The sequence below is a fragment of the Clostridioides sp. ES-S-0010-02 genome, assembly GCA_020641055.1.
Taxonomy (GTDB): domain Bacteria; phylum Bacillota; class Clostridia; order Peptostreptococcales; family Peptostreptococcaceae; genus Clostridioides.
Window position 1 is genome coordinate 3657397 of sequence record CP067345.1, and the last position, 230686, is coordinate 3888082.

215 protein-coding genes, 3 pseudogenes and 1 other annotated feature (2 of these 219 running past the window's edge) are annotated in these 230686 nt (G+C 28.3%); of the genes and pseudogenes, 74 read left to right on the forward strand and 144 right to left on the reverse strand.

The genetic code is table 11. The features are described 5' to 3' along the window. The 8 genes from JJC01_16950 to JJC01_16985 all read right to left on the reverse strand — a co-directional run. Positions 1 to 100: the 5' portion of an RNA polymerase sigma factor gene (locus tag JJC01_16950; GenBank protein ID UDN57833.1), read on the reverse strand. 767 nt of this gene lie to the left of the window's left edge; 100 of the gene's 867 nt are visible here — the first part of the coding sequence; the start codon lies at positions 98 to 100; its stop codon lies off the left edge, out of view. Between the two features lie 280 nt (positions 101 to 380). Next, complete coding sequence (locus JJC01_16955; GenBank protein ID UDN57834.1) at positions 381 to 1088, reverse strand: methyltransferase domain-containing protein; 708 nt, start codon at positions 1086 to 1088, stop codon at positions 381 to 383. Positions 1089 to 1576: 488 nt separating this feature from the next. After that, positions 1577 to 2446 (reverse strand): Nif3-like dinuclear metal center hexameric protein, encoded by an 870-nt coding sequence (locus JJC01_16960; GenBank protein ID UDN57835.1) that lies wholly within the window; start codon positions 2444 to 2446, stop codon positions 1577 to 1579. 213 nt (positions 2447 to 2659) lie between these two features. Further along, positions 2660 to 3103, reverse strand: coding sequence for a DUF3788 family protein (locus JJC01_16965; protein ID UDN57836.1), 444 nt, complete (start codon positions 3101 to 3103; stop codon positions 2660 to 2662). A 52-nt stretch (positions 3104 to 3155) separates the two neighbouring features. Beyond that, complete coding sequence (locus tag JJC01_16970; GenBank protein ID UDN57837.1) at positions 3156 to 3623, reverse strand: VOC family protein; 468 nt, start codon at positions 3621 to 3623, stop codon at positions 3156 to 3158. A 531-nt stretch (positions 3624 to 4154) separates the two neighbouring features. Next, positions 4155 to 4526, reverse strand: a complete 372-nt coding sequence (locus JJC01_16975; GenBank protein ID UDN57838.1) for a BlaI/MecI/CopY family transcriptional regulator — start codon at positions 4524 to 4526, stop codon at positions 4155 to 4157. 959 nt (positions 4527 to 5485) lie between these two features. After that, complete coding sequence (locus JJC01_16980; protein UDN57839.1) at positions 5486 to 6892, reverse strand: HAMP domain-containing histidine kinase; 1407 nt, start codon at positions 6890 to 6892, stop codon at positions 5486 to 5488. Between the two features lie 39 nt (positions 6893 to 6931). Continuing rightward, entirely contained in the window at positions 6932 to 7639 is a 708-nt protein-coding gene (locus JJC01_16985) for a response regulator transcription factor (GenBank protein ID UDN57840.1), read from the reverse strand. Between the two features lie 193 nt (positions 7640 to 7832). On the opposite strand from JJC01_16985, the gene JJC01_16990 reads away from it, so the two are divergent. The 9 genes from JJC01_16990 to JJC01_17030 all read left to right on the forward strand — a co-directional run bounded on the left by JJC01_16990 (position 7833) and on the right by JJC01_17030 (position 13457). Next, positions 7833 to 8747 (forward strand): ATP-binding cassette domain-containing protein, encoded by a 915-nt coding sequence (locus JJC01_16990; protein ID UDN57841.1) that lies wholly within the window; start codon positions 7833 to 7835, stop codon positions 8745 to 8747. After that, the gene (locus JJC01_16995; GenBank protein UDN57842.1) at positions 8747 to 9508 is read left to right on the forward strand and encodes an ABC transporter permease; all 762 of its coding nucleotides are present in this window, start codon (positions 8747 to 8749) and stop codon (positions 9506 to 9508) included. The genes JJC01_16990 and JJC01_16995 overlap by 1 nt, the downstream gene beginning before the upstream one ends. Positions 9509 to 9519: 11 nt before the next feature. Then, positions 9520 to 10257, forward strand: a complete 738-nt coding sequence (locus JJC01_17000) for an ABC transporter permease (protein UDN57843.1) — start codon at positions 9520 to 9522, stop codon at positions 10255 to 10257. 182 nt (positions 10258 to 10439) lie between these two features. After that, positions 10440 to 10610, forward strand: a complete 171-nt coding sequence (locus JJC01_17005; protein ID UDN57844.1) for a hypothetical protein — start codon at positions 10440 to 10442, stop codon at positions 10608 to 10610. Positions 10611 to 10810: 200 nt separating this feature from the next. Next, a complete protein-coding gene (locus JJC01_17010; protein ID UDN57845.1) occupies positions 10811 to 11302 on the forward strand; it encodes a GNAT family N-acetyltransferase in 492 nt (163 codons plus the stop codon). 192 nt (positions 11303 to 11494) lie between these two features. Continuing rightward, a complete protein-coding gene (locus JJC01_17015; protein ID UDN57846.1) occupies positions 11495 to 12211 on the forward strand; it encodes a hypothetical protein in 717 nt (238 codons plus the stop codon). 111 nt (positions 12212 to 12322) lie between these two features. Beyond that, positions 12323 to 12841, forward strand: a complete 519-nt coding sequence (locus tag JJC01_17020; GenBank protein UDN60204.1) for an N-acetyltransferase — start codon at positions 12323 to 12325, stop codon at positions 12839 to 12841. A gap of 58 nt (positions 12842 to 12899) precedes the next feature. Beyond that, positions 12900 to 13157, forward strand: a complete 258-nt coding sequence (locus JJC01_17025) for a TfoX/Sxy family protein (protein UDN57847.1) — start codon at positions 12900 to 12902, stop codon at positions 13155 to 13157. 15 nt (positions 13158 to 13172) lie between these two features. Continuing rightward, the gene (locus tag JJC01_17030) at positions 13173 to 13457 is read left to right on the forward strand and encodes a DUF3795 domain-containing protein (GenBank protein UDN57848.1); all 285 of its coding nucleotides are present in this window, start codon (positions 13173 to 13175) and stop codon (positions 13455 to 13457) included. Positions 13458 to 13751: 294 nt separating this feature from the next. On the opposite strand, the gene JJC01_17035 is transcribed toward JJC01_17030, so the two are convergent. Further along, on the reverse strand, positions 13752 to 13997 hold the full coding sequence (locus JJC01_17035) for a Pathogenicity locus (GenBank protein UDN57849.1): 246 nt from the start codon (positions 13995 to 13997) through the stop codon (positions 13752 to 13754). A 477-nt stretch (positions 13998 to 14474) separates the two neighbouring features. On the opposite strand from JJC01_17035, the gene JJC01_17040 reads away from it, so the two are divergent. Next, positions 14475 to 15290: a MerR family transcriptional regulator gene (locus tag JJC01_17040; GenBank protein ID UDN60205.1), complete on the forward strand. Its 816-nt coding sequence runs from the start codon at positions 14475 to 14477 to the stop codon at positions 15288 to 15290. A 71-nt stretch (positions 15291 to 15361) separates the two neighbouring features. On the opposite strand, the gene JJC01_17045 is transcribed toward JJC01_17040, so the two are convergent. From JJC01_17045 to JJC01_17175, 27 genes and pseudogenes are all read right to left on the reverse strand, one after another. Then, positions 15362 to 15829 (reverse strand): DUF861 domain-containing protein, encoded by a 468-nt coding sequence (locus tag JJC01_17045; protein UDN60206.1) that lies wholly within the window; start codon positions 15827 to 15829, stop codon positions 15362 to 15364. Positions 15830 to 15891: 62 nt separating this feature from the next. After that, on the reverse strand, positions 15892 to 16164 hold the full coding sequence (locus tag JJC01_17050; GenBank protein UDN57850.1) for a EutN/CcmL family microcompartment protein: 273 nt from the start codon (positions 16162 to 16164) through the stop codon (positions 15892 to 15894). A gap of 12 nt (positions 16165 to 16176) precedes the next feature. Continuing rightward, positions 16177 to 16878 carry a TIGR02536 family ethanolamine utilization protein gene (locus tag JJC01_17055; protein UDN57851.1) on the reverse strand — a complete coding sequence of 234 codons (702 nt, stop codon included), beginning with the start codon at positions 16876 to 16878 and terminating at the stop codon, positions 16177 to 16179. A gap of 24 nt (positions 16879 to 16902) precedes the next feature. Beyond that, entirely contained in the window at positions 16903 to 17529 is a 627-nt protein-coding gene (locus tag JJC01_17060; protein UDN57852.1) for a phosphate propanoyltransferase, read from the reverse strand. 13 nt (positions 17530 to 17542) lie between these two features. Beyond that, positions 17543 to 18319: a cobalamin adenosyltransferase gene (locus tag JJC01_17065; GenBank protein UDN57853.1), complete on the reverse strand. Its 777-nt coding sequence runs from the start codon at positions 18317 to 18319 to the stop codon at positions 17543 to 17545. A gap of 99 nt (positions 18320 to 18418) precedes the next feature. Continuing rightward, positions 18419 to 18706 carry a BMC domain-containing protein gene (locus JJC01_17070; GenBank protein ID UDN57854.1) on the reverse strand — a complete coding sequence of 96 codons (288 nt, stop codon included), beginning with the start codon at positions 18704 to 18706 and terminating at the stop codon, positions 18419 to 18421. Positions 18707 to 18766: 60 nt separating this feature from the next. Next, on the reverse strand, positions 18767 to 20236 hold the full coding sequence (locus tag JJC01_17075) for an acetaldehyde dehydrogenase (acetylating) (GenBank protein ID UDN57855.1): 1470 nt from the start codon (positions 20234 to 20236) through the stop codon (positions 18767 to 18769). Positions 20237 to 20238: 2 nt separating this feature from the next. Continuing rightward, a complete protein-coding gene (locus tag JJC01_17080; protein ID UDN57856.1) occupies positions 20239 to 20883 on the reverse strand; it encodes a BMC domain-containing protein in 645 nt (214 codons plus the stop codon). A 6-nt stretch (positions 20884 to 20889) separates the two neighbouring features. Then, complete coding sequence (eutL, locus tag JJC01_17085) at positions 20890 to 21543, reverse strand: ethanolamine utilization microcompartment protein EutL (protein UDN57857.1); 654 nt, start codon at positions 21541 to 21543, stop codon at positions 20890 to 20892. A gap of 21 nt (positions 21544 to 21564) precedes the next feature. Further along, positions 21565 to 22458: an ethanolamine ammonia-lyase subunit EutC gene (gene eutC / locus JJC01_17090; GenBank protein ID UDN57858.1), complete on the reverse strand. Its 894-nt coding sequence runs from the start codon at positions 22456 to 22458 to the stop codon at positions 21565 to 21567. A 12-nt stretch (positions 22459 to 22470) separates the two neighbouring features. Then, positions 22471 to 23835 (reverse strand): ethanolamine ammonia-lyase subunit EutB, encoded by a 1365-nt coding sequence (locus JJC01_17095; GenBank protein UDN57859.1) that lies wholly within the window; start codon positions 23833 to 23835, stop codon positions 22471 to 22473. Positions 23836 to 23851: 16 nt separating this feature from the next. Then, positions 23852 to 25285, reverse strand: coding sequence for an ethanolamine ammonia-lyase reactivating factor EutA (gene eutA / locus JJC01_17100; protein ID UDN57860.1), 1434 nt, complete (start codon positions 25283 to 25285; stop codon positions 23852 to 23854). Between the two features lie 62 nt (positions 25286 to 25347). Continuing rightward, positions 25348 to 25800 (reverse strand): EutP/PduV family microcompartment system protein, encoded by a 453-nt coding sequence (gene eutP / locus JJC01_17105; protein ID UDN57861.1) that lies wholly within the window; start codon positions 25798 to 25800, stop codon positions 25348 to 25350. A 1-nt stretch (position 25801) separates the two neighbouring features. Continuing rightward, positions 25802 to 26152 (reverse strand): BMC domain-containing protein, encoded by a 351-nt coding sequence (locus JJC01_17110; GenBank protein UDN57862.1) that lies wholly within the window; start codon positions 26150 to 26152, stop codon positions 25802 to 25804. A 27-nt stretch (positions 26153 to 26179) separates the two neighbouring features. Further along, a complete protein-coding gene (locus JJC01_17115) occupies positions 26180 to 27310 on the reverse strand; it encodes an iron-containing alcohol dehydrogenase (protein ID UDN57863.1) in 1131 nt (376 codons plus the stop codon). A gap of 158 nt (positions 27311 to 27468) precedes the next feature. Beyond that, positions 27469 to 28428, reverse strand: a complete 960-nt coding sequence (speB, locus tag JJC01_17120) for an agmatinase (protein ID UDN57864.1) — start codon at positions 28426 to 28428, stop codon at positions 27469 to 27471. Between the two features lie 52 nt (positions 28429 to 28480). Then, the gene (eutH, locus tag JJC01_17125) at positions 28481 to 29689 is read right to left on the reverse strand and encodes an ethanolamine utilization protein EutH (protein UDN57865.1); all 1209 of its coding nucleotides are present in this window, start codon (positions 29687 to 29689) and stop codon (positions 28481 to 28483) included. 84 nt (positions 29690 to 29773) lie between these two features. Continuing rightward, positions 29774 to 30784: a phosphotransferase family protein gene (locus JJC01_17130; GenBank protein UDN57866.1), complete on the reverse strand. Its 1011-nt coding sequence runs from the start codon at positions 30782 to 30784 to the stop codon at positions 29774 to 29776. A gap of 334 nt (positions 30785 to 31118) precedes the next feature. Beyond that, positions 31119 to 31301, reverse strand: a complete 183-nt coding sequence (locus JJC01_17135) for a hypothetical protein (GenBank protein UDN57867.1) — start codon at positions 31299 to 31301, stop codon at positions 31119 to 31121. A gap of 187 nt (positions 31302 to 31488) precedes the next feature. Next, positions 31489 to 31794 carry a hypothetical protein gene (locus tag JJC01_17140; GenBank protein ID UDN57868.1) on the reverse strand — a complete coding sequence of 102 codons (306 nt, stop codon included), beginning with the start codon at positions 31792 to 31794 and terminating at the stop codon, positions 31489 to 31491. Positions 31795 to 32018: 224 nt separating this feature from the next. Further along, positions 32019 to 32398 (reverse strand): annotated as a pseudogene (locus JJC01_17145) (hypothetical protein). A 216-nt stretch (positions 32399 to 32614) separates the two neighbouring features. Further along, positions 32615 to 33223, reverse strand: coding sequence for a class I SAM-dependent methyltransferase (locus tag JJC01_17150; protein UDN57869.1), 609 nt, complete (start codon positions 33221 to 33223; stop codon positions 32615 to 32617). Positions 33224 to 33670: 447 nt separating this feature from the next. Next, on the reverse strand, positions 33671 to 34453 hold the full coding sequence (locus JJC01_17155) for a helix-turn-helix transcriptional regulator (GenBank protein UDN57870.1): 783 nt from the start codon (positions 34451 to 34453) through the stop codon (positions 33671 to 33673). A gap of 396 nt (positions 34454 to 34849) precedes the next feature. Next, positions 34850 to 35293 carry a GNAT family N-acetyltransferase gene (locus JJC01_17160; protein ID UDN57871.1) on the reverse strand — a complete coding sequence of 148 codons (444 nt, stop codon included), beginning with the start codon at positions 35291 to 35293 and terminating at the stop codon, positions 34850 to 34852. Between the two features lie 234 nt (positions 35294 to 35527). Continuing rightward, positions 35528 to 36412: a radical SAM protein gene (locus tag JJC01_17165; protein ID UDN60207.1), complete on the reverse strand. Its 885-nt coding sequence runs from the start codon at positions 36410 to 36412 to the stop codon at positions 35528 to 35530. A gap of 34 nt (positions 36413 to 36446) precedes the next feature. Further along, complete coding sequence (locus JJC01_17170) at positions 36447 to 36656, reverse strand: DNA alkylation repair protein (protein ID UDN57872.1); 210 nt, start codon at positions 36654 to 36656, stop codon at positions 36447 to 36449. Between the two features lie 103 nt (positions 36657 to 36759). Beyond that, positions 36760 to 37296: a PadR family transcriptional regulator gene (locus tag JJC01_17175; protein UDN57873.1), complete on the reverse strand. Its 537-nt coding sequence runs from the start codon at positions 37294 to 37296 to the stop codon at positions 36760 to 36762. 124 nt (positions 37297 to 37420) lie between these two features. Between JJC01_17175 and JJC01_17180 the strand changes: the two genes are divergently transcribed. The 6 genes from JJC01_17180 (at position 37421) to JJC01_17205 (ending at position 44793) form a co-directional block, all read left to right on the forward strand. Beyond that, positions 37421 to 38791 carry an MATE family efflux transporter gene (locus JJC01_17180; GenBank protein UDN57874.1) on the forward strand — a complete coding sequence of 457 codons (1371 nt, stop codon included), beginning with the start codon at positions 37421 to 37423 and terminating at the stop codon, positions 38789 to 38791. Between the two features lie 361 nt (positions 38792 to 39152). Next, positions 39153 to 39830, forward strand: coding sequence for a Crp/Fnr family transcriptional regulator (locus JJC01_17185; protein ID UDN57875.1), 678 nt, complete (start codon positions 39153 to 39155; stop codon positions 39828 to 39830). 644 nt (positions 39831 to 40474) lie between these two features. Beyond that, positions 40475 to 41887, forward strand: a complete 1413-nt coding sequence (locus JJC01_17190; protein ID UDN57876.1) for a DASS family sodium-coupled anion symporter — start codon at positions 40475 to 40477, stop codon at positions 41885 to 41887. 36 nt (positions 41888 to 41923) lie between these two features. Then, positions 41924 to 43063 carry an amidohydrolase family protein gene (locus JJC01_17195; GenBank protein ID UDN57877.1) on the forward strand — a complete coding sequence of 380 codons (1140 nt, stop codon included), beginning with the start codon at positions 41924 to 41926 and terminating at the stop codon, positions 43061 to 43063. A gap of 14 nt (positions 43064 to 43077) precedes the next feature. Next, on the forward strand, positions 43078 to 44061 hold the full coding sequence (locus tag JJC01_17200) for a hydroxyacid dehydrogenase (GenBank protein ID UDN57878.1): 984 nt from the start codon (positions 43078 to 43080) through the stop codon (positions 44059 to 44061). A gap of 33 nt (positions 44062 to 44094) precedes the next feature. After that, positions 44095 to 44793: an RraA family protein gene (locus JJC01_17205; GenBank protein UDN57879.1), complete on the forward strand. Its 699-nt coding sequence runs from the start codon at positions 44095 to 44097 to the stop codon at positions 44791 to 44793. Between the two features lie 126 nt (positions 44794 to 44919). Here the strand turns inward: JJC01_17205 and JJC01_17210 are convergent, their stop codons facing one another. The 4 genes from JJC01_17210 to JJC01_17225 all read right to left on the reverse strand — a co-directional run bounded on the left by JJC01_17210 (position 44920) and on the right by JJC01_17225 (position 49971). Beyond that, positions 44920 to 46809 (reverse strand): sigma 54-interacting transcriptional regulator, encoded by a 1890-nt coding sequence (locus tag JJC01_17210; protein ID UDN57880.1) that lies wholly within the window; start codon positions 46807 to 46809, stop codon positions 44920 to 44922. Positions 46810 to 47622: 813 nt separating this feature from the next. Next, on the reverse strand, positions 47623 to 48537 hold the full coding sequence (locus tag JJC01_17215; GenBank protein ID UDN57881.1) for a hypothetical protein: 915 nt from the start codon (positions 48535 to 48537) through the stop codon (positions 47623 to 47625). Next, positions 48524 to 49279 carry an ATP-binding cassette domain-containing protein gene (locus JJC01_17220; GenBank protein ID UDN57882.1) on the reverse strand — a complete coding sequence of 252 codons (756 nt, stop codon included), beginning with the start codon at positions 49277 to 49279 and terminating at the stop codon, positions 48524 to 48526. Before JJC01_17220 ends, JJC01_17215 begins: the two co-directional genes overlap by 14 nt. Beyond that, on the reverse strand, positions 49279 to 49971 hold the full coding sequence (locus tag JJC01_17225) for a cobalamin biosynthesis protein P47K (GenBank protein UDN57883.1): 693 nt from the start codon (positions 49969 to 49971) through the stop codon (positions 49279 to 49281). Before JJC01_17225 ends, JJC01_17220 begins: the two co-directional genes overlap by 1 nt. A gap of 190 nt (positions 49972 to 50161) precedes the next feature. Here JJC01_17225 and JJC01_17230 point away from each other — a divergent pair, with 190 nt between their 5' ends. From JJC01_17230 to JJC01_17245, 4 genes are read left to right on the forward strand one after another with little or no spacing between them, the layout of a single operon-like run. Further along, positions 50162 to 50812 (forward strand): Crp/Fnr family transcriptional regulator, encoded by a 651-nt coding sequence (locus JJC01_17230; GenBank protein UDN57884.1) that lies wholly within the window; start codon positions 50162 to 50164, stop codon positions 50810 to 50812. 49 nt (positions 50813 to 50861) lie between these two features. Continuing rightward, positions 50862 to 51869, forward strand: coding sequence for an ABC transporter substrate-binding protein (locus JJC01_17235; GenBank protein ID UDN57885.1), 1008 nt, complete (start codon positions 50862 to 50864; stop codon positions 51867 to 51869). A 55-nt stretch (positions 51870 to 51924) separates the two neighbouring features. Then, positions 51925 to 52605: an ABC transporter permease subunit gene (locus tag JJC01_17240; GenBank protein ID UDN60208.1), complete on the forward strand. Its 681-nt coding sequence runs from the start codon at positions 51925 to 51927 to the stop codon at positions 52603 to 52605. Further along, positions 52606 to 53202, forward strand: a complete 597-nt coding sequence (locus JJC01_17245; protein UDN57886.1) for an ABC transporter ATP-binding protein — start codon at positions 52606 to 52608, stop codon at positions 53200 to 53202. A 201-nt stretch (positions 53203 to 53403) separates the two neighbouring features. Here the strand turns inward: JJC01_17245 and JJC01_17250 are convergent, their stop codons facing one another. The 8 genes from JJC01_17250 to JJC01_17285 form a co-directional block, all read right to left on the reverse strand. Next, positions 53404 to 53553 carry a hypothetical protein gene (locus tag JJC01_17250; protein UDN57887.1) on the reverse strand — a complete coding sequence of 50 codons (150 nt, stop codon included), beginning with the start codon at positions 53551 to 53553 and terminating at the stop codon, positions 53404 to 53406. A 356-nt stretch (positions 53554 to 53909) separates the two neighbouring features. Beyond that, positions 53910 to 54491 carry a 4Fe-4S binding protein gene (locus JJC01_17255; GenBank protein UDN57888.1) on the reverse strand — a complete coding sequence of 194 codons (582 nt, stop codon included), beginning with the start codon at positions 54489 to 54491 and terminating at the stop codon, positions 53910 to 53912. Beyond that, positions 54484 to 54714, reverse strand: a complete 231-nt coding sequence (locus JJC01_17260; protein UDN57889.1) for a 4Fe-4S binding protein — start codon at positions 54712 to 54714, stop codon at positions 54484 to 54486. The genes JJC01_17255 and JJC01_17260 overlap by 8 nt, the downstream gene beginning before the upstream one ends. Positions 54715 to 54964: 250 nt before the next feature. Beyond that, complete coding sequence (locus JJC01_17265; GenBank protein ID UDN57890.1) at positions 54965 to 55240, reverse strand: transcriptional regulator; 276 nt, start codon at positions 55238 to 55240, stop codon at positions 54965 to 54967. 66 nt (positions 55241 to 55306) lie between these two features. Continuing rightward, positions 55307 to 56608, reverse strand: a complete 1302-nt coding sequence (locus tag JJC01_17270) for an AAA family ATPase (protein UDN57891.1) — start codon at positions 56606 to 56608, stop codon at positions 55307 to 55309. A 200-nt stretch (positions 56609 to 56808) separates the two neighbouring features. Next, the gene (locus JJC01_17275; protein UDN57892.1) at positions 56809 to 58203 is read right to left on the reverse strand and encodes a conserved phage C-terminal domain-containing protein; all 1395 of its coding nucleotides are present in this window, start codon (positions 58201 to 58203) and stop codon (positions 56809 to 56811) included. Between the two features lie 452 nt (positions 58204 to 58655). Continuing rightward, complete coding sequence (locus tag JJC01_17280; protein UDN57893.1) at positions 58656 to 58913, reverse strand: transcriptional regulator; 258 nt, start codon at positions 58911 to 58913, stop codon at positions 58656 to 58658. Between the two features lie 314 nt (positions 58914 to 59227). After that, the gene (locus JJC01_17285) at positions 59228 to 59998 is read right to left on the reverse strand and encodes a nucleoside phosphorylase (GenBank protein ID UDN57894.1); all 771 of its coding nucleotides are present in this window, start codon (positions 59996 to 59998) and stop codon (positions 59228 to 59230) included. 423 nt (positions 59999 to 60421) lie between these two features. Here JJC01_17285 and JJC01_17290 point away from each other — a divergent pair, with 423 nt between their 5' ends. The 6 genes from JJC01_17290 (at position 60422) to JJC01_17315 (ending at position 63990) form a co-directional block, all read left to right on the forward strand. Beyond that, positions 60422 to 60643, forward strand: a complete 222-nt coding sequence (locus JJC01_17290; GenBank protein ID UDN57895.1) for a DUF1659 domain-containing protein — start codon at positions 60422 to 60424, stop codon at positions 60641 to 60643. Between the two features lie 309 nt (positions 60644 to 60952). Then, a complete protein-coding gene (locus tag JJC01_17295; GenBank protein ID UDN57896.1) occupies positions 60953 to 61177 on the forward strand; it encodes a DUF2922 domain-containing protein in 225 nt (74 codons plus the stop codon). Positions 61178 to 61193: 16 nt separating this feature from the next. After that, positions 61194 to 61343, forward strand: coding sequence for a YvrJ family protein (locus JJC01_17300; protein ID UDN57897.1), 150 nt, complete (start codon positions 61194 to 61196; stop codon positions 61341 to 61343). 256 nt (positions 61344 to 61599) lie between these two features. Beyond that, the gene (locus JJC01_17305; protein ID UDN57898.1) at positions 61600 to 62037 is read left to right on the forward strand and encodes a LytTR family transcriptional regulator; all 438 of its coding nucleotides are present in this window, start codon (positions 61600 to 61602) and stop codon (positions 62035 to 62037) included. A 131-nt stretch (positions 62038 to 62168) separates the two neighbouring features. Beyond that, positions 62169 to 63062 carry a CPBP family intramembrane metalloprotease gene (locus tag JJC01_17310; GenBank protein ID UDN57899.1) on the forward strand — a complete coding sequence of 298 codons (894 nt, stop codon included), beginning with the start codon at positions 62169 to 62171 and terminating at the stop codon, positions 63060 to 63062. Between the two features lie 100 nt (positions 63063 to 63162). Continuing rightward, a complete protein-coding gene (locus JJC01_17315; protein UDN57900.1) occupies positions 63163 to 63990 on the forward strand; it encodes a MerR family transcriptional regulator in 828 nt (275 codons plus the stop codon). A 706-nt stretch (positions 63991 to 64696) separates the two neighbouring features. Here the strand turns inward: JJC01_17315 and JJC01_17320 are convergent. Then, on the reverse strand, positions 64697 to 66016 hold the full coding sequence (locus JJC01_17320; GenBank protein ID UDN57901.1) for a sensor histidine kinase: 1320 nt from the start codon (positions 66014 to 66016) through the stop codon (positions 64697 to 64699). After that, entirely contained in the window at positions 66010 to 66720 is a 711-nt protein-coding gene (locus JJC01_17325; GenBank protein UDN57902.1) for a response regulator transcription factor, read from the reverse strand. Before JJC01_17325 ends, JJC01_17320 begins: the two co-directional genes overlap by 7 nt. Positions 66721 to 67624: 904 nt before the next feature. On the opposite strand from JJC01_17325, the gene JJC01_17330 reads away from it, so the two are divergent. The 6 genes from JJC01_17330 to JJC01_17355 all read left to right on the forward strand — a co-directional run bounded on the left by JJC01_17330 (position 67625) and on the right by JJC01_17355 (position 73938). Continuing rightward, positions 67625 to 68206 carry a TetR/AcrR family transcriptional regulator gene (locus tag JJC01_17330; protein UDN57903.1) on the forward strand — a complete coding sequence of 194 codons (582 nt, stop codon included), beginning with the start codon at positions 67625 to 67627 and terminating at the stop codon, positions 68204 to 68206. A 201-nt stretch (positions 68207 to 68407) separates the two neighbouring features. Further along, on the forward strand, positions 68408 to 68584 hold the full coding sequence (locus JJC01_17335; GenBank protein ID UDN57904.1) for a hypothetical protein: 177 nt from the start codon (positions 68408 to 68410) through the stop codon (positions 68582 to 68584). 228 nt (positions 68585 to 68812) lie between these two features. Further along, positions 68813 to 69565 (forward strand): ABC transporter ATP-binding protein, encoded by a 753-nt coding sequence (locus tag JJC01_17340; protein UDN57905.1) that lies wholly within the window; start codon positions 68813 to 68815, stop codon positions 69563 to 69565. Continuing rightward, the gene (locus JJC01_17345; protein ID UDN57906.1) at positions 69555 to 71675 is read left to right on the forward strand and encodes an ABC transporter permease; all 2121 of its coding nucleotides are present in this window, start codon (positions 69555 to 69557) and stop codon (positions 71673 to 71675) included. Before JJC01_17340 ends, JJC01_17345 begins: the two co-directional genes overlap by 11 nt. A 195-nt stretch (positions 71676 to 71870) precedes the next feature. Then, positions 71871 to 72581 (forward strand): response regulator transcription factor, encoded by a 711-nt coding sequence (locus JJC01_17350; protein ID UDN57907.1) that lies wholly within the window; start codon positions 71871 to 71873, stop codon positions 72579 to 72581. 19 nt (positions 72582 to 72600) lie between these two features. Further along, positions 72601 to 73938 (forward strand): GHKL domain-containing protein, encoded by a 1338-nt coding sequence (locus JJC01_17355; GenBank protein UDN57908.1) that lies wholly within the window; start codon positions 72601 to 72603, stop codon positions 73936 to 73938. Positions 73939 to 74152: 214 nt separating this feature from the next. Here JJC01_17355 and JJC01_17360 read toward each other — a convergent pair whose 3' ends face one another. The 10 genes and pseudogenes from JJC01_17360 to JJC01_17405 form a co-directional block, all read right to left on the reverse strand. Further along, complete coding sequence (locus tag JJC01_17360) at positions 74153 to 74722, reverse strand: GrpB family protein (GenBank protein ID UDN57909.1); 570 nt, start codon at positions 74720 to 74722, stop codon at positions 74153 to 74155. A gap of 77 nt (positions 74723 to 74799) precedes the next feature. Next, positions 74800 to 75528 (reverse strand): HEAT repeat domain-containing protein, encoded by a 729-nt coding sequence (locus tag JJC01_17365; GenBank protein ID UDN57910.1) that lies wholly within the window; start codon positions 75526 to 75528, stop codon positions 74800 to 74802. A 42-nt stretch (positions 75529 to 75570) separates the two neighbouring features. Beyond that, positions 75571 to 75731: pseudogene (locus tag JJC01_17370) on the reverse strand (aminoglycoside 6-adenylyltransferase). 291 nt (positions 75732 to 76022) lie between these two features. Next, on the reverse strand, positions 76023 to 77465 hold the full coding sequence (locus JJC01_17375) for a HAMP domain-containing histidine kinase (GenBank protein ID UDN60209.1): 1443 nt from the start codon (positions 77463 to 77465) through the stop codon (positions 76023 to 76025). A 28-nt stretch (positions 77466 to 77493) separates the two neighbouring features. Continuing rightward, on the reverse strand, positions 77494 to 78186 hold the full coding sequence (locus JJC01_17380; GenBank protein ID UDN57911.1) for a response regulator transcription factor: 693 nt from the start codon (positions 78184 to 78186) through the stop codon (positions 77494 to 77496). Between the two features lie 113 nt (positions 78187 to 78299). After that, positions 78300 to 79067, reverse strand: coding sequence for a lantibiotic immunity ABC transporter MutG family permease subunit (locus JJC01_17385; protein UDN57912.1), 768 nt, complete (start codon positions 79065 to 79067; stop codon positions 78300 to 78302). Continuing rightward, a complete protein-coding gene (locus JJC01_17390; GenBank protein UDN57913.1) occupies positions 79064 to 79834 on the reverse strand; it encodes a lantibiotic immunity ABC transporter MutE/EpiE family permease subunit in 771 nt (256 codons plus the stop codon). Before JJC01_17390 ends, JJC01_17385 begins: the two co-directional genes overlap by 4 nt. Before the next feature lies 1 nt (position 79835). Further along, positions 79836 to 80534: a lantibiotic protection ABC transporter ATP-binding protein gene (locus JJC01_17395; GenBank protein UDN57914.1), complete on the reverse strand. Its 699-nt coding sequence runs from the start codon at positions 80532 to 80534 to the stop codon at positions 79836 to 79838. 403 nt (positions 80535 to 80937) lie between these two features. Further along, positions 80938 to 81474 (reverse strand): ParB-like nuclease domain-containing protein, encoded by a 537-nt coding sequence (locus JJC01_17400; protein UDN57915.1) that lies wholly within the window; start codon positions 81472 to 81474, stop codon positions 80938 to 80940. Next, positions 81471 to 82805 (reverse strand): DUF3440 domain-containing protein, encoded by a 1335-nt coding sequence (locus JJC01_17405; GenBank protein UDN57916.1) that lies wholly within the window; start codon positions 82803 to 82805, stop codon positions 81471 to 81473. The genes JJC01_17400 and JJC01_17405 overlap by 4 nt, the downstream gene beginning before the upstream one ends. A 961-nt stretch (positions 82806 to 83766) precedes the next feature. Here JJC01_17405 and JJC01_17410 point away from each other — a divergent pair. Further along, entirely contained in the window at positions 83767 to 84102 is a 336-nt protein-coding gene (locus JJC01_17410) for a hypothetical protein (protein ID UDN57917.1), read from the forward strand. Positions 84103 to 84248: 146 nt separating this feature from the next. Beyond that, positions 84249 to 84529 (forward strand): annotated as a pseudogene (locus JJC01_17415) (FMN-binding protein). A gap of 129 nt (positions 84530 to 84658) precedes the next feature. Here JJC01_17415 and JJC01_17420 read toward each other — a convergent pair. Continuing rightward, the gene (locus JJC01_17420; GenBank protein ID UDN57918.1) at positions 84659 to 84820 is read right to left on the reverse strand and encodes a hypothetical protein; all 162 of its coding nucleotides are present in this window, start codon (positions 84818 to 84820) and stop codon (positions 84659 to 84661) included. Between the two features lie 733 nt (positions 84821 to 85553). Here JJC01_17420 and JJC01_17425 point away from each other — a divergent pair. Both JJC01_17425 and JJC01_17430 read left to right on the forward strand, forming a co-directional pair. After that, positions 85554 to 85952, forward strand: coding sequence for a hypothetical protein (locus JJC01_17425; GenBank protein ID UDN57919.1), 399 nt, complete (start codon positions 85554 to 85556; stop codon positions 85950 to 85952). An 86-nt stretch (positions 85953 to 86038) separates the two neighbouring features. Beyond that, positions 86039 to 88138, forward strand: a complete 2100-nt coding sequence (locus JJC01_17430; protein UDN57920.1) for a heavy metal translocating P-type ATPase — start codon at positions 86039 to 86041, stop codon at positions 88136 to 88138. A gap of 167 nt (positions 88139 to 88305) precedes the next feature. Here the strand turns inward: JJC01_17430 and JJC01_17435 are convergent, their stop codons facing one another. The 4 genes from JJC01_17435 to JJC01_17450 all read right to left on the reverse strand — a co-directional run bounded on the left by JJC01_17435 (position 88306) and on the right by JJC01_17450 (position 98678). After that, positions 88306 to 93510 carry a 50S ribosome-binding GTPase gene (locus tag JJC01_17435; GenBank protein ID UDN57921.1) on the reverse strand — a complete coding sequence of 1735 codons (5205 nt, stop codon included), beginning with the start codon at positions 93508 to 93510 and terminating at the stop codon, positions 88306 to 88308. A gap of 14 nt (positions 93511 to 93524) precedes the next feature. Beyond that, positions 93525 to 96026, reverse strand: a complete 2502-nt coding sequence (locus tag JJC01_17440; GenBank protein ID UDN57922.1) for an ATP-binding protein — start codon at positions 96024 to 96026, stop codon at positions 93525 to 93527. A 630-nt stretch (positions 96027 to 96656) separates the two neighbouring features. Further along, positions 96657 to 97892 carry an MFS transporter gene (locus tag JJC01_17445; GenBank protein ID UDN57923.1) on the reverse strand — a complete coding sequence of 412 codons (1236 nt, stop codon included), beginning with the start codon at positions 97890 to 97892 and terminating at the stop codon, positions 96657 to 96659. 318 nt (positions 97893 to 98210) lie between these two features. Continuing rightward, positions 98211 to 98678 carry a MarR family transcriptional regulator gene (locus JJC01_17450; protein UDN57924.1) on the reverse strand — a complete coding sequence of 156 codons (468 nt, stop codon included), beginning with the start codon at positions 98676 to 98678 and terminating at the stop codon, positions 98211 to 98213. 736 nt (positions 98679 to 99414) lie between these two features. On the opposite strand from JJC01_17450, the gene JJC01_17455 reads away from it, so the two are divergent. Continuing rightward, a complete protein-coding gene (locus JJC01_17455; protein UDN57925.1) occupies positions 99415 to 99696 on the forward strand; it encodes a hypothetical protein in 282 nt (93 codons plus the stop codon). 204 nt (positions 99697 to 99900) lie between these two features. Here JJC01_17455 and JJC01_17460 read toward each other — a convergent pair whose 3' ends face one another. Next, on the reverse strand, positions 99901 to 101361 hold the full coding sequence (locus JJC01_17460) for an NADP-dependent glyceraldehyde-3-phosphate dehydrogenase (GenBank protein UDN57926.1): 1461 nt from the start codon (positions 101359 to 101361) through the stop codon (positions 99901 to 99903). Positions 101362 to 101836: 475 nt separating this feature from the next. On the opposite strand from JJC01_17460, the gene JJC01_17465 reads away from it, so the two are divergent. The 5 genes from JJC01_17465 (at position 101837) to JJC01_17485 (ending at position 105322) form a co-directional block, all read left to right on the forward strand. After that, positions 101837 to 101992 (forward strand): 4Fe-4S binding protein, encoded by a 156-nt coding sequence (locus JJC01_17465; protein UDN57927.1) that lies wholly within the window; start codon positions 101837 to 101839, stop codon positions 101990 to 101992. Between the two features lie 196 nt (positions 101993 to 102188). Beyond that, positions 102189 to 102767 carry a TetR/AcrR family transcriptional regulator gene (locus JJC01_17470; protein UDN57928.1) on the forward strand — a complete coding sequence of 193 codons (579 nt, stop codon included), beginning with the start codon at positions 102189 to 102191 and terminating at the stop codon, positions 102765 to 102767. 181 nt (positions 102768 to 102948) lie between these two features. Continuing rightward, positions 102949 to 103182 (forward strand): hypothetical protein, encoded by a 234-nt coding sequence (locus JJC01_17475; protein UDN57929.1) that lies wholly within the window; start codon positions 102949 to 102951, stop codon positions 103180 to 103182. A gap of 8 nt (positions 103183 to 103190) precedes the next feature. After that, positions 103191 to 104453 (forward strand): MFS transporter, encoded by a 1263-nt coding sequence (locus JJC01_17480; protein UDN57930.1) that lies wholly within the window; start codon positions 103191 to 103193, stop codon positions 104451 to 104453. 299 nt (positions 104454 to 104752) lie between these two features. Next, positions 104753 to 105322 carry a hydrolase gene (locus JJC01_17485; protein UDN57931.1) on the forward strand — a complete coding sequence of 190 codons (570 nt, stop codon included), beginning with the start codon at positions 104753 to 104755 and terminating at the stop codon, positions 105320 to 105322. A 467-nt stretch (positions 105323 to 105789) separates the two neighbouring features. Here the strand turns inward: JJC01_17485 and JJC01_17490 are convergent, their stop codons facing one another. Further along, positions 105790 to 107127 (reverse strand): GHKL domain-containing protein, encoded by a 1338-nt coding sequence (locus JJC01_17490; protein ID UDN57932.1) that lies wholly within the window; start codon positions 107125 to 107127, stop codon positions 105790 to 105792. A 370-nt stretch (positions 107128 to 107497) separates the two neighbouring features. Between JJC01_17490 and JJC01_17495 the strand changes: the two genes are divergently transcribed. Genes JJC01_17495 through JJC01_17505 form a run of 3 tightly spaced genes read left to right on the forward strand, consistent with a single transcriptional unit; the run spans position 107498 to position 109561 of the window. Then, positions 107498 to 107818 carry a helix-turn-helix transcriptional regulator gene (locus JJC01_17495; protein ID UDN57933.1) on the forward strand — a complete coding sequence of 107 codons (321 nt, stop codon included), beginning with the start codon at positions 107498 to 107500 and terminating at the stop codon, positions 107816 to 107818. 11 nt (positions 107819 to 107829) lie between these two features. Further along, a complete protein-coding gene (locus tag JJC01_17500) occupies positions 107830 to 108507 on the forward strand; it encodes a hypothetical protein (GenBank protein ID UDN57934.1) in 678 nt (225 codons plus the stop codon). Beyond that, positions 108500 to 109561, forward strand: coding sequence for a DUF4097 family beta strand repeat protein (locus JJC01_17505; GenBank protein UDN57935.1), 1062 nt, complete (start codon positions 108500 to 108502; stop codon positions 109559 to 109561). The genes JJC01_17500 and JJC01_17505 overlap by 8 nt, the downstream gene beginning before the upstream one ends. A 248-nt stretch (positions 109562 to 109809) precedes the next feature. Here the strand turns inward: JJC01_17505 and thrS are convergent, their stop codons facing one another. From thrS to queG, 12 genes are all read right to left on the reverse strand, one after another. After that, entirely contained in the window at positions 109810 to 111729 is a 1920-nt protein-coding gene (gene thrS / locus JJC01_17510; protein UDN57936.1) for a threonine--tRNA ligase, read from the reverse strand. Between the two features lie 63 nt (positions 111730 to 111792). Next, positions 111793 to 112030 (reverse strand) — a binding site (T-box leader). Between the two features lie 207 nt (positions 112031 to 112237). Beyond that, on the reverse strand, positions 112238 to 112840 hold the full coding sequence (locus tag JJC01_17515) for a DUF445 family protein (GenBank protein UDN57937.1): 603 nt from the start codon (positions 112838 to 112840) through the stop codon (positions 112238 to 112240). A 248-nt stretch (positions 112841 to 113088) separates the two neighbouring features. Continuing rightward, positions 113089 to 113907: a putative sporulation protein YtxC gene (locus JJC01_17520; protein ID UDN57938.1), complete on the reverse strand. Its 819-nt coding sequence runs from the start codon at positions 113905 to 113907 to the stop codon at positions 113089 to 113091. Between the two features lie 2 nt (positions 113908 to 113909). Continuing rightward, the gene (locus JJC01_17525) at positions 113910 to 114671 is read right to left on the reverse strand and encodes a hypothetical protein (GenBank protein UDN57939.1); all 762 of its coding nucleotides are present in this window, start codon (positions 114669 to 114671) and stop codon (positions 113910 to 113912) included. 161 nt (positions 114672 to 114832) lie between these two features. After that, positions 114833 to 115168: a hypothetical protein gene (locus JJC01_17530; protein ID UDN57940.1), complete on the reverse strand. Its 336-nt coding sequence runs from the start codon at positions 115166 to 115168 to the stop codon at positions 114833 to 114835. 67 nt (positions 115169 to 115235) lie between these two features. After that, positions 115236 to 116324 carry a BMP family ABC transporter substrate-binding protein gene (locus tag JJC01_17535; protein UDN60210.1) on the reverse strand — a complete coding sequence of 363 codons (1089 nt, stop codon included), beginning with the start codon at positions 116322 to 116324 and terminating at the stop codon, positions 115236 to 115238. 61 nt (positions 116325 to 116385) lie between these two features. Next, positions 116386 to 117390 carry a BMP family ABC transporter substrate-binding protein gene (locus JJC01_17540; GenBank protein ID UDN57941.1) on the reverse strand — a complete coding sequence of 335 codons (1005 nt, stop codon included), beginning with the start codon at positions 117388 to 117390 and terminating at the stop codon, positions 116386 to 116388. A 390-nt stretch (positions 117391 to 117780) separates the two neighbouring features. Next, positions 117781 to 118629, reverse strand: coding sequence for a DegV family protein (locus JJC01_17545; protein ID UDN57942.1), 849 nt, complete (start codon positions 118627 to 118629; stop codon positions 117781 to 117783). A gap of 35 nt (positions 118630 to 118664) precedes the next feature. Next, on the reverse strand, positions 118665 to 119135 hold the full coding sequence (gene trmL, locus JJC01_17550; GenBank protein UDN57943.1) for a tRNA (uridine(34)/cytosine(34)/5-carboxymethylaminomethyluridine(34)-2'-O)-methyltransferase TrmL: 471 nt from the start codon (positions 119133 to 119135) through the stop codon (positions 118665 to 118667). A 193-nt stretch (positions 119136 to 119328) separates the two neighbouring features. Then, on the reverse strand, positions 119329 to 119988 hold the full coding sequence (nth, locus tag JJC01_17555; protein ID UDN60211.1) for an endonuclease III: 660 nt from the start codon (positions 119986 to 119988) through the stop codon (positions 119329 to 119331). A gap of 434 nt (positions 119989 to 120422) precedes the next feature. Then, positions 120423 to 122660 carry an AAA family ATPase gene (locus JJC01_17560; protein UDN57944.1) on the reverse strand — a complete coding sequence of 746 codons (2238 nt, stop codon included), beginning with the start codon at positions 122658 to 122660 and terminating at the stop codon, positions 120423 to 120425. A gap of 105 nt (positions 122661 to 122765) precedes the next feature. Continuing rightward, entirely contained in the window at positions 122766 to 123680 is a 915-nt protein-coding gene (gene queG, locus JJC01_17565; GenBank protein ID UDN57945.1) for a tRNA epoxyqueuosine(34) reductase QueG, read from the reverse strand. Between the two features lie 579 nt (positions 123681 to 124259). Between queG and JJC01_17570 the strand changes: the two genes are divergently transcribed. Further along, positions 124260 to 124664, forward strand: coding sequence for a RusA family crossover junction endodeoxyribonuclease (locus JJC01_17570; protein UDN57946.1), 405 nt, complete (start codon positions 124260 to 124262; stop codon positions 124662 to 124664). 202 nt (positions 124665 to 124866) lie between these two features. On the opposite strand, the gene JJC01_17575 is transcribed toward JJC01_17570, so the two are convergent. The 10 genes from JJC01_17575 to JJC01_17620 form a co-directional block, all read right to left on the reverse strand. Beyond that, the gene (locus tag JJC01_17575; GenBank protein UDN57947.1) at positions 124867 to 125862 is read right to left on the reverse strand and encodes an aldo/keto reductase; all 996 of its coding nucleotides are present in this window, start codon (positions 125860 to 125862) and stop codon (positions 124867 to 124869) included. Between the two features lie 300 nt (positions 125863 to 126162). Further along, positions 126163 to 126999, reverse strand: a complete 837-nt coding sequence (locus JJC01_17580) for a deoxyribonuclease IV (GenBank protein UDN57948.1) — start codon at positions 126997 to 126999, stop codon at positions 126163 to 126165. A 297-nt stretch (positions 127000 to 127296) separates the two neighbouring features. Further along, positions 127297 to 127860 carry a helix-turn-helix transcriptional regulator gene (locus JJC01_17585; protein UDN57949.1) on the reverse strand — a complete coding sequence of 188 codons (564 nt, stop codon included), beginning with the start codon at positions 127858 to 127860 and terminating at the stop codon, positions 127297 to 127299. A 97-nt stretch (positions 127861 to 127957) separates the two neighbouring features. Further along, complete coding sequence (glsA, locus tag JJC01_17590) at positions 127958 to 128887, reverse strand: glutaminase A (protein UDN57950.1); 930 nt, start codon at positions 128885 to 128887, stop codon at positions 127958 to 127960. A 345-nt stretch (positions 128888 to 129232) separates the two neighbouring features. Continuing rightward, entirely contained in the window at positions 129233 to 130900 is a 1668-nt protein-coding gene (locus JJC01_17595) for a nucleoside kinase (GenBank protein ID UDN57951.1), read from the reverse strand. A gap of 73 nt (positions 130901 to 130973) precedes the next feature. After that, positions 130974 to 131729: a sugar phosphate isomerase/epimerase gene (locus JJC01_17600; protein UDN57952.1), complete on the reverse strand. Its 756-nt coding sequence runs from the start codon at positions 131727 to 131729 to the stop codon at positions 130974 to 130976. A 9-nt stretch (positions 131730 to 131738) separates the two neighbouring features. Continuing rightward, entirely contained in the window at positions 131739 to 132275 is a 537-nt protein-coding gene (gene lepB / locus JJC01_17605) for a signal peptidase I (GenBank protein ID UDN57953.1), read from the reverse strand. A 174-nt stretch (positions 132276 to 132449) separates the two neighbouring features. Then, complete coding sequence (gene lepB / locus JJC01_17610) at positions 132450 to 132986, reverse strand: signal peptidase I (protein ID UDN57954.1); 537 nt, start codon at positions 132984 to 132986, stop codon at positions 132450 to 132452. Between the two features lie 100 nt (positions 132987 to 133086). Beyond that, positions 133087 to 134397, reverse strand: coding sequence for an RsmB/NOP family class I SAM-dependent RNA methyltransferase (locus JJC01_17615; protein ID UDN57955.1), 1311 nt, complete (start codon positions 134395 to 134397; stop codon positions 133087 to 133089). Between the two features lie 41 nt (positions 134398 to 134438). After that, entirely contained in the window at positions 134439 to 135155 is a 717-nt protein-coding gene (locus JJC01_17620) for a PrsW family intramembrane metalloprotease (protein ID UDN60212.1), read from the reverse strand. 286 nt (positions 135156 to 135441) lie between these two features. On the opposite strand from JJC01_17620, the gene sleC reads away from it, so the two are divergent. After that, positions 135442 to 136713, forward strand: coding sequence for a spore cortex-lytic protein SleC (gene sleC, locus JJC01_17625; protein UDN57956.1), 1272 nt, complete (start codon positions 135442 to 135444; stop codon positions 136711 to 136713). A gap of 218 nt (positions 136714 to 136931) precedes the next feature. On the opposite strand, the gene JJC01_17630 is transcribed toward sleC, so the two are convergent. The 23 genes from JJC01_17630 to JJC01_17740 all read right to left on the reverse strand — a co-directional run bounded on the left by JJC01_17630 (position 136932) and on the right by JJC01_17740 (position 159075). Then, positions 136932 to 137588: a hypothetical protein gene (locus JJC01_17630; GenBank protein ID UDN57957.1), complete on the reverse strand. Its 657-nt coding sequence runs from the start codon at positions 137586 to 137588 to the stop codon at positions 136932 to 136934. A 363-nt stretch (positions 137589 to 137951) separates the two neighbouring features. Next, positions 137952 to 138527: an indolepyruvate oxidoreductase subunit beta gene (locus tag JJC01_17635; GenBank protein UDN57958.1), complete on the reverse strand. Its 576-nt coding sequence runs from the start codon at positions 138525 to 138527 to the stop codon at positions 137952 to 137954. Next, positions 138527 to 140308 (reverse strand): indolepyruvate ferredoxin oxidoreductase subunit alpha, encoded by a 1782-nt coding sequence (iorA, locus tag JJC01_17640; GenBank protein ID UDN57959.1) that lies wholly within the window; start codon positions 140306 to 140308, stop codon positions 138527 to 138529. The genes JJC01_17635 and iorA overlap by 1 nt, the downstream gene beginning before the upstream one ends. Before the next feature lie 426 nt (positions 140309 to 140734). Further along, complete coding sequence (locus JJC01_17645; protein UDN57960.1) at positions 140735 to 141130, reverse strand: hypothetical protein; 396 nt, start codon at positions 141128 to 141130, stop codon at positions 140735 to 140737. Positions 141131 to 141541: 411 nt separating this feature from the next. Then, positions 141542 to 141949: a hypothetical protein gene (locus JJC01_17650; GenBank protein ID UDN57961.1), complete on the reverse strand. Its 408-nt coding sequence runs from the start codon at positions 141947 to 141949 to the stop codon at positions 141542 to 141544. A gap of 213 nt (positions 141950 to 142162) precedes the next feature. Then, complete coding sequence (locus JJC01_17655) at positions 142163 to 143485, reverse strand: M56 family metallopeptidase (protein ID UDN57962.1); 1323 nt, start codon at positions 143483 to 143485, stop codon at positions 142163 to 142165. 10 nt (positions 143486 to 143495) lie between these two features. Then, positions 143496 to 143855: a BlaI/MecI/CopY family transcriptional regulator gene (locus JJC01_17660; GenBank protein ID UDN57963.1), complete on the reverse strand. Its 360-nt coding sequence runs from the start codon at positions 143853 to 143855 to the stop codon at positions 143496 to 143498. Between the two features lie 204 nt (positions 143856 to 144059). Further along, positions 144060 to 144839 (reverse strand): DUF975 family protein, encoded by a 780-nt coding sequence (locus tag JJC01_17665; protein UDN57964.1) that lies wholly within the window; start codon positions 144837 to 144839, stop codon positions 144060 to 144062. A 287-nt stretch (positions 144840 to 145126) separates the two neighbouring features. After that, a complete protein-coding gene (locus JJC01_17670) occupies positions 145127 to 145738 on the reverse strand; it encodes a hypothetical protein (GenBank protein UDN57965.1) in 612 nt (203 codons plus the stop codon). Between the two features lie 92 nt (positions 145739 to 145830). After that, complete coding sequence (locus JJC01_17675) at positions 145831 to 146820, reverse strand: ornithine cyclodeaminase family protein (GenBank protein ID UDN57966.1); 990 nt, start codon at positions 146818 to 146820, stop codon at positions 145831 to 145833. Between the two features lie 107 nt (positions 146821 to 146927). Next, entirely contained in the window at positions 146928 to 147791 is an 864-nt protein-coding gene (locus tag JJC01_17680) for a DUF3298 and DUF4163 domain-containing protein (GenBank protein ID UDN57967.1), read from the reverse strand. A gap of 119 nt (positions 147792 to 147910) precedes the next feature. Beyond that, positions 147911 to 148492, reverse strand: coding sequence for a chemotaxis protein CheB (locus JJC01_17685; GenBank protein UDN57968.1), 582 nt, complete (start codon positions 148490 to 148492; stop codon positions 147911 to 147913). Between the two features lie 39 nt (positions 148493 to 148531). Beyond that, positions 148532 to 149335, reverse strand: a complete 804-nt coding sequence (locus JJC01_17690) for a protein-glutamate O-methyltransferase CheR (GenBank protein UDN57969.1) — start codon at positions 149333 to 149335, stop codon at positions 148532 to 148534. 36 nt (positions 149336 to 149371) lie between these two features. Beyond that, positions 149372 to 149812, reverse strand: a complete 441-nt coding sequence (locus tag JJC01_17695) for a chemotaxis protein CheW (GenBank protein ID UDN57970.1) — start codon at positions 149810 to 149812, stop codon at positions 149372 to 149374. Between the two features lie 12 nt (positions 149813 to 149824). Continuing rightward, positions 149825 to 151951, reverse strand: a complete 2127-nt coding sequence (locus JJC01_17700) for a chemotaxis protein CheA (protein ID UDN57971.1) — start codon at positions 151949 to 151951, stop codon at positions 149825 to 149827. Positions 151952 to 152012: 61 nt separating this feature from the next. After that, positions 152013 to 153716, reverse strand: a complete 1704-nt coding sequence (locus JJC01_17705; protein UDN57972.1) for a HAMP domain-containing protein — start codon at positions 153714 to 153716, stop codon at positions 152013 to 152015. A gap of 41 nt (positions 153717 to 153757) precedes the next feature. After that, entirely contained in the window at positions 153758 to 154717 is a 960-nt protein-coding gene (locus JJC01_17710) for a diguanylate cyclase (GenBank protein ID UDN57973.1), read from the reverse strand. Between the two features lie 146 nt (positions 154718 to 154863). Beyond that, positions 154864 to 155370 (reverse strand): purine-binding chemotaxis protein CheW, encoded by a 507-nt coding sequence (locus JJC01_17715; GenBank protein UDN57974.1) that lies wholly within the window; start codon positions 155368 to 155370, stop codon positions 154864 to 154866. A 40-nt stretch (positions 155371 to 155410) separates the two neighbouring features. After that, on the reverse strand, positions 155411 to 155896 hold the full coding sequence (locus JJC01_17720) for a chemotaxis protein CheD (protein UDN57975.1): 486 nt from the start codon (positions 155894 to 155896) through the stop codon (positions 155411 to 155413). Then, complete coding sequence (locus JJC01_17725) at positions 155893 to 156510, reverse strand: chemotaxis protein CheC (protein ID UDN60213.1); 618 nt, start codon at positions 156508 to 156510, stop codon at positions 155893 to 155895. The genes JJC01_17720 and JJC01_17725 overlap by 4 nt, the downstream gene beginning before the upstream one ends. A gap of 64 nt (positions 156511 to 156574) precedes the next feature. Then, the gene (locus JJC01_17730; protein ID UDN57976.1) at positions 156575 to 156937 is read right to left on the reverse strand and encodes a response regulator; all 363 of its coding nucleotides are present in this window, start codon (positions 156935 to 156937) and stop codon (positions 156575 to 156577) included. A gap of 598 nt (positions 156938 to 157535) precedes the next feature. After that, complete coding sequence (locus JJC01_17735) at positions 157536 to 158036, reverse strand: effector binding domain-containing protein (protein ID UDN57977.1); 501 nt, start codon at positions 158034 to 158036, stop codon at positions 157536 to 157538. A 127-nt stretch (positions 158037 to 158163) separates the two neighbouring features. After that, complete coding sequence (locus tag JJC01_17740) at positions 158164 to 159075, reverse strand: YafY family transcriptional regulator (GenBank protein ID UDN57978.1); 912 nt, start codon at positions 159073 to 159075, stop codon at positions 158164 to 158166. 353 nt (positions 159076 to 159428) lie between these two features. Between JJC01_17740 and JJC01_17745 the strand changes: the two genes are divergently transcribed. From JJC01_17745 to JJC01_17760, 4 genes are all read left to right on the forward strand, one after another. Then, positions 159429 to 160280, forward strand: coding sequence for a DUF3100 domain-containing protein (locus tag JJC01_17745; protein ID UDN57979.1), 852 nt, complete (start codon positions 159429 to 159431; stop codon positions 160278 to 160280). Between the two features lie 3 nt (positions 160281 to 160283). Beyond that, positions 160284 to 160754, forward strand: coding sequence for a hypothetical protein (locus JJC01_17750; GenBank protein UDN57980.1), 471 nt, complete (start codon positions 160284 to 160286; stop codon positions 160752 to 160754). A gap of 12 nt (positions 160755 to 160766) precedes the next feature. Then, positions 160767 to 162077 carry an amidohydrolase gene (locus tag JJC01_17755; protein UDN57981.1) on the forward strand — a complete coding sequence of 437 codons (1311 nt, stop codon included), beginning with the start codon at positions 160767 to 160769 and terminating at the stop codon, positions 162075 to 162077. 244 nt (positions 162078 to 162321) lie between these two features. Beyond that, the gene (locus tag JJC01_17760) at positions 162322 to 163185 is read left to right on the forward strand and encodes a MerR family transcriptional regulator (protein UDN57982.1); all 864 of its coding nucleotides are present in this window, start codon (positions 162322 to 162324) and stop codon (positions 163183 to 163185) included. Positions 163186 to 163561: 376 nt separating this feature from the next. On the opposite strand, the gene JJC01_17765 is transcribed toward JJC01_17760, so the two are convergent. After that, positions 163562 to 164623, reverse strand: coding sequence for a diguanylate cyclase (locus JJC01_17765; protein UDN57983.1), 1062 nt, complete (start codon positions 164621 to 164623; stop codon positions 163562 to 163564). A gap of 864 nt (positions 164624 to 165487) precedes the next feature. Here JJC01_17765 and JJC01_17770 point away from each other — a divergent pair. Then, positions 165488 to 167029, forward strand: a complete 1542-nt coding sequence (locus tag JJC01_17770; GenBank protein UDN57984.1) for an AbgT family transporter — start codon at positions 165488 to 165490, stop codon at positions 167027 to 167029. A 34-nt stretch (positions 167030 to 167063) separates the two neighbouring features. Continuing rightward, the gene (locus tag JJC01_17775; GenBank protein ID UDN57985.1) at positions 167064 to 168182 is read left to right on the forward strand and encodes a M20/M25/M40 family metallo-hydrolase; all 1119 of its coding nucleotides are present in this window, start codon (positions 167064 to 167066) and stop codon (positions 168180 to 168182) included. A 178-nt stretch (positions 168183 to 168360) separates the two neighbouring features. Here the strand turns inward: JJC01_17775 and JJC01_17780 are convergent, their stop codons facing one another. The 7 genes from JJC01_17780 to JJC01_17810 all read right to left on the reverse strand — a co-directional run bounded on the left by JJC01_17780 (position 168361) and on the right by JJC01_17810 (position 179062). Then, positions 168361 to 169647: a transcriptional regulator gene (locus tag JJC01_17780; protein UDN57986.1), complete on the reverse strand. Its 1287-nt coding sequence runs from the start codon at positions 169645 to 169647 to the stop codon at positions 168361 to 168363. A gap of 283 nt (positions 169648 to 169930) precedes the next feature. Continuing rightward, entirely contained in the window at positions 169931 to 173053 is a 3123-nt protein-coding gene (locus JJC01_17785) for a bifunctional diguanylate cyclase/phosphodiesterase (protein ID UDN57987.1), read from the reverse strand. A 779-nt stretch (positions 173054 to 173832) separates the two neighbouring features. Then, the gene (locus JJC01_17790) at positions 173833 to 174537 is read right to left on the reverse strand and encodes a response regulator transcription factor (GenBank protein ID UDN57988.1); all 705 of its coding nucleotides are present in this window, start codon (positions 174535 to 174537) and stop codon (positions 173833 to 173835) included. After that, positions 174528 to 176135 (reverse strand): DUF4118 domain-containing protein, encoded by a 1608-nt coding sequence (locus tag JJC01_17795; protein ID UDN57989.1) that lies wholly within the window; start codon positions 176133 to 176135, stop codon positions 174528 to 174530. The genes JJC01_17790 and JJC01_17795 overlap by 10 nt, the downstream gene beginning before the upstream one ends. A 263-nt stretch (positions 176136 to 176398) precedes the next feature. Further along, positions 176399 to 177577 carry a hypothetical protein gene (locus JJC01_17800; protein UDN57990.1) on the reverse strand — a complete coding sequence of 393 codons (1179 nt, stop codon included), beginning with the start codon at positions 177575 to 177577 and terminating at the stop codon, positions 176399 to 176401. 228 nt (positions 177578 to 177805) lie between these two features. Further along, positions 177806 to 178300, reverse strand: coding sequence for a threonine/serine exporter family protein (locus tag JJC01_17805; GenBank protein ID UDN57991.1), 495 nt, complete (start codon positions 178298 to 178300; stop codon positions 177806 to 177808). Beyond that, on the reverse strand, positions 178301 to 179062 hold the full coding sequence (locus JJC01_17810; protein ID UDN57992.1) for a threonine/serine exporter family protein: 762 nt from the start codon (positions 179060 to 179062) through the stop codon (positions 178301 to 178303). Positions 179063 to 179748: 686 nt separating this feature from the next. Here JJC01_17810 and JJC01_17815 point away from each other — a divergent pair. Next, the gene (locus JJC01_17815) at positions 179749 to 182583 is read left to right on the forward strand and encodes a sigma 54-interacting transcriptional regulator (protein UDN57993.1); all 2835 of its coding nucleotides are present in this window, start codon (positions 179749 to 179751) and stop codon (positions 182581 to 182583) included. A 41-nt stretch (positions 182584 to 182624) separates the two neighbouring features. Further along, a complete protein-coding gene (locus JJC01_17820) occupies positions 182625 to 183869 on the forward strand; it encodes a D-alanyl-D-alanine carboxypeptidase (protein ID UDN57994.1) in 1245 nt (414 codons plus the stop codon). Between the two features lie 369 nt (positions 183870 to 184238). On the opposite strand, the gene JJC01_17825 is transcribed toward JJC01_17820, so the two are convergent. From JJC01_17825 to JJC01_17855, 7 genes are all read right to left on the reverse strand, one after another. After that, positions 184239 to 185624 (reverse strand): HAMP domain-containing histidine kinase, encoded by a 1386-nt coding sequence (locus JJC01_17825; protein UDN57995.1) that lies wholly within the window; start codon positions 185622 to 185624, stop codon positions 184239 to 184241. Beyond that, positions 185617 to 186264 carry a response regulator transcription factor gene (locus JJC01_17830; GenBank protein ID UDN57996.1) on the reverse strand — a complete coding sequence of 216 codons (648 nt, stop codon included), beginning with the start codon at positions 186262 to 186264 and terminating at the stop codon, positions 185617 to 185619. Before JJC01_17830 ends, JJC01_17825 begins: the two co-directional genes overlap by 8 nt. Before the next feature lie 487 nt (positions 186265 to 186751). Then, positions 186752 to 187591, reverse strand: coding sequence for a PTS system mannose/fructose/sorbose family transporter subunit IID (locus tag JJC01_17835; GenBank protein UDN57997.1), 840 nt, complete (start codon positions 187589 to 187591; stop codon positions 186752 to 186754). A gap of 24 nt (positions 187592 to 187615) precedes the next feature. After that, a complete protein-coding gene (locus JJC01_17840) occupies positions 187616 to 188374 on the reverse strand; it encodes a PTS sugar transporter subunit IIC (GenBank protein ID UDN57998.1) in 759 nt (252 codons plus the stop codon). A 43-nt stretch (positions 188375 to 188417) separates the two neighbouring features. After that, the gene (locus JJC01_17845) at positions 188418 to 188891 is read right to left on the reverse strand and encodes a PTS sugar transporter subunit IIB (protein ID UDN57999.1); all 474 of its coding nucleotides are present in this window, start codon (positions 188889 to 188891) and stop codon (positions 188418 to 188420) included. Between the two features lie 28 nt (positions 188892 to 188919). After that, on the reverse strand, positions 188920 to 189336 hold the full coding sequence (locus tag JJC01_17850) for a PTS sugar transporter subunit IIA (GenBank protein UDN58000.1): 417 nt from the start codon (positions 189334 to 189336) through the stop codon (positions 188920 to 188922). Between the two features lie 54 nt (positions 189337 to 189390). Next, positions 189391 to 190443, reverse strand: coding sequence for a galactitol-1-phosphate 5-dehydrogenase (locus JJC01_17855; protein UDN58001.1), 1053 nt, complete (start codon positions 190441 to 190443; stop codon positions 189391 to 189393). A 397-nt stretch (positions 190444 to 190840) separates the two neighbouring features. Between JJC01_17855 and JJC01_17860 the strand changes: the two genes are divergently transcribed. Further along, entirely contained in the window at positions 190841 to 191521 is a 681-nt protein-coding gene (locus JJC01_17860; protein ID UDN58002.1) for a phosphoribosylaminoimidazolesuccinocarboxamide synthase, read from the forward strand. 270 nt (positions 191522 to 191791) lie between these two features. Here the strand turns inward: JJC01_17860 and sugE are convergent, their stop codons facing one another. Further along, on the reverse strand, positions 191792 to 192112 hold the full coding sequence (sugE, locus tag JJC01_17865; GenBank protein UDN58003.1) for a quaternary ammonium compound efflux SMR transporter SugE: 321 nt from the start codon (positions 192110 to 192112) through the stop codon (positions 191792 to 191794). 395 nt (positions 192113 to 192507) lie between these two features. On the opposite strand from sugE, the gene JJC01_17870 reads away from it, so the two are divergent. Beyond that, positions 192508 to 193335 carry a carbon-nitrogen hydrolase family protein gene (locus JJC01_17870; protein ID UDN58004.1) on the forward strand — a complete coding sequence of 276 codons (828 nt, stop codon included), beginning with the start codon at positions 192508 to 192510 and terminating at the stop codon, positions 193333 to 193335. Positions 193336 to 193446: 111 nt separating this feature from the next. Here JJC01_17870 and JJC01_17875 read toward each other — a convergent pair whose 3' ends face one another. Further along, complete coding sequence (locus tag JJC01_17875; protein UDN58005.1) at positions 193447 to 194229, reverse strand: EFR1 family ferrodoxin; 783 nt, start codon at positions 194227 to 194229, stop codon at positions 193447 to 193449. Between the two features lie 263 nt (positions 194230 to 194492). Between JJC01_17875 and JJC01_17880 the strand changes: the two genes are divergently transcribed. Beyond that, positions 194493 to 195167 (forward strand): response regulator transcription factor, encoded by a 675-nt coding sequence (locus JJC01_17880; GenBank protein ID UDN58006.1) that lies wholly within the window; start codon positions 194493 to 194495, stop codon positions 195165 to 195167. Then, the gene (locus tag JJC01_17885) at positions 195155 to 196315 is read left to right on the forward strand and encodes a sensor histidine kinase (GenBank protein ID UDN58007.1); all 1161 of its coding nucleotides are present in this window, start codon (positions 195155 to 195157) and stop codon (positions 196313 to 196315) included. The genes JJC01_17880 and JJC01_17885 overlap by 13 nt, the downstream gene beginning before the upstream one ends. A gap of 342 nt (positions 196316 to 196657) precedes the next feature. Here JJC01_17885 and JJC01_17890 read toward each other — a convergent pair whose 3' ends face one another. Beyond that, positions 196658 to 198646: a diguanylate cyclase gene (locus tag JJC01_17890; GenBank protein ID UDN58008.1), complete on the reverse strand. Its 1989-nt coding sequence runs from the start codon at positions 198644 to 198646 to the stop codon at positions 196658 to 196660. A gap of 593 nt (positions 198647 to 199239) precedes the next feature. On the opposite strand from JJC01_17890, the gene JJC01_17895 reads away from it, so the two are divergent. Next, entirely contained in the window at positions 199240 to 199908 is a 669-nt protein-coding gene (locus tag JJC01_17895; protein UDN58009.1) for an ABC transporter ATP-binding protein, read from the forward strand. A gap of 2 nt (positions 199909 to 199910) precedes the next feature. Further along, entirely contained in the window at positions 199911 to 202385 is a 2475-nt protein-coding gene (locus JJC01_17900) for an ABC transporter permease (protein UDN58010.1), read from the forward strand. Positions 202386 to 202739: 354 nt separating this feature from the next. On the opposite strand, the gene JJC01_17905 is transcribed toward JJC01_17900, so the two are convergent. Next, on the reverse strand, positions 202740 to 203255 hold the full coding sequence (locus JJC01_17905; protein UDN58011.1) for a hypothetical protein: 516 nt from the start codon (positions 203253 to 203255) through the stop codon (positions 202740 to 202742). Positions 203256 to 203627: 372 nt separating this feature from the next. On the opposite strand from JJC01_17905, the gene JJC01_17910 reads away from it, so the two are divergent. Continuing rightward, positions 203628 to 204251 (forward strand): uracil-DNA glycosylase family protein, encoded by a 624-nt coding sequence (locus JJC01_17910; protein ID UDN58012.1) that lies wholly within the window; start codon positions 203628 to 203630, stop codon positions 204249 to 204251. Between the two features lie 155 nt (positions 204252 to 204406). On the opposite strand, the gene JJC01_17915 is transcribed toward JJC01_17910, so the two are convergent. The 3 genes from JJC01_17915 to JJC01_17925 all read right to left on the reverse strand — a co-directional run bounded on the left by JJC01_17915 (position 204407) and on the right by JJC01_17925 (position 206370). Beyond that, entirely contained in the window at positions 204407 to 205186 is a 780-nt protein-coding gene (locus JJC01_17915; GenBank protein ID UDN58013.1) for an EFR1 family ferrodoxin, read from the reverse strand. A gap of 69 nt (positions 205187 to 205255) precedes the next feature. Further along, positions 205256 to 205717, reverse strand: coding sequence for a MarR family transcriptional regulator (locus JJC01_17920; GenBank protein ID UDN58014.1), 462 nt, complete (start codon positions 205715 to 205717; stop codon positions 205256 to 205258). Beyond that, positions 205693 to 206370 carry a flavodoxin family protein gene (locus tag JJC01_17925; protein ID UDN58015.1) on the reverse strand — a complete coding sequence of 226 codons (678 nt, stop codon included), beginning with the start codon at positions 206368 to 206370 and terminating at the stop codon, positions 205693 to 205695. The genes JJC01_17920 and JJC01_17925 overlap by 25 nt, the downstream gene beginning before the upstream one ends. Before the next feature lie 261 nt (positions 206371 to 206631). On the opposite strand from JJC01_17925, the gene JJC01_17930 reads away from it, so the two are divergent. After that, on the forward strand, positions 206632 to 207018 hold the full coding sequence (locus tag JJC01_17930; protein ID UDN58016.1) for a BlaI/MecI/CopY family transcriptional regulator: 387 nt from the start codon (positions 206632 to 206634) through the stop codon (positions 207016 to 207018). A 2-nt stretch (positions 207019 to 207020) separates the two neighbouring features. After that, the gene (locus tag JJC01_17935; GenBank protein UDN58017.1) at positions 207021 to 208823 is read left to right on the forward strand and encodes a BlaR1 family beta-lactam sensor/signal transducer; all 1803 of its coding nucleotides are present in this window, start codon (positions 207021 to 207023) and stop codon (positions 208821 to 208823) included. 428 nt (positions 208824 to 209251) lie between these two features. Here JJC01_17935 and JJC01_17940 read toward each other — a convergent pair whose 3' ends face one another. Beyond that, the gene (locus tag JJC01_17940; protein ID UDN58018.1) at positions 209252 to 211330 is read right to left on the reverse strand and encodes a penicillin-binding transpeptidase domain-containing protein; all 2079 of its coding nucleotides are present in this window, start codon (positions 211328 to 211330) and stop codon (positions 209252 to 209254) included. Between the two features lie 344 nt (positions 211331 to 211674). On the opposite strand from JJC01_17940, the gene JJC01_17945 reads away from it, so the two are divergent. Continuing rightward, positions 211675 to 212253 (forward strand): TetR/AcrR family transcriptional regulator, encoded by a 579-nt coding sequence (locus JJC01_17945; GenBank protein ID UDN58019.1) that lies wholly within the window; start codon positions 211675 to 211677, stop codon positions 212251 to 212253. Next, entirely contained in the window at positions 212246 to 212905 is a 660-nt protein-coding gene (locus tag JJC01_17950; protein UDN58020.1) for a chloramphenicol acetyltransferase CAT, read from the forward strand. Before JJC01_17945 ends, JJC01_17950 begins: the two co-directional genes overlap by 8 nt. A 129-nt stretch (positions 212906 to 213034) precedes the next feature. On the opposite strand, the gene JJC01_17955 is transcribed toward JJC01_17950, so the two are convergent. The 5 genes from JJC01_17955 to JJC01_17975 all read right to left on the reverse strand — a co-directional run bounded on the left by JJC01_17955 (position 213035) and on the right by JJC01_17975 (position 217128). Beyond that, positions 213035 to 214087, reverse strand: a complete 1053-nt coding sequence (locus JJC01_17955; protein UDN58021.1) for an ABC transporter permease — start codon at positions 214085 to 214087, stop codon at positions 213035 to 213037. Next, a complete protein-coding gene (locus JJC01_17960; GenBank protein ID UDN58022.1) occupies positions 214087 to 214827 on the reverse strand; it encodes an ABC transporter permease in 741 nt (246 codons plus the stop codon). Before JJC01_17960 ends, JJC01_17955 begins: the two co-directional genes overlap by 1 nt. A 3-nt stretch (positions 214828 to 214830) precedes the next feature. Beyond that, positions 214831 to 215589: an ABC transporter ATP-binding protein gene (locus JJC01_17965; GenBank protein ID UDN58023.1), complete on the reverse strand. Its 759-nt coding sequence runs from the start codon at positions 215587 to 215589 to the stop codon at positions 214831 to 214833. A 101-nt stretch (positions 215590 to 215690) separates the two neighbouring features. After that, on the reverse strand, positions 215691 to 216416 hold the full coding sequence (locus JJC01_17970) for a helix-turn-helix transcriptional regulator (GenBank protein ID UDN60214.1): 726 nt from the start codon (positions 216414 to 216416) through the stop codon (positions 215691 to 215693). A gap of 103 nt (positions 216417 to 216519) precedes the next feature. After that, entirely contained in the window at positions 216520 to 217128 is a 609-nt protein-coding gene (locus JJC01_17975; GenBank protein UDN58024.1) for an MBL fold metallo-hydrolase, read from the reverse strand. A 166-nt stretch (positions 217129 to 217294) separates the two neighbouring features. Between JJC01_17975 and JJC01_17980 the strand changes: the two genes are divergently transcribed. The 4 genes from JJC01_17980 to JJC01_17995 all read left to right on the forward strand — a co-directional run bounded on the left by JJC01_17980 (position 217295) and on the right by JJC01_17995 (position 220250). Beyond that, positions 217295 to 217933, forward strand: coding sequence for a TetR/AcrR family transcriptional regulator (locus JJC01_17980; protein UDN58025.1), 639 nt, complete (start codon positions 217295 to 217297; stop codon positions 217931 to 217933). Positions 217934 to 218094: 161 nt separating this feature from the next. Then, positions 218095 to 218292 carry a hypothetical protein gene (locus JJC01_17985; protein UDN58026.1) on the forward strand — a complete coding sequence of 66 codons (198 nt, stop codon included), beginning with the start codon at positions 218095 to 218097 and terminating at the stop codon, positions 218290 to 218292. Positions 218293 to 218406: 114 nt separating this feature from the next. Then, positions 218407 to 219069, forward strand: a complete 663-nt coding sequence (locus JJC01_17990; GenBank protein ID UDN58027.1) for a response regulator transcription factor — start codon at positions 218407 to 218409, stop codon at positions 219067 to 219069. Next, a complete protein-coding gene (locus JJC01_17995) occupies positions 219069 to 220250 on the forward strand; it encodes a HAMP domain-containing histidine kinase (protein UDN58028.1) in 1182 nt (393 codons plus the stop codon). The genes JJC01_17990 and JJC01_17995 overlap by 1 nt, the downstream gene beginning before the upstream one ends. 129 nt (positions 220251 to 220379) lie before the next feature. Here the strand turns inward: JJC01_17995 and JJC01_18000 are convergent, their stop codons facing one another. The 4 genes from JJC01_18000 to JJC01_18015 form a co-directional block, all read right to left on the reverse strand. Next, the gene (locus JJC01_18000) at positions 220380 to 223040 is read right to left on the reverse strand and encodes an ABC transporter permease (GenBank protein UDN58029.1); all 2661 of its coding nucleotides are present in this window, start codon (positions 223038 to 223040) and stop codon (positions 220380 to 220382) included. Then, positions 223037 to 223720 (reverse strand): ABC transporter ATP-binding protein, encoded by a 684-nt coding sequence (locus tag JJC01_18005; GenBank protein UDN58030.1) that lies wholly within the window; start codon positions 223718 to 223720, stop codon positions 223037 to 223039. The genes JJC01_18000 and JJC01_18005 overlap by 4 nt, the downstream gene beginning before the upstream one ends. Before the next feature lie 294 nt (positions 223721 to 224014). Beyond that, a complete protein-coding gene (locus tag JJC01_18010) occupies positions 224015 to 224950 on the reverse strand; it encodes a class D beta-lactamase (protein ID UDN58031.1) in 936 nt (311 codons plus the stop codon). 28 nt (positions 224951 to 224978) lie between these two features. Next, a complete protein-coding gene (locus JJC01_18015) occupies positions 224979 to 225695 on the reverse strand; it encodes a hypothetical protein (GenBank protein UDN58032.1) in 717 nt (238 codons plus the stop codon). 335 nt (positions 225696 to 226030) lie between these two features. Between JJC01_18015 and JJC01_18020 the strand changes: the two genes are divergently transcribed. From JJC01_18020 to JJC01_18035, 4 genes are all read left to right on the forward strand, one after another. Further along, on the forward strand, positions 226031 to 228274 hold the full coding sequence (locus JJC01_18020; protein UDN58033.1) for an excinuclease ABC subunit UvrA: 2244 nt from the start codon (positions 226031 to 226033) through the stop codon (positions 228272 to 228274). Positions 228275 to 228845: 571 nt separating this feature from the next. After that, the gene (locus JJC01_18025; GenBank protein UDN58034.1) at positions 228846 to 229511 is read left to right on the forward strand and encodes a TetR/AcrR family transcriptional regulator; all 666 of its coding nucleotides are present in this window, start codon (positions 228846 to 228848) and stop codon (positions 229509 to 229511) included. A gap of 56 nt (positions 229512 to 229567) precedes the next feature. Then, on the forward strand, positions 229568 to 230353 hold the full coding sequence (locus JJC01_18030) for a CPBP family intramembrane metalloprotease (protein ID UDN58035.1): 786 nt from the start codon (positions 229568 to 229570) through the stop codon (positions 230351 to 230353). A 59-nt stretch (positions 230354 to 230412) separates the two neighbouring features. After that, positions 230413 to 230686: the 5' portion of a hypothetical protein gene (locus JJC01_18035; protein UDN58036.1), read on the forward strand. It continues 80 nt past the right edge of the window; the window shows 274 of its 354 coding nt (coding positions 1-274); the start codon lies at positions 230413 to 230415; its stop codon lies off the right edge, out of view.

Sequence of the window (230686 nt, forward strand, 5' to 3'; positions counted from 1 at the left end):
ATAACAAAATTTCAAGAGATTTTTTGTCTCCTAAAATAGCTCTATCTATCAAATTTTCTATTTCATCTTTTTTTACATTATTTTGTGTACTTTCACTCATAATTTCACCCCCATATTAAGTTAGACAATTTAAAAAGTACTTTGTGACATAAAATTTTTATTTTTAGTATATTATTACAAAATAAAAATACCCAATCAACCTTAATAGTCCAATTGGGTATAAATTCTCTAAAAAATCATTTTGTATTTAAATAATCATCTTTATATTTGAATAATTATTTTTGTATTTGAATTTTTATCTAACTCTAATCTTTATCTGATTCAAATCTTTATCTGATTCAAATCTTTATCAAGCTCTAGTCTTTATCTAACTCCAACTTTTATTTAACTCTAGCTATTAGAGAAATTGTATTAAAATACTTACCATCTTCTACTTCCATCATTTTTTTATCATTTTTTGCATAAGAATTATCGCAGTTTAGCCAATCTTGCCATGCTTCTTCATGACAACTTAAAGCTTCACATTTCTCTAAAATCACAGACTCCGATTCTGACCAAAGCTCATTCCACCATTTAAGAGAATGAAAATTCATGTTATCTTGCCAAAATGGAATAAGTTCATCAGGTATACAATCTACAAAATCTTGTTTTAATCCTGGCATTGCCATTGCAATTATTCCACCCTCTTTTACAAGAGGTGATATGTGATTTTCTAAAAAACCTTCTTTATTTCCAAAGTAGTGATAAGAATGAACACTTATTACTGCATCAAAAAAACCTTCTGCGTAAGGTAATTCATGTGCCTCTGCTTGTATTGGAAATATTTTATTATCTAAGTTAAAGTCCTTAAATCTTTCATAATTCTCAGTTGGTTCTATCCACAAATCTGTTGCAAATACAGTTGCATCAAATTCATTTGCTAAAAATATAGAAGATATACCTCTTCCACATCCTAAATCTAAAATACGCATTCCCTTTTCTAATTTTATCTTATTTGTCAGTTCCTCTAGTATTTTTATACAATTAGGTCCCATCATATTTTTCATGAGGAACTCTTTGTCATACTTATTACTTTTCGTAAATACCATTCTATCTTTCCTTTCCTTATAAATTATTATTTATTTAAATTGTTTATATTTTAATGTATATACTAATTAATCTATTTAGTTTAGCGGATATTTGACACTTTACCTTTTATTATACCATTTATTCTCATAAATATAATAATTCTATTATTTTAAAATTAATATTTATAATAATTTAAAATAAATACTTATAAAATATAGTTTATCATAATAATACTATAAAAAAACATCGAAAAATAAGTATTCTATAGTGAAATAGGAAAAATAACCTTGATATATGTTAGCTATAAAATATGAACAAATAAAGAAGCAGATATGCATGGATTTTGGAATATCTAAAAAATCTAACTCCAAGACAATTTTTTTAAATTCTCCAGAGAGTATTACGATACTACATTATAAAGCTAATTAAGATATTATTCTAAAAACAATAAAATAGGCAGTCAGTAAACACAAATTTTTACTGACTGCCTATTTTTGTTTAATATCTATTATAAATCTTCTAAGTAATACTTTCCTTCTAAGAATTCTGATTCTAGCCCTAGATTTTTGAAGTAATTAACTAAAGACATACATGCAAATTTTTCTGTAGAATAATGAGTAGCACCTATAACATTAATTAAATTCTCTTTTGCAATTCTATGAAATTCTAATACTGGCTCAAAATGTTTTAAAGGCTTGGTAAATCCAGTAATATATAAATTTATACAAAGCTCATCAACTTCACTTGCTACAAATGGATAACTTCCTCCCCCTGCTGCAATAGCTACTAAACCATCTTTTAAAAAAGAGCTTCCATAATCATATAGTTTCACATCATGTCCAACTGCTTTTTTAACAAGCTCCTTAATCTCTTCTACTGACTTTAAGGATGTTTTACATATAACTCCTACCTTGATTTTATCATCATATTTGCAGAATGGTTTGACAATTTCAAGACCTAAAGCATTTGCAAAACTAACAGAAGTTGAATAATCACTATAATTGTCTAATGGAGAATGTAATACATAAAAAGAAATTCTACGTTTTTTCATCTCTTCCATATAAGATAGTGAAATGTCATGAAATGGAAAACCTTCATCAGATGCTATATATCCCATTGCATGGTGTGAAAAAAGTAAGATATCTCTTTCATCTTTATCTATGATTTGCTGAATTATTTCTTTATCTGGAAAAGTAACTGTATATACTTTATTAATGTCTTGAGCATTATCTAATACTAAACCTATGTATTTTTTCTTAAACTCTGGAGTAATAAAATCATTTTCAAAATTCATAAAACTCCAATCATCATCAATATTTTTAATATCAAATTCTAAGTCTAACTTTTTATAAAGTTCTTTTGCTTTAATACTAATCACTCCTTTACAATAATATTTAACTAATATCTATTTATACAAGAGTTCTATAGTATACTTATACTTTAAAAATCAACTATATCTCAAAACACTATAAATACTCACTTATTTTAAAGAATAGTTTATTTTTCTAGTATACATTCTATCTCAATACTCTTGTCTAGAAATATCTTTTCATTTTAATTTACATCATTAATCTTGTCAAATACTATTATTTTATATGATTAGATTTTTTGGAGGCTTTTTCTTAACTTCAATAATCTTTAAAATATCATCAAGCTCTTTCTCATTCTCCACTCTATAATTTATCCATCCTCCACTTCCACAAGGGTATCGCTTATCCCAAAATTCATTTGTCTTTGGTAATAAGTTATCCAGTATATCTAATAGCTTGTCTACATCATTACTTCCAATTTGAATAGTTGTTGTAAAGCAATCTTTCTCAAAAAACACATAAAATAGATGCATTGTTTTATGTGAATACTTATATCCCCAGCCATAATTATTTCCAAAAGGAAATCTTAATTCTTTACGCAAATCATATTTTTTATCTAATAAATTCTCAAGATGCAAAATAAGATTAAAATGTTTTTTGCCAACATACTCAGAAATCTCTTTTTCTGATGGCATAACACTTTTATTCAACATTCTTTCATACAATTTTAATCACCACTTTTGATTTATTTTTAATCTAAAAATACTAGTAACAAAATTATTCACTCCTTTTACATTCCTCTACAAATTCAATTGGATGTTGAATAATCTTAGAAACTTCTTCTACAGAATACCCTTCATCTAAGTATCTTCTGGCTATAACTTCCATAGCTTCTCCTACCTCAATAATATGCTTATCAGGGTCATAAATACGCACTACTCTCTGTTTCCATTCATATTTTAGTGGTTGGTGAACATACTCTACATCTTTATATGATTTAAGTTTTTCAATAAATTTATCAAAATCATCAGCTTCAAAATAAAGTTCCATATTGTGTGATTTTTTCACAACTGTATCTGGATTTAGTCCTGTTAACCATGCGAAATCCTCTTGTATTGCAAATCCTCCACTAAAAGTTATATTTTTCCCTAAATCTAACACAACTTTTTGGTCAAACAATTCTCCATAAAACTTTTTTGACACTTCTACATCATTTACTGCCAATAATGAACATTGATATTTCATAAATATCCCCCCTAATTTTTATTATTATTTTATTGTACCAATTTAAACTTGAAAGCTATATGTCATATTTATAAAAATTATGAAATTATGTATTCTACACAACTACAATCCATATGCAAAAAGCTACCCTAAAATATAGTTATTTAATTGATAACTAAAGGTAGCTTTTTATATTGAATTAATAGAATTGTCCATCATTAATTTACACTCATATTTAATTTTATTTTGGTTCATATTACAATCCACTTATAATTTATAATTTTCAAATACAGATATACTACATATCATAAATATACTGTATATGATTTATGTTTATATTATACAAAATTTTGCTTTAATTTTGCTTTAAGATTGTATTTTTATAATATTTAATTTACATATAATCTATTAAATTACATAAATCACCAACCTAATGTTTTACTTATATTATACAAGCTCACAAAATTTCTAAAAATAAGTTTTCATATTTTTAGGTATCATGTTTTATTTTACAAATGGCTACTATTTTTCTTTAATCTTATTTTCTTATTTTTATTTAATACTTCTTAACCACTCTTCAATAAAAAGTATATCTTTTTCACTTATATTATCATCTGCATGAAGTGATAATAATAAGCTTTTTATAGAGGAATCATGAATATTACTAAAAAATTCTCTCGTTTCAACATTCAAGTAGTCCTTTTTATTAATTAAAATCTCATACTGTGTATGTTTATTTACCTTTTTAGAATTTAAAAATCCTTTAACTACTAATCTAGATAAAATAGTTAAAGTTGTCGTTTGCTTCCATTGATATTTTTGCTCCATAGCTAAAATAATATCTTTTGATGTTATTTTGGAATCTACTTTCCATATAAATTTCATTATCTTCAATTCTGATTGTGGCAACTTTTTTATTGGCATAATAAACCTTTGCTACTCAGAATACAGACAAGCAATATTCACAGTAAAACTTTCATCAATTTAATTGATGTTATATTCATTTAAATTACTGTAATTTTATAAGATTTTCTCAATCTTAAATTCTAAAGTTAGCTATTTGTACATAATAAACAGGTGTAAATAGTGTCAGAATTACTTTATATTGCTTAAGTTTTATGAAATATCTTGTACTCAGCTATATACTTCTGGATACTTGTCTCAGTAGCTCTCCCTTCTTTTAAATTTTTCTTTCTAGTTTTAAGCATTTATATTTTAGTAATCTTACTTCTTTTAATTTTGACTTATTGCTTCTCTAGCTTTTAAAAAAAGAATCTCTCATTTATGATTTTTCTAATCTAAACCTTTTCCTCAACAGCTCTTTATAGCTCTAATTTAATTCAACATATCTAGACATCTATACTTTATATCACTAAAAATCAGACACCAAAACTCTACTTTAGTAGAGTTTATATGGTCAAAAAATGTCTATTTAAGATGCTCTTTCGCTCTAAATACAAGGTTCTAATAAAATATTCCTCTAATAATTACATAAAAGTTCTTCTAATTAAATCTGCTCTTAAAATCTGATTATCTTCTTCTCAAAATTAAAAACTACTATATTATAATTCTATTTTAGTAGAATATTTTTGTCAATAATATTTTAAGTATTATTGAAAAATATTAAAAAAAAGGGAACTATTTAAAGAGTTTAACAGTCTTACAATAATTCCAAAATATATTATTCCTATGAAAATTTTGATACCATGAGTAACTTAGCTCTAAGCGCATAAAGCAAAAGTTACTATTTTATTTAATAAAACTTGACAAGAAAAGAATTTATATTTATTCTACTACGATAGAACATTTTTGTCAATAAATAATAAAATTATTTTCAAAATATTTTCATTGTTCACGCTTATTTATTATTTTATCATAAAATTTTACTTTACTAGTGGTAATTTTAAAGTTATTTTTATACCATGACAATCATCACTTGTGATATTTAATTTACCTTTATGTGCGTTTATAATACCTGCTACTATTAAAAGACCCAGACCATGATTCTGACCTTTAGCATATGCATCACTCAAATTATATTGATTATTCAATAAATAACTAATTTTATCTTTGCTCATACCTTTTCCATCATCTTCAATAGTTATATAACAAAAATCTAAATCAGACCTTGAAACTACATTTATATTACACCCATGTTGATTGTGAGTTATACTATTTTGTATCAAATTGCTAATAGCTCTTTTTAATAACTTTTTATCTGCATCTATAATAATATCTTCATCCAATATATTAATCTCAATATAAAAGTTATTATCCAAATTATTATTTATAAAATCAGAAACAACCTCTCTCAAGAAAACAGAAACTCTAATTTTACCACAATCCAATGGTTGCATATTGTATTCCAATTTAGAGACTAAGTTAAGGTCGCTTACTAATTCCCTAATCTTAATACCTTGATTACATATAATAGATACTTGCTCATGTTCTCTTTGAGAAAGATTTTTACTTTCCTCAAGCTCTCCAGCATATCCTATTATCATTGAAAGTGGTGTTCTTATATCATGAGATATTCCTGCAATCCAATTAGACCTAGCTTCTTCTCTTTTTCTAAGCTTTGCATTTTTTTCCTGTAATTCTCTAGATACAGAGTTAATAGATTTTGAAATATCACTAAGTATTCCCTTTTCTTGAAGAAATACTGGCTCGCCCTTTGAAATAAGCTTCATCCCTGTAATAATTGGCTTTATAGATTTTACCATTTTTAATCCTATGAACAAAGCTATTAAAAAAGTAATTATTGCATTAAGCAAAAGCATAACTAATATTAACCTTGGAAATTGCTCTATTTCTCTAATGGTATAAGTAAGGTTAAACCTAGTATACTTGTCTTTTGGATATCCTGTAACTAGAAGCCCCTCAGGATGCTCCCATACATACACAGGATAGTCTTTTAAAAAGAATTTTGAAAATTTAGCTACATCCGTTAAAGTATAATGCTTTGGTATTTCTTTGGGTAAATCATACTCCCATATTCTGTCCCCATTATCATCAATTAACATCGCCCAAGCTTGCTTTTTATGTAACACATCTTTGCTAGATTCATCCAAAACAAATTTACCATCTTTTGAGGTTAACTTTTCTTCAAGCATCATTAAATTTGCTTTAGTCTCTCTGCTAGTGCTTATATCCGATTCTCCCAAGTATGGATATATAAAGGTTACGTATGAAAATATCAAAAATCCTGTTATGTTTAAGATAATTAGAAATAATGAAATCAAGATACTTGAACCTATAAATCGCCTCAATATATATTTTACACTATCCAAAGTTAAATCACTCCTCTTGAAATCTTCATATGGCATAAATCAATTAACAATTAATTTATATCCAAGCCCTCTTACTGTAAGAAGATGCTTAGGAGAAGATGGTGCTTCCTCTATCTTTTCTCTAACTCTCCTAACATGTACCATAAGAGTATTTTCATACCCATACATGTCATCCCCCCATATAGCTTGACATAGTGCATCACTAGTAACAATTCGCCCTTTATTTTCATACAACTTTAAAAGCAGGGAATGTTCTTTAGCAGTTAAAGATATTTCTTGTCCATCTTTTTTTACACATGCAGTATTTAAATTTACAACAACAGAATCTCCTAGTTTAAATACTGGCAACTCCTCTTCTTCCATAGGAATATATACACGATTTAGTATACCTATTAACCTTAAAGTAAGTTCTTTAGGTAAAAATGGCTTTACTATATAATCATCAGCTCCTAAACCCAAACCAATCAATCTATCTTCATCCTCTCCTCTTGCAGAAAGAAAAATAACTGGTATCTTAGACGTCTCTCTAATTTTTCTCATAATAGAAAATCCATCTCCATCTGGCAATACTACATCTAAAATTGCACAGTCTGGTTTTATATTTTTAAATACTTTCACAGCTTCTTCATAACTAGAGGCTAGAAAAATTCTATTAAATCCATCTTTTCTTAAGATTTCATCTATCATTTTTAATAATTCTTTATGGTCATCAACCACAAGTATTTTTTTATCCTTTATTGTTTCCATAATCATCACCCTCCATAAGTATATCATATACCCATTTTTATAACTTTACCCCAATAGACTATTTAAGGTTATCGTAAGGTAAACTTCAGCTATCTGAAATGTAAGTACTTTATTGTATTAATATAAGCTACAAACACTACTATATGTAAGTCATAAAAATTCATACTAAATTATAGAAAAGAGGATAAAACATATGGAAATGATAGTTAAAACAAACAGACTTTCAAAAGAATACAATAAAATATTTAGAGTAAAAGACTTAGACCTTAGAGTACCAAAAGGAGCTGTATATGGCTTTTTAGGCCCTAATGGTGCTGGTAAATCTACTACTCTTAAAATGCTACTTGGACTTGCAAAACCTACACAAGGAAATATTAGTATTTTAGGTAAAGAGTTAAATGATAAAAACAGAATATCAATTTTAAATGATATTGGCTCATTGATAGAATCTCCATCATATTATGGACACTTGACAGGGCTTGAAAATATGACTATTATGCAAAGACTATTAGATTTACCTAAAAAAAATATACATGAAGCCTTAAAAATAGTAAGACTAGAAAATCAGAAAAATAAGAAGGTCAGTCAATATTCACTAGGTATGAAACAACGCCTTGGCATTGCCATGGCAATAATGAAGTTTCCAAAACTATTGATACTTGATGAACCTACAAATGGACTTGACCCAGCTGGAATTGAAGAAATTAGAGAACTAATAAAATCTCTTCCAGAAAAATATGGCATGACAGTTCTTATTTCTAGTCATCTTCTAAGTGAAATTGACCAAATCGCCACATCAATAGGAATAATAAATCATGGTGAACTTGTTTTTCAAGATAGTATAAAAGAACTTCATGATAAAGGTCAAAGTCATATTGCTATTAAAACACAAAATCCAATATCTGCTCAAAAACTTTTAAATACACAAGGATATATGTCACTTATACAAGATGGATATTTAACTATTGAAAATTTAAAAGATACAGATGTAGCTAAAATAAATAACATACTTGTACATTCAAATATGGATGTATTTAGAATAGAAGAACATAAAAAGAGCTTAGAGGATATATTCCTTGAACTTACTGGCAAGGCGGTGACTTTATAATGAAATATCTTAGTTTAGAATTTTATAAAATTAAAAGAAAGAAAATTATTTTGATGACATTTTTATTTGTAGCTGTTGAAATAATATGGTGTATCATGAATTCAAGTAGAGCTCTTACAAAGAATCCAGACATGCTAAGTGGATTTGAATATTCATACATGATTATGAGTTTTACAAGTTTAAATGGATTATTTTTTCCTATCTTAATATCAATAATTACTTCCCGAATAAGCGATATAGAGCATAAAGGAGATACATGGAAACTTTTAAAGTCTTCTGCTACACCCTTAAATAGTATTTATTTTTCTAAATTTTTATGCTCTACTATTTTGATATCATTATCTATACTTATACAAATATTGGCTATTTTAGGTTTTGCATCTTTTAAGGACTTTATCGAACCATTTTCTATGTCCTTAATTGTCAAATATACCTTAGGTACGATACTAGTTAGTATAGCTATAATAGCACTGCACCAATGGGTTGCAACTGTATTCCAAAATCAAATGCTTGCTGTTACACTTGGTATGTTAGGTAGCTTTATAGGTTTAACATCAGGACTATTTTTTCAAGGTATTCGTAGATTATTTATATGGTCTTATTACATAGAATTAACGCCTCTAAATTATGCTTATGACACTGCCCTTGGTTCATCAGTTTACAAAGTAAATATGAATTTTTCAATGACTGTTTTAATCTTCTTTGTTGGAATGTTAATTTATTATATTGGAAAAAATCATTTATTAAAAAAGGAAATATAGGAGGGATTTAAATGTTAAGAAAATCAGTTTTGGGAGAAATCCTAAAGTTAAAAAATTCTTTTATATGGTATATATTATTGGCTTTACCACTTCTAAGTGTGCTAATTGGTACTGGAAACTTTTATCTAAATCAAGATATCCTTAAGAAAGAATGGTATAGCTTGTGGACTCAAGTTAGTCTATTTTATGGTGAGTTTTTCTTTCCTATATTAATAGCAATCTTTTGTGCCTATGTTTGCAGACTTGAACATATGAATCATAATTGGAATAATGTAATGACACTTCCAATCAATTTAAAAAACATTTTTTTATCTAAACTTATAGTTATTTCAATACTTACGGCTATCACTCAAATTGTTTTCGTTATTTTTTACATAGTTGCTGGAAATATGATTGGATTTTCCCAAAGTGTACCTAATGAACTCACTGGCTGGATTGTTAAGGGTTGGATTATTTCAATTTCAATAGCTTCTATACAACTATACCTATCTATAAAGATTAGAAGTTTTGCTACTCCTATTGGTATCAGTCTTTGCCTTTCTCTATTTGGAATGGGCTTACTAATAGCACAACCTTCTATTGGTATATTTTTCCCATACTCTATGTTAGGAAGTGCTATGGGTATTATAAAACAATCTGCTTTAAACGTTAATGATACTATAGTTACAATATGTGTTGCATTTGCCACTACTATAATATTTTCTGAAATCGCTAAGAGAAACTTTAGAAAAAATGATGTTATATCTTAACCTTACAATAAAATTATATATGACAAGATGGTGTCATCCTCTTGTATTATAATAAATCAAGTATGTATGATAAATAATTCAAATCACCTCTTGACCATCTAATCAATAAAAAAGACTTTCATGATGTAGTATGGTAAAATATAAAAAAGCTTGCCTATATTTTATGAGGAGGAAATATAACTATGCTTACATTTAGTGGAATAATCTTTTTATTAATACTAATACTCATAGCAGGTATACTTGTAGGTATTATTAAAAAAAATAAACCAATATTAGTTACATCCTTAGTTACTTTATTAATTCTACTTACTACTATAATCATAATTTGGAATTCTATTCCAGATACATGGTAGTAAGATTATATGAAAATCACAACCGATAAAGTTGTAATCAACGAGTTATTATATTGGATGTTCTTTAATCTATAAACTTCTACTTTATATAGTATTACATAAATTTTTAAATATTAAAGTCAAGGAAAGCATTATACAGTTTCCGCATTATGTTAGCAAAGTATACAATTAGAAATTAGAATTGGTGAGGTGAATGAGTAATGTATTCATTACGAAAATTAGAAGAAAAAGATATTGAGATGGTTAAATCATGGTTATATCAAGAATATATTGTAAAATGGTTTGGGGATGCTTCTGATTGGTTAAATGAAATAAAAGGTAGAAATAATGAATATAACTTTATACATCATTTCATTGTTGAATCTGAACACAAAGCTATTGGTTTTTGCCAATATTATAATTATAATCAAAGTCCCCTTGAGGATTCAGAAATTCCACAACCCAATGGAACGTATGGTATTGACTATCTAATTGGTGAAAAGAATCTGTTGGGAAAAGGCATTGGAAAGCAGTTGGTAAAATTGATTTCTGACAAAGTGATTGAAGAAAATAAAAACGTCGTTCGTATTGTAGCTGACCCAATAATCGAGGAAACAAGAACGAATGTAGCATCTATAAAAGTTTTAGAAGCAAATCAATTTTGTTATGATGAAAAATCTAATCTATATAAAAAAGATATAAAAGATATATAAGTAAATTTAATTTTGTTCAATTGATATCTGTTTAAATAGCTTAATATTTACATATCAATATTGGTATTTAATTATCGATAATATTTATATAACTGAATATTTACACATTAATATTAATGTATAACTATCTATACATGTACTAAATCTTGATACTTCTATTTAAAGATTTTTGATATAATTTGGAGGCAATAAATGAACACTATAGATTATGAAGATAGCAAAATAACAGAACTTTGGAATGAATATGCAAATACAAGAAATACAGGATTAAAGAAATTAGCAAACAAAAAACTAGACTTTTTAATCGACTACATATTAAAATTACCTGAAAATAAACAAAAGCATTTTGTTACATATATTTGTAAGGAGCGTTTTGATAAAAACAACATAAAAGAATTTCAACAACTTTTAGTGGTCAAATTAATTTTTCCAATAGTTGAAAAAGCTGTTTTAAATAAAGAAATGCCTTTTCTTAGGTGGGGATATCAATTAAATCTATTTATTTCTTTAAATAAAGAGAATTATGATAAATATAGATACTACTCTTCTGAGGATATGCTAAAAGATGCTTTAAAATTAGATGACACAGATATTAAATCTGTCGAACTATTATTAAATAAATATATAGATGAGTTATGGTTTGCTTCTCATCATATACAAGAAAGTGTAATTCTAAACCCTAAAAAAAATATTAAAGAAGATTTAGAGGAATTAGATAGACTACTTACAAAATATAAAGGAAACCTAGATTATTATGATGAATATTTAAAAGAAAAAACATACTATCAAGAATTATATGACTTATGGTTTCAATATGATGAAAGTAGCAAAAAAATTTCCTTTCCTGAATGGTTAAAAATTAGAGGATATAACTATTCTTGGTGTAATGCATTTTATTATGAAAAGTGATAAAACTATTGATAAGGCTATAGTACACTGCTATTTTCATTTTCTAGAATTAACCTTAATAGAATTAGCTTTAATATAACAGATAAAAAAATTTAATCCACAGGAGGATAAATTAAAATGATAATTAGACAAGAAAAAGCCAGTGACAAAGATAAAGTATATGAAGTCATTAAAGCTGCATTTGCAAATGAAGAATCTTCTGACCATGATGAACAAAACCTTGTTAATCGATTAAGAAATAGTACTAGATTTGTTCCAGAACTTTCACTTGTTGCTGAAGATGATGGAGATATAGTTGGGCATATTCTATTTACAGAAATAAAGGTTAAAAATGATGTGCTACTTGCACTAGCACCAGTAGCAGTTTCTCCAAGTGTCCAAGGTAAAAAAATAGGTTCAAAGTTAATTAAAGAAGGACATAAAATTGCAAAGTCAAAAGGATATAAAGGTTGTGTAGTTTTAGGTCATGACAAATATTATCCTAAGTTTGGCTATCAAGTAGCAAGTAAGTTTAATATAAAAGCTCCATTTGAAGTGCCAGATGAAAATTTTATGGCTATAGAACTACTAGACAATGGATTGAAAGAAGTGTCTGGTACTGTAGAATATGCAAAGGAATTTTTTGAATAGTAGTTATAAATTATGATTAGTAATTCTATTTAATATTTAAGAGATAAGGAGTGATATAATGGGTGAACTTTCTAAATTACCAAATATAGGTCCTGTAGTTGAGGTTCAATTAAACCAAGTTGGAATCACAACCTATGAACAGTTAAAGGAAATAGGTAGCAAGCAGGCATGGTTAAAAATAAAATCTATTGATGCTTCTGCATGTATTAACCGTCTATATTCACTAGAAGGTGCAATTCAAGGCATCAGAAAAAGTCAATTATCCTCAGATGAAAAGGAAGAATTAAAAGAATTTTATAATATATTTAAGTGTTAGAAAAGGAGAGTTTATATGTTTGAATCAAGATGTGGTGTACTCTGTAACAGTTGTGCAAGAAAAGAGAAAGTAAATTGTAAAGGATGTACTCAAATGAAAGGTCCATTTTGGGGTGGTGAATGTAAGGTTAAGACTTGCTGTGAAAGCAAAGAACTTAATCATTGTGGAGAATGTGATACTTTTCCTTGTGATATGCTTTCAAATATGGGGAAAGAGCAAGGTTTTGACCCTACAATAAAGATTGAACAATGCAGAAAATGGCTAGCTGAAGAAAAATCTTTAAATGATTCTCTTAATTAATTTAATTCATTGATTGAAATACATATTATGTTAAGATACATATGATGAGTGAGGTATTATAAAGGAGCTAAATAATAGTTTTAATTATTATTCAAAACTGATATTTAACTCTTTTATAATCACTCTTTAGTCTTTTATAATTATTCTTTAATCTTTTATAATTATTCTTTAGTCTTTTATAATTATTCTTTAGTCTTTTATAATTATTCTTTAGTCTTTTATAATTATTCTTTAGTCTTTTATAATTATTCTTTAGTCTTTTATAATTATTCTTTAATCCTTCATAATTATTCTTTAGTCTTTCCAATACCACCACTTTAGTTTTTCTGGGTCTGGGTTTTCTGTTGATGCAAAATATATTGCACAGCGGTATACATATAGTTGACATCTATCTATATGTTGCCCACTCATTAAGCATTCTTTTTGGTACAACTCTTCTGGATTGGCATCTTTAAGGGATTCAATTGTTGTATATCCCAACATTATTAGGTCTTTTTCAGTTTCCTTTCCTACCCCAGGAATTTTTCTCAATTCTCCCATGTTATACCTTCTTTCTAGGATATGTGTTTTTATATTTTATTGTATATTAAATATTATTTTTATGCTACATCTAATATTAAAATTTCATAGTACTTAATTTATATTTTTTAATATAAATTAATAATGCTGACTAAATACTACTTTTTTGATATAAAATATTATTATTGTATGCTTTTTAATAAAATAAATTACTTAGTTACAACCTAAGTGATACCAAACACTTCACCATTCAATTAATATTTACTTTCCCATAAAAATGGTCATAGAAAATCAGTTCTTTATACTTCACTTTTTGCCTGTTTTTTGGTATTATTATGTTAAGAAAATTAATATAATTTAGTATTATCAAATTAAATTAGTTTACATTTTCCTAAAAAGTTTATTTAAACACCTTATATGACGTCTATTAAAAGCCTATCTTTCCTTTTAAAAATTTTTAGCTTAAAATAGGAGGTAAATATTGTGCATAATAAACTTTTGTCAATTACCCAATTAGCAAAACTTAGAAACCTTACAAGTGAAACACTAAGATATTATGACAGAATAAATCTTATAAAACCTAACTACGTAGACCCTAATACTAAATATAGATATTACTCTATTCTTCAATATGAAGAGTTAGGAACTGTAAAAGAACTAAGACAATTAGGAATGTGTATTAATGATATTACAAGTTATTTTAATGACAGAAATTTCAAAAAATCTATTGAAATTTTTGAAAAATACCAAGAAACACTTCACTCAGAAATCAGAGAAAAAATAGAGCTTGAAAAGGTATTAAATAAAAAGGTTGAATTTTTAAAACAACTAGATTCTCTATCTCCAGTAAATACAATTACAGAACTTACACTTCCAGATAGATATATGATTACCTTTGATAAACCAACTGGTGGACCTCATGAATTAGCTCTTGCTGTAACTGAATTGGAATCTCATTTAAATGAGATTGCTCCAATTGTTGCAAGCGATAGAGTGGGTGCTTATGGTAATGATTTAATTTTAGACGAATCTAAAGATTATATTCCTTTATCTCCATTTATATTCATAGAAGATGATGATATAAAGTCCTCTTTAAAAAAACTTGTTCCAGGGGGGTTATATCTTTCTATGTATTATGATGGTGATGAACTTGAAAGATACCATCCATCTTTTGATTTTATAAAAGAGTATATGAGTGAGCACAACCTATGCCTTAATGGCGATATTTATCAAATATTTAAAATAGATGTGACTCTTACTAGTTACTTAAATGAAACGCTTATGGAAATTCAAGTTCCAGTAAAAAAAATATAGTCTATTACATAAAGGCTATGATTGTTAGCTTATCATAGCCTTTTTACTTACTTTTCTCCATAGTCTTTTTATTACTTTTGTGATTCCCAATCTGCTGGGTATGTTACATATATAAACCTAGCATAATTAGGTACTGAAAACTTTATACTACTTCCTTTTGGTATGAGTATTAGCTCCCCTTCAGATGCTGTTATCTTTCTTCCATCTATTAATATGTCTAAAGTTCCTTCTATTATATAGTCTACTTCATCATAATTTAAGGTCCAATCGAAAGTTGTTTCTTTCATTTCCATAATTCCACAACCTAGTCTTGGACTTTCTTCTAAAGTAATTAAATCTTTTGTATAAACTATATCATTTGGATTACCAGTATCTAATCTATTACTTTCATCTACCTTTACTCTTGGTAATTTTATAGAAGTTATTCCACTTATATCTTTGTGTCTATTAAAATCTATATTATTTTTAGAACCATTTAAATTTTCTTCTATTATTTGTCTAACTAAGACTTCCAACATATCTTTGTTTAATGTACTTATATCCATCTCTTATTACCTCCTTAACCTTATATCTCTATATCACCAATACTTTTACTCATTTGTTATTCATCCGCAAATTCAAGAGAATCGACTATACCAACTATAGTTGCATCTATTGGAACACTCTGTCTTTCTATTGAAGTTCTAGCAGCAGAACCTCTAGTTATAAGAACTAAATCTCCATTCCCTGCCCCTGCATTATCTGCTGCTACTAAAAAACCTTCTTTATATGTATCTTTAGCATTTAATAGTTTCACAACTAAGAATTTTTGTCCATTTAACTTTTCATCTTTTCTTGTTGCCCATACATTACCAACTATTTTTCCTATTTCCATAAGTCTCCTCCACTATATTCTTTTTACTGTTATATTATGTATTCTTATAAAATCAATAGCTAATGGAGTTATTATACTATTTTTGCTTACGATAATATCCTTAGTTCCACTTATCATAGGCTTTCTCAAATCAGACTCAGATATAAGCCTTTTTTGTGTCAAATCTATGCTAAAATTATCATCTATTTTTACTTTTTCTTCGTTCAATATTTCTTCATTCAATATTTCTTTATTCAATATTTCTTTATTAAACGTTTCCTCACTTAATGTTATCTCATTTAAATTCTTTATAATCTTTACTCCATACCTACAAATATCCTCTTCATAAGCTCTGTATTTATTGTATAGTGCTTTAGGTGCAGTGTCTTTATAGAGTTTGTATTCTATTCCTTCATCTAACACATATACTTTCTTACCTTTCATAAGCATTTTTAATAGAAATCTTTCTTCATTTGAAAAACTATTTCCTAATGCTAAGTTGCAAATACCCCTCATACAAAGTTTTGATACTATTACTGCATCACAATCTTTTGTAGCACTATCAAACATTTCTATATTAAACTTATCATTTAATAAGTCAAATTTACTTTTATCATTTTCATATAATATAATTACTTTTTTTCTATTTTCATTTTCTATATATCCAGCATTCATAGTATTTATTTTTTTGTAAAGTTCTTCTACTATAATCTCTATAATATTGTTGTAATCCATAAGCTTTCCTTTCTAGATATATAGCTATCTCTTTATTATCCTTGCAATACTTCCTTTTGAATATGCGCATGCATTTGCCTCATCGTAATCTATGTGCATATAAGTTTTAAACTTATCGCTAACCCTAACAACTACATCATCAAATATTAGAGGTCTTTTACCAAATACTTTAACTTCAACTATCTCATTGTCTCCCACATTAAATTTTTTGGCATCTTCTATCGACATGTGTATATGTCTTTTTGCTACCATAAGACCTTTTTGAAGTTCAATCTCTCCTTTTTCTGTAGCTATTTTAATACCTAAGGTATCTTCTAAATCTCCACTTTGCTTTATTGGTGGCTTCAATCCTAATATGGAACCATCTGTTAGTGATATTTCTACTTGTGTTTTCTTTCTACAAGGTCCAAGAACTACAACATTTTTTAATGTACCCTTTGGTCCAATTATTGTAACTCTTTCTTTACAAGCATATTGACCTGGTTGAGATAAATCTTTTAATTTTGTTAATATATATCCTTTACCAAATAATTTTTCTACATCTTCTTCACTTAAATGTACATGTCTTCCTGACGCTTCAACTTCTATAAATACTTCTTTTTTAACTCTACTTACTACTTCTTTTACTATTTCATTTAATAGGTTTTCCATAAACTTCCCCCAACTACTGGTATTGTCCAGTTCTTATTTTATAAATTATAATCCAGAACACTGATGACAATCTATTAAGAGCTTTTATTAAATCTTCTCTCTCAACTTCTCCATATTCACCTTTAAACGCTTCATATGCACAGAGTTCAGCTTCCCTAGTACTAGTTCTTATACTATTTATGAGTACTACTTCTTCACCCATTTTATAAGTTGGAAATTCATGACCTATACCAAAATATTTTTTAGGATTATGAGAATGCTCTCTCAACTCTTTTTCAGATAGACCTAAAAGCTTAAAGCTATCTAATTTTTCTTCTAACACTTCACATCTCATTATTTTCCTTACAAACTCTAATATTTCTTGTAATTCATTTACTAATTTTCCAAGACTCTTTTTGTTGCATAAAACTTGAACTTCTAGTATTTTTGATTCTAACGAGTCTATCTTTCCCCTTAAAATTATCCTTTTATGGTCTTTAAATACTAATATATCTCCATTTAAATGAGTCATATGTTCTGGCTTTTCATTTAACTTAGCTCCAAATACAGTTTTGTACTTATAAGATTCTTCTCTTACTGTTTCTTTTATAGCTTCCTTATTCTTATTCTTATTATTTTTATTATTTTCATTTGAAATATTATCAATATATTTTATTTCAATCTTTTTTTCGGCTAAAAAAGACTTTGCTAAAGGAGTTATAATTTGACCTTTTTCAATGTAATATTCAGTTATATTCCCTTTATTTTCACGCATTTCTTTTCTTATTTGATTTTCTGTTAAAACACTCATCTTATCACATCTCCTATTAGATGTATAAAAGGGGACCCCTCAAAATATATTGACATCCCCTTTTTATCAAATTTAAATTTTATTTACTATATAAACTTATTAATCAACATTTACTTTTGGTAATATAGCATCTACTTCAAAGTGTGGTCTTGGTATAACATGAACAGATACTAAATCTCCAACTCTCTCCGCAGCAGAAGCACCTGCATCTGTAGCAGCTTTAACAGCTCCAACATCACCTCTTACCATTACTGTAACTAAACCTCCACCTACTTGCTCTTTTCCAACTAATTGAACATTGGCAGCCTTAACCATTGCGTCTGCTGCTTCTATTGCTCCTACTAATCCTTTAGTTTCTATCATCCCTAATGCGTTTGCATTTGCCATAATGCTTACCTCCAAAATTTTATATTAATATTTTTTAAAATTATTTTAGTTTTTCAAAATCTAACATAGCTCTAAAGCTATCTTTTTTACTAATACATTTATTAGTTCTTCTCTATCCATAGAGTCAAATATTGATTTTTCTACTTTAGAATTTGTACCTCTAAGTTCTTCTATTTCTTTAACTCCATAGGCTATTTTCTTTATATTTAATAAGTCTAATGGTCCTACATTATTTGAAGTTGAACTTCCACCTATAGCTCCACACCCTAATGTTAAAGCTGGTGATAAGTTTGTTGCTCCACCTATTCCTCCAAGTGCAGATGGTGCATTTACTATTATTCTTGATACTGGCATATTAAGTGCAAATTTCTTTACAAGTTCCTCATCATTAGCATGCATTGAGAATGTGTGACCAGCACCTTCATTTAAAAGTATCTCTCTAGATTTTTGCATAATAGATTCAATATTTTCCTCTACATAAAATGCAAGTATTGGAGTCAGTTTTTCTCTAGAATAAGCTACATCATTTCCTACTCTAGATTCTCTTGCTATAAGTACTTTAGCATAACTTGGCACATTACTTAAATTAGCTAATTTAGCAAGTGTTTCTACACTCTTTCCAACTATTTGAGGATTCATTGTTCCATTTGCTCTTAATATAAATTTAGACAGCTTTTCACTTTCTTCTTCATTTAAGAAATAAGCCCCTTGATTTTTCAGTTCATTAACAATTATATCTTCCATAGATTTTTCTACTATTATAGATTGTTCAGATGCACATATTACACCGTTATCAAAAGTTTTAGAATCTAATATTCTTTTAACTGCTAACTTAATATCTGCACTCTTATCTATAAATGCTGGTCCATTTCCTGGTCCTACTCCTATGGCAGGTGTTCCTGATGAATAAGCAGCTCTAACCATAGCCTCTCCGCCAGTTGCTAAAATAAGTTTAGTATCCTTATGCTTCATTAATTCATTAGTACCTTTAAGGCTGGGATTAGTTATACCTAATATAATATCCTCTGGACTTCCTGCTTTTATAGCTGCCTCACTTATTATTTTTATAGTCTCAAGTATACATTTTTTTGCATTTGGATGTGGTGAGAAAATTATTGAATTTCCTGATTTTATAGAAATCATAGCTTTGTAGATTACTGTTGATGTTGGATTTGTTGATGGTATAAGCCCTGCTACTACTCCTACTGGTGTAGCTATATCAACCGTTCTTTCTGCCTTATTTTCACCTATTATCCCAATAGTCTTCATATCTTTTATTGCTTCATATAACATTTTAGATGCAAATGTATTTTTAACTATTTTATCTTCATATTTTCCAAACCCAGTTTCTTCATTGGCCATTTTAGCCAATTTAGCGGCATTTTCATATGCTGCCTCTGCCATTGACTTAACTATTTTATCTATTTGTTCTTGGCTCATTCTGGAAAGTTTAACTTGAGCTTCTTTAGCTTTTTTTACAAGATTTCTAACTTCTTGTATAGATAATAAATCTTTATCTAAAATTTCCATCTTTATTTATCCTCTCTAATCAATTTATAAACTAAATCTACTAGGTCTTCTTTTCTCAAAGAATTTAATTCTTTATTAGTCAAAGAAGAATCGTATTCTCTAGCTAAAGTTTTTAATTCTTTTATATTCATATTTAATAAATTTCTATTATTAGTGACCTCATCTTTTACTGGTTTTACTTCATTTAAAGTTTCTATATTTGTATTTTCATTTTCTTCAATTTTTATGTCTTCTTCTAAGGTTTCTGTATTTTCATTTTCTTCAACTTTTACATCTTCTTCTAAAGCTTCTACATTTGTATCTTCATTTTCTTCTATCTTCATATTTTCTTTGATTGGTATTTCGCTAACTTCATTATATTTCTGAGTAATTCTTTCTTCTTTTTTAAATAAATTATCAGCTACTTCTTTATGTATCCTTGGTATTACATGAGTTGCTCTTAATACTCCAACCTTGTTTACAGCTACTTCTCCAGCTTCTATAGCTGATTTAACTGCGCCTACATCTCCAACTATTGTTAATGTAACTATTCCCGCTCCTACTTTTTCAATGCTAAGTATATTTACACTAGCAGACTTTACACATGCATCACATGCCTCTATTGCAGCAACATATCCTATTACTTCTATTAAACCTACAGCATTCATTTATCTTTAAAACCTTGTTGGGTCATCAGCTACAGATTTAACAGCTTCAGCAAAAGCATCACAAGCTGCTTTACAAGCTGATTGAGAACCTGTAAGTAATGCTCCACCAAAGTTTGTTTCAGTTGGAGGTGCAAATAATTCACATAGACTTACATCTGCTGCTTTTAATGCTGCATCTAGTGCATACATAGCTTCTAAAGGTGGTGCTACTAAATAAGCTATGGCTTCTCCTTCTTTGATTCCTGCCACTTTAGAAAGATATGTTCCTGTTCTAGATACACAGTGAGCATAATATACTATTGAATCATCATCATTTGCACTTATAAAAGTTGCTCCGTATTCCATAAAATCAACTACTGCATTTAATCCACTTCTTACTTCAGCTGGGCTTGGTCCTGCTATTATACCTAATACCTCACCAGCAAGTTTTGTTGAAGCATTTGTAGCACCTGCATACATTGACTTTGCATATACAACATCAACTTCTGAAGCTTTAGTTGCTTCATCAAGGGCAGTATATGTCACATCATCACAATCAGCAGTTATAAACCCTAAACTTTTATGGTCAGAATTTAATTCTAACTTTTTTGCCATTTCTGGACTTATGTTTGAAATCATTTTAATTCCCAGTATTTTAGGACGAATTACATCATTTTTCATAACTTGTACTCCTTTAAGTTATTATTTTAAATCAATTCCAGAAGCTTTCTTATCTAAAATTGTTTTTATAAGTTCAGCTATATGTGCACCTGCTTCAACAGCAGTAGTTCCACCTTTATGGATGTTTGACACCACTGTTCTCTTGGCTTCTGCTATACCAACTTTAGGCTTATATGTAAGATATGCTGACATAGATTCTGCTGTAACAAGACCTGGTCTTTCTCCAATTAACACACATACAACTTCACAGTCTAACTCTTCACCTAAATGGTCCATAGCCCCAACTCTACAATGTTTAACAAATACAATATCTCCTACTTCAATTCCATACATCTTTAAACCTTGCTTTATAGCCATAATACAGTCATTTGAATTGGCTTCTATAGCAGCTGAACTTAGTCCATCTCCTGCCATTATTAATACCTTCTGATTTGTTCCTATTTGTGTTTTTATAAAATTTATAGTTTCACTTGAAAACTTTCTTCCAAGGTCTGGTCTAGTTAAAAATTCATCTTTATCCTTACATAAAGTTTCTATTTTTATTAAGTTGCTATTTTCCACAAAATCTTCATCTACATAAGAGAAAACAGCATCTTGTGCAGCAGCATGGTCTGCTCTAAATCTTAAAACTGTTTCTGTTTTATATCTAGCTCCACATCTACCTATACCTATTCTTGCAGGAGTTTTAGATTTCATATCTAAATAGGCTTCTGCATCCTTAGGATTTTTTACTAATAATTGCTTTTTTAAATCTACTTCCGTTATATCTTCTATGCAAGCATCATCGTCTATTGTACTTTTATTTACTTTGTCTACTGTATTTTCAACAACTTCATTTACAACACTAGAATCAATTTGACCAGCCATTTGATTTACTAACTGCTCTACTAATGCTTTTAAATCTTTTTCATTCATACTTAAGACCTCCTACCCTAATAATATTGATGCATCTCCAGCTTTTTCTGTTAATTTACCATCTTTAGAGAAGCCCATTTGTTCCATCCAAGCATCAAACTCTTTTATTCCTGTAAGTCCAAACATTTCTCTAAGTGATGCTGTCTCATGGTATCCTGTAGTTTGGTAGTTAAGCATTACATCATCTCCATGAGGTATGCCCATAAAATATGTACATCCAGCTGTAGTTAATAATATCGCTAAATTTTCCATATCATTTTGGTCTGCTTTCATATGGTTTGTATAGCAAACATCAACACCCATTGGTAATCCATGTAATTTACCCATAAAGTGGTCTTCTAGTCCTGCCCTCATTACTTCCTTTGCATCATATAAATACTCTGGCCCTATAAATCCAACTACTGTGTTTACTAAAAACGGCTCAAACTTTTTAGCAAATCCATAACATCTAGCTTCCATAGTAACTTGGTCTATCCCATGATGTGCTTCTGAAGAAAGCTCTGAGCCTTGCCCTGTTTCAAAGTACATTACATTTGGACCAGTAGCTGTTCCATGCTTTAAAGCTAAATTTCTTGCTTCTTCAATAGTTTCTGAATTAAATCCAAAAGCTTCATTTCCTTTTTCAGAACCAGCTATTGATTGGAATATTAAATCTGTTGGAGCACCATTTCTTATAGCTTCCATTTGTGTTGTAACGTGTGCCAACACACAAGTCTGAGTAGGTATTTTATATTTTTGTTTTACTTCCTCAAATCTCTTTAATACTTTAGTTACACTTTCAACTGAATCATCAACTGGGTTTAATCCTAGTACTGCATCACCTATTCCAAAAGTTAATCCTTCTAGAAGTGATGCAAGTATTCCATCTGGGTCATCTGTTGGATGATTTGGTTGAAGTCTAACTGATAAAGTACCTTCTTCTCCTATTGTTGTATTACAATGAGCTGTAACTTTAATTTTTTTTGCTGCATAAACTAAGTCCATATTTGACATTAGCTTTGCAACTGCTGCTATCATTTCTGAAGTTAATCCTCTTGAAACTCTTTTTATATCTAAACTACTTGTTTCACTATCTAATAGCCACTCTCTAAGTTCTGAAACAGTCCAGTCCTTTATCTCACTATAAACTTTTTCATTTACTCCATCTTGAATTATTCTTGTGACCTCATCTTCATCATAAGGAACTGCGGGACTGTTTCTTATATCCTCTAATTTTATATGAGATAAAACTACTTTTGCTGCCACTCTTTCTTCGGCACTTTGAGCTGCAAGACCAGCTAACTTATCACCAGACTTTTCTTCATTTGCTTTTGCCATTACATCATATAATCCTTTGAACTGATAAGTACGCCCAAATAATTTTGTCTTTAAAATCATCTCCTTACCCCCTTTTTTAATTAAAAACTAATGTCTTTATTACTACAGGTAACACCTTACCTTCAGCTATTGGCTTTCCAATATCTATGTAGTCTCCATTTTCAACATTAATACTATCTATACAAATAATATCTTTTTTGTAATCTAAAACTGCACAAATAGATTGTCCTAATACTTTTGCCATGTCATTTTCTATAATTACTACAAATGGCAAGTCATTTTCTATAATTTCTTCCATACCACTCACTAATCCACGTGCATACTCTTGAATTTCTAAAAAGCTTGGATTTTTACTTCCTTCTATAGCGATAACAATTTTTTGTAAGTCATTTTCTAACTTAAACCAATTTAACTTATTTTTTATACTTTCACTTAATGCCTTTTCATTGCTAGTTTCTTCTTCTCGTGATAGTTTTAAAACAGGTAAGTTTTTAAGTGGAAAATCTTCACTTGTATAAGTTATAGTACTTCCACTTACTTCAGTAGTATGAGAACCAGCACCTACTACTGTAGCTCTAATAGTTTCTAATGGAATTATTACATTTATTTTTTTTAGTTCATCACAATTTTTTATCGCTTGCCCTAATAAAATACCTAAGTCTCCATATTTAAAATATTCATCTATTTTTTTATCATAGTAGATATAATCAGCGACCCCACCAGAAAAAGATATGTTATCTATCTTTTCACTTAAATTTATAGATTTATTAGTTACCATAAACTCAAATAGACTCGTTTTCTTTTTTATTCCTATACTTTGTAATATTAAATCAACCATTATATCTATTATTGGCTTTGTGTTTTCTATGGTTGCTATAGTTCCTATTTGAAGACCTAAATTATAATCTTTTATGATTTTTTCTATCTTAGGTGATATATAAGTTATTTTTTTACTATGCTTGTCTATTTTTATAAGTCTCCCACCTATATCTAGACAGCCAGTATCTAATACTTCACCTCTTTTAAATAAAGCTAAATTGCTAGTTCCTCCACCTACATCTAAATTTACAACATTAGTTGAATGATTTTTAGAATAAATATGGGCCCCTGCTCCTTTGCCAGATATGATACTTTCTAAATCTGGTCCTGCTGTTGCCACCACAAAGTCTCCTGCAAACCCACTTAAATTATGAAGTACATAATTTGCATTTTCTTTTCTTGCAGTTTCTCCAGTTATAATAACTGCACCTGTATGTATGTCTTCTTTAGATATATTTGCTTTTTTATATTCACTATCAACTATGTTTTTTATTTCATTTCCATTTATCTCATTGTTGGAGATAAGAGGTGTAAAGTATATTTCACTTTTATATACAATTTCTTTGTCTATTATACTTATCCTAGGTACTGAAAAACTAGATGCAGTGTTTTCAACTATCAATTTAGAAAATATTAGTTGAGTAGTACTTGTCCCAATATCTATCCCAACACTTAATAACTCTTCTCTCATTTTCTCACCTCATAATTTAAAAGTATTTCTTAAACAAAGAAGTTAGATTGTTCTATAGACTATCAATATTTTTCTTCCAATGAGCTTATCTCATTTAAATATTCAAATAATTCATCTATACCTACATCATCTATTGTGTCTACTTTAAATATTTTATTGACTCCTGCTAACGTTAATCTTTCTATTCCTAAATCTATTTGATTTTTATCTAATTTATTTATCTTAGTCATAATGCCTATAGTTTCTTTACAAAATATACTTGCAAAACCTGGTGCCATATAATTTTCTTCTTGAGTTGCATCATAAACTATAGCCACTACTTTAGCATCTACAGCTGTAGTTATTAAAGCATTATACAATGCTCTATTTTCCATATATTCACCTGGTGTATCTATTGCATTTTTATAAATTTCTATTGACTGTGTTTTCTTATATTTAATCTCTAGCTCATCTAGTTTTTGGCAAAGAGTCGTCTTTCCACTACTTGTTTTTCCCATAAAAATTATATTTTTCATTTTATGTCCTCGTTATCTTAGTTGATGAAAAATTCAACATCTCACCTAACACTTCTAATACTTCATTTAATGCAGATTCTACAGAACTCACATCTCCAGATATTACTAAAGACCCACTAAATCTATCTATAAATCCAAGCGTTATATCTGATGATTTTGTTGCTACATCTGCTGCTATTATTGAAGCTTCACTCGGTGTTATTGTAAGAATACCGATTGCATCTTTTCTATCTAGTATTAATCCTAACTTTTTGTATATATCCTCATTTGGATTAGCTATTATATGAGCAAGTGTTACTTGCTTTCCTGGAACATATTCTTGTATAATTCTTTGTTTAGTTTCTTCGTTCAATTTTGCCCCCTAATTTTTATCACATTTTTACTTAATTTTATTTAGTATTTCTATTATGTCTTCTTCTATGGGAACTTTAGGATTTGCACTAGTACATCCATCTTGAATAGCCAAAACTGCTATTTCACTCTGTAAATTACTTAGTTCTTCCAAATTTACATTGCATTCTCTCAATTTAGTTGGCATGTTTAATTCTTTTTGTAGTTTTTTTATTTCATTAATTAAACTCTTTACACCACTTCTTGTGTTTGAGCTACTAAGACCTATTAACTTTGATATTTGTGCATATTTTTTTGCTGATAATGAGTAGTATGTATTTGAATATCCTGTGATATTAGCATTGTATTCTATTATATATGGCAATAATATTGCATTTGCTCTTCCATGTGGTATATGAAACTTTCCACCTAGAACATGTGCTATGGAGTGATTTATTCCTAATGATGTTTGATTAAATGCCATTCCAGCTAGACAAGATGCATTATGCATTTTTTCTCTAGCCTCTAAATCGTTTCCATCCTTATATGCTTTCAATAAATATTCAAATACTAGTTTTATTGCCTTTTCAGCAAGTGCATCAGAAAAATCATTAGCATTTACTGATACATATGCTTCTAATGCATGTGTCAAAACATCCATTCCAGTATCTGCTGTTATAAAATCTGGCACTGTTTTAACCAACTCTGGGTCTAGTATTGCTATGTCTGGAATTAATTCATCTGACACTAGAGGATACTTTGCACCTTTTTGCTTATCTGTGATTACAGAAAATGATGTTACTTCTGAGCCAGTTCCACTTGTTGTTGGGATAGCAATAAATTCGATTTCATTAGTGCTTAAAATTTGCTTTGAAAAGTCCTTTATAGCTTTGGCTGCATCTATTGCAGAACCTCCACCTAAAGCTATTACTGTATCTGGCTTTATATTTTTTAATACTTCTATGCCTTGTACTACTGTATCTATAGGTGGGTCTGGTACTATATTACTAAATACTTCATATGTACTGTGTTTTAAATTTACTAAGATTTTATCTATAGTTTTTGATTTAACCATAAAAGGGTCTGTTATAACCAACACTTTTTTATCTTTTATCTCTTGTAAATATTCTAAAGAACCTACTCCAAATTTTACTTTGGTTTTTATTTCAAAATTATTCAATCTAATCTCCTCTTTTATAAAAACTTATTTAAAATTAAACAATTGTTAAGCAAAAGCCCCACAGAACAATCTATGGAGCTTTTATTAAGCTTTCAATATTTCGTTATGACATTATTTTAGTAAATATTGGATTTTAGTAAAGTCAAGAATCTTGTATATTAATACTTTATGTTATGCTTTTTCTTATAAGCTATATGAGATATAAATTCATACATTATACCCGCAGCTGTAAGTGAAGTAACATTTCCAGCATCATATTGTGGCGCAACTTCAACAAGGTCATAGCCTACTATATTTAACTCCTTTAATCCTCTTATTATTTCTAATGTTTGGGCAGATGAGAATCCGCCTATAACAGGAGTTCCTGTCCCTGGTGCATATGCTGGGTCAACAAAATCTATATCAAATGTAAGGAATGCTTTTGAATCACCAACACGTTGTTTAATTCTTTCTATTATTTCTTCTGTAGTCATCTTATGACATTCAACAGCTTTTAAAACTTCATACCCTAAATCAGTTGAGTGGTACTTATCTTCTTCACCATAATAACCTTCTCTTATTCCAACTTGAATTGATTTAGATGTATCAACAAGATTTTCTTTAGCAGCATGGTAGAAAGGTGTTCCATGACTATAAGGCTTTCCAAAATATTCTGCTATTGTATCATAATGAGAGTCAAAGTGTATTAAAGCAACTGGTCCATGAACCTTATGACAAGCTCTTAATTCTGGTAATGTTACACTATGGTCTCCTCCCATAGCTATTGGAACTACACCATTTTCAAAGATAGGTAACATCCCCTCTGTAATTACATCAAATGTATCTTCTACATATCCTGGTACAGAGCCTAAATCACCATAGTCTACCCCAGAACAATAGTCAAATATACCAACATCAAGAACTGGATTATATGGTTTACAACCTAGAACTGACATTTCTCTTATTGATGATGGACCAAATCTAGCACCAACTCTAAATGTAGCACATGAATCAAATGGTATACCAATAACAGCAAAATCTACATCGTCTGTTGTAACTACATTTTGTAATCTCATGAATGTTTTAATTCCTGCAAATCTAGGTGATTTTAAAGAATTTATTGTTTTATATTTAATCATAACTACTCCCCTTAATTTTCTTTGTTTTTGTTATTTTTTTATCAATTTTACTCTAAACTTCAGCTACCTCATCTTCTTTTTCCATCTTAAGAATGTATGGAACTGCAATTAATTTTGCAAATATTATACCTATTACTCCACCTACTATTTGACCAACAAGTATTGCAATAACCAAGTTTGGTTGGAAATTGACATTGAAAGCTATAAAATCTCCTAAAGAATATCCTGCACAAACTAAAAACGACATAGATATTACTTTACTTGTTGGTTTCATATCTTTGACTAGTCCAAAAATTGCGATACCATTTGCCATACATGCAACTAATCCAGCACTACCAGCACTATCTAGCCCAGCTATTGAACCAAGCTTTTCCAGTGGCTTTTTAAAATACTTACGTATAAGGTAAACCATTGGAAATGCTCCACAAAGCATCATTGCAATACTCCCTAGAAGCTCAATAGACCTAAACATTTCTTTCTCATCTGCAAACATTGGGTCAAATCCCCAACTTCCAAATACTTTAGTGAAAATACCTGTATAGTGTTCAACAATAGATGATACTACGACTATTATTAATATGCTTGTAAGACCTTTTCCAAAATACATGAATCCTTTTATCATTCCATTAGGGAACAATTTTAACCCTAATGCAAGCAACACACACACCACAACAATAGGAATTAGATTTTGGAAAATCATTAGCATACTTAAATTTAAAGTATAATTAGAATTTCCTACTGTAGAAAGTGTTGTACGTATTGTAGGATTTGTAAGTAATGCAACCATATATGACGTGAATACTCCAAAAGGTACTGATAAAAATCCAGACATAGCTCCTAAAGCTAGGTACTTGTAATCTTTTTTATCTAAAATTGAAAGTCCTATTGGAATATTAAATGCCACTGTCGATGCACACATAAATCCAACTGCTAATACTATCACTAATATTTCACTTGTTTTCCCAATTTCTATAGCTAAAGCATATGAACCGCAATCTGGTGGCATAATCATAGCTGCTGCTACCACTGGGTCTGCGCCAAACATACTAAACAACTTTCCAAATATTTTCTCTACCCCGACCTTTAGATACGGAACAGATACCATAAGACCTACTATTGGTATAAACATCGTTGCCATAGTATGTAAGCCTTCATCAAAAGATTTAGCTAGCTCCGATTCTTCTTTGAAAATCTTTGCTAAACCTCCAGCTACACAACAAGCCATGATGATATACAGTACTGAGTCTCCTAATAATTCCATACAGTATACCCCCTATGTACTAAAAACATTAATCAGCTCTTTATTACTTAATTTTTATTTAATATTTCTCATAATAAATACTTCTTATGCTAGTGGTTCTACAGATTCTGTAAAGTTAGGGTCATTTATTATATCTAAGTAATGTTCAAAGTTTTCATCCTTCATAAACTCTATACAATCAGCTGCACGAGTTCTTCCATATTCCCAATAGAAGTCATGGTCTTTACCATATGTTATTTGAACTAATGACCATAAAGACCAGTGTGCATTAACTAAAAACTTACTTGTAAGCAATCTTGCTCTTTGTTCTTCTGTTGGTTCTCCGCCAAAGTATGTTCTTACATAAAGCTCCTCTTTATCTTTTGGAAGAGGATTTTCTACACACACACATGCCATATCGTAAAATCTATCATTTGTTCCACCGTATTCCCAGTCTATTACACGCATAACTTTTCCATCATACATAAAGTTTTCTGCTAGTGTATCATTGTGACAAGGAACTAATTTTTGTGGATTATTTTGATAAGCAACTTCTATTATATTTACTTTTTCTGTTATGCTATCCCATCCATCATATCTCTTATCAAAACCATTTTCTTTAAGTATTTGTATGTACTCTTTCATCTTAGCTATTGGGTTAAATACACTTTTAAACTCCATTCCACTATCATGGTATTTTCTCATAATTTCTGCTGATTTCATGACTACATCTGAATTTTTTATAAAATCCTCTGCATGCATTGTATCTGATTTTATAAATTCACAAAGTTGTGAACCTGTTTTTGGGTCATAGTAATATATTTCTGGAGCTATTCCAAGACATGACATTAAAGAAGCATTGTGCTTTTCTGCTGGACGATTTATATATCCTGCTGTTCCTACTCCTGCTACACGCATTGCTATTTGAGTGCCATCTTCAATCTCAAGCTTAAAGTTTTTATTTGTAAGCCCGCCTGGCATTATTTCTATTTTGCTAAGTTCTTGGCTAAATGCTGTTTTTGTTAAATTGATTAACCTAAGGAAATCTTGAATTTCATAAGGTTGTATTACCTCTCCAAATACTGACATATTTTCTCTTATACTTTCATTTTTCATAATAGTTTCTCCTTTGTATGATTTGTTTTTGGTCAAAACTTTTTCTATTAAAAACCATTTTCCTTTGATTAGAATTCTATATCTTTGTGCAACACAAAGGTCAATACTATTTTTGTTTAATTTTTTGTTATAATGGATTTTTTTATATATTTTTGGGATTCTATCTCTATTTGTGGAAATAAAAAAACTTTTAAATAAAGTTATTTAAAAGTTTTTCATCATATTATTAAAATTATGTATACAAAAAATATTTATTATAGTATTGTTTTATTTATTCAATTTATAATTCTCTACTTTATGAACTTTATAAAATTGATAATTCTTTTGTCTATTTTTATTTATCAACCTTTATATTTCCATTTCGACTTTCCAGCTTAACTGTAACATTTTGTGCAACTCTAACACTTCCTTTTAGAATATTATCATTTATAGATAATTTGTCTTTGAATGATGTGGAAATAGCCCCATTAAAAGTATGAATAATACCAAACACCAAGAACTTAGTATCTAAAGCCACATTTTTACAACGAAAGACCCCTTCTTTTATACCCTGTTCTACAATTAGAATTTTATTAAAGCTATTGCACTAAAAAAAGAAACCACATTCTGTTTTTATATAGAATATAGTTTCTTGAACTTTAAATACTTAAAAGCAATATTTTATTTATTTTTTGAATTTTCTAATTTTATAGTAGACAAATTTATTAGTTAACTCTTAAATTTTTATCTTCTCTACAAAACTTTCTTCTTATTAAAAAATATGCAGAGATTACAACAAGCTCTATCGCTAAAAATATACCATAAGTAGCTATAGAATCTATGCTGTCTATACCATTTCTAAAGAAAACTAATGCTATTCCTGCTGCTATAATTCCTATAGCATTTTTACCTATAGCATTCTGACCAAAACCATAAAAAGAAGGGAAGTTTCCTTTTATCTCAACAAATGTCAAAATTAATCCAATTACTATAAACAATACTCCTACAACTTCCATAATCATACTAGCCATTTTACACCCTCCTTATTAGAGAATTAACCACTACTATAAAAATAGCTTGCTTTTATAATTACATTATATATTCAATTGGACATTTTTGGAAGTATTAGTTAAAAATAATTTTATATTCTATTTAAATATATCTTTTATATTAAAATCATCTCAATTTTTATATAAATATTAATCTAACCTTTATAGTTTTATAAATTAAAAAGGTTTAGCATAACCATCTCCTATTATAACTTGACCAATATTTTTAAGATGGATGGTAACAATAGCTCAATAACTCCAGTAATAATCAATGAAAATATTATTGATACCAAAAACGAAGTAGAAATCAAACTTTCTGCTTTTTTATGCTCTTTTGCCCCCAATTGCTTGCGAAAGTAAAATAGATATACCATTTGTAGCCCCAATAGCTATAGATGTCAGAGTTAAAATAATTGGCGTGGAAGTTGTAAGTACTGCCATAGCAGTCTCTCCTAATAAATTACCAATCCATATACTGTCTACTAGATTGTATGCCATGTTTAAAAACATAGCTACTATTAATGCAAAGACATCTTATTAGACATTTCTTTGTGTCCTCTGTGATAAAATCCATTTTTGTACTCATGTGTCCTCCTCTTTATGAATGAATTTCATTCACTAATTAATTTTAAAAAATACCTGAGATTTAAACAGGTTTGAGTTAAAAATTTACAAAATTATAAAGTATCATATTTTTTATTTTTTATACTTTTTTATTTTTTATACTTTTTTATTTTTTATGTTTTATTTTATGTAATTTTCTTTATATGTTTTTCTCTATGTGTTTTTCTTTTATACTTTCTTATTTTATGCTAGTCACAATATATGAAGTATGATTCACGCTCTTCCACACAATGTTTCTAAAATCTACAGCTAACAATTTACTTATTTCTTTTTCTGAGTACATTTTTACATCTCCATCTTTATTGTACTTCATAAAAATATTCATTATATGTCTAAATAAAAATGGTTGCCAGCAGTCACAAATTATTAGGGTTCCTTCTGGCTTTAATACCCTACAAACCTCTGACAATACCTTATCTGGTTTAGGATAATGATGAAAAGAATCATTACAATATACAACATCAAAAAATTCATTTTCAAATGGCAAATACTCTGAATCTCCTAAAACTAAGGTAGCATTCCCTTTTAGTTTATTTTTTGCTATATTTAGCATATTCTCAGAAATATCAATTCCATAAGCCTTCTTCCTACAATCTTCATTTAAAATAGCTTGCAATACTGCTCCTGTTCCACACCCTAAATCTAAAATAGTATCATATGAAATATCTGAAAGTGTTTTAAGTAAAACTGGATAAAGATTTCTTGCATGTTGTCCCTTTATATCTTGGTCATAGGTATCTGCTTGATTATTAAATGTTTTTCTTGATTTTTCTTTTATATTTGTCATATCTAAACCCCTCCTTTCTTGTATTGTTCACAGTATATCATGGGTAGTTCTTTATGTCAATGAATGATATTCATTCACTACTAATGTTAATATAACTATATTAAGTTCTCTATAGTTATATTAACATTCAATTTATACTATGTGTATTATGATTAAGTTATATTATGCATACGATTCTTAAATTATACTATGTGTATTATGTTTAAGTTCCATCATTCACATTTTTCTTAAATTATGCTATATATATTATTTTTATTTGGTCAATTTGACCTTTTAATATTTTTTCTTTCTTCTAACTTTTATAAAATAATACTAAAATAAAGTATCATAATAATTACTCATACTTATCATACATTTTGCTGTTTTATCGTGACCTTTTATCCTGTCTCTGTAAATTTCACAATTAATACCTTGCCCTAACTAGCTCCTACCTTTAAAAATTTACTTTTAGAACCTATCAATTTTATTCTTTAATTTTCTCTTTACTTTAAAGATAAATCGGTCACAATACTGTTCGTTTTTTACCAACAGCTCATATGCATCCATAATCCCAATGGATTGTACGAAACCAAAAATACCAACTGCCAATCCCAAAAATACAAGTAAATGATATTCTGCCCATTCAATGTACCCTCTAACTGTTACTGCGATAATAAGAATACCAACCACAAACAAAAATGTACTTGGGATAGCAACTAACTTATATTTTTTCTTGATTGAAATATATTCCTTTGATAATTCTTTCAAAAACTCATAATCAAATAACAGTGGCTCTTTTCTCAAGATTTTATAATCTTCTTGTTCTGCAAACATTCCAAGTATAACAGCACCAATACCTAAAACAACACAAACTGCAATTCCTAAAATACGCCAACTTGTATGAGTTGGAGACATTACATAAGGAATACCTGCTAATGCCCAAAACAAAAAACCTAACCCCAAATATTTGCATTCTCTTTTCTCATTGATAAGATAACCCCTTGCCACTTCCTTGCTTACATAATATCCCTTTTCATTTGCTCCTTTTATTGATTTCTCCTCTTTTAATAAAAAATCAGTTGATACTTCAAAAATATTAGATAGTAGTAAAAGTTTTTCTGTTTCTGGAAATCCCTGATTGTTTTCCCACTTACTAACCGCCTGTCTTGTTGTTCCAACTTGTTCTGCAAGTGCTTCCTGTGATAATCCTTTTTCTTTTCTTAACTTAAATAATTTTTCACCAAAATTCATATATTATTACCTCCTGTGATTTGATATCCAAATATTATCAAACTATACTGTTAAATTCTATATTTTAAGAAATGCACATTGTCAACTTTAAGTTGCACTCATGTAATTTGTTGCTAAAACATGATTTTGTAATAATTTTGCCTCTCTTTTTGTATTATAGCATCAATGGAAATCTAAATCCTTTCCTTTATATTTTGAAAGTAATATTTATCAAAATATGATTTTATTAAGTGTATAACCATTTGATTAACAATAGGTTTTTTGCAAACTATTCTCTAATATACTGTTTTATAGTAATAGAAAAGCACATCTTTTCAGACATGCTTTCTGCAACACTTTATCTACTTTATCACGATTCTTTATTTTATATATAACACTTTATCTTCTCATTAGCATCTAGAATTTATATTCTAAATACAGCATATCCACACACTGAGATTCCCCTTCAAAAATTGGCTCTGGATAATTATCTATAAAAAAGTTTTTAATCTTATGTGAATAAACAAATCCAAATTTCTCATAAAACGGGATTCCACTTTCAGCTGTACCCACAATCATTGATGAATACTGTTCACTATAAACATCTAAAATATGATTTATCATCTTTGATGCATAACCCCTATTTTGAAAATACTCATATGTAGCAATATTTTTTAATTCACAGGTTTCTTTAGAAATTTCAATTACAACTGCTATACAAGTAAGTTCATCATTATCATATAGAGCATACATAATGCCTTTATCAAGATACTTATCAATCATTACCTCATATGGGTCAGCCAGCAATAAAAGGTCAATATGACCTTTTTTATTTTCATCTATAGTTTTTATTTCTATCATATATATCCCCCCTTCCTTTTAACATATATTTCCTTTATGTATTTAATACACTTCACTATCCTTTACATATTTGATACACTTAACTAAATGATAATACAATTGAAACATTGAATAATTATTACTATCTAATTTCATTGTATTTATTGTTTTTTAGTTTTTACTTTTTACTTTTTGCTATTTAATTTATAATAGAATAAATTTTTAGAAGAATGAATAGTAATTGCAACTTATAGCTTAAAAAAACTTTAATTGCATATCTGATTTCTTATACGCTTCTATAATATCTTTCATCTCTGTCAAAATACCATAACGAGCACATTCTTTTTTTAGCACTTGTTCACATCTCTTTCCATTCAAGCTAGGACATACATAATTTAAGCCATACGTTTTTTGATACTGAAATACTAGTTTTGGTGATATATTCTTTAAATGCTTATAAAAAAATTCTCTCTGACCATTACGCATTGTCATTCCATACATACAATAGATAAACTTTGCATTAGCCTTATGTGCTTTTTCAACAATTGCTCTTATTTCATTCTCATTGTCAGTCAAAAATGGTATCAAAGGTGTCAATAATATACCACAAAATATTCCAGCATCATTGAGCTGTTTTACTGCTTCAAATCGTTCAGAACTTAGACTCACATTAGGCTCGATTTTCTTTGCTAACTCATCATTTGCAGTGGTTATAGTAACTTTGACAATAGTAGAATTGTTTCTTGTTATTTCCTTCAAAATTGGTATATCTCTAACTACCAAACTACTTTTTGTATCAATAGATACTCCAAAATGATTTTCTGAAATTAAATTCAAGGCTTGTTGAGTAATGCAAAGGTCTTTTTCAAAAGGATTGTATGTGTCAGACATAGCTCCAATACCAACAACTCCTTTTTTTCTCTTTGAACGTAGCTCCTTTTTTAGAGTTTCTATCACATTTTCCTTATATCTCACTTGGTCAAAATTTTCTATGTTGTATACTGTGCTACGACTGTCACAATAAATACAACCATGAGGACAACCACGATAGAGATTCATATTATAATCAATCCCAAACCATCTTGAGTTGTCAAATTTAACTTTCTGTAAAATTTGTTTTGCTGGTATGCTTTTAATCATTATCTTATCCCTAATTCCATCATATAATTTTTTGTTATCCATTGGGATATCTTGTAATCAATACAAATCCTACTCTTTTCAAGAAAATACTATTACACTTTGTCCATCTTGTTATAAGTGGCTGTACATAAGGAGTATTTTCAAATAAGTTTTGGCAGGATAAATCGTAAATATCCAATGAATAAAATTCAGATGACCATTTTCTAATTTGTTTCTTAATTGCTTGTAGTAGGTCATCAATCATTTTAGTCAAAATCCTAGCTTCATAATATCCATTTTACCACAATGAGATTGCTAATTCATGATGACCTTTATATTACTTTGCAATCTCTCTTAGATGAGTGAGGTTAACCTCTTTCACTGTCAACATCTAGAATAGCCTTTAGAGAATTCACCCATGTTTCTAATGTTTGAGCTAATACCAATTGCTGGTCTAAAATAGCCTTACCTGTTTCTGGTACATTCGATTTTGTGTTTATATTTTCCTCTATATACGACTTCAATACTTGTATATTTTCTTCAATACTATTAAGACACAACTTTTGCTTTTCTGGTGTAAGACTGTATAAATTTACTATTACAGCATTGAAATCCAGAAAAATATTTACTGGCTTTGAAGCTGTATCAAACATTAAGTCTAAAAAATGTTTTTCACCCAATTCTGTTAAAGAGTAAATTGCTTTTTCTGGCATTCTCCCCTCTCTTACAATTGTGCTTTGGATATAACCTTTTTCTTCTAATTGAATTACCTTCTTATAAATTGATGGTGTACTGATTTTAACCCAGCGTGATATATTTCTATATTCCACCACTTTTTGAATATCATAAGCACTCTGAGGCTGTTGCTTTACTATACCCAGTACAATTAAATCTATCGTTGCCATAAAAATTCTCCTCTCGTTTTCTCTCTATTGACAAATACTATAATTTATAGTAGCATTTTCTTTATTACTATAATTTATAGTAATATATTTTAGAGCTAATGTCAATAGAAAGGGAGTGTTTAGCATGAAAGAAATCAACAAAAAAATTGAATTATTAGGGTCTGCCCCAATACCAAAAGCCTTGTTATCTATGGGATTACCTACTATGATAGGTATGATGATAACTGCATTGTACAATTTGGTAGATGCATACTTTGTAGGTGGTCTTGGAACAAGTCAAATGGGTGCTATATCCGTTGCATTTCCACTAGGTCAGATTATTGTGGGATTAGGATTATTATTTGGAAATGGAGCTGCTTCCTACATTGCCAGACTCCTAGGTCATGGAGATAAGGAAAAAGCAGGCAAAGTTGCTAGTACAGCTATTTACAGCAGTATAATAGTTGGTATATTATTTATTATTGTCATTATGATTCTTCTCAATCCTGTTTTAAAATTATTAGGAGCTACAAAAAGTATTATGCCTTATGCAATGTCTTATGCTAGTATCTATGTCGTATCATCTATTTTTAATGTATTTAATGTCACTATGACTAATATTGTCACAAGTGAAGGAGCTGCTAAAACAACCATGTGCGCTATGCTATTAGGTGCATTGCTTAATATAGTTTTAGACCCAATATTCATTTATACCTTTGGCATGGGTGTAAAAGGGGCTTCCATTGCAACTGCTCTTTCTCAGATGATTTCAACACTTGTTTATATCAGGTACATTTTTAGCAAGAAAAGTATGTTTAGTTTTAGAATTAAAGAATGTTGTTTTTCAAATGAAATCATGTCAGAAATTTTAAAGATTGGTGTACCTACTTTAATATTCCAGTTATTGACTAGTCTCGCTATCACATTAACTAATATGGAAGCTACAAAATATGGTGACTCTGTGATAGCTGGAATGGGTGCAGTAACACGAATAATGTCTTTGGGAAGTCTTATCGTATTTGGGTTTATAAAAGGCTTCCAACCAATTGCTGGTTATAATTTTGGCTCAAAGAACTATGATAGATTACACCAAGCAATAAAAACATCTATAGCATGGACTACTCTATTTTGTGTAGTACTTGGTCTTGTAATGGTGTTTTTTCCAACAGCTATAATTTCACAATTTACAAGTGGTGATGTGTTATTAATTGAAAATGGTAGTAAGGCTCTTAGAGCAAATGGATTTTCATTTATGTTATTTGGTTTTTATACAGTATATTCTACATTGTTCCTTGCACTAGGAAAAGCAAAGGAAGGTGGGTTACTGGGTATGTGTAGACAAGGTATATGTTTTATTCCTATAATCTTGATTATTCCTATATTTTGGGGATTAAATGGTATTTTATATGCACAACCAATAGCTGATTTTGCTGCTGCAATAATCGCAGGTTTTATGGCAATAAAACTACATAAAGAGCTTCATACTTTAAAAATAAATTCTATTTCTTCTAAGTAAATATACTTCAAGATATGTTCTAGTTATACAAATCTAATATATATATTAGTTATACAAATCTACCATCAGAAAAGATATAAAATTATTTCATGCATTTTGTAGGCTCAAAGAATTGTATGATAAATTCATTATCAAACAGCTCTTTCAGCTTACAAGATATGTATATTATAATTCATTAATTTACATGCTTAATATGACTTAATCTACTTACAAATAGGCAATAATATATATTAACATATATTTTCTACACAAATCATACTATTAATATACAATTGAATAATCCTTTTTCACAAACTACTTGTTATTTTATCTATTCACTTGTATTATTGGATTATAATTATTTTAGGAAAGGAATCACTATATGCTTTCACAAAACGATATTGATATACTTACACAAAGTTTATCTTTTTGGGATAAACTCACTGACTCACAAAAAAGCTTATTAATCTCTTCAGCCAATATATCCCACTTTAAAAAAGGAAACTCAATTCATTGTGGTGATAGTGATTGTATTGGTATTTTGATTATAAAGTCTGGAACAATACGTACATACATACTTTCAGATGAAGGGCGTGAGGTGACACTTTTCCGTCTTGATAATGGTGATGTATGTATCTTATCAGCATCATGCATTCTAAACACAATAACTTTTGATGTATATGTGGATGCTGAGACAGATTGCGATATTATACAAATTAGTTCTTCTGTTTTCTCAAAATTGTCTACAGAAAATATTCACGCAGAATTGTTCTCATATAAGCTAGCCACTGAACGTTTTTCTGATGTTATGTGGGCAATGCAACAAATCCTTTTTATGAGTTTTGATAAGCGTTTGGCATCTTTTTTAGTTGATGAAATAACTAAAAACAATAATACTACTATAAATATGACTCATGAGCAAATTGCTAAGTATATGGGAAGTGCTAGAGAAGTTGTGTCTAGAATGTTGAAATATTTTGCTAGAGAAGGTCTTGTATCTCTATCTCGTGGTGGTGTAAAAGTATTGGATAAAGATAGACTTCGTTCTTTAACATTATAAGGAGATGTTTCAAAATAAGAATTTGAATCATCTCCTTTTTATCTCCTTTTCATCTCTTTCTTCAACTTCTTCTTTAAAATTTCCACTTTTATTCATAATGTAAGTACCCTTTTTTATTCTATCGATTCTTCATTAATTTAATCTTATTCTCCATATAATTGCCTTCCACTTTTATAAATACTCATAAATTTAATTTGAACTTTTATTTGCTAATAAAATAGCTTAGTTTTACTTCTATTAGTAATATGAAATAAGTTTAAATTTTTTTTAAAGTTTACTCTTATGATTAGTATAACTTACCTGCGACTTTACCTGAAACTTCTCTATCCATTTCATCAAGAATATAAGAATATATATCTTTTATTGTTATGTTAACAATTCAAACACTATATTTCAATCGGAAATATTGCATTTCAAATTGAAATATTATATTTCTATTTGAAATATAATATAAAGAAATATAATGTTATTTTATCAAACTAGAAAAAAATATTTTAATAAAATTGTATCAAAGTAATTTGATTAACAGTTAAATTACAATAAATCACATAAAAAAACAAATAAAATATTATTAATCTAAAAAGTTGGCATATTTCGTGCTTTTATAATTTAGTATAAATCTAAAATTAAATAAGGAGAAGAAAATGAATAAAAAACAGTTGATGAAATTCTTACTTGTTGCAGCTATACCAATAATTATATGGAATTTACCTGCACCACAAGGATTAAAAAAAGAAACTTGGGATATTGTTGCTTTATATCTAGGTTTACTAGCAGGTCTTATTATTAAACCATTTAAAGAACCAATCATTACTTTAATCATTGTAGGTGTAGCACTTATGTTTATGGATGAGTCAATACTACTTCATGGATATTCAGATAAGATGACTTGGTTTTTAGTTGTTGTAACTATTGTCTGTACAGCTTTTGTAAAGACAGGATTAGGAAAACGTATGGCATACAACCTTTTGCTAAGAGCAGGAGATTCTACCTTAGGACTTGGATACCTAATGATGATAAGTGATTTAATACTTAGCCCTGCTACAGGTTCAAATTCATCTAGAACAACTATTATCTACCCTATATTTAGAAATATAGCAGAAGGTGCAGGTTCTAAACCTGATGATGAACCTAAAAAATTAGGTGCATATTTAACAGTATTAACATATGTAGTATCTCAAGGAACAGCAGCATTATTTTTGACAGGTATGGCAACCAATGCGATAACAGTTTCTTTGGCAGCAAGTATGTTAGGTGTTAACTTAACTTGGGGAACTTGGTTTATGGCATCAATCGTACCAGCAGGTTTATTCTTACTAGTAGCACCACTTATAGTATATAAGATATACAAACCAGGTTTAACTCATTTAACAGATATTAAACCACAGATAAGAAAAGATTTGGAATCATTAGGTGCTATTACAAAACATGAAAAGGTACTAGTTGTATTCTTTATTCTTGCAATTCTTGGATGGATGTTTGGTGAAAAAATACCTTTTGTAAACTTAAATATGCAAGTAGTAGGATTTGTATTCTTAGCATTAGTTCTTATAGCAGGCATTTTAGATTGGGATGATGTTATTGGTGCTAAAGGAGCATGGAATATATTTATATGGTATGGTGCATTTTATGGTATTGCTGGCTCATTAGCTGATGCAGGTTTTTACACTTGGTTAGCTGATAAATTAGGTACAGTATTAAATCTATCAGATGTAAATGGATTATTAGTTACAATAGTACTATTGTTAGTGAGTTTGGCAGTTAGATACTTCTTTGTATCAAACAGTGCATTTGTAGCATCTTTTTATCCTGTACTATTTGCAATAGTTTTATCTACTAAGGCAAATCCGATGGTAGTTACATTATTACTAGCATTCTTTGCAAGTTATGGAGCTTTATTGACTCATTATGGAAATGGAGCTGGTCTTATAGCCTTTGCATCAGGATATGTATCTCAAAAAGATTTCTGGAAAGTAGGCACTATCATGGTAATGGTTGCATTAGCAATATTCTTAGTAATAGGCTTACCTTACTGGAAAATAATTGGATTATGGTAAGTACACATTAAATTTATATATTGGAGATGAATAATTATGCTAGATTTACTTATTGTAAATGGACACGTAATAGACCCTAAAAATAATGTAAATGGCAATAAAACAATTGCTATATACAATGGAAAAGTAACTGAATATAAACATGGTGATAAGGCAAAACACACAATAGATGCAAGAGGTAAATTTGTTTTTCCAGGGCTGATTGATGCACATGCTCATATGTTTGCAGATGGAACTGAAATTGGTATATATCCAGATAGCACATATCTTCCAACAGGCGTTACTAGTGCAATTGATTGTTCAGCAGGAGTAGCAAACTACCAACTCTTTAAATCTTCAATTGTGGCTAGAAGTAAAGTAAATATAAAAAGTTTCTTACAAGTTTGTTCAGCGGGATTAGTAACTACTAGCTATCATGAATGTATTGACCCAAAGTATTTCAATCATGAAAAAATAGAACGAATATACAATGAAAATAAAGATAATATATTAGGTCTAAAAATAAGATTAAGTGAAAATTTAGTAGAAGGTCTAGGAATAGAGCCATTAAAGGAGACTATTAAAATAGCTGAAAAAATAGGATGCCCTGTTGAGGTGCATTGTACAAATTTACCAGTTCCTACAGAGGATGTGTTAAATATCTTAAGACCAGGAGATATATTTGAACATGTATATCAAGGTGTTCAAAACACTATCCTCGACTCAAATGGCAATTTATACGAATGTGTAAAGAAAGCAAGAGAAAGAGGAATCATATTTGATACAGGAGAAGGTAGAAAACATGGTGATTTTGAAGTCATGCAAAAAGCAAAAGAACAAGGATTTATAGCTGATATTTGTAGTACAGATTTGGTATTGGAAAGCATGTTTAGAAGACCTATATTCTCTCTACCAAATCTTATGTCTAGATACATATGTATGGGAATAAGTCTATATGATGTTGTAAAAATGACAACACAAAATCCAGCTAAACTTATGAAAATGGAAAATCAGATAGGATGTCTATCAGAAGGTGCAAATGCAGATGTAGCAATATTTGACATTATGGATGTTAAACAAACTTATACAGATTGGAAAGGTAGTAAATTCGAGGCAGATAAATTATTAAAAACAGAAATGACAATTAAAAATGGATTTATAGTATATTGTGCCCCAGATTACATATATGAAAATTAATTAGGAGGAAAAAAATGGGTTGGAAAATATTATTACCACAAGAAATAATGCAAGAGGGAAGAGATTACTTAGAAAGTAGAGGACATGAACTGATAACTGGTTCAGGCATGGAGACTAAAGATATAATAAATGATATAAAAGGTATTGATGCAATTATAGTTAGGTTATCTAAAATAACAAGAGAGGTATTTGAAGCTGCTGATAACTTAAAAGTAATAGTACGTCATGGAGCAGGATTTGATACTGTAGATTTAGATGCAGCAAAAGAATTTGGTGTTCAAGTATTGTATTGTCCAGTAGCAAATAGTACTTCTGTTGCAGAAGTAACACTAATGTATATGTTATACTGCTCTAGAAATTATACAAAAGTAAGAAAAAGTTTTATAGATGACTATTATAAAGCTAAGCTGAGAACTCCTAAATGTGAGCTTGATGGAAAAACTGTAGGAATTATTGGATGTGGAAACATAGGTTCAAGAGTTGCTAAGATGTGTATGGATGGATTCAATATGAAAGTGGTTGCATATGACCCATATAAACCATCTAAAGACTTCCCACAAGGTGTAGAAGTAACTAGAGATATAAGCAAAATATATAAAGAAAGTGATTTTGTTTCTGTTCACTGTCCAACAACTTCTGTCACTAAACATTTTATAGGAAAAGAACAGTTTAGTATGATGAAAGAAACAGCATTTTTTATAAATGCAGCAAGAGGAAGTGTTGTAGATGAACAAGCTTTATATGAAGCATGTAGAGATAATATTATAGCAGGTGCTGGCTTAGATGTATTACAACAAGAGCCAGTAGATTCTAAAAACCCTATATTGTATTTAGATAATGTTGTGGTATCTCCTCATATAGGAGCAGCAACTAAAGAAGCTACTAATAGAGCCTCTTTACACTCTGCAATTGGAGTTAATGAGGTATTTGAAGGTAAAAACCCTACTTGGCCAGTAAAATCAATAGATTGGGACAATGCAACGATATACAATGATTAGTAAACAATAAACACTTATTAGGAGGAACTTAAAATGACAATAGGAAATAGAGTATATTTAAAAAGAGATTTACCAGATAAAGAACTTGTAAAAAGATTTAGTGTATTACCAGCAGCTAATGTAGGAGATTGTATGTATAGGTCAAGTGCATTAAGTTCAGAAATAAAGTTAATGTCTTCACCAAAAAACAAAATGTGTGGAGTTGCGTTAACAGTAAAATCAAGACCAGGAGATAATTTAATGCTTCATCAAGCTCTTAATATAGCTCAAGAAGGCGATGTAATAATACTATCTAATAATGGAGATAGAACACAAGCCATCATGGGAGAAATCATGTACAAATATCTTGCAGATTTCAAAAAAGTATCAGGAATTGTAATAGATGGTCCAATAAGAGATATTGATGTTATATCAAAGTCTAGTTGTCCAATATATGCTACAGGAACTACTCCAGGTGGCCCATATAAAGAAGGTCCTGGTGAAGTGAATGTACCTATATCTATAGGAGGAATTGCTGTTAATCCAGGAGATATAATATTAGGAGACAAAGATGGTGTAATCGTAATCCCTAAAAATGATGCAGTAGACCTTATTGATAAAGCAGAAGCAAATGCTAAACAAGACCATGATAAAGTGGTAAAGGCTTCTGAAGGAACTGCAAATAGAGAATGGGTAAATGAAACATTAGAAAAAAAAGGTGTACAAATTATAGATGATGTTTACAGAGTTTAGTAATAAATGACTTCTACTCTATGTATATAAAATATTTATATATAAAAATTTTAAAATAACAGGTGCTGTTACATAACGATTCTAAATTGTTATGTAACAGCCTCTTTTATTTTATTCAATAAATATTTAATCTGAAAGTTGATACTTTTTAAGTTTACGCCAAAGAGTAGTAGTACTGATACCCAACTGACTTGCAGTAACAGATTTTACTCCATTATTTTTCTCTAACGTCTCAAGAATTAATTTTTTTTCATAATCTACGATTTTATTCTCTTCCAAAATAGGAGAATAATCTATTGTAGTAGTTAAACTTATATCCTTTCGAAAATGTGGCTCAGAAGTTAAAATTTCAGAAACTAAGTACTCATCTATAAAATTATCATCACACATAACTACTAGTCTTTCTACTATATTTTTTAATTGTCTTATATTACCAGGAAAGTCATATCTACTTAAAATTTTAAGTGCAGAATCAGATATTGACACTGGTTTGTTATAATGAGATATAATAGCATATGTAAGTTGTTCGATATCTTCTTTTCGCTCTCTAAGAGGAGGTAAATCTAACTTCAACACACAAAGTCTGTAAAATAAATCTTCTCTAAAATTATTATTATCAATCTGCTCCACTAAATCTTTATTAGTAGCTGTTATAACTCTTACATTAATAGGTACAACTTTAGTATCCCCTATTCTAGTTACTTCCCTCTCCTGTAATACTCTAAGTAGTTTGACTTGAACATCTTTAGAAATTTCTCCAATTTCATCTAAAAATATAGTCCCATTATGTGCCAATTCAAAGACACCTGCTTTCCCTTCATTTCTAGCACCTGTAAAAGCTCCCTTTACATATCCGAATAATTCACTTTCAAGTATATTTTCAGGTATAGCTGCACAGTTTATAGCCACAAAAGGTCCATTAAATCTATTGCTATAGTTATGAATACTTTGAGCAAATATTTCTTTTCCAGTACCAGATTCACCAGTAATTATGATTGTAGAATTAGATTTAGCAAATTTCTTAGCCATGTTTACCGAGTGCATTAATGCATCACTTGAACCCAATATATCGTTAAAATTGTTCTTTGCACAATGAGATTTTGAAATTAAACTCTCTCTTATTTCTTTTTCTGTTGATTGAATATTTTCGATATCTTGTATGGTTGCAACACATCCAAAATGCAAACTATCAATTATAATCGGGAAACAATCAAATGTAAGGGAAGAACCTTTAAAATTAATTATATTGTTACATAGAGAGTGCCCATTTTTTAGTGAATCTGAAATATCACCAGAAGTTAAATAATCTTTTATAAATTTATCAACTTGGTTAAATAGTAACCTTTTTGCTTGATTATTTATAAAAAGTGGTGAGTGATTTTTATCAATGGCAATTATACCACTATGTGTACATTCTAGAATTTCTTCTGTAATAGAGTTATTTATTCTCTTTTCAATTCCTATGTTATATAGATGAATTGCTTCATTGATAGACGCATGAATAGAAGACTTTTCAACTTCAGTCTCTATACAGAGTTTATTGTATTTAGAGGTGATTTCTTTTGTTGTTTTACCACCTATGAAAATCTCAGTGCCATTATCAATTAATTCTTTTATTGTATCTTCAAATTCAGAAAGAGAATTTAACTTAGGTATTTCTAAATCAAAATTGGAGATTTCTTTAAATCGTTTAGCAGTTTTATATGATGATTCTAAACCTATAAATCCTATTTTTGAAGAATACTTAAGTGCTTTTTTATATGAATAAAATATGTCTTCGTATTTGTATCCAACATCCACTATAGGAATTGAGACATGTTTACGCAATAAATCAACATTTTGTCCACGAGTAATTATTACTTTAGTGCCTAAGTTAATTATGTTATCTGCTAGTTCTATAGTTTCTTTACCTGTAGCAATGTATGATGGAATTTTTATATGTAATTCTTCAAGTACTTCATATACAGTATCTGAAAATAACTTAGAGGGAGCAATGACTACTATCTCATTTTTCATATCATAAAACCTCCTTTTGTTAGTCTATTTTTTATATTATTTTTTCACACAAAATAATGTCTTCAGAGTGACACTCAATTTTCTACTCACAGGATTTTAAAAATATTCACCTCAGAATTACTTTACTATTTACTTTTGCAGTAATTTTCTCAATTGAAATTGTTTTTCTTTCAAAATCTACATTCTCCCATGACGGACGTAATATTTTGGATGTTCTCATACCCAGACTAATATTTAAGTTTATGTGAAGTTCTAATTCAGTATCTTTGCATACTTCTAATAGTTTTATTATTTACTCTTCATCATAATTTTTATTTTAAATTTGTTTTGATTTAACTAAATCTACTCCTTTAGTTGAATTCTTATCATTTTTAAATCAAAAGCACTTTTAAATACAAGTTTCATTATATGGATGTAAATTTTTAATGACTTGGAACTTAGTATATCTGATAAATTATTCACATAACGATATATATGTATTGTATCAATATCTTATACTCTCATTTTACCATGATAAAAGGTGATGTCTCAAAATAAAAATTTGAATCTTCTTCTTTTTTTATATAAAAACAGAAAAGGAGTTCCTAAGAACCCCTAATCTATATGATAATTGCTCTGTTAAAAAACAAAACTCACATTATAATTATATCGACTATGAATATTATAATTAATCGACAGTACCATTAGACATTGAAACAATTCTCCTCTAAGATGATTCAATAAGATTACTTAGCCTAATTATATATATCCATAAATATAAAATACTATTAGTCACAAACAATAACATACAAACAATAAGTAAAAATAAATATATTATATATACATATTATAAACCTCAAAAAATTCTTCAGTCGTAACTGTATCTAACCATTTTTTAGAAGGATATAAAAACTTATACTGATTATCTTTAATAAGACTATCATCTATAGTATCATAGATGCAAGATAGTAATGATGCAGACTTCACAAAAGAATTACAAAACTCCTTAGATACAAGAGATTTTAATACCTCTAACATAGTCTTTTCGTCTAATGATTTACTTGCAGTAATATAAGATGGCAATGCTATAGCCCCATCATCAGGATATGACATAAATAAATCTTCATTATTAGCACGCTTTGCATATATACTAGGAGTTATAGCTAATCTATCCGAACCATTTTTTACATCATTAAATGATTGTATTGGCATATCTAGTATAGTTGAATTGGACAAAAATCTCTCTACATACTCTTTTCCATACCTACTCCAAATGGCTTTAACAACAGATTTCGCACCAGAGTTATTTATACCACCAATGACAGTTTTTGTATCAGTGTCAATTACGTTTTTTATAGAATCTATCAAACCCTTGTAATTCTGGTTATAAGAAAATACTAATGGTATAACTAAAAATGGAAGTAATCTTTCATCAAAATATATAGATGATGATTTAATCTCACTCTTAATATTGAAATAATTCGATAATGGATATAAGTTACTTGAAAACTTTGAATAGATATTCTTGTCTTCATACACTTCTAAATCTGTAGAAACTATAATATCTGGAATTAAAGCGTCTGTTTTTTTTAAATATTCATTAAGTTTGTAAGGATAACCTATACCAAAATAAGTTACCTCTAAATTAATATCCTTCTCTTTTAAAGACATAATTAAATTATCTAAATAGTTTTTCTCATATTTATGAAGTATACAAATATTGCTCCAATACAACCTAACATTTTTCATGAAGAGTCTCTCCTTTTCTTAATTTATATTGACATTCTAGTTGAAATTCATATATATCTTTAAGTTTGCCTAAGATTTCTTTTTCTTCGTTAGTCTTATTGATTACTTTGAAGATTGAACCATTTTTCATTATTATACGCTTCTCTGCTATAAGTGCTGTATGAGGGTCATGAGTAACTATAAAAATCAGTTTATCACTTTTCAATAAGATATCTAAAGCAACATTTTTATTTATTCCAGCATTCTCTATTTCATCTATCAAAACAATAGGATTATTTGAAATGAAAGCAACATCTGCAATCATTAAGGCACGTGTCTGTCCCCCACTCAATGATGTAAGGTCTTGAGATAGGGAAATAGGTTCTGCTGTTATGGAATTTGCTACATCTAATACTTCTTTTATTGAGACAGAAGTATTGTTTTTACATTCTTTATGTATAACTAAAAATTCCTCGACTGTAGAATCAAGAACAAACCTCATATTTTGGCTAAGATGAGAAATGAGATTTGTAGAAAATTTATTTCTTTCCTCAATAGCAACTTCCATATTATCAATGACTACTTTTCGATTAGTCAAAGAATCTTTATTGACAAACTGCTCTATATCTTTGATTAACCTGCTTTTACCAGAACCAGTATTACCTACAATGGAATAAATATGACCTCTATAAAAAGTTAGAGATTCAAAGTTCTCTGTATTACCAAGTTTGTTTTTTCCAGGATATATGGTTATACTTTTCATTAAAATTCACCTCTAAAATTCATTTTAGAAACTATGCCTTGTTGGAATTCATCACCAATTCTACATTCTCCAATACAATAAGAACACACCCCACTTGGCATTGTATGTCTCAATAAATGTTCGTCATTGTTTAGAATATTAGCATTGTTTATATAGTTTGAAATTAGCTCTACACCAAAACCAACTAATCCATCTATAAAGAATATATTAGAATTAGGATTTATTTTTTTTATATTGAATGATATTATCTCTCTTTCTGCTTGTGATACCATGTCTATTTTACTTAGAACTATGGCATCACTTTCACTTAACATAGGACCTAGTTTTTGAGGAGTCTTAAAGCTAGATGTACAATCACATACACATATGTGTAGTGTTTTATTTGTTGCAGGTGAACACCTATTGCAAAGCCCAGCAGTTTCTATTAGTAAAATATCGCTACTTTTATTTTTAGCCCAAAGTATAAGTTCGTTTATGTTTGATATAAGAAAATGGTCTGGACATATGTCTTTACTAAGTCCAATAATATAAGGTATATTCAATTTCTTATATATTAAATCATCATCAGTAGCTAGACAATCTATCTTACATATTGAAGGGTTAAGCCCATTAGACTTAAGATATGGAATTAAATGTTTTATTAAAGCGGTCTTCCCTACAGAGGATGACCCAGAAATTAATATAGTTTTCATGGCTTATGTAAAGTCTCCTTTCATATTTTGTTAAGAGATATGATAGCATTAAAAACTACTAAAAATTGTATCAGATGAGACAATTAATAAATAAACTTGATTGAAAATAATTATCAATATTATTGAATTTTGGTAAATACTGTGATATTATTGCAATCAAAGTGAATATTTATCAGAAAAGGTGATGACTTTGAATGAGAAGGAAGTACTAATAAATAGTAAGTTATTTTCTGAAAGATACATTGTAGAAGATAAGATAAAAGCAAAGAGTTATAAAAAAGGTCAATTTATAAGTGATTTTTTTGATAAAGAATATTATGTAGGTGTAGTTAAAGCAGGACAAGTATCCATCTATTGTATATCGAGTGATGGAACTGAAGTTAACATGTCTATTCTAAAGGAAGGAGATGTTTTTGGAATTTCTAATATATTTGATGAAGAATCCTTAGATACTGTACTAAAATGCAAAAGTGATGTTTATGTAGTTTTTTATCCAAAAAAATGCTTTATAGATATGATGAAGTTGGACATTTCTATAGCTTTAGAGTATTCAAGATATTGTAATAGAAAAATACAATTTTTACTGAGAAAGATAGAGTTTTTAAATATACAGTCTAGTAAAAAGAAAGTTATTGAATATTTACTAGAAAAAACTAGTAAAAATGACACTATCCTATTAGAATGTTCTAAGGAGGAGTTAAGTAAAAGGATTAGTGTAAGTCGAGCATCTTTATATAGGGAATTACAATCATTACAAAATGAAAATTGTTTAGAGTTTGGTAAAAAGTGTATAAAAATATTGAATAAAGAAAAGTTAACACAAATTCTATATGAAATATAAACTTAAATAACAGATTCTATATAAAATTAAATACTAGGAGGAAGGTTTTATGAAAAAGAAATTATCAATATTATTACTGGCATCATTAATAATAATTTCATTGGTAGGTTGTGCATCAAACCCACCAGAAAAACAAACAAAAGAAGAAACTAAAGTAGTTGCAAAGGTGACAGCACTAAAAGGTCCTACAGGAATGGGAATGGTTAAGATGATTGGCGATGAAAAGGATAAAAAAGAAAAAGATTATGAATTTTCAATAGCAAATTCTGTTGACGAAATTACACCTAAGCTTGTGAATAAAGAACTAGATATTGCTGCTATTCCCGCAAATCTATCATCTGTTTTATATAATAATAGCAATGGTGAAATAGAAACACTAGCCATTAATACTTTAGGAGTTTTATACATAATTGAGAATGGAAATTCTATAAACAATGTAAATGATTTAAAAGGCAAAACTATTTATTCTAGTGGTAAAGGCTCTACTCCTGAATATGCTTTGAATTACATATTGAAAGAAAATGGAATTGACCCAACTAAAGATGTCAACATAGAATACAAATCAGAACATACAGAATGTTTGGCGGCATTATTAAACGATAAAAATGGAATAGCACTACTTCCCCAACCTTTTGTAACAACAGCATTGACTAAGAGTGATAACTTAAGAGTAGCTTTGGATTTGACAAAAGAATGGGATACTTTAAATAAAGAGAAAAATACTGAAAGTGCTTTAGTAACAGGAGTTGTTGTTGCACGAAAAGAGTTTGTTGATAAATATCCAGAAAAGGTTAAAAGTTTCTTAGAAGAATATAAGAAATCAGTTGATTTTACAAACAATAATATAGAAGAAGCTTCAAAACTTATTGAGGAAAATGAAATAGTTCCAGCACAGATAGCAAAAAAAGCAATTCCAAAGTGTAATATAACATTTATAGAAGGTAATACAATGAAAGATAAATTAAGTGGATACTTACAAGTACTTTATGATGCTAATCCAAAGTCAATAGGAGGAAAGATGCCAGGTGAAGATTTCTACTATACACAAGAAAATTAGTAAAACTCATATACTAGCAATAATCTTTTGGCTTATCGTTTGGCAAATAAGTAGTATGATAATTGGTCAGGAGATACTTTTAGTATCTCCTTTTTCATCTTTGAAAAGGTTATTCGAATTATCTATGAAGTTTGAGTTTTGGCAATCTATACTCTTTTCTTTTCTGAAAATAACAACAGGATTTATATTAGCCTTTATCATTGGAATAATATCTGCCATAATAGCATCTAATAAAAAAAATTTTAGGATACTTATTGAACCCTTAATACTTACAATACAATCTATACCAGTAGCTTCGTTCATAATATTATCTCTAATATGGATATCTTCAAAGAACCTGTCTATTTTTATATCCTTCTTGATGGTATTGCCAGTGGTATATAGAAATATCCTAGATGGAATAAATAGTATATCTAGAGAGTTAAATGATATGGCAAAAGTATTTAAAGTCAGTAAGATAAAAAAAATAAGGTACATATATTTGTCTGAGGTAGCACCATATCTAAGAGCAGCATGTAGTGTTTCTTTAGGTCTATGTTGGAAATCTGGAATAGCAGCAGAGATAATAGGAATGCCTGCTAATTCTATAGGTGAAAACTTATACAAAGCTAAAGTATACTTAAATACACCAGATTTATTTGCATGGACTATAGTTATCATTATAATAAGTATTTGCTTTCAAAAGGGATTTTTATCATTAATAGACTATTTATTAAAAAGATTGGAGATAAACTAAATGGATATAGTAATTGAGAATCTAAGTAAAAAATATAATGATAAGGTTGTTTTAGATAATTTTAATAATGTATTTAAAGATAATGCTATCTCATTTATAACAGGAACCTCTGGTATTGGTAAGACAACATTGATAAGAATATTAATGGGTTTGGAGAAAGCAGATAGCGGAAAAATTGTAGGTATTAGTAATAAAAAGATTAGTGCAGTATTCCAAGATGATAGTTTGTGTGAAAATCTAAGTGTGTCATTGAATATAAAGTTGGTATGTGAAAATCTGGGTAATTCAGAAATTGAAAGTGCCTTAGATGTATTAGACTTAAATGGTTGTATGAATAAAAGAGTAAGGGAATTAAGTGGTGGTATGAAAAGAAGGGTTGCAATATTAAGAGCTTTATTATATGATTTTGACTTGCTTATAATGGATGAGCCATTTAAAGGGCTAGATACAGAAACTAAGTATAAGGTTATGGATTTTGTAATAAGAAAGATGGAAAACAAGAGTGCTATAATAATTACTCATGATATGGATGATATAAAATACTTTAGAAATCATGAAAAGTTAATAATTGATTTTAAAATGCCTTCAATATATTGATTTTAAAATCAACTAAAGTTTTTATATGAATGTTATTTCAAACTTACTAATTCTGTATACCAAAAAGGCTGTAGGCAAATTTATTTTTACATAAAAAAGTACCTGCGATTAAAACAAGTACTTTACATATTTTTTCTAATTTGTGATATAATAAAAGCAAGAAGAACTACAATCTATTTGCAGTAGAGTGGAGTTCGTAAATTAGTGTTTCTTGTTGAACTTAATCTTTAGTTCAAAACTAAAGTCACTCCTGCCAGAGTGGCTTTTTACTTTTTTAAACAATTTATCAGTTAAGTAAACTATTAAACTGGCAACTAAACTTGCTAGTACACCTTGTAAAAAATTATCCACACATACTCACCTCCCTTCTATACGTTGGGAGGATAACCTTTTGTATGAACTCCACTCTATAAATTGTAGATTACATCTTCTTGCTAAAACTATTATAACATATAATTCCTACATATTTTACCTATTATATAGTTATTTTCCTATCTCCTTCACCCTCTTTTTCTTTCCCTTTCTGCCTCTTTCATTGCTTTATATTCTATCTTATTATTTAATTATTATTGCTATCTAAATTCCTTGTATCCACTCTTTTTAATTTATCTACTTAATTAATGCTCTTACACATAAAAAAGAAGCATAGACAAGTTTATTTTATACAAACTCTATCTATACTCCTTACATATTCACATAAACTCTATCTATATAGACTTACTCTTTGCCTTACATATCATCTGAGTCATAGTACCCATAGGACAATAAACACACCATGAACGAGGCTTAAATAGTATCATCGTAATCAATCCAAGAACAGTCGATGTAAGCATAACACTATAAAAACCAAACGCAAACTGTACCACCCAAGGTGAAACTAAAGTCCCATGATATGCCCATTGCCAAGGCATCTTTATAGTCCAAAGCAAAGTCACTACCTCTTTAAAATTTCTACTACCCTCAAACACTAGATAAGTTGAAAAAAGCATATTAGCGAACATCACCATAAAAAACGTCAAAAAACCATATCTAAACCACTTACTTCTAATAAATTTAGGAATATCTTTATTTCTTGACAACTTTAATTTATTTCCAAGCAAATTAAACAGCTGTCCTCTTCCACAATACTTATTGCAGTACGCTTTATTTCCTTTAATAATAGAAATAAGTAATGGAACAAAGAAACAAATTAACCCAATCCAAGCGAAAATAATATTTACAAATCCCAATATCAAATATATAGAAGAAAAAATCCATAAATAGTCATACCAGTGTTTTTTATTATTCATGACACTTACCTTCTTCCTCTTTTAATATTGTTATAATCTCAATCACAGATGCTGGACATACCTTCTTACAAATACCACATCCAACACATAAGTCTTTATCAATTTTTGCACTAATACCATATGGTACTGAGATAGCTCTCCTTGGACAGACTTTTATACAGCTACCACAGGCTACACACTCATTTTCTAAAATATTTGCATACTTCTTTTTTTTATTAGACATAATAACCTCCCTGTATTATTAATCTATAAGAATTATAACAATATATTTGCTTTTTATCTGTGACTTAATCACATAAGATATCCAGATTAGAAATTATACTCTAATTGTAGAAGGATTTTAAGTAAATAAGCGACATTGAGTTGTTCAAATAATCATAACTTTATACACAGTCTTACTCTATTATTCACAGTTTAAACTTATTTATAGTCGTAACTTTATACACATCACACTTACCTTATCCACAATATATCTATTTTTTTCTAACAATGTACCTGACATTAATAACACTCATATCAAACATTCTAGCTAATTCCATATAATTTTTTCCATTAAACAATTTAATCATAAGCTCATTTCTAGCCTCTTTTAAAGCACCCTCCACTGTCTTAATATAAAAATATGTTCCCCCACTTTGTTGACACAATTTCAGATACTCCAATAAATTATACTTATGTAACTCCTTTGGAATACTCACTTCTATATTGTGTTCTTCAAGCAATTCTATGATTTCCTCTAATTCTAACATCTTTTCACCTCATATTTTATATTATTTTTCGACTTTCAATAAGCTTGTTATGGCTATCTCATTACTCTAATAATTTAGTTCTTGAAAATGCAACCTATCCCCATAATAACAAAAATGCTTATGCCTAGTCTGTCCATCCCTACACTTCGCAACTATTAAATCAACAATCTTAATTCCCCTGTACTCTGATTCTCTAACTAATTCCTCACTTTCTCCTATATCTTTTACTGCTTCTTCATAATCACTCCCTTTTAATTGATGTATATAAACCACATTGTTGCTATCGTGGTAGATGGCTTTACTATCCCTCATAGGTCTATCTCCATAAGGTCTAAAATCTTTCATTTCATCATTTAATTGACTTAACTGAATTATTGGTATATCAAAATCCAAAGTCATACTTTTTAATTCTCTAGAAAAAGTGGCTACTTCTCTTTCTCTTTTTTCCATACTTTTTTGAGATGTAAGAAGTTGCACATAATCAACAATTAATAAGTCTGGCTTTATTTGCCTTATCCTCTTTCTAATTGCACTGATTGTGTCTATCTTGTCATTTATATAAATTAAGTTATTCTCACGTAAATCCCCTATTGCATTTACAATTAGTTTCCAATCACTTTTACTTATCTCTTTAGATTTCATATTTCTTGTACTTACTCCTGTTATCTTGCATATATTTCTCATAAACACTTGCTCACTTGTCATTTCTCTACTTATAAATAGAGTCTTTTTCCCTTGCTTGGCCGAATTTAACATTATTTGAAGAGCTAAAGCAGTCTTTCCAACCCCTGATTTAGCTGCTATTGTCGTTAGCTCTCCTTTAAAAAGACCTCCTATAGTCGAATCAAGTAAACTTATCCCAAACTTAAATCCAACATCCTTTTTACTTTCTAAAAAATCAAGGACTTTTTCTGCTATGCTATGTACATCATCATTTTCATAAGTATCTTTGTCCAAGATTTTTCTTATATTATTTTCAAATTTATAGATGCAAGTATCAATATTTTCTCCAAAGTTTATGCCTTCCAAGAGTCTTTGACAATTTTGATTTATGCTTCTTCTTGCTAAGTTTTCTTTTAAAATTTTTATATAACCATCAATACCAAAAGTTTGACCCCATGTAATTACACTAGTTAAACTACTCATTTTAATTGCTAAAGATTTCTCATCTATCTTTGATTTTACAGTTGCTACATCAATTATTATATTTTCTTTTCTAAGTTCTTTCATGATTTTAAATATTTCAATGCATGTAGAATTCATAAACATATTTTCATTTAAGTCATCTAGTTTGTAGTTTAATTTATTGTCTAAAATAATTGTGCCTAAAATAGCCTGCTCTATTTCAACAGCTTTTGATTTAACCATATAAATTAATCTCGCTTTCCTCTTAAGTTTTATATTTTAATATTATTAAGTCTTTTATTTTTATATTAGATTGCAACGATATTGTCAGTTAGAAATATACTTTTAATTATAAAAGATATAAATATATTACTAGTTAGAAATGCATTATCAGCTATAAAATATATAAATTCATTCCACCTATAAACGCATTATCAGACTAATTAAAATTCACAGATTGGATTCCAATACCTTGCATTTTCATGTTTTTTTCTTTCACGATTGCTGTCGTCATACGTGGTATAGTCAGAATACATATAATTATTACTTCTATTATTGTCGCTCTTTTTACACTGGTAAACATTACTTTGATTTTTTACAGATATGTTTTCATTAACATAGGATTCAAATTTATGGCTAAATAAGGTCTCTGGTCTTATATACATTTCCATTATGGTATCTTTCCACTTAGCTACTTTTACCTCAATAACTTTGTAGAAATCTTCTAAGACATAACCTTCCTTTAGTCTTTCGTTGATAAGTTTTATGCTCGTTGGAGAATTGATTTTAAAATTTTTTCCTGTTTTTTTATTTAGCATATTTATAATGCTTTGCTGTATATTTTTTTTATTAAATTTATTTAAGGATTCTTTTTTATTTGTTACAAACTTATCTTCTTTTTGTGTATCATGAATATTATCAAAACCACTCTTTTTACCATCTCTATTCATGCTACTAAATACTTTACTATTACTTAATTTTATAACATTTTTACTTTGATTATCTTCTATGTCATTTTTAGTTATTTTATCTATGTCATTACATGTTTCATTAAATCTAACATTTGAAGACCTCGATTTTAAATTAGAGTTTTCGATTTTAAGTTCTTCTCCAATAAGTGTTTTTTTGGTATAATCTTTAATTTTATTAGTTACATTAGTAAAATTAATAACAGATTTTTCAGAGTTGATATTTTCATTGTTGATATTTTCATTATTAGAGCTAGTATTTTTACCATGAGTTTTTATTCCACTAGAAGCTAAGTCATTGCTTTTTTTATTAGCAGAATTATTCTTACTACTTAATATACTACAGTCATCACAACTACTACATTCTGTATTATCATAAGCACTATTGTACTTTGACATTCCACCACCATAAATACAATCTTCATCAATACAACCTTTATTTTCAACATTTCCATAACTATACTCTAAATTACTGAATTCATAGTTCTCTACACTGTTATAGTTAAAATCTATAGTTTCATCACTATCAAGTAAATTCTCACTAGTACTATCAAATAAATCTTCACTAATTTCTGAACTGATATAGCTATATATAGAATGCATCTTCCCCCTTGTTCCCTTAGACACAAGCCTTATTACTCCTAAATCTGAAAACTCTCTTACAAGCCTACTTATAGTAGAAATAGAAAGTTGTAAATCTGTAGCAGTTCTTCTTACTGTCATATAAAATTGACCTCTTGGTAAAGTACCTTGCAATCTCTGTATATTTTCTTTTCTCATTATATAATGATTAAATCTTATTTTATTAATATCATTTGTTATATCAAAGCCTAATACTACTGAATTCAATTTATAAAATCCATTATTCATATCTACTAACCCCTTTTCTACTAATAAGTAATCATTTCTCAATAATTATTACTTTATATAGATAACATAAAGTTTAAATTTAAATATATATTTATTTTAATATATTTTAAATATACTTATTAATCCCTTAAAATCCCTATTTATATTCTTAAATATGCAAATATATTATGTCATATTTATTTATATTTTTTTATTTATATAGCTTATTTATTGTTTTTTCCCCTTTATACAAGCAATTGTATCATTTTGTTTATTTTTTATCCAACAAATATTTTCGACTATTTTTTTTGAATTCTCAATATATCTCCATTATTTAACAGAATATTTTATAGAATATACAATCTATTTAAATTAATAGGCAATAAATTTAGTAATTTTGTCTAAAAAAAACTTTATAAAATGTCTTTTACCTACTTCACACTTAATCTTTACAAAATACTTTGTATAACAACTTATATACTGTTTTCATTTATTATTCGCTTAATATTGCTTACACACATGTTATGTTTAATGGCGAGCTCCCCATAATTAACCCCATTAAATTGTCTCACTATCTCCCTATTTCTTGCATATCTAAAAATCCCCTTACATGTAGGTATATAAGTGTTTGTACCTCCATACAATTTAGCAATCTCTACAAACTTATCAATACCCACTATTTCCACCATTGCATGAAACTGAACTGGTATATCTTCTAATTTTACTTTCATAAACTACACTCTCCTTTAAAATATTTTTAATAACTTTAGTAGCTTTAATAAAGATTTTAATGGTTTAAGAGTAAAATGTTAATATTGGACTTTTAACTTTTTTATTTACAGATTAAATTTAATAATTTTTTTAACATAAACCTTAGACTAAAACGAACACTTTTAAAGCATTTTTAATATAATAATATTTTTCCAGAAGGAGCATATAGCTATATATCACTTTTAAATTCAACAATAAAAAAAGCAGTAAACCTTAATCGATTTACTGCTTTGGTAATTTAAAATTAAAAAATACAAGTTAAAGCACTTTAAATTTACAACTTGATAGCACACTCCATTGCAAGCTCAAAGGTATGTACTTTTTGTGAAATAGGACGTATAGTTAATCCTCGTTGTTCCCATACATCTGAGTTTAGATTATCACAAGCATAAACAAACTGTGAAAATATAACATTTCTAAATTGTGCTGCGACAGCTACAGCAGCACATCCCATATCAACTGCAATACACCCCTGTGTCTTCCGTGTAAGTATTTTATTAGGTGTTTCACTGTATGGAGCATCAGTAGTCCATATTTTACCTTTTATGTATGATAATCCTTTACTTTTAAATACAGATTCAATCACTTTAACTCCATGTGGGTTAAGTATAATTTCACCAGAGACTGGTTGATAATGATAACTTGTGCCCTCATCATGGATAGCTGATGTTGGAATGATTAGATATGCATCATCAATAGAATTGTCTAACACACCACATTCTCCACAGATAAATATCTTCTTTGCTCCTAATTCAACTAATTCTTCAAAGTTGGTTACACATGCTGTTGCACCTACCATAACCTGACAAATTCCAATTCTTACATTCTTGAAAAATACTTCATAAATTGGTATATCTCTAGCAACATTAATTAAACGACCTATTTTTTTACCATTATACTTTTCAACAATTGTTTGTATCATAGATTTTGAAAATTCACATACAATAGTCTCAGGAAAATGACAATCAGGTTTTTCTATTACATATTCTGACATCAAAATCCCTCCCAAATCAGAGTCAAACTGTTCCAACAGAATTTCACTCACAATATAACCTCCTCTCAAAATTTAGTATAGCATATTGTTGTTCAATATCGTGTTCCTGTTCAACATATGGAGTATATTATATCACGATGAACTAGCTAAAATAATTAAAGGTATATACTTACAATCTAGCTACTGGACACAGATACTGGATACATCTAGATAGTTCATTCTAAACAAACATATTAAACATTTTATCCCCTCTAGAAAATATTCTAAGCAAAATCAATAAAAAACTATTGCACATAGAGCATACAAACATTCAATCAATCATTAAAATATATATACTTATAAAGTGTTCTATAAAATTTTAACAAAAAATCTTAAGAAATTACGGTTTAACTCCTATATTATCTTATATGATACTATAGATTTAACAAAGAAAGTCGACAAATCTTTGAAATTAAATTTTTAGGAGGTAGTTTTATGGCAGTTGTTTCAACAAAAAATTTATCTAGTATAAAACTGAAATTGGATGCTGGTTTTGATGATAAGGGTAAGGCAGTTATTAAAAGTAAATCTTTCGCAAATGTAAAGGCAGAGGCATCAAACGATGATGTTTATGCAGTTGCAGAAGCAATCGCAAATCTTCAAGAAAATCCTATTGTAGATATTTTAAAACTAGATAGCACATCACTATCTAAATAGTAACTTTCAAATATAGTCTATACTAATGATTATAGTCTACATTAAAATTCATCAACTATTTATATATCATGTTCAATATATAATACACTTGATATTATATAAATTTAACAAATTATACACTTAATATATTGATACTTTAAGCAGTTTAATATCTTAAGTAATTTAAATATGTTCGTAAATTAAACATGTTAGTTATTTTAAATACTGCTTTGCTTTAAGTATAACAATACCAGAGTATTTTCTACCCTAACAATAATTAAAATACTTAAAGCAATTAAAAAAATAAATTATTATCGTGGAGGTAACTGTATGGAGATTAAGAAAAAATTAGTCATGAGTTTCAAGAATACAAAGGATAAACAAGTTTCTTTTTCTATAGAAAATCCAAAGGAGGACTTAACTGAAGAAAATATAAAATCTGCTATGGATTTGATAGTATCTAAAAATGTTTTTTCAGTTGGAGGATTTGACCTTGCTTCTGCTGTTGAAGCTAAGATTGTAGAAACTAATACTACTCCTTATGACCTAGTTTAGGATGGGAGGTAATTTTATGGATGATAGTTTACAATTGTTAATAACTAATGTTGGTTTTCCTATAGCTCTATCCATGTATTTATTGGTTAGAATTGAGGGCAAATTGAACACACTATCTAACAGCATTGATGTACTATCTAAAAATATTTTGACATTTGAGAAGTAATTTGACAACATATGTAAGTCATAAGATAGGTCTATTTGTATAATAATTAGAGATATTCTATGAAAAGTACTACGATATTTGGATAACATTTCCAAATAGTCGTAGTATTTTTTCGAATTTTACCACTTTAAATTTGAATTTTACTATTTTAAATTTGAATTTAACTGTACTTAATTTGAAATTTAGCACTCATCTAGTTGGACTCAATAAAATATAATGCTATTCTAATGACAGTAATAAAATGAGGTGATAATTAATGAAAATACATGTCGAACAATCCACTAATTTTGATGATATTGAAATAATTATAAAATGCTCTGCCATTGACAATAATATTGAAAAAATAATTTCACTACTAAATACACCATTACTAGATATAAATGGTAAAAAAGCAGGAGAAATTTATAAGCTTAATATTTGCGATATTTTATACTTTGAGACAGTTGGCAATAAGACATTTGCTTACTATAAAGATGATGTATTTGAAGTTGACCTAAAAATATATGAATTATCAAACCGATTACACAATACATCTTTTTTACGAATATCTAAATCTATGATTTTAAATATGGATTACCTAGAAAGTATAAAAGTAATATCACATAATCGCATGCAAGCTACTTTATCAAATAATGAAAAAGTTATTATAAATCGCCGTTACATAAAAAATATTAGAGATAAGCTAAATATTTAATAAAAATTATAAAAATCGAAAATATTTTATTAATATCACTAATTATCTACTTATTAATCAACTTTATAGTCAAAATAAAATAAATATAAATTAAACCACTATTAACAAAATGAAAGGATAGTGAACATAAGATGCAATTATATAATCCCCATTTTAATTCAGATAAAAATTTAATTTTTTTCTTTACAAGCACTCTATTATGGACTTGGCTATTTAGCTTTACACCTGTATTATTAGGAGTTACAAATACCATGCTTGGAAAACTTCTTTTTTACTTCGCATATACAGCCCCTTCTGTCATAGGGCTACTTTTTATTTTCACAATATATCCAAATAGCGCAAGAAAAGATTTTCTTTACAGGAGCTTTAGCTTCAAAGAAATAGGAGTAAAATGGCCATTATTAACAGTACTCTTTTTTGCTTTAATTGTAATTTGTTCTTTACTAATAGGAAAATATTTTCATCTAGAAATTAATGATGTGGATTGGATGCACATAGCTATTTATACACCTTATAAAATACCAATTATGCTATTTATAAGCTTTATACTAAGTATACTTAGCCAAGGATTTGGATGGATAGGATATTCTCTTGATAAATTATTAGTCAGATTTGGATTTACAGGTGCTTCAATTATTTTAGGTACTATTTGTGGAGTTTGGTATTTGGGATGGTATCTTACACCTGGTCAAATCCCATATAATCTACTGCAATATTCTTTATTTGATGCACTTTTATTTATACCATCTACTATACTTCTAAACTTTGTTATTACATTTGTATATATTAATACACATAGAAGTATTTTAGCAGGTGGATTTGTACATATGATGTGTGACTTCTTTACCATTCAACTATATTCTTACTACCCTATTGAAGCCTATGTAATGGCTCAATATGTAAAAATAATATTTTGCCTCATATTAATTATTTACATAATTTCTTCTGCTAAATTTAAACAGAAAATTAATTCTGAAATTGAGAAGATAAAATCAGACGAATTTGAATTTGAGTTAGACTGCTGATTATAGATTAAACTGATAATTAAATGCATTTTCCTAAACACTTGAAGTATACAAAAACAAAATATATACTGATTATAAGTGAGAAGGGGGTCATATTTTCATGTTTAAAATTGGAGAATTTTCAAAACTAACACAAGTCTCTATTCGAATGTTACGTTATTATGATGAACTTGGTATTCTAAAACCAGCAAAGATAGATAAATACACAGGTTATCGCCTATACTCTGCTGACCAAATTTCAACTTTACAAAGAATTATTTTACTAAGAGATTCAAAATTTACTGTTTCAGAGATATCAAATATTATTCATAATTGGAACGACGAACTTGTGATTAAAGAATTGAATCGAAAAAAAATTGAAATACAAGATGAAGTTAAAAAAGAACAACAAAGAATAAATAATATTAATAAATTGATTAAGGCTATAGATGACAATAAAGATGAGATTCATTACAATGTTATCTTTAAGGAAATTCCCAGTTATAAGATTATCTCGCTTAGAGAAATAATTCCAGACTATCACCATGAAGGTATACTGTGGGAAAAATTATATGAATTTATTAAAGAAGAACATATAGAAATATCCCACCAAGCAAGCAACAATATAGCACTTTATCATGATGAAGAACTGAAAGATTGTGGTGTAGATATAGAGGTTGGAACGGTTGTAAAGAAATTAGGAAAAAACAAATCTGGATTTATATATCGTGAGACAGAGGCAGTTGATATGATGGCATGTAGTATGGTATATGGCCCATATGAAAATATAGCTGGTGGGTATGAGTCATTTGCTTACTGGCTGGATAAAAATAGTGATTATAAAATGTCTGGTATCAATAGGCAAATTGGTCATAAAGGGGTTCATAATGAGGAAAATCCTGAAAACTATCTTACAGAAATTCAGATACCAGTAATAAAAGTTAAATAGATTTGTAATAAAAATACACAAATAAAAATAGCTAACAGATTGATTCTGTTAGCTATTTTTATCCAATAATTCTTATCTATATCATGTAAAACTTCTTATCACTATTATGTTATTTAAGAAGTTCTCTCTAAACTCACAAGCTACCTTACTAAATGTAAAGAAGCTATACATACCAATACCGATTAGATATATCGCTTTTTTCTCTTAGTCACTCTGTTTTTTATTTATAACAACTATTTATGTAGCTTTTAGACACTTATCAGAATACATTAATTATTGATTTACATTTGTCTAAAGAATCTATCATAATTAAGACCTCCTTAAGTTAATAAAATGTTTTCTTTCAATATTTTTTAATAAATATTTATTGCTAATATCAAGCCACTATCTATCAATTACTCCTTTACTATTTTTATGTTACTCAATATAAGTTTTATTAATCTTATATTTTGAATTTTTTTCATTTCTTACTCCCTCTTTGTTGCTGAATCATTCCAAATATTAATATTGTAATAATATATATAAATATAAATCATATTATTTTTGTTATATTATTTTATTTAAAATTAAAAAGGATGTTATCTTATTAACGCAAGATTCGATTATTTTTATTAACTCCAAATTTTCTATGCTTAGCAGATAACATCCTCTATATTATTTTTCAATACTATTACTCCAACTAGGCACTTTAAATTTTCAACTGGAATTATTTTCTAGATAATGGTATATAAATAGTAGTTGTAAACTTATTTTTATCTGAATATATTTCTACATTTCCATTATATTTTTCTACTGAACTTTTTATACTACTTATTCCTATTCCATGTAAAAATGAGTCTTTTTTATCTGTAATAATTTTATTATTCTTTAATATAATCTCATTTATTTTTGTATTTTCACATTTAATTACAAATAATCTATTTATAATAGTTCCTCTTAATTTAATCTTTTTTTGTATATTTGTATCGTAAATCTTATTACAAGCTTCTATTGCATTATCTATCATATTTGAAAATATGCTACACACATCCGCCATTTCTATAAAATTGCATTCTAAAAAATTAATATCTACTAAAAAATCTATGCCATTTATATCACAAATAGATTTTTTCTCACTTAAAATAACATCTAAAATCATACTTTGTGTATTAAATATAGTATTACATTCATTTATTTGCTTATTTATATCTTTAATATACTTCTCTGCAATCTCATTTTTACCATAAATATTCTTAATACAAATAATATGATTGTTCATGTCATGGTATAGTTTTCTTATTTTCGACTGATATTCCTGTAAATTTAAATAGTATTTATATTGCATATTTATCTTTTCTTTTGTAATTTCATGTTCCATCTTTAGGTTATTGTCTTTTATTATTCTACCTATAATACTTACTAACGAAATATTTGAAAGTAAAAATACAATTGATATAACAAGTATTGTCAAACTTTCGGTAGGATTAATACTCTTATCTTTAAAAATAAATCCAAATACAACTATTATGCTAACAATATTTGCTATTAAGGGGAAAAATAAATAGATACAATCCTTCTTGTTTATTTTTATTTTTAATCTAATAGCTTTAAGTAATGGTATTAATCCTATTAGTAGTGATTTAGATATAATTATTAATTCTAGTTTTAATAAATTATTATTTAATAAATCACTCATCTCTTGTATAGAGTTAAGTGTGCCTACTATACTTAATCCAGTACTATCAAATCCGATTAATAACATCCAATATAATAAACTTATAAACACACTTTTCCATTGGTCCACCACATAATTACTTCTATACAATAGATATGTAATAAATATACATATAAATAACTTAACCTTTATATCAAATTCAATTATAGTCAAGGTAGTAATTATTATAATTGCAATTAGTAGACTACTATTTAAAACTGACTTGCTCTTTCTTAGCTCACTAAGTTCATCTAATATAAATTTTAATACAATCCATTCTATCATTGTAGAAAATAAAGTTAGAATAATCCCCCATACATCTATCCCTAACATAATACATCTCCCAATACATGTGTTAATTTTGTCTTTAAATCAGATATTCTATATTTACTGACTGGAATATTTTCATTATTAATAACTACAGTATTTTTACATATAAGTTGAATATATTCCATGTTTATTAAATAGCTTTTATGACATCTAAAAAAATTATATTTTTCTAATTCTAACTCTATTTTATCCATACTATTATTAGTATTATAAATACCATCTGTAGTATGTATAGTCAAAACCTTTTTCCTGACCTCTATATACATAATACTATTAATTAAAATTTTGTTGATTATACCTTTATTTTCTATCAGCATAAAGTTTTCTCTTTTTTTAATAATATCTGATATACAATTTAAAATATTTTCATTTAAATCCTCAAAATCTATAGGCTTTAATAAATATCTATAAGCCCTTACCTTATAACCTTCTTGTATATAGTCGACTATTGAAGTTATAAATATTATTTCAGAAGTATCATTTGTTTCTCTAATTATTTTAGCTACATCCATCCCTGTTAGTTGAAGCATTTGAATATCTAAAAAATATATATCAACTCCTTCTAAAGCAGACTCCAATAACTCTTCTCCTGAATTAAACTCTAATAGTTCAATTTGACTAGAAACTCCCTCTAAGGATTTTAGTATACACTCTCTTAAGAAAACCATTTGTGTAATATCATCCTCACAAATAACTATTCTATACATAAAAATCCCCCCTTATCCCTTAGATAGAAAAACAGTTAAGGCTACACATTTATAAACTACAGTACCTCCTTACTATTCCTAAACTTAAAGAGTTGGCTATCCTATTTTTGCTTAATCCTTATTCCTTTAACTTTTTATATTCTCTATCTCCTTTTTTATTCTATTACCCTCTTCATTAATCCATTTTCATTTTTTCTTTTCACGCTTCTTTTTTCATTACTTATAGAATGTTTTTAATAAGTATCTATGATAGTTTTCATACATTTTTATTATCTTGATGTTACACTGAGTCTAACATCATATAAATGGTAACAAAACTTTGTCATTTACAACAAAAAATTCTCCTCTATTTTTAGCATGTTTGCACTAAAGATAAGGAGATTTTACAGATTTATTAATAACAATCAATACTTAATATGGTTTAAGCTTATTGCCTCATTAATAATTTTGTATACTTTTTAAATATCGAAATTATTAATGTTTTATGATTGTTATGATAATATTAAAAGATGATAACAATATAAAAAGCTCCCTAACTAGAGTACTCTCTTACCAAGAATGACTGTATAAAAAGCTAAGAGTAAGTCGCCAAACTTAAGAACTCATGACTTTTTTTATTTATTTTTTATTTCATTATAATATAAATTTTAACATAATTCTATTTATTAGTATACAATCTTTAATAATTATATATATTAATACATGATTGATAGAACACATCTTAAACTTAGTATCATATAACCTTATTTATCATGTATTTAACAAGACAATTATAAAAAAACTTCCCCCTACTATCCTCCTTAAAAACTATCCCTCCATTGACATATAAAAGCTTTCGTGATAGTATCTAAACGTGTATTAAACACGTTTAATTTTTTTATGAGGAATTCTTAAGGGGAAAAATATGAAAATAGATTCAAAAAAAGAGCAACTAATTAACACAACAGTTCAGCTATTAACTTCAAATAGAGATATTTCAAGTATCACAGCTAGAGAAATCATAGCTAAAGCAAATGTCAATTTGGCTATGATTAATTATTATTTTAAATCTAAAGAAGCACTAATTAATACTGCTATTAAGAGAATTTTAAAATGCCATATGGATGAATATAAAACTACACATGATAAGCAAAATCTAACACCTAAGCAAGAGTTAAAAGAAATGTTAATGACATTTTGTGATGTTATAATTTTATATAGTCAATTTATAGAGATTTCTGTACCTTACATATTAGTTCAAGAAGACATTATTTATCCATTTGAAATATTGCCTTTGATTAGAGCTCATTATAAAAATCACGACAACAATAAAACTGAAGAAGATTACAAGGTTATTGCATATCAAATAACTTCATTTATACAGTTAGTTCTTCTTCGTTCTAACGCCTTTTTAAGATACAGTGGTATTGATATTATGGATGCAGAGAAAAGAAGTGCTTTAATTGACTCTCAATTAGAGTTATTTTTAATAGACACCATAAAATAGTACTATTTCAGTTTAGTATTTATATCTATTTAGTATTATGTCTATTTAATACTATTTCAGTTTAATTATATATCTATTTAGTACTATTTCAGTTTAATTATATGTCTTTTAGTTTTGATACATAACTCAGCCATACTCTGACAGAACTTAAAGATATTCTCATGGACTCAAATACTTACATTAAATAAAGGGGGAATTTTAATGTTTTTTACATTTATAGGGATAATATCAGCAGTTTTATTGATATGTACAATTATATGTGGACTTTGGATAAAACTTAATAATCGCAATAATGACTCAAATTCTCACTTTACTTTTTCAATACTTTCAATTGTATTTTCGTTATTGATTGTGGTAGCTTTTTTAGTAAAAAAATAGTGTTTTTATATTATAAAATAAAAATATATAATTATTTTACAAAAAAGACTACCATTTATACATCAACATATCTTTTATCTAAATAATCGTAACAATACCTTTTCAAAAATTTTTCTAACTCAAACATTACAAAAAAACACCCAATTCTTACAACGAGACTTATATTCCCATACACCTTTCAAATGCTATCATTGACTTACAAGATAAATGAAAGCGAGGATGATATATATGCTTAAAGTAAACAATTTATGTAAATCATACAAGGCAGGTAATAAAACGTACCCTGTATTAAAAAATATTTCTTTTGAAATCAATAAAGGAGAATTCGTTGCAATCATGGGTGCATCTGGAAGTGGAAAGACAACTCTCTTAAACTGCATTTCATGCTTTATACCAATTGATGAAGGTGAAATAACTCTTGGAAACAATAATATAAGAAACCTACAAGAAAAAGAACTTTCCGAAGTTAGAAATCAGCAGTTGGGCTTTGTATTCCAAGATTTTATGCTGTTTGATGGTCTTAGTGTCTTTGAAAATATCTGTGTTCCACAAATTATCAAAGGTAGTAAAGTTATACAAATGGAAAACCGTGCTACTAGCCTATGCAAATTATTTGGTATTGAGCATATACGCAAAAAATACCCTGCTGAAATATCTGGTGGTGAAAAACAGCGTACAGCAGTAGCAAGAGCTCTTATGAATAATCCAGATTTGATATTAGCAGATGAGCCAACTGGTAATCTTGATAGCAAATCTTGTCGTACAGTAATTGACTCATTCCTAAAAGCCAAACAAGAGCTAGATGCCACTATATTCATGGTTACACATGATAGCTTTGCTGCAAGTTTTTGTGACCGTGTCATTGTCCTTAAAGATGGAATGGTCTACAAAGAAGTCGTAAAATCAAATTCAAGACGTGAATTCCTAGATGAATTATTGGAACTTTTAAAAGAAATGGGAGGCAGTCAAGATGACAATTAATAAATTATATGGAAAACTTCGAGCCTACAATTGGAAAAACTATACAACATTATTCTTTTGTATAATACTTTCTGTAGTCTTAGTAACTTCATATGCTTTAATTTATTTTAGTCCTACAGTGCAAACAATCCTTCCAACTGGAGGAGATAGTAGAAAACAAGCCATAATGATATTTGCAGTTGCTATATTAGGATGTGCTGTTTTTACTACTTATGCCTCTTCCCTATTTTTAAAATTTAAAAGTAGAGAAATTGGTATTTTTATGGCTCTAGGGACAGATAAGAAAAAATTGAAAAAAATTCTATTTTCAGAAATACTTCTTATTTCAATAGTCTGTTGTTTTTTAGGTCTTCTATTGAGTATGCCTGTATCTTTTGGTATATGGAAGATATTCCAATTGGTAATTATTGATACAAGAGAAATGACATACCACTTTGGAACTCAAGGATTTATATATGGTTTCATATTTTGTATATTTGTAACTCTATGTATTTTCTTACTTTCAGTAAAATTCATCAATCGTACAAATATAATTGATATACTAAATGACCAAAGAATCTCTGAACCAGTGCATGAGGTAAAAAGTTGGTATGGTATATTGGGAACATTTTTTATGGTATTAGGACTTCTTCTAGGTTATGTAGTACCTTCAATAGTCATAAGTGAACTTAATTACATGATGCCATCTATATGGAACATTACGTATGTATTCTCTGCTATTGGAATTTACATGATTATGACATATGTAGTAGTACATGCAAAAAGAGGAAAACATCCAGAAAAATACTACAAAAATATTATATCTACTAGTATGATGAGATTTATGGGCAAGCAAACTGTAAAAAATATGTGTGTTATTGCATTTTTAATTGCAGGAGCCTTATTTGCTGTATTCTATATACCTAATGTGATTGCAGGAATTAATGAAAATACTAAAAAGAATCCTATAGATTACACATTCACTTATAACCAAAGAGTGAATCAAATATCTAAAAAAGAAATTGAACAGTTGGCAGATAAGCATAAAGTAAAAATCCAAAACTATATGGAACTTCCTTCTATTGAATTAATTGTAGATGGTACAGAATCAATATTTAATAAAGATAGAACTATTGATGATGTATATATGAAAAAACATTCTTTAGCCATGTTCTTTAATTCTAAGGATTTCTCTAAATTAATTGATAAACCTATCACTATAAAAAATGGTGAATATCTTGCTGTTGTAAGTAAAGAAAATAATAATAGAGATTATGATTTTCCAAAATTTATATCAAGCCCAGCCACAGAAAAAGAAACTCCTTTTAAATATTCTGGAAACCTAATATTTAATGGTTCTTTCTTTCAAAATGCTCGTATGACTGCTTATGTCCTTAGTGAAGACGATTATAATGCATTTACTAAAGGTTTATCTATAAATAACTACAATAATTCTGTCCTATTTAATGTAGATAAAGCTACAGATACCTATGCTTTTGCTAATGATTTAAAGTCAGAGATTATAAAAAGAACACCTAAGGAAATGGGAACATACACTATGTATGATGAATATGTGAAAAAACGCAATGAATCAACTGGTCAAAAGTATTTTTTGGATGAAGAATATCCAAGTGGAGAAGGTTCTTTAAAATTAACTCCAGATAATAATCAATTATATCTCCAATGGAAGTACTATCCTAATTTTAAAACTTTGCAGAGTCAAGATATGATAAAAAATACAGCAGTATTCTTGATGTTATTTATCTATGTAGGTATAATCTGCTTTACGGCTGTGGGAATCATTGCATATACAAGAGGTGTTACAATAGCAGTAAATCACAAACAGATTTTTATAGATTTGAGTCGATTAGGTGCTAACAACGACTATATAAAATTCTGTATTCGCAACCAATTAAAGAAAATCTTTTCATACCCTCTTATTACTGGAAGTTTTGTAATATATCTTTTTAACTTTATGATTATGGTAAACAATGATGGTAGAATTGTTCATAGTGAAGTCAATGCTCTTTTGATAAATCTAGGTTTACTAGTGGTTTGTGGGGTTTATATGTACCTTATATATCTGTTGACTTACAAAAAATTTAAAGAAATTGTTGGAATTTCAAAATAAGTTTGCTTAAATTATTTTAGATAAAACTTCTCTGAGTAAGTCTATATAATTCTTATCTGTACGATTTTAGTCAAAACTTATTTAAGTAAGACTCTACTTTGCTACCTAGACATATTTTCTCTTTTATGTATCTAGGTAGCTCAATTTATTATATACTTAATTATATAAATATAAAACTTGAAAGGAGAATAATCATTGATTTCAATTTGTATTTGTGATGACGAAAAACAACAAAGAAGTATGCTAAATAAAATCATCACAAGAGAAATGGATTTATGGGGCTATCCCTGCCAGATAAAAGAATACTCAAATGGAGAAAGTCTAATATATAATCTAGAACATGAAAATTATTATATGGACATCATTTTTTTAGATATTGAACTTGGAGAAATTAATGGAGTTGATATAGCAAAAGTCATTCGAAAATACTCAAAAGATACTATAATTATCTTTGTCACAGGTTTTTCTGACTATGTATTTCATGGATATGATGTAGGAGCTTTAAACTATATCTTAAAACCTTATAAAAGTGAAAAAATATGTGAAGTCTTAAAAGAAGCACTAAAAAAATTAGAACAATGGAAAGAACACTTTATTACGATTCAGATTGGAACTAACCTTTGTAAAATCAATACAAAAGACATTTTCTACTTTAAAAGTGAATTAAGAAAGCTGACTGTAGTAACCTCTGACAAATCTTTAGAGTATTATGGAAAACTAAATGATATGGAAGATATTCTTCCATCTAATTTTATACGTACACATCAAAGATATATTGTCAATCTAAACTATGTAAACAGTATAAATCAAACATATGCTAAAGTACAAAATGAAAAAATTCCTATAAGTCGTCAAAAATATCAAGAAGTTGTAGGAAAATTTACAAGACATATGCTAGAATCTTAATTTTTAGAAAGGTTTTCAAATGGATACTTATTCAATAATATCAAAAGCTACAATTTATATTACAGTTTTACTTAGCATTTTTATGGCCTTTTTTCTTTATAAGCTAACATCTTATTTTATAGATTTTAGGAAACATTGGATTTTTAAAATAATATTGATTTTGGGTTATTCTATTATTGGTCAAATGATAATATGGCTTTCTGACCCTGTAAATATACTTTTTACACTACTTGGATATTTTATACTCCTTATAGTCTGTAGTAAAAGTAGGTTGATTCCTATAATATCAGTTATAATGATACTCTATCCTATTATAGTTGGTGTTAATTTTCTTTTTATAAACAATCCTCTATATAGAGAACTTGTAAGCTCAAGTGAGTATACTGTAGTACTTTCAATCTTTAAGATAGTTTCTGCCATAATTAAAGTATTTTTATGGTTTTTGATACATTTTTTCTTAAAAAATAGATTAGTTAATATAAAACAGTACCTTACAAATCGCATATGGATTTTTATTGATATAGTATGTATATCCTCATTTTTATCAATATTAATTGCCATTATTTTGCCACCCACTAATTTAATTCCTATGGGTAGCGATTATAATATTATCTTAGGTAACTTACCTTATGGTACTTATCTAATTATTTTATCTGCAATCATAGCTAATATTGGTGTGATACTTCTTTTAAATCCATTAATTGAAAATGTAAAGATGAAGTTAGAAAATCAATCGAATCATATAAAAGAAGAATATTACGACTTACTAGAGAATCAACAGGTTCAGATACGCAAAATACGACATGATATAAATAACCACTTCCAAATGATTGAGTCTTATTTAGAAGTTGAAGATATTGATGGAGCTAAAGATTATTTTACACAATTAAAACTTAGTTTTGGGACTTTAAGTGGTAAGCAATTTTGTAAAAACCCTGCCCTTAATTCAATTTTAAATCTTCGTCATACAGAATTGGAAGAAAATAGTGTTGATGTTCATTTTAATATAGATATAGACAATCACTTTGGTATAGAACCAATGGATTTATGTACTATTTTTTCAAACTCTTTGGATAATGCTATAGAAGCATCCTTAAAGATTTCTGACTTATCAAATAGAAAAGTGGTGCTAAAAGCACGTTGTGAAAATGAGTATTTTAGCTATTTATTAACAAATAACAAGGTAAATCCTATCATTAAAAAACATGGTTTATTTATTTCAGATAAAGATAATAGTAAATCTCATGGATATGGTGTTGAAAATATCAAGGAAATTGTTGATAAGTATAGTGGAGAGTTGAATATTTCTTATACTGATACAGATTTTTCTTTATTTCTTTATATTAGGTTGTGTTAGTATTAAGCTGAGAATCTTAATATATTTAAAAAACTCAAAAAAGGAAAGCCAGAAATGACTTTCCTTAATTTATATTTTAATAATAATATAAACACATATAAATTGTGAGCTTTTTCAACTGTCTCAAAGTGATTTTAATATTTCATTTTTAGTAAGCATTGATATATTAAACTTAAATTTAAATGTATTAAACTTAAATATAGTAAATAACATCCTAACTGTATCTATTAGAATACAATTTCCTAGATTTTTCAGTTACCTTTTTAATAAAATCTGATTTATTATCTGTATAAGCATCACGATTATGCTCATATTCCTTCCATAATTTCAACTTAAGATTCTCATATTCCTTCGCAACGCTTGGATTATCAATCAAATAATCTCTAAAAAATAATTCATCATTGTCTCCTGCATATCTTATATGTAAATGAAAAACTCGTTCTGCAAACCCATCTACTGTATATCCTTTATTAAATGAAATCCTATCACCACTTTCAGACATGCAAATATAGTCATCTGACTCAATTATCTCTTTAATCTCTTGCATATTACACTCAGGCTTTATCTCCATCAGTATATCAACAATCGGTTTTGCATAAATTGTATTCACAGCAGTACTTCCAATATGACTTATTCTCACAATTTTTTGCATAGGAAGTAGTTCAGTTAGTCTAGATTCTTCTTCTTTAAACCAATCTTTCCAACATTCCCTATGATTAGTTAAAAATATAGGAAATAGCTTCCATAACTCTTCTAATGTCATATCTGACAGCTGTTTTCTCATAAACCAGTTTCCCCCTTTTAGATTAGCAAATTTGATTGTTCTTTATACAATTTTATTGCTTTTGATTTTATTTCCTTCTACAACTTTATCTCTTTTTTAATCTTACTTAGAGAACACTCAGCTTCATTTTTTATTAAATCATTTTTATCACTATATAAAACTTGCTCAAGAATATCTATACTTTCTTGAGTCTTAAAAGAAGAAAGGCACATTACGCATTTCCAAATAATTAAATCATCTTCCGAATACTTTTCCATTACACTTACAATCTTTTTAAAGTAATATTCACTAGCTACACCTTGATTATAAAATATCATAAATCCTATAGCATCAATTACCTCAGAAATCTTAATCCTATCATCACTCTCTAAAACGTCAAACAATACAGGTAAAATCTCTACATTCATCCTTGCTAAACTTCTTGCAATTATATCCCTTGCTAATGGATAACTCTTCTTTTTAGAAACCCTGTCTGGCAAATATTTATGTTGATTATTTCCTATTGTTCCAAGATATTTAATCATCTGTTTTGCAGTATAAGTATTCCCATTTTCAAGGGCATTACAAAGCTCAATCTTCGTATATAGAGATTTTTCAACGCAAAGCTTTCCTAACAAAAACTCTACAAATTCTTTATTTTCGACTCCATATCTTTTTGACATCAAATTTATATAAACTGACCTTTCAACTGCTTTTGATGAACTTGCTAGTTCCAATAACTCTTCATCTGAATAAGATTGAAATTTATTGATATATTCTTCTGTAATAAAACCTCGCTTTATCAACTCTTCATTAGTACTTTTCATAAATTAACCTCATACTATTATTTTTTATCAGACATAAAATAGTTAAACAAGACTAGTGATATAATAATTTATCATATCCATAGCATAAGGAACTTCTTCTCTCCAAATCCCTTTTGCCACATTATTAAGACCCATCAAAAATTATTACAATCGCATATAAACTCATTTACAATGTGATTTCTACTGGACAAACAGGTAAATATTTTTTCATATTATTCTCCTTAACTAACTTAAAGTTATATATTTACTTTTAATTGGTACAGTTATATAATACTATATTTATTACATCAAGGTAACAGATTTTATTTGTAGAAAGTTTCTTTATTTATTGTAGAAACTTTCTATATTCATTTAAGAACTTATAAGATATTTTTTCAATACTCAAATACAATAAGAGGTATCAACATATTGCTGATACCTCTTTTATATACTTAACATAATCACTTATTAATATATTTACAATATCTACACAATAAAAAATTAAATATGAATGATTAGAGATTAAATATTTTATGCTGAAATATAACACATGCACCACCACATTCAGCATTTTTTATTCTGATTGAACCACCAAGCATCTCAACTAATTGCTTGACAATGTACAACCCCAAACCAGAATGCCCATCCTTAGTTTGTCTAGCCTCATCACCTCTATAAAATTTTTCAAAAACTTTATGCATATCTTTAGCACTAAATCCAGTACCAGAATCACAAACCTCATATGAGATATATTCTTTTTCTGCCTTTGCTGATATTTTGATTTTTCCGCCTTCTGGAGTATATTGAAGACTATTGGATACGATATTATCAAAGATTCTTTCCAATTTCTCTATATCAATCAAAATAGATTCTTCTATATCACTTTGAATGTTTAAAGTGATAGATATTTCTTTTTTCCTAGCCTCTAATTCATAGTAGTATACTTTTTGCTCCAAAAACTCAGTCAGATTTATAGGAACTAACTGTAACTGAATACAAGATTTTTCAAGTTCAGAAGTATATTGCATTTGCTGAACTAGTGAGACACTTTTATCTACATTTGCTTCTATAACTGCAAGATATTGACGTTGTTCTTCACTAATCTCAGTATCATCAATCAGAGCTTCTGAATATACCTTTACAATAGATAATGGTGATTTCAGGTCATGTGCCAATGCCTCTACCATTTCTACTCGTTCCTGTTCTATTTTCCACTGTGCAGATAAGGATTTTTTTAATTCTTCTTTCATTTCTGAAAAAGCACTACATAGATTTCCTAGTTCATTATCCGCGTAATAATCTATTTCAAAATCAAGGTTCTTTTCTTTAATCTTCTGTGAACTATCCATCAGTAGTTTTAGTGGTCGATTGATATTTTTAGCAAGAATTCGAGAAAATAGTATTGTAAATCCTATAATATATATAAAAGGAGATAACAAAACAAGAATAATAACCCTATCGTCTCTCCACAGCTCATTTTCATTTCCATTTGCATAAGTAAGTTTCAACTGATAAGCAAGAAGGACAGCCCCTTTGATTTTTCCACTATCATCAATAACAGGAACAATCTTTACAAAATTTCCCGAATCTATAATTTTAGTATTTAGTTTATTAAATAATTGTTCCTTTGTTTCAAAAATTTGTTTCTTATATGTACCATATAAAAAGTTACTGTCATTATCTACAACCTGATAGAATAATCCGTCACCATGAATCATATTGTTCAAATCTTCTGCATTTGAAGGAGATAGAATAGTTGTATTTTTTTTATGAATGTATTTTTCTATTTCTGGTATCTGCTGTTCATAATAATTTTCGCCATATATGTCATTATTATTTAAAGCTCGAATAAACAACATAATTACTCCAGCATAAGTAATCAGTGACGCCAATATGCTGGTGATTATAATTAAAAAAAGTGTTCTGCGAAACTGTGCTGAAAGTGACCGATTCTTTATGCTTTTCATTATATGAAAATCTCCTTCTCTAAAATTTATTCCATTTATACCCAATCCCCCAAACAGTAGAAATATATTCAATTTTAGGTGTTACCACAGAAAATTTAGCACGAATCTTCTTAACACGCTCAACAACTGTTGAATCTTCACCTTCTGAATCATATCCCCAGACTTTTTCATAGATTTGTTCTCTAGAAAAAACCTGTCCTGCATGCAATGCAAGTAATTCTACAATATCATATTCTCTCTTTGTCAAGTGAACATCCTTGCCATCAATTTTAACTGCACGCTCTTGTATATCTAAACATAGTTTTCCAAAATACATTTTTGGACGTTTATTCTCCATATTGATATATTGTGACCTCTTTTCACGGCGTAGATTAGCTTCAATACGTGCCATCAATTCTCGTAACCCAAAAGGTTTCACTATATAGTCATCTCCACCAAGAGTTAATCCCTTTATTTTATCTGTTTCTGATTGCTTTGCACTTAGAAAAATGATAGGGCAAACTACATCATCTCGTATGGTACTACAAACTTCAAAGCCATCAGCCCCAGGCATCATAATATCAAGTATAATAAGGTCTGGCTGTTTCTTTGCTAATTCAATTCCATCATTTCCATTATATGCGATAAGTACTTCATGCCCTTTTGACTTCAGTTTTTTTTCTAATAATGTCACCAATTCTCTTTCATCATCAACAATCAATATTTTGCTCAATTTTAATTATCCTCCAATACTTATGCATTATTAACAAGCCTGTATTGTGACCTGCTCATATATTATCTGATAATTTTTCTCATTGGTCAAGTTTATAAAAATGTCCATAGTCATTACTCATTGCATGCTCTACCTTCCCATCTGTTAAACCATATAATTCCACCAACTAGAAAAATGATAAGTCCAATTACTGTTAAATTAAGTGCATTTATTAGCTGTGACTCTGCTCCTGAAGAAATTGCAGTTGATAAGGTAGTCTGAAAATAAATAGATGGAAACATTGACATCTTTACTGGCCAAGCCCAAGGAACAAACACCCAGATTTTACCCCCAAGACTTGTTCCTCCAATCAAAGCAGCCATTAAAATACCACCCATGCTTATTCCGATGGATGCTCCCATCCCCCATAAAAAACTGACCCACAAGTGAATAGATAGAATTGGAAGTGTCCCTATTACTGCAAGTAAGGATGCCATCATAAATAGAGAAATGCTACCTCCATCAGGTATTATAATATTCATTCCGACACATATTATAAGTGATGAAATAAAAGTGCTGACTGCCATACAAAACATCAATATAAAAAATTTTCCTAAGTATAACTTAATTCGGGAAACTCCTGTATTTAAAAAACCATTGAACTCTCCAGCAAGTTCCTCCTCATGTATAATAAAGCTTGATAGAAGACTTATTCCTACTGGAATGATAATTGCTGTCCATACTATAAAATAACCTTCAAAAACAAATTTATATGTAACTTCAGACCTAATTGCCAGATAAGCAACAACACAAAGTGCAATGACTACAGGCATAAAGAATGTAAGCCAACGAATTGCTGTACGTTTTGTTTTTAGCCACTCTGATGATAATACTCCTATCATTTTACTTCCCTCCTATTAAACCAAATACCTGTAATTACTGTGATTACAACAAATATAACCAAGGATACGATAATCCCAACAGGAATCACAGATGAATCTAAAAGTGGATTTCCAGTCTCCAAAATAGCTCCATTTGGATGCACACCAGCAATAGGACACATCAGTCTCATAGCCCAACTCCACGGTACTGCAAACCATAAAGATTTTATTGCTGTAAGAACACCTATCATCATACCTACAAGTGCAATTCCCATACTTAAGAATGTTCCTTTCCATGTAGCTGCCCACAGCTGAATAGGGATAAGTGAAAGAGAAACAAGCCAACAAACAAAACCTCCAGCAATAATCTTACCAAATGGGATTGCTCCTTCTGATAAAAACAAACCAGTCATAATTGTTGAAACTATCAAAACTAGTGTTGATAGCAGAGTGTAAACTGCCATAGCCATAACCTTATCAGTCCAAAGAATCATAGGTGAAACATTATATGCACGCAAAGTGCGATAATTCCCAGCTTTTCTTTCCTGACTAGCTACCAAAGTAGCAAACAATCCCATACCAAGAGGTAAAAATACAAATGGCCACGAATTAAAAACCAAGGCTAGAAGGCTGTCCCATGACCAAGAGCTACTTTGAGATAATGGGTTTTTCATGATTGTTGATTGTGTTATCCCTGCATATAATGCAAAGAATATTGGAATAAAAACAATCAATTTCCCCATAAATGTTCTTTTGTATTTTAAAAGTTCAGATTTAAGTCCATTCATTTTACTTTCCTCCTTTTAAGATTACATCAGAGAAGAATTCCTCTAGATTTTCATTTGGATCTGGTATACCTTGAAATAATAGCCTTCCTCCACTAATAATTCCTATTTTATCAACTACCTGAGCAACCTCTGATAATATATGACTTGAGAGAATTACTGTAATTCCCTTTTCAGGAAAAGATGCAATCAACTCACGTAGTTCTTGAATTCCAAATGGGTCAAGCCCGTTGGTTGGTTCATCTAAAATCAATAGTTCTGGATTATTCAAAAGTGCAATAGCGATTCCAAGTCGTTGTTTCATTCCCATAGAAAATTGTGAGGCTTTCTTTTTTCCAGTATTTTTTAAATCAACTGTGTCTAATACTTCATGAATTTTTTCATGTGGAATGCCTAGAAGTCTTGTGTGAACTAGTAGATTTTCCTCTGCTGTAAGGTTTCCATATAAAGCAGGTGATTCGATTAAAGAACCGATTTTTGTAAGAGACTCTCGTTGCCAAGGCTTTCCATTAAAAAAAATATGTCCTCCTGTTGGATGAAGAAGTCCAACAATCATTTTAAGTGTTGTTGACTTACCTGCACCATTTGGTCCAAGAAGTCCATATATAATATTACGTTCAATTTGAAGTGAAATATGGTTGGCTGCCATCTGCTCTCCATATCTTTTTGATAAATTTTTTGTTTCAAGAATTAAGTCTTTCATGTCTATTCATCCTTTCTTGTAATAATCTAAATTCATTTTCTATAAGAAGATTAACATGAAAAAATAACAATTCTATAACACTTATAATTTTTTTATTAAAATATACTATTTATTCATAAATGAAAAAAGTTAATCAGTACTAACAAAGAAAAAGAGCAGGATATCCTCCTACTCTTTTTTCTTTGTTAATATTATGTAATTTATATCTTACACTACTCTATTCTCAATACTTGTATTTATTCAAAAGCTTTAAACTCAAGTATATTTTCTTTAATATACTGCTTCATATTTCTTTAATATACTGCCTCATATTTCTTTAAAACACTTCTTCATAGTTCTTTAAAACACTGCTCCAAAAAGGTTAATAGTATTTCTATAGTGTTTATACTAAAAACATATCTTTTTAATTATCTTGTTTAGTATCAGAATCAAAAGGAATCCATGCACGTCCAAACTCTTTATCTTTAAATAAATAGGATAATCCAGTTATTTGCTTTAATCTAAGAATCTCCTCAATATCCATCCCTAAGTGCTTTGATATCCATTTATCAGATTTTCCAATATCACAAAGTTCCTTTATAATATTGCTCATTAAATCCACATTATGTGAACCTCTTGCACGATTGTGACGAATAGTACTTGCCATTCTCTCATCAAGTGATTTATCAATTACTGAAACAGGAAGTACTCCACCTTCTCTATCATATATATCCTTATTTTCAAGCATTATTCGATATCTATGAAAACCATCTACAATAACATATTTGTCATTTTCTGGATTATAATAACAGACAATCGGCATTGTATATCCATCTTCTTTTATACTTTTATACAGCAACTGCATTTCTGGTGGAGCTACTGCATTTGGATTATAGTCGTTAGATTCTATCTTTTCAATTGGGACAGCGATGATTTCATATACAGGACTTTTATACTTCATAGCATCTTAACTCCTATCTTAGAAAATTTTTCATACTTTTTCTTAATGTATTCTGTTTTCATTCTTTGCTCTTTTGTAGGACCAAATCCCATAAACTTACACATATGGTCATTTTTTAAAATACAATAACACATTCTTTTCCAACTTGGTATATCTTTAGTAAATTTAATATCATCTGTGTCATCAGGTATATCTCCTAAGAATACGACTCTACTTTTTTTATCTTTTGTATGATTAGAAATTCCATTTATTTCTATATTATACCCTTTTCTTATCAACTCACATATAGCGATTTCTGGCAAACCACCACCCTTTTTATGCCAAAAGTCGATAGATGTTGAAAATTTTTTAATATAATTATTTCTTATATCTTCAGGTAGTGTATCAAGCAGAAAATAAGTGAAACTTTTCCATGTATGTCCTTCTGGCAACTTTACACTACGATACCCCATAGCTTTTGTTTTTCCATAAATAGAAGTAAAATTAGCCCCTTGTACTCTAGCAACCAATTTCACCCATACTTCTGGGTCCAATATCTTATATAAGTTTAAACTCTCTTTTGCTGAATCATTGAAAGGAGATGCTACTCTCATTTTTCTTGGAGGCAATCCAGCTTTATAGAACAAATCATAGATTTTATTGTACTCATAGTCGAATTTATAATTGGCTACCCAAACATCTTCTAGTCCCCAGTCATATAAAGGAGATGCTGTCCATACATTTTTAAACTCCTTTGTTATCCAACACTTGCCTTTATATCCATGCTGTTTATTCACAATAGCACAATAACGTTGTAAGGATTCTGAAGCTCTTGTTCCAAGTAAACAAGCAACTTTTGCACCCTTATGCTTGTTTCTCATCCACCTACCAAATTGCTTTGCCAAACTTTCCTGCTTCATCTTATACTTATAGTAGGTAAAAAGATTATTTTCTTGATTTATTACGTATTCTTTGTCTGGCATTTTTCTTACCCATAATTCTTCTTTCTCATCATCCCATGGATACCAAAACATTTCATGATTACCTACAGCTGTTCTCGTAGCCATTGGCAGACATACCCAATATGGTTCAATATCTTCAAGATTGTCTTCAAACATTTTTTCAACATATTCTGTTGTCATACTATATTGAGCCTCAAAATCTTGATGAAATACTCCTATTTTGGATTTTATATTATATTTTCTTTTATAATCCAAAACTAAATTCAATAATAGACCACTATCTTTTCCTCCACTGAAAGATACATAGATATAATCAAATTCACTGAAAACATAAGAAAGTCTGTCTTGAAAAGCTTCAAATACACTGGATTCCAAATATCTTTTATCCATTTGTAATCTCCCCTTTCAAATAGAAGTTCATGAAAGCTTATAACATAATATTATATATGCACTTTTAGTAGTAATCAGCATAAATTATGAATCCTCTAAGTGCATAAATCCAAAAAAATAAATATAATTATAATATAAATCAATTTTTCTATTATAAACTATATTTTACCATTATTTTACATAATTTTCCAACAGCATAATTATCATTATTTCTTCAGTATTTAGCTCAATATTTTGTATTTTACATATGTTTTAAAATCAAACTCTTATTTTTCAAGTTCATGACTTTTTAAGTTATAAATTTCTTTTATATATTTCTTAGGTAAATTTTAAAAATGTCTTTTCTTTTTTTATTGTTTTATAAGAAAAATAATATAAACATATATAATATTTAAAATAATATAGACATGTATAATGTTTAAATATACTATTAACTTATAAGATAGTAATTTTATACATCAATAATTTTTATAAAAATCAACTATTTTTAGTTAAATTGGGTAATAAAAAATAAAAGGATGGTGATTTGATTGAAACTTAATAAAGGTATCAAATTTACAATAGGATTGCTTATTGATATAGGAATCAGCTTAGTTTTAGGTCTTAACCCCCTATTAACAACTTTATTTGCTCTACTATATATAACACTTTATATTCCAGATATTTGTAATATTATAAAAAAATAAATATTCATCTGAAATAGACGATATGGAAAAAACTCCCTACTTAAAGGACTACTCTAGTTTAAATTCAATTGATTTTTATGTAGTACCACATTCCCAAAATTGGGAATTTGGAAAAGCTGTAGAAAAAATAGTAAATGCGTATTCTAAAACTTTATAATTAAAAGCTATTAATGATAATCAAGCAATATTAATTGAAAACGACAGTGTTAGAATTTTAAAATAATTTAATATAAATAGCACCAGAAAATGATAAACACTACATTGTCATATCTCTGGTGTTTTTCTATGCAATAAGTTTTAAAATAGCCCTCGATGAAATCAACATTGACTTTGAAAATACAGACTACCCACCTGGGGAAAAAGAAACCTTCCGTGTTGGTGAAGAAATCAATGAAAAAATAAAACAGTTACTAAATACTGGTATCTTATCAGGTGAGCTTAGAGAAGATATTGAAATTATGCCTACTATATTTTCACTGTTGGGAATGTTATCTGGCATTATACAGACAGCACCAAATAAAGAAGCTTATATCAAACAAGAAGTAAAACTTTCTAAACAGGAATTTCTTAAACACGGATTTGATATGCTTTATCGCTCTATTTCCAAATAGATAAGATAAATCTACAAATATACAACTATACAATTTTTTATAATAGACATTATTACTTTATATATTTGAATATATCTGAAATTAAATTAAAACAAAAGATATTCAAAACAATTACCAAATACAATTACAAACAAACAGTGGAAAATATGACCTTTAAAAAAGTAAATATCTCTGACATTGCTGATGGAACCTATGTTGGAGAATGTAATATAAATATCATATCTGCTAAAGTAGAAGTCACTGTAAAAAGTGGTAAAATTTTAAACATTAATCTTTTGGAACATAAAAATGAACGAGGAAAAAAACAGAAAAAGTTATTGATAAAGTACTTAACAAGCAAAAAGTAGATGTAGATGCTGTATCAGGTGCAACAAATTCAAGTAAAGTTATAAAAAAAGCAATCGAAAATGCACTCATAAAAGGATAACTATACTTAACAAATTTCTATAAGAGTAAAAATATTGTTTTTGAATATCTGTACCAATTTGTGGTATAATAAAAGCAAGAAGAACTACAATCTATTTCGTCGTAGAGTGAAGTTCATAATTAAATGAAGCTATTTGAACTTATGGAACTTGATTTTAAAATCAAATTCCCAGCCACTTTTACTCTTGCCACGAGTTGAGTGGCTTTTTACTTTCGTAAATACTTTACAAATTAAGTAAAATATTAAACTAGCAACAACGCCAGCTATTACATTAAGTAAAAAGTTATTCATACTTCCCACCTCCTTTCATTAGGAAGTAGGTTTTATCCTAGTATGAACTCCACTCTTAAATTATAGGTTACATCTTCTTGCTATAAATATTATAACATATACTTTCCCATATTTTACCTGTGTTTTTATTCTAATAACTCCCTTTTCTTTTCAGCATCATATCTACCTACTATCATCAAATATTGTTTAAAAATTAGATTTAATATAATAAAATCAACTATAAACAAGAATAAGTTTGTTTCTCTAAGCAATGTAATGCTTATAGGAATGTGTTATCAATAATTGAGCCTTGAGTAGTGATAAAATAATATTTTTCATAAAATAAGCCAATTAATTGATATAAATTATCATTTTCTGTTGAAAGTTACATTCATGCGTGCTATACTTAATTGCATAAATGGTAATAAATGTCATATGATTTTACAATTCTATTAATAACAATTATTATTAACTTTTTAATTTTCGAAATAAATATCAAGAATTTTCTAGAATACATGATAATTCTTTAAAATATAAGAGAATTATTAAAATGTAAAAGAATTATATAGACTATATAAAAAACACATAAAACTATACAAAAATATATAGGATTATACAAAAGCGTATAGGACTCTCGAAACATAATAGAACTATATAATACTACTTTTGTAAAATCGCGCTCTATTTTTAACATTTATTACTTTATACATAAGATATATAAATAAAATTTAACTTAATGAAGGGATATGATAAAATGAATATTTTAAAAATGAAAAAAACAGGGATATTTTTAGGAGGAGTACTTTTAGGTACTGTAGGTGTCAAAATACTTTCAAGTGATTGTGTAAAAAAGTCTTGTACTAAAGCAACTGCTGGAGCGTTGAAAGTTAAGGATTCTGTTCTTGAAACAACTACTAAAATCCAAGAAAATATGGAAGATATTTTAGCTGAGGCAAAAGAAATCAATGAACTAGAAGAATTATCTTCATCTAAAACAAAAAATGTACAGGAAGATACTAAAGTTGTACAAGAAACTATTAAAGATGAAAATGTACAAACTGTAGAAAAAAATACTGATTCTGATAGCATTAAATGTGAAGACATCAAGGAAAATACTACTGTAGAAAAAAATAGTACTTGCACAGCAGAATAAATTTAACGATTATTATGGTTAATAATATCAGGTGTTATGATTAATAATATCAAGTATTATGATTAATAGTATCAGGAGGAAGTAAATTGAATCTTTATATAAAGCATGAAATCAGAGGTCGTATACGTTTTGATTTACAACTTGGTAAATTGAATAACAAACAGGCAGATACTCTACTATATTATTTGACTTCTATAAATGGTGTTACCAAAGCAAAGGTTTATGATAGAACTGGTGACGCTGTTATTTATTACACAGGTGAAAGAGACTATATAATAAAAGAAATCACTAAGTTCAGTTTCAACAATAGCGAAATAGAAAAACTAGTCCCTGAACACACTGGTAGAGAGTTAAATAATTACTACAGAGATAAATTAGTAAATAAGCTATTTATAAAGAGTGTATCTAAGATATTTTTCCCAAAATATTTAAGATTTTTTTTTATAGGACTTCACTCTATAAAATATTTCAAAAAAGGTATATCTTCTTTACTAAATAAAAAGATAGAAATTTCTGTTTTGGATGCAACTGCAATAGGTATCTCCATTTTTAGGAAAGACATAAATACAGCTGGGTCAGTGATGTTTCTTCTTGGTATAGGCGAATTACTAGAAGAATGGACTAGAAAAAAATCTATAGATGATTTAGCTCAAAGCATGTCATTAAATATTGAAAAAGTATGGTTAAAAAAGGATGATAATGAAATTTTAGTCCCAATTTCAGAAATAAAAGAAAACGATTTAGTTAGTGTAAATATGGGAAATATGATTCCATTAGATGGAATTATTGAATCTGGTGAAGCAATGATTAATCAGGCCTCTCTTACAGGTGAATCTCTTGCAGTTAATAAAAAAGAAGGCTCTTACATCTATGCTGGAACTGTAATAGAACAAGGTAATATTGTAATGTGTGTCAAAGAAAAAGCTGGTACTACAAGATTTCAAAAAATTGTAACTATGATTGAAGAATCTGAGAAACTTAAGTCTTCTGTAGAAGGAAAATTTGAACATCTAGCAGATACCTTGGTTCCATATAGTTTTTTAGGAACGCTATTTACTTATGCAGTTACTAGAAATCCTATAAAAGCACTTTCTATTTTGATGGTAGATTTTTCTTGTGCATTAAAGCTATCTATTCCTATTTCTGTATTATCAGCTATGAGAGAATGTAACAATTATAATATTGCTGTAAAAGGTGGGAAATTCCTTGAAAATGTTGCCTATGCAGATACTATTGTATTTGATAAAACAGGCACATTGACAAAAGCTCAACCAACAGTTGCAGATATAATTACCTTCCAAGATTATAATAAAAAAGATATGTTAAGACTAGCTGCTTGTCTAGAGGAACATTTCCCACATTCTATAGCTAATGCAGTAGTTCATGAAGCTGAAAAACAAGGTCTCAGTCATAAGGAAATGCATACAGAAGTAGAATATATTATTGCACATGGTATTTCAACAAAAGTCGATAATAAAAAGGTTATAATAGGTAGTAAACACTTCGTATTTGAAGATGAAAAATGTATTATACCAGATGGCGAGGAGTATAAATATAATAATCTTTCAGACGAATATTCTCACCTATTTATGGCAATATCAGGAAAATTATCAGCTGTTATTTGTATTAATGACCCTTTACGAAAAGAAGCTAAAGATGTAATTTCAAACTTAAGAGAATATGGACTCAAAAAAATTGTAATGATGACTGGTGATAGTGAAAAAACAGCTAGGTCTATAGCTAGTAAAATTGGAGTGGATGAGTATTATTCAGAAGTTCTACCAGAAGACAAAGCCAATTTTATTAAAGATGAAAAACTAAAAGGTCGTAAAGTTATTATGATTGGAGACGGAATCAATGATTCCCCTGCTATATCTGAGTCAGATGTTGGAATTGCAATGAGTGAAGGTGCTGAAATAGCAAGAGAAATTTCAGATATTACTATATCAGCAGATAATTTAAATAATTTAATTACTTTAAAACAGATTAGCAATAAACTTATGAAAAGAATTGGTTTAAGTTCTAAGTTTATTATTGCTTTCAACTTAGGTTTGATTTTTCTTGGTGTAGGTGGATTTATTAGACCAAGTACATCCGCGTTTTTGCATAATGCTTCTACTGTTGGAATAAGTTTAAACAGTATGACAAATTTATTAGATAAACCTAATACTTATAACTACAATTAACCCCCCTTGTATAACACATTTATACATAAAAAATTTATAATTCATATTAAAAAAAGCACTTTTAAACAATTAAACAGTAATATTTAAAAGTGCTTTTTTGACTAAATTTCCATAATATTTCTACTTAACTACTAAAAACACCCTTCCTTAAACCTCACTTAAAACCGCTATATTTCAATTAATCTCTGTTCATAGCATTTTAGTTCATTTTGTTTTAGATAGTTAAATTCAGACTCTACATAGATACCACAACCAATAAACTCAATTGTCAGATTTGGTATATTCTCTTTCAGTATACTCATCTGCTCATATATAATTTTTTCCCACAAATCAGCCTGTAATATAGAGAAATACTTCATAATTTCTCCATTGTTATCCATATCCTTTTTAATTTCAGACCAGTTTTTTAACAAAACGCCTCTTTTATCAATGTATCCAAGTTTTTTAAAGCTCTCTATACTCTGATTCCATGCATCTTTGCTACTCTTCTCAAAATATGACTCTAGCTTTTTATTCTGCTCACTTGTCAATAGGTCATAAGAAAGCTTCTTATTAAAATGTGCTTTCAAAGAAAGCTTAGCCATAGAATATGGGCTTCTACCAGAATTTAATCCCGCATTTTTAAACTTTTCTATTCCTTTATCTTCTATTGAAGACCAGATAGAGTTTACTGAATCTGAATCATCATCTTTTTTATATTTAACATCCAAGCCATGTGTAATATCGATATAATTTTGTGGAAATACATATTGATAGTGCATATCTTTGTTATCATCATATAGAGAAAAATATCCTTTATCATATAAATGCATATGTACATTTATTTTTAAACTATCATCTAAAATATTTCGTCTAAGATTAGGTATATTTGCATAAATAGTCACATATTTCATTGCATCATAGTTTTGATTTAGTGGAATTTCAAAGCTAATTTCTTCTCCTGTCAAAAGCTTTTTCACTTCTTCTTCATTACAATCATATAAAGAAAATGTATTTTCAAATCCCACACGTGATTTTCCTGCTAAACTTCCTGCTAATGGTATTTTCAAAATATGATTATCTGTCTTTTGCCATTGATAAGTATCTTGAACTAAAAACTCTTTAATTTGTCTATTCTGTTCCTTTGCCTGCTTTAGCACCTCATCTTCATTTTCTGTTATCCCTACATGACATCTATTTAAGATATTTACTATATTGCTTCCAAATGGAAATGTCCATAATTGAAAAGCTGCTGCCTCCAATTGGCACAAATATCTAATCTGATTCAATTCAATTTGATGAATAAGCTTTTTCTGATACTCATTCATCTGGTTACCACTGTCTGACATTTGATAAATCAGTTCTCCCATTGCAAGATTATCTTTTTTCTTGTCAATCTTATCAGTAATAATAATCTGAGCATCCATCATATCCTGTACTTTTTTGAAAATCCCAGAAATATCCTCTGAATTTTCCATTTTCAAGATTTCAAACTTCTTAATTAATTCAGTTAGGACATCTTTCATTTTTAGTCTGCTTATTTCATTTTCAAAAATATCCTGATTTTTAACTGTAGTATCAAATCCGTCTACAAATGGTATAATAGATTCTTTCAATGTTTTATTTTTGAACTCTTCCATCTGAATATTTAAATTATCTAGTTTTTTAATATTATCCTCTTTTGACTTAATCGCATCTTTAACTACTTTTATTTTATCTTCAAAGCTAGCTTTTACATTTAGACAATTATTAACACTACTAATTGCTGTATTAATAAAAGAACAACTTGCACTACCAATGCTTAATACATTTTTAATAGTTGCTGTTTTTTGCTGTCTTTCAATAGATGCTTTACACTTCTCTAGTGCAACCAATTTATCTTTTTGTTGTTTATTACTATAATTTGCTTCCAACATACCCATTTCTTTTTTCTGAATGCTTTTGTATATCTTTTCATATTCGCCTTCATCCAAGCCATTTTTTGCTACTGCAATGTCATTTTCTTTCCCTTGGTAGTCATTATTATCTAAGGACTTAGTCATAATCTCTTTAATTTTATTAAAATTTTCTCTCTTTCCATCATCAACACCGACTAGTTTATTTGTCATTGCTCCTAAAGCATTCTTTCTATCTTCATTTAACTGAGTTCCAAGGACAAAACTCATACCTTCAGAATCTATTTTGAAATCTGAAAAATTAACCATTCTGTTAGTCCATTGATACTCTTCTTCCTTAGCTGAAAGATTTTCTTTTAAAGATTTTGCACTATCAAAAGCTCCTAAGCACGCTTGACCAATACCACTTAATGATGATAGTAAACTCAATGCACTCTGTATTCCAGAAAGAATTAGTTGTATTTTCATCTGTTCTTGAAGTTTTTCCTTCTTTTCTTCTAGTTTCTTTATATCTTCTTTTTCATCTTCTTTTATCTTTAGAATTTCTTGAATCAAAAGATTCATTTTTGCTCCAACAGAAAGCATTTTATTTTCAAGCTCTTTTTTCAAAACTTCTATCTGTTGATTTCCTGAGTTAATTTGAGTTAGAACACTTTCCTTATAGGTATTGAAATATGATTCTTTTAATTCATCTTTCTTTCCTTGTTCCAATTCTTTTAAAGTCTTCTCTAGATAATCTGTCAGAGTTCGAATATCTGTAACACGATTTCCTCCAATTTCATCTTCCTCTATCATCTGCATGTAAAATGCTGCCTTCTGTTCTAATGCAAATAAAATCATACTCCATTCACTAAAACTCTGATTTTCTTTTACAAAAGCTTCTATTCTATTAGACTGCATCAATTTATTTATAAGGTAGTCATAAATCTCTTTTGCTTCTTGGTAAAACGCTTTCTTAATATGCATATCATCTAAAGAAATTACTTCTTTATTTTTCTTATCAAATTTATAATACTTCTGAAGAATTTCTCTATTTAACTGCATTTCCACTTTCTCAACTGCATTAAAAATCTCATAAATATGCGAAATTTCTAAAATATCAGCTTCTAAAATTCCTACTGCACATAAAAGTTTAAGATTTCTATATCCTTTACTTCCAGAAAAACCAAATCTTTCAAAGAATTGATAGAAAAATGTATCCATTGATAGAGAATACTCTTGCTTTAACAATTCGTTTTCTACTAATGACTTTCCAGGATTTCCTTCTTTTCCCTGTGCTCCATCTAGACCTGAGTCTGCAAGCTTTTTAATTGTCCAGTCCTTGTGTTTTGTATAAAGATCATCTAATGCCTTTCCATCATCTGCTGTTTCCTCACTATCTGAACCACTCCCTATCACATATCTATCAAAATAGTAATAGTTTATGTCACTATAACCCGTTTTACCAGAAATTCCTGTATACATTCTTGCTTCTTCAAAAATTCCGCGGATTCCTCCAAGACCCCCAGCTCCACCTTTTCCTCCAGAACCGCCTTTTCCAGCTAAGCCATGTCTTCCGTCTATTTGGCTTATAGAACTTTTTAGAACTGTTGCTTCTCCAAGGAGATAAATCTGTCCAGCCTTACTTCCAAGACCAGCATTTCCACCATCTCCACCTGTTCCTCCAGTATTTCCTTGTTTTCCTTTTTCTGCTTCTATTATATAGTATTTTGCACCTTTTTCCTCAGCAAACTCTTTTTTCTCTGGTTTAGAGCCTAGTTTTGCATTTGCTCCAGCTACTCCAGATGCTCCTGTTTCTCCTACTTTTCCATCTTGACCATTTCCACCTTGTCCACCGTCAGCATAAAGCTTAAGTTCGCCTTCTTTTTGTATATGTTTAAAAGATATTAAAATATCGCCTGAGGTTCCTGCATTATTTCCGACTCTTCCATTCATTCCGTTATAAATAGAACTTTCTCCATCCAATTTTTTTGCGTCATTTCCAGAAACATTAATTGAATAAGAACCTTTTGGTATACATAATCTTTCAACTAATAGAACTATATTTTTACCTGAGAAAACATCCTTCTTCATATCACAATCTATTTTTAGCTCACACTCTCCATACATATATATAGATGATAATTCATTAAGTTTATAGCCAGATATTATTTTAGTTAAATCTGATAAATTCACTTTAGGTACAGGAATATATATAGAAAGCACTTTATCTTTTTCATATGATTTTATATATGTACAATTTTGGATTTTTTCTCTTCTGTATTCTGCATCTAGAAGCTTCTCAGCTTCTTCTTGTTCCAATTCCTTCTCTGCTATCCAGTATTTAATACATTTTAATGTATCTTCCAGTGTTGTATTTAATAATGACTTTAATAATTCACTTAGACCGACAATATTAGTTTCTTTGCAGTAACTATTTAGCTCTAGAACAAGGTGTATTTTTTCTAATATATTTACTTTTTGCACTCCATCACCATAGAAAAGCCCTTGTACAAACTCCATAAGTTCTTCAATACTATTTGTTTTACATAAACTCTGATACATTTGTTCCAACTGAGATTTTTTTTCTTTTAGATTTTCTATAGAAGATAAAATGGAAATAGAATCTTCTAATGCCTTTTTTACACTTTCTATATAAGGAGCTAGAAGTTTTTCTAGTTCTTTATATGTTGTGTCAACAGCTTTTTGTATCTCCATTTTACAAGAAGCAGTAAGCATTAATCCCATATCAGTTTTCTTGAAAGTAGTTGGAAGTTTTTCTAATTCTCTCAATAGATTTTCTGGCTTTGTGTCTAGTGGATTACACAATTCTATAGAAACATTATCTGCTAGTACCACATTTAACAGATATACCAGTTCCTTATAACCTTCATAATATTTTTCTTGGCTATCTAGGTCTTCTTTTACTTTTTTCAGTATATTTCTAACTTTCTCTTTTGTCACGCTACCACTAAGTGGCTTAGGTATTTTATTGATAAGAAAGAAAAAATTTTCCTTATACTGTGTATATTCATTAAACATATCTTTTAAGTTTTTAGCTGTATCAATTAACAGTGTATGTCTAGAGTCCAGTAAAGACTGGTAGTCTAAAATGACTACTATACCTTTTACTTTTAAAGATGCAGATATAGTTTCTCTTACAAGCATTGCTCCTGCAATCATATACTCTGCTCCACGATTATCAAAAAATCCAGGACAATCGCATAAAGAAAATGCTTTATTTTCAATATCTACAACTTCTGGGCATAAAGTCTTAGAATATACACCATTACCAATATCAACTGCTGAATCTTTAGCTGTGATGTACACTTGTCCAGTTTCCGCATCTGTTTTTTCTTCCATATCACAACCTTTTAAATAGTTGATACAAGTGCTTTTTCCAACCCCTGAAGCACCCAGGAATAACAAAATCGATTTTTCTTTTAAATTGTATCTTTCCAGTTCATTCCTTCCATTTTCCAAAAGATTTATGATTCCATTATACAATTCATTTGACATATATCCATCCCTTTCTATACTTCAGCACAATAGTTTTGATATTTCTCTTTAACAAAGCTTTCTTCAACTTTTAAAACTGCTGTTGATTTTTTATAATTTGGATTATTATATCCTCCAGATTCTCCTCTATCTCCATAATCAGCATACTCTCTTGATGGACCTTCTTTTCCTTTTTCCCAACTTCCACCTTCAAGAGTTATACGATAACTAGTAATACTAGTTAGTTTATAATCCCAACTTTTAAAATATCCTGTATAGTATACAGTAGAATCTATAGCACTTGGAGAGAATGAAAGTGTATTATAACCATGATGACCACCTTTTCCTCCACTTCCACCAAATCCTGGTCTTCCATCTGGACCTCTTTCTCCATCTCTTACTGTTATATCACAACAACTGATTAACTTCTCTCTCTTTTTATCTGAATCTGCCAAGAAGTAAATATTTCCTTTACTTCCTCCATTTCCACCTCTTCCAGCATTTCCTCCTTTTTCTCCTTTTCCTCCTTTTGCACCACTTGTTCCTTCTGCAAAATAACCTTTAAACATTTGTCCATAGAAATAACTTGTATATCCTGCATCACTTCCATTTCTACCTGTGCTTCCAGCCACACCATCTTTACCATCTGTTCCTCTTGAACCATTTCCTCCATTTGCTATTAGTGTAAGGCGATAGTTTCTAATTTCTTCTTTAATGTACAAATAAATATTTCCTGCATCTCTACCATCTTCACCATTGATTCCATATATAGAATTATCTATAAGATTTCCACTCTTTCCACTTACATTAATCTTAGAATTACTACTTACATCAAGATTCTCACAAGAAATAATGATATTTTTTTCTGATGCAAAATCCATTCCAAGATTAATATCCATATAGATAGTGTCTTTAGCTAAAAACATAATTGTAGAGACATCATCTCCCACATTTCTATTTCTAAAAGCTTCTAAAACACTGCTAATTACCAAGTTTTTAATTAATGCTTTAACTTCTATTACCGTCTTTTCTTTAAGTATAAATGATTTTATTATAAATGGATTTAAAATATATTTACTTACAAGATTTCTAATTATTTCATTTCCTTTTTCTCCATATGCATTTAATCTTGTTATATTTGCTTCTAATTCTTCACTATTTCTATCTGTAAGATTCTTTAAAATAGGCTCAAAATCACGTTTACTATATATGTAGTCTGTTTTATTTGCAACTTCCATCAATTTATCTCTATTTGATAATGTCCATACCTGTTTTTGTACCTCATAAGAAACTAAAATCTCTTCTATTTTCTTTCTTATAATAATAAATTTTTGTTCCATTATACTTTTACTTGTTTTTTCTATAATAGATTCCATATATACAGAAGATAGTGAAATTTCAGCATTTCCATGGTCTGTATATTTATTTAAATCTTTAATTATATCTAAGTTTCTTCTTATCTCATTTTGTAATTTTATACATGTGTCTTCCAAGAATAATCCACTTTCTCCTGACAATAAATTGATAAATTTATCTAAAGTAATACTCTCTGCATTAACTGAACTTTCTAACCAGTTTTTAAATATGTCTACTACTCTTTCATATTTTGACATTTCTTGAATCATTGTTACTCTTTCAACCTTCTTAATAAAGTCTTCTGTATATTCCTTGACATAAACTTCTAGTCTAGATACTACACTACTTTGAATATCTTTTATTAATGTATCTAAAACTAATCTTGCATCTGCACTGATTGGATATTGGAATGCTGATGTTTTATCTTTTACTTCTTCTAATTTTATTACTTCTTTTAATAATCCTTCTCTTTGCTCTGCTTCAAGTGGTTTACAAAGATGAATATTTTTTCCTTCTCCTTTTAGCAATTCTTCAAATAACCAAGCTTTATCTTTTATATTATTTTCTGGACTTTCACACAATTGTTCGTATTTTTTTCTAATCACATTATATATTTGTTTTTCTGTTCTTCCTAAAAAGCTTTTAGAAATAAAGAAAGTAATACTTCCTCTAAAATTCTCTTTATGAAGACACATATTTAATTGTTGAAATAAATCAAGTACTTTTGTAAGTCTAGCCTCTAATATATCTGCTTCTGGTATTAGTACAACTACTCCACATATAGATGCAGAATTTCTAAACACCTCTCCTAACGAAACTGCTGCACTAATGTCATGTGCTACTCCTCTGTTATCACTAAATCCTGCAGTATCACATAATTTTGCATCCATTCCTTCTACTTCTCTTCTCATATCTACAATATTTGGATACAAAGTTTGTGAAACAGCTCCTGAGCCAATTTCTGCAACAGGGTCTACACATTCAATATAGGAGATACCAGTATCTTCATCTTCTACTTCCTTCATTTCACATCCTGCAAGATAATTAATTGCTGTACTTTTCCCACAACCTGTGCCTCCAAGAATCAAAATTAGATTCTTATTTATAGCTTTATCTATTGCTACTTTTCCTTCATCTAGTAGGATTTTGATTTCTTCTAAAAGCTTATTTTTTTCTCCCATGTATTTTCTCCCTTTTTTATAAAATTTTTTAATATTAAAATAACTGTGCTTGTAAAATAAAGCCTTTACTAACACAGTTATTTTATTTTATATATCTAATTATATTTTTTATTTTATATATCTAATTACATGTTCTACTTTTTTCTTCACAAAGAAGAGCTTTGAAAATCATAATTTCTGCTAAATAATCCTTAGGTGCCTTTGTAATTGCAGTAGCATTACAAATAAATTTTAAATTTGTACCTGCTACAACTTAAGTAGCAACGATAAGTGTTTCATAATCAACATCTTTTAACATTTCTACAGCTTAATTGAATATTTCTACTTCTTATTTTTCTACTTCTTATTTTTTTACTGGTCTAAATTTTGACCATCCTCCACAATAAATATTCATATAACAAACCTCCTTATATGCTTAAATTTATTTATATAATAGTACGAATTTTCTAAACATTCAACGCAAACTGTGTAACTAGTCGATAAAAGTGCATAACTGGACACATAGTCATCATAAAAAACTTTTAAAGTCAAATTTATCTAATTAAAAATAATATAATACAAAAAAACAGTCAATCTATTAAAATCAACTGCTCCATAAAGTGAATTTTTACTTATTATATTTTACAAAGTTTACACATTTACATGTGTCCCTTTATACAAAACTAATGTTGCCACTCCTATAAGTATCATGCCCATAAAAGCAGGTGTCGCATGACCAAGAAATACATAGATTTGACCTCCAATGATAGGTCCAATTATTCTTGCTAAAGATTGAATGGATTGACTACCACCTTGAATCCTCCCTTGCTCACTAGAATCGACAGACTTGGATAGCATCCCATTGAATGAAGGTCCAAAGATAGAATCGCCAAAACCAAATATAAACATTCCAACAATAAAAATAGGATAGAACGAAAACAAGGCTGATGCTGCAATAAAACTGTAACCTATAATCTCTGAAACCATTCCAAGAATTGCTATCTGTACATCACTAAGTTTTTTCAAAAGCTTTGGCATTATAAAACCTTGTGAAATGATGTCTTGTATACCCATAATTGAAAATACAAGTCCAATTAGTGCGGGTTTCCAATTGAAAGTGTCTATTGTAAATTGTGAAAAAACTGACTGTAAAGACCCATTTGGTATCCAAAGTAAGAATGCTGATAAAAGTAGCCTTTTTAAGTTTTTTACAGAAAGTACATTTGCAAGCTGTATAAATGGATTTAGCCTTGCAAGTGTAATCGACTTTAATCTATTCTTCTTATCAAGGCTCTCAGGCATATACAGAAATCCATAAATAACATTAAGTAAAGTTATTATTGCTCCAAAATACATGGGTACAGAATAACCAAACTTAGCAAGTAATCCACCTACAGTTGGACCAATAACACAGCCTACACCTGAAAATGCACTCACCCATCCAAAGTATTTACTTCTATGTTCTCTAGGAGTAATATCTGCAAAATATGCGAAGATAGTGCTTATGCTCCCACCTGTTACACCTTCTATTATACGTCCAACAAATAATACCCATAGAGCTCCTCCTATTCCAAAAACTAAGTACCCTATTGCAGAACCCAAAAGGCATAATAAGAGTAATGGACGACGTCCATATCGGTCACTCAAAGCTCCAAGCCCAGGAGCTGCAAAAAACACACAGATTGCATAAACAGAAGTTAGCATTGTAACAACTATAGCTTGTTCTTCTGGACTATTTGTATAAGGTTGCACTAAGAATGGAACGACAGGTGCTATGATAGTGAATCCGATTCCGCAAAGAAACGCAGATATAAGACCAAATATCAAAGCCTTTTTATCTACAATTTGTTCTGTATTCTGTTCATTGTTTGATTTAAATATAAACACTTAAATTCTCCTCTCAAAAATTATAATTTTGTTTCCTTTAGAAACATATTTATTTATTTCTTTTTTACTTTTTTACCTTTTTACGTCTTTACCTCTTTACTTTTTTCATTATTTTATTTCCCTAGTAGCATGTTCATCTTTTATCATTTCGCCTCATTTGGGGGTATATTCCTATATTCGTTTTTTGATTCCTTGGAAACATATTTATAGTATCATTTTTTTGTTTCCTTGTCAACAAAATAGGTAACAATAAAAATACAGCCTATTCTCAATAGAGTTAGGCTGTATATGATTTCATTTTCATTATTCTGATTTATTCTACTTTAATATTATCCCCTGTTTTTTTATTTCTTCATCCAAATGTCGGTTATAATTTTCGACAAAGCTAATCATACTGTCAAATTGTTCATCAGTTACCTGCTCAAATACAACTTTATCACGTTCTTGAAACTCTTTATGAAGTTCCTCATGGATATTATAAACTGTTTTACCTTGCTCAGTAAGTCTAAAATAGATTTCTTTTTTATTATCAGGCTTCTGGTAACTTTCAATAACACCTTTTTTTATTAACTTTTTAGTTACTTTACTTATGGCGCCTCTAGTCATATAAAAGTATTCTGCCAGTTTTGTCACATTGCAGTCTACATTTCTTCCAATGTATTCAATGCAATGTACTTCAGAAGACTTATAACCCTTGAGACTCTCTTCCATCTTAAATTTATTAAGCCAAACAGTCTTATTTAGTAAATCTCTAAAACCCATCATGACCTGTTCTTCTTTATTCATGGTATATATCCTCCCACCCGTTAGTGCATTAACAATATTATATTAAACTTTTGTTTCTATTTCAACAATGTTAAAATAATTCTTTTAGGAATCGAACTATATAAAATAAAGAGATAGAATCATCTAATTTAGACCTACATTTAATTTTATACTCTGCACCATACTTAGATATTAAATTTTTCTTAAATTCATAACTTTAAGTTACTTTATTGAATAATAAAACTTATATGAAATACTTGCTGTTACAAGGATGCAACTCAACATTGACAAAAACATAGTGAGATTAATAGTATGTAACCTGTATATTTGTTAAAATTTTAGAATAAAGATTGAGGAGGAAAATAAAATGGATATATCTACAATAAGAAATCATTATATTAAATTATTTATATGTATTTTTTTATTTTTCAGTGATATAGTTTTATTTTTTCCGATATACTACTTATATAGAATAAAATTCATTAAATTACCACTCTTAAATTAATCATCTAATCTTTTTATATAACTCTTATTCGAATCATAATAGCACAGATAAAAACATTGAATTCTAGTTATAATTTCAAGAATTTTATAACTTTAATTAAATATATTTTTAGGTGGAAAACAAATGAAAAAAACTAAATCAAAGGTATTAAGTTTAACACTAGCAACTACTTTTTTTGTAGCAACAACAGCAAATTCATATGATATGTGTGCAAAATCTTCAGATATGGACATGGGTAAGAAGTCATAGCTTATGTATTGCAAAAACTGTGATTTAGAGTTTGACGATACTACAACTATATGCCCCAAGTGTAACCACACTCTAACATCTCATAGACAAAATTTATCACAGATATCTATGAAAAATAAAGTTGATGAATTCAAGCTAAATAAAAAAGTTAGAAATGGAAATATACTAACAAATATAATTATTTTGACATTAATAATTCATATAATACTTATTCTTTTCATGCAAATCCATATTGAAGATTATTATGATATTTATATTAAATATTGCCCTACTGCAATATCTTGATTAGTTTTAGTTCTTTCTCTAAAAAGAGGAGAAAAAAGGTTCACCCTAATTAGAGTGAACCTTTTTTATATCTATATAATTTATACAAAATCTATATCCTGATTAAAACTTCATTATTTTCTAGAGCTATATAAAGCTTTAAAAATCAAAATATAAAGTGGAAAAAATTAATTTCTCCACTCTATCCAATATTACTAGTATAATCTACAGACCCTTAACATTTACTACTACTGCCTTAGGTCTAGTCATAGCCTCAATTGAATACTTAACGCCTTGAGTTCCCATTCCAGATGCCTTTACCCCTAAAAATGGGAAGTGGTCTGGTCCCCTCTCAGTCTTATTATTTATTTGAACAGTACCAACCTCAAGCTTATCAGCTATATAAAAAGCCTTATCAATATCACTTGTAAATACTGATGATTGAAGCCCATACTCTGATTGATTAGCAATCTCAATTGCTTCATTTATATCTTTAATTCTTATAATTGGAAGTACTGGTCCAAAAGGTTCCTCCCAAGCAATTTTCATATCAACACTTACATTATCCAATAATGTTGGATAAAATAAATTATTTTTTCTAACATTACCTGTTATTAATTTAGCCCCTTTATGCAATGCATCATCCACTAATCCTTGAACAAAATCAGTTGATTTGTTATCTATAAGAGGTGTAATAACTACTTCATCCATTGGATTCCCAACTGTTAACTTCTCTACTAACGGTTTTATTTTTTCAACTAGCTTATCAGCCACACTATCTTGAACCAAAATTCTCTTTACTGCCGTACATCTTTGACCTGAATATGAGTAAGCTCCAGCTACTATGTTTTTAGCTGCAAAATCCAAGTCGGCATCTTCTAATACAATAGCAGCATCTTTTCCACCAAGTTCCAATAATAACGGAACCATTTTAGATATTTTAGATATATGTTGACCAACTTCAGTACTACCAGTGAAATTTATAAAGTTGATTCCCTTATGAGTTACAACATAATCTCCTATTTCACTACCTCTACCTGTAATTGTGTTGAGTACACCATCTGGTATACCAGCCTTTCTCATAATTTCTACTAAATGAAGTGCACTAATAGCTCCTTGTGTAGCAGGTTTTAGGACAACTGCATTTCCACCAATAAGTGCTGGTGCAATTTTTGACATTGATAAATTTACAGGATAATTAAATGGAGATATAGCTAAAACAGTACCCAACGGAACTCTTGAAACATAAGACATCTTATTACGTGTTCCACCAGGGAAATTGTCACCACTAATAGCCTCACCTTCCATATTCTTTCCTACATCTGCTGTGTATCTCAAAAAATCTGCTGTTCTTTCAACTTCTGCTCTTGCAGATTTTATATCTTTAGCTATTTCAAGTACCAATATATTAGCTATTTCATCCATATTTTCTAGCAATAAGTCAGCTGCTTTATGAAATATATTAGCCCTCTTGTATACAGGCATATCAGCCCATACCTTTATACTTTCTTTTGTATTTTTAATAGCTTCATCTACTTCATGCTTTGTCATAGATTGTACTTTTCCAACAAGTGAGTTATCTATTGGTGAGTAAATTTCTATTGGTTTTTTTGAATTGGATTCTACCCATTTCCCATTTATTAAATTTTTATATACATTTTCTTCGGTTTTAAGTTCATTAAACATATTTTTATTCCTCTCTCTGATATAACATTATGTATTTAAATTATAGCCATTTATTTGTTATGTAAACATTTCTTTTTCTCATAAACGTTTACCTTTAAAAAAAAATTTGTAATCCTTATTTTTTGTATTTTAAATACCGTTTTAATTAGAAGTAGCTTTTTAATTTAAATATCTATTTTTTAATATGTCTCTGTAGTTTAAGTACTTATTTTAATGTATTTTTATTTTAAATAATTCCTCATCATTTCATGCTTGAGTTTCTTGCAAGATATAATTACACATATCATAATGTCAACCATAATAGAACATATTACACAATTAAAAGAACATTATTTGGTTAATTATTGACCCTAATCTACCTATGTGATATAATTTAAACAGAACACTATTCTGTTTTAAAAAAGAAACATCACGAAAAAAAATAAAAAGCTATCCAAAATCCAATTTTTTAGTAAACACACTTTTTCATAAAATAATGGAGCGTTATATAAAGAACTGTCCAGGCAATGATAAATATTTTACAGTTTGGGATGATTGTATTTCTTGCGGATTATGTGCTAAAGTATGCCCCTGTAAAACAATTAAATATGCCAGTTATCAAATGCACATACATAGAACCAATAACCTATAAGGGCATTCCTTATGGCTATTGGCTCTTTTCATATAATTGCCTCTACTATAATACTACTTGCAGATTGTAGCAAAAAACCGTTGTTTGTTAACAAAGTCATACTTGACAAATTCATAAATGGACAATACTATATATGTATGACTAAAAAAATATTTTAAGTCATACATATACATACTTATGGAAAGGATTGATAAATATGGCTAAAAGCTTTACAGAAGTTGAAAAAAACAATATAAGAGAAAGATTAATTTTAGAATGTGAAAACCACTGGTCTAAATATGGATATAAAAAAACTAATATTGATGAGCTTTGTTCAAAGGCAGGAATTGCAAAAGGCTCTTTCTACACATTTTTTGATTCAAAAGAAAAGTTATTTTTTGAAGTATTAAATGGAATTCAAAATAGACTTATATCATCACTATACGAAATCTTGAATAGTATGCCTACAAAAGAAGGATTTGTAGCATCTTTAAAGATGTTATATCGCTTATATGATAAAAATCCATTTTTATATGCTCCCAGAGATCATGATTCTATTGCTTTTTTAAACAAATTACCTAAAGACATGGTTTCAAAGCTTGAACATAACAATATACAAAGCTTCTATGATTTAATTGAAAAGTATGATTTTAAACTAAAAATAGATAAAGAAAAAGCCTTTGGTGTTTGTAATGCTCTATTATCAAGTCTATTGTTAAAAGAAGATATTGGATATAACTATTTTGAAGTATTCGATTTCATGATAGAGAATCTTGTAGATGATATATTTGAATAATATGATGTGCTAATTTTACTAGATTATATAAGTAAAATAAATGATTATGTAGAATATGTAACTAGTAGAATAGTTAACTATAAAATAAATTAAATAGACAAATTAAGTGAATTACACAGCAAAAATAATAAATTTTGTTTTTCTGCTAAAATTCCTTTAAAATTCTTTTGGGAGAGTCCATATGATTGAACTAATACAAAAACTAAACGATATTATATATAAAATAAATGAAAAATTAAACATACATACAAAACTTGTAGACCCTAGTAGTGAACTTATGCCTTTCTACTCTACTCTATCTATAATGTTTGCTATATTTTTAATAGTGTTAGGAATTAAAATAAAAAGAAAACTTCTAGTAGTAATTGCTGTTATAACAATTATTATAAATGTTTTAATAATCTTAGATAGGTAGGTGTATATATGACAAAATCACTAAATACTTTCAACAAAAACTTCAACTTAATGGTATTAGGTCAAATAATTTCGCTGTTTGGTGCCTCAATACTTAAATTCGCTTTATCCTTGTACATACTTGATATGACAGGAAAAGCAGGAATATTTGCTACGATACTTGCAGTATCTTCAATTCCAATTATAATATGTTCCCCTATTGGTGGAGCTATTGCAGATAAATTTAATAAAAGAAATTTAATGGTTATTTTTGATTTTTCAAGTAGTTTAACTGTTCTAGTCTTAGCATTATTTTTATTTAACAATAAAGGTTCAATACTGATTGTAGGAATTATCATGACTATACTTTCAATAATAAGTACGATGTATCAACCCACTGTTCAGTCGAGTACACCTATCCTAGTTGATAGTAAAAATTTAATGAATGCAAATGGTGTCGTAGCTGGAGTTGCATCTCTTACAAATATCGCTGGACCTGTACTAGGTGGTGTTTTATATGGAATTCTTGGAGTTAATGCTATTGTAATTATCAGTTGTATAAGCTTCTTTTTATCAGCTATTATGGAAATGTTTATTCAGATGCCTTTTGTTAAACAAGAACAGTCTGATAATATCATAAAGTCTATCTTTAATGATATAAAAGATGGTGTTGTCCATATATGTAAAGAAAATCCTACTCTATTAAAAATATTGTTTATAGCAATGGCATTAAACCTCTTTTTAACTTCAATGATAATTGTAGGTATACCATATATAATAAAAATAACAATGGGTGCTAATGATACCTTATATGGTACTGCACAGGGAGCAATATCATTTAGTTCACTAGTAGCTGCTATAAGTATTGGCATGTTCTCTAAACATATAAAAATTAGTAATTTATATATATACCTTTGTGTATGTGCACTAATGTTTATTCCAATGGCATTTTCGGTATATCCATCTATACTACAAACAGGGTTGGTAGCACCATTTTTAATTCTTGTAATATCCTCTATGTTAATATTTTTCATGACAACAATTATTTCAATATTTGCCATAACAATAACTCAATTAGAAACTCCAAATGAACTGTTAGGAAAAGTAATGGCGATACTTTTTGCAGGAACAGCTGCTGCAATGCCTCTTGGTCAGGTCATATATGGTAAACTTTTTGATTTATTATCAGATAGAGTTTACATTATTATCATAGGAGTTGGTATAGTTATATTCTTTATAGCAATTATTTCAAAAATAATATTAAAAGACAAAAGTGCTAAGTACAGCAAATAGAGATTTTATTATATTCTAATTGTATTTTTTACAAATAATATAAGCAGAATATTTATATTCATAGATACATTATGATGTTTGATTTTAGTCTTAATTTTACAAAATATACAAAACTATACGACTGTAGCATAATATATGAATGTGTCATATATACTGATAAAATTTTAATTTTCACTAATTTCTGAATTTAAATGCAAAATTATGCATTAGTGTGTTGACGTATTGGAAATTGATTGATATAATCAATGAAAAATAAGCTTTATAAAAATTCAAAATATTCAGCTAGAGGAGTGATAGTAATGAGTTACATGCCAAATTTAGAGCAAGCATGGGAAATCTTAAAAAAATACAATAAGGAAGAATTTCATATAAGACACGCTCAAATTGTATCTGGTGTTATGAGATATTATGCAAAAGAATACGACCCTGAAAGAGTAGAATTTTGGGAAATCGTTGGACTTTTACATGACTTAGACTTTGAGATGTATCCTGAAGAACATTGTGTTAAGCAAAGAGAATTAATGACTGAACTTGATTTAGATAAATCAATAATTGATTCTACTGTAAGTCATGGATATGGATTGACTGGCTCAGACGTTAAACCAGAGCAATTTATGGAAAAAGTTTTATTTGCTGTAGATGAACTTACTGGATTAATTGGTGCTGCTGCAATAATGCGTCCTTCAAAAAGTGTATCTGATTTAGAATTAAAGTCTGTTAAAAAGAAATTTAAAGATAAATCTTTTGCTGCTGGCTGTTCTAGAGATGTTATAAGAAGTGGTGCAGAAATGCTTGATTGGGAACTTGACAAACTTATACAAACAACTATAGAGGCTATGAGAAGCCTAATTCCAGAAATGGAAATATAGGCTATCATACATATAAAGTAAGTATAATAAAACCAAATTAAATACTAGAACAACTTTATTTATATAGAGTATCTGATTATGTATTTATCAATTTAATAGTTTCACTAATAAGCAGTTACGTTGATACAAATGTTTTGTTGATTTTATCAATATAACATAACTTTAGTTGCAATAGAAGTTACATCTCTAAAGAGTTTTTCTCCTTTCGATGCAACTTCTTTTTTATGTTATTTTGTCTACTGATTCCACCCCTGTTATCTACTTCCAGCCACATTACCTCTAAATCTCAGACTTTATATTTTAAAACTCATTCTATGTACGACTCACTATATGTACAACACACTATATGCATAGCTCACTATATGTATGATTTACTATATAACACACTAATTTAAATAGATTCTTATAGGTAATAATTAAGTCTATTATCTTTATAAAATTATATTATTTACTCATGACACATCAAATTATATATTAATTGCTTTTTTTACATTCCTAAGTGGTATAGCAATCTTAACTACAAATTTTTTATCATCATATTCAATTACAACGTTTCCTCCATATTTATTTACAGAATTTTTTATACTTTTTATTCCTAGACCATGAAGTGCATCTTTTTTATCTGTTACAATTTGTCCGTTCTTTGTGATAATTTCATTTACTTTAGTGTTTTCCACTCTTATAAGATAAAAATTTTGTAAAACATCACCTTTAACACAAATTACTTTACTCCCCTCCTCAATTTTTTTACATGCTTCAATTGCATTATCTAAGATATTTGAAAATATATGACATACATCTATTAATTCAATAGCTTCACAGTGACCAAAATTTATTCCTATTTTAAGTTCTATATTATTTTTATCACAAACTTCTTTCTTCTCACTCAATATAGCATCTAAGATAAAATTACCAGTATTAAATAAAATATCATTACTTTGAATCTCCATCTGTAAGTCATCTAAATATGAAGTAACATCAATACCTTTTTTAACCATAGTTTTTATACATAAGATATGATTTTTCATATCATGACTTAATAATCTAGTTTTTAAATGTTTCTTTTCTATATCCTCATAATATTCATTTTTATTATGTAAAACGTTTTTAATCATATTATTTTCTGCTATTAATGCATTATACTCTTGTAATTTTTTAGCAACTAAAATCAAGATAATACTTGATAGAAGTAACATGATAGAGATTATAAGTAATTGATAATTATGTATTAAACTACCACTAGTTTTAGGATTAAATATGTATTCAAAAATAGCAAAGAAAGACGCTATATTGGCAATTATAGGTATAATTACATATGTTAATGTCTTTTTATTTATTTCTATATTCAATTTTATTTTTAATGTCTTATATAAAAATAAAATTAAAAGCAAAATTGTCTTTCCAGATACAATTGACTCAATTCTATATATATTTTCTGTTAACATTTGGCTCATATCATCTATTGAATTAATCCAAATTGTTAAAGACATGCTCAAAGCATCTATACCCATTAACAACATCCAATACATTAAAGATATTAGTATAGCTTTTGTAAGCCTTACTCTATATGAAATTTTGTAAAATGCAATCATAATCATCACAGATATAATTACTCTTATATTTGGAATTACGTCAAAGAAATAAAATATATTAGCAAAAATAATAATACCTATCATGTAAAGATTTATTCTTTTATTGGAAATTTTTTGTATACTTGTGTAATCTAGTATTTTTTTACAAACAAACCATTCTATGATAAAAGACATAGCAATGAAAATATTCCAAAACAAATTTGACTTTATCATAATATTTTCTCCTAGTGTATTAATAATTTAATTTTTAAAATTTTCCATATAACTTAATTATATACGACTCTACACCTGTAGTAAATACCTTGATAGAATTATCCTAAATAAATTGAATTTTATTTTATTTTTTAATAATATCATTACATATGCTAATATATTTAAGCATTCTTCCTTCTTCCAATTTAATAACAACATCATTTCTCTATAAATAACTATAAAAGTACGTTTTTCATATGATTTAGTATGTAATTCTCTCCTAAAACGATATAAAACTGTAAGAATTATAATAAAATAAATTTTATCACACGAAATACATTGACAGGCGAGGTATATAAAAGTATTATATACTTAAACGGAGGTGATGTTTATGAAAATCGCATCTGATATGATAAGAGGTCATACAGAAACAATTATCTTAAAGCATTTACTTGAAAAAGATAGCTATGGTTATGAGATTAATAAATCTATATTAGAAAAAACACAAGGCTTGTATGAGTTAAAAGAAGCAACTTTATACACAGCCTTTCGTAGACTTGAACAATCTGGTGCAATAACATCTTATTGGGGTGATGAGGCTACTGGTGCTAGAAGAAAATATTATTCTATAACAAGCGAAGGTAGAGAAAAATATAAAAAAAGCCGTGAAGAATGGGATAATACAAAATTGTTAATAGACACATTAATTTAGGAGGTGAAAATATGTTAGATAAAATACATGATTATATTGAACAAAGCTTTACAGAAGTTAAAGAAACAAGAAAGGTCAAAGAACTTAAAGATGAACTATTCGAAAATCTAAAAGAAAAATACAGCGACCAAATACAAAATGGTAAGTCAAAGCAAGAAGCATATAATTCAGTAATATCTGGGATTGGAGATTTATCTGAATTAATTGAAAGTGTTAAAGAACCATATTTTATGTCTTCTGAATTAATTGAAGAAAGAAAAAAAAGAGCTTTGAGAGTATCAATAGCAATTGCTCTTTTTATAATAAGTCCATTTTTAACTGCTGTTTTAATTGTAAACTTGGGTATCCAACCAACTCTGGCTAGTCTTCCAATGTTTATATTAATATCAGTTGGAACAGGTCTATTAGTATACAATGGAATGACAAAGCAAAACTATAGTCCATCTGATGATACTATTGTAGAAGAATTCAAAGAATGGAGAGTAAAAACTAAAAGTACAAATCTTGCTTATAAATCATTTATGAGTGCATATTGGATGATAATAGTTGGCATTTTTTTAATTGTTAATATATGTTTTGATGCTTGGAGCTTTTCATGGATAATATTCATAATAGGTGCTGCGGGAATTCATATAGTCGAAGGTGTACTACAATTAAAAGACGCGGAGGATGATGATAAATATGAATAAAAAATTTTTAAAAATAAAAATTATTGTTTGGAGTATTGTGGCTATAGTATTTTCTATAATATTTATTATTTTCCTTACAAATACTATTACTTCATCTAAATATGATGTCAAAGATTTGATTAAAGGTTCAGTTAAAAATGAAAGTTTTTTATCCTCTAATAAAAATTATGATAAGTATATAACTGTTAAAAGTGAGAGTTTTTCAAATAAAATAAATAATATTGATGTTGACTGGATTTCAGGTGAAGTTAGAGTTTTAAAGAGTGATTCTAATAAAATCAAATTAATTCAAAAAGCTCCTTCTAATTTTTCAAGGAAAAAGATTGCAAAAATAAAGGTTGATGGTAATACCCTTTCTATCATTGATAATTCTGCAAAAAAATTCTTCATTGGAATTGGACTTCCAAAATCAACAGTACTTGAACTATATTTACCTGAAAAATTATATAACAATATAAATGTATCTACTACTTCAGCAGATATATATAGTACTTATCTTAAAAGTAACATGGCGTATATTGAATCAGTTTCAGGTAATATAGAAATGTATGGTAAGATTGACAAAATGACTTTAGAGACAACTAGTAGCAATATCAACATAAAAAAACTTGATAGTAAAAGTGTTACCTGTAATTCAGTATCTGGTAAAATTCAACTTTCTGGTAAAACTGACGATTTGAAGATAAATACAACAAGTGGAGATATAGATTTAGAAAATATGGACAATAAGAATCTTATATGCGAATCAACTTCTGGTAAAGTTAATATAGAGGGTAAATTTTCCAATATCAAATCTGAGACAACTAGTGGAGATATAAAAATTAATTCAAGTGCAATGTTGTCTTCTTTCAAATGTGATACTACTTCTGGTGATATTGATTTGTATATTCCTGAGAATTCAGGATTTACCTTAGATTTTAGTAAGGTCTCTGGTAATTTAAATAGTAGTTTTAAATTACTTCAGGATGGCGATTCATATGTTTATAAAAATGGGACTGCAAAGATGTATGTGGATACTACAAGTGCCGATTTAAATATTATAAAAAATAACTAACAAAAAATAGCGATATTAAAGCTTTGTATAAACTACATAAAGATAATATACATTAAAAAGTTATATAAATTACACAAAGATAAATCTTTATATCTTATAAGCAAAAATTAGAGGCACATTATCATAAAAAATATGACTAAATGTGCCTCTAATTATAATTATTTATTCACAAGATACTTATCTATACAGAAAATATCTATCTATACACAAGTTAACATTTTATATATCAATTAACTTTATTTTATATATTAGTTTTGAATAACACTTTCTCTTGACTCAATTTCTTTTGAAATACTAGCTATAAACTCATCTAATTTAATACTGCCTATTTCACCTTTATCTCTTGATCTTACAGAAACATTATTTTCAGCTACTTCTTTTTCACCTACTACTAACATATAAGGAACTTTTTCAAGTTGAGCTTCTCTTATTTTAAATCCAATTTTTTCAGCTCTATCATCTAATTCAACTCTTATACCTTTATCAAATAATACTTTTTTAACTTCATTAGCATAATCCATAAACTTATCAGATATAGGAAGTATCTTAACTTGAGTTGGAGATAACCAAACTGGGAATTTGCCAGCATAATGTTCAATTAATATACCTATAAATCTCTCTATACTACCAAAAGCAACTCTATGAATCATAACTGGTCTATGTTTCTCACCATCTTGTCCAATATAAGTATTATCAAATTGTCTTGGAAGTTGCATATCTAATTGGATAGTACCACATTGCCAAGTTCTTCCTAAACAGTCTCTTAAATGGAAGTCTATCTTAGGACCATAGAATGCCCCATCACCTTCATTTATAGTATATGGTAGACCTAACTCTTCTAAAGCTTCTCTTAATCCATTTTCAGCTGCTTCCCACTCTTCTTCGCTTCCCATAGAATTTTCTGGTCTTGTAGATAATTCTAGATTGTATTCAAATCCAAAAGTCTTGTAAATACCATCTATTAGATTAGCTACACCTTTTATTTCATCTTTGATTTGTTCTGGTAACATGAATATATGTGAATCATCTTGAGTAAATGCTCTAACTCTCATTAATCCTTGTAATGCTCCAGATAACTCATGTCTATGAACTCTACCAAGTTCTGCAACTCTCATTGGGAAATCTCTATATGAGTGTAATTGAGAATTGTAGTAAATTAATCCACCAGGACAGTTCATAGGTTTTATAGCATAATCCTCGTCATCTATTTTAACTGTATACATATTCTCTTTGTAATGATACCAGTGACCTGAAGTCTCCCATAATTTTCTGTTTAATATAATTGGAGATTCTATTTCAATATATCCAGCTTTTCTGTGTATTTCTCTCCAGAATTTTAATAATTCATTTTTAAGTTCCATTCCTTTTGGTAAGAACATAGGGAATCCAGGACCTTCATCAGGTATCATAAATAAACCTAATTCTTTACCTAATTTTCTATGGTCTCTTTTTTTAGCTTCTTCTAATAAGTGTAGGTACTCTTCTAAATCTTTATTTTTTTCAAAAGAAGTTCCATAGATTCTTTGAAGCATTTTATTTTTTTCGTCACCACGCCAGTATGCACCTGCTACACTTTGTAATTTAACAGCTTTAACCTTTTTAGTAGATGGTAAATGTGGTCCTCTACATAAATCAGTAAAATCACCTTGTTTGTAGAAAGATATTATTTCACTTTCAGGTAAATCAGATATAAGCTCTACCTTATAATCTTCTCCTTGTTCTTTCATAAGTTCTAAAGCTTCATTTCTAGGAAGTTCAAATCTTTCTATTTTTAAATCTTCTTTAGCTATTTTTTTCATTTCAGCTTCTATTTTTTCCAAGTCTTCTGGAACTAATCTATGTTCTAAATCTATATCATAATAGAATCCATTCTCTATACTTGGCCCTATAGCAAGTTTTGCTTCTGGGTAAAGTCTCTTTATAGCTTGAGCTAACATATGTGCTGATGTATGTCTAAAAACGTCTTTTCCTTCTTTATCTTCAAATTTAAATAAGTTTAAATCACAATCACTATCTATCATGTGGTCCAGACCTACAACCTCTCCGTTCACAGATGCTGCTACCACATTTCTAGCTAATCCTTCACTAATGGATTTAGCCACATCCATAACAGAAAGAGCATTTTCAAATTCTTTTATTGAACCATCTTTTAAAGCAACTTTAATCATTGTTTTTTCCTCCTTATTGAGATAATTTTTAAATTTTTTGTAATAAAAAATCGCCCCAAATATATTTGGGACGATATTAATTCGCGGTTCCACCCAAGTTGGTGTATACAAATATATACAACCCTCTTGATGACTATAAGGTAGTCACCCGAGCACTTTCACAAATCGTGTAAAACAAATATTGCTAATAAGCTCAGCTCCAAGGTAGTTTTCAAATAGACCTATTACATGGGTTTTCAGCCATAGACCCAGATTCTCTGTGAATGGTTTCCACTCTACTCTTCCTCTTCAACACTATAATTTTTGATATATTTTCATTATAACAGATAGTCATACATCAATCAACATTAATGTAATATATTAATTACCCATTATTTTTCATCTCAATCAATTTTAAACTAATATTCTTATATTTTATATTAATTTAATCTTTTGATTTATAGTAATATTATAATATTTTCACTAATTTTAAATTTTTAAAGCATATCTACATGCATGATAGATATAACTAGATAAATATAGTCACTAATCCTTGAACTATACCTATTAAGAAACCTAATACAAGACCTAAGATTTCTATATGTTTTAATTCATTTTTAGCTATTCTTATGATTATTTCTTCTAGTTCATATAAATCTAGTTCATTAATCTTATCTTCGACCATTTTTTGTATATCTATACGCTCATTTGCTTTATTTATTATATTTTTGCTCAATTCATCTATGCTCTGTTTCACTTCAGATTCAATTATATCTCCTAAATAGTCCTGAATCATGTTCTTTATACTGCTTGGTATAAATGAAACTTTCTCATGTATGATAATTTTCACCCTTGCTTTTATGTATCTTACAACTTCTTCCTTATCTTCGTCAGTAATGATATTTGCAAGTATTTCGTCCATTGAAAGAAATTCGTTTTGAATTATTTCACCTACATTTGCTGCTATTTCTGCTCTTCTCTTTGGTATAAGACCTACTATCTCTATATTTAAAATAGGTATCTTAATAGGTACTATTGGTCTAAATATCAGTCTTATAGCAACTACATTTGTGACATAACCTATAAATCCACCAATAACAGCTAATATTAGTATCCTAATTAAATTATCCATTATAAAACTTCTCCTTATCAATTGTATATTTGTTAGCTATATTTTATCTTTAATAACTCTAGTTATATTATAGCTTTATATACAATTATAAGTCTTTCGTGTCGATTTCAAAAGAATTTTTTGATTTCTAATTTTTATTTTTATTATTTTAGTTGTATTTTACTATCTTTTAACTCTGATTCATCTGTAATTTGAGTATATTTTTATTTTTAACTATCTTTTCAAATCTTAAATTATATCTTTCAATTCTAATTTTCCATAATTATACTAACTTTATTTTCAAAAATTGCTTCTACTGTATCTATGATTTCCTTTGAGCAATTGTTATTTAATAAATCTAATATTTCTATCTTCTTAGGGCATAAAGTTAATAAGGTACTTATTAAAAAGTCCTCATAATTTAAATTTTCTCTTATGACCATATTTATAATTTCTTCATCATCTATACTGTCTATTTTATTTCCATTTTTATCGTATAAAATAAATGTATTATCTTCCATTATATGAACTTTAAGTAAATCTATCTTTTCTTCTTGAGTATCTATAAAATATTTTAAAACTCTTATAAACTCATCTTGGTCTCTTTTTATTAAATACTCTTCAACTGCAATATCACCTATAGCAGAAATATATTTCATAAATTCTCTCATTCTAAATCTAATAAAACCTTCGACATTTATAAAATCATTTTCCTCTATATAGTTCCTAACCCTTGTAAATACTGTTTCTCTCATAAAAATCTCTTTTTTAGCAAATATGTTTAGTGAATATATGTATATATTATTTTTATCTTCAGGATATGTACGCCCATAGCATTTTAGAATGTATTCTTTTAAAAGTTTCTCTTTCATTATACTTATTATCATACTAGTTATTTCTGTAGATATTTCATCAATATTTAGAGCTCTTTGTTCAGTTTTAGTACCATTAAGTATCTTCTTATTTAATACTTCTTGCTTTGCAGAATCAATTACGACTTCTACAATGTCATTTGTATATATTAATCTATCGTTTACATTATTATTCCTCAAAAATTTCATAGAAGAAATATTATCCTTCTCAACCAAAGTTATCGCTCCTTTCTCGTCATGAGAGGAACTATAGAACCTATATCGAGTAAATTTTCACTACTAAGTGTAACTATCTCCTTGTTTTTACTTTCTATAAAACTTTTTATACGTTCATAGTCAGGATGTTTTTTAACATCTCCACAAAAAGCTAGTTTATCCTTAGAAATTAACCCTGTACATCCACCTATAAATCCATAATTCATCTCAAATAAATTTATATGACCTTTTTCTATTAATAAACACTCTATTTCTGTATTCTTCATGCTTTTCCAAATACCTTTATCTGATGTTATTATAGATGTTCTATCTACTATACAGATTGAGCATTTAGAATAGCCCTGCTCTATATTTATCTTTTTAAGTTTATTATTTTCAATATAATCTAATATCGCTCTGTCAGTGTACTTAAAATTGTGTATGGCATAATCACCAACTATAGCAATATTGTAAGGTATATCATAAGGATATTTATTTGATAAATTAGCTTCTCCCTTAATTATATTAAATTTATGTTTACTTAATAACTCTTTGTATTGATTATATACATTCGGCGCAACAATTATATCTCCTTTTCCTAAATTACAAATACATATATCTGGGTGATATTTTATACTTTCATATAATTCTTTACATTCTATTGTTTTTATTATTTCTATATTTCTTAATTTTAATTCATTTTCCATTAGATAACTAATTCTTTTGTCCACCAAAGCTAGACACAAATCGTCATCTAGTATAAATGGCTCTCTTGTAAATTCCATTTTTTACTCCTTTTTATTTTTTTTGATAAATTTTTTATTTGAATATAAATAAAGTGTGCAGTAGATTTTTTCTACTTACACACTTATTATTGGACTTTTATGTAATTAATCTAAATTAATTAATGTTTTTTTTGATAAATTTTTATAAAAACTCTACTCTATCATCTAATTGATTTTAATTTAGCTATATCGTTCCAATTGCTTGCTGTTACTATTTCAATTTTATTTAAGTCTCTTTTTATCTCTTGTGTGTCTCCTTTAACAGCTACAACATGTTTTTCTGTATATTCTAATTCTACCTTTGTGTCTTTTAAATCTTTTTTAATTTCTACTAGATTATTTTCTATCTTATCTAATCTAGAGTCTATTCCATTAAATCTAGCATCTACTTTATCTAGTCTTGTATCCACCTTATCTAATCTGTTTTCTAATTTATCAAATCTGTCGTTAATACTGTTTTGCATTTTGTCTAGAAATTGCAAAATTTTGTCTTCCATATGTATCAACTCCTCTATAGATAATTATAACATTCTACACAAATACTATATATATCTTCAGCAATAATTAGTATGTACTTTTCACCTTATTGTACTCTTTTTTTACATATTCCAAAACATCTGGTGGTATGTTTCTATTGCTATTTGGAGTAAGTCCAATTTCTCCATCTTTTATCTTAAACTCTATGACTTTACTTCCCTTAAAACCATCCTTTACAACATTCTGTATCAATTCATAAACAGGTTGTTCTACATCCTTTACAATCGAACTTATTACATTATCTGGAGCCATATCATATTGGTCTTTATTAATAGCTATAACTTTACCACCATTTTCTCTAGCTACCTGAATAGCTCTTTTCCCATCATCCTCTGTGGCTGAAAATACAACATCTCTATCAGAATCTCTCATTTCTTTTGCAATAGTTCTAGCTGACTCAGGATTTTCAAATACATTTGCATACTTTACCAATAAATCAGCATTTTTATTTGAAGTTTTAAGACCTTTTCTAAATCCAGATTCATATTTGTCTCTACTAGAGCCTTCAACCCCTCCTATAAATCCTACTTTACCAGTGTCAGTCATTTTTCCTGCAATAAGACCTGCCAAATATCCAGTGGAATTATCTTGAAATGATACAGAAATTACATTAGCTGGTTGAACCTTATAATTATAATCAACTATTGCAAATTGCTGTTTTGGATATTTTGTAGCAGCTTGTTTAATCGTTTCTGCAAATCTAGCTCCAACTGCTATTATCAAGTCTGGTTCATATTTATATAATTTTTCTATGCTATTTGCAAAGTCATTAAAAGTCTTTGGTCTTTCAATCTTCTCTCTAATATCAAAATCCTCATCAGCTCTTTTTAAAGCTGACAGTACATTATTATTATACGATTCATTACCTAAATTTTCAGTATCTAACAATACTCCAACAGTTTTTCTTACATAAGAATCATCTTCCAATTCATCCTCATCATTGCTACTTTCACTATTTGACTTATCTTTATCAGACAAAGTTGACACATTCTTAGATTCACTTTGTTTAGACTTATTATTATTTATATTAGAATTATTATTTACTCTATTAAATCCAAAATCAAAATTACAGATAAATAGTATAAAAACTGTAAAGAGCATGACAAAACAAAACATCAATATCCTTTTTATTTTCACAAAACTCACTCCCTGACATAGAACATGAAGTCTCTATAAATTATTTATTGTTCTTATTTACATATTCTAACACATCAGGAGGAATATTTTGAGAACTATTTTGAGCAAGTCCAGTACTTCCAGACTTCATTGTATTTTCTATAACTTTACCACCCTTATAATCTCCTTTTACAAAGCTTTGTATTAAGTCATAAGTAGGTTTTTCAAAGTCCTTTACAATAGAACTTATAACATTTTCTGGAGCCAACTCATGCTGATCTTTATTAATTGCTATCACTTTTTTATTCTTTGCTCTAACCATATTTATTACACTCTTTGAATCATCTTCAGTATTAGAAAAAATAATATCTACTCCACTATCCATCATTTTTTTAGCAACAGATTCAGCAGATTTACTATCTTTAAAAATATCTACATACTCAACTGAAATATCTTTTATATTGCTATTAGAAAATTTAACACCTTCTTTAAAGCCAGATTCAAATTTATTTCTACTAGAACCCTCTACTCCACCTATAAAACCAACCTTATCTGTTTCTGTCATCTTTCCAGCAACTAATCCAGCCAAATATCCAGTCTTATTATCCTCAAAAGAAATTGAAGTTATATTAGATGGTTGTTTGTCATACTCATAATCTACAATGGCAAACTGTTGCTTTGGGTATTTCTTGGCTATCTTTTCTAGAGGCTTTGCAAATCTAGAACCAACAGCTATAATCAAGTCAGTATTATCATTACATAAAATATCTATGCTATTAGAAAAAGTTGATGAATCCTCTGATTCCACTTTATTTGTATCTATGTTAAGATTTTTTTGTGCAGTATCTAACGCTAACAAAGCTGAATTATTCATGACTCCATTATTTGACCCTTCAATATCTAATATCATAGATACAGATTTTTTTGAATTTTCTTTGTTACTTAGCTTATTTTTATTATCTTGATTAGAATTAGAATTATTACTTGAATTACTGCTACATCCAACTAACATTCCAGCAGTCATTGCTACAGTTAACATTAATACCAACAATTTTTTTAAACGCATCAAAATCCACTCCTTATATTTTTGTGACATTTTTACATACTATTTACTTTTACATACTATTTACTTTTACATACTATTTACTTTTACATACTATTTACTTTTACATACTATTTACTTTTACATACTATTTACTTTTACATACTATTTACTTTTACATACTATTTACTGATTTGTTATACCTCATTTGCAAGTATTTATTTAATTTTTTCAATAAACTTACCATAAAAAAGTGTGTAATAGATTTCTATCTATTTACACACTTCCCTAAAAACTAAACTTAATATATCAACACTTAATTCTATCTAAAACAAATCATATCTAGTGTATCAATGTTTAACATATCTTATCATAAATTAATAAAAAAATAAATAATCCCAATATAAAAAATTGTTATTTATTTTTTAGACATATAATTCCAGTTACACCAGGACCAGCATGTGCACCTATACACACACCAATTTGGAAAAATTTAATTTCCTTAGGTCTCAATTCATCCTCTATAACTTTAGACAATTGTTCTTTTTCCTTAATGTCATCACTATATCCTATATATATAACTTGGTCTGATAAATCATCCCCACAATTCGATTTTATCAAGTCCATCATCTTAGAAATTACATTCTTCTTACCTCTTACTTGAGATAATTGTGAGACTAACCCTCCTTTTATTTCAAGAATAGGTTTTATATTTAATATACTTCCTATTGCCGCCTTAGTAGATGATATTCTTCCTCCCTTTTGTAAGTACTCCAATGTATCCACTGAAAATATAACAAAAGCTTTTTCTTTTAATTCATCTAAAACAGGTAATATTTCATTAATAGATTTTCCTTCACTTGCAAGCTCTCCTGCTTTTATTACAAGCAGACCAGTTCCCATACAAAGTAAGTTAGAATCATATGTATATATTTCACCTTCTACATCATTCTTCGCCATTACAGCACTTTGATATGTTCCTGTAGCTGTAGCCGAACCAGCTATATAAAGTATTGCTCTACCTTCACTCGTGTATTTTTCAAAAACTTCCTTAAATTGGGCATAAGTAGCTTGAGAAGTTTTTGGATATGCATTTTCTTCTCTAAGTTTTTTATAAAATTCATCTCCAGATATATCAATCCTATCCTTGTATTCTTTTTCTTCTAATATAACTGTTAATGAAACAATATCTATATCATATTTATCTAACAAATCTTTTGGCACGTCCGATAAACTGTCACAGATTATCTTTAGATTTTTCATTAAGTATGCTCCTTTCTAATTTAGGATTATTTAAACTACCTCATATTAGGGTATCCTATTTGTCTTAAAGCCTCATATACTACTATAGCTACTGAATTTGATAAATTTAATGACCTAGCTTTTTCAACATCTAACATAGGTACTCTAATACAAGTATCCATATTTGCTTTCAACAAAGACTCTGGTAATCCCTTTGTTTCTTTCCCAAATACTATAAAACAATTTTCTTCATATTTTACATCTGAATGCGATTGTTTAGCCTTTGTTGTAGAAAAAAAGTATCTACTGTTTGGATATTTTTCTTGTAATTCTTCAAAGCTATCGTAATATTGTATATCAGCTATATCCCAATAGTCAAGACCACATCTTTTTAAGTGCTTATCATCCAATGAAAAACCTAATGGTTTTACTAAATGCAAAGTTGAACCTGTTGCTGCACAAGTTCTTATTATATTTCCTGTATTTTGAGGTATTTCTGGTTCTACTAATACTATATTTAATGACATTTTTATCCTCCTAAATATCGTTCTTGTTTACTAAACTTTATTTTATAAACAGAATAACAATAATATTATACTATCATATATAATAATGTTAATAATAATTTTTATTTTATTATATATAATAGTTTTCTATCTAACATTTTCATAAGTATTATTATATCAGAAAATCACTCTTGTACAACTTACTTTAGAAAAGTTATTTCATTCCTTTAAGTTCTTGATAATAATTACAATCATCTTTTATTGGACAGTTTTCACACTCTGGATTTCTAGCTTTACACATTCTTCTTCCATGAAAAATTAATACATGATGTGAGTGTGACCATCTTTCTTTTGGTATGGCTTCCATAAGTGCAAATTCTGTTTTTTGAGGGTTTGGCTCATCTACTATTCCAATTCTATTACTGACTCTAAATACATGTGTATCTACTGCTATTGCTGGATGATTAAAGGCATTACTAAGAACAACGCCTGCTGTCTTTCTCCCAACACCAGGAAGTTTTACAAGCTTTTCTAAAGTATCTGGTACCTCACCATTATATAATTCACACAACTGTTCAGATGTAGCTTTTATTTTTTGAGCCTTACTTTTATAAAGACCACAACTTTTTATCTCTTTACTAATTTCTTCAATACTTAAATCTGCAAAATCTCTTGCTGTATTGTACTTCTTAAACAATTCCGCTGTAACTTTATTTACTCTTACATCAGTACATTGAGCGGATAATATAGTTGCTATTAAAAGTTCAAAGGCTGTCCCATAATTTAGTTCACATGTAGCATCTGGATACAATTTTTCTAATTCATCTAAAATTTTATTTACATCTTTTTCGTTTTTAGATTCTTTCTTATCCACAGATTTACTTTTAGCTTTCTTATTACTCACTTTTTGTATATTTTTACTAGATTTATTATCTTTTAATTTACTATCTTTTTCACTTTTTTGAGCATCTTTTTTGCTAACTTTGACACTTTTTTTATTATCCTTAATATCTACAAAATTTTCTATATCTTTTTCATCAATTATTTCATCTACTTCTTTTTGAGTTTCAATTTTATTTACATCATTCTTACTTATATCTTTCTTATTTACACTTTTCATAGTTATCCCCCTTAAAATACCAATTTATAAAACATTATTTATATATAGTTTAATCATATCAACAAAAAATAAACATCAACATACAAAACAAAACTTACTCTACAGATATTTCACAAAAAAAGCAAAAACTTATTAAAGTTCCTGCTTTTTATTATACATATAAATACCCATTAAATTCTATTATAAACTTATTCTTTTGCCTCAATTTGTATCTTACTAAAAGATAGTAGTTTTTCTTTGACCAATTTTTTTATTTCTTCAAATTTGACATCTGTCAATATCTCTATAGCTTCTTCTACTCTTTCAACTGTATATATTTTAAATTTTCCATCTTTTATAGCATCATTAACTTCATCTGATAAAACAAGATTTCTCTGATTTTTTTTAGGAATTATTACACCCTGTTCATTGTTTAAGCCTTTAGTTTTACATATAGAATAAAATCCCTCTACTTTTTCACTTATTCCACCAACTACTTGTATATCTCCCTTTTGATTTATAGAGCCTGTAACTGCAATATTTTGCTTAATTGCTACACCACTAAGAGATGATAACAATACATATAACTCCGCAGAAGATGCACTATCCCCATCTATACCTCCATAATTTTGCTCAAAACAAATATATGCATTTAATGACATCAATAAATCCTGTGCAAAGTTTTCAGAAAGATATCCCCCTAATATAAGCACTCCTTTATTATGTATTGAGCCACTCATATTTACTTCTCTTTCTATATTTACTATACCATTGCTTCCTGGACTAGTAGTTGCTGTAATCCTTGAAGCCCTACCAAAAGAATATTCTCCTGTACTTAAAACTGATAGCCCATTTATTACTCCAACTTTTTTCCCTTCTGTTTCTATTAGAGTAAAACCATTTTCAATTGATTCATCCATGTGTGTCTCTACTCTATTAATACGCTTTTTCTTTTCACTTATTGCTTTTTTAATATCATCTCGCTCTGTATAATTGGAACTTCTAAATTCTGCATATGCACTTCCTTCTATTATAACTTCCATTATTTTATTAAACTTAGTTGATAGCTTCTCTAAATCACCAGACAATTTAGTGCTAAACTTAACAACTTCGTCAACTGCATCTTTTGTAAAATGTTTTAAGCCATTTTTATTGCATTGATATGCTATAAATCTAGCTATTCCATCTTCATTATTTTTATTCTTATCCATTTCGCTATCAAAATCTACAAATATTTTAAAATATTTTCCAAAATCTTCTTCATATCTATATAAAATATCATATATATAATGACTTCCTATCAATATCACTTTGACATCTAAGGGCATATTTTCTGGTTTAATTGCTGTCTGTGTTTCCAAAATCACTTTTTTTGTTTGCAACGTCTTTTTAAGAATTTCCCAAGACATAGTATACTTTAATAACTGGTCTGCATAAAGCACCAAATATCCGCCATTAGCTCTATGAAATGCTCCTGATAATAATTTTGTAAAATCAGTCTTTATATTTCCGTTTGCATAATCATATTCTGCCTTTCCAAATAGGTTTGATGGGCTTGGATTTATCTCTACTATGACAGGTGCTGATTCCTTCTTTTTCGAACCTCCATTATCTACAAATAAATTAATTTTATACTTTATAAAGTGTTCTTTATCATACTTATCTTTCAATTCTTCTTCATCTAAGTAAAATAAATACATGTATTCTATGATATCTTTTTTTATATTTTCTAAGTAAAGTTGAATTTTTTCATAACATTCATATTTTTCGCACAACGTTTTAATATGAGGTTCTACTACAAGCTTAGCTATCTCTTCTTCAAGCTCTAACACAGCCTTTTCAGCTTTTTCTTCCAAGTTTCTAATTTTATATACAACTTGTATTGCCATGTTTTCGAGTTCTCTTTTAGCCTTATAAAACTCTTCATCTGATATATCACTTTCTTCTTCATCTTCCTTCAAAGGTATGAAAACTATTCCCATTTTACTTTGTTTTAGTTTAAATCCTTTTTCTTCTCCATATTTTTTAATCTGCTTTAGTAACATATCTTTTTCTATTTCATATTCATCCAAAAGTTTATTTTTCTCTATTTCAAAATCTTCACTTTCAAATGCATTTTTAAAATCTTCTAAAAGACTTTCTACTAACTTTTCCATATCTTTCTTAAGTTCTCTTCCAAACCCTTTTTCTAATTCAACTATCATAGGTTCTCTAGGGTTTTCAAAATTATATATATAGCACCAATCTTTATGTGTACTTTTTTTAGATGCATATTCATTTAAAACCTTTAAGGCATAAGTACTTTTACCTGTTCCAGATTCCCCAGCTAGGTATATGTTGTAGGCTGGATTATTTATCTTTAAACCTAACTCCATAGCTTCTACTGCTCTTTCTTGACCCAATATACTATCTAGTGGACTTATTTCAGATGTATTATTATATTTCAATATTCCCCCACCTCCTCATATTTAACTTTAATGATATAATATGACTTTTACACCATAAGTGTTAAAGTAAATACACATTAAAGTATATGAAATAGACTCTTATTATTAGTCATCATACTTATCTAAAATTATTTCCATATTTCTCTTTATTATATTTTTACCCCTCCAGCTAAAAGCTCTATCTCCATATCTCCTCTTAAATTCTTTATTTGATATATTTTGTATCTCATCATAATCCAAATAGTCTATTATATCTTCCTTAAATTCCAAGATGTGAGTTGTTGGTATTTCAATATTATGAGGACATACTTCTTGACAAATATCGCACCCAAATATCTTTTTACTTTTCTTTAAAACATACTTTTCTTCCTCTGACAAATCTCCCTTTTTTTGAGTTATATATGATAAGCATTTTTTAGGATTCATATCATAATTTCCCAATATAGCATTTCCCGGACAATATTTTACACACTTTCCACATTTAAAACAGCTTTTTTCTAGTGGTTTATCTTCTTCAAACTTATAATTATTTACTATATATCCAATAAATATATAAGAACCATATTCATCAGTTATAATATTATTATTTATTCCAAAATATCCAATACCTGATAAATAAGCTAAATATCTGTCAACTAATGGTCCATTATCAGCAAATATCTTATATTTAAAACCTTCTACATTTTTGGAAATATAATCACAAATTTGTTGTAAAAAATCTTTTACTACAATATGATAGTCCTTTCCATGACAATATTTTGATAAATTTGAATTTTTATTCTTTTCTTGTCTATTTATATGGTATGGAAAAGCACACACTATTATAGAATTAGCATCTTCCATTATATTTCTAGGATTAATTCTATTTTCAATTATGGTTTCTTCCATACCTGTTAAATAGTCTTTTTTCTGTCTATTTTCAAGTATCTCTCTCAGATTTTCATACTTATCTACTCCAGCTATTCCTACACACTTTAATCCTATGAGGTTACAAAATTCTTTTAATCTGTTATTATCCATAAAATTATTCCTTTTCAACTTAAATTCTAAAATCACAATTATGCTACATATGTTTCTTTGTTTAGACATAACAACATTTATATAGTCTAAATAGTCTAATTTTTAAAATTCACATGTCTATATAATTTATTTACTATATAATTTGACTTTTATATGCTGTTATCTTAGTATAATTTAACATCTATCTATTTTTAATTTTTAACTATTTTACTCTTATAACACTACTTATTCTTCACTATCTATATTTTGTTATTCTTCACTATTTGTATAGTTTAGCTTTCATCCATATTATATCTTTAGCTATTTTACTCTTATAACACTACTTATTTTTCACTATCTATATTTTTTTTGTTCTACAACATTATCATAATTTAACTTTCATATCTCTTCCCTCTATTGCTACCTTGTATTTCTTCTATAATATATCTTTCATATCTACAACAATCTAATATATATTACACTATTAAAATCATATCTTATCCAATTAGACTTTGTTATTCAGAAAGTTACAACAAATAAGAATTTGCTTTTAAATCATCCACAGATTATAATAAATACTGTATAAGGATGGTGAATAAATTGATTAAAATAACAATACCAGGTAGACCCATTAGTAAATCTAATTTTAAACTTCATAATATAAATGGTCAAGCATGGATGCCTTCAAAGGGAAAATATTCTAAGTATTTAGCATATGAGAACATGATTGCAGGTTTTATAAATCAACAGTATCAAGGAGAAACTGTTGAAGAAAATTTAATAACAGTGTTAAAATTATTCTTCCCTAACAAGAGAATGGGCGATTTACATAACTATCCAAAGAGCATTTGTGATGGTATTGAAAAAAGTGGAATAATAAAAAATGATAAGCAGCTTAAGCCAGTACTTTTATTTGATTTTATAGATAAGGACAATCCTAGAGTTGAAATTGAACTTTATCCAATATCTAAATACGATATATCTTATAATATTTTTGAAAAATAAAAATCTGTATATGCTATATAAATCTATATTGATGCAAAAACAATATTTATATAATAATTAATACTTGCATAAACATAACACTTAATAATTGCACAGACATAACACTTAATACTTTCATAAACACAATCTTATCATAATAATTATACTTACATAAAAAAAGAAATCGGCGTAAATTTATTACACCGATTTCAATAAGTAAAATCTATCCTAGCTTTTCAACAACAGTCTTCAACATTTCTCTTATAGGAAGTTCATATGGACATCGACTTTCACAAAGACCACAGTCAATACATTCAGTAGGTTTAACATCCATAACCTCATATTTTTCCTTAGCCCACTCCTCTAATCCATATCTAGTGTAATATCCTTCGCATAAGAAGCTTAAAGGTATATTTATTCCAACAGCACAAGGCATACAATATTCACATCTTCTACAGAATTTTTTACCTAGAGAATTTCTTATTTCTTCAATTTTTTTCTCATCATCCTCATCTAATACAAGATTTTCAAGCACAGCGACATTTTGTCTAACTTGTTCAACACTATCCATTCCTGGTATAACCACATCTATATAATCCTTAGACAATATATACTTAATAGCCAATGTAGCATTATCTAAAGCTCCACCAGCTAAAGGTTTCATTACTATTATACCAATTCCTTTTTCATGAGCTTTTTTAAATACCTCATCTGCTTGTCCTTCAACTATATTGTAAGGAAATTGTATAGTATCAAATTTGCCACTTTCTAAAGCTCTTTCTATAGTGTTTAAGTTATGGCTAGTTATACCAATATGTTTTATCTTCCCTTGTTCTTTTGCTTCTAAAAGGGCACTATAAGCCATTTTATCTTTAAAAATATTGTCATACTCTTCTTCTTTAACATTGTGAAATTGATATAAATCTATAAAATCAGTTTTAAAGTTATTTAAACTTATTTCCACATCTCTCTTCATTGAATCATAATCCCTAGACATACTTTTAGTAGCTAGGAAAAATTTATCTCTTTTTCCTTCTATAGCAATTCCAATAGCTTCTTCACTTATTGTGTATCCCCTTGCGCTATCAATAAAGTTTATTCCTTGTTTTTCTAGCTCATTTATAACTAAATTAGTATCCTCTTGTGTAATTCTTTGTATTGGAATTCCCCCAAAACCGACTCTTTTTATCTTCATACTAGTCTTGCCTAAATTTCTCATAGCTTTCCCCACCTAACTTTTAATTAATTTTAAACATTATTAACATGTTACTTTTAATTATACAACAAATTATGAGAATTTTTGCAATCTATTTATATACTATTTAAAATATATACACATTTTATCAAGTTTATTTATATAGTTTATAATATGCTCTTTTATATTACATCAAAATTTTATTTAATATGCTTCATAATATACCAATCTATATTTCACTAGCATATAATCTAAATTTAATCCAAATATAATCAAAATGCTACTTAAATAGCATCAAAATATTATTTACATCATATCAAAATACTATTTACTAGATAAAATTTCTTTAATCATCTTAATCTCTCTCTTATGACCTTCTTCATCAAAAGGTGTTTCTAAGAAGAATGGCAAATCTTTAATGCTTGGATGTTCCATAAAATCAGTTAAAGCTTTTAGCCCTATCTTACCTTCACCTATAGGAGCATGTCTATCTTTTTTATCCCCAAATGGCATCATACTATCATTTAAATGTATAGTTTTTAATCTATCTATACCTATAATCTTGTCAAATTCTCCTAAAACTCCATCCAAGTCATTAACTATATCATAACCAGCTGAAAAAATATGACATGTATCAAGACACACACCTATTCTTTCTTTATGTTCGACATTGTCTATTATGCTCTTTAACTGCTCAAAACTAAATCCTATTTCAGTCCCTTTTCCTGACATTGTTTCAAGGAGTATAGTTATATTTTCATCTCCTTTAATAGCATTGTTTAGCCCTTTTACTATCCTATCTATACCAAAGTCTACTCCACCACCTACATGACTTCCAGGGTGAAAACACATGTATTCTATACCTAGTGAATCCATTCTTCTTATATCTTCATCTATTACTCTTGTTGCGAATTCATAAACATCATCCTTCACTCCACCTAGATTCATAGTATATGGAGCATGTGCAAGTAATGGTGCAAAATTGTTTGCTTTTCTAATTTCTTGAAATTTAGCTATATCTTTCTCATCAAATTCTTTAGCATTTCCTCCTCTTGGGTTTCTACTAAAAAATTGAAATGTATTTGCATCAATATATACAGCTGTTTCGGCTGCCTTTGCAAATCCTTTTGCTATTGAAATATGTGTTCCTAATTTAATCATATTAATCTCCTTTTGGTTGTACATAATTTTAATTTATAAATTTTTGATACTTAAGTCTTAATTTTAGTATAACTATAATTAATTTCGTATATATTAATTCTAAATTTTAATATTTATAGTTTAATTATACCCATTTTGATAAATTTCAAAGAGTATATTTAGTCATTCAAATAACAAAAAAATAGAGATTAAAAATCATTATTTTACTCATGCTCAAAAGTATTTTTTGATTATTAAGTAAATTCTGATGTTCAATCTCTAATCTTATGTTTTATAACTAATACATAATTAATGATTCTAATTAGGACATTCTTCTTCAACTGTAGGAACTACAACCATAGCTATATCATACTTAGAACCTTCAACGCTGTCTTGTCTTTTATTTAAAATTTCATCTATCTTTGATTTCATAGTATCATTAAGTTCAACTAATTCATCATGAGTAAGAGAAATATCATGATAATCAACTATATTTTCATTTTCTAAAACATCTTCCTCTGCTGCTTTATAAAAAACTTCACTCATATTTTCAAATCTTGATATGTACAATTCTTCTTTTTCTTCCCCATTGTCTAAAGAAAAATTAAGTATCCTATTCCCTATAACCACATTTTTTGCACTTGGATAATAATATTTTTCCACAATCCCCGACTTTATTTTTTCCTCAACTAATTCTAAAATACCAACTTTGTATAACATTTTTATGTGGTAGTTTATTTTTGCATGAGGTTCTTCCAATAATTGAGATAATTGTTTTGCTGACAATGGCGATTTGTCAAATGCTTTTAGAATATCTATTCTACGTGGATGTGCAATAGCCTTTATGCACTCCAAATCTCGTAATACCAATACCTCTTTCATTGACCCCTCCTAAAAAATTTATTTAATTCATATTTCTTTACAATTTAATTATATATTAAATTATATGTTGTTGTCAAAAAAATCCTTTCTTAAAATTTTAAAAAATATTTAATCTGAGTTTATTTGACAACTCCTCTAAAACTTTAACTCCTGCGACGCTGTTACCTTTTTTGTCAAGTGCAGGTCCATAAACACCAATACCCATACGTCCTGGCACAGAAGCCATTATACCACCCCCAACTCCAGATTTTGCAGGAATTCCAACTTTAATAGCAAATTCCCCAGAAGCATCATACATTCCACAAGTCATCATAAATGTCTTGACAATTCTAGATACCATTTCACTCATTAAATGCTCTCCATTTTCTATGTCTACTCCATAATTAGCAAGATTTATACCAATTCTCGCTAAATCTATAGAATCCACCTCAATTGAGCATTGTTTAAAATAAAGGTCTAAAACATCTTCTACATTACCTCTGATAAATCCATCACTTTTTAACAGATAAGCCATAGCTCTATTTCTATCTCCAGTCATTTTTTCAGACTTATAGACATCATAATTTATTCCTATGTTATCATTTCTTGCCAATTTTCTAAAAAAGCTAAGCATTCTTTCTTCTTTTTCTTCCAAACAGCTCCCATTTATAAGAGAAGTGGTAACTATTGCTCCTGCATTTATCATTGGATTACAGGGCTTTTTAGTATCATTAATCTCAAGTTTCATTATAGAATTAAATGGGTCTCCACTTGGCTCCATTCCAACATTTGAAAAAACGTCTTCCCAGTCATTGTCCATAAGTGCCATGGCAAGCACAATTGGTTTTGAAATGCTTTGTATTGTAAATTTTGTGCTACAATTTCCAGCACTATAAATGTTATTTTCACTATCTATAATACAAATTCCTAAATCATTTCTACGAGCATTTTTTAATTCTGGTATGTAACTAGCAACTTGTCCATAATTTGTATATTTTTTATTAGAACTTATAATTTCTTTTAATAATGTCTCATCTAACGTATTCATATGCACCTCATCATCTTATGTTATATACTCTATTTTAGCACAAGTTTATACTATAATAAAACAGTGTTAAAAGAAATTATACTTTAAAACTATTTTTTGCAGACTTAACTTTATTTTTCAAACATATTATAAAAAATATCATAATATTATAAAAGGAGTATTAAAGTTAAATAGTATTTATTATCTATACTAATTCTCACAAAACAAAGAATTTTTGATAACTAAATAGAATTTTCACTTTAATACTCCAGCAATATTACTTAAAATATAAACCATAGATTATTCAGTATCTCTAAAAAAATATTTAGTTCAATATGAGTACAATAAAATAATCAATAATACATGCTAATCAACTATTTTACTTCCTCCAATAAATTCCCTAAGGATTGAAGTTCCTGGTATATCAGAAATATCATCTAGTTCAACAAAATACTGTAAAAACTTTAATAATCTAGTAGCTTCAATATAAGCAGGATTATCTTCATCTATTTCCTCCAATAGAGGCTTAGCAAATCGCTTTAAAACCGCTAATTCATACACACAAGCGGAATTAAATATAGCATCTGCTTCATCTTGATAAGGGAATATATTTTTCTTTTCTCCTCTTCTAACTGATGCCCATTGCAAAATAGTATTATCAGCGCTATATCCTCTAAAATTATAATCTCTAACAATTCTTCTTATCATTCTCAAATCGGCAGTAGGAATTCTATTATGGTCATCTAAATTTATTTGAGTAAGGGCACTTATGTATATCTTAAATTTATCTTCATCTGGTATAGATGCTGTTAAAATAGGGTTTAGCCCATGTATACCTTCTAATATAATTGGTTGATTTGAGTCTATCTTTATCTTTTTACCAGTATATTCTCTTTCCCCAGCTTTAAAGTTAAACCTTATATCCTCAATTTCTTCACCTGCTAAAAGTTTATTTAAATCTAAGTTGAATCTCTCTAAATCTATAGCATAAATTGACTCAAAATCATAGTTTCCATATTCATCTAAAGGAGTATGTTTTCTATCTATAAAATAATCATCTAAAGATATTGAAATCGGATTTAAGTTATTTACTCTAAGATGTATTGATAGTCTATGAGCAAAGCTTGTTTTTCCAGATGATGATGGTGCTGCTATTAAAACTACTCTCTTATTGTTATCTTTTATCATATCTGCTATTTGAGATAGTTTCTTTTCATGTAATGCTTCAAATGTTCTTATTATATCTCCATATTCATTATTTTCTATTATTCTGTTAAGTGATACTACCTTATCAATTCCCATTAGTCTTGACCATTCTTCTGCTTCATAATATACGTTTGATAGCTTAGGTTGAGGTATAAATTTCATAGGTAGAGTCTTATCTTCTTCACTAGGCCCTAAAATTATAATACCTCCATTGTAAAGTATGATATCAAACGATTTTATATAACCAGTTGATGGCAACATATATCCATAAAAATGGTCTATATAGTTTCTACATTTATATACTTTAGCACTATCATATTCCTTGTATTTCAAAAGTTCTGCTTTTTCATACATCTCATTATTTTCAAATATAGAAATAGCTTCATCCCTCGTAACTTCTATTTTTTCTATAGTGTAGTCATTATTTATTATCTCTTTCATTTTATTTTTTATATTTTCAACATCAACTTCTTTAAGTTTTCTCTCTATATGAACTTCACAATATAGTCCACCAGATAGTGAATGTTCTATTGTAACTCTGCTGTCCCAAAATATCTCTCTACAAGCCATCACAAACACAAATGACATGACTCTAAAGTAAACTCTTTCTCCATCTTCATTTGTCGTATCCAAAAACTCTATCTCACAATCCTTTTTCACTCTATAATTTAACTCTTTCAATTTATTATCTACAACCGCAAGTGTTATATATCCTTTATGTTCATCACAAAACTCTTTTGCTATATCTCCTAGTCTAATTCCCAAAGAATTTTCGTCTAATGAATACTCCTTACTTCTTCCGTCTATTTTTAAATTTATTTTCTTCACTTCAACATCTCCTTCCTTTTGATGAATATACATTTTAATCAACGAGGCATATCAACAAGATAAAGAGAGGTATTTAACCCTCTCCTACAATATGATTCAATTTACTTATAGTATCTTCAATGTCTTCGTAATTTATTTCTAATACTAAATATTCTGCATCTAATTTTAAAACCTCTTTAACACTCTCTTCAGATAAAATACCTCTTCCTATACCAACATGTATATCATTGATACCATCATTATCACTTAAATGTATCAATTTTATCTTATCTTTCAAGTTATTTAAATAATCATCCTCATCAATTAAACAGTGTCCAGTATCGTAACAAAAACAAATCTTAGAATTTTTAATCCTCTTAAATATATATTCAAAATCATAGGATATATTTCCAATATTTGAAAAATCCCCACCTTTTGAATAAGTATTCTCTATACAAATATGTGAATCTGTATTTATTTTATTAAAAAAATCTACACTATTATCTAAATACTTGTCCCTATTATTTTTAAGTCTATTTGTCATAATATAACCCAAATGAAGATTAAAGTACCTTATATCAAATCCTTTTAGCTCTAATTCTATCTTCTCAATAAAACTTATCCATGAAGCTCGTATATATTCTATATTTTCACAAGTGTTTAATTCCATAGGTAAATGTATCCCTATAGACAACCCTAGTTTAGAAATTCTCTGCTTATATTTACATAACTCACTACATTCATATATATTATCAATACCAATTTCCAAATGAGTTATTTCCTTTGTACTTTCACAAAGTTTTAAAGCACCCTCAATATTAAATAACAAAGATGCCACACCAACTGCCATACAAATCACCTACTCAAAAATACCTATTTGTGTAAAAGGAAACACTCTTAAAATAACTTTTCCTTTAATATTTTGTTCATCCACTAATCCTACTTCTTTATACCTACTATCTAAACTTACTTCTCTATTATCTCCCATAGCAAATACTTTACCTTGAGGAATCACCATATCAATCTCGCCTTCAGTATAATTATCATGTATATATGAAACTTCATTTAATAACTTACCATTTATATAAACCTTAGAATCTTTAATTTTTAAATGGTCTCCTGGTACACCTATAACCCTTTTTACTAACTCTTTTTTTCTCCCATTATCTTGCAACAAGTCAGTCTTAAATATCATTATATCTCCACATTTTGGTTCTGATAATTTATATGTTATTCTATTTGCCACTAAGTAATCGTGTGGTTTAAGTGTTGGGTACATTGATTCTCCATTTACTAATGTTGGTTTTATAAAGCGAGTTATAATAAATGCCAAAAAAAGTGCAGTAATAATTATTTTTATCCACTCTACAATCTCTTCTTTAATAGTTTCATTCATTCACAAATTCTCCTTTATAGTTATATTATCTTTATTGATAATGCCACTTTTAAGCACTATCTTTTAGATAAGTCTACTAAATAAGGTGTTGTCTTTTTTATATAGACAACTATTGTGCATGGTCTGGTGATTTCAGTTAATCAGCGATTGCTCCAAATTTTATATTTATAATGTTTAGTCAATAGTTCCTATCTTAGAAAATGGATACAATCTGACTAGAACTTTTCCTAGAACGGTGTGCTCGTCGACCAATCCAACCTCATCGTATCTACTATCTAAACTTCTTTCTCTATTGTCTCCCATTGCAAATAATTTTCCTTCTGGAACTACTATATCAATATCTCCATCAGTACGATTATTATGTATATAGGAAACTTCATCTAACAATTTATCATTTACATATACCTTGGAGTCTTTTATCTTTACATGGTCACCAGGAACCCCGATAACTCTTTTTACTAAATCTTTTTTCTTTCCATTTTCTTCTGTTAAGTCGGTTTTGAATACTATTATATCTTTGTATTTTGGCTCTCCTACTTTGTACGCAATTCTATTGACTATCAAATAATCACGTTCTACAAGCGTAGGATACATTGATTCTCCTTTAACTATTGTTGGCACTATAAAACGCGTTATTGCAAATGCCAAAACAAGAGCTATGACAATCACTTTTATCCACTCTACAACTTCTTTTTTAACTGCTTCACCCACTAAAATCGTCTCCTCTGTGTTCAATATTAAGTCAATCTACAGCAAAACTAATCTACCATAAACTTACAATATAAATATTATACTTCTTTTTTCTAATAGTTTAAAATACTTTTCTAAGACCTTTAGGGTAATGATTCTTAATTGCACCAGCAGATTCTTTTCCCCAACCTAAAGGTATATCTTCAACTGATACCAAAACCCATCCTCTACTTTCATTAGAATTTATAACATCCCCTTTTAAATATTTAAGAATCGATTCGCTTTGTACACTAAAGTTTTCAACGTTTTTTACATCTTCAACTTTTAAGTAATGAGATAATGCATGAGAAGGCTCAAATCTATTCTTCTTTAAAACCCCTAAATGCAAACCATATCTCAATACTTTTAGTTTTTTTGTATCTGGATATATTTCAGGAAGTAGGTACAAATTTTCTCCTCTTAAATAAAATTTATTTTTTTTATTACTATAAAAATCAGTCTTTAAAAATTTCTTTTCAAACTCCCTATAATCCTTTATTTCTTTATCTAAATTTTTTATTTTTAATTCTTTTACATTACTTTCTTCTTCTTCTAATTTTTTTATCTTAGCTACAAAATGACCTTCTCCCTTTATTTTATGAGGCCATAGCCTTTCCATCTCAACAAGTTCTGCATGTGGATATTCACTGATAAACTCATTTATAACATGTTCATTCTCCTCTTTTGAAAAAGTACATGTTGAGTAAATTAGAATACCATCTTTCTTTAACATTTTATATCCATCTCTTATAATCTCTTTTTGAATAGATTGGCATTCAATTACTTTTGCCTGACTCCAATCTAAGATGGCCACTTCATCTTTTCTAAACATCCCTTGCCCAGAACAAGGAGCATCTATAATCACCTTATCAAAATACCCATTAAATGTCTTTCTTAAGCTATTAGAATCAGTATTTGTTATTATACAATTTCTCGCCCCAAATCGTTCTAAGTTTTCTCCTAGAGCTTTAATTCTACTTGTATTAATCTCATTAGAAACCAATAAACCTGTGTTGTTTAATCTAGATAATATATATGTAGATTTGCCACCAGGTGCAGCACACATATCAAGTACTTTATCTCCTTCTTTAATATCTGCTTTTGGTATTACACTCATTGCAGAAGGCTCTTGTAAATAATATGCTCCAGCCTCATGTAATGGATTTCTACCAGGCCTATTAATTTTATCATCATAATAAAAACCTTCATCTGCCCACGGTATCTGATATAAATCAAATAAATTTAAATTCAATAGTTTTTCTTTATCAATTTTTAGTGTATTTATTCTAAGACCAGTAGTCTTTTCTTCATTATAACTTTTTATAAAATCATCATATTCATCTTCTAGTATTTCTCTAATATCTTCTAAAAATTCTTTTGGTAAATTTGCCAAATTTATAATCCCCCTTTTTATCTGCGTTACTTGTTCGTCATTTATTTTATTTTCTTTTTCTTTAAGTTTCCAAAAAACACTTTTTTAGAGTTATTCATATATTTTTCAAGTTTATCAAGATTTATCTTCCACAAAATTATGACATAAACTATAAATAATATAATAGCCCATCTATATTCTATCATCAATATAAAATCAAAAACTCCATGTAATAAAATCGGAATTAATACAGCCATAAATAAGTATTCACGTTTTTTAATTTCATTCCCCTCAAACTTATACTTAGAAATATAATATCCCATAGTAATAGCAAACATTACATGAGCTGGAATGGAGATAACTGCTCTATTAATACCAACCTGTAGTGCTAAATTTCTACTTTCAGAGAAAATATAAACTATATTTTCAATTGTTGCAAATCCTAAAGATAAAAATACAGAATAAATAATACCATCTAATTTTTCAGTAAAATGCTTTTCTTTAATCAATGAAGGAATTAGTATTAAAGCTTTTACACCTTCTTCCACAAGACCTGCAACTATAAATGATACATATAATAATTCTGAATATCCTTCAAATACATTAAACTTCATTAATAGATTTTCTAAAAGAATAATTATAACACTTAAAAAAGCACCTATCATAAAAAATTTAATTAAATGGATTAGTGGCTCTCTACAATATTTATCTTTAGATCTTATCCAAAACATACCTATTAATATAGGTACTACTGCTAATAAAAATAAATCCAGCTTCATAGGTAATTTTCCTTTCAAAGTTTTTAATTCATTCATGTTTTATAATTACTACTTATTTTTAGTTTATTTGTGTTTTAAATATACACTTACTTTTAATTTATTTTCTTTCAGCTTTTATTTTAAATTTTTCTACACTCAAATTTATATACTAAACTCTTTATCATTTGATAGGTTAAAAATACTTAAAAAAATTTAAATTTATATCTATATTATTTAACAAATCTCAAGCCATATTCATATCTTGAAATATAAGGGAACTAAATTCATTTAAAGAAAGGGTGATTTGATGCAAGATGGTTTCTTAACAGTAAGTATAATTGATGCTACTAACAATAGACCCATTCAAAATGCAACAGTAAACATATATTCAATGTCTAATGGTAGCCAAAGCTCATCAACTTTATACCAGAACCTAATAAGTAATGAATCTGGCCAAGTGACTGGATTAGTATTACCAGCACCAGATGTAGATTACTCTCTACAACCATCTGATGTTAGACCTTACAGCCAGTATATAGTAGAAGCTATAGCTGATGGATATGAGACAGTTGTCATAGAAGGGACACAGTTACTAGCTACAATTGAGGCGAGACAAGGAGTTCCTATGTTTCCTAGAACAAGAAGTAAGCGTTCCTTCTCAAGACAAAGTGAATTGATTTTTGATATAGGAGAACATACTTTATACGGTACTTATCCTCCTAAAATTCCAGAAAGTAACCTAAAACCATTACCACCACCTACTGGTTTTGTTGTATTAGATAACCCTGTAGTGCCTGAATTTATAGTAGTTCATGATGGTTTACCAGAAAATACATCAGCGGCAAATTATTGGATTCCATTTAAAGAGTACATTAAAAACATAGCCTCATCTGAAATATATTCAACTTGGCCTGAGCAGACAATCTACGCAAATGTAATAGCTATAATATCATTTACTTTAAATAGAGTCTTTACTGAATGGTACAGAAACAAAGGATATAACTTTACAATCACCTCATCAACAGCATATGACCATAAATTTATAAACAATAGAAACTTATTTGAACCAATTAACGTAGTTGTAGATGCTATATTTAATACATTTATAAAAAGACCTCCTACATCAAGACAGCCACTACTAGCTCAATATTGTGATGGTCAAAAATCTCAATGTCCTAATCAAATGACTCAATGGGGTAGTAAGGACCTAGGTGACCAAGGATACGATTATGAAAGAATACTAAGATATTTCTATGGAGACGAAATAGTGTTTGAAAAAGCTCCAGTAGTTAGTGGTGTACCAGTATCATTTCCTGGAACTACACTACAAGTTGGTTCTTCTGGACAATACGTTAGAACTATACAAAACCAGTTAAATGCTATATCTAATTCTTATCCAGCTATACCAAAAGTGAGGGAAGATGGAATCTATGGTACAGATACAGAAAATTCTGTAAAAATATTCCAAGGAATTTTTGGTTTACCTCAAACTGGAGTAGTTGACTTTAAGACATGGTATGAAATATCCAGGGTTTACGTAGCTACAACTAGAATAGCTTCTTTAAATCCTCTAATTTAGATTTTAACTAACTTATTCGCTTAACATAAAAAATGGCTGTTATAAACTACTATCTGTTATAAGTTTTTTAACCTATAATCATAATAGTCTTAGCAGCCATTTTTTGTAGTTATAACTTATTATTTTAGAACCTTAAAACTCTTAAATGGGGGATTTTAAGCTTCTTAAAAACAGCAATCAATAATTCTAACTTAATAACTCTAACTTTATTAATAATATTAATTTGTAGCTTTAGATTTATTGGCTAATGCTAAAATTAATCCTAGAGCTATAGATGCAAAAGCAGAGGCAATTACTCTATATTCAGCAGGGAACAAGAATACAATTGTATGACATGGTATCCAGAAAAATGGTATAGTTTTCAAAACACTAAAACCAAGATATGCATTCCAGTCTACAACATTTACTACATCTTTAAGAACTACCTTAACACCCTTTCCAACTTCGTATTTTTTATCTATAAAACAATCCATAACCTTATGGAATAAAAATACAGTTGGTGACATTAATATATTCATAGTTGCACTCTTAAATAGAGCATTTGCAAAAGCTATTCCTTCAAATGGAAGCATACCATCTACTTGTGCCTGCCCTACACCTGCTGAGTAAATTGACATAGCATATGTTGTAACTACACCTATAATTCCCCAAACTACGGCTCTGTAAAAGATTCCTACTGGTATTTTCCAGTCTTTATGCAAAATTCTAGCACCAAGTAAGTCTCCCATTGTTGCTAACACAGCAAACTTGAAAAAACCTCCAATATATGGATGTGCACCTGTTGCTTCCATAAATACCGCTCTACTACTTGGTATCACTAAAATAGCAATAAGACAAATAAGAACTCCACTCCATATAAAATCGCCTTTTTTCATATTATAAATACTATTTAATAATCTAAATAGTTCTCCTTCCTTTCAAGTATTTATTTTATTGTTATCTCTATATAAATATATTTATTAAATATTACTTACTTAGGTATTCATTTTCCATGTTTAAATTGATAAAATTTCATTTTTAAATAACTATCTCAGTAAATAGCTATTGCATTAAATAACTATTACATATAGTTTTTTTTTGCAATTATTTTTTAACCCTTTATATATTATATTTTTAATTAATCTTTCCTAACCCTTTTTGTATTATATCTATAATTAATCTTTCCTAACCCTTTGTATATTATATATAATTATTTTTTCTGATTCTTTATATAGTTTTTTATCTGTAATTTTTATTTTCTAAATATTCATTCCTTCTCTTAAAGCTTTTATATTAATTTCTATAAACTTAGGTTTAACCTGTTGTGATACTATCTTTTCCCAATCTATATCATTTTCTAACTGTAAAGCCTTAATCAATGCTCCCAAAAGTACTACATTCATAACCTTCTCATTTCCAAAACCTCTGGCAATATCAACTGCCTTTATCACTGTTACATCCACTTTTTCTTTAATATCGTCTATTATATTTTCAGGATAATCCACTCTACCTGTTAAAATTGGTGCAGAAGGCATTTCATAATCATTTACTACTAATTTACCCTCAGGCTTAAGAAAATCAAGATATCTTAAAGCCTCCATAGTCTCAAATGAAACTAATACGTCAACATCTCCTTTTCCAAGTATAGGAGAGTGTACTTTTTCTCCATATCTAACTTGTGTTGTTACACTTCCACCCCTTTGAGCCATACCATGAACCTCTGACATCTTAACATCATATCCAGCATCTATAAGACCAGCAGAAAGTATTTTACTTGCTAAAACAGTACCCTGACCTCCTACTCCTGATAACAATACATTTTTAACCTTTTTCATTACTTTTCACCAACCTTTTTTATAGCATTTACTGGACATACTTGTGCACATACTGTACATCCTACACATTGAGCCTGATTTATACTTGATTTCTTTTTAGATTTATCAAATCTCAAAGCAGGGCATCCTGTTGTAAGGCATTTCTTACATCCAATACATTTCTCATCATCTACGCTACAAATTGATGGTGTAAGGTCGAATCTTTTTTTATCATCTTCTGTAAATTTTTTTAATGCACATGGCCATCTAGTGATTATTACTGAAGGTTCATCAATTGATAAAGCCCAATTTAATGCTTCTTTAACTTCATTCAACATATTAGGATTAACTACCTTTACATTTTTACAACCCAAAGCTTTTACTATAGTCTCAATGTCCATCATTTCAGTAACATCACCTTGCAATGAAAATCCAGTTCCAGGATTTTCTTGATGACCAGTCATTCCAGTAATTCTATTATCAAGAATACATGTTACAGTATTACTTTTGTTGTAGATTATATCTATGAGACCATTTATTCCTGTATGAAAGAATGTTGAATCTCCTATTGTAGATATAGTCCTCATGTTAATATTATTTTTAGTAAATATCTTTTGTGCTCCATGAGCTACACCTGGCCCTCCTCCCATACATATACAAGTATCTTTAGCATTTAAAGGCTCTGCTCCTCCTAGACCATAACATCCTATATCTCCACTTATAAGTACATTTTTAACCTTTCCTAGCTCATAGAAAAATCCTCTGTGTGGACATCCTGCACATAAAGTTGGAGGTCTGCCAACTATTTTTTCTTGGCTATACTCTATTAGTTTTCTTTTTTCTCCCAAAATTGATTGAGCTATAATATCTGGATTTAACTCACCTATATTAGGTATCTTTTCTTTTCCAATACATGGTATGTTATTTTCTTTAAGATGTTCTTCTATATAAGGTTCTAATTCTTCGATTACATAAACAGTTTCTACTTGTTCTGCAAAACCTCTTATCTTCTTTGTTGGAAGAGGATATGTAAATCCTAATTTTAAATATGATACAGTATCTCCAAACACATCTTTAGCATACTCATAAGAAGCTCCTGACGTTATCACGCCTATTTTCTTATCATTCCATTCTATAAAGTTTAAGTCAGTTTCATTAGAAAACTCTTCAAGCTTTTTTAATCTATCTTCAAGTTTAATTCTTAATCCTCTTGAAGTTGCTGGAATAGCATCAAACTTAGAAAGATTTCTTTCATATTTTTTTACAATTGTTTCTTCTTTTTCTCCTAACTCAACAAGTCCTTTACTATGACATATTCTAGTCACCATTCTAAATAAAACTGTTGTATCGTATTTTTCACTTATCTCAACCGCAGCCTTTAGCATATCCTTACATTCTTGGCTGTTGCTTGGTTCTATCATAGCTATCTTTGCAAATTTAGCATAATGTCTATTATCTTGTTCATTTTGTGATGAGTGCATGCCAGGGTCATCTCCAGATACAATAATCATCGCACCATTTACTCCCATATATGCATATGTAAATATTGGGTCTGCAGCAACATTTACTCCAACATGCTTCATAGCTGCAAGGGCTCTACCTCCTGCAATAGAGGCTCCTATTGCTGACTCTACTGCTACTTTCTCATTTGGTGCCCACTCTGCAATTATGTCATCTTTATATAGTGCTATATTTTCCAATATTTCAGTACTTGGTGTTCCTGGATAAGCAGCTGCATAAGATATGCCTGCTTCGTAAGCACCACGTGCTACTGCCTCATTTCCTGTAAGCAATTGTTTCATGCTTTCCCCCTCCTTAGAAATAATACCTCTTTGATAACTTAGTGTATTTGTTAGCGATACATTTTAGAAGCTATCAACTATATATTTATTATCAATACAATTTAAATATTGATAGCAAATAATAATATGAATCCATAAATTTATAATATTGTTCTTATTTTATTTACTAAGCAATTGCCATGCCAATAGCCTTAATTTTTTTAAAACTCACTTTTAAAATACCAAATTGCCATTTTTCTTTAAATTTTAATGACTCTAATAATTAAGAATTAATTTTCGTTAGAATTTTCATAATATTTTCAATATTATTTTAAATAAAAAAAAAGTAATGTTAACATTTCTTAACATACATTAAAAAATGTTAACATTACAAGCTGAATTAGTACTCTTACTTTGTCTAGATTTACTTTTGTATCATTTAATTATTTAACGACCATAGAAACCTATCAATCCATTTCCATTGTCTATTCTAATAGGTTTCATAATCTTTAAACCTTCATTTTTTATCTTTTCTAAATCTTTTTCCATACTCTTAATTGTATTTTCAAGGTCTTGTGAACTTAAGTCTTTAACTTGTGTAGTGTCTTTAGCATACTCTTTTAATTCTTCAATACGCTTAGCATATTCTTCATAAGTGTAATACTCAACTCCATATTTTTCTAAGTCAGCAGGCTCAGTTATTCCTGATTTTATTAGAGAATCAAATTTATCTAACGTAATATTAGATACATCACTACTTCCATCTGCAAATACTGCTCCTGTTCCTCCTAATACTATAGCAGATGCCATCATTGTACTTATAAGGGATTTTTTTATTTTCATAACTCATATTCCTTTCTTAGAGATTTATTTGGGTAGTGTAGTTCACAATGACTATTGCAATAGTTATTAACTACACCTTTAGACTATCATAATAGTCATATTTATGTCAAGTATTTCTACAACGTTTTTTAGTAAAAATCCATATTTTGAATAAAAAAAGTAATGTTAACATTTCTTAATACATATAAAAAATGTTAACATTACAAACTGGGTTTAATACTTTTACTTTGACTAGATTTATTTTTATACTATTTAATTTGTTTATTTTTTACTTCTCTATCTTCATATAGACTTTAAGCCTTTTGTTATCGTTTATTTGTTACTTGTTTTGTTCTTGTTTACTATGTTTAATTACGCTTATTTAGTTTTTTAAATACTTTTTCCACCTATATCTAAAAAATTTAATATTAATTATTCAGCTCTAGATAAAGAAACTGCCAATTGAGTTCCATCTTCATTATCTATTACGATAGGTTTCATTATCTTTAAGCCTTCAGTTTTTATCTTTTCTAAATCTTTTTCCATAATCTTAATTGTATCTTCAAGGTCTTTTGAACTTACATCTTTAACTGCTGAAGAGTCTTTAGCATATGCTTTTAACTCTTCAATCTGCTTAGCGTACTCTTCATAAGTATAATACTCAACTCCATGTTTTTCTAAGTCAGCAGCATCAGTTACACCTGATTCTACTAGAGATTTAAACTTAGATAACTCAATATTAGATACATCGTCATTTCCACTTGCAAATACTGCTCCTGTTCCTCCTAGTACCATAGCAGATACCATCATTGCACTTATAAGGGATTTTTTTATTTTCATAATTTATATTCCTTTCTTAGAGATTTATTTGGGTAGTGTAGTTCATTATGACTATTGCAATAGTTATTTACTACATCTTTAGACTATCATAATAGTCATAATTGTGTCAAGTATTTCTATAAAATTTTTTAATAAAAAATACTATCTCAAAATAAATTTAATTATTTTAAGATAGTATTCCTAATTCTCAACCCATCCTTATTTGTCATATATCTAGTTGCTTTCAGAATCTTTATACTGCAATTTATTATTTGTTAAAATCTTCATACTTTTTGTTACAGATATCTTCTTAGAAATATTATCAGTTGGTACAACTGAATACTTTGACATATTAGAATACACTTCTTCTACATCAACCTTTGAAGTAATTTTCTGCATTTTATATGTTTCTGATGTACTTAAATCAATGCTTTCATCACTTTTAGCTGATAATCCCACAGAAATATTTGTATTATTTATCTTAGATTCTATTTTTAATGGCTGACCTCCTATTGAAAAGTCGTTTTTATTACTTTGCTCAATTTCCATTAGATTAAAAGATTCAACTTCATCAATTTCTTTATTTCCAGTTGCAAAAACAACACTAGTCCCACAAATTAACACAGCTGAAACTAAAAAAGTAATATAGGTTGATTTTTTAAACTTCATAACATTAACTATTCTTTCTTCTATCTTTGTCTTTCCAAATCCGTTATAAAGTGTCATTGGAAATGTATTATGTTCCTCTGCTAAACTTATAAGCGTAGTTGCATAATCAGCTCTATATTCTTCACCAACTATACTCATTACCTTTTCATCACAACTAAATTCTATATCTTTATTCAATAAAAAAAGCATTACCCAAACTAAAGGATTGAACCAATGGACAGCAAGAGCTACAATCATAAACAACTTCAATATATTGTCAAACCTATTGATATGAACCAATTCATGAGTTAAGACAAAGTTTAGAGTTTGGTTATTGCTATAGTCCATTTGTTTTGGCAAAATAATATTCGGTTTTAAAATACCAGTTGTAAGAGGTGTTTTAGTAAATTCAGAAATACAAACAAAGAATTTTCTAAGACCTCTATTATCATATGCCCACTTTTTAATAAATTCATGATTTTTTATATGTATCGAAGTTTTAAAAAGATTAATCGTCCTGGTATACTTAAAGCATAAAAACATAATAAAAGTAATAGAAATTCCAAACGTTAAAATACTTGATATTTCCAATGCTGTAAAATTCTCAAGATTGAATAAAGCCTTAGAATCTCCAAAATTATTCTTACTGATAGAATTATTATTTTTCTTAATTGAATAATCCACAGCGGATGCATTTCCCAATTGAGCATCAAAATTTGACTCAATAATGCTATAAATACTAAAAGTAGAATTTAAACTTACTGGTACTAAAAGTTTAAACAAAACAACTAGCCATAATAATACAAATACTTTTTTAGGCAATTTTTTAAACAAACATGCTCTTATAAAAATAACAATTAAAATTAAAACCCCAGAAGTAACACTCATTTCTAACAATTTAGTGAACATTAATCTTACCTCACTTTAATTTCTCAACAATCTGTTTAAGTTTTGTAATCTCATCACTTGAGAGATTTTCTTTATTAATAAAAGCTGAAAGAAATTTCTCTGAAGACCCTCCAAACATTTTATTAATTAAGCTTTCTGTTTCATGCTTCTGAACTTCTTCTTTGCTTATTAAAGGTCTACAAACAAAGTTTGGTTCAATTCTTTCTATTGCACCTTTTGATACTAATTTTTTTATAACTGTATACGTAGTGTTTCTATTCCATCCTGTTTCTTCCTTTAAAACTTTTACTAATTCCCCTGCTTTACTTTCTCCTATCTCCCATAGAACTTCCATCACCTTAAGTTCTGAATCAAATAATTTTATTTCCATATAAAATCGCTCCTCAAATATGGTTATCACAATAGTCAATATTATAATTTAAAACTATCACAGTAGTCTATGTGATGTCAACCATTTATTTTTTTAATAACAAAAACTGTCCTTTAAAGAAATAGTTCTTGTAAAAGACAGTCTTGTCATTTTTATACTTTAATATCTAAATAAAGCTTTATTTTATTTAACTATAAAACCATCTTAATACATAGAATAAGATTTTTCCTTATCTAATAATATATCTTCTACATCTGGATTATCTTTTAATAATTCTCTATAGAAATTACAATTAGTAACTCCTATATATGGAATTAACCATAACAAACCTATTCCTAAAGTGAATATAGTCAATATATACCATCCTATAAAGCTAAGATTTAATATAAATAGTTTAAGTACATTACCCTTCATCATATCTAAACTAGCACCCATTGCTTTAAATACACCAAGATTATCTTTATCTTCACATATTAAAAAAGCAGCTTGAGAAATGTATAATAACAATATATAAACTGGCAACATCAACACAATTACTATAATAACTAGAGTTATGGCAGTAGAAATTACAGTTCCTACTCCAACATTATTACTTGATAGGTATTCAATTGCTCCACTAGTGAGTAAAACTCCAAATGACAAAAATGCTCCGATAATTGTGATTATAAAAGAATAAATATAAACAGCAATTGATTCTAATATATAAAGTCCAAAACTTCTTAAATAAATTCTTCCATTTACGAAGATATCTCCCATCTTGACTTTTTTATCTTTAGTAATCTTTAAAAACATACATGTAAATCCTGCTGCAACTAAAAAACCTATTATCGCTACTATGATAGTAGTTAAGGGTTCAAAAGGCAATCCTATAAATGATATAGCTACTATCAACGCAATATATATTGCCATATTAATTGCACATGTTCCCCAGTTTCCAGATAACTGAGCTTTTGATACTCTTTTTAATTCTTGCCTTGATAACATAAAAAACACCCCTTTCATTTTATATAAAAAATCTCCCTAAAAGCATATAAATAAACTTTTATCATATAACATAATATTAATATATCATATTTTCGACTATATAACACACAATTATTCACCATGTTTTATCAAGATATAGCATAATTGTATTGAAAGTTTTATATAGTCAAAATTGCCAAGTATATCAAATAAATTTGAAAGGTAGTGTTCAATAAATAATAAAATAAACTATCTTTCAAACAGTTTATTATATGTTTAAAAGATAGTTTTAGTGTCTTTAAAATAAATTAAATTGTATATATTCCTTCACATAATTTTTGTATATTGCTAGGTGGTTGCCATTTACCATCTTTTTTTGTATATGTAATTGAAGTTGTAACATCTTTCGTTGGCTTTTTGTTATAAAGGTCTATAATCATTTTTGCCATATCATCTTGAACTTCTTTTTCTGCTTTATTGTAATTATTTTTATCAGTTACATATGATTTTACTAAATCGTTTGCCTCAGACATTACTTTACTAGTATCCAATGCTTTACTTACAACTTTTAAAGTTATCTTATCCTTACTAGAAGAATCTACTGTTACTGTCTTTTCAACACCTTGTATTAATTTAACAATTGTTTCATATATCTTTTCAGCATTCTCTTTTCCATAAAGAGGTGTTAATTGAGCAAGCATTGAAACTTTATCTGTGTTATTATAAGTTTGAATTTGTTTATATTCAGCTTCTGTTAAAGCATCAGAAATGCCTTTTTCATCGTATTTATACATTTCTAGTGCTGCTAAATTAGCTTCAAAATTCGACTTTACTTTTTCTTCTGCATTAGAACAGCCTATAGTTAGAACTAAAACTAAAGCCATAATAGAAGACAAGATTAATTTTTTTACCATTTTCATACAAATATCCTCCCTCAGTTAATTGAATAAAAAAATTTATTTATTAATATTATAGCATAATTTTGTCTAATTATAAGTTTATTTTGAAAATTTTACCATTCCCAATCTATTCCAATCCCTCTATCTTTTGCTTTATCATATATTCTTTTCGCTGTTACGACATCTTGTACACCTATTCCGACACTTTTAAACACAATTATTTCGTCATCATTTTCTCTTCCGGAAATAGTTCCATTTATAACATTTCCCAAATCACCACTAAAATCAGCTTTGCTTATTTTACCTTCTTCTAGAGGAATTAATATATCTCCTGATTCTGATAAAACTGCATCTGTTGATTCAAAAAATATCTTAGATGCTCTAGTTAAACAAGTTGGACACATCTCTTGCATATCTGGTAAGTATGAACCTACAGCACTCACTAATGCTCCCTTTTTAACCAAATTTCCATCAAATACTGGTTTTTTTGATGTTGTTGCTAAAACTATTACATCAGCATTATCTATGGCTTCATCAGATGACTCAGCTGCAACTATTTTAGTATTATATTTACTTAGCTTTAAGTTCATCTCTTTTGCAAATTTTTCTCTACTTTCTTTATTTCTACTGAAAACTCTTACTTCATCTAAATTTCTAGCTTCTAACATAGCTTCAAGTTGTGACTCACCTTGTCCTCCCAAGCCTATTAAAGCCCCTATCTTAGAATCCTTTTTAGCTAAAACATCTATAGCTGCACCAGATGCTGCACCAGTACGAACTTGAGTTATATAAGTACCATCTAAAGCAGCACATACTTCTCCAGTCTCCCCATCTAATAATAATACTGTTGCTGGAATTACTGGTTTGCCTTTTTGAGCATTTTTAGGGAATACAGATACAATTTTTATTCCTGCACACCCTAAGTCCTCTACATATCCTGGCATAAATAACATACTAGCATCCTGACTTGGAACTGGTATATTAGTTCTCAAAGGAGTTACACTTTTTCCTTCACAATAAATTCTAAAAGCCTCTTTATCAGCCTCAATTGCGTCTCTCATAGTAAATACTTTTTTTATGTCGTCTTTTTTTAAAAGTAGCATTTTATATACCCCCAATTTTAATAAGTTTCTATGCTAGATATTATAACATAACATTTTAATACAAATTCTATTTCATATTAAATAAATATATTTCAAATTAAATAATCCTATTTCATATTAAACAAATCTACATACTCCGATTTTAACATATAGCTTATTAGTTTTTTGTTTATTGAAAATTCTGGTATTCCTGCTGCATATGGAGTTATATCGTATAAATCAAAATATATAACTAAGTTATCATCTTGCAAATAAAAATTTTGATTTTCTTTTATCCCTTTAAAATTATATATTCCTACATTTTCTTTATCTTTCTTTTCTAAATCAGTTATTTGTTGTTTAATTTCCTCATCTATAACTTCTTTATATTTAGTATTATCTTTAAATAGGTCCATTAATTCTAAAAACTTCCCTGTTCTCATATCTACATTATAAGCTATATCTTGATAATAACCATGTGCTCCACCACTGTAAGTATAATATCTTACCTTTATACTAAGAGCAGAATCAGTATTCTTTTTAAGTTCAAAGTCTACATTTGCAACAAATTTATTTTCTTCATCAGGATTATCTTTAAGGTATTGTTTTGCCTCTTTATACGATTTGTTATAAAATTCAAATATATCATTTTTTATTCTATCATTTGTAGACCTTTCAACAATCTTATTTGAATTTGTTATTATAGGCATATTTATAGTACTTTCTATATATTCATCATTTTTCACTATTGTCTTACTTCCTATTGTACTTACTGATAAAGTTTGTTTACTATTTGTAGTATCTTTTGGCAATGATTGATTACTCATAACGCTTACAGCTTCTTTGTCTTTATTTAGATTAAGTAAAGCATCTTTCCCCAAATTATTATATCTATAGTCATGTTTAATTGCTAAAATAGCTATTATAGTCAAGGATAAAACAAACACATATCTTAAAACTCTAGCTTTCGTATTTACTTTAAAAAATTTCATCTTATTATTTTCCTCCTAAATATAAATCTCTCTTATTATATTTGGAGTTTCTAGGGTTTTTTATCCATATAATTTAATAAAAGATTAATTTTTATTTATAAAAATTAATCTTTTTCTTTTCAAATATTAAGATGACTTATCAGACAACTTGAAATTTTATCAAGTGGTAATTGGATTACAACAGAACCTCTATCAAATGCTACCATTGGCATTCCATATACAATGCAAGAATTTTTATCTTGCCCAATTGTAAATGAACCTTTCTCTCTCATTTTCAAAAGTCCAGTTGCTCCATCTGAACCCATTCCTGTAAGTATTATTCCTACTGAGTTTTTACCTGCTACTTGTGCTACTGAATCAAACAAAACATCTACAGATGGACAATGTCCACTTATTCTTTCACCTTCTTCACAAGTTACATAATACCCATCTTTATCTAAATGTAATTTCATTTGATATCCACCAGGTGCAATAAGTACATTTCCTTGCTCTACTCTATCATTATTTTTAGCTTCTCTTACATTCATAATACACTGCTTATCAAGTCGTTGTGCATACATCTCAGTAAATATAGCTGGCATATGTTGAGCTACAACAACCCCTGGTGTAGATTTTGGTAAGTCTTTTATAATCTCAAGTATTGCTTCTGTTCCACCTATAGATGCGCCTATAGCAATGACCCTGTTATTAATATTTTCCACATTACCGCCCCCACAAAATCATATATCTAAAATATTCTTCTATTTTTTATAAACAGCAGGTTTTACATAGTCGTATTCTGTATTTCTTCTATTTACTATCTCTGCATGACCTACAAATAAAAATCCATCTTTTTTAGTTACATCATAAAATTTATTTATAAGCTCTTCTTTTGTTTTTAAATCGAAATAAATCATAACATTTCTACAAAAAATCAAATCAAAAAGTTGATGTGAGAAATCTTCAATTAAATTGAATGGTTTAAAAAATACACTTTTTCTAATCTTATCACAAACTTTAAATGTACCATCTTTATTATCTATGAAATATTTTTTCTTCCATAATTTTGGAACATTATCAACATTTGCTTCTGTGTATACAGCTCTTTTAGCTTTTTCAAGTGAATTCATTGAAATATCTGTGGCTATAATTTTAATATTCCACAGGTCTTTCCTACTCCCAAAATAATCATCTAAAGTCATAGCTATTGAATATGCTTCTTCTCCACTAGAGCAACCTGCACTCCATATATTTAAGTTTCTGAGTTTATTATTTTCTTCCCAAAAAGGAAGTATATTATTATACATATACTCAAAATGCTGATGTTCTCTCATAAAAAATGTATGATTTGTGCTCAACCTATTTATTAAATTTATAGCTTCATTTCCTGTCTTATCTCTAAATAATAGGTTCATATATTGACTAAAAGAACTAAACTTTCTCTCTCGCATTGTATTATATAGTCGTCCTTCAATTAATACTCTTTTTTTGCTTAAATCAATTCCGTACTCTTTTTTTATATAGTTTCCAAGAATTTTAAATTCTTCATCAGTGAGTTTTATCATACAAAAAACTTCCTCCTGCCAATTTATCAAAGCTAATTACATGCTGTCAATTAGAAACTTTCGAATATCTAAAATTAGTATAGACTTATCTCCAACTTTTACAATCTCTTTTATAACTTTATTTATATTTATGTTGTTAGAAATAGTTGTCTCTAGTAAGTTTAAGTCATCTATAAGAACGACATCAACAACTTTATCTACAATAATTCCAACTTGATACTCATCAATTTTTATAATTATTATGCATGTTCTCTCATTATAATCAACTTCAGGAAGATTGTATCTAATATGCATATCAATAACTGGTATAATTCTTCCTCTCAAATTAATAACTCCATTTATATAATTTGGAAGACGTGGTACATATGTTATTGGTTGAAACCTTATAGTCTCAATTACATTTTCTAATTCTATTCCATAAATAACATCATTAACATAAAATGTTAATACTTGTTTTATAATATCATTTGTAGACATACTTTAAATCCCCTAATATATTTCCATAATGTTATCTGCATCTATAATCAGACTTATACTTCCATCACCAAGTATTGTGCATCCTGAAAAACCATTGTTTTTCATATTAAATCTGTTAAAATAAACTGGAAATGGCTTTACTACAACCTGTTGAGTTCCTATTATTTCATCCACAAAAATACATACTGCTTTATACTCATTTTCTATGATTATCATATTTCCATTTACTAATTCAGTTATATCTGTATGAATATCATATATTTTATGCAATCTTATAATAGGAATACATGCTCCATATATTGTAATTAATTCTGTTCCACTACCATCTTTAATTACTTGGCTTAAATCTGCAAGTTTAAATGTACTTCTTATTGATGATATTGGCAAAGTAAACATCGAGTTTCCAACTTTGAACTCCATACCTTCTACTATAGAAAGTGTCAGTGGTATTTTTATAGTAAATGTTGTTCCTTCATCTTTTGTACTTTTTACACCAATTGAACCACCAACTTTTTCAATACTTTTACGAACAATATCCATCCCTACTCCTCTACCAGAAAATTCAGTTATAGATTCCTTTGTAGAAAATCCTGGAGTCATAATTAAAGAGTTAATTTCATCATCAGTATATTCATTAATTTGATGTTTAAGAAGACCTTGTTCTTTAGCTTTTTCCAAAATCTTATCTTTCATGAGACCTCTGCCATCATCTGAAATACTTATGACAGCTTCTCCGCCTAAATTTTCAGCAGATAAAATTATAGTTCCTATTTCTTTTTTACCCTTAGATATGCGTTCATCAGCAGGCTCTATTGCATGGTCCATAGCATTTCTTATAAGATGCATAAATGGTTCTGCTAAATTATCCATTACATTTTTATCTACTTCTGTTTCATTTCCTATAGTTACTAGTTCAACATTTTTATCTAATTTTTTATTCATATCTCGTACAATTCTATGCATTTTTTGAAATACACCTGCAATTTTAACCATACGCATTGACATTACTATATCCTGCAATTCATCTGTAAGCTTATGTAATTGTCTGGTTGCTTTATTGAAATTATCTATATCAACACCTTTAGAATCTACACTATTTACAACCATTGATTCCATAATTACAATTTCTCCAACTATATTTTGAAGTAAATCTAGTTTTTCTAAATTTACAGTCATAATATTTTGTTTACTTATAGGAAGATGCTCATTTCCTTCAATTAAAACATCTTGCTCTAAGTCAATTTTCTCATTTAAGACACTTTCTTGTAATGCACTTTTTTCTTTTACAAAATTATTTTCATCTTTAGAATTTGTCTCCAAATTAGTTTTTGGGTTTTTCACCAACATATCATCCTGTTTTTCACTTGTATATATATCATCTTTATCAACATTTGAATACTCTTTTACATATAGATTATCTTTTATTGTTTTATAAATTATGTTTTTATCATCTTTAGCAATAAATTGTATATAAAATCCATATTTTTTAATATATTCTGCTGTACCTGTATTCTTTTCTACGTCTTCAGGATAAAATGCTAGAAATTCACAGTAATCTTGCAATTCAAATGTAAGCATAAAAGCTCTTACATTTTCCATCATACAATCTTGTTCAAAAACTATTTTGACTATGTCTGAACCTTCTCTATATAAAAAATTTAAATTAGTTATTTCTTTTTCGTATGTGTCTTCTAAGTTCAACTTATCTTGTAATTTTGTAGAACTTGATAGTTCTAGAGTACTTACATAATCTTCAATATCTTTTATAAAGCTAGAGCAATCAGAAGTTGTACAATCTCCTGATTGTAATTTACCAACATCATATTTTATAAAATCTAATGCTTGAAAAACTAAATCAAACAATAAATCATTATCTATAATCTCTATTTTTCTTTCACGTATAATATAAAATAGGTCTTCTACACTGTGTGCTAAAGCAGACATATTATCTAGACCCATCATAGAAGCTGAGCCTTTTATTGTATGCATAATTCTAAAAGTTTCATTAATATTACTGTCGCTAAATATTCTTTCTTTTTCTGTCTGAATCATAATTTCATCTAATTGCTCAAGTAATAGACTTGTCTCAAATATAAACATATCTAACATTGGTCTCATACTTGGTTCAATGTAATTCATATTTATCACCTACAGTCGACAAATAAATTTCTATTTTTTCTTATATATAATATTCTATAATCTAAATCCACGATGATTTTCTTATCTCACTTTCTTTTAGATGAAATTTTTCTACTAATTCTTTTAAAATTTGTGCTTGAGCAGACATTTCTTCTGAAGCTGCAGCACTTTCCTCTGCTGTTGCAGAGTTCATTTGAACTACTATTGAAATTTGCTCTATTCCAGATAAAATCTGTGTAATTGCTATCTCTTGACTATGCACAGATGAAGAAATTCCATTAATATAATCAGTAGTTTTTTCTACACCATTTACAACTAAGTCTAATGCTTTTGCAGTTTCTTTTGCAATTTTGACACCATTTTCCACTGTTTTAATAGCTTCTTCTATAAGAATTGCTGTGTTTTGAGCTGCTTTAGCACTTTTTCCAGCCAAAGACCTAACTTCATCTGCAACAACTGCAAATCCTCTACCATATTGGCCTGCTCTTGCTGCTTCAACGGCTGCGTTTAATGCAAGAATATTAGTTTGAAAAGCTATCTCATCTATGGTTTTGATTATCTTTGATATTTCATTTGATTTTTCACTTATTGCCTCCATTGATGTCATCATATCATCCATACATCTACTTCCAAAACCAACTTGTAATGCTGATTGGTCAGATACTTCACATGCAAGACTAGCACTATCTGCACATTGCTTAATTCCATCAGATATTTCATTAATTGTAGAGGCTAATTCTTCTACTGAACTAGCTTGTTCAGTAGCACCCTGCGAAAGAGCTTGTGCTCCTGCTGCTACTTGTTCTGATGCACTTGCAACTTGCTCAGCTGACAGATTTATTTCATAGAAATCATCATTAAAAGAATTTATTATACTTTCTAATGATGTTTTGATTGATTTAAAATCTCCTATAAATTCTTGTTCTATGTCTATTCTTAAATCCCCTTTTGCAATGCTAGTTAATGTACTGTCTATAAGGTCTATATAATTTAATAACATATCTTGCATCTTTTTGACAGAACTTACTAACATTCCTATTTCAGATTTACTTTCTTCAACATCTATACTTGTTCTTAAATCACCCGATGCAATTCTTGAAAAATGTTTTTCTACTTTATTAATAGGAATTACTATCTTTAGTTTTATTACTGCATATTCTATTATTGTTAATATGATTAATAGTGAGAGTATAAATATCGTTCTTAGTATCAAACTTTGTAATTCTTTTTTAACTTCTACAATTTCAGAATTTGAACGAGTAACTACATCCTCTTGAAATTCATCTATTAAAGAATCCATTTTTTCCTGAGATTCTACATATTCGCTACTAAAAATTATACTTTGAGCTAAGCTCTTGTCATTACTTTCAACTGCATTTATAGCACTTTGTTCTTTTGGTACCAAAGAATCAGATATCTCCTTAGCTTCCAAAATTTTATTTGACTCAGTCTTTGTAAGACCAATTTTTTCAAGTTTATTTAAAGCAGATTCTCTTGTTTTTCCATATAGCTCTTTTTCATAGACATCTTTATCCTTTTTTTCACCTGTAAAAACGTACCTTCTTAACATGTCACAAACTTCTCTTGTTGTGTCTTTTATATACTGACTTTCATTTCTCAAATTGTTCATGTCATTGATACTTTTTTCCACTTTTTCAAATGCTTTATAAGATGAAATTGAAGAAAAAATGCCTGCCATAACAGCTAGTACTATAATAATTAGCAATACTATTGCCAATTTGGAAAGCTTTACTTCTCTTTTCATATCTATACTCCTTTATAAAGTAAGTTTATCAAGATATCAATCTATATCTTCTTTAGTCCATTCATTGTACTTACTACACTGCAATCTTTTCCTAGATTTTTTCCCTCGTACATTGCCTTATCTGCTAGGGATATATTTTCTTCTAATGATATGTTTGAGTTTACCTCTACTACTCCTAATGTAATAGTACACTTTATTTCATTTCCTTTATAGTTAAATTCAAATTCCTTTATTTCTTTGCGAATTCTCTCTGAAAGTATTTTTGCCCCTTCTATTGAAGTATTAGTGAGCATTATCAAAAATTCTTCTCCACCCCATCTTGATACAGTATCAATTTGTCTACAATTCTTTTTAATTATACTTGAGATTACTGTTAGCACAAAATCTCCTGCTTCATGACCATAAGTATCATTAATAACTTTAAAATCGTCAATATCTCCAAGAATAAGAGATACTGTTTCATGACTATATCTATTAATTTTTCTTTGTTCCATAAGCTGATTAATTATATGACGTCTATTGTAAAGACCTGTTAGATAATCCCTTACAACTAATCTATTTAATTTTTCAAGAGAAGATTCCAGTTCATTATTTATTTTTCTTAATTTATCTTGAGATTTTTTGACTTCAATATGAGCCATAACACGAGCTTTTAATTCTGTCATACTAAAAGGTTTTACCATATAGTCTATTGCTCCTACTCCAAAACCCTTTACTACATCTGTATCTGTATTTTTTGAAGTTATAAAAATTATAGGTATATCTTCTGTACGAATATTAGATTTGAGTTCTCTACACAATTCAAATCCAGAATTGTCTGGCAAAATTATATCAAGCAGAATAATGTCTGGTGTACACTCTTTAATACACTCTTTTGCCTCTATTGCATTAAATGCTTTTATGACTTTAAAATTATCTTTTGTAAGTGTTTTATCTATTAAATCGCACATTAGAACACTATCATCAACAACTAAAATTGTTCCTTGTTGCTTATTTTCCATATCCAAACCTCTCTTAAACATAATATATTCAAATTTTAATAATTTAAAATTCTTACACTTAATAATTATACCACTATAGTTCCAAATGTTCTCATTATAATATAATTACAATGTCACTAAATTATATATCTGTGTTACATGATAGTTTAATTGTATTTAAAAAGCAATTCATCTATCAAAAGTTCTTCTCCATCAGTCAAAAGCTTCTTCAAATCTAACAAGGTAATTATTTGATTGTCTATCTCTCCAATACCACTTACAAAATAATCTGAATATTCAAGAGTAACCCTTGGTGGAGGTGATATCTGATTTTCTTCTAAATCTATTATCTCCTCAACTTTATCAACCATAAATCCCACTACTAAATTTTCCAATCCGGCTATTACTATATATACATAATCAGTAGTATTTAAATTATTTTTCCTCAGTCTCAAATGCATATCTATTATCGGGATAATTTTTCCCCTCAAATTTATTATTCCTTTTGAATAGGTTGGAAGTTCTGGAATAAATATGATTTCCTGATTCCCAACAATTTCTATGACTTTTTCAAGTTCAATACCAAAGTTCTGTTCGTCCATTTTAAATTTTAGGTACTTAATCCCCTCATCTACTAACTCATAACCTAAATATGGGTCATCTGGAAATCTCATTTAATACCTCCCCCTTAAATATCTTCTAAATAAAAATAATCTATATTTTCTTCTTTCCTTTATTTATTGAGTCTACAATTAAATCGCCTGTCTCAGTATAAAAGCGTATTGTTCTTCCATAATTCATTCCTGTATCTTCTGCTATTATTGGAATTTTTAAGCTTAAAAGAGTTTTTTTTACTGCTTCAACATTCCTATACCCTATGCTTGCAATTGATGAATTACTATTTCCTAAAAACATCTGGGCTCCTCCAGCTATTTTTGCTTTTATATATGTCCTATTTGCACCTATATGCTCCATAGACTTAATAAGTTCCTTTATTCCTGTGTCAGCAAATTTATATTTATTTTCAATGTGAATAGCATCTTTACTATATGGCAACATAACATGTAACATTCCACCAATTCCTGCTGTTTTATCTATTAAACATACTCCTACACAAGAACCAAGTGCATAAGTAACCAAAACATTTGGTTTATACACTATTTTCATGTCTGCAATATTTACTACTATCTCTCTACTCATACTGATAATCCCAATCTTACTAATATGTCTTTAAGCGAGTCCATTTCTGGAATCATCAATATGTGGCTAATAAAATAATTATCGCTATTTTTAAATTTATTTTCTATAAATAAAATTTTGTCCCCAACATCAGAAAATCTTATCATAGGAACATTCAACACAGCTCCGACCATATCAATACACATATCTGGAACCGAAATACTTATGTTCATGTTTAGCATAGATGCAATAGCATTTACATAAGAACTTGCCATAATATTTCCTATTTCTTTGATTGCAGAAATTTCAATACCTGTAATTTCGTCTAAGAAAGCTTCATCTTTATTAAAAAGAGAATTAAGCATAAGTTTAGTGATTGATTCATCCAACAAAAACATAAACATCCCATTAATATCGCCTTTCATATCAAGTAGAATGCATACAACCTTGTTTTCTGGACCTCCAAGTAAATTTGTAGCTTCATTATATTTAAGTATCTTGACCATGGGTATTAATACTTCTATCTTACTATTTATCATGGATGCAAGTGCAGTAATTGCATTCCCAGAGCCTATATTACCAATTTCTCTAAGAGCATCTATATGAATATTATCAAGTTGTGAATAATTTATAATATAAACCCCTCCCTCTATTGTTACATTTATGTATTTTTACTATATAAAGGTGTATTTACAGCCTTTATTTTAAGGCATTATTTACAACTTTAACCAATGTTTCTGTTTTAAATGGTTTTACTATAAAATCTAGTGCTCCAAGCTTTATAGCTTCCACAATCATATTTTCTTGCCCTATTGCAGAACACATCACCACTTTAGCATTTGAATCCAACATTTTTATTTCCTTTAATACCTCTAGACCATCTTTTTTAGGCATTGTAATATCAAGTAATGTCAAATCAGGCATTTCATCTTTAAACATATTATAAGCTTCTTCTCCATCACTTGCTTCTACTAAATTCTCGTAGCCACTTTTACTCAGAGCTTCTTTAATCATCATTCTCATAAAAATAGCATCATCTACTATTAAAATTTTATTTTCCATAAAACTAACTCCTCCATACTTGTAACAATAAATGCTATTATTTTTCAGTCATTGTTTATACTTACTGACTATTTTCCCTACATAATAAATACATTTCATCTATAAATAAAAGTACATATTCATGCTATACTATATTCAACTTTATTAATACAGTTTATAAATTAAAAAACTTATATATCTATTGTAATATATGTTTTGCATTTTGACGAGTTATTAAAAACATAATCACATAAAAACGTAAAAAACACAAAAACGTAAAAAGTTGTCAAAAACCAATTATATAGATATATAATAAATTGAAAATATTTATATAATATACATCTATTATCGGCTGAACTATAATTAAATTTATATCCTATTATTAATTAATAAATTCTTACATATTGCTAAAGGAAGATTTAAATTATGAACAAAATATTGATTATAAACGATTATAGATAATTTTGTGAACTATTCAAAAATTGTATACTTAAAGAAATCACAATATTATCACTTTTAAAGATAAAATAAAAATTGGGAGTGTATAGTACACTCCCTCATGATTATCAACTTGTTTATTCCTATAATAAGTTTTATATATTAAAATTTATCAATGAATTTATCTTATTCCAATGTAAATATGAACTTCTTGCTTATTCATATCATATGTATTATTTTGATATTCTTCAAAATCACTTATATAAGTTCTATCAAAATCCATTTTCCAAAACTCAAACCAGAATTCTCCTACTGACTTTTGTATATCTCCTGTTATAGTGAATTTTGCATATTTACCACCTGGTATAACTTTGCTTATAACAAACTCTCCACAAATATCTTTTTCATTAAATTCACTTAAGTTGTTGTCCTTATCATCTTCACTATTTACTTCACAACATGCTACAAAGTTATATGGATTTGTAAAATCACCTTGATAGTCTGTATATAAACCTATTGTTTTATCATTTTTTTTACCTTTTATAGCATTATAGATACCCTTCCCCATAAAGCTTTTCCATAATTCACCTATGTCTTTTACTGCTTGTCCGTTGTTATTTGTAGTTTCTTTTGATACACCCACAACTATTTTTTCACTTATATGTACTATTTCATAATCCATACTTTATACCTCACTTTAGCTTTATTGATTGCTTTTGATTATCTGTTTCTTTAATTTAATTATAATTTATAAAATACGACATCTATATGTCATATATTTTAATATAATTAAATTTAGTAATAGTAACTTATAAGGAATACATCTTAAGCATCTCTTTCAATCTATTTATAACATTATCTCTAATGAATTTAGGTTCAAGTACTTCAACACTATCTCCAAAAGATAAGATATATCCATAAATCCACTCTCCAATTGGGAATTCTGCAATTACATCATATGTATTATCTTCATTTTTAGTTATTAAATCATTGTTAAAATCATCAAAAACTCTATAGAGAATCTTTTCCTTAAATCTTAGCCTCAGAGTTACTGTATCTTCTTTAATTATTTTAGAGTCATCTAAGTATGCCTCTTCAATTATCTTTCTTGAAAATATGTCTTCTTTTACTACTAAGTTTTTCATTCTACTGATTCTAAATATTCTAAAATCGTCCTTTAATTTGCAAAACCCATACAAGTACCAAGTCTTACTTTTATACATTAGCTTCATCGGTTCAACAGTCCTATTTGTCTGACTTGAAAAACTATTTACATAATCAAAATTTATAGTATTGCGTCTTAAAATAGCATTTTTTATTTTTGTAAATTTATCATCCTCATTAAAATTACTTCCCCATTCAGTAAAATCTATTTCAATCCAGTTTGCAAAATTACTTTCTCCAAATATTGAGCCAATTTTATCTACTACTGAATTTATTTCTGGATACTTTGTTGCTTGTAATGTTTGAAGTGCTATTATTAAACTCTCCTTATCTTCCTTTGACAATATAGTTTTGTCTATAGAATATTCTTCTATTAAAGATATTCCTCCTCCTTTGCCTTTAGTCATATATACTGGTACTCCTGACATAGACAGAGTTTCTATATCTCTATATATAGTTCTTGTAGAAACTTCAAACCTCTCAGCCAATGCTTTAGCAGTAACTAATTTTTTATTTAATAGTATTACTATTATTTCTGTTAATCTATTTATTTTCATCTATTATCACCTACTAAGATTATTATATTTATCTTTATTTTCTATAATTATATTATTTATTTTAAGGCTTTTTATATTTTATTCATACAATATTTAAGTAAATTTTTAATAAATAAATTTATATGTTAATATTTTGAAGTTATGTAATATTTTACATATTTTTTCGTTGACAATGTTAAATTTTTGATTTATCCTTAATTAAGGACATGTTATTGACAGTTCTTAAACTTATTTGAAAAACAATTTTACTATATAATTTTATGTAATTTAGGAAAACGTATTATATTCAAGAAAACGTATTTTCTATTTCAAATTCAAATAAGTACAATATTTATTTTTTTAGGGAGGCAATCATGGAAATTAATAAAAAACACTTTATTCAAGTCTTTTTAACTTGCTTAATCTTAGTAGTAGTATGTGAATTTATAGGACAAAGAACATTAGCTATTGGCTCAGCTTCTATAATACTATTTCCAATGCTTTATGCAGTTATAATCGGACTTATAATAACACCTGACTTATTAGGCAAAAAAATTAAAGCACTTAAAAAAGTTATTGGAGAAAAAGAAATCAATATTGCTGGTGAAGTTGTTGGAATTGCGCTAGTAATGCTTGGTATAAAATATGGGACTACAGTTGGCCCAAACATCGATAAGATAATTCAAGCTGGACCTGCATTTCTTGCTCAAGAATTTGGTCACATACTTGCACCAATAGTTGCATTACCTCTTGCATTAATATTTGGTATGAAAAGAGAAGCTATTGGAGCTACTGCAAGTATAAGCCGTGAACCCTCTTTAGGAGTTATATCTGAAAAATATGGGATAAATTCTCCAGAAGGTAGTGGCGTACTTGGTACATATTTAATGGGTACAGTTCTTGGTACTATATATTTTAGCGTATTAGGCTCAGTCTCAATTTATAGTGGCCTTCATCCATATGCTTTAGGAATGGCTTGTGGTGTTGGTAGTGGAAGTATGATGACTGCTGCTGCTGGCTCTCTTTCTACCATGGTACCTCCAGAAATGGCAGATACAATACTTGCCTATGCAGCAACAAGTAATATGATGTCTAGTATAACAGGAATTATATTCTTGGTCTTTGTATCTTTACCATTTACTAATTTTATGTACAAAATTTTAGAACCTAAATTTTCAAGAAGTAAAAAAACTGACGAAACAAAAACTACAAAAGGAGAGTGCTAATAAATGTTTGCTAATTTAGATTTAAAGAAAAGTTCATATCAATTATTGGTTATGTCTATTATTGGAGTTATAATTCTTATAGGACAAAGAATTAGTGTTGGTACATCTATAGTAACAGCTTTTCCTGGAATGGTAATGTTAATATTAGCTGCTATGGCTGCTATGATTATAAAGGATTTATTTCCTAAATCAATATTTCCTGCTTTTGGATTTGCAACTATAATAGGTCTTTTACTTAGTATGCCATATAGCCCAACATCTGAAGTATTCTTAACTAACACTAATAATATTAATTTTATGGCTATAACAACTCCTCTATTAGCTTTTGCAGGAATTTCTGTTGGAAACAAAATAGAAGCTTTAAAGGAAATGTCATGGAAAATAGTTATAATATCACTTGTTGTCTTTACAACTATATTCTTTGCATGTGCAAGTATAGCTCATATAGTTTTAAGTATTCAAGGTAAAATATAGGAGGAACTTATTATGAATAAAGAACAATTAAAATCTCTAGTAATAAAGACTATCGATGAAAATAAAGAAAAAATATTAGAAATAGGTCATGGAATCTACAAAAACCCAGAATATGGATATAAAGAGTATAAAACTACAGAAGCTGTTTCAAACTTTTTTGAACAAGAACTAAACTTATCTGTCGAAAAAAATATAGCTGTTACAGGATGTAAGGCAGATGCAAATTCTAGTAAAGAAGGTCCTCATATATCTATACTTGGAGAATTAGATGGTATATCATGCAAAGAACACAAAGATTCTAATGAAATAGGTGCATCTCATACTTGTGGACATAACATACAAATAGCTGGAATGTTAGGTGCAGCTATTGGTTTAGTAAAAAGTGGGGTTTTAGAACATTTAGATGGTAAAATATCATTTATGGCTACTCCTGCTGAAGAATTTATTGAATTGGAATACAGGGAACAATTGAAAAAAGAAGGAAAAATAACTTACTTTGGTGGAAAACAAGAACTAATAAAAAGAGGTTACTTTGATGATATAGACATATCTATGATGTTTCACTCTTCAGATTTAGGAGAAGATAAGGCTCTAGTTGGTCCTGAAAGTAATGGCTTTGTCGGCAAAAAAGTTAAATTTATAGGAAAAGAATCTCATGCTGGTTCTGCTCCACATGATGGAATAAATGCTTTAAATGCAGCAATGCTTGCTATAAATAATGTAAATGCACTTAGAGAGACTTTTAAAGAATCTGAAAGAGTTAGATTCCATCCTATCATCACAAAAGGTGGAGATATAGTAAATGTTGTTCCTGCTGATGTTCATATGGAATCATATGTAAGAGCTAGAACTATAAACGGCATGATAGATGCTAATAAAAGAATAAATAAAGCATTGATGGCTGGTGGAATGGCGGTTGGAGCTGATGTTGAAATAACTGAAATTCCTGGGTATCTACCAATATTAAGATACAAAAACCTTGATAACTTATTTAAAAATAACCTTGAAGATTTAGGTTTAAAAGGAAAAATTATTGATGGTGGAGATTTCACTGGTTCATTTGATTTTGGAGATGTATCTCATATAATGCCTACCCTTCACCCTATGATTGGTGGTGTAAAAGGTGCTCTTCATACAAGAGATTTTGAAATAATTGATGAAGACTTAGCTTACATAGTACCTGCTAAGGCTATGGCACTTACAGTTATAGACCTTCTTTTTGATAATGCTAAAGAGACTAAAGGTATATTAGATGCCTTTACACCAGTTATGACTAAAGAAGAATACTTAACATTCTTAGAAAAACACGACAAAACTTTATAGGTCTATTAAGTATTCTTTTTATAATACAAAGGTGGTATATGCTTTAAAAGCTATACCATCTTTTCTTTTCCTTCGTAAAGTCCTCAATATTTATTTAGAAAAAATATAACAAATATATTCATCCTCATGTATAGTAATAGCATACATTAGTAGTTAGAGATAGCATTTACAAATACTGTATATTTCTTATAAAAAAATATTAGCTAACTCTCAATTATTAGGGTACGAAAGAAGGTGAGTTGAAATGATGACATTAAAACAAGTTTCTTCATTAACTGGTGTCAGTATACGTACTCTACAGTTTTATGACGAAGTTGGTTTATTTAAACCTACAAAAATAACTACTGATGGATTACGATTATACGATGATAACGCATTAGAAGTTCTACAAAAAGTTACATTTTTTAAAGAACTTGATTTCACATTAAAAGAAATTGAAGCAATCATGGAAAATCCTCAATTTGATTGTCTAACTGCATTTAAAAATCAAAGAGAACTAATCCAAATAAAGCGAGATAGATTAAATGCTCTATTAGAATTACTTAATAAACTTATAAAAGTAGATAAATGTGTGGATTTTAAAGATTTTAATATGAGTGAGTATTTTCATATTTTAACTGAGTTCAAAGAATCTCACACTGATGAGATTGTCGCACAAACTGAAAGCATTGAAGATTTTGATAAAATAACTTCAGAAATCAAATCATATGAAAATGAAATAGCAAATATGGCAATTAAGCAGTTTGGAAGTCTTGAAAAATACACAAAGGCTATGGAAAATAACTTTCAAAATTTTTTATCTAACAGTACTACTATTTCTCAATCAGAAGTACTTAACCTTATTAAAAAAGGTGATGATATTACAAGAAAACTTACAAAAAATCTAAGTAAAGATGTTGCATCTTTAGATGTCCAAGAATTAGTTAAAGAACTGATTTCTTTTACTAATAAAATTAATAATGGAATAGATATGGGAGATAATTATTGGCCTATTATGTCTGAAAATTATATATCAAACCCTGTATTTATTGAGGTTAACGATAATAAATATGGAGATGGAGCATCAAAATTTATTGGTCTTGCTTTAAAAGCATACCTTGAAAAATAAAAACTTGATATTACAGTTAGCACTTTATACTATAAATTTGCAAAAAATAGCATTGGTAAACATAATAGATATTTACTGATGCTACTTATTGTAATATTTACAAGGTTACCATTTTTGTAGAAAGCATACAATATTTAGAACGTTGAATTTGAACAGAGTGGCTTCCTGACTCTAGTTATAAATATGTAGAAAATATTTCAGATATAGAAGTTTACTTAAATTCATACCTACAAAATGCAGAACATGAAGTCTGGCTTCCAGTTACAAAAAAATCAGAAAAGAAAAATGGCAGTTTCAAAATTCCAGCTGAAACTACCGTTTTTCTTTTTAAAAATTATATATTACATATACATAAAAATCATGATAAAATATTAAATCAGTTTATTCGATAACACCCTTTTCCTGCTTCCTTTGCTGCATAAAGAGCTTCATCTGCCTTACTATATAAATCTTCAAAATTAGCAATGTTTTTATCACAAATTGAACATCCTAAACTAATATGAAATACATAATCATTTTGTGATAAATCTTCCATATTATCTAATGCATCAAATAATTTCTCAAAGCGTATTTTACAATTCTCCTCATTCTTTAAATCCTTAGCATAGATGGCAAATTCATCACCACCTAATCTTAAAACTACACTATCATAGAAAATATTCTTTATATTATCAGCTACAGCTTGTAAATAACGGTCACCTACAATATGACCATAGGAATCATTGATATATTTAAAATCATCTATATCGATAAGAATAAAAGCACCATACTTTTTTTCGTCCATAAGATGTTCAATCATTTCAACACCAGCACCTCGATTATATATACCTGTCAATAAATCAATTTCTGATTTAGTTCTATATTTAATGTAGTTTTCTACACTTTCGATACGGTCATTCAGAATAAAAAAGTTAACACCCACAGATAAAAAATAAAAAGTAACTAAATCAACTAAATCCGCCATAAACATATTTATATCCTTTGCTATAAAGCAACAAATACCATAGATTATAGCAGTTCCTGTTATGTAGAGAGTAATTCTCCATGGTTTATCCAATATGAATAAAGGAAGTACACATATAAAGACCATAATTGTGATTGATGGTTCTGTTTTATCTAGAAAAGTTCCCATCAAAATACCCATTATCATAACTGGAGTTAATGCCAAATAAAAGATAAGCGTTATATGCTGAAAGTGTTTTTTTAAGTAAAATTTAGAAATAATATAAAGAATAAAAAAGTATCCAAGTATAATAAAAAACTCTATATTAAAAGTAACAACTTCTGATAAAATCAATCCAAATACAAACACCATAGCTGAAATAGTGAGTCCTAATAATGACAAACCGCAGAAACATCTATAATTTCTCAATCTAATTTCAGATTTATACAAATTCATCTTCTTTGCTTTAAAATTCTTTAATATTGTTTCTAACATCCTACCTCCCTTGTACATTCCACACTCTTATTCATGAATTATTTTAATACTTCTATAATTCAACTACTGTTGATACACTTATAAATGAACTCTCACATTATTTATTAATTTAAAGAGTGATTTAACTATCATATAGAGCTATTATTCATATTTTTTCATTTTTCTATTAAAATTAACCCAATAATTTCCAATTATATAAATTGATTATATTTCCAATATATTTTTTATAAAAATATAATAATATTACTATCTAGTTTACAAAAACATATAAATAACTTAATATTTTTAATTTTATTTTAATATTTCTTTACTTATTGTTAGAATATATTATATCATTCTCATATACAAAAGTCATTAAAAAGAGCTCCTACATAGGTTATATTCATCATAATATAAACTTGTGTATTTTACTATTTCTCTACGATTCTTTAATCTTTTTATATTTTTCATATAACCTTATGACAATTTATCCCCTTACATATTATTTTTTAGTTCTAACCTAAATACTCCACTTGAGTTGTTATTTAGTTGTTATAAAGTTTTGTATTTTATTAATTTATTCTTTTACTAACTTAATATTCCACTAGATTTTTATAAAGTTTTGTTTTAAAATTAATTTTAAAGTATATATATAATACAAATAACTTAGATATAATTCGTCATTAATCTACTTAAAGCATATTTAATTAACATCACTCATCCAGAAAATTCAGAAAATTACATTGACATAGGAAAAAGTTTATTTTATACTTTTTTTAGGACACATTGTGGACACGTCTTAAATTGACAGTCATAATTTATATTATAAATTTGACCACAATACTTATTTTCAATATTATATTTTAAAAACATAGGGAGGATATTATGAATGATAACGTAGTTAAAAAGAAAAACTTTTTTGACAGAACATTAAACAGAATAGAAATTGTTGGTAATAAGCTACCAGACCCAGTTACAATATTTCTAGGATTATGTGTACTTTTACTTATACTATCTAGCATAATCGGTTCTATGGGTATATCAGTAGTTCATCCTGGTACTGGCGAAACTATAACTGCTGTAAATTTATTAACTGTAGAACAACTTCAGATTTTATTAGGAAATATTGTTAGTAATTTTCAAGGCTTTGCACCTTTAGGACTAGTTTTAGTTACTATGATAGGCGCTGGTGTTTGTGATAAAACTGGACTTATGACAGCAACAATAAAGGCATCAGTAAGCAAAATTCCTGAAACAAAAGTAACTCTTGTTGTAATGACTATAGGTATGCTTGCAAATATTGCATCAGATGCAGGTACAATACTATTCCCACCATTGGCTGCACTTGTATATCTTGGTGTTGGAAGACATCCACTTATAGGTTTATTTTCTGGATATGCCGCAGTCTGTCTAGGATTTGCAGCAAACATCATGATAAGTGTTAACGATATACTTGCTGCAAGCTTTACAGTACCAGCAGCTCAGATGATTGATTCTGGATTTGAAGCTAATGCAACAATGAACTTATTTTTTATGATAGCATCAACTTTTGTATTAATATTGTTAGCAACTTGGGTAACAGAAAAAATTGTAGCTCCTAGATTTGGTAAATACGAAGGAAATGCAGAGTTAGATGTTGATGGTAGCCTTAGTGATGTAGAAAAAAAAGGGCTTAAAAAAGCTGGTATAAGTATATTAATATATGCAGCAATTATGATAGCACTTAGTGTAATTGGTCAAAAACCATTCTTAGCAGACCCAGAAACAGGAGATTTATTATCAAATAATGCTCCTCTTATGAAAGGTATGGTACCTATAATAGCTTTAGCTTTTTTTATACCTGGTGTTGTATATGGAAAAACTATAGGTAAGATAAAAAAGGATAAAGATGTTGTCTCTATAATGGCTGGTGCAATGAGTGATATGGGCGGATATATAATACTAGCATTTGCTGCTTCACAGTTTTTGCAATTATTTACAAATAGTAATTTAGGTTTGATACTCGCTGTAAAAGGTGGAGAGTTTTTGAAATCAGCAGGAATAAATGGTCCTTTATTATTGATAGGATTTATTATATTATCATGCTTTATAAATTTATTTATAGGAAGTGCATCTGCAAAGTGGGCTATACTTGCACCAATATTCGTACCAATGTTTATGATGGTCGGATACAATCCAGCACTTACACAAATGGCTTATCGTATAGGTGACTGTATAACAAATCCACTTAGCCCCTTATTCCCATACTTCCCTATTATACTAGCATTTACAAGAAAGTATGATAAGGATGCTGGTATGGGTACTGTAATAGCTAATATGCTACCATACTCTATATCATTCTTGATAGTATGGACTATACTATTGATACTATTTATGGTGTTTAATATTCCATTAGGACCTGGAATATTCCCTTCTTATAGTATGTAATTTATTTAAATTTTTCTAAAAGGAGAAATGATTTATGTTAAGTAAAAATAGACTTATAGATAACTTTATGGATATGGTTAGGATTGACAGCCCATCTAATCAAGAATTAGAAATGTCCAAGTGGATAGTAAACTATCTAAAAGAAAGAAATATAGACGCTATTATAGATGATGCTGGTGAAAAATATGGTGGTAATACGGGAAATGTTATCGCATATATAAAAGGAGAAAAAGGAAGTAGACCTCTTTGTTTATGTGCTCATATGGACCAAGTTCAACCTTGTTTAGGTGTAAATCCAATACTAGATGGTAATGTAGTTAGAAGTGATGGAACTACTACACTTGGTGCAGATGACAAAGCTGGTATAGCTGCTATCCTAGAAGCTCTAGAACATGTTATTACAGAAAAAATACCACATAGAGATATATATCTATGTTTTACAATTTGTGAAGAAGCTGGTATGCATGGTGTTAAAAACTTTAACCCTGATAACTTACCTTGCAAGGATATGGTGATTTTAGATTCTGGTGGAGCTATTGGTTCTATAGCATATAAGGCTCCTGCACAAGAATCTATAAAAATATCTTTTGATGGTAAAAAAGCACATGCTGGTATAGAACCTGAAAAAGGTATAAATGCTATATTTGTTGCCTCTCATGCTATAAGTAATATGCATATAGGTAGAATAGATTCTCTGACAACTTCAAATATAGGTAAAATAGAAGGTGGTGGAGCTACAAATATAGTAACTGATAAGGTTACATTGACTGCTGAAATCAGGTCTCATGTCCCTGAAACTTTAGAATATGAACTTAATCATATGAAAAAATGTTGTTCAGATGCTGCATCTAAATTTAATACTACTTACACTTTTGAACATAATATGTCTTATCCAAGTTTTGAACTTAGTAGAGACAGTCATGTTTTTAAATTAAGTGAGGAAGCAATAAGACAAGTTGGTGTTGTTCCAAATCCAATGATAATTGGTGGTGGTAGTGATGCAAATATACTAGCTAATCTTGGATATAACTGTGCTATATTAAGTTTAGGGATGTATGACGTACACACAGTTAATGAATATGTAAATATAGATGAATTATATGATACTGCTAAAATAGTTTATCATATGATTAAGTTAAATGATGAATTGTAAAAAATTAACGATAAATTAGAGTACTATCACTCATATAAATACTTTTATACAATATTACTTTTTAAATCTCATAATTAAAAACCTATGTATTTTCAACTCTATAAGTACTATTTTAAAAAGTTGATTTACATAGGTTTTAGTATTTTATATGACACTTCATACAATCTTATATAATATTTTAAAACAATATCTCAGTAATATTCTTTGGTCTACCTCCACCAATACTAGTTTCTTTAGCACATATTCTCCCTAGATTTGCACTTACTATTTTATTCAGTATACGCCTTGCACTTCTTTCACTTACATTTAGATATTCTGCCAATTCTTTTGAATCGTAAATCTTGCTTTTTCTATTTTCACTTATAGCTATAATTTTTGCTACTGATTCGCAACTCATTCCAGTTTTTTTAGATATTTCTATTACTTTTTCATCAGACAATACTAAGGAGTAATTTAATTCATTTTCTGAGGCTAAAGGACCCCTTATATTTTCATCTTCATCTACTAAATATATACCAATTTCTTTTGAATCTATTGAATGTCTCAATGCTTTATGTGCATTATTTTCAGCTTGATATGCAGTTACTCCAGTCCCAATACCTATACTAAGAGAAAATCCCATGTCTTTTATATCTCTTTTTAACTTAAATAATTTATCATAATTGTACTCATTATCAGCTACACCTTTATGAACAAATACCACATAATCATTTCTTCCAAACGAAAATAAAGAACCTTGAATACTTCTTGCATAGTTTACTACAAGCTTATCCATATCTGATTTTTTTATCATATCAGAATAATAGTTTTCTATCTTCTCTTTATAATCTATTAGACTCAATATTTCTACTGCAATTTGAGAAAATCTAGCCTTACTTAGAGCATATTCACTCTTCACTTTCTCATAACTTTCTTTGATTAATTGTATAGTTGCTTGTAGCCGAAATACAGGATAACCTCTTTCCTTTAACTCATTGTACACTGCTCCAAAACCAGTTATCATTATCTCGGTCTTATTTTCTTCAAACAATTGTATATGCCACTTTGCAAGTTCAGATTCTCCTACTTCTAAAGAAAATGGCCTACAAAATATACTTGTAGCTTCAATATCAAACTCTTTAAGTGCATCTTCTACAACATATCTATCAACTACATCTATACTAAATTTATCTAGCTTTATATTTTCGCTCTTTATTGCCCAAAATGCTTTCATTATACTTGTCCCACTTCTTGGAACAAATGAATGTGGTTTACTTATTTCATGTTTAGATTTTATAAACTCATAGACTCCACATCCTGTAAATATAATAGCATCACATTCATCTTCACATTTTGAAATAACTTCTACCGTATCTACTACTTTTTCTCTTACATATATTTTAGTTTCTAAATTGCTATCTATCTGTTTTAAGTCTTCCTTTATCTTAAAGCCAGAGTCTGAAGGACCTATAATACCCACTATCATAAACTTCGCTCCTAATCCATCCATATTGTACTTACTAAAAAATTATAATGTCATTGCTTTTTATTTTTTATTTAATTTATTATCTCACATTCTATATTTACGGTAAAGAAGTTCTATACAAGCGTTTAGAATAAAAATCTCTAAAAATTAAATTTTAAATACTATAAAGCCTGTATATATTTCAACCTTGAATTATTAATTGACTGAATATATACAGACTATCTTACATTTAATTTAGACAACCTATCACAGAATATATTACATTTAAATAAAGTATATTATTTTAAGTAGTTATTAGTTTACTATCTTGATGATTATAAAGTAAACTTTCAAAATCTGGACTTGGAATAGGCTTACAATAGTAATATCCCTGAATTACAACACAATTCAAACTAGCTAAAAATTCTGCTTGCTCTTTTGTTTCTACACCTTCTGCAACTACATCCATTTCTAGGTCCTTAGCCATGGCTATAGTATGCTTTAAAACAATTTTTTCTCTTTCTGTAATTTCTTTTTCATTGAAAAATCCACAATCTATCTTTAATGTATCAATATTTATATTTTTTAGCATATTTAATGAAGAATATGCCGAGCCAAAGTCATCCATATTTAATATAATACCATCTGTTCTAAGCTCTGCTATTATCTTGGCAAATAGCTTTATATTTTTAATAAATAAGCTTTCTGTAAGTTCTAATTCCAAAAATGATTTTGGTATATTATATTTATTTATTAGACCTAAAACGATATATCTAAATTGAGGATTATACAAATGTAATCTTGATACATTTACAGAAATAGGTATTGGCTTCTGACCTAAGTCTATCCATTTTCTTATCAAAGTACATACTTGCTCCCATATATACATGTCTAGTTTAATAATAAACCCATTCTTCTCAAATAGTGATATAAATTTATTTGGAGGTATTATACCTTTTTCTGGATGTATCCATCTAACCAAGGCCTCTGCTCCTACAATTTCATTTATTTCAAGATTATACTTAGGTTGTAAGTATACATGAAACTGTCCATTTTCCAATGCATACTCCATTTCTCTTTCCATCTGTTTTTCTTCAATTGCATCATTCCTCATAGCTTCATCATAAAACATATGATGACTTATACTTTGCTTCTTTACATTTTTATGTGCATATCCTGCCATTTCACAGGCATTTGTAACTGATATATTATTATCCAAAATCCTATAAATTCCAAAGCATGGTACTAACATATATTCAAATTGCTTTATACTTAAACTTTTTGTAATCTTATAAATTAATTTATCTACCTCTTTATCATGATAACACTCATAAAAAATGCAAAACACATCTGCATACATACGACAACAGATTCCCTTAGAAGTAATATTTTTTTTAATCAGTTCTGCAATATATATTAATGCCCTATCTCCCTCTTGAATACCATAAATATCATTAATTACCTTGAACTTATCTATATCCATCATTATAGCAACATAATGTTTATTAGGATGTTTTTTGAGTAATAAGTTTGCTTGTTCACAGAAGCCTTCGTAATTATATAGACCTGTCAATATATCTCTTTGCCTTTTACGTATTTGCATAATATGGTCTATATTTTTAATAGAAAGCAAAATATGTGTCTGATTTTCACCAAATTTATTTTTACTGATGACATTTAGGATACACATAGATGCCCAATAGTACCTTTTATCCTCTCCTAAACATCTACATTCAAAACTCAACTTTAAGTCCTCTTGCTTGTTATTTTTTGAATCATCAAGAAACTTTGAATAAAGATTAGAGTAAAATATAGCTCTATCATCAGGATGAACTATATAGTTTCTAATGTATAAAAATGTTTTTTGTATATTCTCTTTTACAGAAATTTTAAAAATATTGTTTTCTGATTGATAGATTGGAGTAATTAAGTTTTTCTCTAAGCAAATATCTAAGATAATATCATATGTATTATAAACTAATTTTTCATAAGTTTTGGAATATCCATCACTTGTTATACTATCAAAAGATTCTTTAGACTCTAAATCTTCATATGTAGATAAAATTCTTTTTTCTGAAGCATTTAAATTGCTTATCTCCTCTAATTTATTGGTCCTTAATTTATTTTTTTCATAATATCTTTGCTTATCTTGGTACATTCTCTCATCAGCAATTTTAGTCAACATATGTATATTTATATTATCTTCACTCCAAGTGCTTCCTATTGCTACACTATATACCCTAGTATCTTTAAACTCCTCACTTAACCAAGTAACCTTTTCTTCAAATAGTTGTTTTGAAATTTCCTCACATAATACAACAAACTCATCTCCACCAATACGATAAATATTATAGGAATGAAAGTATTTTTTTATAATTACACAGGTTGATACAATAGCAGAATCGCCACTAGCATGTCCAAAGTTATCATTGATATCTTTTAATCCATTTATATCTATAAACACAACCCCCATAGATTTAGCTTTATTGCTGTAAAAATTATCTATGTATTTAATATATTTATTTCTATTGTAAACCCCAGTCAAAAAGTCATAGTAGCTCATATGATTCAATTTATTTTCTACTTCTCTCTTTTTCATTTCAGTCAATAAAAAATAAGATAGAGAAGTCAAAAGAGATGTGTCCTTAACAGCTCTCTGTGGATTGTCAACTCCAATAAATCCAATAATTTTATCATCTTGCTTTAATGAAGATGCTATTAAACTTTCAATATTTTGAGGTTTTAAAATTTCATACTCAATTGGTTGTGTTTCTTTTAAACTTTCTATATTGTCTACTATTATAAAACCTTTTTCATGAAATAATAAAAACCAATTTTTTAGTGATTCAATATCAATATCTTCAAGGAATTGTTTTTGTCCCTCAACCCCTTGATTACACCATTCATATGTATTATTTATCTTTTTACCATCTGCTGACACTTCAAAAATATATGCTCTATCAGCCTTATGAAATTTCCCAATACTGCCTAATACAAGATTTATAGCATCTGAAAAATTAGTTTCTGTTATAAGATGTTTAATACACCCAACTAGTAATTCTTTTATTTCTAATTTTTCTTCTATCGACTTACTTATATTTTCCTTATCAGTAATATCAAGAGCTATTTCCAGTCGTGCAGCTCTGCCTTCCCACTCAATTAATTTATCTTTTAATATAAAATGTCTGTCTATTTCAGTGTTTGTATTTTCCCATATGTAATATTCATCATCTTTCAAAAAAGAGTTAGTACAAAATTCACAAGGAGAATCTCTTCCTTGTAATGCTTCATAACATTTTCTATGAGAAATATCATCAAGTCCTAATAGCCTTTTCCCATTTTTATTAATATATAAAAGTTCATATGTATCCAAGGAGGAAACATATATAATTTCATCTAATTCATCTACTAAGTTTCTCACACTCATTTATGTATAACTCCTTTTATTCAATTTTTTAAATTCTTGAAACTATGTCAAGTTTTGATGTACCTTTGATGATGCTATTGTACTTTTTTATAAAAAAAAAGAATACAATAGCATCATCTTTTTTGACAAATAGAGCTCATTATCATATTACTCATTGAGACTCTCTAAAACTTAAATTATCATAAATATCTTTTGCTGTACATACTATTTTTTTAATCTTCATATAATTCTTGTTATTCATACCTTAACTTAGTTCTAAGCAAGTTTTACATTATAAAAATTATATTTTATACTCATATCTTCATTCAATATATAGTATAAATATTTACATAACTATTAAATAAATATTTATATTATGAAAAATCAAACTGCTTTACCCATTTAAAAAGACATAAGTTCTCATTGCTAAAAAAGTACATTCTACAATGAATTACAGTGTTGTTATTATAGTTATATTAATAATATCATAAAGACCATTATAAAAAGATAAAAATAGTAACTTTTTTATATTAAAAAATATTTATTAATAAGTAAAATATTTTATATATAAAAAGTATTTATCAAAAAGAAATATCACATTAACTAAAGCTCAATTTGAAATATATTTTATTCAAATAAAAATATAGTCTTTATTAAAATATAGTTTTTGTATTAAAAATCGCCATGCAAATATAATATTAATAGGCTGTCTTTCCTCCTACTTATTATAAAATACATGGCTATTTATATTTAGTTAAAATATTACTAGTTTAGATTAACTAATACTTTTAATTTGATACTTATTCATCTGTCATGCGATATCCTACTCCAACTTCAGTTAAAATATACTCTGGTTGAGCAGGATTTTTTTCAATTTTTCGTCTTATACTTGCCATAAAAACTCTAAGGGATTGGTTTTCACTTTCATAGTAATTACCCCATACCTTATCTATTATAAATTTATGTGTTAAAACTCTTCCTGAATACTTAGACATTAATTCAACAAGTTTATATTCAATTGGAGTTAAGTGTATCTCCTCACCATTAATAGATACAAGATGCTTTTCATAATCTATCTTTAGATTTTTAACCTCAAAGGTGGTAGGAACGTCACTATTTATCTTACCTTGTTGAACTTTATTTCTAAGGGCCACACGCACTCTAGCCAAAAGTTCTGTTACACTAAAAGGTTTAGTTAAATAATCATCTGCTCCGCCATCTAAAGCCTCAACTTTATCTCTTTCATGCTCCCTTGCTGAAACAACAATTATTTTATTATTTTTAGCACAAGCCCTAACTCTACCTATTACCTCAATTCCATCAATATCTGGTAAACCTAAATCTAAAATTATTAAATCTGGGTCAAGAGAATGTATAAGTGATATAGCTGTGCCTCCATTGTCAGTTTCTACACATCTATAGTTTTGAGTTTCCAGAGACACTTTTATAAATTTACAAATTGGTCTATCGTCTTCTACAATTAAAACCAACGGCTTTACTTCCATTCGTCTTTCACCTCCCCTTTATCTAAAGGTATACTGAATCTAAATGTAGCTCCTCCAGAAGGATTATTGAAAGCAATAATTTCTCCACCATGAGCTTGTACTATAGACTTACATATTTCTAAACCAAGACCAATCCCTCTTCTTTCAAGATTTCTTGCTTTATTCTTTGTATAAAATCTATTGAATATATTCTTAATATCTTCACTTGGTATTCCTTTTCCGTTGTCTGCCACTTCAAATAATACATTTTCAGCTTCTTTGCTTACAGTTAATTCTATCTTAGAATTTTTAGGTGTATGTCTTATAGCATTGTCAATTAAGTTTACTAAAACTTGCTCTATCAATAATACATCCACATGAACTATTATTATTTCATCTGGTATATTGGTTTGTATCTCTCTACTATTGGCAAATTTTTTAACTCTTAATATAGATTCCGCAATTATTTCATCTACAACCTCTGGACGTTTTTCAATATCCAATTTTCCTTCATCTATTCTGGTCATGCTAAGTATATTCTCAACAGAGTGTGTTAACCAACTTGTATCTTCATATATATTTTTTAGTAGCTCTACTCTAGTTTCTTTATCTATTATGTCATCATTTTCAAGTATAGTTGAAGAAGAACCTAGTATACTTGTAAGTGGAGTTCTCAAATCATGAGAAATTGATCTAAGTAAGTTTCCTCTTAATCTCTCTCGTTCTGTTTCAAGATTAGCTTTTTTATTCTTTTCAAATAGGTTTTCTCTATCAATTGCTAATGCAACCTGTGTTGAAACTGCTTCTAACAATATCTTTTCATTTTCCGTAATAATATCAATTTTAAAACATGCAATACCTATAACACCAAGAACATTGGATTCTTGACCTTTTATAGGAAAATAGTAAGCACTACTATTTTTACAATATTTTGTTCCAATCCCAACTGGTTCACCTGTTCTAAAAGCCTCTTTTATAGCTTCCTTTTCTAATACTGAGTGGAATATATTCTCACTTCCATCATTATTACAAATATAAATACTTGGCTTACCTAGATTATTATCACCATCTGCAATAGTTACTATAACAGTTCTATTTAACATGTTTACCAAATTAGACCCACAAAATTCAATTATTTGATTTTTATTTTTTGCTTTAAGAAGTGTTTTATTATTTTCATAAAGCAACCTTATCATTTTCTCTCTTTTATGAGAAAGTCTTACTTCTTTTTTTATTCTAGAAGTTAAAGTGCTTGTTATAATTGCTGCCAAAAGCATAATACAAAAGGTCATTGGATAATCTTTTCTATAAGCTATAAAAGTATATAATGGGTGTGTAAAGAAAAAATTAAATGATAGCACTCCTATTACTGAAGAAAGTATTCCAAAAAAATACCCATGTGTTATACTTGTAGCAAATAATACACCTAATATATACACTAAAATAATATTAGATTCATTAAAACCTACTTTTTTAAAAGCTACTGATATTCCAGTAGCAATTATCATAACCAATATAGTTTTTATAAAGTCCTTAATAATTATTTTCTTACTGAGATAGTCATCTTCATCATAATCATACTCTTTTAAGTCTTCATGATGTAGTCGTTCTTTTTTCATTTACTGCAATTCCTCCTTACTGTTACTGTTTAAATTGACTCTAATGTATATAATACAATTTTATCATAATAAATTCAATCAATACATTTAATTAATACCTTCAAATTACTAAAAGGTGCTGTCTTAAAATGAAAATAAATCTCTATTTCAAAACAGCACCTTTATATATTTAAATCACTAATTTAATTTTTACATATTTAAATTGTTAATTTGATTCAATCTAATAAATTATAATATCTTAATATTTGATTTTTAAAACATTCCTATCCAACAAGCATAAATATAAAGTGGGCACATACACCTGCACATAAACCACCTATTGTATGCGAAAGAATCGCTTTACCAGCTAATGGTCTTGCATCTAAAGCATCCATCATACCAATGTGTGTACTTAAATATCCACTCCAACACATACCCATTGCTGTAAATACTGCTATATCATTAGGAGTTACAGCACCTGATTTTATAAATTCTGGCACTAGAGATATTGCTGCCCCAACAGCACCTAATGCAGTTACAGGGAATGCTATTGCTTCTGGTGAAGTAAATCCAAATAATGGTTCTATTATAAAACTGATTTTGTCACCAATAGCAGGTAATAATTTTATACCTTCATATGCAGCTCCTGTGTAAACAGCTTGACCTGTAGCAGGGTCTGTAGATGGTCCAAAAGTTAATAACATAACTAATGTACAAACTACTAAAACTCCTGGTATTATAGCCATACCCATTTCAACACCTAGCTTACCACCTTCAAGTATAGCATCCAATCCTCTTTGGAATACATTACCATCTCTTATTTCTCTAAACTCTTCAATCTTTTCACCTTTTCCATTTGCTTGTTTGTCATTATCAATTTTAGGGTCATAATTATAATACTTTTTAGTAAAAGTCAACATAATTCTAACACTAATAATACTACCTATTATTGCTCCAACGTTACCAATTATAGCTGGTAATACATATTCTTTACCTTGAGCTATCATGAAAGTTGTTACAATAAGTCCCATACCAAAAGCTGTTCCTAAGTTACATAAAGCAGGTATTTGGTATTTTTTAAAGTATTGTGTAAATGTTTTGTCTTTAGCGAATGGTATAATAGCTGGGTTATCAGATAAATAAGTTGCCACTACTCCTGCTATACTAGCACCAGGTAACCCCCATATAGGTCTCATAAGGCCCTTAAATATCTTATTTACTAAAGATATTACTCCAAATTCTGAAAGTAATGCACTAAGTGCACCTGCAAGGACTGCCATTGCCATTATCAAAAATACTGTTTCTAGTAAAAGTGCATGTGCTGTACTCATTATTACTTTGAACATCATTCCTGCACCCATGATACTGCCTACATAGCCAAATCCTACCGCCAAAAGTACAATAAATACGAAGGTTTCCATACTTACTGCCTTGACTCTCCTCTTCTCTGACAGCTTCTCCATTGTGAATCTTCCCCCTTTTAATTTAGAATTAAGGTTTCTACATTAATACAAATTTGTTAATACAAAACAAGTTCTAAAACTTACATCTGTGATTCAAGTTGTCGGTTTGTTGAAATAAAAAACCGTGACTAATATTATGACAATAAGAATATCTAATTTAATAAAAGATATTCTTATTCTATTTTATGTTATTATATTATCATCCTTTGGCATAAAAGTCAATTTTTTCTATTTCTGTGGTTTAATTTTATTTATGCTCTTCTTATATTTTTCATTATCTTTTATCTTTGAAACTATTCCATATAGATTAACTTTCCTAAATACTGTGGTTATAAATACTAATCCCAATGCAATCGAACTTGCACAAGATAATGTACTTACCCCATACTCTACTGCCTTAATATAGTCATTAGTTAAAACAGAATACATAGTGTTATATATTCCATAACCTGGTACTAGAATTATAAGACAACAGACACTTAAAGTTGTCGATGGAGTCATATAAATCCTAGCACATAATTCACAATATATTGCAAAACATACTGTAGCTATAAAAAAGCACAAATTTACTGATACACCCATATTCAAACAAAACTTATATGAAAACCATGCTATACTTCCACCGACACCTGATATTATCAAGTTTTTTCCCTTCATATTAAATAGAATTCCAAAACTTAAGGCTGTAAAAAAAGCTGCTACTACTTCTATAAACAATTTCATTTATATACCCCCTAACTTGAAGTATAATCCTAGTACCAAAAACATTCCTACTGCTATGGATACACCTACAAAAAATACTTCTGCCAACTTTGCAAGACCAGATATCAATTGACCATCTAACAAGTCTCTTAACGCATTAGTTAAAGCAAGCCCTGGAACCAAAAGCATTATTGCTCCTGCTATTAAATGGTCCATAGTCTTTATAAATCCAAGCTTTAGAATCACAATGGAACAAAAAGCTATGACAACTGCTCCTATTGCATTTACAAAAAAATCGTTTAGTGAAGACTTATTTAAGTACATAATAACAAATTTAGTCATTATTCCCACCATAAACGCAGCTATAAATTCTTTTAAATCTCCTCCAAATAATATAGAAAAAGTTGCTGCTGCAATACCTGCAAAAATTATTGTTACTATATCTGAATAATAATTGTCTTCACTTATCTCATCTAAAATCCTCTCACATAACTCAATATCTAAATCATTTATACTGATTGCTCTTGATAATGAGTTAACTTCATGAACTAAGTTTAGGTCTACCCTTCTTGAACTTATTCTTTTAATTGCTGAGTGTAGTTTTCCATCTACAAAAACAGATGCCATTACAGCTGTTGGAGTTGCAAATACATCTACATGCTCTATACCAAAAGATTGGCATATTCTACTTATCGTTTCTTCAACTCTATAAGTTTCTCCTCCACTCTGCAACATAGCTTTACCTGCATTTGAGGAAAAATTTAAAATTCTATCTATATCCACAAAACATATCTCCCATTCTTTTATAATATTATTCATATTTTATTACAATATATTAATTATTTAAACTAGTTTAAATAATTAATATCCAATATTTAGATTTTATGAAAAAATTTGTTTTTTATGCTTGTCAAAAATAAATTATAAAGTTATTTACACCATAAAATGGCTGAATTAATATTTCATAGACACTTTCAACCATTGATATATAACCTCTTTAAATTTTATAAGCTTATTTTTCTTTTCATTATTTTTGTTTCAATAAAAAATTATCTCTCCACCTAGTATTCATTTTATTAATTCTTCATTGAATACTTTAAAATCTACTATAATTTATGATTTACAATAACTATAATTTTAAATCTGTACACTTGCAAATTGCTCATAAGATAATAATTAATTTTTATGTTTATTTAAATAATTAGTTTTTATATTTATATGAACATTAAATAAAAGTGCTACATACATTACAAAGTTTATACTTATCTAATATAACAACATAATGCCTTATGTAAATCCATAAAAATCCATATCTCATATAATGCAACTATTATTTTAACACCAACTACTACACAAAACAACATATTAAAAAGTAAAATACAAAATATCCACTATAAACCTTATTTTAATATAAAATATATATTATAATATATTTTATATAACTTAAATATAAAGAAAGGGAGTACTATATGTTAAGAAAAGATAAAGTTTTATTATCACTACATAAGTTATGTAATAATATAACTTTAAAAGACCTACAATCAGAGAAAACAGGATTTACTACTCTTGAAGTTGCTAACAATTCATCTCTTGATAGAAGTAATACTAGTAAAGAATTAAATAATCTATACAATGAAAAGAAAGTTGTAAAAATATCTGGTAAACCTATTTTATTTTTACATGCTGGTATTATTGAAAATTTGATTGGTCGTACTTTAAATAGCTCAGAATATTCTATAAGCAATTGTAATGAACTATTTAAATCAACTAAAAATGATTCAGAGGATATCTTCTCAACATTACTTGGATATGATTCTAGCCTTAAATTAGCTATAGAAAAAGCTAAATCTGCCATACTTTACCCTCCAAAAGGTCTTAATACATTACTTATAGGGCCTACTGGTGTTGGAAAAAGTACATTTGCTGAAACAATGTACAAATATGCTATAGAAAGCAAAGTCTTTTCTTCTGAAAGTAAATTTGTAGTATTTAATTGTGCTGAATACGCAGAAAATGCTAACTTACTTCTTAGTAATTTATTTGGTTATGTTAAAGGTTCTTTTACTGGTGCTAACAAGGATAAATTTGGGATAGTTGCACAGGCTAATGGTGGTATATTGTTTTTAGACGAAATACACAGATTACCCCCAGAAGGTCAAGAGATGCTTTTTCTTTTGATGGATAAAGGTATATACAGACGATTAGGAGAATCTGATGTCGTACACAGAGCTACAGTCTTTATTGTGTGTGCTACAACAGAAGATATACAGTCTTCCTTACTTGGAACTTTTCTAAGAAGAATTCCTGTTACAATTAACCTACCTGCTTTACAGGATAGGTCTTTAAAAGAAAGATTATCTCTCATTAAGTATTTCTTCATTATAGAATCTAAATATACTAATGCAACTATAAGAGTTCATAAAGATGTAATTAAATCATTACTACTTTATGACTGTTTTGGTAATATAGGTCAACTTAAGTCTGATATACAACTTATGAGTGCAAGAGCATTTTTAAATTATAAGACTGAATTAAAAGATAACATAGAAATAGACTTGTCTCTTGTTCCTGACTATATTTACACTGGTCTTTTAAAGTTGAATGAAAATCGCAGTAATTTAAACAAATTATCAGAACTTGATTATATGCTTTTTTATGAATTCAATGGTAACAACTTAGAAGTTGAGTATACAAAAGAACTATCTAAATACAATATAGATACATCAAACAATGGATTTAGATACTCTACAGAGATTCCTTATCTAGAAAATGATATAAGGAGTATGTTTATAAATTATATGGAGAAATACTCTACAAAATTACTTTCAGTATCATCAGTGACTCATTCTGATTATACAAGTAATGAGATTTTTAAAGTAATCAACCCAAAGATTTACTATGCTGTTGAACACTCTTTAAAAGAAGCTGAAAAAATATCTAGAAATAAATATACAAAACAGACTTATGTTGCTCTTTCAATGCATATAAGTGCTCTAATAGAAAATATAAACCAGGATACATATAATCCTAAGTACAATCTATATAATGATAAAATTTTCTTAGAGAAAGATTTAAATATAGCTAAAATAGTTTTAAGTATAATTGAAAATGACCTACAGATATCTTTACCCAAAGATGAAGTAAAATTTATATCTATGTTTCTAAATAGTACATACCTTGAGCCTAATAATCACGCTGAAAGTATTGGAGTTATAATACTTGCTCATGGAAATTCAACAGCTAGCAGTATGTGTGATGTAGCCAATTCACTACTTGGTACAAACCATTGTAATGCAATTGACATGCCTTTGGATGTGAAAGTAAGTACTATACTTGACAAAGCTATAGAATTGGTAAAAGAATGTGATAAAGGTAAGGGAGTACTCCTTTTAACAGATATGGGTTCTCTTATAGCTTTTGGAGAACTTATTTCAGAAAAGACAAAGATTAAAACACGCTCTATTGAAATGGTGTCTACTCCAATAGTTTTGGAAGCAGTAAGAAAAAGTACTCTACCAGAAATGACCTTAGATGAGTTAGCTAACTCTTTAAGCTCTTTAAATCCATATATTGGACGAGCTGCAATTGACTCATCAGAAATAGATTACCCTGAAAAATCAAGAGATTATGTTATAATAACTACTTGTATAACAGGTTATGGTTCAGCTATGAAAGTTGCAGACTTTATAAATTCTTCACTTAAAAATATTAATAAATACAATATTAACTTAGTTCCTCATAATATAGAGAGTTTTAAAATGTATAGGAATAAATTTAGTAATACTAAAATTTTAGCAGTTGTTGGTAGTGTAGACTTTAATGTTGCTAACACTCCATTTATACACATAGAAGAACTTCTAAATGGATATGGGCTTGATATGTTAAACAAGATAATAGAAGGTACATTCAATGCCAACATTATCACTAATATAAAGGAAACAAATCTATCATATAACAGCTTAATAATAAACTTTATGTCTCAGAACTTAGAATTATTGGACTCAGTTAAATTATTCAACTATGTTAATTCATCATTATTTTCAATAATAGAGTTAATAGACGAAGACCTTAAGAGTAAATTTAAACTTGGATATATATTACACTGCTCTTTTATGATAGAAAGATGTTTTAAAAATACAACTTTTCCATATAATAACATTACTGATTTAATTGGTAAAAATTATAAATTATATGAATTAATACGAGAAGCTTTTAAAACAACTGAAGCTTACTTTAATATTTCGATACCAGATGAGGAAATTGCTTATATAATAGATATGATTAATGAATATCTAAATAAATAAAACTGATAGTTCCTATCTTGCGCACATAATTAGTATATGAAATGGAGGATGAAATTTTGAAAAGAAAAATAAAACACTTAGCAATACTTGCATTAATTTTTACATTTATAACACCTGGATTCTCATTTGCAGATAATCCACCAGTCCCAAATTCGTCAAGGGCGGCATTGCTTATAGACCAAGATACTAGAAGAATATTATTTGAAAAAAATAGCGACGAAAAAATGCCTCTAGCTAGCTTAAGTAAGATGATGACATTTTTACTTGCAATAGAGGCAGTAGATAAGAATCAAGTTAAAGAAACTGATATAGTAAAAATAGACAAGTCTACAGCTTCTGTTGGAGGTTCTACTTGTAAGCTTAAAGATGGAGATGAAATACCTCTAGGAGAGCTTATGCAGGGTCTTATGCTTGTTTCTGGAAATGATGCAGCTATGGCCATAGCAAAATACATTGGTAAAGATGAAAAGAGTTTTGTAGATATGATGAATAAGAAAGCTGAAGAAATAGGAATGCATGATACGTATTATTTTAATCCAAATGGTCTTCCTAGATATACTGACCCAGAACGTAAAGAGCCTCCTATAGAAAACATATCAACAGCTCATGATATAGTTACTCTTGGAAAGTATATGTATGACCATTATGAAAGTCAGGTTACTAGAATAACTACTATGCAAGTTTATAATGATACTAAAAAGGATTTTACACACTACAATACAAATCCTCTACTTGTTTCAGTTCCTGGTGTAGATGGAATAAAGACAGGTTATACAGATAATGCTGGATATTGTTTTGCATTTTCTATGATGGTTCCTAAAGATGCTAAAAATGAAAGAAATCATAGATTAATAGGTGTTGTGCTTGGTGATGGTAATAAGAAGAGTAGAATTTCTTCTTCTGCTAGTTTATTGAAATATGGTAAAGATAATTTCCATTCTAAGAAGATAGCTCATAAAGGAGATACTATAGAAACTCCTTGTGTTGATGGTATTGATGATTTTAAGATAAAGGTTAAAGTGGATAAAGATTTATATGGTGTTGTTTCAGATAATGAGAATATCAATCCTAAGATAGTGTTTAAGAGCATGAGCTATCCTATCAATAAGGGAGATATTGTTGGTGTTGCAAAGTATTATAATGATTCTGGTAAGTTTGTTGGAAGTGTTAATGTGAAAAGTGAAAGCAATATAGGGTGTATCCCTTTGAAGGACAAGATTAAGATTAAGGTTGCTAAGATAAATAGAGAGCTTGAAGGTAAAAATTCTGTTTGTTTTAAGGCTTAGTGCTTAGATAAAAGTTAAGAGATTGAATGAAAGTTGAAAGAGCTCCACTGTATGGTGGGGTTTTTTGTTGTTGTGTTTTTACAAAAAAATTAAAATAGTGGCAACAATTGAGGATGTGAGGGAGAGTTGCCACTATCTATATAGGGTATTATATTATGTTTTTAAGCTAGTTTTTACTATCTTCTATGTTTATATAATAACTCTTGTGTGTGAATTTAATAGAGAATTCATGTGAATATTATGTGAAGTTTTATTTTTATCAAGATAATATTTAGAATATAATTTAAACCTGTAATCATATTTCAAACAACAACTTTATCCATCAGGGAAATAAATTAATTCAATGTATTCTTATAAAATAATACACAACTATATAAAGATAATATAAAATTCTATCTTTCCATCACAAATTTCAACCTTATATCTAAAATTATTTTCTTCAAGTATAGTCTTAACTATTGTAAGACCAAGACCAGTACCTGAAAGTTCTTTACTTCTTGACTTCTCTAAGACATAAAAAGGCTTCCATATATCATCAATATCATCTTCTCTATCATAATCTATTCCATTTTTTATAGATAAAATAATCTTATCCTTATCTCTAAAAAGATTAATCTCTATCTCATTATCACTAGTATACTTTATTGCATTACTAATCAAATTATTAAGTACCATGTCTATACTATCTTTATCAGAATTTATTATAAGATTTTTATCTTCTATATCGCATTTAACACTTATATTATCCTTAGATATCAATAATTCATAATTTTTTAAATTCTTAAGCAGTCTTTCCTTTAAATCTACTTCACACAAACTAACTTCTTTTTTCTCATATTTAGCCCAATATAAAAGAGTATTTATTGTATTAGACATATTTTCTGCCTGTTCAATTATTGTATCTGTATAAGTACCATCATCCAAACCATCTTTCATACCTATAGCATATGCTTTTATAAGTGCTATTGGAGTTTTCATTTCATGAGATGCATCAGATATAAAAGATTTTAAATTTTCATTTCTTTTATTTAATTCATTGTGTGCCTTTTCAAGCTTCACACTCATTATATTTATGCTATAAGCTAACTCCTCTATTTCATCATTCGTTTTTATAGCCTCAGTTCTAAAATTTAACTCAGATATATCCTTCGATAAAAGCTTTAACTTTTCCATAGGTCTTATAATTCTGTTTGACAGTATAAATGTAAGTATAGTTATTATAATTACTGAAAATATCCCCATTATTATATTAAATCTATTTACTATACCAATTGTTTCTTCTGAATGTTCTATTGGTATAGATATAGCAAATAAATAATTATCCTTTTTCATAAACTTTACTAGTAGACTATATTTGGTTTTTCCCTGATTATATATTTTATTAATACTTTTATTGTCAATATCTTTTAAAACACTTCCTTCAATCCAAAATTTATTTAAGCTCAAACCTTTATTCCAAAAAGCGTCTAGCAAATCTTGATTTATTTTATCCATACTATTTTTATTTTTGTAATTTTTATCTAATGTTACATATACAATGGCTGTATTACTTTTTTCTTCAATTAATTCAATATTTGACTTTAATTTATTCATATCCTTATGTTTTATTTCATTTTCAATGTTGTTCAATACATTTCTTTTTTCATGTAAATAATACCTATGAATAAACATACTATTTATAGCTATAGATATTATATAAACAACTACAACTACTATTGATATACTTATAGATAGCTTCTTATTTAGTTTAGTCATCAAAATCCTCCAGACTATACCCTAATCCTCTGTAAGTTTTTATTATATCTTCTCCTACTTTTGTTCTCAGTCTTCTTATATGAGTATCTACTGTTCTAAAATCTCCATCATAATCCAATCCCCAGACTAAATCTAAAAGTCTTTCCCTAGATAAAACTATTCCTTTATTATTTACTAAGCAATGTATTAATTCCAATTCTTTTTTAGTCAATAGTAGTTCATCATTACCTTTAAAAACTTTATTTGACTCAAAATCTATTTTTAAATCTCTTATATTAATTGTATCTTTATAATTTACCAATTTCTTAGCCCTTATTATTAAGACTCTAGGGTCAAATGGCTTTTTAACATATTCATCTGCACCTATATTGAGTGCCTCGATTTCATCTTCGCTTTGACTTTTAGCTGTCAACATAAGTACCTTTGTGTTACTATTTTCCTTTATCTCTTTACAAACCTCTATTCCATCAATTACTGGCATCATCCAATCCAGTATTGCTAAATCTATTTTATTTTCATAAAAAACATCTAAAGCCTCTTCCCCATTTTTTGCAGTAAATACATTGAAGCCTTCTTTTTTAAAATAAGCACAAAGTATCTTAATCATACTCACTTCATCATCAGCAATTAATACATTCATATATTCACATCCCTAAATTTATTATATTTCATATTATATCCATTGTTTCAATTATATAAAATATATGTTACAAGAAGTTTACAATTATTACTAAATACCAATATAAAATAGAGTACAGATAAGCTTTAATACTAAATCTATAAATTTAAACACATAGTTAACTCTGCAAAATTTTTAAATATAATTGTTACTCTCTAAATATTAATATAAAGCAGAAACCTACAAAATAACTCTTCTATATAAAATTAATATTTTTATCCAATCCCATAAGATTTTATACATAAATAAAAAAGTATCTCACCTATGATTTAAAAATCATTTTGAGATACCTTTTACAAAATTATATATTCTACACTACTTATCTAAGCTTAAAACTTAAAGCTTAAATCTTAATCTATTAATAATCTAATTTACCCTAATTGCTATTGTATTTTATAGATATAGCCAATTTATCTAAAATCCTCATCAATACATCATATGCATTTATTTAAAATAATCCTAATATACCTGTAATAGCACCTACCACTATCAATATACCCATTATTTTTATTGGAGAAAGACCTTTCTTTAAAGCAAAGAGTACCAATAAAGTAAGTACCAAAGGAATTAACCCTGGAAATATCTTATCAAGTAAATCTGTCTGAAGACTAAATTTAAAATCTCCACTAGTATAACTTATTGGTGTAGATAAATTAATAAATCTACCTACTAGTCCGCCCATAACTAAAGTCCCTAGTATAGAAGCACCTTCTATAACTTTATTTACTATTCCACCCTGAAGTATACTTTCAACAGCTTTTTTACCATACTTGTATCCATTTGTCCACATTCCAAATGAAATTGAAGTCATTATTATATATTGAGCCAATACAAATAATATCGGTCCTGCAATTGATGCTCCTCCCTCAGTTAAACCAATACAAACAGCTAATACTATAGGTGTTATAACTCCTTGAGTTAAAGTATCTCCAATACCTGCCAATGGTCCCATTAAACCTGTCTTTATGGCATTCATACCATCACCACTTATTTCATCTGCACCATTAGCTTTTTCTTCTTCCATAGCTATTGTTATTCCATGTATAACACATCCACATATAGGCTCTGTATTAAAAAATGCCAAGTGAGTTTCTACTTCTTGCTTTAACTCTTCTTTATCTGGATATAACTTTTTAAGTACTGGTAACATTGAATGTGAAAATGCTGTTGATTGTAATCTTTCATAATTGTAGTTAGATTGTGCAAAGAAAAACCATCTTAGCCATGACTTTATCACATCTTTTTTGCTTAACGTTTTCTTAGCTACTTCACTTTTTGTATCTGACATAATTTTTTCCCCTTTCTTATATATTTAAGATGTCGCACCATCTTTTCCATATTTAATTGAAGTAATTGTAAGAGCAAGTATTACTCCAATAACAGATATTACTATTATATCTACTTTAAAATAAACAGCCATTAATATACCTAATATGAAAAATGGCATAGTAAACTTATTTCCAATTAATTTTAAGTTCATAGCAATTCCTAACGCTGGTAACATAGCTCCAATTACATTGAATACATGTAACACATTATCATTCATTACTTCTAACATTCCATCTATTGCATTTGGCCCAAAATAAACAACTAATAATGCTGGTATAAAACTCATTACAAACAATAGTATCTGAGGTGGAACTATATTTATAAATGCTACTTTATCTATATTTCCTTTTTGAACCTCTCTATCTGCCCAGTGTGCAAAAAAAGAATTGACTGTCATTTTACCTATCCAAAGTACAGTTGCAACAGTACCTAATGGAACAGCTATTGCCATTGCAGTACTTACATCCAAATTAGATGCTATAGCTAAAGCAGTCCCCACATATCCTGCAAAAGCTGGGTCTCCCATTTGAGCCCCTCCTGCTGATATGAATCCTAAATATATCATATTTATACCTGCACCTATAATTGCTCCTTGAACTGGGTCTCCTAGTATAATTCCTGTTACAAATCCAGCTAATAAAGGTCTATTCCATGTAAAAAATCCAACATAAGTTAGCCATGGACTCCAAGAAAGATAATAAAAAATTGCTATTAAAACTGCTTGAATTAGTGAAATTTGCATGTTCTTCCTCCTTATTTAATTTTAAATATTTACAAAATAGGTCTTACAACAATGTTCCTACATCAATTTTCTTTGCATCTGGAACTATTTGTATAAAACACTTAACATTCTTTGATATTAATTCCCTAAATATTTCTTTCTCTTCATCTGATACTGATATATTCTTATAAAAACTTTTTCTTCCAAGACCAGCACCCATACCCCCAACATTTAATTCTTTTAAATCTACTCCATTATTTACTAGACCTAAAACAGTTTTAGGATATTTAACTAATACTATTAAATTTTCATCTCCATCATATGATTTTAAAACTTCAGAACCTGATTCTATATCATGCACTTCAACCTTAACAGTTGAAGGTGCTGCCATTTGTAATACTTGAACTATAAAAGGGTCTTTTACAACTAAATCATCTACTATTACTATCCTCTTTGCTGATGTAATCTTACACCAAGCAGTTATAACTTGCCCATGTATTAATCTATCATCAATTCTTGTTAATGCTATATTGCTCATAATAATTCCTCCAAAATTTTAATTTATTTTATATATTTAAAGCTGCTTTTACATCTTTAATTCCTGAAACTCCAACTTCTTCACATAAATTTTTTAAATCTTTTAATTTCATAGTATCTCTGTTTAAAAACAGCTCTAAAAGCATAGGCAAATTTACACCTGTTAAACATTCTAATTCACATTCCTTAGCAAATTTATTTATTATAACAGCAGATGTATTGAAAGGAGTTCCTCCATAAAAATCAAGTAATACTAAAATACCTTCATCTTTATATTTTTCAATTCCATTTTCTAATTTTCTACTAAACTCATCTATACTGTCACCATGGTTTAATCCTAAAGTTTCTACTTTTTCTTGTTTCCCTACTATTAATTCAGCACTTTCTAACATTGCTTTAGCCATATTCCCATGTGCAGCTATAATTATTCCTGCCATATGAATCATACCTCTCTTAACTTTTTTATATACATTATAAATTACTATCTTTATTGCTCTACCTTAATTAGCCACATTAATCATTATCTTACCAAAGAAAATGTCTCTTTTGTATATTTTTTCAAAATAATCTGGCACTTCATCTAAGTTTATTCTGTGTGTCACCAATTTCTCAACATTCATGTCACCTTTTTGCATATGATACAAGCCAGCACTCCATTCTTTTCCTGGAAATGGAAATGAATTTCCAAACCAAGTTCCTTTCACAGTTAGCTCACTTCTCACTATCTTCTCAAATTGTTCTCTGCTTAAAGCTACATCTCCATATGGTACTCCTGCATACAGTACTGTCCCACCTTTTTTGGCTAATAATAATACCTGACCACATGTCATTGGAGTTCCTGCTGATTCAATAACAATGTCTGCTCCAGCTCCATTAGTTAATTTTTTTATCTCTTCTACAATATTTTTTTCTTTTGCATTTATACAAATATCTGCTCCTAATTCCTTCGCTAATTCTAATTTCTCATCAAATACATCTATAGCCACTATTTTTGTAGAACCAAATATTTTTGCCCATTGTATTGAAAATAAGCCTATTGGCCCTGTTCCAAGTACTACAACAGTATCTCCTACCTTAGTTTCTGACCTAAAAAGTCCATGCCCTGCTATACACACTGGTTCTAAAGCAGCAGCCGTTTCATAACTTATTTCTTCTGGTATTTTTATCAAATTTCTTTCCTTTACCTTTGTATATTCAGCAAAACATCCTCCAAGCTCTTTATTGCCTATTATTGCTACATTATTACATCTTGAATACAACCCTTTTTTACATTCATCACATTCAAAACATGGCATAGCTGGACAAACAGCAACTCTATCTCCTATTTTAAAATCTTTTACTTCTATACCAACTTCTGCTACTTCTCCTGAAAATTCATGTCCTAAGATTTCTCCCACCATATGAGGGCCTGTCTTTGAGTATTTTGATATATCAGAGCCACATATACCAGCAACTTTTACTTTAACTATTACATCATCTTTTTCTAATATTTTAGGTATATCTGCATTCTCTACTCTTGTATCTCTTACACCATAGAACTTAACTGACTTCACATTAACCACCTCTATTGTTTATTTTATTTAGATATATACTCATCTTTTTTATGTAAAATATATAGAGCAATTTTTATGCCAACATTTGTAAATATAGTTTTCATGCCATTTATCACACTGTTATTATATGTGTGTCAAAGTGTGTCAAAAAATTTTCCTACAAAAACTTATGTGTGTTAATACAAATGACACTCACTTTCTTTCTGAGTACTTTTCTAAATTTTTTCATAAAATGTACTTTTTTTATTATTTTTATAAAAATGTTCGGAAAAATTCTCTATTTTTGTGATATAATATTAAATATAAGGCATCAATATAGATTTTTATACGAATACCAGAACTTTTTTGACACTAATGCCTTATTCAATATAATAATTTAATATTTTGGAGGTTGTTTATGAAAAAAGTGTATCAAGGAAAGACTAAAGATGTTTTTGAATTAGATAATGGAAATTTCTTACTTAAATTTAAGGATGATGTAACTGGCAAAGATGGTGTATTCGATCCAGGTGAAAATACTGTAGGGCTAAGCATAGATGGAATTGGTAAGGCTAATTTAGAAACATCTGTTAAGTTCTTTGAAATTCTAAACAATGCTGGAATTAAAACTCATTATGTAAGTGCTAATTTAGAAGATGCAACTATGGAAGTGTTACCAGCAAAAGTTTTTGGTAATGGATTAGAAGTTATTTGTCGTTATAGAGCTGTTGGTAGTTTCTTACGTCGTTATGGTTCATGTGTTGAAGAAGGAGCTAAGTTAGACTGTTATGTAGAAGCAACTTTAAAAGATGATGACCGTTGTGACCCACTTATAACATCTGAAGGTTTAGAAGCTTTAAATATTATGACTCAAGCTCAATTTGATTCAATGAAGAGTATGACTCAAAAAATTTCTAACATAGTTCGTGATACTATAGCTGAAAAAGGACTTGAACTTTATGATATTAAGTTTGAATTTGGATTCTACAATAATGAAGTAATATTAATAGATGAGATAGCATCTGGAAATATGCGTGTTTATAAAGATGGTGTAATAGTTGACCCTATGGATTTAACTGCTTTATTATTAGCAAAATAATTATACAGAATATATACATATAATTTTCAAATACAAATCTAATAAACTTATAAATAAAAACAAGCTATGAATCAGAAATTCTATAAAATATCAATTACTTTAAAACATTTTATAATTTCTAATTTCATAGCTTTTTTATTGTATTATTACAACATTTTATAATTTCTAACTTTATAGCATCTTTTATTCTGCCGATGCACTTAATTCCTATAAATTAGCTTCTATATTCTATAACTATCACCTCCTACTATTTATCCTAATTCATACTTATTAGTTACTAGATAATAATTTCAATCCTACAATCCCCACTACAATAAGACCTATACATAAAATTCTAGCCATATTAACTGGTTCATTTAAAAGAGCAATTCCTACAATAGCAGTTCCAACTGTACCAATTCCAGTCCATATGGCATATGACGTTCCAAGCGGAAGATGTTTAAGCGCCAATGATAAAAAATAAAAACTAACAATCATCCCAACAACAGTAAGTATACTTGGAGTCAACTTAGAAAATCCATGTGAATTTTTTAATTGAAATGCCCAAAAAACTTCAAATAGTCCTGCAATAAATAAAAATAACCATTTCATATAAATCATCCCTCTTTTCAAATAATATATCTCTTTTTTAGCAATAAAATAACCTGAGAAATATTATAAAATATCTCCCAGGTTTTTATCCTTCCGTGTTCACAACAAAATTATGTTGTGGGTTTTATCTTGGACCAGACCAATCATTAATAATTGCGGAACCCTATAAAACTCTAGTATTATTTTATTGTCTTTAAAATAATACTAGCAACATAGGTAAAAAAAGTCAATATATTGATATGATATAAATTATAAGAGTATAAATTAAAATATATATCTATAGTAATTTGTACTCTTTGGTTATATAACATATTCAACTTACATATTTTGTATTTATATCTAATTTTTATTTAATATGTTATAATAACATAAAAATATCGAAAGGAGTAATTTTTATGAATTCCTACAAAATTGCAGTGTGTCAGATGATTACTACAGAAAACAAGATTGAAAATATTAATCATGCTGTAGAAATGGTAACAGAAGCTGCCAATAATGGGGCTAAAATTGTGGTTTTACCGGAAATGTTTAATTGTCCATATGAAAATAAATACTTTCCTAAATTTGCAGAAGAATATCCAGGTGAAACAACAAATACATTGAGTAAACTAGCCGAAAAACATGGTATTTATCTAATTTCTGGTAGTATTCCAGAGTTAGAAGATAGCAAAATCTATAATACTTGTTATGTATTTGATAAAAATGGAACTTTAATTGGAAAACATCGCAAAATGCACTTATTTGACATTGAAGTTACAGGAAAAGTTAGCTTTAAAGAATCTGATACTCTTACTGCTGGAAATGATGTTACTATAATAGATACTGAATATGGAAAGATGGGTATTGCTATTTGCTATGATATTCGTTTCCCTGAATTATCACGTTTAATGGCTCTTGAAGGTGCAGAAATCGTTATCTTGCCAGCAGCATTCAATATGACAACTGGACCTGCACATTGGGAATTATCTATCAGAATGCGTGCTTTAGATAATCAGATATTTTATGTTGGTGCTGCACCTGCTCGAAATAAAGATGCTTCTTACATAGCTTTTGGTAATTCAAGAATTTCAGACCCTTGGGGAAAAATTATAGCTCAGGCTGATGAAAAGGAATGCATTATCTATGCTGATATTGATAGAGATTTAATTCCTGACATAAGACAACAATTACCATTACTTAAACATAGAAGAACAGACTTATATGAACTTAATATTTTAAAATAAAAAATTATAAAACCCCCTAAATTAATTATTTAAAATATTTATGGGGTTTTTATTATGGTAATTATCCCAACTACTCTTAGTTACTAATTGATTAATAGTAGTCATTTTTTATTAAATATCTTTACTTTTCTCACTTATCATATCTTCCAACTTTATATTTGGATTATGGTATCTCTTTTTATTTTTAGTTACATCTTTCCATTGAATCGCTTGCTTAGGACACCAATGTACACATGCTAAACAATGTTCACAATTGTGTAAAAACTTCGGTCTCCCCTTTTCAACGTCTATATTATTTACAGAACATACTTTTGAACAAATACCACATTCTATACAGGTATCTTCAACTGAAAAATGGCTATCTTGATTTGCACAAGATGAAATATATTTTTTATAAAACTTCTTGTATATAAAATTTGTTTTGCCAATTTTATTACTTTTCTTATTTACAATATCTTCTGACACTTCATTAACCTTGATTTCTGCTTTTCTAAGTAAATTATCAATTTTTTTATCATCTTTTATTTTAAACTCACAAATGTAATTAGAAACCATCTGTATCCTTGAACCTAGATTTAGTCCATGACCCTTCTCTTTCAATAAAGCATTCACATCATGAAGCGCACTTCCACCTATCATGCCTCCACAAGTTACTACAGCAAAAATATATGGTTTATCACTTTTAATATTTAGATTTGATATAAATTTAGAAACAAGATTAGGTAACTCCCAAAAATATAATGGAAATACAAATCCTATCATATCACTATTACAATCTACATCAGTTGTTTCACATATTCTAATTATATTTGCATTTATTTTATTCGATATACTCTCTGCTACACTTAGGCTATTTCCAGTTGATGTAAAATAATAAATAACTTTATCTTTCATAAAATACTCCTCCCAAGATGCCCTTTTGGAAAATTATTCATCTTTATATATTAAAATTAGAATACTCAAATAAAGACTATTAACTACATGCTTAAATTTTCCAATAATTAGACACTTGATTTATTTAGTATATAAAAATATACTAATTTTAATCATTAAAACTATTATATTTTTATGTAAATTTAATAATTTGAGAAATTCTTGAGATTTTTATACTAAAATAGAAGTTGTTTAAAAAGTTTTATTTAGAAAGGAGAATTTTTATGAACAGTAAAATACTTGTTGTAGATGACGAGAAAGGAATCACCACTTTATTAAAAGATTATTTTGAAATAAATGATTATGAAGTTTACACTGCTCAAAATGGAAAAGAAGCACTAGAAAAAATATCTAAAAATCCAGACATTATTCTACTTGATATAAACATGCCTGAAATAGATGGAATTGAAGTTTGCAGTAGAATTAGAAACTATATATCATGTCCTATCTTATTTTTAACAGCCAAAATTGAAAACTATGATAAAATTAATGGTTTTCGTGTTGGTGCTGATGATTATATTGTAAAACCTTTTGATTTAGAGGAACTTGGGGCAAGAGTCTCTGCTCACTTAAGACGCGAACAAAGAAAATCAAATCATACTAAAGTCAATTTTTATAAAGATTTAGTAATAGACTATGAAAAAAGGTCAATTTCCATTGATAATAACCAAGTTTCACTTTCAAAAAAAGAATTTGATATCGTAGAACTTCTCTCTACGAACCCTGGTCAAGTATTTGATAGAGAGAGAATTTATGATAGAATATGGGGCTATGATAAAAATGGAAATAGTGATGTTATAATGGAACATATCAGAAAAATACGAATTAAATTATCAAGATATACTCTTGAAAATTACATAGAAACAGTATGGGGAGCTGGTTACAAATGGATAAAATAAAGAATATGTCATTAAAAAAATCTTTTTTCTTTCTCACTCTATCTTCATTAATTATAGCATCAGTACTTACAACAGTCTCATACATTTTACTTAATTACATATATCACTCTATACAAGACAAATATTTACAAACTCCTTTATACACAGAAACTATAACCATAGTGCAAAATAATTTAAATCAATATAGTGATTTTGATAAAGTATTGATTAATATAATTAGCACACTTCAGCTTATACTCCCACTCGTATTTTTTATAGGACTTCTATTATTGGCTGATATAATTTTTTATAAGGTAAAATTAAAGATACCTATTGAAATACTTAATAAAGGAGCAAACGAAATATCCAATAATAACTTAGATTTTTACTTAGAATATAAGAGTAATGACGAATTAGGTAATCTGTGTAGTGCTTTTGAGAAAATGAGGTTGCAACTAAATAAAAATAATATAAAAATGTGGACTATGATAGACGATAGAAAACAGCTTAATGCTGCTTTTTCTCATGATTTAAGAAATCCTCTTACTGTTCTAAAGGGATACTCAGATTATTTAATAAAATACATGCCAACAGGAAAACTTAGTGATAAAAAAATTTTATCAACTGCACAACTTATGTCTGAACATATCAACAGAATTGAATACTATGTAAATAGTATGAGTAATGCTCAACGATTAGAAGACCTAGTTATTACAAAATCTACATCAAGTATAAATGCTTTTGTAGAAAACTTAGATAGCAATATCTCCATTCTATCAAAACAAGCTGGAAAATCTTTTAAAATTACAAATAAAGTGGATAATATAAACGTATTATTTGATGAAAATATTATTCATAGAGTTATTGAAAATATAATATCAAATGCATTTAGATATGCAAAAAATAAAATATCTATACTTATATACCTTGAGCAAGAATTCCTTACTTTCGTAATTGAAGATGATGGTGTGGGATTTAGTGAAGAATCTATAAAATCAGCATTAAAACCTTTTTATAAAGATAAGACTTTAAATAATAACAACTTAAATTTTGGTATGGGTCTTTATATATCTAAAGTATTATGTGAGAAACATGGTGGCTCTATTTTTATTGAAAACAATCCAATTGGTGGTGCTAAAATTACAACAAAGTTCTCAACAAAAGACTAGAGGTACTTTAATTTTTAATCTAGATTTTCTTGTATAAAACATAATAAACTTTTAAGTTTTATTAAAATATACCCTATAGCGTACATTCTAATAAAAAGACGCAACCTTAAACATAAATATAATCTATCTGATTTTTTTAAATCAGATAGATTTACACAACACATTTCAAATACATAAAAATCTATTTCGCTAATTAAATTTAATTTTTATAATACAATAATAAATTTATCTGTCAATTAACTCAGTCCATTATCATTCAAATAACATACTAATGCTTCTGCTTAAATAACTTCTTTACTCTTTATGTATAAATTTATGTACAGATAAACTTGAAACTGTTTATTAAATATTTTTTTCTTTCAATCTATCTGAACCTTCTAATACATCAGTATTATGTCGATAGCGTCCTGTTGCACGATGGTTATGATAAAATTCTTTTTTATCAGCATACATGAGTTCGTCTGCAGTTTTTATAATGAATTGAATATTTTCACAATTTTCTTCCCATTTTGAACCAATGGCAGCTTTACATTCATCATTCATAAAATTATTCCTTAATTTTTGAACTTTTTCATTGAATTCATTCTCACTTATATCTATGCAAATAATTACAAATTCATCACCACCAATTCGATAGTAGGAACCTATTTCAAAGCTATTTTGAATGATTTTTGCACATGCTTTAAGCAACTCATCACCAGAATCATGTCCCAAATTATCATTGATTTCCTTGAGTCCGTTTACATCTAAATATACTACGCCAATAGAATTTTTTTCGCCCACAAGGTTATCAATATCGTGAATATAACGGTTTCTATTATAAAAAGAAGTAAGAGTGTCTAAATAACTTAAACGATAAAGAACTTCCTCATTTTCATTTCTATGCATTGCAATCATAATAAAATAACTAAGAGTTTCAAGAAATGTAGCTGCATTTTCCGTTAAGTTTATAGAGGGGTTATCCAGTCCAATACATCCATCTAATTTTCCATTACGTTCTAATGGAACCATGACCAGACGCTTAATTTTCTGTTGTAAAAGAATCTCATATTCAAATTCCATAGTCAATTTTAAGTCTTCTATATCATGAATAACTACATTGCCTCGCTTTTGAAACACATTGAGCCACATTGCAAAATCTGACTGTGGTAAATCCTGTAGGTTATCAATTTGTGGAATTATACCTTCTTTACACCATTCTGCAATATTAGATAGATTATCACCATGAAATAAGAAAATGTAGGCACGTTCAGCTAAAAACAAATTTCCTACCTGTTCCAATACATAATTAGTAGCATCTAACGTTTCATGATTGCGATAAAGTTCTCGAATACACTCAACAAGAACATTATCTCTCTTCAAACGGCTCTCTAGTTCAATTTTTTCATTAGTTGCTTCAGTAATATCAAATGCAATTTCCATTCTTGCTGTGCGGCCCTCCCACTCCATTAATCTATCTTTTAATAAGTAGTGGCGTTTAGTGATTGGGTTTGTATGTTCCCAAGTATAATTTTCATCCTTTTTTAGAATAGAATTCTGACAGAATGAACATGGAGAATCAAATCCCTGCAATACTTTATAACACTTCAAATGCTCTTCGTCATTGATATTGAAAGTTTTCTTTCCAGCTTCATTGACAAATAGCAAATCATAGGTATCAATGTCTGATATATACATTAGTTCTGTTATTTCATTTATAGGAACAAGCAATTCTTGCAACCTTTTTGATAACTGTTCGTTTTTTAGTTTATTCTCATTTTCAACTTCAATCAATCTTCTGCGACGTTTATCTTGGCAGAAAGCAAAAACAGTACATAGCCCTGCCATCAATATAAACACTATATTAATATAAAACAATAAATTTCGAGCATCTTGAACGATTTTATCAGTATATACCTCTGCAGCCATTACCAACTGGTCCGCTAAGTTAAAGTAATCTTCACTCATCTCAAACAGTTTGTCCCCAGAACCGCCATCTCTATAACTCATGATTTCTACCTTAATATCTGACCAATCCTTTTTCATTTCTACTAATAATGATTGATACTCTTCACTTTCAAGTCTTATTAAATTAAGTTCAGCACTTCCATTAGAAAGCCCTGTTAGTATATCATCTAGATGTGCAATCAAACTATCATCCTGTACATGAGCAAGTTCTTTTTTTATCAGTCTCTGTGTAGCACCACGGATAATACCTGTATAATTGATAACACGTGCATCTCCCTCAAGGTTGTTGATAGAACGAACTGACAATATACCTGTCAAAATTAGGGCAATGCTCAAGATAAGTGGAACTGCACCTATTCGCAGTTTTGCGAATACTATCTTCATATTGTATAGTCTTCCCAATATTCTATAGTCCTCCCAATATCTGGTTTAATTTTATGTTTACAATTATTATATCACAATAATAATCCATAACAGCTTTATATTTCAAAGCTACAGTTAATTTTATTAGTAGTTATCCTCCTCCTATATCAACCACTATGAACAAATAAAAATATTAAGTAAAAATGTTCATAGCAACTCCTACTTTATTTTGGAATCTTTTTCTTTAATAGTAAATTACATCCATTTAACCCTTATACCCCTACGAATTGAATTGTACTCAACAAATACCCTTAAATCTGCCTAGTTTTAATAAATTTTCTTTAAATATTTTCTTTAAACTAATTAAACTTCTCTAAGGAAATTTCATTTTAATTTTTTATTCTTATTTCTTTATTAAATTATAATTTCTATTGAGATTCAAAATAATAGATATAGATAAGTCTATCTATCTTATTTTTTAACACAGTATTTCAAATATATTTATATCCTTTTTGTCTATAATTTACTTTTATTTATATAATTGTATAAAAGTTGAGAGAAAATTGAGTTTTATGACTTACACTCTTCTTATATAAAAAAGGAGTGTGTTTTTTATGATTATAAAAGCAAAACAACTATCAAAAATATATGGTTCTAATAACAACAAAGTTATTGCATTAAACAACATTGATTTAGAAATAAACTCAGGTGAATTTGTTTCTATCATTGGACCTTCTGGAAGTGGAAAAAGTACACTTTTACATATCTTGAGTGGATTAGATAGTCCTACATCTGGGCAGGTATTACTTGATGGGAAAGATATGTATAAATATAGTGAAAAGGAACTTTCCACTCTTAGAAGAAAATGTTTTGGATTTGTATTTCAACAGTTTAATCTACTACCAGTTTTGACAGCTTCAGAAAATATTTCAATGCCTGTATTATTAGATAAAAGACAACCTGATAAAGAATACTTAAATGAAATTTCATCATTGCTTGGAATCTCAGATAGATTGCATCATCTTCCACATGAACTCTCAGGAGGTCAGCAACAAAGAGTTGCTATTGCTAGAGCATTAATTGCAAAGCCAAATGTAATATTTGCAGATGAACCTACAGGAAACTTAGACAGCAAAAGTGGTAGTGAAGTTATGAATCTTCTTATTAAAACATCAAAACAATTTAAAAAGACTCTAGTAGTAATAACTCATGATGATAGGATTGCAAAGCTTGCTGACAGACAGCTTTCAATAATTGATGGTGTACTTATGGAGGTGAAATAGTAATGAAGAATTACCTTTCACTTTCAATAAAAGAGTTAAAAAACCAAAAACTTATGACTACATTAATTGTTATTGCAATAATAATGTCAACTATAATGACAACTGTAGTAGGTCAATCAATTGGCATACTTCAAAACTTAAGAAAAGAGCAAGCTCGCTCTTTTAATGGTGATAGACATGTATCCTTTCACCAACTCAATAAAACTCAAGTTGATAAACTAAAAAAAGATAATAGAATCTACCAAGCTGGTCTTTCAACAACACTTGGTACTAGTAAAATAAAGAATACAGGTATCTCTATACTTGTAAAAGAATACGATAAAATAGGACTTTCCAACTATCCAAAACTAATGAAACTAAAGTTTGGAAATCTTCCTAAAAATAAAAATGAGATTGCTTTAGATGAAAACACCTTACAACTTATGGGAATAAAACCAAAACTTGGTATAACTATTCCTATGGATTTAAATATCTCACTCTTAAATGATACAGAACAACCCTATGGTTATAAAACCAATTTTAAACTAAGTGGTATTTTAGAAAATGACTACACAGGCTATGCAAGTGGAATAGTAAATAGTGTTGTAGGTAAAGGTACATCAGAAAATCTATTACCTAAAAGATATGCTTTATCATCATTGGATTTTAAAATAAAGCAACAAAATAAATTTCAGGAAATTGTAAATCAATTAGCCAAAAAAGTCAATATTTCTCGTAGTTCAATTCAATACAACTGGGTTTATTTAAATACATTAGGAATTAACTTTGAAGGAGATAAAAACAGTTCCAATAGTGATAGCATGTCTATAATTATAATAATATCTTTATTTGTTGCACTCTTAGTACTACTGGCCTCTGGACTTGTAATCTATAATATTTTAAAAATTTCTGTTACAAAGAAAATCAAAGAGTATGGATGTTTAAGAGCAATTGGAGCTGAACCAAGGCAACTATATAAAATTATTATCTTACAAATTTTATTTTTATGCGCTATCGCTATACCTATTGGAGCTATAATTGGAATTGTTTCTTCTGAAAGCATAACTGAGATGGTTACGAATATTTTAAATCCAGATATATTTTTAGTAAATGACAGTAAACAAATGCCTGAGATTATACAGAGAAATTCAACAGCATACTTAATTCCACTATTATTAAGTGTTAGTATTTCACTAGTATTTTCATTTGTTGCGGCTTTACCATCAGCAATATATGCTTCACATGTTTCTCCTAAAATTGCTATGGCTGGTAGCACTATCAAAATCAAAAGAAAAATTAAGATTAAACGAGAAAAACCAATCAAAAACTTCGAAAGACATCTAGCATGGCTAAATCTAAAAAGAAATAAAGGTAGAACTATAATAACTATACTATCATTATTTATGAGTATAACAGTATTTGTTGCACTGAGTGAATTTTCTAATGTATTAGATGTATCCAAATCGGTTAGTGACTTAAAAAAAGGAGATTTTTCTTTAATAAATGAAGTGCCTGGCTTTGATAAATCTACGCTAGATAAAATAGTTAACATGAAAAATATCAATCGTACCTCTTTTATCAAATACTCTGAATATAAACAAGGGGAAATAAATACAGATATTAACTTTGAAAATGGTTCTGAAATGTTAAAAGTTATTGGAGTTGATGAACAAACTCTTAAAGAATTAATACCTTCTGTAAAAGATTCTTTATTGGAGGATTTCAAAAATGGCTCTCTATGTCTTATAAAAAATCCAATTGCTATTTCTACATCAGATACAAAATTTAAGGCTACAAATCTAAAACCAAAGGATAATATTACAATTAATAAAAAACAATTAAAAGTATACAATACTGTAGATAAAATGATTAATTTGCAGGGTAATGGTTGGTTAAATGGTATTGATGTTATTGTATATGATACTGTATATGACACCCTAACAAATAAAAATAGATTCAGTCAGATAAATGTTTATGCTAAAGATAAATCAAATTTAGAAGAAATAAAATTATCTATTGAACAAATTTGCAAAAACAATCCAGGTTCTCGTTGGATATCGTATATTGAATCAGACAACCAACTTAAAGAAAGTTTCAAACAAATACAATTTTTAGCATGGACTATTATACTATTTGTAGGTTTGATTGGTACTTTAAACATTATTAACACAACTCATACAAACATTAATACTAGAATTAATGAAATTGGAGTTAAGAGAGCTATTGGTATGAGTAACAGTAGTTTATACAAAATGTTTTTATGGGAAGGTTGTTATTATGGAATCTCTGCTTCTATATTTGGTTCAATTGCAGGATATGCCAGTGCTATTATAATAAACATGGCTACTATAGAAAAAATTGATTTTACTAATATCCCAATTGTTTCGATTTCACAAGCTACACTTGTTTCTATAGTTGCATGTATTATAGCCACTCTTATTCCTTTAAGGAGAATTAAAAAAATGGATATTATTGATTGTATAGATATTATAGAATGATAATAATAAATTAATATCTATAAATAAAACATAATAAGTTATCTTTTTAAAACTATAATCCTATAGATTTTTTGATTATATATCTTTATGACCACAAATATTGCTATCGCCTTTATTTATGGTCTTTTTTTATGTTTTCATTTGGTGTATATTTACATATACTCTCGTATCTTGATATATTTTATGGTTTAAAAGTAGTAAATTAGCAAAAATAGTATATAAGTTTAATACAATTTGTAAAATCAAACGATTTTGAGAAAAATCACATTAATTGACTTTTAAATACACAGTTATCTATTTCTTTTGATTTTCTACAGTATGTCAGCTAGATTTAATTTGCCTAATTTAAAGTATTTATTCATCTATAAGATTATATTTCTTTATACATCTAACATAATTTGCTACTAAATAATAATTATTTATATCATCTTCATCTAATCCTTTAAATGCAGTTATTTCATCAGCAAGTTCACTACTACCTTCCACAAAAACACAACCTGTTTCAAATTCCATACCTACAACAATAGAACAACCACTATAAACTTCTTCTTGATTTTCATATAAAGTCTTTGCTTTTCCTTCATTTTGAATTGTAAATACAATAGGTTTTAATTCTTTATTGCTCGGTATCTTTTTTGAAAAAGGTTTGTTTAACTTAATATTATTAATGACTACATTTTTAAATTCTTCCGAAGCTTCTTCTTTTAGTGTATACTTTTGTTTCAAATATTCTACTAATTCCAAAATAGACTTAGCATTTACATTTAAAGTACTTCTATATTTTTCATATACAGCTTTCCATTCTCTAACTTTTTGTTGTGATACTTCCTGTGTATCTATATTTATTTTTCCTTCTGGCATTTTTTTCATATAAAATCTCCATCCAATCTTTATGTAATCTTATTAATACATTTCATTATAAAAACATTGATTTATTAATTTTAATATTTACATCGTACTTCTAAAAACTTTACAAGTCAATGTAATTTTGCTATCTTTGGTTTATAACAGTTTAGAATTAATTTCTTTTATAATGGTAATAGATTAATATTATTTCTGGAGGGCATATTTATGTTTTTAAATAGAATTGAACTTTTCAAAGGATATTCTTTATATAAGTTATTAATTAATAAACATGACATTATGTTGTCATGTTTATTGTGCTATTATGTTTTTAAAATTCTTTTGCTTTACAATTACTTTTTATAGTATTTAAGGCTTAAAATTAAGGAGCTTAAACATATGAAGATAAATATAAAATCAACTTTAAATGAATTTATTAAAAATAATAATCTTTTTGAGGATAATGAAGTCTTATCATATCTTCCCAATATAACAATAGATACAGACTCTATAAAAACTATAATGATTAACGAAGTTGTACCAAGTAATCCTAATGATGATTTTTATAGTTTAGATGAGCATGCTGACTACTTAAAAAATACAATCCCTTTATTCCAAAATGCAGGTATAAAAGTATCTAGCATAAACGATATCTTAAATCTAGGCATATATATAACAAATGCAGTAAAATTACCTAAATCAGAATATACAATAACTCGCGACACTATTCAATCGCACATGCCTATTTTAGAAGAAGAAATTAAATTATTCAGTAATCTAAAGGTAATAATGTTAATGGGAGATGTAGCAAAAAAATCTTTTAATATGATTACTAAAAAACATACAAAAAAGAATGCAGTTCCTTCTATTTCAACATACAAACTTCGTAATAATGAACTTTATTATGACAATTTACGAATATTCCCATCATATATTATGACTGGTGGAAACTTATTGATTGAAAAATCAAAATTCGAAATGGCCTCAGAAGATATTCAAAAAATGATAGAACTTATAAAATAATAGAAAAGTGCCTCATAAAAACGCTTTGAGGCACTCTACTTTTCAAATCATAAGTTATAATTATAGTACTTTTTTTATAGTAAATTTAAATTTTTATTTAATATTATTTATCACTAACCTTTAATATTGTCCATCATTGAACAAATCAAACATATCTATTTATCTAAAAATATATCCTTTACTGTAACATCTGGATGGTGATACTTCTTTCTATCTGTCAAAAACGATTTTTTTATATTAATAGCCTCTTTTGGACACCAATGAAAACAGGCTAAACATCTTTCACACTCATTACCCCACTTTGGTTTTCTGTCAACTATACTTATGTTTTCTAATGGACAAACTCTTTTGCATGTTCCGCACCCATTACAATTATCTTCTGCAAAAAATTTAGTGGTGGCAATCTGCATGTTTTTACCTACTAGACGAAGTACAACACTATCTATATGTGACTTTAAATTGTTTTTTCCCTCTATATTTCCAAATTCCAAGTTATTGATACATTTTGCAACTTCAGCTACTCTATTAGTTTGACTTCTCAATCTTTCCTCTTCAACATCTGGAGGTGTTATCAAAGCATTTCCAGGCATATTAATTAAAAAACCAGCAGATAATTTTTTACCCTTTTTCTTAAGTAATTTATCTATAGTAAATAAACTGTGTCCAGCCACCCCATTGCAAGTGGCAATAGCATATATATGAGTATTACTATTAAAATTTAACTTATCTATAAAAAACTTTACTATATCAGGAACATCAGCGAAATAAACTGGAAAAACAATTATCAATATATCTTCATTTACGTCTATATGTCTTTCTTTTCTATGTATAGCTAAAGGTATTACTTCCCCATTTTCATTTAACATTTCTTTTAAAGTCTTTGAAACCACTAAAGAGTTTCCTGTTCCAGAAAAATAATAAATCTTAGAACTCATCCCTATCCCTCTTTCTATTGTTTTGTATCATCAATGAGTTAAAAAGACTTCTTAAAACATAGTTTATACTTATTTACTGAGTTTATCTAAAGCTTCAGTAAATAAAGACAGCTCCTCATCTGAAATAGTTTTAAATGTCTCTGTTGCATATATATCTGCAATTTTATTTAATGGCTCTTCTAATTCTCTGCCTACATCTGTTAAAAATATTTGAAATTTTCGTCTATCTTTAACATCTACTTTACGAACAATCAAGCCTTTATTTTTCATAACATCTAAAATTCTTGTTGTATTAGATTTATCCTTACATGATTTTTCGCACAAATCTATTTGAGAAATTCCATCTTGTTCCCATAGAAATCTTAATAAAGCATAATGATCAGTTGTTATATCATACCCATTTTGCTTAAACATCTTTTTTAAATCTTCTTTTACTTTCAATGAAGTACTTATTAACTTACTTGTAACTTCATATAATTTCTCAAAATCTCTCATAATACCTCCATCTAAATAATACCTTGCGCCTCCCATCTATCAATTATTCCTTTATATTGCTCAATATTTTTAAATGCCATTGGCTTTAAAATAATATTCATAGCAATAAAGTCGTAGATTTGAGAAAACACAGGTGGATTTTTCTTTTCCTCTATACAATAAACAAATTTTTTAGATACCTTTTGTATCTTTGATTCTACTCTTTCAACTATAGGATTTTGATTAAATCCAACCTTTACAGATAAATGACCACAAACATAACCTCCTGAATCTAAAACCATTGATTTCATAAAAGAAATAGCTTTTGAACCACGAGCATTTTCATATGTTGTAACTGCTATACATGGTTTATGATACAATAATCGCTCTAACATCATATGAGCTCTATCTGTAAACACCTTAAAAAGACCAGTTACACTACTTCCATAAGTTGGACTACCAAATATAACGCCATCACTCTTAGTAATTATATCATGAATATACTCTACTTTATCATTTTGATTAATACACTTACCTATTTTATAACAATTTAAACAACCAATGCAATATGATGGATTGACTTCACTTAGATTAAAAAAATTGATTTTGACATTTGGTTTAATTTTTTTTATATCTTTGCATAACTGAGTCAAAACCTTTGATGTTGCCCCATTTTTTCTAGGGCTTCCATTTATAACTGTAATTATCATAATTTATACCTCCATTTTAGTTGTTATATCAACAATAAGTATATCAACCATTTTTTCAACTGTCAATATAATCCTTATATTTAATTTTTTACCATACATACAGATTAATTAGTCATAGATATACAGCTTAATTAATACTATTTATATTTAAATACATGTACTTTCTAGATGACTAAAAATGAACTATTTAAAAAAATTGACAAAGCAAACTAATGATAATATACTTTATATATTACAAATGTAAGTATAAGGAGGTATCTTATGAAAAAACTACCACAGATTTCAGAAGCAGAATATCAAGTAATGAAAATCATCTGGAAATATGCTCCTATTAGTACGAATGAAGTGATTGAAAAGCTAGTAAAAACAAGTAAGTGGAGTCCTAAGACTATTCAGACAATGTTGTTGCGTTTGGTTAAAAAGGGAGCTTTGGCATATGAAAAAAATAGCAGAGTCTTTGTTTATACTCCAATTGTTAAAGAAGAAGAGTATGTATCTACAGAAAGTAGTTCTTTTTTAAATCGCTTTTATAATGGAACACTTAATTCTATGGTACTAAATTTTTTAGAGAATGATAAATTATCAGAAGATGATATAGAAGAATTAAGACATATTTTAGATAAAAGGAAAACTAAGGAGGATAAGTAAGTATGTATGCTCCATTTTTTATTCGATTCTTGCTTAGCACAATAACCTTATCTTTTTTAATTATTATAATTTTGCTTGCTAAAAAAATATTAAAAAAACATATTTCTGCAATGTATCAATACAATATCGGGTTTATGATACTTATAATGTTAATAATCCCATTTATTCCGCTTAAATATATTAATCATTTAAATATATTTAGCTATATATCTAGTTTTACTCAGATTGAAAATAATACAGCAAATACTTCTATTGTAAAAAACTCTTCAGACAGTATAATTAATAATTCAAATGCATTAAAAGATTTTTCAGTATCTTTGAGTCAATCTAATTTCGATAATTTAAATATTTTATTGCTAACATTATGGATAATTGGAATTACAACCATGATAATTATTACAGTTCATTGTAATTTTAAAATAGGAAATATAAAAAAATCAGTACAAATTTTAGAAGATGAAGAGATACTTTCACTTTTTAAGCACTGTAAAGAAAATATAGGTTTAGATAAGAATTTTATACTATGTAAATCATCTATTATAAATACACCTATTACATTTGGATACTTTAGGCCACATATTATATTACCAAGCGAATCTATATCTAAATTATCTTTAAAAGACATAAGATATATTTTACTTCATGAATTACAACACTCTAAAAACAAAGATATTTTAGTAAATTATCTAATGTGTTTTTTCCAAATATTATATTGGTTTAATCCTCTTATCTGGTATGCACTTAAAGAAATGAGATTAGACCGTGAGATTGCATGTGATATTTCAGTTTTAAAAAGACTTGATGAGAATAGCTACATAGAATATGGACATACCATAATAAATTTTATAGACAATCTATCAAAGCCATCTAATCTCACACTTACTTCAGATATTGGTGGTTCAAAAAAGCAAATAAAAAGACGTATATTAAAGATAACAGATTTCCAAATTGAGTCAAAAGCTTTAAAACTTAAAAGTATTTTAATTTTTACAATAATAGCTTTAATTGTATTTGGAAGTAGCCCTACACTATCCATTATGGCAGATGTCAATGAAAAATATAATATTACAAGTAATCAAACTTTATATGAAGATTTAAGTCAGTATTTCAAGGGTTTTGATGGAAGTTTTGTAATGTATGATTTAGAGTCAAATCAGTATCATATTTATAATGAAGAAAAAAGTAAAACGAGAATTTCACCAGACTCCACTTATAAAATTTATAGTGCTTTGTTGGGATTAGAAAATGGTGTGATAACAAGAGATAATTCATACATTCATTGGGATGGGAAGTATTCTACTAATGATTCTTGGAACAAAGACCATGACTTATTTTCTGCTATGGAAAACTCCGTTAACTGGTATTTTCAAGATTTAGACAAAAAAAATGGTATGAAGAAAGTACAAACTTATCTAAAAAAAATTAACTATGGAAATTGTGATGTTTCATCTGGGATATCAAACTATTGGTTAGAATCTTCTTTGAAAATCTCACCTATTGAACAGGTAAATTTACTTAAAGATTTTTATACAAATAAATTTGAATTTAAAGATGACAATATAAAAACTGTAAAAGATTCATTATTGATATCTAAAGAAGCTGGAGTATCGCTTTATGGAAAAACTGGTACTGCTAATATAAATGGAAAAGATGTAAATGGTTGGTTTATAGGCTATGTAGAAAAAAATGGAAATACTTATTTATTTGCAACAAACATTCAAAGTAAAGATTATTCTAATGGTATCACAGCATCCAAAATAACATTGTCTATTTTAAATGATAAAAAAATATATAAGACAAATTAATGCAAATATACTTTTAAAATTACAATAAAAAAATTTGATGGTTGTAATTTGTTTACACATATCTATATAAATACTCTAAATATGGGATTTTATTTATAAATAGTTTAAATATTTATGTAAGTTTTTATTTATTTACATAAAACCTAATACTTTTTCTTTAAGATTTAAAAACTTCATACAATATTCAAATTAATTCTCTATAAAATTCATATACAAGGTTTATTATATAAACATAGAAGATAGTAAAACTAGCTTAAAAACATAATATAATACCCTATACAAATAGTGGCAACTCTCCCTCACATCCTCAATTGTTGCCACTATTTTATTTTTTGAACTAATAAAAAACTTCACTATATAGTGAAGTCTCTTATTAGTTTGACTTTTATCTAAAAATAAGCCAAAAATATAATCTCTAATACATCATATTAATCTTCAAATACTGATTTTATAATAGGTATAACATAATGGCTTCCTCCACGATGTTTCACATCTTCGACCATAGCTAATGCTAAATACTGTTTGTCACTATTTTCATCAACTGTAAAAGCATTAAACCATCCAAGCTCTGTTCCAGTAGTATCATCTTTTGATGCTTTAATTTCTGCTGTACCAGTTTTTCCAGCAATAGTAACTCCTTCAGTTTTAGCACTATGGCCTGTTCCATTTGGATTTTCAATAACTTGAATTAAATCATCACGAATAATTTTCACAGACTCTTTAGAAAACACATCTTTTTTCCAGAATTCAGCCTGTGGATTTTCTTTAAATTCAAGATAAGGCCTTATCATACTTCCATCATTGACAAAAGTTGAATATATTGATGCCATATGTACTGGATTTACAAGTACTTTACCTTGACCATACCCACTATCTGCTAATTGTATTTCTGTATCAAATTTATTGTCAGTACCAAATTTTGAAGAAGCTAATCCAAATTCAAATGGTATACTTTCTTCAAATCCCAGTTTTAACAATTCTTTTGATAATACATTTTCACCTATTTTTAATGCTGCTTTGGCAAAGTAAATATTATCAGAGTAAATCAATGCATTTTTCATATTTACAGTATTTCCATAATCCTTTAATGTAGTTACCTTATAACTTCCCCAACTAGAATCTTTTTGCCAACTAAGACCACTATGTCCAAAATTTTCATTAGGATTAATCTTTCCTGTTGTTATACCAATACCAGCAGTAACTGGTTTAAAAGAAGACCCAGGGCATAGTCTGGCTTTAAATCTATTATACATTGGTTTATTTTCATTTTCATTGAGTTCCTTCCATCTATCCCCTGACATACCTAGTATAAATTCATTTGGATTGTATGATGGACTACTTACAAGAGATAAAATCTCTCCTGTTTTAGGATTCATAACTACTGCGCAACCTTTATCATTTTTCAACTGGTCATATAATTTACTCTGTATCTTCGAATCAATGGTCAGTTTGACATCTTCCCCATCTTGCTTTGGAACAATTGCTAAAGTTTCTTTTTTATCTCCATATCTATCAGCTATGATAATCTCACATCCATCAATACCACGTATTCTGTCTTCCAATAAACTTTCTAAACCAATTTTACCTATTATGCTATTAACATTGTAGTTCTTTCCCTTTTTTTCTTTTAATATTTCTGCATTCACATTTTGAACATACCCAGTTAAATGACCAGCTTTTTCACCTAGTGGATATGCTCTTACCTCTGTATTAGATATTTTAACTCCTGAAATGCTAAGTAATGATTCTTGTAATGATTTATCTTTTTCTTTTACAGATCCATCTGGATTTTCTTCTATTTTTTCAATAGTTTTTATAGGTACCATTGAATTTTCTTTTACCCAAGATGCATCTAATTTTTTTTGGATTTTCTCAACTGGTATATCTAGTAAATCAGATAGTTTTTTTAGGTCTTCTACATTATTACTCATCTTTCCAGGCACTAATCCTATAACAGATGCAAGACCTTGACCAGCAAGTACTTCACCATTTCTATCTAAAATATTTCCTCTTTTAGCTTTAAGTGTTGATACTAGAACCTTATTATCATTTTCAAGTTCTGGAAATATAACTTTTGACTGCCATCTTATTTTATAGTTTTTTTGCTTGTCTTTAGTCAACAATACTTCATTTGAAAATGAGATTTCTCCTGCTAAAGTGTTTATTTTAGAATCATAATTTATTTTTGTACCTTCATCTTCATCTTTTTTAATGCCCTTAATATCAATACTTATATTGTGTGCACTAATTCCTTCGTATATTTTTTTATTTCTAGAGATAAAATCTTCTTTTTTGTTTTCTAGTTTACTTTTCTCATCTAATAGATTGTACATTTTTTCATATTGTCTTTCATTTGCGAAAGACATATACTGTTTTAATACTTCATCTGGTTTGATTTTATTAAATCCATTCAATACAAAATTAATTGTAAGACCAATAATAACTGTAACTAAACAGATTAAAGCTCCAAGGATTAGTAATTTCTTTGTTTTTATCTTTTTTTTCATACAAACCCCCTTATTCTTCAATATATTACATATGTAAGCTTTAAATTTAAAATAAGCCCATAAATATATCAATTATATACTTTTTTATTGGTCTATTGTTTTTAAATATACTCATAAAAAATATGTATCTTAAATATTATAATTGATAGTAATTTATATATTACATATGTAAGTTTTAAAAGTCAATATTATTATTACTATCTTTAATAAATTTCTTTCTTAATTTAAAATAAATTAAGTTATCTTACACCTAACTGTTTTATACTATATAAATTTAAATTGACAAAGCGACATAAGTGTCTTATAATCAAAAGCGACACGCATGTCGCAAAGGAGGAAAATCTATGGCAACAAAGGGAATACAAACTAAACAATTTATTATTGATACTTCAATAAGGTTATTTTCTGAAAAAGGCTACAGTAATGTAACTATGAAAGATGTTTGTGAAGCATGTAATTTAAGTCGTGGTGGTCTATACAGACATTTTAATTCAACAAAAGAAATTTTTATTGATATGCTAAATTCTCATAAAGACAATGCTAAAAATTTATTAGATGAAAGTATCAAAGAAAATATATCAGCTAGGCAAATGTTAGAGTATTTTCTTAATCAACAAAAGTCAGAAATACAAAGTGAATATTCTGGACTAGATTTTGCAATCCATGAATTTGCTTTTGTAGAAAAAGACCAGCGTGATTATATGAACAAAAGATATAACTCAGCTATTACAATACTTTCGAAGTTAATAGATTATGGACAATCTAAAAATGAATTTAAAAAATGTAATTCTACAATACTTGCAACACACATAATGTTCTTGTTTGATAGTATGAAGACATCCGCACCTGTTTTAATACTTACAGATAACGATATTGATAATCAAATAAATCTTATAAAGGATATGGTGATTTTATATGAATAAACAACAATTCCATAAAATTGACTTACAAAACTGGGAACGATATACACATTTTTATTATTTTTCAAAGATGACAAATGTAGGATTTGATTTAACTATAGAAATAGATATTACTCATTTACTTGATGAAACGAAAAAGAAAAATATCAAATTTTATCCAGCATATCTATATATAGTAACAACTTGTTTAAATCGATATAAAGAACTAAAGATTGCATATGATGAAAATGAACTAGGATATTGGGATACTTTAACTCCATTCTATGCAATTTTTCATGATGATAATAAAACTTTTTCATCAATATGGACAGAATACAATAAAGATTTTTCAATATTCTATAAGAGTTACTTAAATGATGTTGAACAATATGGAAAAAATTATGGTTTTTTAGCAAAACCTAATCCTCCAAAAAATTGCTATACTGTTTCATGTCTTCCATTGATTAGTTTTAAAAGCTTTACTGTACATAATCATGGTCTTGAAAATTATTATTTCCCTACAGTTGAATCAGGTAAGTATCATCAAAAAGATGAAAAAATACTTCTCCCTCTTTCTATAACAGTACATCATGCAGCTACTGATGGATACCATGTAAGTTGTTTTATTGATGATATACAAAAAATGTGCTTTAATACTGATACATGGCTATTCTAAAAAACATCTGTATTATAACCATGTATTATAATATTTATAATCTAGGATAAACAATCACATTGCACTGATAGGATAATGTGATTGTTTACTTATTTTAATTATAACTATTTATTTTTTCTTTAATTTTATTTAGTTCTCAATTTTATTTAAATATTTTACTCTTTTAGTGCATCCCACAGTTAACAAAATTAAAGCTACTATTATTGCTGTTAAAATATAAATATAGTTCATATTAGAAAACCATCCTTTCCCATCTTCCATGTAAGTGGAAATACTTATAAAGCATCGTATAGGACTTATGATACTCATATTTTGCAACATAGTAGGCATTTTATCAATTGGAATAAATGAACCACCAGCAAGTGATAATATAAGAGATATACCAGTAGCAAATAAATTTGCATACATCTCTTTATTAAACAAGGAAGATACAAATGTTCCAAAAGAAGTTGCCAAAGCCGATATCCATACACCCATTAAAAGTAAATTTATATAACTGATACTAATATCAATATTAAATAATTTAATAATAGTTATAGAAACTAGATATTGAAAATATGTGATTGCAAAGTTATATAGCATATTCCCTAACACATATCCTCTTATATTTTGTGGTGAATATAATATTCTTGTAAATGTACCCGAATTCTTATCTTTAATAATCATTGATGCTGTAATAGTAGATGTTATCATTAAAAATAATACAATAAAAGCAATTATTCTTTGCAAAACCCCTAATGTATTTTCTTGTAGTTTACTTATATTTATAGGTGTTGAATCTTCTTTATATGATTCTATTAAATACTCTAATATATTATTTGTACTTTTATCTTTTATAGAATAAAGTTCGAAATTACCCTTATTAAAATATATAACAGCAGAATATTTTCCAGTTATAATATCAGTTTTAACTGTTTTAAAATCTGCAGTTTCAACATCAATTCCTTGAGTACTTTTTAATGCCTTAACCATATCTGTATAAATATTCTTTTCAGATTCATTTAAAACTTGCTCATTTTTATACTCACTTAAAATACCAATATTAAAAGATGGTTTACTTATGTAGTTTGCCATTACTCCAAGTATTACTATAATTATTGGAAATAAGAGTGTTACTAAAAATCCTGATTTTTTATTTATATTTCTTTTAAAATTATTATTAAAAATACCTATTAAGTTCACTATATAAATGCCTCCTTTTTAAAAAATTTAACTGTAAGTACTGTAATTAAAATACTTATCATTACAAATATAGATGATATATAAAAAATAGGTTGAAAATTATTATCATAAATACAAGTAACTATACTCCTATTGACCCAAGTCAATGGTGATATATTAATTACTAATGAAACAATTGGGTTTAATGAACTAACTGGAAAAAATACTCCTCCTAAGAAACCAAAAATCACTATTGGTATATTAATGATATTACGTAGTATATCTAAGTTTTTGCATGCAAGACCTAAAAATAAACCTATAGCTGATACTACAGTTGATTCACACACTAAAAGAAAAATAATAACTAAAAAATTTCCACCAAAACTTATCTGAAAAACACTTTTTATTATCATTAAAGTTATTACATTGCACAGTGAAAGTATAATTGTACAAGAAAAAAGTTTTGAAAGTACTAGTGCTGTTATAGAAATAGGAGAAATCATATAACGATATGATGTACTAGAAATTTTCTCATCTTGTGACGCATATGAAACACTAATAATTCCCATAAGTACACAAAATGGTATTGTGACAATAGTATAATAGTTATATGATGTAAATTCTGTTCCATAAGATTTTGATGTTAAATATCCTAATAACATTATGGTTATTAATGGAAAAACAATATTATAAAATAAAATAAAAAAATCTTTACTTCTTCTCTTTATTCCTAATCTAAACAATGGTAAAAAATATCTCATATATTATTCCTCCAAATCTCTCAAATTTGTACCTGTAAGATATAAAAAAATATCCTCCAAGGTCTTGAAACCAAGTTTTAAATACTTATCTTTATATACGCTCTTATCTAAGTCTTCTAAAATTACTCCTTTGTCAATTAAAACAATCCTATTACATAAAGCTTCTATTTCCTCCATATAGTGACTAGTGTAAATAATTGTTGTACCATTCTTATTAATCGTTTTAATTGCTTCCATAATTTTATTTCTCGATTGAGGGTCAATTCCAACTGTTGGCTCATCCATAATGAGAATTTTAGGACTATGTGCGATTGCACAAGCTATATTTAATCTGCGTTTCATTCCTCCAGAAAATTTTGATGGAAGTTCTTTGTGTCTACCCCAAAGTCCAACAAACTCTAAGGCTTCTTTAGTTCGAGATTTGAGTTCGTTTCCTCTAAAACCATACAATGAACAAAAGAATTTAACATTATCATATGCACTTAAATCTTCATATATTGCCAGCTCTTGTGGCACAACACCAATAGCACTTTTAAAAACATTTTGCTGATTTTTGATACTTTTACCTTTATAATATATATCTCCACTATCTGGAGATACAATTGTAGTAAACATATTAATAGAGGTGCTTTTTCCTGCTCCATTTGGCCCAATAAAACCTAAAATGTCCCCTTCTAGTATTTTAAAACTCTCCCTTGATACAACTTCCTTATTTTTATATCTTTTAGATAACTTTTCAATCTCTAATAGTACATTTTCCATTTATAAAACCTCCTAATATTTTAACCAATATTATATATCCAATGTTGTATATATTGTTTTTTTAAAACACGAGTCTTTGACCCGTGTTATTATGAATAAACTTATTTTTTATTTTGTAATTTTAGTATTATTTTATCTATATTTTCTATAGCTTTGTCTGGATTATTAATTATTTCATCTCTGAGTTTTTGAACCTCTAATAGTTCACTTGTTGCCTCATTTGCAAATAAAAAGTCTTCTTCTATATTTGAAAAATCTATAGATTTAATGACGTTCTGTGTTTCATAACCAACAGATATGTACTTATCAATATTATTTAGTATTTCCTCATGCCATAGTATTTGATAATTCAAATTATCAATTGTCATATCAAAGGCAATTTTTTCTGTTGGAAGGCTTTTTTTATCAATCTTTTTAATTTCTTTCCAGTTTTCCCAATACTTTTTCTGCTCTATCAGATGCTTTATATGCTTTTCAAGATTGGTTTGTATAGTATCTCTTGGTAATACATCTAAAATATTATACAACAAAAACTTATTTGAACCTATTGGAACTATAGGCATTTGCAGTTCTTTTTGTAATTCTTCTCTTAGCTCCACTTTACCACTTTGTGTAATCTCATAAATCTTACGAATTCTAGCACCATTTTTTTCTTCTCTCAAAACTCTAACTAATCCATCTTTTTCTAACTTTGTCAAAGCATAGTAGATTGAACCAGATTGTATTTTGGTCCATCTATCTGCACCAGAAACTTGTAAAAATTTTTGAATTTCATATCCATGTGTTGGCTTAATATTTAAATAATATAAAATTAAAGTACGTATCAGAAAAATTCACCACCTTATACTCTATCTTGGATATTATACTATCACCAACGTTGTATATAGTCAATAGTTATTATTTTAAATAATGTATCATAAGTTATTATTTTTATTCTTTAGTACAAGGGCTTCCATGAGACATACATATCCAGTTGTATTTTAAATTTTCTAACTCATTTACAGATTTCATCATTTTTTCAGAGTCCCAGTTCCACAGATTAGGATATGGAATTATATTTCCGTTCTTATTCTTAACTAAGTCTCCTGCAAACAAAACATCTTCAAAAAGCATACAAACATGTCCTGGTGTATGTCCTGGTGTATGAATAATTTTTATATTTCCAACTTGCATATTGTCTCTATAAGGCTCTATATCTTTAATAATTCTTTTTGCAATTGTCTTTCCAATAAATTTTTTGAATCCAGGTCTATCCTTCTCTCCTATAATAAATGGGATATCTTCCATATGAGCCCACACTTTTGCTCCTGTATATTCTTTCAATAACTTAATATTAGACATATGGTCAACATCATGATGAGTCAGTAAAATATGCTTAATATCAGTTAGTTGAATCCCAAGTGTTTTTAATTCTTTAATTATACCATTCCCCATAAAAGGAAGTCCTGTATCTATCAATGTAATCTCTTCATCAAACACAATAAAACAATTTGCACCACGAGTACTATCTAACAACAAGATATTTTCTTTTATTTGCATAAATAAATCCCCCTTTTTTATATTTTACCTATATAATTAATTAGTAAAGTTATAATAAATTATAGTGCTTTACATTAATTTTATTCGCAATAGTATACCGTTGTTATATAAGTATACCACTAGTATACTATTTTATCAATGGAATCAGTAAAAAGGAGTGTTTTATATGCCAGAATTATCAAAAAGAGATAAAGAAAAAATCCAAAGAGAAAATGAAATTGTTGTCAAAGCAGAAAAATTATTTTGTCTTAATGGATTTGATAACACCTCTATGAATGAACTAGCAAAGGAAACAGAATATACAAAACGTACTATATATAAATATTTCTCATGCAAGGAAGATTTGTTTTTTGCTGTTGTACTAAGAGGGTATAAAAGACTTTGGGATAGTGTTAAAATAGAAAGTTCAAGAGGTAAAACTGGATTTGAAAGATTAAAATTTTCATATTCTGCATTTCATAAATTCTACTGTAAAGAGCCTTCTTTATTAGCTTTAATGGGAATGATTGGACTTGTACAATCTAAAAACTCAGACTTAGAGATACCTTTTAAAGAAAAGTTTTTTTCTTTCAATAAATTTATGTTTGAAGAAATACAAGAACTATTTGAAATAGGAAAAGTTGATGGAAGTATTAGGTCAGATATTGAGATACCCACTCTTATGTATTCATCAATATTTACACTTACAGGATTTTTTAATTTATTATCTATAACAGGAAAATCGTATCTCAACAATTTTAATATAGAAGAAAAAAAATTTATTGAAACCACTCTTGGTCTTTTGATAGATTCACTTAAAGCGTAGTTTTAATTTATAAGTTTTTTGACAGGAATTTTATTTTCTGTGCAGGATAATCTAGAGGATAAAATGATAACTTTGTTGTAGAACAAGGATTTCCATTGTGTATGATTTTGTGTATCTGTATAATATCTGTATAAATAGAAATTTACGTTGGAGGGCTGTGTATGGAAGAAAAAGATAAAAGAAATAGTTATGTTACTTTATTTATGTTTATAGGTGCAGGTATTGGTATTGCTATCGGTTTTGCGATTGGTATCTCTCAAGGAAAAACTGGAATATCTATGTGTTATGGATTAGTATTTGGAATGATAGTAGGAGCTGGTCTTGGAACTATTATAGAAAAGAGCAATAGTAAAGATTAAAACAAATTCCAGTTTGGTAACTGAATATTCAATATCACACAAGCAGTTAGTTATTTATGCTGATAACCATATTTTTACACTATAATTTCTTTTAAATGAAAGGACTGAAAATAAATGGCAAAAATACTTCTTTTAGAAGATGATGATACAATTGCATTTGGGATAAAAGCTTCCCTAGAAAAGAAAAACCATGTAGTTTGTTGTTATAGTACAATCACTGAAGCTAAGAAAAAATTTGACAAAGATATCAATTTAATTCTACTTGATTTAAATTTACCTGATGGGATTGGATATGAATTTTGTAAATATGTTAAAAATATAAGAGATATTCCAGTGATATTTTTGACAGTGCGCGATGATGAAAAAGATATTGTACAAGGTTTGGATATGGGTGCAGACGACTATGTGGTTAAGCCATTCTTACTTTCAGTACTTCAATCTAGAATTAATGCTGTACTTAGACGTACTCATTCTAACACTACTAGCACTCTTACATGTGAAAATATAAGATTGAATAAAGATGAAGTCAAAGTATATTTGGACAATATTGAAATCTCTTTGACAGCAGGAGAATACAAACTACTCCTAAGTCTAATGGAGAATAAAAATAAAGCACTTACTCGTGCAAAACTATTAGAAATGCTCTGGGATATAGATGGCAACTTTGTAAATGATAATACTCTTACTGTTACAATAAAGCGACTTAGAGAAAAACTAAAAAATCCATCCTGTATAAAAACCTTGAGAGGTATAGGATACAGAATGGAGGACAGCTAGTGAAAATAAAAAAATATATCAATAATACTGTTATTTTTATAGTATTCTGTTTAGTTATTACTATTTTGTTAAGTATAATTCTAACAACTGTAACTTCTTCTGAAGAATATAATATGATAGCTAAAACCATTGGTACATCCTATCAACTTAATCCTAAATCTACAGAACATATTTTAGAATCACTAAAAAATTCAGATTCTCATGACTTTAATGTGGGAAATGAGATTTTATTAAAACATGGTTATACTAAAAATACATTTTGGTATAAAAACTTTTTTTATTTCATGATAGTGTCCTTTATTATAGTGTCAACAATGGCTATAGTTATGTTTATAATTCAGTATAGAGAAAAAAGAAAAAATATGAATAGAATAAATATGCTTACGAGCTATTTAGAAGAAGTAAATTTAGGAAAAGAATCTGTACTTTTACGTTGTGAAGATGAGTTTTCACATCTTGAAGACGAGATATACAAAACTGTGGGAGAACTTCGTTGCTCAAAAGAATTTGCTTTAAAAGAAAGACAAACTCTTTCAGATAATCTTGCAGATATCGCACATCAACTTAAAACTCCAATTACTTCTATGTCGCTCATGGCACAGTTACTTACAGAAAGTTGTCCAGATGAAGAAATAGATTACCTCAACAGACTTACAAATCAAATATTAAGATTAGAAAGATTGGTGTCATCCTTACTTACTTTGTCAAAGTTAGATGCAAGTACTTTAATATTTGAAAGTAAGCTTATAGATGTCCATTCTCTTCTTACTCATGCAGTTGAACCTATAGAAGAAATTTTAAAAGAAAAAAACCAGACATTTCTTATTGAAGACTCTTCGTTTGTAGAATTTAACATTGATATTAACTGGACTTTGGAAGCTCTTTTAAATATTCTTAAAAACTGTAGTGAACATGTAGAAGATGGTGGACAGATTGTTGCTTATTATAGTAAAAACCCTCTATACATTGAAATTATTATAGAAGATAATGGTAAAGGTTTTGCTCAAGAAGACCTGCCATATATTTTTAATCGATTTTATCGTGGTAAAAATGCTAGCAAATACAGCATTGGTATAGGTCTTGCTCTATCAAAGTCTATTATCGAAAATCAAAATGGTACTATACATGCAGAAAATTGTCATCATGGCGGTGCAAGATTCATAATTAAGTTTTATACATAAAAAACTGGATTATAGGAAAACACCTATAATCCAGTTACATTATATCTTATTTATCATTTATACATTATTTATAACTTACACACAATATTATTTAAAGTTGCTTTTAAAAAATATTCAAATAAATCTTGTTTATATTGTCTCATTTTTTATAGATTCTACTATGTTTTCATTATTTAATTGTTTACATCCCATAATATACGATGCTATTACTACAATAAGTATCAATATGGTAAAACTCGTCACTATGGATATTGGTGCAAATAATAAGTACTCCATAAAACTTATTTCATTTATATGGATGAAAGCATACAATATAGCTATTTGCACAGGAATACTGAGTAATAATGGTGTAAGACCAAAAAATAATCCTTCTAAGATAATCATCTTTTTCATGCCATTTGGAGACAATCCTGCAGAACGTAACATAGCAAATTCTTGTCGCCTACTTCTAAGATTCCCTGAAACAGTCGCCCATACATTTGATAAACCAATTGCAGCTAACAATGCTGTAATAAATCCTACTATTAAATTCATAGTTATTTGTCCACTATCACTTAACTCTTCATTTTCTACAACATCATTAATCCTATAATCACCTGACCCATAATATTGGTTGCAAATAGATTCAAACTCTTTTCTTACTTTAGAAATATTATCATGATTATCTATTTTAAATAGCCCTGTTATCCTATTTGATTTTAATCTACGATTTTCATGGTAATTTTTAGACACATCTTGTACTGTAGACATTGGTACTACTTGAATTAGTGTGTATCTACCAAGCCTTTCTGCTATTTGTGGAAGTGTATCTGTAATAGTTCCTACTTTCATGTTAAAAGTATAATTTCCCTCATCTTCATCATATACTTTTTCATTCAATGTAATGTTATCTCCTACAGAAAGATTTAAATAATCTATATATACTTTATCCCTACGTGTACTACGCTCAACATCTTCCTCACGATTATATACAATTGAAATTGGATTTTTTGTATCATAATATGGTTTGGGGTCTATAGAAAGTTGTTTGCAATATTTTGCAAAACTCTCATCATCAAGTCCAATCATAGTTGAAGTGATACGAAACTTACCATCACGTTCTATAGGAGAATATTTTTTAGCTGAGACTATATTTTTAAATCCTCCACTCTTTGCAAGCTCTTTTGAAGCATCTTTTTCAGTTAACCAAGTTGCTGCAGACATTTTTAGATAATATAATGAACTCTCTACACCTTGTGTATTGTTTAATTGCTCTAAAAACTGTTTTTCTGTAGGTTCACTATTTTCCAAATACAATGATATATCCCTTTGACTCGCATAAATATCACTACCATAAACACTCTCTGCACCTTTTTGACATGCAATTATATTTAGAAAGCTTGTCAATAATAAAAAAGAAAGTGTTAAAGATATTGTTGCAGTACGATAAGATTTTTTACGGGCACGAAGCGCATTTACTGCAAGTTCTCCTTCTATACCAAATAACCTTGTTAATGAGTATTTATTAGAACTTTTAATTTTAACACTATCACCTTGTCTGATTGCTTCTATAGGTGCTAGTTTTGATACTCTACGTGCTGGTATCAGTGCGGAAACCCATACTGTTATTATTGTAAGTAAAACAGCTGGTAAGAAAGCAGGAATACCATAAGTAAAGATTACCTGTTGATTATCAATATTAATATTTACTGAATTAATATAACTTACAAGGCCATTACACAATGCCCACCCTAAAAATAAGCCTATAGGTAAAGGGATAATTGTCAATAAAAAACCTTCAAAAACTACAGACTTTTTAATCTGCTTTGGAGATGCTCCAATGCTAGCTAGTATGCCCAATTGAGTAAGTCTAGCATTTGCTGATAATGCAAAAGCATTATAAATCACCATTACAAATACAGCCACTGTAAAGATTGCTATTGTTAAATACATAAGAGGTGTTGAAAATTTTTCTATACTGTTCATAGATGCTTTCTGTTCTGGAGAAAAGACTAACATCTTTAAAAGATAATTACTATTATACTTAAGATTGTATTTTCCATATTCATTCATTTTCCATCCTAATGATTTAGCAAGCTTTGGAAGCTCTTTATATGTATCTCTAATATTTTTAAATCGCAAATATACAGTAATATTATCACTAGGCTTTATACTTGCTCTATCAAGATAACCAAGAGCTGTATATGCAGGTACAACTGATGAAGTAGTAACATCTATTTTCCCTACTATTGTCAACACAGTTTCTGAAATCTTTCTAAAACTTTCACCTTTTGCTGTTGGTGCTGTAGGTACAATATAATTTCCATTTAAAACCCTATCTCCTATTGGGATAGTAATCTTATCACCAACTTTTACATTTGGATTACTTTCAAAATATTGTTTTGAGAGTGCAATTTCATTAGCATTATTTGGTCGACGCCCCTCTAGTATAGTGTCTTTTTCTGGCATAGAATTCCAATATTCTGATGTGGCATTTCTATAAATTATGTAATCCCTTTTATCATCATTAATTTTACCTACATACCATTGTCCTTTAATCATCACATCATCAACTGAAGAGAAATTTTCAATTAATGATAAGTCACTTCCATGAGTTTCATCAAATAATTCTCCATGCCAATTACCTTCTTTCTCAACTGAAAGTCTTATAAAATCACTCCACATTGTATATAATAATCCACATAAAGAAGACATCATAGTTGTAGTAAGTAATATAGCCAACATTATAGCTATACTACTACGCTTATTACGACGTACAAAATCTAAGGTGTATTCTTGAAGAATATTCATTTCTTCACCACCTTTTCAGAAACTATCATACCATCTTCCATAGTTATAATGCGATTTGCTTCTAATGCTATTTTTTCATCATGAGTAATAAGAAGTATTGTTTGATTAAATCGTTTATTTGATAAGTTTAGTAAATCTACAATTTCTTCAGAATTTTTTCTATCAAGATTACCTGTTGGTTCATCTGCTAATAAAATAGCTGGTCTATATATTAAACTTCTAGCTATAGCTACTCTTTGCTGTTGCCCACCTGAAAGTTGACCTGGAAGATGTTTTAGCCTATCAGTTAATCCCAAGGTAGATACAATTTCCGAAAACCTATCTTCATCCACTTTCCTCTTATCAAGTAACATTGGTAATAATATATTTTTTCTAACATCAAGAGTAGGTATAAGATTATAAAATTGATATATAAGCCCTACTTTTCTGCGTCGAAAAATTGCCAATGCTTCTTCTTTTAAGCTTGCTATCTCAGTATCTTCAATATAAATTTTTCCAGATGTAGGTCTATCTACTCCTCCAAGCATATGGAGTAATGTAGATTTTCCAGAACCAGAGGCTCCTACTATGGATACAAAATCACCTTTTTGAACTGATAAATTCAAATTATTAAGAGCCGTCACCATAGTTTGATTTGAGCCATATGTCTTTGTTAAATTTTCACATTTTAGTATTTCCATATATAATCATCTCCTTTATAGTTAAAGTTTAGCAATCCAAAATGACATTATAGTGACACTTCAAACTAAATGTTGACTCTCTCTCAAAATACTTTTTTCAATTAAATATGATACTTTACATAAACACCTTATAAATTTTAACCAATATAAGATTATTTTTTATTAAAATTTTGCTCATATCCTTTTACATATACTTAAAATAATATAAATAAAATAAAAACTATGCAATATATTTATCAATTCATTGCATAGTTACTTAAATCTACCTAATATTTTAGTATAAAGTTATGTCTATTATATAGTACTGTAATAGTTATTAATTATATCAATTGCAATCTCTTTTACTTTTGGTCCTCCAATTTTTTTATTAGAATCATCTGATTTAATAGCAAAGTAATATGTATCATCTTCATTTTCTACCATCCCAACAAACCATGCATCAACACATTGCTTCTTTTCATCAAATCCTGTTCCAGTTTTACCATATACATTTATTTTCTTATCATTTGTATCTATTTTCATAATCTCCTTCAAGAGATTAATATTCTCTTTTTTAAAACTTGTATCACCCTCAAAAATTTTAGTTAATACTTGTGTTTGCTCTTTGGGAGAGATTTTTAATGAAGATTCTAACCAGAACCCATTTAAATCTTTACTTCCATTTTTTAAATTTCCTTCCCACTCACTAATGTCACAATTCCCATATTTTAGATTATCTAGTGTATTTTGAACAAATTTAGCACCAACTTGATTCATCAGTTTTCTATGATACCAAACACAAGATACTTTAAATGCTTCTTCTAAATTAAGATTTCTATTCCAATCTTCAATCTCATAAATTGTGCCATTATACCCCATAACTGATTCTTTTGAATTTACTATTCCTTTTTCTAAACCAATTAATGTTGAAATTATTTTAAAAGTAGAACAAGGTGAAGCCCTTGTTTCAATTAACTCTTTATTGTATATATTATATTCTTTATTTTTACTACTATAAAAAACAGCCCCTCCACTAACATCTTTAAAACAATTACTATAATCAACTACATTAACTTTATCTTTTTTCTGTTGTGTACTATCTTTACTATCCAATTCATTTGATTTAAAATTTGTATTGTTACTCTTAATATTTTGTTCTTTACTCTTTTGATTACTTTCCATTGAATGTTTTGCTATAAATGCAATGATTAATAGAATAATTATTAAAATAAAACTTGTCTTTCTTTTCATATCTTACTCCTTCCCTATATATGTATATTTATAATCCTCCTTTAAAATAATAGACATCATCTGTCATATACTCTAAACGTGGAGCTTGAATGTGTTTATTTATAAAATCTAACTCTGGCTTATTTCTTTTTAAATCTTTAAAGAATACAATCCCATCAACAGATTGTAATTCAGCTCCAAAGAAAAAACAAACTGATTTTTTATTACCAACTATCTTAGTTACATCTACATTTCTATTTAACTTATTTATTTTATTTACTACTTCTTCTGAAAAAATATTTTCTAACTCCTTTTTGCCAAGTTTAATATTTAGATTATATTCAGAATTTAACTTTTTCTCATCACATGCTTTTAAAACTGCTTGTACAACCTCTATATAATCCTTTTTGTAAAGTTGGAATCTAAAACTTTCACTTGGTCCAGGAAGAAATATAGTAGATATACTTATAAAAGTACAAACTATACATCCGATTACTTTTCTTTTATTTAAATCTTTTCTAAGATGTAGTTTAATAATATGTACACAAATCCATATGAAAGCAATCAACATTAATGGTATTGCAAATAATCCTATGAATAGTAAAATCACTCCTCCTCTCAATATAATATTTCCACAAAGAAATAAGAAGTCACTTACAAGAAATAAAGCTACAGGAATAATTATTCCTTTTATATTTTCTTTACCTAATATAATTATGTTGATTAAAGCTATTATAAAAACAGCTATTATAACTATCAGTAACATTGTTCTCTCCTTTCAAGTAGTAAAATTATGTCTGAGTATACACTTAAAACTTACTATTGTAATATTTAAAATATTACAATAGTAAGTTTTAAAAGTCAAGTTATTTAAATCTTTTAAACTAGCTTATTTTTACTAAATTCTAAATAAGTTTTATAATAGGAGTTTTGTTTTTATATGTAGCATACTAATTAATACTGTTTACACTGTAAGTAAATTTAAAAATAATATCTGTAATATAGCAGAATATATCATGAAAATAAATTTTAATCTTATTATAATATAACTACATAATATAATTATGCTACTAAAATATATAAAGAAAGGGCTTAGTATTTATGTCAGATATCATAATAAAGGGACTTACACATAATAATTTAAAAAACATCTCACTTAAACTTCCAAAAAACAAAATCATTGTCTTTACTGGAGTTTCTGGCTCTGGAAAATCAAGTATTGTATTTGACACAATTGCGGCAGAATCACAAAGACAAATGAATGAAACATATTCAGCATTTATTAGAGGTCGACTTCCAAAATACAAAAAACCTCATGTAGAACTGATTGATAATTTAACTGCTTCTGTAATCGTGGACCAGTCTCCTCTTGGTGGCAATGCACGTTCTACAGTAGGAACTATAAGCGATTTGTATTCTTCACTAAGATTATTATTTTCTAGAATTGGCAAACCATATATAGGAACAACATCATATTTTTCGTTTAATGACCCAAATGGTATGTGTAAAAACTGTTCTGGAATTGGTAGAGTCAAAGCGATTAATATTGAGTCTATTCTAAATCCTGAAAATTCATGGAATTCAGGTTGTGTAAATGACTCTCTATTTAAACCTAATTCATGGTATTGGAAACAGTATACTGAATCTGGACTATTTGATTTAGATAAACCTCTGAAGGATTATTCTATGGAGGAATATAATTTATTGCTATATGGCTCAAAAGATGGAAAAAGCAAACCTGAAAATTCAAAAGTTGAAGGTATTTTTAATAAATACAATCAAACATATCTAAATCGAGATATTAGCAATATGAGCAAACACACCAAAGAAAAGTCGGAAAGACTTATAACTGATGAGGAATGTCCTGAATGTCATGGAAAAAGATTAAATAAAGATGCTCTTAACTGCACTATTTTAGGGTATTCTATAGCAGATATGAGTAATATGGAATTTACTGAACTTTACAATTTACTCTCTCAAATAAATGATGATAGAGTTGAAACTGTTGTAGATACTCTTACTGATGGCTTGAAAAGAATGATTGATATTGGACTTCCTTATTTACATCTAAATAGAGAATCAACTTCTCTATCTGGAGGAGAAGCTCAGAGATTAAAACTTGTACGCTATATGGGAAGTAGCCTCACAGGTCTAACCTATATTTTTGATGAACCCAGCACTGGAATGCACCCAAGAGATGTACATCGTATGAATCAATTATTAAAAAGACTTAGAGACAGAGGAAATACAGTTCTGGTGGTAGAACATGATAAAGACGTCATATCTATAGCAGATGAGATTATAGATATTGGTCCAAATGCTGGTAAACATGGGGGAAATATTATATTTCAAGGTACCTATAATGAATTACTTCTAGCAAATACACTTACTTCAAAAGCTATGAATTTGTCATTATCTCTAAAATCTAATACTCGTAAACCAAAAAACTTTCTTCCCATTAGAGGAGCTTGTTTGTATAATCTAAAAAATGTTGATATAGATATACCGGTTGGAATCATGACAGTTGTTACTGGAGTTGCTGGTTCTGGAAAAAGTACTTTGATTTCTAGTATTTTTGCAAAAAAATATGAAAAAGATGTTATTAAAATTGACCAAAACCCTATCACGACTACAAATCGCTCTATGCCAGCTACATTTCTTGGTTTTTTTGATGAAATAAGAAAACTTTTTGCTAAAGAAAATAATGTTGGTGAAAGTTTATTCAGCTTTAATTCTAAAGGGGCTTGTCCTATTTGTAATGGAAAAGGAGTACTTGTTACAGAACTGGTATTTATGGACCCTGTTGTTAATATATGTGAAGCTTGTAGAGGTACTCGATATAATGAAGAAGTCCTGTCAAAATTGTATAAGGGTAAAAATATAGTTGAAGTTCTTTCCATGACAGTAGATGAATCACTTGAATTCTTTACGGAAAAGAAACTTTGTAAAATATTACAAACTATGAAAGATGTTGGATTATCTTATATGACTTTAGGTCAGCCACTTAGTACACTATCTGGCGGAGAATGTCAAAGAATTAAACTAGCAAAAAATCTTAATAAAAAAGGTACTATATATATTCTAGATGAACCAACTACTGGTCTTCATATGTCTGACATTGACAAGCTTATGTTGATTTTTGAAAGAATAGTAGACAGAGGTAATACAATTATTATCATTGAACATAATTTAGATGTTTTAAAGCAAGCAGATTGGGTGATAGATATTGGACCTGATGGTGGTAAAAATGGTGGTCAGGTAGTATTTGAAGGTACTCCATCAGAAATGTTAAAAAAAGGTAATACTATAACATCAGACTTTCTTAGAAAATCAATAAAAAAATAAGAACAATGGTGTAAATAAAACTACAGAAAAAATGCTTTTTATTTTAAAAAATATCTATTAAAGTATGGAATAAGAATACACATAATTATATATTTTATTTATGGCTTGTACAGTTCTAATTACCTCAAATAGTACTTCTGATATTTTGTTAATTCTATAGAAGACACTTTAATCTATAGAATTAATAAAATGATTAACAAAATCTCAGTATTTCCCCTATCAGAAATCAACAAGGGAAAAATCGTTTTATCCAGTGCTGGCGTAGTTTAAAGTGCCTCCTCCTTGATATAGTAGCGGATACATTGCTTTAATTAGCGCTAAGCTTCATGTTCCGACTTACTTTACCACACAATCATCTGCCTTCACATCGTTTTCGGTTCCTATTCCCACTTCGTTCTACCTGATACCAGCCGCAGTTTTATTAACAGCTATGTTGCCTGTGATTAACTGGACCACATCCACAACATTAAAATGACACATTCGTCATTTTAACATTGACATGACATAGAAAAGAGAGTATAGTATATCATATAATAATGACGATAAAGTCATTTTAAGGGAGGTTGATGTAATGCCAAAAGTAAATGAACAGTATTTGGAGGAAAAACGGGATCAGATACTGGATGCTGCATTTGATGTTTGCATGTCCAAGCCAGTATATACAGTTAAAATGAAAGATATTATTGAGAAAACAGGCTTTAGTCACGGGCTTGTATATCGTTATTTTACTAATTTGGAGGATATCCTATTTGCCCTCATTAACAGAGACACATCAATTATTGACGTGTCTGCTAAAGTTGATGAAATACTGCACTCAGGACATTCTCCAGAAGATGTTGTAAAGCAGCTGTTTTCGCTATATTTTGATGCGATTATGATTGGCATCACTGGGTACGGTAAGATTTTAAATGAAATGCTTTCTACGCTTGCCAGCGACCAGCAATATTATCAGAGGTTTCGGGCAAATGTGAAGGTTGCATCCCATAGCGATTATTTACAAACGCAAGCATATCAATATATTGAAGAGCAAATACAAAAAGGCTATTTCTCTCCTAAACAGACGTTAGATGAAATATATTCTTTCATTACAGTATGTCTCAGCGGAATCGAAAGGGACTTGATTCTAACAAGGTGCTACCCTGCTATGCAATATATTCAGTTGAATACGGATGGATTACTGTTCAGCCTGTGTACATCTGTCCTTTTCATGTTGGGAAGCAGTAACCAGTCTGTCTGAAAATAAGGACAACAAGAATGAGTCCATAGTTTATTTACAATGAGGAGGTTATGCTGATGTGGAATTATTATGAGAAAAAACCAATACTACAATACTTATTGCTTGTATTTTTAATTGCATGGAGTGCTACAACAATCGTCATAATAGGCGAACGGCTTGAATGGTTTGCAGGACCGATTGGAACTGTCGTATACTACTTACTAGTTGGTTTCTCAATTGGATTTGCTCCAGCTTATGCTGTTACGATTCTTCTTAAAAAAAGCGGACAGATTCACGGGATTAAAGAACTTTGTGAACGTATCGTCAGAACCAATCATATATCCAGCTCTCGCGCCCTGATTGTTGCTATTTTCTTTGCCAGCCAGATTGTGATCAATATCCTTTGCAATCGATATCTGGGAAAACCTTGGTATACGATACTACTTATGTTTCCATTCATGATTATAGGTGGCGGATTGGAAGAGCTTGGCTGGCGCGGTTTTTTGCAGCCAGCATTAGAGCAAAAACTCCCTTTTTTTGCTGCATGTCTTCTCACAGGCGTGATATGGGCCATTTGGCATCTTCCGCTCTGGTTGCTACAGAACGCAAACCAATCCTCCATGAACTTCATCTCGTTTTTGTGTTGGTGTATCGCGATGTCTTTTATGTTAGCAGTCTTATACAGGCTGACTGGAAGTGTCATGATCTGTGTGTGTTTTCATGCGTGGTGCAATGCGATTGGTGGTCTATTCACAATGGACCTTCTTATCCAGCCAATACAAGCAAAGTCAATTGTGCTTCTAGGTCTCCAAGTTATTTTAGCTATGATTGCTTACATCCATATGAATTTGTCTTGGAAGTAACTCAGAAGATACAATGCTTCATATCGAAATGCAAGTTTGCTGAACTATAAGAAGTTCATATGGCTAAAGAAAATGCAAATATACCTAACAAAACCGTTTATTTGCTTTCTATGACAGATTATATTGAGTTGAAAGGTACACTTGTATCATTTATTCAAAATTTTAATTATAACCTTGTTCCTTTTATGATTACTATTTTTTTTATTAAATTCTTAGATAGAAAAGAATCAGTTGATATTCTTACAAAACGATTAGAATATCTTGAAAAAAGCAATATAGGTACTTCAAAGCAAATAGAAATTTTGAAATCCCAAGACTTGCCTGCATATATTA

Excerpts from the sequence above, each read along its gene's own strand:
- JJC01_17280 (UDN57893.1), bottom strand. The coding sequence starts at position 58,913 with ATGAAAGTAAAATTAGAAGATATACCAGTTCAGTTTCATGCAATGGTG.
- JJC01_17470 (UDN57928.1), top strand. The coding sequence starts at position 102,189 with ATGGCTAAAAGCTTTACAGAAGTTGAAAAAAACAATATAAGAGAAAGA.
- JJC01_17395 (UDN57914.1), bottom strand. The coding sequence starts at position 80,534 with ATGAAAGACTTAATTCTTGAAACAAAAAATTTATCAAAAAGATATGGA.
- JJC01_17975 (UDN58024.1), bottom strand. The coding sequence starts at position 217,128 with ATGCAAATAAAAGAAAATATCTTGTTGTTAGATAGTACTCGTGGTGCA.
- JJC01_17150 (UDN57869.1), bottom strand. The coding sequence starts at position 33,223 with ATGACAAATATAAAAGAAAAATCAAGAAAAACATTTAATAATCAAGCA.
- JJC01_17270 (UDN57891.1), bottom strand. The coding sequence starts at position 56,608 with ATGGTTAAATCAAAAGCTGTTGAAATAGAGCAGGCTATTTTAGGCACA.
- JJC01_17475 (UDN57929.1), top strand. The coding sequence starts at position 102,949 with ATGATTGAACTAATACAAAAACTAAACGATATTATATATAAAATAAAT.
- JJC01_17840 (UDN57998.1), bottom strand. The coding sequence starts at position 188,374 with ATGCAAATTTCACTAATTCAAGCAGTTTTAATAGCAATTTTTTATTAT.
- JJC01_17690 (UDN57969.1), bottom strand. The coding sequence starts at position 149,335 with ATGATAAAACTCACTGATGAAGAATTTAAAATTCTTGGAAACTATATA.
- JJC01_17945 (UDN58019.1), top strand. The coding sequence starts at position 211,675 with ATGGCAACAAAGGGAATACAAACTAAACAATTTATTATTGATACTTCA.
- JJC01_17635 (UDN57958.1), bottom strand. The coding sequence starts at position 138,527 with ATGAAAAAGGTTAAAAATGTATTGTTATCAGGAGTAGGAGGTCAGGGT.
- JJC01_17540 (UDN57941.1), bottom strand. The coding sequence starts at position 117,390 with ATGCGTTTAAAAAAATTGTTGGTATTAATGTTAACTGTAGCAATGACT.
- JJC01_17225 (UDN57883.1), bottom strand. The coding sequence starts at position 49,971 with ATGAAAACTATATTAATTTCTGGGTCATCCTCTGTAGGGAAGACCGCT.
- JJC01_17245 (UDN57886.1), top strand. The coding sequence starts at position 52,606 with ATGGATATAGTAATTGAGAATCTAAGTAAAAAATATAATGATAAGGTT.
- JJC01_17335 (UDN57904.1), top strand. The coding sequence starts at position 68,408 with ATGTTTTTTACATTTATAGGGATAATATCAGCAGTTTTATTGATATGT.
- JJC01_17480 (UDN57930.1), top strand. The coding sequence starts at position 103,191 with ATGACAAAATCACTAAATACTTTCAACAAAAACTTCAACTTAATGGTA.
- JJC01_17800 (UDN57990.1), bottom strand. The coding sequence starts at position 177,577 with ATGGAGAAGCTGTCAGAGAAGAGGAGAGTCAAGGCAGTAAGTATGGAA.
- JJC01_17780 (UDN57986.1), bottom strand. The coding sequence starts at position 169,647 with ATGATAGTGGGTATTATAGGTCCTTCAGACTCTGGCTTTAAGATAAAG.
- JJC01_17715 (UDN57974.1), bottom strand. The coding sequence starts at position 155,370 with ATGAGATTTCCAGATGACCCATATTTAGGTTATGAGTTAGTAGATGAG.
- JJC01_17500 (UDN57934.1), top strand. The coding sequence starts at position 107,830 with ATGTTAGATAAAATACATGATTATATTGAACAAAGCTTTACAGAAGTT.
- JJC01_17345 (UDN57906.1), top strand. The coding sequence starts at position 69,555 with ATGACAATTAATAAATTATATGGAAAACTTCGAGCCTACAATTGGAAA.
- JJC01_17360 (UDN57909.1), bottom strand. The coding sequence starts at position 74,722 with ATGAGAAAACAGCTGTCAGATATGACATTAGAAGAGTTATGGAAGCTA.
- JJC01_17290 (UDN57895.1), top strand. The coding sequence starts at position 60,422 with ATGGCAGTTGTTTCAACAAAAAATTTATCTAGTATAAAACTGAAATTG.
- JJC01_17790 (UDN57988.1), bottom strand. The coding sequence starts at position 174,537 with ATGGAAGTAAAGCCGTTGGTTTTAATTGTAGAAGACGATAGACCAATT.
- JJC01_17465 (UDN57927.1), top strand. The coding sequence starts at position 101,837 with ATGGAGCGTTATATAAAGAACTGTCCAGGCAATGATAAATATTTTACA.
- JJC01_17440 (UDN57922.1), bottom strand. The coding sequence starts at position 96,026 with ATGGGAGAAAAAAATAAGCTTTTAGAAGAAATCAAAATCCTACTAGAT.
- JJC01_17255 (UDN57888.1), bottom strand. The coding sequence starts at position 54,491 with ATGAATAATAAAAAACACTGGTATGACTATTTATGGATTTTTTCTTCT.
- JJC01_17505 (UDN57935.1), top strand. The coding sequence starts at position 108,500 with ATGAATAAAAAATTTTTAAAAATAAAAATTATTGTTTGGAGTATTGTG.
- JJC01_17240 (UDN60208.1), top strand. The coding sequence starts at position 51,925 with ATGATAATTGGTCAGGAGATACTTTTAGTATCTCCTTTTTCATCTTTG.
- JJC01_17000 (UDN57843.1), top strand. The coding sequence starts at position 9,520 with ATGTTAAGAAAATCAGTTTTGGGAGAAATCCTAAAGTTAAAAAATTCT.
- JJC01_17710 (UDN57973.1), bottom strand. The coding sequence starts at position 154,717 with ATGGAAAATAAGCAACAAGGAACAATTTTAGTTGTTGATGATAGTGTT.
- JJC01_17485 (UDN57931.1), top strand. The coding sequence starts at position 104,753 with ATGAGTTACATGCCAAATTTAGAGCAAGCATGGGAAATCTTAAAAAAA.
- JJC01_17275 (UDN57892.1), bottom strand. The coding sequence starts at position 58,203 with ATGAATAATGGATTTTATAAATTGAATTCAGTAGTATTAGGCTTTGAT.
- JJC01_18010 (UDN58031.1), bottom strand. The coding sequence starts at position 224,950 with ATGAAAAGAAAGACAAGTTTTATTTTAATAATTATTCTATTAATCATT.
- JJC01_17665 (UDN57964.1), bottom strand. The coding sequence starts at position 144,839 with ATGTTATCAAGGCAAGAATTAAAAAGAGTATCAAAAGCTCAGTTATCT.
- JJC01_17400 (UDN57915.1), bottom strand. The coding sequence starts at position 81,474 with ATGAAGTATAAAAGTCCTGTATATGAAATCATCGCTGTCCCAATTGAA.
- JJC01_17695 (UDN57970.1), bottom strand. The coding sequence starts at position 149,812 with ATGTCTACAAATGATATTATAAAACAAGTATTAACATTTTATGTTAAT.
- JJC01_17140 (UDN57868.1), bottom strand. The coding sequence starts at position 31,794 with ATGGCTAGTATGATTATGGAAGTTGTAGGAGTATTGTTTATAGTAATT.
- JJC01_17295 (UDN57896.1), top strand. The coding sequence starts at position 60,953 with ATGGAGATTAAGAAAAAATTAGTCATGAGTTTCAAGAATACAAAGGAT.
- JJC01_17535 (UDN60210.1), bottom strand. The coding sequence starts at position 116,324 with ATGTTTTGTTTTGTCATGCTCTTTACAGTTTTTATACTATTTATCTGT.
- JJC01_17870 (UDN58004.1), top strand. The coding sequence starts at position 192,508 with ATGAATTCCTACAAAATTGCAGTGTGTCAGATGATTACTACAGAAAAC.
- JJC01_17060 (UDN57852.1), bottom strand. The coding sequence starts at position 17,529 with ATGGAAAACCTATTAAATGAAATAGTAAAAGAAGTAGTAAGTAGAGTT.
- JJC01_17405 (UDN57916.1), bottom strand. The coding sequence starts at position 82,805 with ATGGATAAAAGATATTTGGAATCCAGTGTATTTGAAGCTTTTCAAGAC.
- JJC01_17490 (UDN57932.1), bottom strand. The coding sequence starts at position 107,127 with ATGATAAAGTCAAATTTGTTTTGGAATATTTTCATTGCTATGTCTTTT.
- JJC01_17525 (UDN57939.1), bottom strand. The coding sequence starts at position 114,671 with ATGGAATTTACAAGAGAGCCATTTATACTAGATGACGATTTGTGTCTA.
- JJC01_17935 (UDN58017.1), top strand. The coding sequence starts at position 207,021 with ATGTATGCTCCATTTTTTATTCGATTCTTGCTTAGCACAATAACCTTA.
- JJC01_17425 (UDN57919.1), top strand. The coding sequence starts at position 85,554 with ATGAATATTTTAAAAATGAAAAAAACAGGGATATTTTTAGGAGGAGTA.
- JJC01_17435 (UDN57921.1), bottom strand. The coding sequence starts at position 93,510 with ATGTCAAATGAATTGTATAATGGAATCATAAATCTTTTGGAAAATGGA.
- JJC01_17215 (UDN57881.1), bottom strand. The coding sequence starts at position 48,537 with ATGAAAAATGTTAGGTTGTATTGGAGCAATATTTGTATACTTCATAAA.
- JJC01_17320 (UDN57901.1), bottom strand. The coding sequence starts at position 66,016 with ATGTTAGGGATAGATGTATGGGGGATTATTCTAACTTTATTTTCTACA.
- JJC01_17760 (UDN57982.1), top strand. The coding sequence starts at position 162,322 with ATGATGACATTAAAACAAGTTTCTTCATTAACTGGTGTCAGTATACGT.
- JJC01_17130 (UDN57866.1), bottom strand. The coding sequence starts at position 30,784 with ATGAAAAATGAAAGTATAAGAGAAAATATGTCAGTATTTGGAGAGGTA.
- JJC01_17875 (UDN58005.1), bottom strand. The coding sequence starts at position 194,229 with ATGAAAGATAAAGTTATTTATTATTTTACATCAACTGGAAATAGCCTA.
- JJC01_17340 (UDN57905.1), top strand. The coding sequence starts at position 68,813 with ATGCTTAAAGTAAACAATTTATGTAAATCATACAAGGCAGGTAATAAA.
- JJC01_17720 (UDN57975.1), bottom strand. The coding sequence starts at position 155,896 with ATGAGTAGAGAGATAGTAGTAAATATTGCAGACATGAAAATAGTGTAT.
- JJC01_17155 (UDN57870.1), bottom strand. The coding sequence starts at position 34,453 with ATGAATTTTGGTGAAAAATTATTTAAGTTAAGAAAAGAAAAAGGATTA.
- JJC01_17860 (UDN58002.1), top strand. The coding sequence starts at position 190,841 with ATGAAAAAAGTGTATCAAGGAAAGACTAAAGATGTTTTTGAATTAGAT.
- JJC01_17575 (UDN57947.1), bottom strand. The coding sequence starts at position 125,862 with ATGAGAAATTTAGGCAAGACTAGTATGAAGATAAAAAGAGTCGGTTTT.
- JJC01_17600 (UDN57952.1), bottom strand. The coding sequence starts at position 131,729 with ATGGCAGTTGGTGTGGCATCTTTGTTATTTAATATTGAGGGTGCTTTA.
- JJC01_17025 (UDN57847.1), top strand. The coding sequence starts at position 12,900 with ATGGGTGAACTTTCTAAATTACCAAATATAGGTCCTGTAGTTGAGGTT.
- JJC01_17755 (UDN57981.1), top strand. The coding sequence starts at position 160,767 with ATGAATAAAGAACAATTAAAATCTCTAGTAATAAAGACTATCGATGAA.
- JJC01_17825 (UDN57995.1), bottom strand. The coding sequence starts at position 185,624 with ATGACTAAACTAAATAAGAAGCTATCTATAAGTATATCAATAGTAGTT.
- JJC01_17385 (UDN57912.1), bottom strand. The coding sequence starts at position 79,067 with ATGATAGGAGTATTATCATCAGAGTGGCTAAAAACAAAACGTACAGCA.
- JJC01_17325 (UDN57902.1), bottom strand. The coding sequence starts at position 66,720 with ATGTATAGAATAGTTATTTGTGAGGATGATATTACACAAATGGTTTTC.
- JJC01_16955 (UDN57834.1), bottom strand. The coding sequence starts at position 1,088 with ATGGTATTTACGAAAAGTAATAAGTATGACAAAGAGTTCCTCATGAAA.
- glsA (UDN57950.1), bottom strand. The coding sequence starts at position 128,887 with ATGAATACGTTAGATGAGACATTATTAAAAGAAATTATAAGTTCTAAT.
- JJC01_16995 (UDN57842.1), top strand. The coding sequence starts at position 8,747 with ATGAAATATCTTAGTTTAGAATTTTATAAAATTAAAAGAAAGAAAATT.
- JJC01_18000 (UDN58029.1), bottom strand. The coding sequence starts at position 223,040 with ATGAATATTCTTCAAGAATACACCTTAGATTTTGTACGTCGTAATAAG.
- JJC01_17305 (UDN57898.1), top strand. The coding sequence starts at position 61,600 with ATGAAAATACATGTCGAACAATCCACTAATTTTGATGATATTGAAATA.
- JJC01_17210 (UDN57880.1), bottom strand. The coding sequence starts at position 46,809 with ATGAAAAATGAGATAGTAGTCATTGCTCCCTCTAAGTTATTTTCAGAT.
- JJC01_17775 (UDN57985.1), top strand. The coding sequence starts at position 167,064 with ATGTTAAGTAAAAATAGACTTATAGATAACTTTATGGATATGGTTAGG.
- JJC01_17770 (UDN57984.1), top strand. The coding sequence starts at position 165,488 with ATGAATGATAACGTAGTTAAAAAGAAAAACTTTTTTGACAGAACATTA.
- JJC01_17830 (UDN57996.1), bottom strand. The coding sequence starts at position 186,264 with ATGAATGTATTAATTGCTGATGATGAAGTGAGTATGATTAAGATACTT.
- JJC01_17365 (UDN57910.1), bottom strand. The coding sequence starts at position 75,528 with ATGAAAAGTACTAATGAAGAGTTGATAAAGCGAGGTTTTATTACAGAA.
- JJC01_17075 (UDN57855.1), bottom strand. The coding sequence starts at position 20,236 with ATGGAAATTTTAGATAAAGATTTATTATCTATACAAGAAGTTAGAAAT.
- JJC01_17545 (UDN57942.1), bottom strand. The coding sequence starts at position 118,629 with ATGAAAAATCTAAAGATAATCTGTGACAGTTTATCGGACGTGCCAAAA.
- JJC01_17950 (UDN58020.1), top strand. The coding sequence starts at position 212,246 with ATGAATAAACAACAATTCCATAAAATTGACTTACAAAACTGGGAACGA.
- JJC01_17920 (UDN58014.1), bottom strand. The coding sequence starts at position 205,717 with ATGGGAGGCGCAAGGTATTATTTAGATGGAGGTATTATGAGAGATTTT.
- eutL (UDN57857.1), bottom strand. The coding sequence starts at position 21,543 with ATGAAAAATGATGTAATTCGTCCTAAAATACTGGGAATTAAAATGATT.
- JJC01_17820 (UDN57994.1), top strand. The coding sequence starts at position 182,625 with ATGGAGGATGAAATTTTGAAAAGAAAAATAAAACACTTAGCAATACTT.
- JJC01_17460 (UDN57926.1), bottom strand. The coding sequence starts at position 101,361 with ATGTTTAATGAACTTAAAACCGAAGAAAATGTATATAAAAATTTAATA.
- JJC01_17170 (UDN57872.1), bottom strand. The coding sequence starts at position 36,656 with ATGATTGATGACCTACTACAAGCAATTAAGAAACAAATTAGAAAATGG.
- JJC01_17850 (UDN58000.1), bottom strand. The coding sequence starts at position 189,336 with ATGATTCATATGGCAGGAATAATTATAGCTGCACATGGGAATATGGCT.
- JJC01_17735 (UDN57977.1), bottom strand. The coding sequence starts at position 158,036 with ATGGATTATGAAATAGTACATATAAGTGAAAAAATAGTTGTGGGTGTA.
- JJC01_17055 (UDN57851.1), bottom strand. The coding sequence starts at position 16,878 with ATGGATTACAACAATATTATAGAGATTATAGTAGAAGAACTTTACAAA.
- JJC01_17795 (UDN57989.1), bottom strand. The coding sequence starts at position 176,135 with ATGAAAAAAGAACGACTACATCATGAAGACTTAAAAGAGTATGATTAT.
- JJC01_17050 (UDN57850.1), bottom strand. The coding sequence starts at position 16,164 with ATGGAAATAGGAAAAATAGTTGGTAATGTATGGGCAACAAGAAAAGAT.
- JJC01_17495 (UDN57933.1), top strand. The coding sequence starts at position 107,498 with ATGAAAATCGCATCTGATATGATAAGAGGTCATACAGAAACAATTATC.
- eutH (UDN57865.1), bottom strand. The coding sequence starts at position 29,689 with ATGGAATTATTAGGAGACTCAGTACTGTATATCATCATGGCTTGTTGT.
- JJC01_17235 (UDN57885.1), top strand. The coding sequence starts at position 50,862 with ATGAAAAAGAAATTATCAATATTATTACTGGCATCATTAATAATAATT.
- JJC01_17330 (UDN57903.1), top strand. The coding sequence starts at position 67,625 with ATGAAAATAGATTCAAAAAAAGAGCAACTAATTAACACAACAGTTCAG.
- JJC01_17035 (UDN57849.1), bottom strand. The coding sequence starts at position 13,997 with ATGGGAGAATTGAGAAAAATTCCTGGGGTAGGAAAGGAAACTGAAAAA.
- JJC01_17805 (UDN57991.1), bottom strand. The coding sequence starts at position 178,300 with ATGAAATTGTTTATAGAAGTAGTAGCAGCTTTTTTTACAGCCTTAAGT.
- JJC01_17680 (UDN57967.1), bottom strand. The coding sequence starts at position 147,791 with ATGAAATTTTTTAAAGTAAATACGAAAGCTAGAGTTTTAAGATATGTG.
- iorA (UDN57959.1), bottom strand. The coding sequence starts at position 140,308 with ATGAAACAATTGCTTACAGGAAATGAGGCAGTAGCACGTGGTGCTTAC.
- JJC01_17190 (UDN57876.1), top strand. The coding sequence starts at position 40,475 with ATGAATAAAAAACAGTTGATGAAATTCTTACTTGTTGCAGCTATACCA.
- JJC01_17630 (UDN57957.1), bottom strand. The coding sequence starts at position 137,588 with ATGAAAAAAGGCGATTTTATATGGAGTGGAGTTCTTATTTGTCTTATT.
- JJC01_17655 (UDN57962.1), bottom strand. The coding sequence starts at position 143,485 with ATGTTCACTAAATTGTTAGAAATGAGTGTTACTTCTGGGGTTTTAATT.
- eutC (UDN57858.1), bottom strand. The coding sequence starts at position 22,458 with ATGAATGAAAAAGATTTAAAAGCATTAGTAGAGCAGTTAGTAAATCAA.
- JJC01_17310 (UDN57899.1), top strand. The coding sequence starts at position 62,169 with ATGCAATTATATAATCCCCATTTTAATTCAGATAAAAATTTAATTTTT.
- JJC01_17705 (UDN57972.1), bottom strand. The coding sequence starts at position 153,716 with ATGAAAAGAGAAGTAAAGCTTTCCAAATTGGCAATAGTATTGCTAATT.
- JJC01_17670 (UDN57965.1), bottom strand. The coding sequence starts at position 145,738 with ATGAAAATGGTAAAAAAATTAATCTTGTCTTCTATTATGGCTTTAGTT.
- JJC01_17455 (UDN57925.1), top strand. The coding sequence starts at position 99,415 with ATGTATTGCAAAAACTGTGATTTAGAGTTTGACGATACTACAACTATA.
- JJC01_17750 (UDN57980.1), top strand. The coding sequence starts at position 160,284 with ATGTTTGCTAATTTAGATTTAAAGAAAAGTTCATATCAATTATTGGTT.
- JJC01_17900 (UDN58010.1), top strand. The coding sequence starts at position 199,911 with ATGAAGAATTACCTTTCACTTTCAATAAAAGAGTTAAAAAACCAAAAA.
- JJC01_16970 (UDN57837.1), bottom strand. The coding sequence starts at position 3,623 with ATGAAATATCAATGTTCATTATTGGCAGTAAATGATGTAGAAGTGTCA.
- eutP (UDN57861.1), bottom strand. The coding sequence starts at position 25,800 with ATGAAAAATATAATTTTTATGGGAAAAACAAGTAGTGGAAAGACGACT.
- JJC01_18015 (UDN58032.1), bottom strand. The coding sequence starts at position 225,695 with ATGTTACTGATAGTTATAATAGCTGTTTTTATAATAGCTTTAATCAAC.
- JJC01_17885 (UDN58007.1), top strand. The coding sequence starts at position 195,155 with ATGGATAAAATAAAGAATATGTCATTAAAAAAATCTTTTTTCTTTCTC.
- JJC01_17260 (UDN57889.1), bottom strand. The coding sequence starts at position 54,714 with ATGTCTAATAAAAAAAAGAAGTATGCAAATATTTTAGAAAATGAGTGT.
- JJC01_17835 (UDN57997.1), bottom strand. The coding sequence starts at position 187,591 with ATGTCAGATACAAAAAGTGAAGTAGCTAAGAAAACGTTAAGCAAAAAA.
- JJC01_17660 (UDN57963.1), bottom strand. The coding sequence starts at position 143,855 with ATGGAAATAAAATTATTTGATTCAGAACTTAAGGTGATGGAAGTTCTA.
- JJC01_18005 (UDN58030.1), bottom strand. The coding sequence starts at position 223,720 with ATGGAAATACTAAAATGTGAAAATTTAACAAAGACATATGGCTCAAAT.
- JJC01_17765 (UDN57983.1), bottom strand. The coding sequence starts at position 164,623 with ATGTTAGAAACAATATTAAAGAATTTTAAAGCAAAGAAGATGAATTTG.
- JJC01_18025 (UDN58034.1), top strand. The coding sequence starts at position 228,846 with ATGCCAAAAGTAAATGAACAGTATTTGGAGGAAAAACGGGATCAGATA.
- JJC01_17185 (UDN57875.1), top strand. The coding sequence starts at position 39,153 with ATGCTTTCACAAAACGATATTGATATACTTACACAAAGTTTATCTTTT.
- JJC01_17030 (UDN57848.1), top strand. The coding sequence starts at position 13,173 with ATGTTTGAATCAAGATGTGGTGTACTCTGTAACAGTTGTGCAAGAAAA.
- JJC01_17700 (UDN57971.1), bottom strand. The coding sequence starts at position 151,951 with ATGAATTACATTGAACCAAGTATGAGACCAATGTTAGATATGTTTATA.
- JJC01_17910 (UDN58012.1), top strand. The coding sequence starts at position 203,628 with ATGAAGATAAATATAAAATCAACTTTAAATGAATTTATTAAAAATAAT.
- JJC01_17300 (UDN57897.1), top strand. The coding sequence starts at position 61,194 with ATGGATGATAGTTTACAATTGTTAATAACTAATGTTGGTTTTCCTATA.
- JJC01_17930 (UDN58016.1), top strand. The coding sequence starts at position 206,632 with ATGAAAAAACTACCACAGATTTCAGAAGCAGAATATCAAGTAATGAAA.
- JJC01_17205 (UDN57879.1), top strand. The coding sequence starts at position 44,095 with ATGACAATAGGAAATAGAGTATATTTAAAAAGAGATTTACCAGATAAA.
- JJC01_17585 (UDN57949.1), bottom strand. The coding sequence starts at position 127,860 with ATGAAAGAGGTATTGGTATTACGAGATTTGGAGTGCATAAAGGCTATT.
- JJC01_17815 (UDN57993.1), top strand. The coding sequence starts at position 179,749 with ATGTTAAGAAAAGATAAAGTTTTATTATCACTACATAAGTTATGTAAT.
- JJC01_17080 (UDN57856.1), bottom strand. The coding sequence starts at position 20,883 with ATGAATGCTGTAGGTTTAATAGAAGTAATAGGATATGTTGCTGCAATA.
- JJC01_17925 (UDN58015.1), bottom strand. The coding sequence starts at position 206,370 with ATGATAATTACAGTTATAAATGGAAGCCCTAGAAAAAATGGGGCAACA.
- JJC01_17450 (UDN57924.1), bottom strand. The coding sequence starts at position 98,678 with ATGAATAAAGAAGAACAGGTCATGATGGGTTTTAGAGATTTACTAAAT.
- JJC01_17740 (UDN57978.1), bottom strand. The coding sequence starts at position 159,075 with ATGAAAATAAATAGATTAACAGAAATAATAGTAATACTATTAAATAAA.
- JJC01_18020 (UDN58033.1), top strand. The coding sequence starts at position 226,031 with ATGTCAGATATCATAATAAAGGGACTTACACATAATAATTTAAAAAAC.
- JJC01_17580 (UDN57948.1), bottom strand. The coding sequence starts at position 126,999 with ATGATTAAATTAGGAACACATATTTCAATAGCAAAAGGATTTGCAAAG.
- JJC01_17065 (UDN57853.1), bottom strand. The coding sequence starts at position 18,319 with ATGAGTGTTTTAACAGAAAATCAAATAAGAAAAGAAATGCGTGAAAAT.
- JJC01_17005 (UDN57844.1), top strand. The coding sequence starts at position 10,440 with ATGCTTACATTTAGTGGAATAATCTTTTTATTAATACTAATACTCATA.
- JJC01_17745 (UDN57979.1), top strand. The coding sequence starts at position 159,429 with ATGGAAATTAATAAAAAACACTTTATTCAAGTCTTTTTAACTTGCTTA.
- queG (UDN57945.1), bottom strand. The coding sequence starts at position 123,680 with ATGGATAATAACAGATTAAAAGAATTTTGTAACCTCATAGGATTAAAG.
- JJC01_18030 (UDN58035.1), top strand. The coding sequence starts at position 229,568 with ATGTGGAATTATTATGAGAAAAAACCAATACTACAATACTTATTGCTT.
- JJC01_17070 (UDN57854.1), bottom strand. The coding sequence starts at position 18,706 with ATGGCAAATGCAAACGCATTAGGGATGATAGAAACTAAAGGATTAGTA.
- sleC (UDN57956.1), top strand. The coding sequence starts at position 135,442 with ATGCAAGATGGTTTCTTAACAGTAAGTATAATTGATGCTACTAACAAT.
- JJC01_17960 (UDN58022.1), bottom strand. The coding sequence starts at position 214,827 with ATGAGATATTTTTTACCATTGTTTAGATTAGGAATAAAGAGAAGAAGT.
- JJC01_16985 (UDN57840.1), bottom strand. The coding sequence starts at position 7,639 with ATGGAAACAATAAAGGATAAAAAAATACTTGTGGTTGATGACCATAAA.
- sugE (UDN58003.1), bottom strand. The coding sequence starts at position 192,112 with ATGAAATGGTTATTTTTATTTATTGCAGGACTATTTGAAGTTTTTTGG.
- JJC01_17160 (UDN57871.1), bottom strand. The coding sequence starts at position 35,293 with ATGATAGAAATAAAAACTATAGATGAAAATAAAAAAGGTCATATTGAC.
- JJC01_17200 (UDN57878.1), top strand. The coding sequence starts at position 43,078 with ATGGGTTGGAAAATATTATTACCACAAGAAATAATGCAAGAGGGAAGA.
- JJC01_17965 (UDN58023.1), bottom strand. The coding sequence starts at position 215,589 with ATGGAAAATGTACTATTAGAGATTGAAAAGTTATCTAAAAGATATAAA.
- JJC01_17195 (UDN57877.1), top strand. The coding sequence starts at position 41,924 with ATGCTAGATTTACTTATTGTAAATGGACACGTAATAGACCCTAAAAAT.
- JJC01_16990 (UDN57841.1), top strand. The coding sequence starts at position 7,833 with ATGGAAATGATAGTTAAAACAAACAGACTTTCAAAAGAATACAATAAA.
- JJC01_17620 (UDN60212.1), bottom strand. The coding sequence starts at position 135,155 with ATGAAGCTGGATTTATTTTTATTAGCAGTAGTACCTATATTAATAGGT.
- thrS (UDN57936.1), bottom strand. The coding sequence starts at position 111,729 with ATGATTAAAGTTGCTTTAAAAGATGGTTCAATAAAAGAATTTGAAAAT.
- speB (UDN57864.1), bottom strand. The coding sequence starts at position 28,428 with ATGATTAAATATAAAACAATAAATTCTTTAAAATCACCTAGATTTGCA.
- JJC01_17730 (UDN57976.1), bottom strand. The coding sequence starts at position 156,937 with ATGGAAAATAAAATTTTAATAGTAGATGATGCTATTTTTATGAGAATG.
- JJC01_17785 (UDN57987.1), bottom strand. The coding sequence starts at position 173,053 with ATGAGTGTGAGAAACTTAGTAGATGAATTAGATGAAATTATATATGTT.
- JJC01_17315 (UDN57900.1), top strand. The coding sequence starts at position 63,163 with ATGTTTAAAATTGGAGAATTTTCAAAACTAACACAAGTCTCTATTCGA.
- JJC01_17990 (UDN58027.1), top strand. The coding sequence starts at position 218,407 with ATGGCAAAAATACTTCTTTTAGAAGATGATGATACAATTGCATTTGGG.
- JJC01_17515 (UDN57937.1), bottom strand. The coding sequence starts at position 112,840 with ATGGATAATTTAATTAGGATACTAATATTAGCTGTTATTGGTGGATTT.
- JJC01_17905 (UDN58011.1), bottom strand. The coding sequence starts at position 203,255 with ATGAAAAAAATGCCAGAAGGAAAAATAAATATAGATACACAGGAAGTA.
- JJC01_17390 (UDN57913.1), bottom strand. The coding sequence starts at position 79,834 with ATGAATGGACTTAAATCTGAACTTTTAAAATACAAAAGAACATTTATG.
- JJC01_17010 (UDN57845.1), top strand. The coding sequence starts at position 10,811 with ATGTATTCATTACGAAAATTAGAAGAAAAAGATATTGAGATGGTTAAA.
- JJC01_17675 (UDN57966.1), bottom strand. The coding sequence starts at position 146,820 with ATGCTACTTTTAAAAAAAGACGACATAAAAAAAGTATTTACTATGAGA.
- JJC01_17355 (UDN57908.1), top strand. The coding sequence starts at position 72,601 with ATGGATACTTATTCAATAATATCAAAAGCTACAATTTATATTACAGTT.
- JJC01_17650 (UDN57961.1), bottom strand. The coding sequence starts at position 141,949 with ATGAAAATAAAAAAATCCCTTATAAGTGCAATGATGGTATCTGCTATG.
- JJC01_17420 (UDN57918.1), bottom strand. The coding sequence starts at position 84,820 with ATGAATAACTTTTTACTTAATGTAATAGCTGGCGTTGTTGCTAGTTTA.
- JJC01_17940 (UDN58018.1), bottom strand. The coding sequence starts at position 211,330 with ATGAAAAAAAAGATAAAAACAAAGAAATTACTAATCCTTGGAGCTTTA.
- JJC01_17175 (UDN57873.1), bottom strand. The coding sequence starts at position 37,296 with ATGGCAACGATAGATTTAATTGTACTGGGTATAGTAAAGCAACAGCCT.
- JJC01_17265 (UDN57890.1), bottom strand. The coding sequence starts at position 55,240 with ATGTTAGAATTAGAGGAAATCATAGAATTGCTTGAAGAACACAATATA.
- JJC01_17220 (UDN57882.1), bottom strand. The coding sequence starts at position 49,279 with ATGAAAAGTATAACCATATATCCTGGAAAAAACAAACTTGGTAATACA.
- trmL (UDN57943.1), bottom strand. The coding sequence starts at position 119,135 with ATGTCATTAAATATAGTATTAGTAGAACCAGAAATACCTCAAAATACA.
- JJC01_17980 (UDN58025.1), top strand. The coding sequence starts at position 217,295 with ATGCCAGAATTATCAAAAAGAGATAAAGAAAAAATCCAAAGAGAAAAT.
- JJC01_17165 (UDN60207.1), bottom strand. The coding sequence starts at position 36,412 with ATGATTAAAAGCATACCAGCAAAACAAATTTTACAGAAAGTTAAATTT.
- eutA (UDN57860.1), bottom strand. The coding sequence starts at position 25,285 with ATGAGAGAAGAGTTATTAAGTGTTGGGATAGATATTGGGACAAGTACT.
- JJC01_17895 (UDN58009.1), top strand. The coding sequence starts at position 199,240 with ATGATTATAAAAGCAAAACAACTATCAAAAATATATGGTTCTAATAAC.
- JJC01_17180 (UDN57874.1), top strand. The coding sequence starts at position 37,421 with ATGAAAGAAATCAACAAAAAAATTGAATTATTAGGGTCTGCCCCAATA.
- JJC01_17915 (UDN58013.1), bottom strand. The coding sequence starts at position 205,186 with ATGAGTTCTAAGATTTATTATTTTTCTGGAACAGGAAACTCTTTAGTG.
- JJC01_17985 (UDN58026.1), top strand. The coding sequence starts at position 218,095 with ATGGAAGAAAAAGATAAAAGAAATAGTTATGTTACTTTATTTATGTTT.
- JJC01_17880 (UDN58006.1), top strand. The coding sequence starts at position 194,493 with ATGAACAGTAAAATACTTGTTGTAGATGACGAGAAAGGAATCACCACT.
- JJC01_17095 (UDN57859.1), bottom strand. The coding sequence starts at position 23,835 with ATGATTTTAAAGACAAAATTATTTGGGCGTACTTATCAGTTCAAAGGA.
- JJC01_17890 (UDN58008.1), bottom strand. The coding sequence starts at position 198,646 with ATGAAGATAGTATTCGCAAAACTGCGAATAGGTGCAGTTCCACTTATC.
- JJC01_17015 (UDN57846.1), top strand. The coding sequence starts at position 11,495 with ATGAACACTATAGATTATGAAGATAGCAAAATAACAGAACTTTGGAAT.
- JJC01_16975 (UDN57838.1), bottom strand. The coding sequence starts at position 4,526 with ATGCCAATAAAAAAGTTGCCACAATCAGAATTGAAGATAATGAAATTT.
- lepB (UDN57953.1), bottom strand. The coding sequence starts at position 132,275 with ATGAATGAAACTATTAAAGAAGAGATTGTAGAGTGGATAAAAATAATT.
- JJC01_17530 (UDN57940.1), bottom strand. The coding sequence starts at position 115,168 with ATGGAAGACAAAATTTTGCAATTTCTAGACAAAATGCAAAACAGTATT.
- JJC01_17845 (UDN57999.1), bottom strand. The coding sequence starts at position 188,891 with ATGAGCAATATAGCATTAACAAGAATTGATGATAGATTAATACATGGG.
- JJC01_17645 (UDN57960.1), bottom strand. The coding sequence starts at position 141,130 with ATGAAAATAAAAAAATCCCTTATAAGTACAATGATGGCATCTGCTATA.